This is a genomic window from Epilithonimonas lactis, from assembly GCF_900110605.1.
Classification (GTDB): Bacteria; Bacteroidota; Bacteroidia; order Flavobacteriales; family Weeksellaceae; genus Epilithonimonas; species Epilithonimonas lactis.
In genome coordinates this window covers 288357-519042 of record NZ_FOFI01000001.1, presented here as the reverse complement: position 1 = coordinate 519042, position 230686 = coordinate 288357, and the positions used below count along the sequence as shown (strand labels likewise).

The 230686-nt window shown below is 38.4% G+C and carries 207 protein-coding genes and 8 tRNA genes (2 of these 215 only partly in view); 102 read left to right on the top strand and 113 right to left on the bottom strand.

Going from position 1 to position 230686, the window contains the following annotated elements:
* A protein-coding gene (locus BMW39_RS02430; protein WP_034976903.1) for a TolC family protein crosses the window boundary here: on the bottom strand, positions 1-375 show its 5' end (the start). The gene continues 978 nt to the left of window position 1, outside the view; the window shows 375 of its 1353 coding nt (coding positions 1-375); it begins with the start codon at positions 373-375; its stop codon lies off the left edge, out of view.
* 101 nt (positions 376-476) lie between these two features.
* Entirely contained in the window at positions 477-1070 is a 594-nt protein-coding gene (locus BMW39_RS02425) for a TetR/AcrR family transcriptional regulator (RefSeq protein WP_034976902.1), read from the bottom strand.
* Positions 1071-1345: 275 nt separating this feature from the next.
* Here BMW39_RS02425 and BMW39_RS02420 point away from each other — a divergent pair, with 275 nt between their 5' ends.
* The 3 genes from BMW39_RS02420 (at position 1346) to BMW39_RS02410 (ending at position 4294) form a co-directional block, all read left to right on the top strand.
* Entirely contained in the window at positions 1346-2551 is a 1206-nt protein-coding gene (locus BMW39_RS02420) for an RsmB/NOP family class I SAM-dependent RNA methyltransferase (RefSeq protein ID WP_034976901.1), read from the top strand.
* A gap of 204 nt (positions 2552-2755) precedes the next feature.
* Entirely contained in the window at positions 2756-3808 is a 1053-nt protein-coding gene (locus BMW39_RS02415) for an NAD(P)/FAD-dependent oxidoreductase (protein WP_034976899.1), read from the top strand.
* Between the two features lie 153 nt (positions 3809-3961).
* A complete protein-coding gene (locus BMW39_RS02410) occupies positions 3962-4294 on the top strand; it encodes a 2Fe-2S iron-sulfur cluster-binding protein (RefSeq protein WP_034976898.1) in 333 nt (110 codons plus the stop codon).
* Positions 4295-4419: 125 nt separating this feature from the next.
* On the opposite strand, the gene BMW39_RS02405 is transcribed toward BMW39_RS02410, so the two are convergent.
* A complete protein-coding gene (locus tag BMW39_RS02405) occupies positions 4420-5850 on the bottom strand; it encodes a M20/M25/M40 family metallo-hydrolase (protein WP_051879981.1) in 1431 nt (476 codons plus the stop codon).
* A 138-nt stretch (positions 5851-5988) separates the two neighbouring features.
* On the opposite strand from BMW39_RS02405, the gene BMW39_RS02400 reads away from it, so the two are divergent.
* Positions 5989-6528, top strand: coding sequence for a lipocalin family protein (locus BMW39_RS02400; RefSeq protein ID WP_034976896.1), 540 nt, complete (start codon positions 5989-5991; stop codon positions 6526-6528).
* A 15-nt stretch (positions 6529-6543) separates the two neighbouring features.
* Here BMW39_RS02400 and BMW39_RS02395 read toward each other — a convergent pair whose 3' ends face one another.
* A complete protein-coding gene (locus BMW39_RS02395) occupies positions 6544-7155 on the bottom strand; it encodes a hypothetical protein (RefSeq protein WP_051879980.1) in 612 nt (203 codons plus the stop codon).
* A gap of 212 nt (positions 7156-7367) precedes the next feature.
* On the opposite strand from BMW39_RS02395, the gene BMW39_RS02390 reads away from it, so the two are divergent.
* The 3 genes from BMW39_RS02390 (at position 7368) to BMW39_RS02380 (ending at position 13175) form a co-directional block, all read left to right on the top strand.
* Entirely contained in the window at positions 7368-11042 is a 3675-nt protein-coding gene (locus BMW39_RS02390) for a T9SS type B sorting domain-containing protein (protein ID WP_034976892.1), read from the top strand.
* A gap of 25 nt (positions 11043-11067) precedes the next feature.
* Positions 11068-12030 (top strand): YpdA family putative bacillithiol disulfide reductase, encoded by a 963-nt coding sequence (locus BMW39_RS02385; protein ID WP_034976890.1) that lies wholly within the window; start codon positions 11068-11070, stop codon positions 12028-12030.
* 116 nt (positions 12031-12146) lie between these two features.
* The gene (locus BMW39_RS02380) at positions 12147-13175 is read left to right on the top strand and encodes a L,D-transpeptidase (RefSeq protein ID WP_034976889.1); all 1029 of its coding nucleotides are present in this window, start codon (positions 12147-12149) and stop codon (positions 13173-13175) included.
* A gap of 215 nt (positions 13176-13390) precedes the next feature.
* Here the strand turns inward: BMW39_RS02380 and BMW39_RS02375 are convergent, their stop codons facing one another.
* The 7 genes from BMW39_RS02375 to BMW39_RS02345 all read right to left on the bottom strand — a co-directional run bounded on the left by BMW39_RS02375 (position 13391) and on the right by BMW39_RS02345 (position 21684).
* A complete protein-coding gene (locus BMW39_RS02375; RefSeq protein ID WP_034976887.1) occupies positions 13391-14680 on the bottom strand; it encodes an NAD-dependent succinate-semialdehyde dehydrogenase in 1290 nt (429 codons plus the stop codon).
* A gap of 388 nt (positions 14681-15068) precedes the next feature.
* Positions 15069-15665, bottom strand: a complete 597-nt coding sequence (locus tag BMW39_RS02370) for a hypothetical protein (protein ID WP_245750437.1) — start codon at positions 15663-15665, stop codon at positions 15069-15071.
* 28 nt (positions 15666-15693) lie between these two features.
* Positions 15694-16338, bottom strand: coding sequence for an HD domain-containing protein (locus BMW39_RS02365; RefSeq protein WP_034976886.1), 645 nt, complete (start codon positions 16336-16338; stop codon positions 15694-15696).
* Positions 16339-16446: 108 nt separating this feature from the next.
* The gene (locus BMW39_RS02360) at positions 16447-17310 is read right to left on the bottom strand and encodes an alpha/beta hydrolase family protein (protein WP_034976885.1); all 864 of its coding nucleotides are present in this window, start codon (positions 17308-17310) and stop codon (positions 16447-16449) included.
* A gap of 56 nt (positions 17311-17366) precedes the next feature.
* A complete protein-coding gene (locus BMW39_RS02355; protein ID WP_034976883.1) occupies positions 17367-18275 on the bottom strand; it encodes a PfkB family carbohydrate kinase in 909 nt (302 codons plus the stop codon).
* Between the two features lie 73 nt (positions 18276-18348).
* The gene (locus BMW39_RS02350; protein WP_034976882.1) at positions 18349-18993 is read right to left on the bottom strand and encodes a DUF4241 domain-containing protein; all 645 of its coding nucleotides are present in this window, start codon (positions 18991-18993) and stop codon (positions 18349-18351) included.
* A 72-nt stretch (positions 18994-19065) separates the two neighbouring features.
* Entirely contained in the window at positions 19066-21684 is a 2619-nt protein-coding gene (locus BMW39_RS02345) for a valine--tRNA ligase (RefSeq protein WP_034976881.1), read from the bottom strand.
* A gap of 123 nt (positions 21685-21807) precedes the next feature.
* On the opposite strand from BMW39_RS02345, the gene BMW39_RS02340 reads away from it, so the two are divergent.
* The 3 genes from BMW39_RS02340 (at position 21808) to BMW39_RS02330 (ending at position 24688) form a co-directional block, all read left to right on the top strand.
* A complete protein-coding gene (locus BMW39_RS02340) occupies positions 21808-22296 on the top strand; it encodes a DUF1573 domain-containing protein (protein ID WP_034976879.1) in 489 nt (162 codons plus the stop codon).
* Positions 22297-22373: 77 nt separating this feature from the next.
* Positions 22374-23252 carry a polyphosphate kinase 2 family protein gene (locus tag BMW39_RS02335; protein ID WP_034976878.1) on the top strand — a complete coding sequence of 293 codons (879 nt, stop codon included), beginning with the start codon at positions 22374-22376 and terminating at the stop codon, positions 23250-23252.
* An 89-nt stretch (positions 23253-23341) separates the two neighbouring features.
* A complete protein-coding gene (locus BMW39_RS02330) occupies positions 23342-24688 on the top strand; it encodes a DNA recombination protein RmuC (protein ID WP_034976876.1) in 1347 nt (448 codons plus the stop codon).
* A 2-nt stretch (positions 24689-24690) separates the two neighbouring features.
* On the opposite strand, the gene BMW39_RS02325 is transcribed toward BMW39_RS02330, so the two are convergent.
* Together BMW39_RS02325 and hemB are read right to left on the bottom strand one after the other, a co-directional pair.
* A complete protein-coding gene (locus tag BMW39_RS02325) occupies positions 24691-25332 on the bottom strand; it encodes a hypothetical protein (protein ID WP_034976875.1) in 642 nt (213 codons plus the stop codon).
* A 151-nt stretch (positions 25333-25483) separates the two neighbouring features.
* A complete protein-coding gene (hemB, locus tag BMW39_RS02320) occupies positions 25484-26470 on the bottom strand; it encodes a porphobilinogen synthase (protein WP_034976874.1) in 987 nt (328 codons plus the stop codon).
* Between the two features lie 112 nt (positions 26471-26582).
* On the opposite strand from hemB, the gene BMW39_RS02315 reads away from it, so the two are divergent.
* Together BMW39_RS02315 and BMW39_RS02310 are read left to right on the top strand one after the other, a co-directional pair.
* Positions 26583-26930, top strand: a complete 348-nt coding sequence (locus BMW39_RS02315) for a T9SS type A sorting domain-containing protein (RefSeq protein ID WP_034976872.1) — start codon at positions 26583-26585, stop codon at positions 26928-26930.
* A gap of 92 nt (positions 26931-27022) precedes the next feature.
* Entirely contained in the window at positions 27023-28705 is a 1683-nt protein-coding gene (locus BMW39_RS02310) for an OmpA family protein (RefSeq protein ID WP_034976871.1), read from the top strand.
* Here BMW39_RS02310 and BMW39_RS02305 read toward each other — a convergent pair.
* Entirely contained in the window at positions 28692-29123 is a 432-nt protein-coding gene (locus BMW39_RS02305; protein WP_051879979.1) for a VanZ family protein, read from the bottom strand. The two genes, BMW39_RS02310 and BMW39_RS02305, sit on opposite strands and share 14 nt — an antisense overlap.
* 53 nt (positions 29124-29176) lie before the next feature.
* Here BMW39_RS02305 and BMW39_RS02300 point away from each other — a divergent pair, with 53 nt between their 5' ends.
* Positions 29177-30241, top strand: a complete 1065-nt coding sequence (locus BMW39_RS02300) for an NAD(P)-dependent alcohol dehydrogenase (protein WP_034976869.1) — start codon at positions 29177-29179, stop codon at positions 30239-30241.
* A gap of 691 nt (positions 30242-30932) precedes the next feature.
* On the opposite strand, the gene BMW39_RS02295 is transcribed toward BMW39_RS02300, so the two are convergent.
* Complete coding sequence (locus BMW39_RS02295; RefSeq protein ID WP_034976868.1) at positions 30933-32213, bottom strand: alkaline phosphatase family protein; 1281 nt, start codon at positions 32211-32213, stop codon at positions 30933-30935.
* Positions 32214-32418: 205 nt separating this feature from the next.
* Between BMW39_RS02295 and BMW39_RS02290 the strand changes: the two genes are divergently transcribed.
* Entirely contained in the window at positions 32419-33051 is a 633-nt protein-coding gene (locus BMW39_RS02290; RefSeq protein ID WP_034976867.1) for a hypothetical protein, read from the top strand.
* A gap of 93 nt (positions 33052-33144) precedes the next feature.
* Positions 33145-33636, top strand: coding sequence for a hypothetical protein (locus BMW39_RS02285; RefSeq protein ID WP_034976865.1), 492 nt, complete (start codon positions 33145-33147; stop codon positions 33634-33636).
* A 213-nt stretch (positions 33637-33849) separates the two neighbouring features.
* Here the strand turns inward: BMW39_RS02285 and BMW39_RS19265 are convergent, their stop codons facing one another.
* Positions 33850-34005 (bottom strand): hypothetical protein, encoded by a 156-nt coding sequence (locus tag BMW39_RS19265; protein WP_175459318.1) that lies wholly within the window; start codon positions 34003-34005, stop codon positions 33850-33852.
* 84 nt (positions 34006-34089) lie between these two features.
* Between BMW39_RS19265 and BMW39_RS02280 the strand changes: the two genes are divergently transcribed.
* The 4 genes from BMW39_RS02280 to BMW39_RS02265 all read left to right on the top strand — a co-directional run bounded on the left by BMW39_RS02280 (position 34090) and on the right by BMW39_RS02265 (position 41801).
* Positions 34090-34740, top strand: coding sequence for a hypothetical protein (locus BMW39_RS02280; protein ID WP_131474337.1), 651 nt, complete (start codon positions 34090-34092; stop codon positions 34738-34740).
* A gap of 14 nt (positions 34741-34754) precedes the next feature.
* On the top strand, positions 34755-39407 hold the full coding sequence (locus BMW39_RS02275) for an IgGFc-binding protein (RefSeq protein ID WP_034976862.1): 4653 nt from the start codon (positions 34755-34757) through the stop codon (positions 39405-39407).
* A 110-nt stretch (positions 39408-39517) separates the two neighbouring features.
* Complete coding sequence (locus BMW39_RS02270; RefSeq protein ID WP_034976860.1) at positions 39518-40150, top strand: hypothetical protein; 633 nt, start codon at positions 39518-39520, stop codon at positions 40148-40150.
* Positions 40151-40427: 277 nt separating this feature from the next.
* Positions 40428-41801 carry a helix-turn-helix transcriptional regulator gene (locus tag BMW39_RS02265; protein ID WP_074719282.1) on the top strand — a complete coding sequence of 458 codons (1374 nt, stop codon included), beginning with the start codon at positions 40428-40430 and terminating at the stop codon, positions 41799-41801.
* A gap of 82 nt (positions 41802-41883) precedes the next feature.
* On the opposite strand, the gene BMW39_RS02260 is transcribed toward BMW39_RS02265, so the two are convergent.
* Positions 41884-43086, bottom strand: coding sequence for a hypothetical protein (locus tag BMW39_RS02260; RefSeq protein ID WP_034976857.1), 1203 nt, complete (start codon positions 43084-43086; stop codon positions 41884-41886).
* A gap of 104 nt (positions 43087-43190) precedes the next feature.
* Here BMW39_RS02260 and BMW39_RS19575 point away from each other — a divergent pair, with 104 nt between their 5' ends.
* From BMW39_RS19575 to BMW39_RS02250, 3 genes are all read left to right on the top strand, one after another.
* Positions 43191-43313: a hypothetical protein gene (locus BMW39_RS19575; protein ID WP_260262114.1), complete on the top strand. Its 123-nt coding sequence runs from the start codon at positions 43191-43193 to the stop codon at positions 43311-43313.
* Between the two features lie 135 nt (positions 43314-43448).
* Positions 43449-44432 carry a hypothetical protein gene (locus tag BMW39_RS02255; protein ID WP_034976856.1) on the top strand — a complete coding sequence of 328 codons (984 nt, stop codon included), beginning with the start codon at positions 43449-43451 and terminating at the stop codon, positions 44430-44432.
* An 83-nt stretch (positions 44433-44515) separates the two neighbouring features.
* Entirely contained in the window at positions 44516-45016 is a 501-nt protein-coding gene (locus tag BMW39_RS02250; RefSeq protein WP_131474336.1) for a hypothetical protein, read from the top strand.
* Between the two features lie 57 nt (positions 45017-45073).
* Here the strand turns inward: BMW39_RS02250 and BMW39_RS02245 are convergent, their stop codons facing one another.
* From BMW39_RS02245 to BMW39_RS02170, 16 genes are all read right to left on the bottom strand, one after another.
* Positions 45074-45379 (bottom strand): DUF3467 domain-containing protein, encoded by a 306-nt coding sequence (locus tag BMW39_RS02245; RefSeq protein WP_034976854.1) that lies wholly within the window; start codon positions 45377-45379, stop codon positions 45074-45076.
* Positions 45380-45464: 85 nt separating this feature from the next.
* Positions 45465-49730: a DNA-directed RNA polymerase subunit beta' gene (rpoC, locus tag BMW39_RS02240; protein WP_034976853.1), complete on the bottom strand. Its 4266-nt coding sequence runs from the start codon at positions 49728-49730 to the stop codon at positions 45465-45467.
* A 123-nt stretch (positions 49731-49853) separates the two neighbouring features.
* A complete protein-coding gene (rpoB, locus tag BMW39_RS02235; protein ID WP_034976851.1) occupies positions 49854-53681 on the bottom strand; it encodes a DNA-directed RNA polymerase subunit beta in 3828 nt (1275 codons plus the stop codon).
* 392 nt (positions 53682-54073) lie between these two features.
* On the bottom strand, positions 54074-54640 hold the full coding sequence (locus BMW39_RS02230; RefSeq protein ID WP_034976849.1) for a hypothetical protein: 567 nt from the start codon (positions 54638-54640) through the stop codon (positions 54074-54076).
* 12 nt (positions 54641-54652) lie between these two features.
* Positions 54653-57049 carry a thrombospondin type 3 repeat-containing protein gene (locus tag BMW39_RS02225; RefSeq protein ID WP_074719281.1) on the bottom strand — a complete coding sequence of 799 codons (2397 nt, stop codon included), beginning with the start codon at positions 57047-57049 and terminating at the stop codon, positions 54653-54655.
* 79 nt (positions 57050-57128) lie between these two features.
* The gene (locus BMW39_RS02220) at positions 57129-57788 is read right to left on the bottom strand and encodes a hypothetical protein (RefSeq protein ID WP_034976847.1); all 660 of its coding nucleotides are present in this window, start codon (positions 57786-57788) and stop codon (positions 57129-57131) included.
* Between the two features lie 284 nt (positions 57789-58072).
* Complete coding sequence (locus BMW39_RS02215) at positions 58073-58639, bottom strand: hypothetical protein (protein ID WP_034977876.1); 567 nt, start codon at positions 58637-58639, stop codon at positions 58073-58075.
* 10 nt (positions 58640-58649) lie between these two features.
* Positions 58650-62897 carry a beta strand repeat-containing protein gene (locus tag BMW39_RS02210; RefSeq protein WP_034976845.1) on the bottom strand — a complete coding sequence of 1416 codons (4248 nt, stop codon included), beginning with the start codon at positions 62895-62897 and terminating at the stop codon, positions 58650-58652.
* 210 nt (positions 62898-63107) lie between these two features.
* Positions 63108-63518, bottom strand: coding sequence for a hypothetical protein (locus BMW39_RS19260; protein ID WP_034976843.1), 411 nt, complete (start codon positions 63516-63518; stop codon positions 63108-63110).
* 760 nt (positions 63519-64278) lie between these two features.
* Positions 64279-64644, bottom strand: a complete 366-nt coding sequence (gene rplL, locus BMW39_RS02200) for a 50S ribosomal protein L7/L12 (RefSeq protein ID WP_034966480.1) — start codon at positions 64642-64644, stop codon at positions 64279-64281.
* Between the two features lie 48 nt (positions 64645-64692).
* A complete protein-coding gene (gene rplJ / locus BMW39_RS02195) occupies positions 64693-65286 on the bottom strand; it encodes a 50S ribosomal protein L10 (protein ID WP_034966478.1) in 594 nt (197 codons plus the stop codon).
* A gap of 17 nt (positions 65287-65303) precedes the next feature.
* Complete coding sequence (gene rplA, locus BMW39_RS02190) at positions 65304-65996, bottom strand: 50S ribosomal protein L1 (protein ID WP_034966476.1); 693 nt, start codon at positions 65994-65996, stop codon at positions 65304-65306.
* Between the two features lie 11 nt (positions 65997-66007).
* Positions 66008-66451, bottom strand: coding sequence for a 50S ribosomal protein L11 (gene rplK / locus BMW39_RS02185; RefSeq protein WP_034966475.1), 444 nt, complete (start codon positions 66449-66451; stop codon positions 66008-66010).
* A gap of 390 nt (positions 66452-66841) precedes the next feature.
* A complete protein-coding gene (locus tag BMW39_RS02180) occupies positions 66842-69268 on the bottom strand; it encodes a TonB-dependent receptor (protein ID WP_034976841.1) in 2427 nt (808 codons plus the stop codon).
* Between the two features lie 10 nt (positions 69269-69278).
* On the bottom strand, positions 69279-70769 hold the full coding sequence (locus BMW39_RS02175) for a trehalase family glycosidase (protein WP_034976838.1): 1491 nt from the start codon (positions 70767-70769) through the stop codon (positions 69279-69281).
* Positions 70770-70771: 2 nt separating this feature from the next.
* Positions 70772-72001, bottom strand: coding sequence for an MFS transporter (locus BMW39_RS02170; protein ID WP_034976836.1), 1230 nt, complete (start codon positions 71999-72001; stop codon positions 70772-70774).
* A gap of 120 nt (positions 72002-72121) precedes the next feature.
* Between BMW39_RS02170 and BMW39_RS02165 the strand changes: the two genes are divergently transcribed.
* Positions 72122-72970, top strand: coding sequence for an AraC family transcriptional regulator (locus BMW39_RS02165; protein WP_034976835.1), 849 nt, complete (start codon positions 72122-72124; stop codon positions 72968-72970).
* A gap of 50 nt (positions 72971-73020) precedes the next feature.
* Here BMW39_RS02165 and nusG read toward each other — a convergent pair whose 3' ends face one another.
* The 4 genes from nusG to tuf all read right to left on the bottom strand — a co-directional run bounded on the left by nusG (position 73021) and on the right by tuf (position 75114).
* Positions 73021-73566, bottom strand: coding sequence for a transcription termination/antitermination protein NusG (gene nusG / locus BMW39_RS02160; RefSeq protein WP_034976833.1), 546 nt, complete (start codon positions 73564-73566; stop codon positions 73021-73023).
* Between the two features lie 17 nt (positions 73567-73583).
* Entirely contained in the window at positions 73584-73787 is a 204-nt protein-coding gene (secE, locus tag BMW39_RS02155) for a preprotein translocase subunit SecE (RefSeq protein ID WP_034977874.1), read from the bottom strand.
* A 13-nt stretch (positions 73788-73800) separates the two neighbouring features.
* Positions 73801-73871, bottom strand: a tRNA-Trp gene (locus BMW39_RS02150).
* Between the two features lie 55 nt (positions 73872-73926).
* Entirely contained in the window at positions 73927-75114 is a 1188-nt protein-coding gene (tuf, locus tag BMW39_RS02145) for an elongation factor Tu (RefSeq protein WP_028123380.1), read from the bottom strand.
* 240 nt (positions 75115-75354) lie between these two features.
* Between tuf and BMW39_RS02140 the strand changes: the two genes are divergently transcribed.
* Entirely contained in the window at positions 75355-76869 is a 1515-nt protein-coding gene (locus tag BMW39_RS02140; protein ID WP_034976832.1) for a DUF4394 domain-containing protein, read from the top strand.
* Positions 76870-76985: 116 nt separating this feature from the next.
* On the opposite strand, the gene BMW39_RS02135 is transcribed toward BMW39_RS02140, so the two are convergent.
* The 10 genes from BMW39_RS02135 to BMW39_RS02090 form a co-directional block, all read right to left on the bottom strand.
* Positions 76986-77057, bottom strand: a tRNA-Thr gene (locus BMW39_RS02135).
* A 38-nt stretch (positions 77058-77095) separates the two neighbouring features.
* Positions 77096-77168: transfer RNA gene (locus tag BMW39_RS02130), tRNA-Gly, on the bottom strand.
* Between the two features lie 85 nt (positions 77169-77253).
* Positions 77254-77334: transfer RNA gene (locus BMW39_RS02125), tRNA-Tyr, on the bottom strand.
* A gap of 18 nt (positions 77335-77352) precedes the next feature.
* Positions 77353-77426: transfer RNA gene (locus BMW39_RS02120), tRNA-Thr, on the bottom strand.
* Between the two features lie 275 nt (positions 77427-77701).
* Positions 77702-77992, bottom strand: coding sequence for an HPF/RaiA family ribosome-associated protein (locus BMW39_RS02115; RefSeq protein WP_034976831.1), 291 nt, complete (start codon positions 77990-77992; stop codon positions 77702-77704).
* A 69-nt stretch (positions 77993-78061) separates the two neighbouring features.
* Positions 78062-78940: a tyrosine-type recombinase/integrase gene (locus BMW39_RS02110; protein WP_034976828.1), complete on the bottom strand. Its 879-nt coding sequence runs from the start codon at positions 78938-78940 to the stop codon at positions 78062-78064.
* 75 nt (positions 78941-79015) lie between these two features.
* Complete coding sequence (gene rpsU, locus BMW39_RS02105) at positions 79016-79213, bottom strand: 30S ribosomal protein S21 (RefSeq protein WP_028123384.1); 198 nt, start codon at positions 79211-79213, stop codon at positions 79016-79018.
* Positions 79214-79822: 609 nt separating this feature from the next.
* Positions 79823-80806, bottom strand: a complete 984-nt coding sequence (locus BMW39_RS02100; RefSeq protein WP_034966457.1) for a pyruvate dehydrogenase complex E1 component subunit beta — start codon at positions 80804-80806, stop codon at positions 79823-79825.
* 127 nt (positions 80807-80933) lie between these two features.
* Positions 80934-81350: a DUF2147 domain-containing protein gene (locus BMW39_RS02095; protein ID WP_034976827.1), complete on the bottom strand. Its 417-nt coding sequence runs from the start codon at positions 81348-81350 to the stop codon at positions 80934-80936.
* Between the two features lie 164 nt (positions 81351-81514).
* Positions 81515-83434 (bottom strand): LTA synthase family protein, encoded by a 1920-nt coding sequence (locus tag BMW39_RS02090; RefSeq protein WP_034976826.1) that lies wholly within the window; start codon positions 83432-83434, stop codon positions 81515-81517.
* 117 nt (positions 83435-83551) lie between these two features.
* Between BMW39_RS02090 and BMW39_RS02085 the strand changes: the two genes are divergently transcribed.
* The 4 genes from BMW39_RS02085 to BMW39_RS02070 all read left to right on the top strand — a co-directional run bounded on the left by BMW39_RS02085 (position 83552) and on the right by BMW39_RS02070 (position 86452).
* Positions 83552-84262 carry a CDP-alcohol phosphatidyltransferase family protein gene (locus BMW39_RS02085; protein WP_034977872.1) on the top strand — a complete coding sequence of 237 codons (711 nt, stop codon included), beginning with the start codon at positions 83552-83554 and terminating at the stop codon, positions 84260-84262.
* 180 nt (positions 84263-84442) lie between these two features.
* Complete coding sequence (locus BMW39_RS02080; RefSeq protein WP_034976825.1) at positions 84443-85207, top strand: 3'-5' exonuclease; 765 nt, start codon at positions 84443-84445, stop codon at positions 85205-85207.
* A 90-nt stretch (positions 85208-85297) separates the two neighbouring features.
* A complete protein-coding gene (locus BMW39_RS02075) occupies positions 85298-85906 on the top strand; it encodes a fumarylacetoacetate hydrolase family protein (protein ID WP_034976824.1) in 609 nt (202 codons plus the stop codon).
* A 102-nt stretch (positions 85907-86008) separates the two neighbouring features.
* On the top strand, positions 86009-86452 hold the full coding sequence (locus tag BMW39_RS02070) for a universal stress protein (protein WP_034976823.1): 444 nt from the start codon (positions 86009-86011) through the stop codon (positions 86450-86452).
* A 91-nt stretch (positions 86453-86543) separates the two neighbouring features.
* Here the strand turns inward: BMW39_RS02070 and BMW39_RS02065 are convergent, their stop codons facing one another.
* Entirely contained in the window at positions 86544-86777 is a 234-nt protein-coding gene (locus BMW39_RS02065) for a hypothetical protein (RefSeq protein ID WP_034976822.1), read from the bottom strand.
* 42 nt (positions 86778-86819) lie between these two features.
* Here BMW39_RS02065 and BMW39_RS02060 point away from each other — a divergent pair, with 42 nt between their 5' ends.
* Both BMW39_RS02060 and BMW39_RS02055 read left to right on the top strand, forming a co-directional pair.
* Positions 86820-87725: a DUF6427 family protein gene (locus tag BMW39_RS02060; RefSeq protein WP_034976821.1), complete on the top strand. Its 906-nt coding sequence runs from the start codon at positions 86820-86822 to the stop codon at positions 87723-87725.
* 14 nt (positions 87726-87739) lie between these two features.
* Positions 87740-88324 carry a DUF3109 family protein gene (locus BMW39_RS02055; protein WP_034976819.1) on the top strand — a complete coding sequence of 195 codons (585 nt, stop codon included), beginning with the start codon at positions 87740-87742 and terminating at the stop codon, positions 88322-88324.
* 110 nt (positions 88325-88434) lie between these two features.
* Here the strand turns inward: BMW39_RS02055 and BMW39_RS02050 are convergent, their stop codons facing one another.
* Both BMW39_RS02050 and BMW39_RS02045 read right to left on the bottom strand, forming a co-directional pair.
* Positions 88435-89085, bottom strand: a complete 651-nt coding sequence (locus BMW39_RS02050) for a LolA family protein (RefSeq protein ID WP_034976817.1) — start codon at positions 89083-89085, stop codon at positions 88435-88437.
* A gap of 148 nt (positions 89086-89233) precedes the next feature.
* A complete protein-coding gene (locus BMW39_RS02045; RefSeq protein ID WP_034976815.1) occupies positions 89234-89575 on the bottom strand; it encodes a hypothetical protein in 342 nt (113 codons plus the stop codon).
* Positions 89576-89708: 133 nt separating this feature from the next.
* Here BMW39_RS02045 and BMW39_RS02040 point away from each other — a divergent pair, with 133 nt between their 5' ends.
* The 3 genes from BMW39_RS02040 (at position 89709) to BMW39_RS02030 (ending at position 91126) form a co-directional block, all read left to right on the top strand.
* Positions 89709-90569, top strand: coding sequence for a GH25 family lysozyme (locus tag BMW39_RS02040; RefSeq protein ID WP_083391867.1), 861 nt, complete (start codon positions 89709-89711; stop codon positions 90567-90569).
* Positions 90570-90635: 66 nt separating this feature from the next.
* A complete protein-coding gene (locus BMW39_RS02035) occupies positions 90636-90851 on the top strand; it encodes a hypothetical protein (protein WP_034976813.1) in 216 nt (71 codons plus the stop codon).
* Positions 90848-91126 carry a type II toxin-antitoxin system YafQ family toxin gene (locus tag BMW39_RS02030; RefSeq protein WP_034976812.1) on the top strand — a complete coding sequence of 93 codons (279 nt, stop codon included), beginning with the start codon at positions 90848-90850 and terminating at the stop codon, positions 91124-91126. Before BMW39_RS02035 ends, BMW39_RS02030 begins: the two co-directional genes overlap by 4 nt.
* A gap of 3 nt (positions 91127-91129) precedes the next feature.
* On the opposite strand, the gene BMW39_RS02025 is transcribed toward BMW39_RS02030, so the two are convergent.
* Complete coding sequence (locus BMW39_RS02025) at positions 91130-91909, bottom strand: alpha/beta fold hydrolase (protein WP_083391866.1); 780 nt, start codon at positions 91907-91909, stop codon at positions 91130-91132.
* Positions 91910-91947: 38 nt separating this feature from the next.
* Positions 91948-92772 (bottom strand): carboxypeptidase-like regulatory domain-containing protein, encoded by an 825-nt coding sequence (locus BMW39_RS02020; RefSeq protein ID WP_034976809.1) that lies wholly within the window; start codon positions 92770-92772, stop codon positions 91948-91950.
* Positions 92773-93071: 299 nt separating this feature from the next.
* Here BMW39_RS02020 and BMW39_RS02015 point away from each other — a divergent pair, with 299 nt between their 5' ends.
* Positions 93072-94979 (top strand): ABC-F family ATP-binding cassette domain-containing protein, encoded by a 1908-nt coding sequence (locus BMW39_RS02015; RefSeq protein ID WP_034976808.1) that lies wholly within the window; start codon positions 93072-93074, stop codon positions 94977-94979.
* Between the two features lie 16 nt (positions 94980-94995).
* Positions 94996-95511 (top strand): PepSY domain-containing protein, encoded by a 516-nt coding sequence (locus tag BMW39_RS02010; protein WP_034976806.1) that lies wholly within the window; start codon positions 94996-94998, stop codon positions 95509-95511.
* A gap of 172 nt (positions 95512-95683) precedes the next feature.
* Here BMW39_RS02010 and BMW39_RS02005 read toward each other — a convergent pair whose 3' ends face one another.
* The 12 genes from BMW39_RS02005 to BMW39_RS01945 all read right to left on the bottom strand — a co-directional run bounded on the left by BMW39_RS02005 (position 95684) and on the right by BMW39_RS01945 (position 110690).
* Positions 95684-96976, bottom strand: a complete 1293-nt coding sequence (locus tag BMW39_RS02005; protein WP_083391864.1) for a TSUP family transporter — start codon at positions 96974-96976, stop codon at positions 95684-95686.
* A gap of 15 nt (positions 96977-96991) precedes the next feature.
* The gene (locus tag BMW39_RS01995) at positions 96992-98230 is read right to left on the bottom strand and encodes a sulfate adenylyltransferase subunit 1 (protein ID WP_034976804.1); all 1239 of its coding nucleotides are present in this window, start codon (positions 98228-98230) and stop codon (positions 96992-96994) included.
* A 254-nt stretch (positions 98231-98484) separates the two neighbouring features.
* Positions 98485-99393, bottom strand: a complete 909-nt coding sequence (gene cysD, locus BMW39_RS01990; protein ID WP_034976803.1) for a sulfate adenylyltransferase subunit CysD — start codon at positions 99391-99393, stop codon at positions 98485-98487.
* Positions 99394-99410: 17 nt separating this feature from the next.
* The gene (locus BMW39_RS01985; protein ID WP_034976801.1) at positions 99411-100124 is read right to left on the bottom strand and encodes a phosphoadenylyl-sulfate reductase; all 714 of its coding nucleotides are present in this window, start codon (positions 100122-100124) and stop codon (positions 99411-99413) included.
* An 81-nt stretch (positions 100125-100205) separates the two neighbouring features.
* Positions 100206-101240, bottom strand: coding sequence for an NAD(P)/FAD-dependent oxidoreductase (locus BMW39_RS01980; RefSeq protein ID WP_034976800.1), 1035 nt, complete (start codon positions 101238-101240; stop codon positions 100206-100208).
* Between the two features lie 58 nt (positions 101241-101298).
* A complete protein-coding gene (porN, locus tag BMW39_RS01975; RefSeq protein ID WP_074719280.1) occupies positions 101299-102516 on the bottom strand; it encodes a type IX secretion system ring subunit PorN/GldN in 1218 nt (405 codons plus the stop codon).
* Positions 102517-102569: 53 nt separating this feature from the next.
* Positions 102570-104138, bottom strand: a complete 1569-nt coding sequence (gene porM / locus BMW39_RS01970) for a type IX secretion system motor protein PorM/GldM (protein WP_034976797.1) — start codon at positions 104136-104138, stop codon at positions 102570-102572.
* A gap of 47 nt (positions 104139-104185) precedes the next feature.
* The gene (gene porL, locus BMW39_RS01965; protein WP_034976795.1) at positions 104186-104863 is read right to left on the bottom strand and encodes a type IX secretion system motor protein PorL/GldL; all 678 of its coding nucleotides are present in this window, start codon (positions 104861-104863) and stop codon (positions 104186-104188) included.
* A gap of 36 nt (positions 104864-104899) precedes the next feature.
* On the bottom strand, positions 104900-106321 hold the full coding sequence (gene porK / locus BMW39_RS01960; protein ID WP_034976793.1) for a T9SS ring complex lipoprotein PorK/GldK: 1422 nt from the start codon (positions 106319-106321) through the stop codon (positions 104900-104902).
* A gap of 105 nt (positions 106322-106426) precedes the next feature.
* Positions 106427-108280, bottom strand: coding sequence for a glutamine--fructose-6-phosphate transaminase (isomerizing) (gene glmS / locus BMW39_RS01955; protein ID WP_034976791.1), 1854 nt, complete (start codon positions 108278-108280; stop codon positions 106427-106429).
* A gap of 15 nt (positions 108281-108295) precedes the next feature.
* Positions 108296-109903: a DUF4270 family protein gene (locus BMW39_RS01950; RefSeq protein WP_034976789.1), complete on the bottom strand. Its 1608-nt coding sequence runs from the start codon at positions 109901-109903 to the stop codon at positions 108296-108298.
* Between the two features lie 16 nt (positions 109904-109919).
* A complete protein-coding gene (locus BMW39_RS01945; protein WP_034976787.1) occupies positions 109920-110690 on the bottom strand; it encodes a glycogen/starch synthase in 771 nt (256 codons plus the stop codon).
* 287 nt (positions 110691-110977) lie between these two features.
* Between BMW39_RS01945 and panC the strand changes: the two genes are divergently transcribed.
* Positions 110978-111823, top strand: a complete 846-nt coding sequence (gene panC / locus BMW39_RS01940) for a pantoate--beta-alanine ligase (protein ID WP_034976785.1) — start codon at positions 110978-110980, stop codon at positions 111821-111823.
* A gap of 99 nt (positions 111824-111922) precedes the next feature.
* On the opposite strand, the gene BMW39_RS01935 is transcribed toward panC, so the two are convergent.
* The 3 genes from BMW39_RS01935 to BMW39_RS01925 all read right to left on the bottom strand — a co-directional run bounded on the left by BMW39_RS01935 (position 111923) and on the right by BMW39_RS01925 (position 112274).
* Positions 111923-111995 (bottom strand) — tRNA-Lys (locus BMW39_RS01935).
* A gap of 88 nt (positions 111996-112083) precedes the next feature.
* Positions 112084-112166, bottom strand: a tRNA-Leu gene (locus BMW39_RS01930).
* 35 nt (positions 112167-112201) lie between these two features.
* Positions 112202-112274: transfer RNA gene (locus tag BMW39_RS01925), tRNA-Lys, on the bottom strand.
* Between the two features lie 107 nt (positions 112275-112381).
* On the opposite strand from BMW39_RS01925, the gene BMW39_RS01920 reads away from it, so the two are divergent.
* Entirely contained in the window at positions 112382-112897 is a 516-nt protein-coding gene (locus tag BMW39_RS01920) for a shikimate kinase (RefSeq protein WP_034976784.1), read from the top strand.
* On the opposite strand, the gene BMW39_RS01915 is transcribed toward BMW39_RS01920, so the two are convergent.
* Positions 112894-113328 (bottom strand): RNA-binding S4 domain-containing protein, encoded by a 435-nt coding sequence (locus tag BMW39_RS01915; RefSeq protein WP_034976782.1) that lies wholly within the window; start codon positions 113326-113328, stop codon positions 112894-112896. The genes BMW39_RS01920 and BMW39_RS01915 overlap by 4 nt on opposite strands.
* Before the next feature lie 59 nt (positions 113329-113387).
* Here BMW39_RS01915 and BMW39_RS01910 point away from each other — a divergent pair, with 59 nt between their 5' ends.
* Positions 113388-114125, top strand: coding sequence for a hypothetical protein (locus BMW39_RS01910; RefSeq protein ID WP_034976780.1), 738 nt, complete (start codon positions 113388-113390; stop codon positions 114123-114125).
* Between the two features lie 75 nt (positions 114126-114200).
* On the opposite strand, the gene mtaB is transcribed toward BMW39_RS01910, so the two are convergent.
* The 4 genes from mtaB to BMW39_RS01890 form a co-directional block, all read right to left on the bottom strand.
* The gene (gene mtaB, locus BMW39_RS01905) at positions 114201-115559 is read right to left on the bottom strand and encodes a tRNA (N(6)-L-threonylcarbamoyladenosine(37)-C(2))-methylthiotransferase MtaB (RefSeq protein WP_034976778.1); all 1359 of its coding nucleotides are present in this window, start codon (positions 115557-115559) and stop codon (positions 114201-114203) included.
* A 104-nt stretch (positions 115560-115663) separates the two neighbouring features.
* A complete protein-coding gene (locus BMW39_RS01900) occupies positions 115664-115855 on the bottom strand; it encodes a DUF6496 domain-containing protein (protein WP_034976776.1) in 192 nt (63 codons plus the stop codon).
* A gap of 25 nt (positions 115856-115880) precedes the next feature.
* Entirely contained in the window at positions 115881-116357 is a 477-nt protein-coding gene (locus tag BMW39_RS01895) for a hypothetical protein (protein WP_034976774.1), read from the bottom strand.
* Between the two features lie 27 nt (positions 116358-116384).
* Complete coding sequence (locus BMW39_RS01890) at positions 116385-116708, bottom strand: hypothetical protein (protein WP_034976772.1); 324 nt, start codon at positions 116706-116708, stop codon at positions 116385-116387.
* 309 nt (positions 116709-117017) lie between these two features.
* Here BMW39_RS01890 and BMW39_RS01885 point away from each other — a divergent pair, with 309 nt between their 5' ends.
* From BMW39_RS01885 to BMW39_RS01865, 6 genes are all read left to right on the top strand, one after another.
* Positions 117018-118529 carry a Do family serine endopeptidase gene (locus tag BMW39_RS01885; protein ID WP_034977860.1) on the top strand — a complete coding sequence of 504 codons (1512 nt, stop codon included), beginning with the start codon at positions 117018-117020 and terminating at the stop codon, positions 118527-118529.
* Positions 118530-118646: 117 nt separating this feature from the next.
* Positions 118647-119864, top strand: a complete 1218-nt coding sequence (locus BMW39_RS01880; protein WP_034976771.1) for an MFS transporter — start codon at positions 118647-118649, stop codon at positions 119862-119864.
* On the top strand, positions 119865-120140 hold the full coding sequence (locus BMW39_RS19685; protein WP_375600490.1) for a hypothetical protein: 276 nt from the start codon (positions 119865-119867) through the stop codon (positions 120138-120140).
* Positions 120141-120415: 275 nt separating this feature from the next.
* On the top strand, positions 120416-121954 hold the full coding sequence (locus tag BMW39_RS01875; protein WP_034976769.1) for a sodium:solute symporter: 1539 nt from the start codon (positions 120416-120418) through the stop codon (positions 121952-121954).
* 9 nt (positions 121955-121963) lie between these two features.
* Positions 121964-122332, top strand: a complete 369-nt coding sequence (locus BMW39_RS01870) for a hypothetical protein (protein ID WP_034976768.1) — start codon at positions 121964-121966, stop codon at positions 122330-122332.
* Positions 122332-122745: a DUF6157 family protein gene (locus BMW39_RS01865; protein WP_034976767.1), complete on the top strand. Its 414-nt coding sequence runs from the start codon at positions 122332-122334 to the stop codon at positions 122743-122745. Before BMW39_RS01870 ends, BMW39_RS01865 begins: the two co-directional genes overlap by 1 nt.
* 130 nt (positions 122746-122875) lie before the next feature.
* Here the strand turns inward: BMW39_RS01865 and BMW39_RS01860 are convergent, their stop codons facing one another.
* Positions 122876-123721 (bottom strand): helix-turn-helix domain-containing protein, encoded by an 846-nt coding sequence (locus BMW39_RS01860; protein ID WP_034976765.1) that lies wholly within the window; start codon positions 123719-123721, stop codon positions 122876-122878.
* A gap of 200 nt (positions 123722-123921) precedes the next feature.
* On the opposite strand from BMW39_RS01860, the gene BMW39_RS01855 reads away from it, so the two are divergent.
* The 11 genes from BMW39_RS01855 (at position 123922) to BMW39_RS01805 (ending at position 134141) form a co-directional block, all read left to right on the top strand.
* Positions 123922-125265, top strand: a complete 1344-nt coding sequence (locus BMW39_RS01855; protein ID WP_034976763.1) for an amidohydrolase family protein — start codon at positions 123922-123924, stop codon at positions 125263-125265.
* 6 nt (positions 125266-125271) lie between these two features.
* The gene (locus tag BMW39_RS01850; RefSeq protein ID WP_034977858.1) at positions 125272-126384 is read left to right on the top strand and encodes an L-dopachrome tautomerase-related protein; all 1113 of its coding nucleotides are present in this window, start codon (positions 125272-125274) and stop codon (positions 126382-126384) included.
* Positions 126385-126386: 2 nt separating this feature from the next.
* Positions 126387-127370 carry an aldo/keto reductase gene (locus tag BMW39_RS01845; RefSeq protein ID WP_034976761.1) on the top strand — a complete coding sequence of 328 codons (984 nt, stop codon included), beginning with the start codon at positions 126387-126389 and terminating at the stop codon, positions 127368-127370.
* A 37-nt stretch (positions 127371-127407) separates the two neighbouring features.
* On the top strand, positions 127408-128529 hold the full coding sequence (locus BMW39_RS01840; protein ID WP_034976760.1) for an aldo/keto reductase: 1122 nt from the start codon (positions 127408-127410) through the stop codon (positions 128527-128529).
* Positions 128530-128532: 3 nt separating this feature from the next.
* A complete protein-coding gene (locus tag BMW39_RS01835) occupies positions 128533-128823 on the top strand; it encodes a DUF3861 domain-containing protein (RefSeq protein WP_034976758.1) in 291 nt (96 codons plus the stop codon).
* 14 nt (positions 128824-128837) lie between these two features.
* On the top strand, positions 128838-129683 hold the full coding sequence (locus tag BMW39_RS01830; protein WP_034976757.1) for an NAD(P)-dependent oxidoreductase: 846 nt from the start codon (positions 128838-128840) through the stop codon (positions 129681-129683).
* Positions 129684-129687: 4 nt separating this feature from the next.
* Positions 129688-130074 carry a MauE/DoxX family redox-associated membrane protein gene (locus tag BMW39_RS01825; protein WP_034976756.1) on the top strand — a complete coding sequence of 129 codons (387 nt, stop codon included), beginning with the start codon at positions 129688-129690 and terminating at the stop codon, positions 130072-130074.
* A gap of 17 nt (positions 130075-130091) precedes the next feature.
* Positions 130092-131087 carry an alpha/beta fold hydrolase gene (locus tag BMW39_RS01820; protein ID WP_034976755.1) on the top strand — a complete coding sequence of 332 codons (996 nt, stop codon included), beginning with the start codon at positions 130092-130094 and terminating at the stop codon, positions 131085-131087.
* A 166-nt stretch (positions 131088-131253) separates the two neighbouring features.
* The gene (locus BMW39_RS01815) at positions 131254-132198 is read left to right on the top strand and encodes an aldo/keto reductase (RefSeq protein ID WP_034976754.1); all 945 of its coding nucleotides are present in this window, start codon (positions 131254-131256) and stop codon (positions 132196-132198) included.
* A 3-nt stretch (positions 132199-132201) separates the two neighbouring features.
* Positions 132202-133395, top strand: coding sequence for an MFS transporter (locus tag BMW39_RS01810; protein ID WP_034976753.1), 1194 nt, complete (start codon positions 132202-132204; stop codon positions 133393-133395).
* 2 nt (positions 133396-133397) lie between these two features.
* Complete coding sequence (locus tag BMW39_RS01805; protein WP_034976752.1) at positions 133398-134141, top strand: dienelactone hydrolase family protein; 744 nt, start codon at positions 133398-133400, stop codon at positions 134139-134141.
* 138 nt (positions 134142-134279) lie between these two features.
* Here BMW39_RS01805 and BMW39_RS01800 read toward each other — a convergent pair whose 3' ends face one another.
* Positions 134280-135530 (bottom strand): CinA family nicotinamide mononucleotide deamidase-related protein, encoded by a 1251-nt coding sequence (locus tag BMW39_RS01800; protein ID WP_034976751.1) that lies wholly within the window; start codon positions 135528-135530, stop codon positions 134280-134282.
* Between the two features lie 93 nt (positions 135531-135623).
* Between BMW39_RS01800 and BMW39_RS01795 the strand changes: the two genes are divergently transcribed.
* Complete coding sequence (locus BMW39_RS01795) at positions 135624-136838, top strand: dicarboxylate/amino acid:cation symporter (RefSeq protein WP_034976749.1); 1215 nt, start codon at positions 135624-135626, stop codon at positions 136836-136838.
* 132 nt (positions 136839-136970) lie between these two features.
* Here the strand turns inward: BMW39_RS01795 and BMW39_RS01790 are convergent, their stop codons facing one another.
* On the bottom strand, positions 136971-137360 hold the full coding sequence (locus tag BMW39_RS01790) for a DUF779 domain-containing protein (RefSeq protein WP_034976748.1): 390 nt from the start codon (positions 137358-137360) through the stop codon (positions 136971-136973).
* 227 nt (positions 137361-137587) lie between these two features.
* The gene (locus tag BMW39_RS01785) at positions 137588-139117 is read right to left on the bottom strand and encodes an aldehyde dehydrogenase family protein (protein ID WP_034976747.1); all 1530 of its coding nucleotides are present in this window, start codon (positions 139115-139117) and stop codon (positions 137588-137590) included.
* 206 nt (positions 139118-139323) lie between these two features.
* Between BMW39_RS01785 and BMW39_RS01780 the strand changes: the two genes are divergently transcribed.
* The gene (locus tag BMW39_RS01780; RefSeq protein ID WP_051879971.1) at positions 139324-140241 is read left to right on the top strand and encodes an AraC family transcriptional regulator; all 918 of its coding nucleotides are present in this window, start codon (positions 139324-139326) and stop codon (positions 140239-140241) included.
* A 207-nt stretch (positions 140242-140448) separates the two neighbouring features.
* Here BMW39_RS01780 and BMW39_RS01775 read toward each other — a convergent pair whose 3' ends face one another.
* Together BMW39_RS01775 and BMW39_RS01770 are read right to left on the bottom strand one after the other, a co-directional pair.
* Positions 140449-141780, bottom strand: coding sequence for a hydroxymethylglutaryl-CoA synthase family protein (locus BMW39_RS01775; protein WP_034976745.1), 1332 nt, complete (start codon positions 141778-141780; stop codon positions 140449-140451).
* 300 nt (positions 141781-142080) lie between these two features.
* Positions 142081-143424, bottom strand: coding sequence for an ammonium transporter (locus tag BMW39_RS01770; protein ID WP_034976744.1), 1344 nt, complete (start codon positions 143422-143424; stop codon positions 142081-142083).
* Between the two features lie 169 nt (positions 143425-143593).
* Between BMW39_RS01770 and BMW39_RS01765 the strand changes: the two genes are divergently transcribed.
* Complete coding sequence (locus BMW39_RS01765; protein WP_034976743.1) at positions 143594-143782, top strand: hypothetical protein; 189 nt, start codon at positions 143594-143596, stop codon at positions 143780-143782.
* Between the two features lie 33 nt (positions 143783-143815).
* Here the strand turns inward: BMW39_RS01765 and lipA are convergent, their stop codons facing one another.
* Positions 143816-144685: a lipoyl synthase gene (lipA, locus tag BMW39_RS01760; protein WP_034976741.1), complete on the bottom strand. Its 870-nt coding sequence runs from the start codon at positions 144683-144685 to the stop codon at positions 143816-143818.
* Positions 144686-144698: 13 nt separating this feature from the next.
* Positions 144699-145256: an RNA polymerase sigma factor gene (locus BMW39_RS01755; protein ID WP_034976740.1), complete on the bottom strand. Its 558-nt coding sequence runs from the start codon at positions 145254-145256 to the stop codon at positions 144699-144701.
* 268 nt (positions 145257-145524) lie between these two features.
* On the opposite strand from BMW39_RS01755, the gene dapF reads away from it, so the two are divergent.
* The 3 genes from dapF to BMW39_RS01735 all read left to right on the top strand — a co-directional run bounded on the left by dapF (position 145525) and on the right by BMW39_RS01735 (position 149915).
* On the top strand, positions 145525-146301 hold the full coding sequence (gene dapF, locus BMW39_RS01745) for a diaminopimelate epimerase (RefSeq protein ID WP_034976737.1): 777 nt from the start codon (positions 145525-145527) through the stop codon (positions 146299-146301).
* 65 nt (positions 146302-146366) lie between these two features.
* Entirely contained in the window at positions 146367-147392 is a 1026-nt protein-coding gene (gene mltG, locus BMW39_RS01740) for an endolytic transglycosylase MltG (protein WP_034976736.1), read from the top strand.
* A 30-nt stretch (positions 147393-147422) separates the two neighbouring features.
* Positions 147423-149915, top strand: a complete 2493-nt coding sequence (locus tag BMW39_RS01735; RefSeq protein ID WP_034976735.1) for a TonB-dependent receptor domain-containing protein — start codon at positions 147423-147425, stop codon at positions 149913-149915.
* A 169-nt stretch (positions 149916-150084) separates the two neighbouring features.
* On the opposite strand, the gene BMW39_RS01730 is transcribed toward BMW39_RS01735, so the two are convergent.
* From BMW39_RS01730 to BMW39_RS01715, 4 genes are all read right to left on the bottom strand, one after another.
* On the bottom strand, positions 150085-151281 hold the full coding sequence (locus tag BMW39_RS01730) for an efflux RND transporter periplasmic adaptor subunit (RefSeq protein WP_034976733.1): 1197 nt from the start codon (positions 151279-151281) through the stop codon (positions 150085-150087).
* An 89-nt stretch (positions 151282-151370) separates the two neighbouring features.
* Positions 151371-152639 carry an ABC transporter permease gene (locus BMW39_RS01725; protein WP_034976732.1) on the bottom strand — a complete coding sequence of 423 codons (1269 nt, stop codon included), beginning with the start codon at positions 152637-152639 and terminating at the stop codon, positions 151371-151373.
* 83 nt (positions 152640-152722) lie between these two features.
* Positions 152723-153952 (bottom strand): ABC transporter permease, encoded by a 1230-nt coding sequence (locus BMW39_RS01720; RefSeq protein ID WP_034976731.1) that lies wholly within the window; start codon positions 153950-153952, stop codon positions 152723-152725.
* 126 nt (positions 153953-154078) lie between these two features.
* The gene (locus tag BMW39_RS01715; RefSeq protein ID WP_034977826.1) at positions 154079-154768 is read right to left on the bottom strand and encodes an ABC transporter ATP-binding protein; all 690 of its coding nucleotides are present in this window, start codon (positions 154766-154768) and stop codon (positions 154079-154081) included.
* Between the two features lie 177 nt (positions 154769-154945).
* On the opposite strand from BMW39_RS01715, the gene BMW39_RS01710 reads away from it, so the two are divergent.
* The 5 genes from BMW39_RS01710 to BMW39_RS01690 all read left to right on the top strand — a co-directional run bounded on the left by BMW39_RS01710 (position 154946) and on the right by BMW39_RS01690 (position 159942).
* Positions 154946-156319, top strand: a complete 1374-nt coding sequence (locus BMW39_RS01710; RefSeq protein WP_083391889.1) for a glycoside hydrolase family 28 protein — start codon at positions 154946-154948, stop codon at positions 156317-156319.
* Positions 156320-156436: 117 nt separating this feature from the next.
* Positions 156437-157795 (top strand): TolC family protein, encoded by a 1359-nt coding sequence (locus BMW39_RS01705; protein ID WP_034976730.1) that lies wholly within the window; start codon positions 156437-156439, stop codon positions 157793-157795.
* Positions 157796-157953: 158 nt separating this feature from the next.
* The gene (locus BMW39_RS01700; protein ID WP_131474334.1) at positions 157954-158298 is read left to right on the top strand and encodes a hypothetical protein; all 345 of its coding nucleotides are present in this window, start codon (positions 157954-157956) and stop codon (positions 158296-158298) included.
* A 129-nt stretch (positions 158299-158427) separates the two neighbouring features.
* Positions 158428-159057, top strand: coding sequence for an NUDIX hydrolase (locus BMW39_RS01695; RefSeq protein ID WP_034976728.1), 630 nt, complete (start codon positions 158428-158430; stop codon positions 159055-159057).
* Between the two features lie 93 nt (positions 159058-159150).
* A complete protein-coding gene (locus tag BMW39_RS01690; protein ID WP_034976726.1) occupies positions 159151-159942 on the top strand; it encodes a lysophospholipid acyltransferase family protein in 792 nt (263 codons plus the stop codon).
* Between the two features lie 99 nt (positions 159943-160041).
* On the opposite strand, the gene fabV is transcribed toward BMW39_RS01690, so the two are convergent.
* From fabV to BMW39_RS01650, 8 genes are all read right to left on the bottom strand, one after another.
* A complete protein-coding gene (gene fabV, locus BMW39_RS01685; protein ID WP_034976724.1) occupies positions 160042-161244 on the bottom strand; it encodes an enoyl-ACP reductase FabV in 1203 nt (400 codons plus the stop codon).
* Between the two features lie 106 nt (positions 161245-161350).
* A complete protein-coding gene (locus BMW39_RS01680) occupies positions 161351-163450 on the bottom strand; it encodes a type IA DNA topoisomerase (protein WP_034976722.1) in 2100 nt (699 codons plus the stop codon).
* A gap of 558 nt (positions 163451-164008) precedes the next feature.
* Entirely contained in the window at positions 164009-165292 is a 1284-nt protein-coding gene (locus tag BMW39_RS01675; protein ID WP_034976720.1) for a TolC family protein, read from the bottom strand.
* Between the two features lie 140 nt (positions 165293-165432).
* Positions 165433-167859, bottom strand: a complete 2427-nt coding sequence (locus tag BMW39_RS01670; RefSeq protein ID WP_034976718.1) for an ABC transporter permease — start codon at positions 167857-167859, stop codon at positions 165433-165435.
* A 110-nt stretch (positions 167860-167969) separates the two neighbouring features.
* A complete protein-coding gene (locus BMW39_RS01665) occupies positions 167970-170387 on the bottom strand; it encodes an ABC transporter permease (protein WP_034976716.1) in 2418 nt (805 codons plus the stop codon).
* A 114-nt stretch (positions 170388-170501) separates the two neighbouring features.
* Entirely contained in the window at positions 170502-171224 is a 723-nt protein-coding gene (locus tag BMW39_RS01660) for an ABC transporter ATP-binding protein (protein WP_034976714.1), read from the bottom strand.
* Between the two features lie 12 nt (positions 171225-171236).
* The gene (locus BMW39_RS01655) at positions 171237-171611 is read right to left on the bottom strand and encodes a hypothetical protein (protein WP_131474333.1); all 375 of its coding nucleotides are present in this window, start codon (positions 171609-171611) and stop codon (positions 171237-171239) included.
* A gap of 6 nt (positions 171612-171617) precedes the next feature.
* Entirely contained in the window at positions 171618-172859 is a 1242-nt protein-coding gene (locus tag BMW39_RS01650) for an efflux RND transporter periplasmic adaptor subunit (RefSeq protein WP_034976710.1), read from the bottom strand.
* 174 nt (positions 172860-173033) lie between these two features.
* Here BMW39_RS01650 and BMW39_RS01645 point away from each other — a divergent pair, with 174 nt between their 5' ends.
* The 4 genes from BMW39_RS01645 (at position 173034) to BMW39_RS01630 (ending at position 177904) form a co-directional block, all read left to right on the top strand.
* Entirely contained in the window at positions 173034-174074 is a 1041-nt protein-coding gene (locus tag BMW39_RS01645) for a PDDEXK nuclease domain-containing protein (protein ID WP_051880020.1), read from the top strand.
* A gap of 15 nt (positions 174075-174089) precedes the next feature.
* A complete protein-coding gene (locus BMW39_RS01640; protein WP_034976708.1) occupies positions 174090-175433 on the top strand; it encodes a sigma-54-dependent transcriptional regulator in 1344 nt (447 codons plus the stop codon).
* Between the two features lie 120 nt (positions 175434-175553).
* Positions 175554-176870 carry a sensor histidine kinase gene (locus BMW39_RS01635; protein ID WP_034976706.1) on the top strand — a complete coding sequence of 439 codons (1317 nt, stop codon included), beginning with the start codon at positions 175554-175556 and terminating at the stop codon, positions 176868-176870.
* A gap of 194 nt (positions 176871-177064) precedes the next feature.
* A complete protein-coding gene (locus BMW39_RS01630; RefSeq protein ID WP_034976704.1) occupies positions 177065-177904 on the top strand; it encodes a restriction endonuclease in 840 nt (279 codons plus the stop codon).
* A gap of 93 nt (positions 177905-177997) precedes the next feature.
* Here the strand turns inward: BMW39_RS01630 and BMW39_RS01625 are convergent, their stop codons facing one another.
* Both BMW39_RS01625 and BMW39_RS19255 read right to left on the bottom strand, forming a co-directional pair.
* A complete protein-coding gene (locus BMW39_RS01625) occupies positions 177998-178531 on the bottom strand; it encodes a DUF4136 domain-containing protein (RefSeq protein WP_034976702.1) in 534 nt (177 codons plus the stop codon).
* A 7-nt stretch (positions 178532-178538) separates the two neighbouring features.
* Positions 178539-178712: a DUF5522 domain-containing protein gene (locus BMW39_RS19255; RefSeq protein WP_165569350.1), complete on the bottom strand. Its 174-nt coding sequence runs from the start codon at positions 178710-178712 to the stop codon at positions 178539-178541.
* Positions 178713-178937: 225 nt separating this feature from the next.
* Here BMW39_RS19255 and BMW39_RS01620 point away from each other — a divergent pair, with 225 nt between their 5' ends.
* The 15 genes from BMW39_RS01620 to hisIE all read left to right on the top strand — a co-directional run bounded on the left by BMW39_RS01620 (position 178938) and on the right by hisIE (position 194601).
* Complete coding sequence (locus tag BMW39_RS01620) at positions 178938-179264, top strand: hypothetical protein (protein WP_034976700.1); 327 nt, start codon at positions 178938-178940, stop codon at positions 179262-179264.
* A gap of 146 nt (positions 179265-179410) precedes the next feature.
* Positions 179411-181390: a KUP/HAK/KT family potassium transporter gene (locus BMW39_RS01615; protein ID WP_034976698.1), complete on the top strand. Its 1980-nt coding sequence runs from the start codon at positions 179411-179413 to the stop codon at positions 181388-181390.
* A gap of 28 nt (positions 181391-181418) precedes the next feature.
* Positions 181419-181898, top strand: coding sequence for a Fur family transcriptional regulator (locus BMW39_RS01610; RefSeq protein WP_034976696.1), 480 nt, complete (start codon positions 181419-181421; stop codon positions 181896-181898).
* Positions 181898-183643, top strand: a complete 1746-nt coding sequence (locus tag BMW39_RS01605; protein WP_034976694.1) for an OstA-like protein — start codon at positions 181898-181900, stop codon at positions 183641-183643. Before BMW39_RS01610 ends, BMW39_RS01605 begins: the two co-directional genes overlap by 1 nt.
* 539 nt (positions 183644-184182) lie before the next feature.
* A complete protein-coding gene (locus BMW39_RS01600; protein ID WP_034977819.1) occupies positions 184183-185361 on the top strand; it encodes an aspartate aminotransferase family protein in 1179 nt (392 codons plus the stop codon).
* A 470-nt stretch (positions 185362-185831) separates the two neighbouring features.
* The gene (locus BMW39_RS01595; RefSeq protein WP_034970246.1) at positions 185832-186218 is read left to right on the top strand and encodes an START-like domain-containing protein; all 387 of its coding nucleotides are present in this window, start codon (positions 185832-185834) and stop codon (positions 186216-186218) included.
* Positions 186219-186267: 49 nt separating this feature from the next.
* The gene (locus tag BMW39_RS01590; protein ID WP_034976692.1) at positions 186268-187074 is read left to right on the top strand and encodes an aminotransferase class IV; all 807 of its coding nucleotides are present in this window, start codon (positions 186268-186270) and stop codon (positions 187072-187074) included.
* 232 nt (positions 187075-187306) lie between these two features.
* Complete coding sequence (gene hisG, locus BMW39_RS01585) at positions 187307-188164, top strand: ATP phosphoribosyltransferase (RefSeq protein WP_034977816.1); 858 nt, start codon at positions 187307-187309, stop codon at positions 188162-188164.
* Positions 188164-189456: a histidinol dehydrogenase gene (hisD, locus tag BMW39_RS01580; RefSeq protein WP_034977813.1), complete on the top strand. Its 1293-nt coding sequence runs from the start codon at positions 188164-188166 to the stop codon at positions 189454-189456. The genes hisG and hisD overlap by 1 nt, the downstream gene beginning before the upstream one ends.
* A complete protein-coding gene (gene hisC / locus BMW39_RS01575; protein ID WP_034976690.1) occupies positions 189446-190477 on the top strand; it encodes a histidinol-phosphate transaminase in 1032 nt (343 codons plus the stop codon). Before hisD ends, hisC begins: the two co-directional genes overlap by 11 nt.
* Before the next feature lie 107 nt (positions 190478-190584).
* A complete protein-coding gene (gene hisB, locus BMW39_RS01570; RefSeq protein ID WP_034976688.1) occupies positions 190585-191718 on the top strand; it encodes a bifunctional histidinol-phosphatase/imidazoleglycerol-phosphate dehydratase HisB in 1134 nt (377 codons plus the stop codon).
* A gap of 72 nt (positions 191719-191790) precedes the next feature.
* The gene (gene hisH / locus BMW39_RS01565; protein ID WP_034976686.1) at positions 191791-192372 is read left to right on the top strand and encodes an imidazole glycerol phosphate synthase subunit HisH; all 582 of its coding nucleotides are present in this window, start codon (positions 191791-191793) and stop codon (positions 192370-192372) included.
* Between the two features lie 176 nt (positions 192373-192548).
* Complete coding sequence (gene hisA, locus BMW39_RS01560) at positions 192549-193265, top strand: 1-(5-phosphoribosyl)-5-[(5-phosphoribosylamino)methylideneamino]imidazole-4-carboxamide isomerase (RefSeq protein WP_034976683.1); 717 nt, start codon at positions 192549-192551, stop codon at positions 193263-193265.
* Positions 193265-194017 carry an imidazole glycerol phosphate synthase subunit HisF gene (gene hisF, locus BMW39_RS01555; RefSeq protein ID WP_034976681.1) on the top strand — a complete coding sequence of 251 codons (753 nt, stop codon included), beginning with the start codon at positions 193265-193267 and terminating at the stop codon, positions 194015-194017. Before hisA ends, hisF begins: the two co-directional genes overlap by 1 nt.
* Positions 194014-194601, top strand: a complete 588-nt coding sequence (gene hisIE / locus BMW39_RS01550; RefSeq protein ID WP_034976680.1) for a bifunctional phosphoribosyl-AMP cyclohydrolase/phosphoribosyl-ATP diphosphatase HisIE — start codon at positions 194014-194016, stop codon at positions 194599-194601. The genes hisF and hisIE overlap by 4 nt, the downstream gene beginning before the upstream one ends.
* A gap of 49 nt (positions 194602-194650) precedes the next feature.
* Here hisIE and BMW39_RS01545 read toward each other — a convergent pair whose 3' ends face one another.
* The gene (locus BMW39_RS01545; RefSeq protein WP_245750435.1) at positions 194651-195232 is read right to left on the bottom strand and encodes an N-acetylmuramoyl-L-alanine amidase family protein; all 582 of its coding nucleotides are present in this window, start codon (positions 195230-195232) and stop codon (positions 194651-194653) included.
* Positions 195233-195321: 89 nt separating this feature from the next.
* Positions 195322-195972, bottom strand: a complete 651-nt coding sequence (pdxH, locus tag BMW39_RS01540) for a pyridoxamine 5'-phosphate oxidase (RefSeq protein ID WP_034976677.1) — start codon at positions 195970-195972, stop codon at positions 195322-195324.
* A gap of 506 nt (positions 195973-196478) precedes the next feature.
* Here pdxH and BMW39_RS01535 point away from each other — a divergent pair.
* A complete protein-coding gene (locus BMW39_RS01535) occupies positions 196479-197027 on the top strand; it encodes a YqgE/AlgH family protein (protein WP_034976675.1) in 549 nt (182 codons plus the stop codon).
* Positions 197028-197116: 89 nt separating this feature from the next.
* Here BMW39_RS01535 and BMW39_RS01530 read toward each other — a convergent pair whose 3' ends face one another.
* The 5 genes from BMW39_RS01530 to BMW39_RS01510 form a co-directional block, all read right to left on the bottom strand.
* Positions 197117-197506, bottom strand: coding sequence for a DUF1398 domain-containing protein (locus tag BMW39_RS01530; RefSeq protein WP_034976674.1), 390 nt, complete (start codon positions 197504-197506; stop codon positions 197117-197119).
* Complete coding sequence (locus BMW39_RS01525) at positions 197506-198348, bottom strand: alpha/beta hydrolase (protein ID WP_245750434.1); 843 nt, start codon at positions 198346-198348, stop codon at positions 197506-197508. Before BMW39_RS01525 ends, BMW39_RS01530 begins: the two co-directional genes overlap by 1 nt.
* A gap of 8 nt (positions 198349-198356) precedes the next feature.
* Positions 198357-198851, bottom strand: coding sequence for a Smr/MutS family protein (locus BMW39_RS01520; RefSeq protein ID WP_034976672.1), 495 nt, complete (start codon positions 198849-198851; stop codon positions 198357-198359).
* 144 nt (positions 198852-198995) lie between these two features.
* Entirely contained in the window at positions 198996-199490 is a 495-nt protein-coding gene (locus BMW39_RS01515; RefSeq protein ID WP_034976671.1) for a metallophosphoesterase family protein, read from the bottom strand.
* 20 nt (positions 199491-199510) lie between these two features.
* Positions 199511-199813, bottom strand: a complete 303-nt coding sequence (locus BMW39_RS01510) for a hypothetical protein (RefSeq protein WP_034976670.1) — start codon at positions 199811-199813, stop codon at positions 199511-199513.
* Between the two features lie 83 nt (positions 199814-199896).
* Here BMW39_RS01510 and truA point away from each other — a divergent pair, with 83 nt between their 5' ends.
* The 4 genes from truA to BMW39_RS01490 all read left to right on the top strand — a co-directional run bounded on the left by truA (position 199897) and on the right by BMW39_RS01490 (position 204091).
* Positions 199897-200631 (top strand): tRNA pseudouridine(38-40) synthase TruA, encoded by a 735-nt coding sequence (gene truA / locus BMW39_RS01505; RefSeq protein WP_034976669.1) that lies wholly within the window; start codon positions 199897-199899, stop codon positions 200629-200631.
* Between the two features lie 215 nt (positions 200632-200846).
* Positions 200847-201314 carry an IS200/IS605 family transposase gene (tnpA, locus tag BMW39_RS01500; protein WP_034976668.1) on the top strand — a complete coding sequence of 156 codons (468 nt, stop codon included), beginning with the start codon at positions 200847-200849 and terminating at the stop codon, positions 201312-201314.
* Between the two features lie 239 nt (positions 201315-201553).
* Positions 201554-203302: an ABC transporter ATP-binding protein gene (locus tag BMW39_RS01495; protein ID WP_034976667.1), complete on the top strand. Its 1749-nt coding sequence runs from the start codon at positions 201554-201556 to the stop codon at positions 203300-203302.
* A 12-nt stretch (positions 203303-203314) separates the two neighbouring features.
* Positions 203315-204091 carry a hypothetical protein gene (locus tag BMW39_RS01490; protein WP_034976666.1) on the top strand — a complete coding sequence of 259 codons (777 nt, stop codon included), beginning with the start codon at positions 203315-203317 and terminating at the stop codon, positions 204089-204091.
* Positions 204092-204266: 175 nt separating this feature from the next.
* Here the strand turns inward: BMW39_RS01490 and BMW39_RS01480 are convergent, their stop codons facing one another.
* The 6 genes from BMW39_RS01480 to BMW39_RS01455 form a co-directional block, all read right to left on the bottom strand.
* On the bottom strand, positions 204267-204512 hold the full coding sequence (locus BMW39_RS01480) for a hypothetical protein (RefSeq protein WP_034976663.1): 246 nt from the start codon (positions 204510-204512) through the stop codon (positions 204267-204269).
* Positions 204513-204546: 34 nt separating this feature from the next.
* A complete protein-coding gene (locus BMW39_RS01475) occupies positions 204547-205371 on the bottom strand; it encodes a flavin reductase family protein (protein ID WP_034976661.1) in 825 nt (274 codons plus the stop codon).
* Between the two features lie 102 nt (positions 205372-205473).
* On the bottom strand, positions 205474-206730 hold the full coding sequence (gene fahA / locus BMW39_RS01470) for a fumarylacetoacetase (protein ID WP_034976659.1): 1257 nt from the start codon (positions 206728-206730) through the stop codon (positions 205474-205476).
* Between the two features lie 312 nt (positions 206731-207042).
* Entirely contained in the window at positions 207043-208173 is a 1131-nt protein-coding gene (gene hppD / locus BMW39_RS01465; protein WP_034976657.1) for a 4-hydroxyphenylpyruvate dioxygenase, read from the bottom strand.
* Positions 208174-208541: 368 nt separating this feature from the next.
* Positions 208542-209339 carry a hypothetical protein gene (locus tag BMW39_RS01460; protein ID WP_034976655.1) on the bottom strand — a complete coding sequence of 266 codons (798 nt, stop codon included), beginning with the start codon at positions 209337-209339 and terminating at the stop codon, positions 208542-208544.
* Between the two features lie 71 nt (positions 209340-209410).
* On the bottom strand, positions 209411-210682 hold the full coding sequence (locus BMW39_RS01455) for an acetyl-CoA hydrolase/transferase family protein (RefSeq protein ID WP_034976653.1): 1272 nt from the start codon (positions 210680-210682) through the stop codon (positions 209411-209413).
* Positions 210683-210854: 172 nt separating this feature from the next.
* Here BMW39_RS01455 and BMW39_RS01450 point away from each other — a divergent pair, with 172 nt between their 5' ends.
* Positions 210855-211148, top strand: coding sequence for a hypothetical protein (locus tag BMW39_RS01450; RefSeq protein ID WP_311316407.1), 294 nt, complete (start codon positions 210855-210857; stop codon positions 211146-211148).
* A 61-nt stretch (positions 211149-211209) separates the two neighbouring features.
* Here BMW39_RS01450 and BMW39_RS01445 read toward each other — a convergent pair whose 3' ends face one another.
* Positions 211210-212364 carry a homogentisate 1,2-dioxygenase gene (locus tag BMW39_RS01445; RefSeq protein WP_034977806.1) on the bottom strand — a complete coding sequence of 385 codons (1155 nt, stop codon included), beginning with the start codon at positions 212362-212364 and terminating at the stop codon, positions 211210-211212.
* 372 nt (positions 212365-212736) lie between these two features.
* Between BMW39_RS01445 and BMW39_RS01440 the strand changes: the two genes are divergently transcribed.
* From BMW39_RS01440 to BMW39_RS01430, 3 genes are all read left to right on the top strand, one after another.
* The gene (locus tag BMW39_RS01440; protein WP_034976651.1) at positions 212737-213420 is read left to right on the top strand and encodes a Bax inhibitor-1/YccA family protein; all 684 of its coding nucleotides are present in this window, start codon (positions 212737-212739) and stop codon (positions 213418-213420) included.
* Between the two features lie 216 nt (positions 213421-213636).
* On the top strand, positions 213637-215727 hold the full coding sequence (locus BMW39_RS01435) for a TonB-dependent receptor plug domain-containing protein (RefSeq protein ID WP_034976649.1): 2091 nt from the start codon (positions 213637-213639) through the stop codon (positions 215725-215727).
* Positions 215728-215752: 25 nt separating this feature from the next.
* Positions 215753-216199, top strand: a complete 447-nt coding sequence (locus tag BMW39_RS01430; RefSeq protein WP_074719277.1) for a thioredoxin family protein — start codon at positions 215753-215755, stop codon at positions 216197-216199.
* Between the two features lie 153 nt (positions 216200-216352).
* Here the strand turns inward: BMW39_RS01430 and BMW39_RS01425 are convergent, their stop codons facing one another.
* The 5 genes from BMW39_RS01425 to BMW39_RS01405 form a co-directional block, all read right to left on the bottom strand.
* Complete coding sequence (locus BMW39_RS01425; RefSeq protein ID WP_034976647.1) at positions 216353-217690, bottom strand: UDP-N-acetylmuramate--L-alanine ligase; 1338 nt, start codon at positions 217688-217690, stop codon at positions 216353-216355.
* A 128-nt stretch (positions 217691-217818) separates the two neighbouring features.
* A complete protein-coding gene (locus tag BMW39_RS01420; protein ID WP_051879969.1) occupies positions 217819-218223 on the bottom strand; it encodes a hypothetical protein in 405 nt (134 codons plus the stop codon).
* A 146-nt stretch (positions 218224-218369) separates the two neighbouring features.
* Positions 218370-220376 (bottom strand): sensor histidine kinase, encoded by a 2007-nt coding sequence (locus BMW39_RS01415; protein ID WP_083391863.1) that lies wholly within the window; start codon positions 220374-220376, stop codon positions 218370-218372.
* Between the two features lie 57 nt (positions 220377-220433).
* Entirely contained in the window at positions 220434-222521 is a 2088-nt protein-coding gene (locus tag BMW39_RS01410) for a tetratricopeptide repeat-containing sensor histidine kinase (RefSeq protein ID WP_051879968.1), read from the bottom strand.
* Positions 222518-223240, bottom strand: a complete 723-nt coding sequence (locus BMW39_RS01405; protein ID WP_165569349.1) for a LytR/AlgR family response regulator transcription factor — start codon at positions 223238-223240, stop codon at positions 222518-222520. The genes BMW39_RS01410 and BMW39_RS01405 overlap by 4 nt, the downstream gene beginning before the upstream one ends.
* A gap of 129 nt (positions 223241-223369) precedes the next feature.
* Between BMW39_RS01405 and BMW39_RS01400 the strand changes: the two genes are divergently transcribed.
* The 8 genes from BMW39_RS01400 to BMW39_RS01365 form a co-directional block, all read left to right on the top strand.
* The gene (locus tag BMW39_RS01400; protein WP_086045781.1) at positions 223370-223831 is read left to right on the top strand and encodes a T9SS type A sorting domain-containing protein; all 462 of its coding nucleotides are present in this window, start codon (positions 223370-223372) and stop codon (positions 223829-223831) included.
* 4 nt (positions 223832-223835) lie between these two features.
* Complete coding sequence (locus tag BMW39_RS01395) at positions 223836-226385, top strand: beta strand repeat-containing protein (RefSeq protein ID WP_034976642.1); 2550 nt, start codon at positions 223836-223838, stop codon at positions 226383-226385.
* Positions 226386-226396: 11 nt separating this feature from the next.
* A complete protein-coding gene (locus tag BMW39_RS01390) occupies positions 226397-226810 on the top strand; it encodes a hypothetical protein (protein WP_034976640.1) in 414 nt (137 codons plus the stop codon).
* A gap of 289 nt (positions 226811-227099) precedes the next feature.
* Positions 227100-228062: a bifunctional helix-turn-helix transcriptional regulator/GNAT family N-acetyltransferase gene (locus BMW39_RS01385; protein WP_034976637.1), complete on the top strand. Its 963-nt coding sequence runs from the start codon at positions 227100-227102 to the stop codon at positions 228060-228062.
* A 2-nt stretch (positions 228063-228064) separates the two neighbouring features.
* On the top strand, positions 228065-228388 hold the full coding sequence (locus BMW39_RS01380; protein ID WP_034976636.1) for a cupin domain-containing protein: 324 nt from the start codon (positions 228065-228067) through the stop codon (positions 228386-228388).
* A gap of 10 nt (positions 228389-228398) precedes the next feature.
* Positions 228399-228695 (top strand): PaaI family thioesterase, encoded by a 297-nt coding sequence (locus BMW39_RS01375; protein ID WP_175459317.1) that lies wholly within the window; start codon positions 228399-228401, stop codon positions 228693-228695.
* A gap of 214 nt (positions 228696-228909) precedes the next feature.
* The gene (locus BMW39_RS01370; protein ID WP_034976634.1) at positions 228910-230070 is read left to right on the top strand and encodes a Fic family protein; all 1161 of its coding nucleotides are present in this window, start codon (positions 228910-228912) and stop codon (positions 230068-230070) included.
* Between the two features lie 326 nt (positions 230071-230396).
* Positions 230397-230686 carry the start of a tyrosine-type recombinase/integrase gene (locus BMW39_RS01365; RefSeq protein WP_034976632.1) on the top strand. Its footprint extends 1003 nt past the window's final position, so the window shows 290 of its 1293 coding nt (coding positions 1-290); it begins with the start codon at positions 230397-230399; the stop codon falls past the right edge of the window.

Genomic DNA, 230686 nt, shown 5'->3' with positions numbered 1-230686 from the left:
TGTAAAAACCCTTTGATCAAAGATTGCCTGATTCAAAGTAACAACAGCGCTTGAGGTCCAAGGCTGTCCCAATTGCGCTCTGATTCTTTCTCCACCAAATTCCAGTAAAGATTCCTGAATGATAGGATTATATGTTAAACCTGCAGTTGCACTGATCTGTGGAAGTGCTCCGGCTCTGGCTTCAGTGATCTTCAATTCAGCTCTTTTGATCTCAAGCGTGGCCTTTTTGGCTTCTGCTTTGTTTTGCAAGGCCTGTTTGATGGCTTCCTGCAAAGACACCTGCTGTTGGGCAAACGCAGATGTAGAGCCGAAAATCATAAATACTGCAGCGACGCTGATTCCTAGCTTCTTTGCAGTTATACGTTTTCTATTCATAATTTAATTAATTCTTTTATTTTTAATTTTTTTCTTCTTATCTCTAATCATTGATGACGATCCGATTTTATAAATACTTTAACAATTTTTAATTATTTTAACTAATTCTTAAAAAGCATATTTAGAATGATTTCTTTCCGGTCGGCAATCAATCTATCAAATTCCTTATCACTGATCATCATATTTTCCATAAACAAAGGTCTTATTGCACTTGGAAAAACCAAGAGAGAGATCATGTTGAAGATAAACTGAACTGGTTCCATTTTTTCAATCGTTCCCAATTCCATTTCTTTTTTGATATCTCTGTAGAACAATTCGAGATCTTCTTTTTCCACATCTCGCTTATGGCAACTTCCTTTGTTGATCTGCGAAACAATGTAGGTTTCCAGATATGGATATTGCAAACTTGTTGAGAGGCTTCCATCAATAAACTGACTGATCTTCTCCTTGAAAGAGAGATCGGATCGCATAATGATCTCAGACTTTTCTTTTTCCACTTTATGCGCTTCATCAAAAACGATCTGAACGAGATTATCTCTGGATCTGAAGTAATAATTGATAAGCGTTCTGTTGACTCCCGCCTCATCCGCAATCTCTTGCGTAGTGGCATCAAACTTCCCTTTGACGAAGAATAAATTCTTGGTCGTTTCTTTGATCAATTCCTGTGTTTGGTCCTTTTTTTCTTGTTTTGACATTTTTGTTAAACAATTTTGTGCAAATTTATATCAATCATTTGTTTTGACAAAATTGTTAAACAAATTAATTAAACAAATTTGAGAAACTTAATACAAATTTAACATAGCTTCAATTGCTGTTACTTTTCACACGCCAATAACACTCAAAAAAATTAAATTAAAATCATTAACTTTGCCGCTTGAATTACAGAAATTTTTAATTCATAAAATTGAACTTATCCATTCTGTAAAACGCACATTCTCAAATAGTAAATCATAACATTTTATCATAATCAATGGAACTTATACACCGCAACCTTCTGATCGGGATTCACGATTGCCTGCAAGAAACCTTTTTCGAAGACAGAAAATACGCTGACAAGGTCATAGAAAGACTCTTAAAAGCCCACAGAAAATGGGGAAGCGAAGACCGACGCGTGGTTTCTGAGATCTTCTACAACATCATCCGTTGGAAAAAACGCCTGGAATATTACATGGGCGAAAGTGTAAAGCCGACCAATGTTTATAAAATGATCATCGCATACTTGCTTTGGAGCAAAACGCATTACAAAAAATTTGAGGAATTCGACGGGATCAAAGTCGCGGATATCCTTACAAAACTAAAAAAAGGAACTGTTCCAACGAAGGCTATCGAACATTCGATTCCAGATTGGTTGGCTGAGACTTTGGAAAAAGAATTAGGTAAAAACTGGGAAAAAGAAATGGTCGCGCTCAATGAGCAAGCACCAACCGTTCTACGTGCAAACACCCTGAAAACGACACCAAGAGAATTGATTGCCGACCTGAATGACGAAAATGTGGAAGCTTTCACGATCAAAAATTATCCAGACGCGATCCAATTGGCAGAGAAGAAAAATGTCTTCTTGACCAGTGCTTTCAAAGATGGATTCTTCGAAGTTCAGGATGCAAGTTCCCAAAAAATCGGAGAATTGCTGGATGTGCAGGAAGGAATGCGCGTTGTAGATGCTTGTGCTGGTGCTGGTGGAAAAACGTTGCATTTGGCTGCTTTGATGAAAAACAAAGGCCAGATCATCGCACTAGACATCTACGAATGGAAATTGGCAGAACTGAAAAGACGCGCCAAAAGAGCTGGTGCTCACAACATAGAAGCAAGAATGATCTCTGACAACAAAGTCATCAAAAGACTTCACAACACGGCAGATCGATTGCTGATCGACTCACCTTGTTCCGGACTTGGTGTTTTGAAAAGAAATCCAGATTCCAAATGGAAAATCGATCAAGCTTTCATTGATAGGATCAAAGGAGAACAACAGCAGATCCTTCAGGATTATTCTAAAATCCTTAAAAAAGGTGGACAGATGATCTATGCGACTTGTTCTATTCTACCTTCAGAAAATAACGAACAAGTGAAAACATTCTTGGAAAACAATCCGGATTACACCTTGATCAAAGACCAAAAGATCATGCCAAGCGAAGGCTACGACGGATTCTACATGGCACTCATCAAACGTAATGCATAAAAAAAAATTCCTGAGGTAAATGAATTACGCTCAGGAATTAAAAACACAAATGATGAAAGGACAATATTACGGGAAACCGTAAAATAATTTCTTATCATTTGGTAAGATTTTATTGGGAATTAATTTTAGCTAAGTAAAATCATATTTAGAGTAATTCTAAAATAGTTTATAATTTTTAAATTTGGACTTCCAAAATTTATATAAATGTTTGAGACAGATATCATTATAATAGGTGCTGGTCCGACTGGACTTTTCACTGTTTTCGAAGCGGGATTGTTGAAACTAAGATGTCATTTGATTGACGCACTTCCTCAGCCTGGCGGGCAATTGACCGAACTTTATCCTAAAAAACCGATTTTTGACATTCCTGGATTTCCAAGTGTGGATGCTGGCGTTTTGGTGGATAATTTGATGGAGCAGATCAAGCAGTTCGAACCTCAGTTTTCATTGGCTCAAAAGGCAGTGAGCTATGAGAAGACCGAAGATGGACAATTCATCGTAACCACAAGTCGCGACGTCAAAGTGAAAGGAAAAGCCATCGCAATTGCTGGCGGACTGGGAAGTTTTGACCCAAGAAAACCGGAGTTGGAAAACATCGCTAAATTCGAGGAAAAAGGCGTTGAATATTTCGTGAGAGATCCGGAAATGTTCCGTGATAAGAAAATCGTGATCGCTGGCGGTGGAGATTCTGCATTGGATTGGTCGGTTTTCTTGGCCGATGTTGCTTCTGATGTGACTTTGATCCATAGAAGAAACGAATTCCGTGGCGCTTTAGATTCTGTTGAAAAAGTATCAGAATTGAAGCATCAGGGAAAAATCAACCTCATCACACCTGCAGAAGTGACCGGCCTGATTGGCGAAGATAAGATTACAGCAATCGAAATTGAGAAAGACGGTGAAAAATCCATCATCGAAACAGATTATTTGATTCCACTTTTTGGATTGACGCCTAAGTTGGGACCATTATCAGATTGGGGATTGGAGATCGAGAAAAATGCGATCAAAGTGAACAACGCTTTGGATTACCAAACCAACATCGAAGGCATCTACGCAATCGGTGACATCAACACTTATCCAGGAAAATTAAAACTGATCCTTTGTGGTTTCCACGAGGCAACCTTGATGGTTCAAAGCGTTTACAACAGAATGAATCCAGGTAAGAAATTTGTCCTAAAATACACCACTGTAAGCGGCGTTGACGGTTTCGACGGAACCAGAAAAGAAGCTGAAAAAGCGGTGGTGAAATCTATTGATTAAGAAAGAAATTAGATTTTAGAAGTTAGAGATTAGATTTTTCTGACTTCATCTATAATATTAAAAGAGGATTTCTAAGTCCTCTTTTTTTGTGCTTAATCAAAATTTCCAACTTCTGTCATCTATTGTCTAAGATCTATCTCTTATCTTTGCAAAATGTCAGACGTTAATATTACAATCATAGACAGAAACGGCGTTTCTCACACTATTCCCGCTCCAACCGATATGGCAATGAGCCTAATGGAAATCGTTCGTGCCTACGAATTGGCGGAAGAAGGAACCATCGGAATCTGCGGCGGAATGGCGATGTGCGCCTCTTGCCAATGTTATATCTTGAGCGAAAATGTGCCACTTCCGGAAATGTTGCCGGATGAAGAAGCAATGTTGGATGAAGCCTACAATGTGAAACCAAACAGCCGCTTGGGCTGCCAAATTCCTGTAACGGCAGAATTGGAAGGACTGATTGTAGAACTTGCACCAGAAGCGTAAATCAAAATCGACCACACAGGAATATTGTTTATGTTTCTTAAAAATAAAAAGAGCAAATAGAAATTGAGATTTATTTGCTCTTTTTTTATTTAGTTAAAAATCTTTGTTGCTGTGATTTTAAATCATCAATCTAAAATAAATTTCTTCGTGATCACTTTTCCAGACTTTGTTTTGAAAACGGCAAGATAAAGACCAGTGTTGATTTTATTCAAATCGATTTTTCCTATCGACAGAAGATCTTTTGATTCTACCAATTGTCTTCCGCTGGTGTCGATGATCGTTAGAGTTTCAATGGATTCTTTTCCGAGTTTATAATTAAGGGATTTGTTTTTCACATAGATTTCTACCGATTGGTTTGACATTTCTGAAGTTGCCAAAACGGAACCTTTCGCTGTCTCGATGATAAATTCTAAACCAAGTTTTGCAAATTTCGCTGCGTGTGTCGCTGAATTATTACTTCTGGACAACGTATCATTGGCCGAATGAATATAAGGATTGGATTGCGAAAAAGAAGCCTCAAACGGAAAAGCCGCATCATAACCATTTTGTGCCCAACTGAAATGGTCGGAACATCCATAATTACAGATCGTGTTTCCGTAAGTGAAAACGTGACTTCCAGTTTTGTTGTAATGCTCCATCAACTCTATCAAAAACAAATTGAGGTTGTTGCTGTTGTAAGCATCCGTTGAGATATAAACGTCGCGGTTGGAGCCTTTGTAATTGGTCATATCAAACTGTACATAGGAAATGACGTTTTTGCCATTTGCCGCGTAATCTTCCGCAATCTCAGAGGATCCAACCAAACCGATTTCTTCTGCAGCATAAGCCATAAATTCTACGGTTTTGGAAGGTTTGTAATTGATATTCAGAAGGACACGGATCATTTCTGTAACAGTTGCAATCCCGGAAGCATCATCATCCGCGCCAGGCGCCGCCGCACTGCTGGAAATTGAATCCATATGACCGCCAACAATGATGTACTCATTTGGCGCCGAATTTCCATTGATCGTAAAAATCAGAGAAGGCATCGGCGTTCCAACGTGATTTACAATTCTCACAGAAAGATCGGTTCTGCCAGTTGCCGCAATCAAGCCTTCCCATTTCGCCTTTAGATCCTGGACAGAAGTCAGCGCTTGATTTGTATTGTGACGTCTGGTTCCATAGGCTTCCAGAACTTGGATATGGCTTTTGATATTATCCGCGTTTACTTTTCCAATGGCAGAATTTACCGTTGCATCTTGATCAATGGTGAAGGCTAAAACTTTATTGGACTTTTTTGATTTACTGATAGCCAATAGCGCTTCTTGCTCGGAAGACTTATAAATATAGCCAGGGCCGTGTGTGATGACATTATGATGGAGGAATTCTGCTGCTTTTGGAGATAGAAAAACGACCGATTCCTTATCATTGGAACCGATGATCTCGACCTCGTTTGGCATTTTTGATTTTAATTCGATGGCATTCTTGGCATCTGTAGTTGCGTAGAATTTATCGAATTGCGCTGAGAGCTGACCAAACAAAGAGATTGAAAGTATAGAAAATAATTTTATCTTCATTTCGAATAATTATAATTAATAATTCGTAAAATTAACCAAATAATTTAATTATCATTAATAATATTAAATAATAACAAAGCATTCTGTAATCTACTTTTAATGGAACTATTTTTGAATTGATGGAAGAAATATTATCAAATGAAAAATTCTTTTTTAAAAATAGGAATCCCTGTATCATTGGGAATTTTAGGATTAATACTTTTAAATTCTTGTTCAGCGGGAATCCCGGAAAAGGCCACAGCCATTCAGAATTTTGAATCTGAAAAATACCTTGGAAAATGGTACGAAATTGCCAGATTCGATTATAAATTTGAAAAAAACATGGACCAAGTGACGGCAACTTATTCCAAAAATCCAGACGGCACGATTAAAGTTGAAAACCGAGGTTATGATTACGTCAAAAAAGAATGGAAACAAAGCACGGGCGAAGCCAAGTTTGTGAATGCTGAGAACGAAGCGCGATTGAAAGTTTCCTTTTTCAAACCATTTTGGTCAGGCTACAATGTGATCGACCTGGACGAGAATTACAAATACGCCTTGGTTGCAGGAAAAAACCTGGATTACCTTTGGATCCTTTCTAGAGAAAAAACAATTCCAGAAGATATCAAAACGAGATTTTTGGAAAAAGCAAAATCAGTTGGCTATGACACCTCGAAGTTGATCTGGGTCAAACAATAGCGCTTACTCACACGATTAAACCGTCCATTGGTTATTACAAATCGAAACTAAATAATACTGATCATCAATCTTTTCGAAGACCAAAATCAAACTATTCCAATCCATATAAGAATACTCCACTGTCCCAGCAAGGTAATTTTCAACAGTTACTGCGTTGGGATATTTTTCTTTGACATTGTTCAGGCTATTCCCTTTTCCTTCAAAATTATTGTAATTGACCTTAGCCGTGCTGAAATCTTTTTTGTAAACCCAATCCTTTAGATAATCTTTGAGTGAAACGGTGTAGATCGCACCGGAACCATCTTTGTGACCGAAGGTGAATTTCTCATCAGCATCAATATATTTTTCGAAATCCGCTTTGGAAAAACTCTTGTCCTTATCCGAAACAAAGCTGTACATCGAAAAGTGAATTCCTTTTTCTGGATGGATATAAGATGAGAGTTTTTTATGATTTTTCTGCTTTAGAAGGTTTATTATTTCGGTATTAATATTAATAATCGTCTTTTCTTCCGAATTTTCCTTTTTAACCAAGGTGTCTGGCTTAGCTTTTGGTATGATTGCCGTATTAGGGTCAACTTTATTGCAACCCGTTAGAACGACCAAGAATATTAATGCGTTGATTTTCATAATTAATTTTTATCAAAATTTGCCATAGTTCCAAGATCTCTCATCGAAACTACTCTGTCAAAAATAACTCAAAAAAAATTAATACCCAACCACTAATACAAAAGCATCTTTTGCATGATTGAGATAACATTACCATAATTAATTATTAAAGCAAATTATGTTATGATAATGATATATTTTAACTAATTTTGACAATAATTAAAGTGTGAAATATGAAACTGATAATAGCGCTGATTGCATTACTAAGCACTCAATTTTTCAATTCACAGATCTGTTCCCCCATTACCGCAACTGATATTTTTGGAAACACATCGGCGCAACTTACATGTGGGACCGGTGCCTGTATCGAATTGACAACCAATGTTCCTACAACTACGTTGACAACTTCCTACAAAGTAGCACCTCAAACTTACGCTCCGGTCATTCCTTTTGATCAAGGAACACCACTCAATGCTAATTCAGATGATAGCTTCTCAGGCGTTATCCCGTTACCTTTCAATTTTTGTTTTTACGGCGGAACTTATAACAAATTCGTGATCAGTACGAATGGCTTTATAACATTTGACACCACGCAAGCTGGACTTTCAAGCAATCCAAATCTTTTGGCCGATAATCCCAGCCCGCTGTTACCAAAAAACTCCATTTTCGGTACCATGCAGGATTTGATATTTTCTAATACCGATGATTCAGAGATCTACTACTCCGTGGTCGGAACAGCTCCTTGCAGAAAATTTGTAATCAATTACTACAAAGCAAGATTGACTGGTTGTACAGAGACTTCCACCTTTCAAATTGTCCTATCAGAATTCTCCAACGAAATTGAGATCAACATCGAGAACAAACCACTACCATGTGCTACGGCGCGTTTCAAGGAATCATTGATTGGCACCATGAATGCTGCAGGAGACGACGGACTATCACCAACTGGAAGAAATAGAGGAATCTGGCAAACTGATAATGAGAGTTGGAAATATACTCCCGATGGCGCAATCGTTCTACCAAGCATCACGTGGAAAAATGCAGCTGGCCAAACGGTTGGAAGTGGCGCGACCATCAACGCGTGCCCTACACAAACGGATAAATATACGGTAACACTCAACTATTTGGTCTGCGGATCCAATTTTACATTGAGCGATGATATCGACATCACTTACAGTACAGGCGGTGATGCACCAATCATCAACAGTCCTATTAACTATAATAATACTGTTTGTGATAACAACGCCGACAATACTGAGGTATTTGATTTTAATACCCTAACATCTCTCATCACCACCGACCCAACACTCATGGTAAGATATTACAGTTCAATGGCCGCGGCGGAAGCTGGTGGTGCCGGGATATCCAATATCAGAGGTGGCCAATATACAGTATACGCAAGGGTGACAAACCGAAGTGGCTGCTTTTCTATCGGAATTGTAAATATGAACATTACATTTCTGGACAAGATCGAAGCCATAGATATTAAAAAGCTATATTGCTTTGATGGAACGGAAGACTTTACCGTGGACCTGAACACCATCTATCCGGAAATGCTGATCTCACCGATCTCAGACATCACCAAAGTCACCTTCTACAAAACCGAAAACGACGCGACCGTACCAAATGAAATAGAATCAGTTCCGCCAATTCAAATCCTAACAGATGACGGCGACCATCTTACGTACGTCTATTTTGTGAGATTCGAGAATTCTGATGGCTGCTTCACCGTCAAAAAAATAACGATAGAACTTCGAAATCCGATTGCAGAGAAAGAACATGATATCTGTGACTTCCAAAATGACGGAACAGAAAATGTCACATTGAACATATTGAATGGCGCCATTGCCGGAAGTCAGCCCGTAACAGTTAGTTATTTTAGCGATGCTACAAGTGCGAATGCAGACACAGGCGAGATCACGACGTTCCTTCTTACCAGCTCCAATTCTCCAGCAGTGGTCTACGTTCGTTTGGATATGGAAGCGGACAACGGTGACTGCTACCGCGTTTATCCAATAACTTTGACCCTTGTCGGCAGTCCAGTCCTTAGCAAAGAAGCAGTGACTGCAAATCTGGGATTGATCTGCGACAACAACAATGATGGTTCCGAACCTTATGATCTGACACAATATCAAACTGAGATATATTCTGGTTCAGAAGTTTTCACCTACACTTATTACAGAAATTATGATTCAAGTACCCGTATCTTTAGCAACGGAATTGCAGATCCGACCGCATTTCCACTTACTGAAAGCACGGATGTCTATGTTCAGATTTCGAGAGGAGCCTGCTACGCCGTAGCGAAGATCACTATTAATTTTAATTTTTTACCGACTGTCAAGATCCAACCCACGATCATTGCAAAATGCGACAAAGGTTACGACTACGGCGAAACATATGACCTGAACGAAGCGAAAGCCGATATGTTCATCACTGCTCAGAATACAGACACGCTAGCTGATATGGACGTTACCTATTACGCTACTAGGGAAGACGCAGTTCTAGGCACAAATTCCGTATCAAATCTTCAAACCACGTACGTCAACACGATTACTTTTTGGGCAAGATTCGAATCAAAAAATACACACTGTTTTTCTGTATCATCTATTATTTTAAAGACCTACTTCCCACCAAAAGCCATTCCATCAACAATTCAGGTTTGTGATAGCAACTTGGATGGTAATCCGGAAGTTAATTTGCTTTTACCACAGTACACTAGAAATATGGTGAGCGAAACAGATCCGGAAAATCACTTTATGTTTTTTCTGACGGAGGCGGATGTTTTGAGCAACAATCCAATCCAAGATCCAGAAAACTTTTCTCCAGTTCCATTTCCCAACAGGATCTATGTTCTGGTAGAAAATCTGGTAGGATGTTTTACCTTGCCTTCCACGATAGATTTCACGTCAGGGCCTGTACTTCCTGTGACCAGTGATAATTTTGCCCTAGAGCAATGTGATGAAGCCAATGACGGCTTAGAGACATTGAATCTAACCCAATTCGAAAGTGAAATCTACAATTCTACAGCCATCTATTCCTACTATCCGACTCTGGATGATTTGAATAAAAATACAAATAAGATCACAACACCAACTGCTTATTCTTACAACAATAAGATTCAACCACCTGTCATTTTCGTCAAAGTTGAGAGTACCAGTTTTTGTCCTGCATTGGTTCAAATCAATATCACATTAAAGAATACACCAGCGTTTGAATTGCCACCTTACTATTTTTGTCCTGGTGTCGGAATCAGAATTGAACCAGATCTTTCTTATCTAAGCCCAATCGAATATATTTGGAGAAATCCGGCAGGAGAGATCATATCTACTGGTAAATTTATAGATGACATCAAAGTTGAAGGTCAATACTCACTCACAATTCGTATTGCTAACAACTGTACTTACACAGAAACTTTTGATGTGCTGGCTTATGAAGTGCCTATCATCAAAGAATTGGACGGACTAAGCGCGACATCCTATCAGGTGATTGCAACTGGAAGCAGAAAAATTGTTTATTCCATTGATGGCATCACTTGGCAAGACTCCAATATCTTTGAAAACCTCACGCCAGGTCCTGTTCGATTCTATGTCAGATTCGAAAACTCCGATTGTCTTGGACTCACAAGAGATGGCCTTTCTGTCAATATCAATAATGTGATAACGCCTAATGATGATGGCGTGAATGACAGATGGATTTTCAAAGACCTGGATGTTTTCAAAGATATTCCATCCACAGTTAAAATCTACGACAGAAATGGTGTATTGGTCTATGATCAATCCAGCACAAGCAGTTTCACTTGGGATGGAACATTCAACAGAAGAGCTCTGCCGACAGCCAGCTATTGGTACATCATCACGTTGCCTGATAAAGTGCTTACTGGCTGGATCCTTTTAAAAAATAGAAATTAATGCCAAAAAGCCGTAAATTTGGGTTATGGAATTATACGATGTTCTTATTGTTGGCGGCGGACCAATTGGCTTGGCAAGCGCTCTGGAAGCGAAAAAAAATAATTTAAAATATATCATTATAGAGAAAGGAACAGTGGCGAACAGCCTTTACAACTATCCTTTGTATATGACTTTTTTCTCGACGGCTGACCGTTTGGAGATTGACGAAATTCCATTCATCACCACCAAACCAAAACCTGGCAGACAAGATGCCCTGGAATATTACCAAGGCATTGCGCGTCAAAAAGAACTTAACATCAGACCGTATGAGAAAGTTCTGAATATTGAGAAATCAACTTTTTTCCAGGTCGAAACGAGTAAACAGATTTACTTTGCCAAAAATGTCATCATCGCCACAGGTTTCTATGATATCCCTAATATGATGGACATTCCAGGCGAAGATTTGCCTAAGGTCAAGCATTATTACACAGAACCTTATCCTTACGCATTTCAAAACGTTGTGGTCATAGGCTCCAGTAATTCTTCGGTGGATGCTGCTTTGGAAATTTACCGAAAAGGAGGAAACGTGACAATGATTGTCCGTAAAAATGAAATCTCACCAAGCGTCAAATATTGGGTCAAACCAGACATCGAAAACCGAATCAAAGAAGGCAGCATCAAGGCTTTTTTCGGCGCTGAGCTCTTGGAAGTGAAAGAACATTCCGTCATCTTCAAAACCGAAACTGGCGACATCAAAGAAATAGAAAATGACTTTGTCCTTGCAATGACAGGCTATCTGCCCGATTTTAATTTCCTCCAAAATATTGGAGTAGATTTACAAAACGAATGTCTGAATCCCAATTACAATCCCGAGACAATGGAAAGCAATATCGAAGGAATATATCTCGCAGGTGTCGTTTGTGGTGGAAAGGACACGCATCTCTGGTTTATAGAAAATTCCAGAATCCACGCCAAACAAATCATCAAAAACATTATTGACAAGTCATAAACGATTATTGATATTGATAATTAAATTTTCCACATTTATAAGTTGAAACCTTTTTTAATTTCCAAATGGTACTCTTTTTGTTTATATTCAGGCTGAAAAAAAACACTAAGAATCCTATGAAAATTAAAAACCTACTTCCTTTATTTATCGCCTCGAGCTTAATTTTGGTTCAATGTAAAAAGGACGAAAATGTACCTTCCGAGACAAAAGACAATCCTATCACGGACATTTTGGGTTCCGATGACAAAAAAGAGGAAGAGAAAAAAGAAGACGAAAAACCAAAAGTTCCAGACGTGGTCATCCCAAGAAAAGATTTCGGATTTTTCCCTTGGGTCTACAAAAGCACCGACTCCGTTTCTCAAAAGAACAAAAAAGAATTTACCGGCAAAGCACTCTACACGATTCTTGCGCTTAATCGTCTGGACAAAGCCAACATCGGCGCTGCAGACACCTTGGTTGTTCCCGCAAAAATCGAGGACGACTTCCTGATATACTCACCATTTCCAGGCCACATCACGAGTCTGGAAAATGTGAAAAAATTCGTATTCTTCTCCTACCCGATTCAGGCGTACGGCGTTTATGAGTACGGAAACATCGTGAAATGGGGACCAACCAGTATGGGCAAAAAAGCCACCAAGACCAAAACTGGTTTGATGTTCGCCAACTGGAAAAAAGAAGTCGCCATCTCCACCGTCAGCGATGAGTGGAAACTACGATGGAACGTGAATATTGCCAATTTTGACGGCATCGGCTGGCATCAGTACGCAATGCCCGGATATCCAGCTTCGCACGCCTGTCTACGGATGTTGGAGGAAGACGCCAAATGGATGTACACCTGGGTAGACAATTGGGTTCTGAACAAAGGCGGAGCAACAGAAAGAGCAAAGGGAACGCCAGTTATCGTTTACGGGGATTATCCTTGGGGCAAGAGACGACCTTGGAAAAAACTTCTAGATTCGCCGGAAGCTAACAACATTTCCGAAGACGAAATGAACAAAATCATAGAACCTCATCTTGCAACCATTATGAAGGAGCAGGAAAACAGAGACATTGTGATTCAGCAGGTTATAGCTGAGAAAAAAGCAAAAGCAGATTCTCTCGCCAATCTAAAAAGCCAGAATCAGCTATCAGCAAATATGAATTAAGTTTTCTAGGAGCTTGATCCCGCTATCCACTATTACTCCTCGCGCCAAGGCTTTTCCCAACGCCTGCTGTGGGGTAACCGTTACTATCGGGGCTATGGGATTGGTCTTCAAAAGAAGATTTGTCATTCAAATAAAACAAAAACCCTTTCAAAGATTATCTTGAAAGGGTTTTTTATTATTATAATCGGCACATTGAGCTGAGTCAAAGCGCTTATCTAAATATTTCCAACCACCGTTTTGATTTGCGTAAATTCCTTGATGGCGTGCAAAGACAACTCAACGCCGTAACCAGAGGATTTGGCACCGCCGAAAGGAAGTCTAGCATCAGAACTTGTAGATTTGTTGATGGAAACAGTTCCAGATTCCAGGTTTTCTATGAAGAACTGTGCGCGTTTCTTATCTTTCGTCCAAACCGAATTTCCCAATCCAAACGGAATGTCATTCGCCAGTTTCAGAATCTCCTCATCATCTTTCCCAACCATCAGCATTGCCAAAGGCCCGAATAGTTCTTCCTGCAAAATCGGATTACCTTCCTTCACCAAGATGATTCCGGGACGAAACTCACTCTCCGAAATACGTTCTAGGGCCAAAACCACTTCTGCCCCGTTTCTCAAAGCTTTTTTGTACTGGCTTTCCAGTTCGTCCGCCAAATCTGGTCTTGCCATTTTGCTCAGCTTCGTTTCCTTATTGAAAGGGTCAGCTGGTTGATATGAGTTAAATTCCGCTACGAATTTCGGAACAAAATCTTTCTCCACTTTTTGATGCACGATGAAACGTTTCGCCGCATTACAAACCTGACCTGTATTTTGAAGTTTTCCGCTTGGTGCTTCTGTTGCTGCTTTTTCTACATCTGCATCGTCCAACACAATGTAAGCATCACTTCCGCCCAATTCCAGAACAGATTTTTTGATATTTTTCCCTGCGAGCGCTGCAACGTTTGCACCGGCTTTTTCGCTTCCTGTCAAGCTTACGCCACGTACATATGGATTTTCCAGGATTTCTTTGATTTCTTCGTGACCAATTCTCAGATTTTGGAAAATATATTCTGGGAAACCTGCATCTTTGAAAACTTTCTCGACCGCGTCGCCACTCTCGAAGCAGATGGAAGCGTGTTTCAGCAAGACTACATTTCCTGCCAAAATCGCTGGAACTGCAAATCTCAGGACTTGCCAGAACGGAAAATTCCAAGGCATCACGCCTAGAATAATTCCCAACGCATCGTAATGAACTTCAGAAACATCGAATTCTGTTTTGATCTTCTCTGGTTTCAGGACGTTTTCTGCTTTTGCATAATATCTTATCATTCCTGCGCTTTTTTCGATTTCTGCAATGGATTGGGAAATCGGTTTGTGCATTTCTGTGGTGATGAGTTTTGCGAATTTTTCTTTGTCTTTTTCGAGAACGTCGGCGAGTTTCAGAAGTAATGTTTGTCTTTCTGTGAAAGGTACTTTTTTCCATTCCAGGAAAGTTTTCTGTGCTGAATTTATATGGTTTGATAGATTCATTTTGAAATATTTTTGTCTAATTAGGCTGCAGTAATTGTACCACTTATTTGAATTGCTAAATGTACAAAGTTGCTCATCAAACGAAAACCAAATTTTATACTTTTTATAAATTTTAGTATTAAATTTTATAAATAATGAAATTGGAGATTTGTAAAATGTTGTGATTCAGTTCCACTAAAAATCTGTAAATAGGAAATTATGGCTTAGACTTTTGAAATGCAAGACACGTTTCGAAACCAGGTCATCATCGCAGCCCGACTTGAACGGAGCTCATTTTTTGTGGCTGGAAGAGCGAAGGCAAAAAATAGCGGGAGTGGAAGGCGGAAAAGCTGCCATAAAAACAATAAAAATAAAGTTTCGACGGATGTCAAAAGCTGCCCAAATAATTCTACTTTTTCTTATTGCTTCTGAAAAGCAAAACGGCGTTGAGGAATATCAACAGCAGATCCAAAGTCACCCAAATGCTGAGTTTGATGTTCTCGTACTTCAATTCTGCTACTTTTTCTGTGGCGATGGCGGAGAGTTTCAAACTGTGGTTGATGTAGTTGCGAACCTCGATGATCTTGTCTTCGTTTTTGTTTGGAACGGCAACTTGTGAAAAGTAGACCAAATTACCTTTCCCCAGATAACCAACGACCCAAAACTCATTGGACTTCTGCATATTGAGGTACTCTATCCTGAAATATTCTGGGCGGATCTGACCAACGTGTTTGGAACTGAATTTCTGATATTCAGGGACTTGGTCTTGAATCCTGATGATGTAAAAATCTATTGGCTGCGGCAGATAATTGATGACCTGAACCGCTAATGAGTTTTCCAAAAACTGGGAAACACTCCTCTCTACGAACCAAAATGTGAAATAGGCCGCTGCAGAAATGGTAATAATTGTGCGGACGACCTTGTTCCAAAAACTCCATTTTCCTCCTCGGATGCCCGATAGAAACAATGCAATGATGAGAAAAATTAGGATTAGAATGATTATCATTGAAACAAAGATAATGGTTTCTCTTTAATTAAAAAGTGACATTCCATTCTTTGTAGAATTCGTCCAGAAACTGAAGCATAAATTGATGCCTGTGCTCGGCAATTTCTTTGGCTGTTTTTGTATTGAGCAGATCTTTGAGAAGCAACAATTTTTCATAGAAATGGTTAATCGTGGTTCCGTTGGATTTTTTGTACTCTTCTTTGGATTGTGCCAGTTTCGGTTGGATTTCTGGATGGTACATCAGATTATTTTTGTAGCCGCCGAAGTTGAAAGTTCTGGCAATTCCTATGGCACCGATTGCATCTAATCTGTCTGCGTCCTGTACGATCTTCAGTTCCAAAGGAAGATCTTTCGGAGCGTCATTTCTGTTTTTGAAGGACATATTTTCTATGATGAAAATGACCTTGTCTATGGTTTCCTGATCTACTTTTTGCTCGGTCAGAAATTCGGTTACGATCTTTGTAGCGATGGTTTCGTCGCCGTTGTGGAATTTTGGGTCAGCGATGTCGTGCAAAAGTGCAGCTAATTCGATGACCAATTTGTCGCCGCCTTCTTTCTCATGGATGTGCAAACTCAGCTTCCAGACGCGTTCTATGTGAAACCAGTCGTGACCGGATTCTGTACCTTCTAATTTTTCTTTTACTAAATCTATTGTTTTGTTGATCAATTCCATATTACTTTTTAAACGCAAAATGCGCAATGATTTTTTTATTTATGTTAAAAATATTTTAAGATTCGCAAGATGTTTGACTCATCAAAGAAAGAAACTATTTTCAGTTTTTTAATCTTCTGACTTCCGACCTCCAACTTCCAGCTCCTTAAGAATGATATTCCAAAGTTTCCTGTTGTAGCTTCGGAAAAAGTTGATGTGTCCTATTTCGTTCTTTTCCGATTCGGAGGTTTTGATTAATCTGTAGGTTGGTCTCATATTCGGGTAAGTGTCTTCTAAAAGTGACCTCACACCTTTTTCTGTGAGCCACGCATCATCTTCTGCTCTGATGACAAAAACCTTTTGAGTCAGGTCTTTTGAGTAATCCTTCACCTTTTCCAACAACTTGTTGGTCGATTTTCTATTGAGAATGAGCGTTTGCCAATCGAAAGCACTTCCAGCGGGTAAACTCTCGCCTAATCCGAACCAATTTCCGGGAAAATAACCCAGAATCTTGGTCGACAACGGCTGTGCAATTCCGAATCCAAGATAAGCCTCGACCTTTGTTTTGAACTTTAAATTTCCGACAAAAGCGTTCTGCGTTCCAACAAAAATGAACTCCTCAAACATCTTCGAATCTTCATTCATTCCCAAGATCAAAGCACCGAGCGAATGTCCAAGGCAAAACTTCTGCTGGTTTGGAAAATTGGTTTTAATGTAATTGGTCAATGCTTTATAATCTACAGTTCCCCAAACTCTCATCGACGCTTCAAAACCTCTCATCTTTTTTGGTTTCGAAAGTCCAATGCCACGATAATCATAAGTGATGACCGTAAAACCCTGATCACAGAAAAATTGTGCAAATGAAAAGTAGATCTGCTGTTTCACACCCGTTGCCGAGTTGATCAGTAATAGTTTGTGATTCGGATCTGCAGGCTCAAAAAGGTGGACAGACAATGAATAATTGTCCTGGGTCAAAACATCGATACTTTTCATGAAAAGCGATTAGATTTCCGTAAAAGCAGAAAATTTTCTTTGGCTTTTTGGTGGTTTTAGTATGCAAGAGATATCAATTCCTTCATCTCAGCAAGATAAGGCAGACCTTTCTGAGAGCCTCTGTAGTCGGCCGCTTTCAATGCAACTTCGTTTCCAAACTTCACACAATCCTCGATAGAATTCCCATGAAGGAGTGCGATGGAAAAACCAGACGTGAAAGCATCTCCCAATCCCATGCTGTGCGCTTCTGTGCTTGGATTTTTTCGGAAATATTTCATCTCGGAACCATCAAAATAGCTGGTGCTGTTGGCGCCATCTCTCACAAATAGTTTGTTTGGCAAATGCTTGATGATATCTTCGTGATTGCCTTGTCCAAAAATCACCTCAAGATCGGTACTTTTTGCAACGATAAAGGTCGCATAATCTATCAATTCATCGGAAAGTCTGCTGGCCGGCGCGGCGTAGATCCCAATTTTCTTATTCAGCTTCTTGGCTTTTTTGAAAAGGTATTCCACCGTTTTGGTCGGGATCTCCATTTGAGTGAGAATCAGATCCGCTGCGTTGAGATATTTCTCAGCTTCGTCAATATTCTTTGAACCCAAATTATAATTGGCAGCAGGCACAACCACTATAGAATTCCCTTCATCCGAAGCGGTGACATAAGCCGTTCCCGTTGCTTCGTCCTCGTCTTCGCAAACGTAAGCTACATTCACACCTTCATCATCCAGATTTCTTAAAACCTGCTGACCATAGGGATCCATCCCAACACAACTCACCAGTGAAGTATGAGCGCCCAAACGAGAGGTCGCAATGGCCTGATTGGCACCTTTCCCGCCAAGATAACTTGACAAATTTCTGGCAAGAACAGTCTTATTGGCTGTCGGTATGATGGTAGTCTTTAGGATAAGATCGATGGAAGAACTTCCTACAACTACGATTTGCGGTTTTGTATTACTCAGTTTCATTGGCTAACATTCAACGTTTCAAAGGTCAGATGGAATCGCTAACTGCGAATTTGTTACAGGCTAAAGTAACAAATTAATCCATACCAATTTCTATAAATTCAGAAATTAACTTAACCACTTGATTATCTTTAGAATAACCAATATACGTTGCATAGAATCCTTCGCCATAACCTGTCTCGAAAGCGACAATATTTTCCTGTTTATCTTGATAAGGTTTCAAAACTGAAAACTGGTCTATTGCGCCATTTTCGTCAAAGAAATGCGAATGGAAAAACTCCTCGTAGATTCCCATAAACTGATCACCCTTTTGCTGAAACAGATCTTTTTCTAATTGATTCAAAGCGTTCTGGGTATCTTTGTCCATGAAGCTTCCCATTCCAGATTCTACGAGATAACCGTAGATCTCTTCGTCCTTCAAATCTTTCAAATTCTGACCGTCAGACAAAGCCAATTTCCAGTTCTCTGCAATTTGATTTTTATCAAAAACAATCTCGGCGTAAGCCACGCAATTGGATTCTGTTTCTTTATAGACATGAACCGGGAAATCACCTTTCGGAAATTCTTGTGTGAAAGCCGAATGATCCGGCGAGATCAATGGATCACTAGCCACGATGAAACCTGACGAAATATAGATCTTTCCCGCATCATAGGTCTCTAGAAGTGGATTTTCTACAAAATTTTTGGAGAATAGTTTTTTTATGTTTTCGATGTGTGTCATAATCTGATGGATGTTTGGTGCTGGAAGATGGAAGTTTACTTTATTGAAAACATTGATCCAACTTCCAGTGTCCTACAAACTCTTTAATTTTTCTTCTAAAAGGACAATTTTATCCTGAGCGTCTTTTTGTTTTTTACGTTCGATCTCTACAACTTCTGGTTTTGCATTGGCAACGAATTTCTCGTTTGAAAGCTTTTTATCAACAGAAATTAAGAAGCCTTTCAGATATTTGATCTCTTCTTCAGTTTTGATTTTTTCTTCACCAAGGTCAAGATTTTCGCTTAATGGAATTGAGAACTCATTGGAGCCAACCAAGAATGTGAAACTAGGTTTATCCGTTTTTTGAGCGAAATTGATCTCTGAAATATTTGATAATTTAGTAATCACGTCAGCATCTTTTAGTTCCGTTGCATTGGTGAAAACTTTCACGGATTCTCTTGGCGAAATTCCTTTTGACTGTCGATAATTTCTAACGCCGGAGATCACTTCTTTAGCAAAATCAAAATCTTTGATGGTCTGCTCGTTATAACTTTCAGATTTTTTCTGTTGCGTGATAATCAACGCTTCATCAATCTTTCTATCCGAAATCGACTGCCAAAGTTCTTCTGACAGGAAAGGCATAAATGGATGCAACAATTTCATCAATTCCTCAAAATAAGCAATCGTCTTTTGATAAACCTCTTCACTGATCGCCTCGCCAAAGTTCGGTTTTACGGCTTCCAAATACCAAGAACAGAAATCGTCCCAGATCAGTTTGTAAACCAAATGCAATCCGTCAGAGATCCTGAATTTCGAGAATTGATCTTCAATCTCGCCAATTGTTTTATTCAGTTGTTCTCCGAACCATGCGATGGTTTGAAGGTCGTGGTTTTGCGCTTTGATAGATTCGTCACGCTTCCAACCTTGGATCAACTTGTACGCATTCCAAATTTTGGTAGCGAAATTTCTTCCCTGCAACATCAAATCTTCATCAAACAAAAGATCATTTCCTGCTGCAGAACTCAATAAACTTCCCACACGAACGCCATCTGCACCATATTTCTCGATCAAATCAATTGGATCTGGCGAGTTTCCTAGTTGCTTGGACATTTTTCGTCTTTGTTTATCTCGTACAATTCCGGTGAAATAAACATTTTTAAAAGGCACTTCTTGCCTGAATTCCAATCCAGCCATGATCATTCTGGCAACCCAGAAGAAGATGATATCTGGTCCAGTAACCAAATCTGCCGTTGGATAATAATAATTGATGTCTTTATTTTCCGGATCCAAAATCCCTTCGAAAACCGACATTGGCCACAACCAAGAGGAGAACCAAGTATCCAACGCATCTTCGTCCTGTTTTAGGTCGGAAGCTTGAAGTTGGAAGTTGGAAGTTTTCTCTTGTGCTAATTTTACAGCATCTTCGATATTTTCAGCTACCACAAATTCATTTTCGCCCGTCCCATAGTAGAACGCCGGAATCTGCTGTCCCCACCAAAGCTGACGAGAAATGTTCCAATCATGAACATTCTCCATCCAATAACGATAGGTATTTTTGAATTTTTCAGGATGGAATTTGATCTTATCATCCATCACAACATCCAAAGCTGGTTTTGCCATTTCGGACATTTTCAGAAACCATTGAACAGAAATTTTCGGTTCAATCACGGCGCCAGTTCTTTCAGAAGTTCCAACTTTGTTCACGTAATCTTCGGCTTTTAGAAGAAGGTCGTTTTTTTCTAATTCTTTGGCGATTTCTTTTCTAACGGTAAATCTTCCCTGACCTTGGTAATGCATTCCGTGTTCGTTCAGAACCGCATCATTATCCATAGAATCGATGATTGGTAAGCCGTGTCTTTGTCCAATTTCATAATCATTAATATCGTGAGCCGGCGTGATTTTCAACGCTCCAGTCCCGAATTCAATATCAACATAATCGTCCTCGATGATCGGAACTACTCTACCAACGATTGGAACGATGACGTTCTTCCCTTTCAAATGAGCATATCTCTCGTCATTTGGATTGACGCAAACGGCAACATCGCCAAAAATGGTTTCTGGACGCGTTGTCGCAACAGTTAAGAAATCTTGTGTTCCTTCAATTTTATATTTTAAATAGAATAATTTTCCGTTTTGCTCTTTGAAGATCACCTCTTCATCAGAAATATTGGTTTGCGCTTCTGGATCCCAATTCACTACTTTGTAACCTCTGTAAATCAATCCTTTGTTATAAAGATCAACAAAAACCTTGATCACAGATTTGGAAAGATTCTCTTCCATCGTGAATCTCGTTCTGTCCCAGTCGCAAGAACAACCTAGTTTTTTCAATTGCTCCAATATGGTTCCACCGTATTTTTCTTTCCATTCCCAAGCGTGCTTTAGGAATTCTTCTCTCGTGATATCTTTTTTGCTGATGCCTTCAGACTTCAATTTAGCTACAACTTTCGCTTCTGTTGCGATTGATGCGTGATCCGTTCCCGGAACCCAACAAGCATTGAAACCTTGCATTCTCGCTCTTCTGACCAAAACATCCTGGATCGTATTGTTCAACATGTGTCCCATGTGAAGGATTCCAGTCACGTTTGGTGGTGGAATTACAATCGTGTAAGGTGGTCTGTCATCTGGAGTGGAGTGGAAATATTTGTTTTCCAACCAGAAGTCATACCATTTTTGCTCGGTTTCTTGTGGGCTATATTTGTCAGCGATCTGCATGTCGTAAGTTATTTTTGGCTTATAAGTTGCAAAAATAAGATAATGTGAAAAAATTAACATCACATATTTAAATTATTTATAACTTTGTTACTTAAAAGTTTAATTATACTAAAACAAAAAAATATGAAAAAGATTCTTGCAGGATTATTTATGACAGGAGCTTTGGCTTTTGCATCTGCTCAAACGATCTCATTTGACAAAACAACTTTCGATTACGGAAATGTAAAAGCTGGAGCTGATGGTCACAGATTTTTCACTGTAAAAAACACTGGAGACAAGCCACTTATCATCAGCGAAGTGAAACCTTCTTGCGGATGTACTACACCAGAATGGAGCAAAGACCCGATCTTACCAGGTAAAACGGCTCAAATCAAAGTTGGATACAATACAGGCATCAAAGGTGCTTTCAACAAATTGATCGAGGTTTATTCTAATGACCCAGCAAACAACAGATCTGTACTTTACATCAAAGGAACTGTAGAAGATGTTGCAGGTGTGAATCAAGAAGCAAAATTAACTGTTTCTTCTCCTGTAGCGACTGCAAAAGCACAACCTGTAACTAAAGCTACAAAAGTTACTAAAGTTGCTAGAAAAGTAGAAGCAGCACAATAATAAAAATTTACTATTTGTTATAGAAACCGTTCCTTTTTTGGAGCGGTTTTTTTTATATTTACACTAAATGAAATATTATGGATTACAACTTCTCCGATGATTTCCTCATCAAAGAAAACTCAAAATTCGAGATAGGAAAACACGAAACAAAATATAAAGGAAAGATCAACAAAGACGAAGCAAAACAACTTTTAGAAATTGAAAAAGAGAAACTTCGATTGTTGCAAGAAAAACTCTACGCGGATGGAAGTCAATCGTTGTTAATCGTCCTACAAGCCATGGATGCTGCGGGGAAAGACAGTTTGATAGAACATGTTTTTGGTGGTGTAAATCCGCAAGGCTGTGAAGTGACCAGTTTCAAAACGCCAAGTTCCAAAGATTATTCTCACGATTTTATCTGGAGACATTATCTGGCTCTTCCTGCGAAGGGAAAAATCGGAATTTTCAACCGTTCTCATTACGAAAGTGTTCTCGTTTGCAAAGTTCATCCTGAATATAATCTCAGCGAAAAAACCTGGACCGATGTGAAGCAATTTGATGACAAATTCTGGGAAAACAGATACGAAAGTATTCGCAACTTTGAAAAGCATTTGGCTAACAACGGAACGAAGATCATCAAGATTTTCCTGAATGTTTCCAAAGAGGAGCAGAAAGAAAGATTTCTAGACAGGATCAATGAAGAAGATAAAAACTGGAAATTTGCAGAAGGCGATATTACAGAAAGAGGATTCTGGGATGATTATCAAAAAGCTTACGAAAAAGCGATCAAGGAAACTTCCACCGATTCTGCGCCGTGGTTTGTAATTCCAGCTGACCAGAAATGGTTTTCCAGAGTTGCGGCGATTCAAATTATTATTGATAAACTTGAAGAAATGGATCTGCAATTTCCTGAACTTTCCGGCAAAGAGAAAAAAGCTTTGGCTGAATCTAAAAATAAGTTGGAAAACGAGAAATAAGATTCTTGATCAATTAATTAATTTTACGGAAAACCTCAGTTTTGTGAACATAAGTTATTTTAATATTGTGAAAAATAACGAAGGATAAAATGGAAATCATTTACTTATTTATTGGAATAATCGTAGGCGGAATTTTAATCTTCCTTTTAATGAAATCAAATTCCGTCAGCAAAAAAAACTTTGATGAAGCTAATGAAAAGCTGATTCGCGCACAGGAAAACGAACTCAATTATCAACAGAAAATTGAAGAACTTAAACTTTCCAATCTTGAATTGACGAGAGAAAATTCATTGATCCAAAAAAGTAAGGAAGAACTGCTTTTTACAAATGCGGAACTCAATGCGCATTATAAAAATTTGCAGGAAAATCTAGAACATCAAAAAGAGGATTTTGAAAAACTTCAGGAAACGAATCGATTGCAGTTTGAGAAAACGGCGAATCAAATTTTAGAACAAAAATCTGAAAAGTTTACGCAACTCAATCAGAATCAATTAAAGTTGATTCTTGAACCTTTTCAGGAAAAGATCAACGAACTGAAAAACACAGTGAATGAAACTTATGACAAGGAATCCAAAGAACGTTTTTCTCTTGGAGAAAAAGTGCGTGAACTGAAAGATCTGAACCAACAAATTTCCGAAGACGCCAAAAAGCTGACGCGCGCTCTGAAAGGTGAAAGCAAAACGCAGGGAAATTGGGGAGAAATGATCCTGGAAAGTATTCTAGAAAAATCAGGATTGAGGAAAAATCAGGAATATTTTATGGAGCACGAACTCCGAGATGAAAACAACAAAGCAATCTTCTCCGAATTTTCCGGTAAAAAAATGCGTCCTGACGCGGTTGTAAAATATCCAGACAACAGAAACGTCATCATAGACAGCAAAGTTTCTCTCACCGCTTTTGTGGAAATGACGGACGAAACGGATGCTGAGATTTTCACCATCAAACAGAATCAACATTTGCAATCGGTCAAGAACCACATTTTGCAACTGAGTCAGAAAGCTTATGATGATTTTGACAGATCTTTGGACTTTGTGATGATGTTCGTGCCAAGTGAAGCCGCTTATATGACGGCTCTGCAAACCGACCCAAATCTTTGGAATTTTGCCTATGACAAAAGAATTTTATTACTAAGTCCAACCAACCTTATTACTTCTTTGAAATTAGTCCAAGACCTTTGGAAACGCGAACATCAAAATCGAAATGCAATGGAAATTGCGGACAGAGGCGCGAAATTGTACGATAAATTTGTTGGCTTCGTTGATAATCTGGAACGCGTTGGAAAGAATATCGACCAGGCTAAGAATTCTTACAATGATGCTTTCAAACAGTTGAGTTCGGGGAATGATAATTTGATCATCCAGACTCAGAAGTTGAAAGGTCTGGGAATTAAAAACAAAAAAAATCTTCCTCAGGGTTTGGGTGAGGAAGATTTGTAAATTTAGCGGTAAGGTTTGTTTATTTCGTCGATTGTTGCCTGTAATTCTCCCATTGTAAATTTGTCTGAATCGCATGTGATCTCTGGAATCTGATGCTGCTTTAAAAAATCGTTCAGATCTTCGCAATCTCTCAGCATATTGAATTCCTTATTATCAAGATCTAAGACAATTCCTTTAGTATTCCCTTTAATTGAATAAGTTATAGGACTCAAATTGCCCATAAAAGCTTTTGACCACAATCCTTTCATATTTTCTTCAAAATAGATGAATCTTCCATAGTTTGTCACTTTACAGAATCTGGAATATTGGTCCGGATCGTATCCTTTATCTTTTTTGTTGGTGTACTTTCTATAGGTTTGAAAGTACATCTCGCCATTATGAGACACGGCAAGAGGAATTCTGACTCTTTTGTCTTTTTCTTTGAAGTAGAAAAATACTTTTTCGGGAGAACTGGAAGAGTCACGTGAGTCCGCAGGTTTGAAATAAACCTCGTCCGTAGATGTTGGCTTTTTGTTAAGTACATCTTCCAAGGTTTGATAAACACCTTCGGGAAAATCCCCTTTCTTAATAGACAGTTGCTCTTTTTCTTGTCCAAAGCCTTGGAAAAAAAATAAAAGTGAAAAGCTTAATAAAATTGATTTCATATTAAATGGTTTAAAGTGTTATCGTCTTGTAACAATAATTGGATGACAAATCCCATAGCCCCGATAGTAGCGGTTACCCCACAGCAAGCGATGGGAAAAGCAGTTGGCGCGAGGAGTAATAGCGGATAGCGGGATCAAGCTCCTAAAAATCTTATCTATTCAATAGTTTTGCAACTTCGGGAGCGGCGTAGGTGAAGATCATATCGGCGCCGGCACGTTTGAAGCTGGTGAGGCTTTCTATGAGCACTTTGTCGTTGTCCAACCAGCCGTTTTGCACTGCGGCTTTCAACATTGCATATTCGCCACTGACCTGATAAACAGCGATTGGTTGCGTGATGAGTTCGCGGATCTTGGAAACGATGTCCAGATAAGGCATTCCGGGTTTTATCATAATGATGTCGGCACCTTCGTCCACGTCTTTCAAGGCTTCATCGATGGCTTCGCGGGAATTGTGGAAATCCATTTGGTAGGATTTCTTGTCCGCTGGAATATCCTGATTGTCAACTGGGGCGCTATCCAAAGCACTTCTGAACGGGCCGTAGAAAGCACTTGCATACTTGGCGGCGTAGGACAAGATCCCAACATCTGTGAATCCACTTTCTTCCAGACCTTCGCGCATTGCCAGAACACGACCGTCCATCATATCGCTTGGTGCGAGAATGTCTGCGCCGGCTTCTGCAAGGGAAACGCCCATTTTTACGAGGGCTTCTACAGTAGAATCGTTGTCAATTTTTCCATTCTTGATGATGCCGTCGTGACCGTAAATGGAGTACGGATCCAACGCCACATCTGGCATGATGATGATTCCTGGAACAGCGTCTTTGATAGCTTTGATGGCAGTCTGCATCAATCCGTTTGGATTCCAGGCTTCTTTTCCGGTGTTATCTTTCAGGTTTTCAGAAACCTTCATATAGAGATTGATGGCTTTGATGCCAAGGTCATAATTTTCTTTAACAGTTTTGACCGTAAGATCTAAACTTTGTCTAAAAACGCCAGGCATAGATGAGATGGCTTCTTTTTTGTTGTCACCTTCTGTAACGAACATTGGCAAGACCAAATCGTTTGTTGTAAGGCTGGTTTCGCGCACTAGACTTCTGATAGAATCGTTGGTTCTGAGTCTTCTATTTCTTGAGATCATCTTTATTGAAAATATTTATGCAAATTTAATTATACTTTTATTGTTAGACTATTGCGTAGGTAATTTATTTAAAATATATTTGTTGTAATTGTAATAATACAGACTAAAGCGAATGAAAAAACTTTTATTCTTTATCATATTTACGGTAGTATCAGTAGGATTTTCGGGAGAAATGAAAGCACAGACTGCACGTACAATCTCTTCTCAAAGGACCGATGATGGTGTTTTGATGGCTTATCCTAATCCTACCAAGGATGTTTTGGTTTTAAAATCAAAAGACGTTTCTGTTAAAATTAAAACAGTGACTTTCTTCTCGATTTTGGGAGCTCAAGTTGCAGAGTATAACATCAATAGTAATAATACTGAATTAAGACTTGACAAACTGCGTCCGGGAAAATATCTAATGAGATACACTTTGGATGACAATACACAGAAGATCACACAGATCATCAAACAGTAAAAATTTTATTTTCAACATACAATGCCGGTTCATAGCCGGCATTTTTATTTATTAATTTCAGTAAATTTGTGGCAACCAAGAAAGCTACATCTATGAGAAAATCTCTCCTTCTTCTATTCCTAATTTTCACTCAGTTATTCAATTCGCAGTTCAGGAGTTCTTTGTACGATGAAAGTCAATTTAACATCTCACTACGAGGCGGACTGGATTTTCCTTCCTACGACAACCAGACAAAGTACATTGATTACAAACCTAATTTGAATCTGGGAATTTCGGCAGATTATTACTTCAATTGGATAGGTTTGGGAATCGATGCGGATTATCTTCAAAATTCGCCAAAAAGTTCTTATCCTATTGGGAATTTATACTTAGGCAATACAAAATTATCTGATCCAACTCTGACTGAAAATAAGATCCAGCGCTATTTCTTCGGAATTGGCCCGAACTTCCGATGGATGATTAATGATGATATGGGTTTGACTTTCAAACTAAAAGGTGGAATTTCCAATATCAAAGGTGGTGAAACGTCGTTGATATCAAATAATTTGGGAACGGTTTACAATCTTAATTCACATCCTGGATATGATGAGAAAAATATTTTTTCAGGTAAAGGTCAACTGGAATTCAACTGGTTTTTCTCGGAGAATATTGGGCTGAATGTTGGTGGTTATTATCTTCAGCATTTTAAGGCAAAAGATCTGGTTAAGAACGGTAATGCAGCTGGATATATTCCTTTTACAACCAATGATAATCAGAATATAATTTCTCCTTCGAATGTTGAATTCAGAACCTCAGAATTGAATCACGAAATCCATTCGGTTGGTGTTTTTGCAGGACTTACGTTTAGATTCTCAAGCAAAAAACCGAGTCCGAACTATGGATTATCCGTTATTGCTAAAGACAGGGAAACGGGAACGATCTTGCCAGATGCTTTCGTAGAACTTTACAAGAATGGGAAACGTGCTTACTTTGCCAGAACCAATGCGCAAGGTGTCGCCTTCTTCAAGAAAATCAAGCCTGAGAATTATGAGATTAAAGGAAGTCTTTATAATATGGAACTAATCTCTGCCAAGGCTAACAAAAATGAGTTTGTCAAAAATGGGATGTTGAAGAAAGAGATCGCGACCGACAAAGAAACATTTTTCGTCAAAGGACAAGTCAATATTTGTAATTCTAAAGGTCCATTGAGAGACGTCACGGTGGTCATCAGGAATAATGAAACTCAAATCGTGAATGAAATCAAAACAAACATCGAGGGAAAATTCTACTTCAAAGCTGAAAAGAATACCACTTACAATATCTACGGGAAAAAGGGAAATTACTTTTCGCAGACAGAGACTGTAACGTCAAAAAATGTGGATAGAAGCAACACATTTTTTCTGAATCTCCAAGTTTGTATGGAGGAAACGACTTGTGGTAAACCTATAAATCTGAAGAATATCCATTATGATCTGGATAAATTTTTCATCCGTGAAGATGCCACAGCAGAACTCAATAAGATGGTCCAGTTCATGAAAGACAATCCCAATGTAAAGGTTGAACTAGCCTCTCATACAGATTCTCGAGCTTCGGATGACTACAACAAAACATTGTCACAGAACAGAGCTAACGCAGCGGTAGAATATTTGGTTTCAAAAGGCATTGATAGAGCTCGCCTACAACCAATCGGTTATGGAGAAACAAAACTATTGAACAATTGCAGCAATGACGTGAATTGTACAGAAGAGCAACATCAGGTGAATCGTAGAACGGAGATGAAAGTTATTTGTCCTTGATAAAGAAAAATCTTTTATAGATCAAGTAGCCAATGCTAATTCCTAATATATTTAGCATAACATCATCAAACTCTGCAAAACCAATGGCAAAATAGTATTGTGAGAATTCCAAAATATTAATGATAACAAAAAAAACAAAAAACAAATTCCTGTAGCGATTCAGTTTCGGATATAGGATCCCAAGAAAACCATAAGGCAAGAACAAGACGATATTTCCCAAGATATTCTTATACATCTCGTACGGAATGAATCCTGCGTCGTAAAGCACATAACGAATACTTTCAAAAGGTTTGGCTCTTATCAGATAATGACCTTCACCGAAGTTTCCTCTCTCTGAAATAAAAAACATGAGATATAACATCCAAACGGTATAGACATTGATAAATGCTGGATAACATTTGTAAAGCAGTTTTTTCATCAAAGAGACAATAGGTAAATTAATAATAATTTCAAGTAAAAATATTCAAAATAATGCACACACACAATGTAAAAGCATTCGGGACAGCTGCTCCCGAGAACGATCTAGAATTAATAACCATCAAAAGAAGAGAGATCCAGCCAAAAGACGTTGAGATCGACATCCTATATTGCGGCGTTTGCCACTCCGACCTTCACACGGCAAGGAATGACTGGGGCGGATCGGCGTATCCTGCAGTTCCTGGCCACGAGATCGTTGGAAGGATTACGGGCGTAGGAAGCGAAGTTTCAAAATTCAAAGTGGGAGATCTGGCGGCCGTTGGTTGCATGGTAGACTCTTGCAGAACTTGCAGCAGCTGTGCCCAAGATCTGGAGCAATTCTGTGAAAACGGATTCACCGGAACTTACAACGGAAAAGACAAATACATCGATGGTCAAAGAACTTACGGTGGATACTCTGAATCTGTGGTGGTAGACGAGCATTTCGTGTTGCACGTTCCAGAAAACTTGGATCTGGCAGCCGTTGCACCACTTCTTTGCGCCGGGATCACCACCTGGTCACCTTTGAAGCATTGGAATGTAAACGAGAACTCCAAAGTTGCCGTTGTAGGATTAGGCGGATTGGGACACATGGCCATCAAATTGGCAAAAGGTTTGGGCGCAGAAGTTTCCCTTTTCTCCAGAAGTGCTGGAAAAACGGATGATGCCAAAGCATTAGGTGCAGATCAGGTGATCATTTCTACAGACGAAGCGGAAATGAAGGCTGTCCTAAATAAATTCGACCTCATCATCGACACGGTTCCTTATGAGCACGATATCAATCCTTACATGAACACTTTGACCGTGAACGGAACTTTGGTTCTTGTTGGATTCATCGGCGAATTTGAGAATGATGCCGTGAGTACCAAACCTATGATTTACAAAAGACGTTCTGTTGCAGGATCATTGATCGGTGGCATTAAGGAAACTCAGGAAATGCTGGATTTCTGTGGTGAGAAAAATATTGTCTCAGATATCGAGATCATCAAGATGCAGGACATCAACGAAGCTTATGAAAGAATGTTGAAAAGCGATGTAAAATACAGATTCGTGATCGATATGAAAAGTTTGAAGGATTAATTTCTATTCATCATACCAAAAAAAGAGGATGCATTTTTGTGTCCTCTTTTTTTATTTAAAATTGCGTTCACCATCTTACTGCACTTTTTTTATATTAAAATCATTGTCACTGTCTGGTTTAGATCCATATGTTTTTTAACAAACGATTCCAAATAAATCTGCCTAAATATGAGACCCAACTGGTACCCTCTCGCCAAAATCTTAGCGATAATTACAGATCAATTCCCTTCGCAGTCATCGTGATTTCTAGATTGATTTTTCTTGTTGATCACCTATTTTGGGGTTGAAAAAAACTTTGCGCTTTTAAAGTCAATAATTTACAAAATGTGGGTATCAATTGGGCTCACCAATTTTAGTCTGGAACACCAAAAATATATTTCTTTGCACCCTCGTTAAACCAAATAAACGATAGCAGGGCAACAGCACAAAGACACGATAAATTTGAAAGAGACTAACCATCTCTTTTGGTTTTTCGGTCAGTTAAAGTTTGTAGAGCAAGAGACTTGTAGAAAAGTCAGAAATTATAAAATAAAATTGATTGCGGAACCCAGTTTCAACCAATCAATTTAAGAAATCCGGTTTATTTTGATCATTGATAGACTGGAGATACAGGAAGTAATTTGTGTGTTTTTACTTCCATATTTCCCCCTCCAGCCTTTATGGTTCTTGGGGGATCTTTTTATTTAAAGTATTATTTTTTCTGCTTTAAGATAGGCTTCAAAATTTTCAACTTCCCATCTATTTTCTGATCGATCTTCAATGTCAGAATTTCAGCGACCAACGGATAAACATTCACATTTTCAAATTCATCGATGACGAGACTTTGATTGAATGCTGGCCCCCAGGCCATGAACGTCGCCTTCATTTCCGGCACCAGTTTGGGGTCGTAGCCATGTTTTCCACTGGAGGTTTTTTGTCCCTTTTCCAAAAATATTTTTGGTGCTTTGGGGATCAGGAGGATTTGTCCGATCCTGTGATATTGGTCGTCCCGGGTCGCAAAGTGGAGATATTTCGGAAGCTTCTTGTCCAGATAGACCTCGTAGTCCTCCGTTTTATTTGCTTTCAATTCTTTGAAGACCGATCTCACTGCTTTGGGATCTTTGACATAGACCCTGAGCAAAGTCTGTGAATTGTAATAGTCAAATCTATTTTTGTCTTTAAGGACCTCCGGAATCTCCAGTGAATTTCCGCCATCCACCTGGATCATCCCATGGTCCGACACAAAGATGAAATTGACATTCTGAAGTCCCAGGGCATTCACTTTCTCTACCAGACTTCCAATCGCCTCATCTACAAGGTGAACCGCTGTTTCCGTTTCCTTAGCTTCCGGCCCAAAATGATGCCCAGCGCCATCTACTTCCGGGAAATACAAAGAGATGAAATGCGGTCTCTGATCTTCCGGCAACTTCAGCCAATGGATGACCTTAGCCACCTTTTCCGATGGTTTGAATTGTTCGTGATAATGGTAATAGTAGCTTGGTCTCATCCCACCTGCATCGCTCGCCGAACCCACCCATTGCAGAGAGGCCGAGATCATGCCTTGCTTTTCTGCCAATGCCCACAGTGGGGTTCCGCCGTACCAACTTCCGTCTTCCGCAATTTCTGCTTTGTTCATCGCATAGTTCTTCTGCAGTTTGTAATCGTAGAAGAAATTATCTACCAAGCCATGATGGGAAGGATATAGCCCTGTGATCAGACTCCAATGGTTTGGGAAGGTAATGCTTGGATAACTGGGCAGCATGGCTTTTGCCTGAACGCCACCTGCTGAATATCTCAAAAGATTCCCGGCACTGTACTTCTTAGCATAATCTGACCTGAAGCCGTCTGTAGAGATCATTATGACATAAGGTTTTGACAAGGCCTCTGGGCTATTGCTCCTGTTCGGGACAACCACCTGTGCTGTGTCAGTTTTACTTTGAGAAAATGAAGAAACGAAAGAGAATAAAAATAGGATGGCGAAAAATAACCTCATGAGAACAAAAAATTTTTGCAAAAATAAAGGTTTCATTTTAAGTGATCATGAATGCAGTATCAAGTTTAAGAAGGGCTGCTAAAAGAATAAAAAAAGCCTGATTTTAAACATTTTACTTCAGAAGGGTACCTGATGGGTATGTAGGTATTTGTTCTTTTGAGCAGATCCATATTCCTTTGCAAAAGAAAACACATCCATATACTCCATGCGAGGTAAAAACACAAACCATGAAAAAGGAATCAGTACTTTATTGTCATTTGGCAGTAAAGTACTTTTCATTTTATTGTTTTTGCTAAGCGCTCAAAACAGTTTTGCAAACACGGCGGAACCAAATCCGCTGGATGCTGAAATAGAAAAAACGGTTTCCAAAGATTCTACTTCTTTATCTGATGTTTCAAAATCTCAGGCCGTCATCTACATTTCTTCTGGCATTTCCATTGCTGATCTGGAAACAGAGACACAATATGAGGTCGTGGCAGTCTCAGATCCCAAACGATCCATCGCCTCCAATTCTCAGAAAAGTGAAAGTAAGAAGAAGGTGGTACTACAGACCGTACATCCAAAATCAAAAATAGCACCGCCCCATCCGCAAGCAGACGAAACCATTACAACGGGATCAGAATCGGACGCTGCTTTCTCGTTGCATCAGCATCACAACATTGCAGTTGCTCAAACACAAAATCCAGCTCTGAAGCATTTTATCAGATCGGGCTTTTCCTATTTTCAAATCGTTGCTCCAGATGCAACTCAGGCAAAAACGCCTACTGCCCTTGTCCACTTCTGTGGGAAGATTGATTCAGATTCTTATTCTGTAAGGCCACCTCCGGCATTCTTGTAACATCCTTTTTTTCTGAAAACATTGTCCTCTGGTTCTTTTAGCAGGGGAAACAGAATGTATTCAAAAACCATGATCACCTAAAAACAAATACATATGCCTTTTACAAATTTTGAAAGCCGCCACTTTACTGCGGCAGAACAGGAAACCATCAATGCTGCACTGCGAAATCTGGAAACAGCTCTATCGCCGAAATTGGCCAATCTGAGTCCGGAGGAACGCACCCAGTACGGCAGCATTAACGAGGAAAACAAATTATTGGTCAACAAAGCAAAAGATTACCAGGACAGCCAACCCAATCTCAGCAGTACAGATGTGGACTGGGAAGAGTTTGCCAAAGATTTCAACAGCCGATCGCTCATAGAAGGGGTTATCCAAAGGTTGCAAAGTCTTTATGATGGCTTGCGCAATGCCAAGATCCTTCATGATTGGGACAATTATCAGGCTGCCCTGACCGATTATGACTATGCGAAGTACAAAGCCACTACCAATGCACCAGGCTACGAGACCAAGGTGAATGAAATGAGACAATTCTTCAACCGTGCAGGCACTTCGCAACCGCCACAAGATCCAGAAATCCAGCAATAGATCGCTGGGATGCGGCCCTTGGCCACAGGCATGACGTTGCAAGCTCCATTTTTGGGGTTCCGAGGGTCAAAAATGACGTTCCGAACCCCATAAATGACGTTCCGAACCCCAAAGATGACGTTCCAAACCCCAAGAATGACGTCTAGAACCCCATAAGTGACGTCTAGAACCCCAAAGATGACGTTCTGAACCCCAAAAATGACGTCATGAACCTCAAAGATGACGTTGTCTGGGGTCAATGATGGGGTTGCGAACCCCAACGATGAGGTTCAGAACCCCAACGATGGACCTTGGAACGTCAAAAATGGGGTTTAGAACCTCAAAATTGGAACGATGAACGGCAATGATGAGAAAAATGACCTCAGCCATGACCATTTTAACCTAAAAACAGAGGCTTGGATCACCAACTATGGGACAGGGCCTCGATATTAACATTAATAAAATCTTTTTTAAATGAAAAAATATATAAATAAACCATCTATCTTGAGGCGAACCCGTCTTTGGATGATGACGTTTTTACTTCTTGTGGTGAGTAATCTTGCATTTGCGCAAGCCCTCTCCTGCTCAGGAACTGCCAATATACCTCCAAGTGGAACATTTACTGTAAATGGCGTAACAATAACGTCTTCCTATACTGGTGATGTAAAAACTTATACTTTGGGTGCATATACCACTTGTTCATCAGATGTAATTAATAATAATTCATTGTGGATAGGACAAAATTTGCCATGGTCGCTTACCTTAAATTTTAATAAGCCCGTAAACAACTTAGTTCTGCTCTTGGGTGGTACTGGTAACACTGCCAATGAAAATTTTATTTTCAATTCCAATGGTGGAGCGGTCTCGATTTATTCTGACTCTCCAAGCAGTTGTTTTTCCACAATCAATGGAAATGAAATTCTTTCCGGAAACGGAAACGGATCACCTAACGCTGGTGGTGGTCGTTTTAGAATTAGTGCACCTTCCAGTTTCACTTCTCTCACCATTAATGGAGCTGGAGGACAAAACGGTTCTGTGTTGGGATTTTGTTCGTCAAGCATCGTTGCCGTGTGCAACGCGGGAACCACCCAAGTTCCTTTGAACGGTAGTACTTTATTCAACTAATTAAAACTAATTCAATGAAAAAATATACAAAAAACATCACAAATCATATTTTTGGATTTGCATTGTTGCTATTGTTTGGAACGTTGGAACTTTCGGCGCAAAGACGAAATCTGGAAATGGCTGCTGGTGCCGGTAATCCAACTGGGAATGGTCCGGTAACCGTAGCTACGGGTGCTACATCAAGTACCGTTATCACGCTACAGGAAAATACATCAGGAAGTGTTTTTGCAACCTATACACCAACTTTAACAGCAACTATATCGTTAAGGAACCAATATCCAAACATAGGTGAAGGTAACCCCACGTACCCACCAATGTTATTTGGCGGTAGCAATGATGCAAGTACAACCGCGCCACCTGGTACTGCTATCTTTCCTTTAATGAATACGATTGGCACTGTTGCGAATGGAAATTTTACAAATACAGCTACTGCAACGGCAGGTACAGGAATAGAGGTTGCTGTAAACAGGGCTGTAGGAATTTCTATTTATTCATATCCTCTATATACCAGTCAAAGCGCATTTACGGGCAGGTATTATATGGGAGATATTACCATCACTTTTAGCCGTCCGGTCAATAATCCGGTTATACACCTTGCAGATATGGGTGCGACTAAAACGACAAATTATCGATCCTCTTATTCAAGTGAATTTGATTTGGATTTAACCGGTTCTTTTCCAAATACAATGACGATGACAAGGCTCAGTGGGACGACTAATTTCTCTTTAAATACCACTACTAATCAAATCTTGCATAGCAATTCAGCAGACCCTGCCCCGAGTACCAATGGATCTGTACGGTTTAATGGTAACAATATTACAGTCATTAAATTGAAGACTTATCTGAGAGGGTCTTCCAACCCACAGACTTACACATCAGGAGCTCCAACTTACACCAATTGGAGTGGGCCGGCGGGTTCTTCCAGTCCCTTTTGGCAAGCGGAGCGGATTAGTTTAGGCGTTTCGCTATCTGAAATTAAGCCTAGTGGTACCGTCTACAGAGATAATGATGGAAGCGCTACCATAGACGGCGGAGGAACAGGCGGAGGAACTTGGAATACAGCCAACACGCTTTATGTTAATGCGATTTCTAGTACAGGCAATGTACTCGCTACTGCAGCGGTAGATGCATCAGGTATTTTCACTTTTGATCCGGGAGGAAATTTAATTGCAGGTAATGTTGTGAAATTTCAATTGAGCAAAAATCAGGGAATCGTAGGGCAACCTGCACCAGCAAAAGAACTGCCACCCGGCTGGACAACGGTTGGAGAAAGCACTGTTGGCGGTACCAGCGATGGTACGCCAGATGGAGAATTCACATTGACTTTGGGTTCTGCAGATATCAATAATGATTCTACATATCGCTTTGGAATTGTTGCCACTGCCGTATGCAACGCCGGAACCACCGCACCATCTGTTCAAAATATCAGCAATGTTTGTCCTTCCACAACCGCTAATCTTAATACCGCACACACTGGAACAACACCTACAGGAACTGATCTGGTTTGGTTTACCACCAATAATCCTTCCACAGGAACTCAACTCACTGCAACGCAATTGGCCAATGCCGGAGCGGGAACGTATTATGCATTTTATAAAAGTACGACCGTTGCCAACTGTTACAGCCCAGTGTCCAATGCAGTGACGGTGACCATTAATTCATGCCCTGTCCTCTCGTGCTCAGGAACAGCTAATATACCACCAAGTGGAACATTTACTGTAAATGGCGTGACAATTACTTCTTCTTATACTGGTGATGTCAAGACTTATCCTAATGGTCCTTTTAATACTTGTTCATCAGATCAGCTGAGTGCTAATTCGCTATGGATAGGTCAATTTTCTCCATGGTCGCTTACCTTAAATTTTAATAAACCTGTAAACAATGTAGTGTTACTCTTGGGTGCTGCTGGACACACTTACAATGAGAATTTTATTTTTAATTCTAACGGTGGCACAGTTTCGATCTATTCCGATTCACCCGCTAATTGTCTTTCAACCATCAATGGAAACGAGATTCTATCTGGAGCATCAACAACAGGCGGTGACGGCGGTGGACGTTTTAGAATAAGTGCGCCTTCTAACTTTACCACCTTAACCATTAATGGAGCTGGCGGGCAAAATGGCTCCCTACTGGGATTTTGTTCTTCGAGTATTGTCGAAGTCTGTAATGCTGGAACAGCAGGTTCAAGTCAAACCATTACTTCTGGCACTGCACCTTCTGCATTGAATTTAACGGGTTCAAATGGTACCATTCAGTGGCAGGTATCTACGGACAATGTTACTTTTACCAATATATCCGGAGCCAATGCGGCAAGCTATTCACCAGGAGTATTGACTGCGACAAGATATTATAGAGCTGTTACCACTTTAGGTAGCTGTACTTCAACGTCCAATGTGGTTACAATCACAGTTACACCTAGTTGTACCAATTCCGGAAACAATTCTGTCAACTTAAATTCCCTTTACACCGGAACTCATCCAAATGCGCCAAGTACGGTGATCGAATGGTGGACCACGCCTACAAGAGCAGCGGGGACGAAAGTCGCAGATCCAAGTAATGTTACAGTTTCAGGAACTTACTACGCATTCTTCTATGACACTGTCAACAACTGTTGGAATACGGATAATTCAACATCGTCAGTGATGGTGAAGATTTTGCCGCCATGCCCTTGCGTTATTTCTCCTTCCAATCCGGATAGTGATGGCGATGGTATTGCAGATGACTGCGATCTGGATGATGACAATGATGGGATTTTAGATAGTTTGGAAGGTCCTATCTCTCTTAAAGATTCTGCTTTTAGATTGTATAATGCAGTTCATTTCATATGGACATCAAAATGGATAGTATATGTAACAGGAGTCACCGGTACAATAGTAACTTACACCCCATACAATGGTTCTGCTACCACAGCAACCATACCTGCATCGGGAATTTTATCCATTAATTTAAATAGTTCGCAGATACCCGACTGGCCTCTAAATCAGGTGACAAGCGGAAAATATGTATCCATAACATCCTCTGCTCCTGTCTCTGTTTTACAGGAAATTTTTGGAGACGTTGTAAATATACAGGAAATAGCTGTAGTTTACCCAAAATCAACATGGGGAACAAAATACACTGTTAACACGCACTTTTACACTTCAAGTGAATATAATGAAACCGGACTTACAATTTTCAGTGCTGTTAATAATAATGCAGTGACCGTGAAAAATAAGGCGGGTGCAACCGTTGCTTCATTCACTTTGAATGATGGACAAAACTATGTTTTTGATCTAGGACCATCAGTGGACATCAATGGTTATACAATCACATCTACTCAAAATATTGGTGTAATGGTAGCTCTGAAATGTGCTAACAGTCCCGGAAGCTCATGTGATAATACCTTGGAATATCTTTTACCAGACCGGCTTTTGGGAACCAGATTTTTAACAAAAAGTTCATCTCATAAAACCAAAATGATGATCACGGCCACGCAAAATAATACTGTTGTAAAAGTTAACGGCATTGTGATGTCATCATTAAATGAGGGTGACACCTATAACTATATCCAGAATTTTGATACAGCCGAAATTGTCGAAACAAATAAAGCTGTTCAATTTACAAGGGTTGTTCCATATAGTCGAGCATATGACAATGGTGATAGTGGTGATGGAGACCCGTCTGTAACAACAGTTTTGGATATCACCAAGGCAACATTAGGACCTGCACTACTTACTATTCCTCCATCGATGCAAAAATATAATTTTTTAACCATCTTTGTACGGACATCTGACACAAGTAAAATACTTTACAATGGTAATCCTAGAACCTGGTGGACACCATTCAGTCAAGATCCTTCCTATTCATATACCACAATTACAAATTCAAATGGCATCGTACCAGGTGCTATTTCTAGAGTAAGTTCTACAACAGGCGATGTGCCGTTTATTACAGATTGGTATGGAGTGGGAACTGATGTTTCAGACGCGACACCTCTGTCGATAGGAGGGGTAAATTTAGCTACAGGTGCTACTTCTGCCAACAGTTTGAAAGATACCGACGGCGATGGCATCCCGGATTATCTGGATCTGGATTCTGACAATGACGGATGTCTGGATGCCTTGGAAGGAGATGAAAACGTAACGACCTCGATGCTTGTAGATGCGGCTCCGGGGCTATCTGTAGGATCAGGTTCTGCAGCACTTAATAAAAATCTTTGTGCAGGTACAGGTTGCCGAGATACCAACGGCGTTCCGACTGTTGTAAACTCTGGTGGAGCTGCTGATCTTGGTGGTGACTTGGGGCAAGGAATAGGAACCTCTATAGATGCGCTTATTCAGGACGCGGTTTGTCTTATTCCTCCATTCTGCTACAAACCTGCAGCCACAGGTACCCCATTGGAAACGAAGCACGGGATCACTGCTTTGGCGAGAGCTGGTGAAAACAACAGCAACTGGCCTATGGTTCGTTCTGGTGCATGGACGGCGCTGGAATCCAAAGAAAAAGGATTTGTAGTGAACAGGGTTGCTACCACTGCCAGTTTGAGTTCCATTACCAATCCTGTTGAAGGAATGATGGTATATGACCAGGAAGCCGCTTGCTTAAAGGTCTACACCGTCAAAGAAGGTGAAACCACAGCAGCGTGGCATTGTTTGACAACTCAAACTTGTCCGGATACCTTTAACTAATCATTTAACTTTCTCATGCTTACTCTCTTAAAAAATTGGAGCTCTTTAATTTTAATCATTAAAAAATTCAGAAATATGAGAGTAAGTGCGGGAAACAAAATCGTAATACAATGAAAAAATCAATCATAACATTTGCCATCTTGTCGGCTATTCCCATGTTTTCCCAGGTAGCCATAGGCAAAAGCTCAACCACTGCAGGCTCTAATGTTTCTCTGGAATTCTATGACAATGCTGACAACAAAAAAGGAATTGTAATGCCATGGGTCTCTACTGTTGCGGGAAATCCAGTTGCTTACAATGCGACCACTGGCGCAGGTTACCGTGGTATGCAGGGAACAGTGGTCGACGGAACGATCATCTTCGACCTTTCGGATAAAAAGATGAAATACAGAAAGGCAGGCAACTGGTTTGACCTCACAGGTAGTCCTACTTTTCCTCTAACTGTACAGGATGCCAACAATAATAATGTCGTCTTTACACAGTTCAATACCATTGATTCCTCACTTCAGGACAATGCAAGAGAACAGGAGAGTGCCAAAGCAGCAATTGGAGCCAATGGTGCTACAGATACCACTGCAGGAATTCTTGTATTGACGGATACCGACAAGGCGATGGTCTTACCAAAAGTGGCAAGCCCGCATCTGAACGTCCTGAATCCTGCACCAGGAATGATGGTTTACGATACTGCAAGTAGACAACTTGCTGTGTACAACGGTACAGTGTGGAGTTTTTGGAAACCTTAGAAAAATAAAATAAAGTTATTGTAAAGCGGGTAGATTGTAAAATCTATCCGCTTTTTTTGGTAGCAGAATTAATTTTCTATAAAATGTTATATTTGTTTAGAAATCATCTTATATGATGTTATTTATAGAAAACCTTCAATCAATATTTTTATAGTCAATGAATTCGACATTAAAACTCTCCATATTTTTTATACTCTTTCTATGCATTTCCTGCAATGATTCTCCAACTGAGAGTGACAAAAAAATAGATGCGCTGATTCAAAGATCATATAATGGCATGGTGACTTTAGAATATTTAAAAACGATAAAATATGCTAAAGAAGCAGAGTCTCTTGCCCTACAAACAAAGAATGAAAAAAAATTACCGCATATTTATTTAGAAATGGCAGATGGTTTGTCCGGGTTGGAACTTCCAAAAGAAAGCCTCTCCTATCTCGAGAAAATCATGGAGATGGATTTTAATCAAAAAAACAACATCTTCAAATCCAGAGTATATGATATTTACGCCTACAATTATGACCAAATTGGTTTGCATACTCAATTTTTAGTATCCAGCCAAAGGGCCATGAATCTCTTGCTGGAGGAGAAAAGACCTGACAAAGCTTCTTTTTTAGCTCAGAGATATGGCGATATGGGCTATTACTATTACTCGGTGAAAAATGTAGATTCATCCTTGTATTATTACAGCAGGCAAATGCAAATACTCAAGACAGTTCCTAAAGATCAAATGGAAGGTTATGTGATCGATTTCGCCTCGCAATACAACACCAAAGGCTATCTTTTCTTGGAGCATACCAAGCTGAAAGATTCGGCACTACATTATTTTCAGAAAGGTTACGACCTGAAAAAAGAATACAATAACAATGATCTTTCCACAGAATATCTTGGGTTGGGAGATTACTATTATTTGGAAAAAGAGTATCAAAAAGCATTGGAATTTTATCTGAAAGCAGAACAGAATGCGAAAGAACAAACTACAGAATTTAATGACAACAATGATATCAACAGAGTACTGGCGGATACTTACAAAGTCCTGAATAATCCCAAGAAGCAAAGTTTTTATTTGGAGAAATATACCAAATTCAATGACAGCCTGAAAACGGTACACAAAAAGAATGTGGATGAGGCTGTAAGCATTATGATGTCGAAAAAAACAGAAGAAAATTCTACTATTAAAAAGAATTACACTTTTATATTAAGCTTCATATCTATTGCTCTTTTAATAAGCGGGATCTCTCTTTATATCTATTTCAGAAAGAGAAAAAGAGATGCTGATATGAAAGAAGAACTTCTCACAGAAAAAGAGATCTTGCTATCTCAAAAGGAAGAAGAAAACCAAGACCTGAAGCAGAAGGTGAACGAGTCTTTTGAAGAAGTGGTACAAATGGCAAAAGACAACAGCCCGGAATTTCTCACACGTTTCAATGAGGTATATCCCGCTTTCAATAAAAAATTATTAGAGATCAACCCTACGCTCGTGGGTAGCGAGATAAGATTCTGCGCTATGCTTTTCCTTAATTTTGCAACCAAGGACATTGCGGAATACACCTTCACATCACCAAAAACGGTACAGAACCGAAAAAACAGCATTAGAAAAAAACTGAATATCTCCTCTGAAGAAGATGTTTACGTCTGGTTCAAAAATTTATAAAGTATTTAGAGCTGCTTATTATTACTCAAAAAAAATCCCGATTCTTATTCAGAATCGGGATCATTTATTTTAAGAAAAGATCTTAAGCTTGTACGTTGTTACCTCCAACTACGAAAGGCTCCAATTCTTTTGAAAACTCGATTAAATACTTCTGATAATAGCTGAAATAAGTTTCATCAATTAAAATCTTAAATTTGGAAATACATTCTATTTTTTGGTCTAGCTGAGCTGAATGAAAATAGACAGAATAGTACAACAATGAGTAATATTTTTCCCAACCAGTTCCCAAATTCTTTACATTAATCTGGTTCAAAAAACGCTCTGTATTTTTCTTGTCGCCCATTTTTTGATAAGCTACAGCGCAGAGAATTTTCCAAACCTCATCGTGTGTTTCTTTTCTTTTTGAAGGAATATAATCTTTATCATTACTTACTTGAAAGGTATTATTATCAATCAAAAATTTCATCTCTTTGGTTCGATTGGTAAAAATTAGAGATTCCAGAACTGTAGATTCAAAACTGCAAACCGATTTTTGTGATGCTTTTCGGTAAAGAAGTCTTGTTTTTTTCATTTCGGCAAAATACTTTTCAAAAAGATGATCGTTGCCCGCAGAATCGGCGTAAAGAAGTTGTACGCCATATTTCAGACCAGCAGGAATGACGTGGACCTCATCCGAAAGTTCGGTTTCTCTCACTTTCTTATAGTATAAATCCATCATTTCAGTATTCTGCAGAAGAAAACTACTTTGAAAAAGAAAACCATAGGCAAAGATTTTAGCTTCGTTGCTCGTGTTATATTTTAGATAAGCCGAAAAATACTGGGTGTAAACCGAACCTAATAGATCACGAAGCGGATGATTTTCCATAAAATATTTTCTTGCCATCGGAAAAGACATCAGACGGTGATGTGTGCTTACCAAAAGCTCTGGCGATTTGATGATCTGCTTGCACAACTGTTCACTTCTGTCCCAATAATGATGACCTGTATTTTCTGAATTTCCAAAAAACTGCTCGAGTTCCTGATTGTTGCACGCATCTCTAAACGCCTTTAAATTGCTATATCCACAAAATTGACTAAGCAAATCTAAAGTAAATTGGCTTGATCCTGTGGTGGTTTTAATCAAGCCAAAAAACCGACGAAGTGTTTGAGAACTAATGTTTGTTTTACAATCCCGGAGGATGACGCTTACCAAATTATCACAATCTGTAGCTGTTTTTATGTCCTTTCCGAATTGTTTTTCGATATTCTTCCGCAATTGGTTCACGACAGTTATTTCCCGGTTCATAGTTTTAAAATGGAATCCAAATATAGATATAAACACATCAAAATTGTACAGAATTGTACAAAAAATCGACAGCAAATTAACATAAATTGTGACTCGAAAAACAAATGATGAAAAAAAACAACCTCAAGAAGCCAAAGGACAAATTTTGGCTTCTTGAGGTTTTAAGTTTGCTGAAATATTGGGTGAGAATTGAAAAAGAAATGGAGAATTACATTCTAACTTTCTAAATAAAGTTTCGTTTACGGAAAACCGTAAAATTCTTGCTAGGTTTTCTCTTAGTTTAGCAAAAAATTGAGTTTTACTTTTCTGCTTGGACGTGAATTGTCTAGGTTGGGAATGATTTATAAATAAAAATAGTAAAAATGATATATTACGGAATTGTTGATAAAATTAATATTGAACATAGAAATGGTATCTATGGTCGTAGAAAAATGAAGCAAGATGAAGTTAATGATTTTTTAAATTTACTAAAAGAAAATACTTTTGCGAACGGAATCGTTGCAAAATTAGCTCCGTATGGTAATATTGTCAATTTAGCAAAAGAGGCTGGAACAGAAATATTTTTATGGTATAAAAGCATACGAGCTGCGGAACTCTCAATAACTCTTCAACATCCTTCTGAAAAAAATGATGAATCCCGAACTATAGTTATCCCACATCATACATTAAATGACAAATTTGGAATAACAAAAAGTTCTGATATTTTCTATGGTTTATTTGACTCTTTTTCAAACAGAGACAAAGCATTTGAAAAATTCATGAAATCTAAAGGTGGCTCAGAATTGATTATTGTAGAGCGAAGTTCCTTACCCAAAAACTTTAAACATTTTGGCGGAGAATACGGCTTTTTTCATAATGGATTATATGTTACTCACCCAAAAGATAACAATCAGTTAATACCTTTAGAAGGCTCGAGTGAATTAATAAAAAATCTTATTTTAGAAGAAACTTTAAGCGCTTATGAAGCATTAGGCGCAAAGAAAATAATAATTGAAGATAAAACAGATTTAATTGGAAATGCTGGTATTTTTGGAAAAGGAGTTAAAGTTGATGTCAACGGAAATTATTCAAAAAATATTTTAAGGGAAAAAACTTTTGGTAAAGGAATATTTGATCCAGAAAGAGCTTTAAAAAACAAATATTTTATTCACGATTTTCCAAATATTAAAACTACAATAACAGGTAGAATTGATGGAAATCAAACAATGGAAAAATTCACAGAAACAATTATTTTAAGTGCAGGGTTAGATATTGATGTTTTAAGTTTATATAAAGGAAATGCAAATTTTAAGTATACTAGGAAATGGAGTTTTGAAGTTGAGTTTTATGATAAAAATGAGTTATAGTTTTTTAATTTTTGAAGTTGAAAAGCATAATATTTAAACCTTGGATTGGCAAAAACTACGGCAATTCTGAGCTTGGGAAATTATTGGTAATTGGAGATTCTCATTATTTCAATAATGGTTTACCTAGTAATCTGAACGATTTTACAAAAGCGCAAATTGCTGAACTGGATGTAATTGCTAGTAAATTTCACAAGACAATTCTTGAAGTTTTTGGGTATCAAAAACACGCAGATTTTTGGAAGAATATAGCTTTTGCAAATTCTATTCAAAGTGCTTTTACTTCCTCAAACCAAGTTCCGACAAACGATGAAAAAGATACTGCTGAAAAAGCTTTCAAGGAATATCTTGAGATTACAAAGCCAGAAAAAGTGATTGTTTTTTCCAGCCGTATATGGGAACACTTTTTTAATAATGAAGGTTGTTGGGGAAAGCATCTTGACAAAATCGACAATCGCTGGAATATACGGCAATTAGATTACGAATGTGGAAATTGTAAAGCTTTAGGAATCTATCATCCAAATGCAAGAAACTTTGCAGGCTATAATTTTTCAAATATCATTAAAGAATTTTTGCAAAACTATTAATACAAAAAAATGCCTCAGTTTTCACTGAGGCATTTCTTATTATGTTTAAGAAAAATCTTAAGCTTGTACGTTGTTACCTCCAACTACGAAAGGCTCCAATTCTTTGATCTCTCCGAATTGCTGCTCATAGTTAGTGATGTTTTGTTGCAATGCTGCTAAAACTCTCTTTGCGTGAAGTGGCGCAAGAATTACTCTTGAACGCACGTTCGCTTGCTGTACACCTGGCATCAATTGGATGAAATCCACTACGAATTCTGATGGAGAATGGTTTACCAATGCTAGGTTGCAATATGCTCCTGCAGCTACCATTTCGTTTAGATTGATGTTGATGTTGTTTGGATCTTGGTTTTGATTATTGTCCATTTTGTTTTGTTATTTTTTTATTAAAATTTGAGGTTGTGAAAGTATAAAAAATAATTCCAAACCTCAAATTTCATTTTGATTAATTTTAGTTGATGTCCTCGAATTCTTTTCTAGAACCTACAATCACATTTTGGTAATCCTTAAGACCTGTACCTGCAGGGATTCTGTGTCCTACAATTACATTCTCTTTCAGACCTGTCAAGAAGTCGATCTTACCAGACACTGCTGCTTCGTTTAGAACCTTGGTCGTTTCCTGGAACGATGCTGCAGACATGAATGATTTGGTTTGAAGTGCCGCTCTTGTAATACCTTGTAGTACAGAAGTTGCAGTTGCAGGAAGTGCTTCTCTTACTTCTACCAAAGCCTGATCTTCACGTCTTAGTTTCGAGTTCTCATCTCTAAGTTCTCTAGCTGTGATCATCTGTCCTGGTTTGAATTCTTTCGAATCTCCCGCTTCCATTACTACTTTCAGACCAAATACTCTGTTGTTCTCTTGCAAGAAGTCGTATTTGTGTTCCAAAGCACCTTCTAGGAACTGCGTATCTCCGCCATCCACAATCGATACTTTTGTCATCATCTGACGAACAATGATCTCGAAGTGTTTGTCATCGATCTTCACCCCTTGAAGACGGTAAACCTCCTGAATTTCATTAACCAAATATTCCTGAACCGCAGTTGGACCTTTGATTTTCAAGATATCGTCTGGTGTTACAGAACCGTCGGAAAGTGCGCCTCCTGCATACACGAAGTCATTTTCCTGAACTAGGATCTGGTTTGATAATTTAACCAAATACTTCTTGATCTCTCCAGTTTTAGCTTCCACGATAAGCTCACGGTTACCTCTTTTGATCTTACCGTAAGATACTACACCGTCAATCTCTGTAACAACCGCTGGGTTGGAAGGATTTCTAGCTTCGAATAATTCGGTAACTCTCGGAAGACCTCCGGTGATATCCCCTGCTTTCGCAGATTTTCTTGGGATTTTGATCAAGACCTTACCAGCCTTAATTTTTTCACCGTCGTTTACCATGATGTGGGCTCCAACCGGTAAGTTGTAACCTTTTTGCTCCACACCTTTGGAGTCAACAACTCTAAGAGTAGGAACGGCTTTTTTATTTCTAGATTCAGAGATTACTTTCTCTTCGAAACCAGTCTGCTCATCGATCTCCAATACGAAAGAAACCCCTTGGATAATATCCTCGTACTCTACTTTACCAGAGTTCTCTGCAATGATTACCGCGTTGTAAGCATCCCACTTCGCGATCATATCTCCTTTTTTCACTTTGTCACCTGGCTGTACAAACAACTCGGATCCATAAGGAACGTTAGCGATCATGATCGGCGTTCTAGCTTCGTTGTCTGCTACCAAACGGAATTCAGTTGAACGGGAAACAACGATATCTGCTGATTCACCATTTTCACCTTCCGATTTAATAGTTCTAACCTCATCCATCTCAACAATACCATCACGTTTTGCAACGATGCTTGGATTTTCTGAGATGTTATTTGAAACCCCACCTTGGTGGAACGTTCTCAATGTCAACTGAGTTCCCGGCTCACCAATAGACTGCGCAGCGATTACACCAACAGCTTCTCCCATGTGGATGCCTTTACCTGTTGCGAGGTTACGACCGTAACATTTCGCACAGATACCTTTTTTAGCCTCACAAGTCAATGGAGAACGAACCTCTACAGCTTCGATTCCAGCTTCCTCGATCTGCTTAGCCACTGCTTCTACGATCAACTCGTCAGCTTGTGCCAAGATCTCATCCGTTTCTGGGTGATAGATATTGTGAAGCGAAACTCTACCAAGAATTCTCTCAGCGATCTTTTCTACGATATCATCGTTTTTCTTAAGTGCAGTAATTTCTGTACCTCTAAGTGTTCCACAGTCTTGTTCTGTAATGATAACATCCTGTGCAACATCCACCAATCTTCTGGTCAAGTAACCAGCATCGGCAGTTTTAAGAGCGGTATCCGCAAGACCCTTACGAGCACCGTGGGTAGAGATAAAGTATTCCAAGATCGACAAACCTTCTTTAAAGTTTGCAAGGATCGGGTTTTCAATAATCTCAGCACCGACAGAACCTGCTTTTTGTGGTTTTGCCATCAATCCCCTCATACCAGATAACTGACGGATCTGTTCCTTAGAACCCCTCGCACCAGAATCAAGCATCATATATACAGAGTTGAATCCACCTTGATCTACTTTCATTCTGCTCATAATCATTTCAGTAAGACTTGCGTTGGTGTTGGTCCAAACGTCAATTACCTGATTATAACGCTCTGTATCTGTGATAAGACCCATGTTATAGTTGGCCTTGATCTCATCTACAGTTTCGATAGAAGTCGCGATCATTTTCTTTTTCTCAACCGGGATCACGATATCTCCAAGACTAAATGAAAGTCCACCTTTGAATGCGTTTGCATATCCAAGATCTTTCATATCATCCAAGAACTTCACCGTAGTTGGGAAATCTGTGTCTGCCAATACCTGACCAATGACGTTTCTAAGAGATTTCTTAGTCAATAACTCGTCGATATAGCCAGAAGCTTTCGGTACGATCTGGTTGAATAAAATTCTACCAACTGTCGTAGGGAATAATTTCGTTGTAATGACACCATTCTCTTTGATCGGAAGACGACATCTTACTTTTGCATTAAGAGAAACTTGTCCCTCAGCATAAGCGATCTCTACTTCTTCCGGAGAATAGAAAGCAAGACCTTCGCCTTTTACTTTCATATCATCTGTAGAATCCAATTGTTTGGTCATAAAATATAGACCCAAAACCATATCCTGAGATGGTACCGTGATAGGAGAACCATTTGCAGGGTTAAGGATATTCTGAGAACCCAACATCAATAGTTGTGCTTCCAAAATAGCTTCTGGACCTAGAGGTAAATGCACTGCCATCTGATCCCCATCGAAATCGGCGTTGAAAGCCGTCGTTACCAATGGGTGAAGTTGGATAGCTTTACCTTCGATCATCTTCGGCTGGAATGCCTGGATACCAAGTCTGTGCAAAGTAGGTGCTCTGTTCAATAGTACAGGGTGACCTTTCATTACACCTTCTAAGATATCATAAACTACAGGCTCTTTTCTGTCGATGATCCTTTTAGCTGATTTTACAGTTTTTACAATTCCTCTCTCGATCAATTTTCTGATGATGAACGGTTTGTAAAGCTCTGCAGCCATATCTTTCGGGATACCACACTCGTGAAGTTGAAGACTAGGTCCTACAACAATTACGGAACGAGCGGAGTAATCTACCCTCTTACCAAGTAAGTTCTGACGGAAACGACCTTGCTTACCTTTCAATGAGTCAGAAAGGGATTTCAATGGTCTGTTTGATTCAGATTTTACGGCAGAAGATTTTCTTGTATTATCGAATAATGAATCTACTGATTCCTGAAGCATACGCTTCTCATTTCTCAAGATCACCTCCGGAGCTTTGATCTCCAATAGTCTTTTCAGACGGTTGTTTCTGATGATCACCCTTCTGTAAAGGTCATTCAAATCAGAAGTTGCGAAACGTCCTCCATCCAATGGAACCAAAGGTCTCAATTCTGGTGGTATTACAGGAAGTACACGCATGATCATCCACTCAGGCTTGTTGATCATTCTTGTATTGGCACCTCTCAATGCTTCTACAACATTTAACCTTTTAAGAGCCTCGGTTCTTCTTTGTTTAGAAGATTCGTTGTGCGCTTTGTGTCTTAGATCGAATGATAAAGAATCAAGGTCGATTCTCTTCAACAATTCTTCAACCGCTTCTGCTCCCATTTTTGCAAGGAATTTGTTCGGGTCAGAATCATCAAGATATTGATTTTCTACAGGAAGCGTCTCTAGAACGTCCAGATATTCTTCTTCTGTAAGGAATTCTTTGTCATCAAAATCAGAACCGTCTGCTTTCTTAGCAATACCTTGCTGGATCACGACGTATCTTTCGTAATAGATGATCATATCCAATTTCTTGGAAGGAATACCTAATAAATAACCGATTTTGTTTGGTAAAGAACGGAAATACCAGATGTGCGCTACAGGAACAACCAGACCGATGTGTCCGATTCTTTCTCTACGTACTTTTTTCTCTGTTACTTCTACCCCACATCTATCACAAACGATACCTTTGTAACGGATACGTTTGTATTTTCCACAAGCACACTCGTAATCCTTTACAGGACCAAAGATCTTCTCGCAGAACAATCCATCTCTTTCCGGCTTGTGTGTACGATAGTTAATCGTTTCTGGTTTTAAGACCTCTCCTCTCGATTCCTGAAGAATGGATTCTGGTGAAGCTAAACCAATAGTGATTTTAGTAAATCTACTTGTTTTATTTTTATTTGACATTTGTTTTATGTATTTGATTAAAAGATTGAAACATTAAATGATTAAAAAATTACTTTTAGAAATCATTCTTTTCAACCATTGGTTAATAATTTAATTTTAAATTTTTTGATAATTTAATTTAAATTACTCTTCCAATCTTACATCAAGTCCAAGACCCTGTAACTCGTGAAGTAATACGTTGAAAGATTCCGGAATACCTGGTTCAGGCATTGCTTCTCCTTTCGCGATCGCTTCGTAAGTTTTCGCTCTACCAATCACGTCATCTGACTTCACAGTCAAGATCTCTCTCAAGATATTGGATGCTCCAAAAGCTTCTAGAGCCCAAACCTCCATCTCTCCAAATCTCTGACCTCCAAATTGCGCTTTACCTCCTAATGGCTGTTGCGTGATCAATGAGTATGGTCCGATAGAACGTGCGTGCATCTTGTCATCTACCATGTGTCCCAGTTTCAACATATAGATCACACCTACGGTTGCAGGCTGAGTAAATCTCTCCCCAGTTCCACCATCGTACAAGTGTGTGCTTCCGAATTTCGGAACGCCAGCTTGTTCTGTGTATTCTGTGATCTGCTCTAGCGTTGCACCATCAAAGATCGGTGTGGCAAACTTAAGTCCTAGTTTGGTACCAGCCCATCCAAGAACAGTTTCGTAGATCTGACCAATGTTCATACGAGAAGGTACCCCAAGTGGATTCAATACGATATCTACTGGTGTTCCGTCTTCTAGGAACGGCATATCCTCTTCACGAACGATTCTTGAAACAATACCTTTGTTACCGTGACGACCAGCCATCTTATCTCCAACATTCAATTTACGTTTCTTAGCGATGTAAACTTTAGCTAGTTTGATAATACCTGCAGGCAACTCATCTCCGATAGACAATGCAAATTTCTCACGGTTTTTAACACCTGCAAGATCATTGTATTTGATCTTGTAGTTGTGAACCAATTGTTTGATCAATTCATTCTTGTCAGAATCAACGGTCCAATCTGCACCACTGATATTGTTATAATCTTCAACATTTTGAAGTAATCTCAATGTGAATTTAGTTCCTTTGCTGATCACTTCTTCTTCAAGATCGTTTTGTACACCTTGAGAAGTTTTCCCAGAAACCAATGTATTCAATTTGTCGATCAAAGTATTTCTTAGACCGTCGAACTTAGCTTTGTAAGTATTTTCGATCTCTTCCAATTTGATCTTCTCTTCGCTTCTTTTCTTTTTGTCCTTGATATTTCTAGAGAACAATTTTTTGTTGATCACAACTCCTCTCAATGAAGAATCTGCTTTCAATGAAGCATCTTTCACGTCACCAGCTTTGTCTCCGAAGATCGCTCTAAGAAGTTTTTCCTCTGGTGTTGGATCAGATTCACCTTTTGGAGTGATCTTCCCGATAAGGATATCACCAGGCTTCACTTCTGCTCCGATTCTGATCATACCATTCTCATCAAGATCTTTGGTAGCTTCTTCAGAAACGTTAGGAATATCTGCTGTCAGTTCTTCCATACCTAGTTTGGTATCTCTAACTTCAAGAGAATATTCGTCTACGTGGATAGATGTAAACCAGTCCTCACGAACTACTTTTTCATTGATTACGATTGCATCCTCAAAGTTGTAACCTTTCCAAGGCATGAAGGCTACCACTAGGTTTCTACCCAATGCCAACTCTCCGTTTTCAGTCGCGTAACCGTCGCAAAGAACTTGTCCTTTTTCTACTACATCACCTACTCTTACGTTTGGTCTTAGCGTAATAGTCGTACTCTGGTTGGTTTTTCTGAACTTGGTCAGTTTATAAGTTTTAGTTGCAGAGTCGAAGTTAACTAGATCGTCTTCCTCGCTTCTTTCGTATTTGATCGTAATCTTCTCAGCATCCACATATTCTACAACTCCAGTTCCTTCTGCATTAATCAAAACTCTAGAGTCTCTAGCTACTTGTTTTTCCAAACCTGTACCTACAACTGGTGCCTGAGGATTCAACAATGGAACGGCCTGACGCATCATATTCGATCCCATCAACGCTCTGTTCGCATCATCGTGCTCCAAGAATGGAATCAATGAAGCAGAAATACCAGAGATCTGGTTTGGTGCAACATCGATCAGATCCACTTGTTGAGGCTCAACTACTGGATAATCTCCATCTAGACGAGCAATGATTCTGTCTGTTTGGAAAACACCATTATCATCTAACTCAACGTTTGCCTGAGCAATTACTTTGTATTCCTCATCCTCAGCATTAAGATAAGTTGGAGCAGCTTGTAGATCTACTTTACCGTCTTCAACTTTTCTGTAAGGTGTCTCGATGAAACCAAGCGTGTTGATCTTCGCATACATTCCTAGAGAAGATATCAAACCAATATTTGGTCCCTCTGGCGTTTCGATCGGACAGATACGGCCATAGTGTGTATGGTGAACGTCACGTACCTCGAAACCTGCTCTTTCTCTAGATAAACCACCAGGTCCTAGGGCAGAAAGTCTACGCTTGTGCGTGATCTCTGATAGAGGATTGGTCTGGTCCATAAACTGAGAAAGCTGGTTGGTACCAAAGAATGAATTAATAACAGACGTCAAAGTCTTAGCATTTACCAAGTCAACCGGTGTAAAGATCTCGTTATCTCTAACGTTCATTCTTTCTTTGATCGTTCTAGCAATTCTAGAAAGACCTACGCCGAATTGTCCGGACAATTGCTCTCCAACAGTCTTGATCCTTCTGTTTGACAAGTGATCGATATCATCTACCTCAGCTTTTGAGTTAACTAGCTCGATCAAGTGTTTTACGATAGAGATGATATCTTCTCTCGTCAATACTTGATTTTCCTGAGAGATGTTAAGACCCAATTTTTTATTTAGTCTGTAACGACCTACTTCACCTAATGAATATCTCTGCTCGGAGAAGAATAATTTTTCTATAATTCCTCTTGCAGTTTCCTCATCTGGTGCATCAGCATTTCTCAACTGACGGTAGATATATTCAACCGCTTCTTTTTCAGAGTTGGTTGGATCTTTTTGTAGAGTGTTCTGGATGATGGAGAACTCGCTGCTATTTTCTTTGTGGATCAAGATCGACTTAACGCCAGAGTCCAAAATAACATCAAGGTGTTCTTTTTCAAGAATTGTCTCTCTGTCTAGGATGATCTCGTTTCTTTCGATAGAAACCACCTCACCTGTATCCTCGTCTACGAAATCTTCGAACCAAGTGTTCAAAACTCTCGCAGCCAATGTTCTTCCTTCTACTTTTTTAAGCGCTGCTTTGGAAACTTTCACTTCCTCAGCAAGGTCGAAGATCTGAAGAATCTCTTTATCAGACTCGAAACCGATTGCTCTTAGCAATGTAGTTAAGGGTAATTTTTTCTTACGGTCGATATACGCATACATTACGTTATTGATATCCGTAGTAAACTCCATCCAAGATCCTTTGAAAGGGATAATTCTTGAATAATAAAGTTTTGTACCATTTGCGTGGTAAGTCTGTCCGAAGAATACACCCGGAGACCTGTGTAACTGAGTTACGATAACACGTTCTGCACCATTGATGATGAATGAACCAGAAGGTGTCATATAAGGAACTGGACCCAAATATACATCTTGTACAACAGTCTGGAAATCTTCGTGTTCCGGATCTGTACAGTATAGTTTAAGTCTAGCTTTTAGAGGCACGTTGTACGTCAAACCTCTCTCAACGCACTCATCTATAGAGTAACGAGGAGAATCTACCAGATAATCTAGGAATTCCAAAACGAATTGGTTTCTAGAATCTGTAATTGGGAAATTTTCCTGGAACGTTTTGTAAAGTGATTCGTTCAAACGTTGCTCAGGAAGCGTGTCTAACTGGAAAAACTCCTTGAAAGACTGGATTTGGATGTCCAAAAAGTCAGGGGTGTCGATTCTACCTTTCGCAGTGGAAAAGTTGATTCTTTCCGTTCCTTTCACTTTTTGTGTGGCCTGTGTTTTACTCATAAAATTATAAGAAAAAATGGGTTAAAAAATATTTTGATTCACAAAAAATATCAGGAAAAACTTAAGAAACAAGATAAAAGGCAAAAGGAAAAAGTGTTTTGGCGCGCACGTGAGACCTTGGCTTTTAACTTATTAATCTGATTCTTCCTAAGAGCAACACCGGTATATCTTTTCACGGTGTAGTGCAAAATATTTTATTTTTTTTTGGTTTGAAGTAACGGTATCATTAAACAGAAAATGCCCTTCCATTAAGATGAAAGAGTATTCGTTATTTAAAGTATAATATTAAGTCGCGCCAAAAGATGGTGCAAATATACAAATTATTATTCAAAATAAAAAACCACTTCCTTTCGAAAGTGGTTTAAAAATATCTAATAATGAAGACCTTAAGACTACCTGGTCCAGAAAGACCATTCCCTGCCATTGAAAAAAGCAAGTTGCTTGGGCGTGGTACCTGTGATGTAGACCATCATTCCTGCACTTGGATTCACAATATCTTTATGGGAATTCACCCTTGGGAGAATCATTGCTTTATTCGTATCTCCCAAAACCAAAATCCCAGAAGTTGCATCTGTCGTTGGATTGCCTCCGATCAAGGCTTTTGCATTCGTATTCTCCGCGTTGGTATCTGGAACATTGGCGACGCTTGGCGAATAAGCTCCAGAGGAAAGATCTGTCCAGCTCGTAACCTCACTTGCATTGGCAGTCACCGCTCTTCCGTACTTCACCTTCTGATCGGCACTGTCGAAGATCAACGTTCCCGGAACTGGCGTTGTAACACTTGCTGCAGCATTGACCCAAGGTAAAACAATCCCTTTCAATCCACCAGTTGCGTCACCGAATTCTAAAGACACCGTCGCGTTTGCAGGTACATTGGACGGCGTGGTCTTACCAATCGTCACTTGACCAAAGGCCATACTTGACATTAATATTGCTAATGTTTTGATATATGTTTTCATTCTGACTCTTTTTTATTGGTTAAAATTATCACAAGTCTGTTTGGAGAAACAAGACCACGCTGTCCCATCATAAACTTTGAGGCAGTTTTCGGTCGTATCATAAACGATCATTCCTGCAACACCTATGATCGAAGAGAGTGAAGTGGTCGGCACTCTATTGATCACGAAACCTTTGGTCTTGGCATCCAATGCCGTGTAGGCACCTTTGATCTTACCTGGCCATTCGGCAGCGCCGCCTCCAGCTCTTTGAAGCGATGTAAAACCTTGGCTTGTAGACAAACCACCAACACCAGGCGTTGTTGCAGGACGGAAACAACGGTCGCATTCCACATCTCTTGCACTTGCATTTAGCGCAGTACCTATTCCCTGTCCAACATCCGATGTGCCATCCGTATTATCAACCAAACCTGCAAGATTCGAAGGATTGGTCGCTGTATTGAGATTATTTCCTGCATTGTTGACCAATTGAGGGACTCCAAAGGCCGAAGCAGAATTACTTACGATCTGAGCCGGCGTGCCAGTAGTAGTGCCATTGTAGGCAACTTTGATCTGACCGCGATAACGGTAGTTCGTATCAGTAGTAGGTAAAGTCATGGAATGAACCTGATCAAAACGTACTGCCTCGCTACCTTCTATAGCATCTGGGCAACCGTCACCATCGCTATCGACATCATATTGATTGGAAATCCCATCATTGTCCGGATCACAGAAACCAAATTTAAAACCTTGTCCTTTACCGCTAATGTAAGTTGTTCCTACAACTGGTTGTGACAATCTTACCGTGTTCGTGCCTGTCTGATTCCATATAATATTATTAAAAGCATTCCCATTATAAAGCTGGAGCGGAAAAAGGGCACTACCACCAGATTTACTTCCGTACATGGCAATTGAACCATTTTTGTGAATGATGATCCTTACCAAAGGATTATCAGCATTACCTGTCATACTGTAGATCTGCGGTACAGTGCCGTCTCCATATTTGGAACCATCTAAGAATCTAACGTTATCAGTTTGATCGGGTTGAAACTCCAAGGTGCTTGTTGAAATATTGACACCATTTATATTAAGATTAAAAGAATTATCGAGTCGATAGACATCAAATATAAAACCCAGGTCCGCAGCCGGCGCATCAAAAGTTGTGACAGTTCCATCTGTAGTGCTGAAGTCTCTATTCACGACAGTATCTGCACATTCAAAAATATCCAAGATGCCATCATTATCAGAATCAAGATCTTGAGAATTGCCTATTCCATCGCCGTCTGTATCCTCCTCTACAATGACGTTTATCGGACAAGCAGTTGTACTACCATTCAAATTGACTTGAAGAGTTCTCGTACCAGCATTTCCACCTCCAGTATAATTCAATGGAACTTGAATCGATGTGGTGGAGCTTGTAATATTGACATTAGAAGAACTATTGAAATCTGTTCCAATTATATTGATCGTATAAGCACCATCTGCATACACATTGTTAATTGGGATATTAATAAATTTCTGACTATTACTAGCTACACCTTTTACAAATGATGTAGTGGAAGTTTGTGTGATCCCCGAACAAGTAAACTGAAAAGGGACATAATAAGGAACCGTTGCCAAATCCAGATTTTGACCTGCACCACCATTGTAAGTAGCTACAAGGGAAGAGCTACCATTAAAAATATTGATTCTACGTACTTCAATAGTAGATGCAAGAACTGTCGCAATGTAAACAGAGCCTTGGAGATACGCCATCCCTTGTATACTGGAAACACTGGCCGCTGTTCCTGCAATTTGAACAACCTGTTGGGCAGTCGAACCACCAATAGAGATCTTATACAAATACCTTGAAGTAGGATTAGTTGCAGGATAATTGACAAACATGTAAATATTATTCTGATAGTCAAAAAAAGTATCTGTTCCTAATGTTGCCCCTTCTGTCCATATTGTATCACCAGTTATTGTTGTTGCTGTACCTGCCGGATAGATAGGATACAATACTTTTGTATTCCTTTGGAAACCATATACATTACCAAAAAAAGGACCGGGAACATTATTCGTCGCTATTCCCCCAATCTCTATACCTGCAGGTGTCGTAGTCCCAGAGATGGCAGTTCCATTTTTGTACAGTGTGGAACCTCCCGATATGTTGGACTGGATAAAAACTATATTACTTGGATTACCACCAGGCTGGTCATAACCAACAGCCAGGTTACTGGCATTGGCATTTGTCCCTCCTGGCACACCAGGAGTAGTTACCGCGTTAGGTAAATTTATTGCTGTAGCTGGTGTAGTAGACAATGCTGTAATATCATAGATTCTTCCCGTATTTGCTAAAGTTAGATAAAGTCTGTCGGCAGCCGCTTGAGAATACAGCATTCCCGTTCCTATAAGCAGGAATACTGTTATATAAAATAGATTTAATTTTTTCATAGAAAATTATTATTGATAAAATAATTGACCACTATGAACTGAAAAATTCATAGTAAGTACTGAGTCGAAAAGTGGAAAATTAAATCAAAGCTGGCGGTGGCCTTACAGAAAAGTCATTGCTGAAAATCCGTGTTTTCGCATTGCTGTTCTTATAAAAGTGATTGACGTAGTAGGAATACATCAAAGAATCACTCACGAGTCGCTCTAGAAAGACAGCAGAATTTGCAAATGAAGGAGAATCGGTACCTGGCGAAATAAAGGATTGAGCTCCAGACCTGGAATTGACCATGAACTGACCATCATCATCCAGACCTTTTATCTGTTCAGCGACATATTTTTTAGAAAACTCCTTGGACTTGCATCGTTTACTTTTGCTCGAAGCGACAACAACGTTTTCAGGTTTTTTCCTGGTAGAATTAGCAACTTTATCTGCCTTTGGCAAGGCTTTACCTCTAATTTTTAAGACGTTATCCTCACTTAGCTCGACCTTGGAATTTTGTTTCAGATCTTTATTGTGCGAGACCTGCGCATTAAAAGACTCATCTTTAGAGTAGATGAAAGCGTCACCAACCACTGTGATAACAACGTCAGATTTCGCAAGGTCTTGCGACTGGACATCTTGAGCGGAAATAGCATTTAGGAAACAGACAGAAAAAAATACGAAGAATAGTTGAAACCTATATAGCAAATTAGTCCCAATACCATTCTGTGCATTAAAAGACAAGAAGTCTTTATTCATGGCGCAAATTTAATAAAAATAGCCCGTAAACGCTACTGAAAATTAACAATTGTTAATTCATATTACGCAAACTTAACACAAAAAAACTCCCGAACTTGAGTTGGGGAGTTTTTACATTTACGTAAATTAATTTATTTCAGTTACTTAAGTATTTTATCAGCCTTTTGATAAATGGTCGTTCCATTTCTAAAAAATCGATTTTTATGCTTCCAAAAGAAACATTTATGTATTATTTACCGTTTTTTTTAATGTGATCTAACAATTCTTTGTCTATTTGACATCCGCTATTTCGTCCAGAATGACCATTCTCTGCCATTGAAAAACGCTAATTGATGTGGCGTAGTTCCTGTGACATAGACCAACATCCCCGCACTTGGATTTACAATATCGGTGTAGGCATTGACTCTTGGTAAGATCATCGCCTTGTCCGTATCTCCCAAGACCAGGATCCCGGAGGTTCCATCTGTGGAAGGATCACCACCAATCAAGGCTTTCGCAGTTGTGTTCTCTAGATTGTTATCGGGAATATTTGCTACGATTGGCGAATAAGCTCCGGAGGATAAATCCGTCCAACCTGTGATCGTGGTTGCATTGGCTGTAATTGCAGTTCCATACTTCACCTTCTGATCGGCACTATCAAAAATCAAAGTTCCAGGAACTGGCGTTGTAACATCTGTTGCAGACGTCACCCAAGGTAGAACCACTCCTTTTGTCCCTCCTGTCTCATTACCAAACTCAATGGATACGGTTGCGTTCGCAGATTGATTGGAAGGAACGGTTTTCCCAATAGTCACTTGACCAAAGAAGATCCCCGATATTAATATTGATAATATTTTTATAGCTCTTTTCATCTGTTTTGTTTTATTGATTAAAATTATCACATGTTTGTTTTGAGAAACAGGACCATGCAGTTCCGTCATAGACCTTGAGGCAGTTTTCGGTGGTATCATAGACCATCATACCAACAACGCCCACGACAGAACCTAAAGCTGATGTCGGTAGCCTATTGATCACAAAACCTTTGGTCCTGGCATCCAAAGCCGTATAAGCACCTTTGATCTTGCCAGGCCATTCTGCAGCATCACCTCCTGCTCTTCCTAATGCAGTAAAACCTTGAATGGTAGGTTCGCCACCCACACCTGGAGATGCAGCAGGACGGAAGCATCTGTCACACTCGATATCTTTGATAAGTGTATTTTGAGATGTACCTATTCCCTGCCCAACTTCCGAGGTACCGTCCGAATTGTCTGCTAAACCTGCCAAATTGGAGGCATTGGTACTTGCATTCAGATTTGCTCCGGCGTTATTGACCAATTGAGGAACACCATAAGATAAGGCTGACGTACTGATGACCTGAGATGGAGCACCTTTGGTCAAACCATCATAAATGACTTTGATCTGTCCTCTATTTGGATAATTCGCATCATCAGATGGTAATGTCAATGAATGAACTTGATCGAAGCGTATGGTTTCACTGCCTTCAATTGCATCTGGACAACCATCGTTATCACTATCCACATCAAGATAGTTTGGTAAGGAATCTCCGTCAGCATTTGCATCACAATTGATGTTGTAAACGCCAAAAATAAAACCGTGTGGATCATCTCCTCCTGTGAGATTCATGGTGAATGATGCCACCGATTTTGGAATGGAGTAAAAAGTGTAACCTTGCGTGGTATTATTGTTTGTTCTCACCACAGTTCCCATTTGACCTGGTGTGGTAGATGGTACGCCATCCAAAAGTGAATACACACCCGTATTGAAAACATCCGCGTTACCTAGGACCGTCAATGGAACACTAAAAGTATTGGTGACTATCGCGCCTTCATTTCCTAATCCTGCAATCCCGATAATGTATTGATAATCATTATTTGCAGTACTGATAGAATTTGCCGATGTTCCAAAATCTACGGTAACATTTCTTGCAATACCTGCTACAGTATTTCCATAAGCAATGACATCAAGATATGTTGTAGGAAAAGGAGCAGATTGTGTTCCGTTGACTGTGATCGTGGATGTTGCAACGCCAGGTGTGAAATATCCCCAGCCATTCCCACCTGAGTTGTAGGTCACCTTTACACCACCCAAAGGCAATGTTGCAGCGGGCGGAACTAATGTAAATACAGCAGAACCTGTACTTTTTAGAGTTGCAATCTTAGCATTATCTCCAATCGATCCCATGGTCACTGTTGGTGAGCAACCTTCTGTCGTGTCCAGGATGCCATCATTGTCATCGTCCAGATCTATATAATTTGGAATCCCATCAAAGTCTGAGTCGAGGCAATCACTTTTACTAATGTCCTGAGAAATGCCTATTCCTTGCCCTACATCATTTCCGATATCGAAAGCACCAGAATTCACAATATTTGGAACTCCGTTATTCGTAACCGCTGAACCCAGGCCACCATTCGCGGCATAATTGATACTTCCATCTGTATTGAGATGAGATGAATTTACATTCTCATCACCTTCTATTGAATCAAAGCATCCGTCATTGTCAGAGTCCAGATCTAAGGCGTTTTCAATCCCGTCACCATCCGCATCACAAATATTCAAAGGGACCAAAACGAAATTATCGATTCCAACATCATTACCTGCATTCCCAAGTGGTTGCAGATTGATGATTTCCAAATTGACAGTAGAAGTTCCGGCAATAAAATCCATTGTAAATCTTCTCCAGATGTCATCATTTGCCATCCCGATGTTATTCGAATCTGTAAAAGCCAGTATGTTCCCAGAGGTGTCCTTCACCGCGATCCTTAAATTAGGAATTTGAGCGGCACCTTCAGCCAATCCGGCCATATCAAGTCTGAATCTGTATTTTTTACCTTGCGTGACAGATATTCCATTAACTCTGTACAAAGTCTTATTGGCATAATTTGCAGCCACATTGATGATCAAAAATCTACCATCTGTGCTACCATTGGTAATGCTAAAATTACCGGCATCTTTGTTCCCATTTTGATTGGTCTGAGTATAGTAGATCGTTTGAGATAATGACCTTGAAACCGTATAAGATCCATCATTGGGATTTACAGCGGCGAAGGTATGTCCTACGACGTTGGCATCGGTAGCAGTTGCCGTTCCTGTCCCGAAAGTATTATTATAAATAGGTGTCCCTTCTGTTTCGCAAAGATTTTCCACCGTATCCAAGATGCCATCATTATCGTCATCCAGATCCTGAGAATCCAGTATGCCGTCGCCATCAGAATCTACATCCATCAGCACAGAAAGCGAACAAGTACTGCCAGAAGTAGCTCTTGGTGAAGATACCGTTACCATACGATTTCCGTTGGCGCCACTGCCATCATAGGTGAATGGAATATCAACAAAAGTGGCGTTCTGAGCAACAAAAGCAACATACGGTGAAGGCGATGTGGTAATCCCTGCTCCTGTCAATGTAAATTCTGCAAGACCATTGACAGCACCAGAAATCGGCACCCGTAAAACAGCATTCTGAGTTGTACCATTAGCAGTTAAAGCTGGCCCTTGCAATCCACCGCCATTTGCACCACAATCAAAACTGAAAGCTGACGGTACATTGATCACCGTTGCGCATGATGCGAGATCTCCAAAATCTCTCGGATTTCCACTTGTTCCAGAGACAGTACCAACGGATTCGGAAAGTCCGGTCATCGCATTCAGACGCCAAATACTTGTTCCGTTTCCGTTGATCCTACTGTAATAAAAATATTCTCCCAAATAAGCCAAACCATTCCCATTAGAAGAACTTAAATTTGGGACAGTCCCGTTCAGCTGCGCTACCGGCGTCGCGACCCTTGTCGTCGGATTGACTCTATACAACCATATATTGCTATTTGTGACTGATGTTATCACATACAGATTACCAAAATTGTCTACAGCAATGTCATTCAGGCTGGTTCCATTCGTCCAATTCGTATCACCTGTAATGGTGCCTAGTGTGGTTGCATTATCGCTTGCACTTCCTGTCTGCCCAAGCCATCTTGTTAAGGTTTTATTATTAATACCATACACATAACCCGTGGCTGGATCGGTTCCTAAACCGATTGGTGATCCCCAAGTTCTTCCCGTACTTGTCATTGAAGTCGTTGCAGTCGTTGCCACTCCGCGGTAAATATTACCAGAGGCAGCATTCGGAGAAGCCACAAATTGGTTTTGGGTCAAATTGTTGGGAGAAGGTCCGTAGGCAAGATTTCCCGTATTACTTGGCGTTCCAGTTGCTACCGAAGTAGTGGCCAACGTAGTCAAATCGATTCTGTACGTGGTTCCGTTGGATGCTGTCAAACCGAACAATTCATTACAACTTGGCGCTGCGGTTGGCGTAAAAAACTGACATGAAGCCAGATCAAGATCATCTGCATTGGTAAATGGACCTAAGAGGGTGTTTAAATTATATGATGTCTTTACCGAACTCACTCCCGTATTTGGATTGATCTCGTAGACCCTAGCACTGAACGTACTCACTAAAAGTATATTGGTTACAAATCCTTCGACGGCGTAAATATTTCCATTGAAAAATGACAATCCCTGAAAGTTGGTAGGCAAACTTCCACTCAACCGAATGACCTGGACGGCCGAAAGTGTTGAAATATCTACTCTATAAACATACCTTGAAGCTCCAGAAGTTACCACAACATTCAATCTTCCGACAGAGTCGAAAAAAGCATCGCTGGAAACAGATCCCGATGTCCAGGCAGCATCGCCGGAAATCAAACCAAGATCAAATGCAGGCGATGGACTTGCCTGAATAAGTCTCTTGTTGGCAGAAACACCGTATACATATCCTAAGGTCGTTCCCGAAACTGGATTAGCAGTCAAACCACCTAAAGTGACAGGAATAGTGGTTGCGATACTTGCATTGTCTTTGTAAACAGGGGAATTGGCAGCCGTGTTCGAAGAGGTAAAGACAGTTTGAGAAATATTGGTTGGATCAGCACCCACTGCCAGATTGCTTCTTGCGGATGAAGACAGCGTAGTCACAGCAGTTGGCAAAACGCCATTGAGTGCCGAAATATCGTAAACATTGCCATTTTGAGCATTCAAAATATACAGTGCATTACAATTTTGCGCTTTGCTATTTAGAAAAAACAGGAAAGCAACAAAATAAAAAAGTTTATTTAATTTCATTATTTAGATTCTTGATAGTTTTAAAATGTTTTCCATCATAGGGTGAAAAACGCTTGAAATCCCAAGTAAAATTTTATCATGACAAAGGCGATCATCGAAATGAGGATCATCCATCCTTCTCAGTTAAGGACATAGCAATCCTATTAACACCCAAATGGTGCTAATGCCGATGCAAAACGTGATTGATAAATTTTGGGATATTAAAAAGAACTAAACCACAGGAGGCGGTCTTACAGAAAAAACCTTTGAAAAACAATTATCCTGAGCCCTGCTGTTATAGAAAACAAACAGTTTGCAATGCAGGTCATTGAGAGCACATTTTACTACAAAATCCTTTTGGAGGTAGGCTGTCTTTTGGAATTTAAAATTGACATTCGCATTGTTGATGCAATCTTTGGTAGCGATGTAATTAATTAAGAAATAATGGTTGGTGGCCGGCGATCGTTTGAAGATTTGCTCAACAAAATTATTGACCTTTGATGTCTGCGAAATTATGATATTGGTAATATTCTCCAGACTCGCTATTTCTTCATCCAAATTGATTCGTGCAGCCCCAGCCTCCAGCTCAATCGATTGCACACTATTCAATACGGCATTTTTCCTAATGCGTTTATAAGACATTGATGACCTTGCAGCCTCAAGATCTTTACTGAAAATTTGCTTACAGAAATTGTGGCTAGAATTACTGGTCTCAGTATTACTATCGACTACAATCACTGATTGTTGACTGTAAGACTGCATAACTTGATTCGGAGAAGTGAAAGCAGAAAAGACGCTGAAGAGGACAGCGAGAGTAAATCTTCCCTTGTTGGATAGATTCTTATTCAGCTTGTAAAAAGAGTTAGGAAATAACGACCTAATCATCACCTGTTTTTTATTGCTGCAAAAATACGATTTATAACAACACAAACAAAGAAAAAAAACTCCTAATTATCTGATTAATAACACTTTACAATTAAAATTAACTAAAGATAAAATAATAATAATAATAATTTATTTTTATCAAAAATGAAACAATAAATAAATTATGAAATAATATTCTAAATGAAAGCCCAAATTCATTACAATAATGCTTCATAAAGAATCATTAAAATAATTAACTACTTATATTCAATCAATTACATTAAAATTGTTCGTAAAAGCGTACCCAAACGGCATTCACAGATAAAGTGGCTAGAAAATAAAATTTGAATCTTTTTAGACTTTGATTCTTAGTTATTTAAAAAAGTGATTCAACCATAATATAAACAGAAAAGTAGTTTATAACTTGATTCAAACCCACAGAACCATCTTATTTAACTTTATGTTTACGTCTAATCAATAGACAAAAAAAAACGCCCAAACCTAAGTTTGGGCGTCTATATTTGGATGTAAACCAGAATTATTTCAATTCTACTTCAGCACCAGCTTCTTCAAGTTGTTTCTTAAGAGCTTCAGCTTCGTCTTTAGATACACCTTGCTTGATTGCAGCAGGAGCACCATCTACCATATCTTTAGCTTCTTTAAGACCTGCACCAGTTAAATCTTTTACCAATTTAACAACTGCTAATTTAGAAGCACCAGCAGCTTTAAGGATCACGTCGAATTCTGTTTTCTCTTCAGCAGCTTCTCCACCACCTGCAGCAACTACTACTGCAGCAGCAGCTGGCTCAATTCCGTACTCATCCTTAAGGATAGTAGCTAATTCGTTTACGTCTTTTACTGTTAAGTTTACTAGCGTTTCAGCTAAATTTTTTAAATCTGACATTGTTGTAATGTTTTTTGTTGATTATTGATTGATTTTTTTGAGTTCTAATTATTCAGCAGCTGGAGTTTCCTCAGTGCTTTCTGCAGTTGGAGCTTCTGGAGCTGCCTCAGCAGGCGTTTCTTCTACTGCAGGAGCCGCTTCTTCAGCGCTTGCTTCTCCAGCTTCAGATTTGTTTTGAAGAGCAGAAACAACTCTTTGGATTGGAGACTGAAGCAATCCGATGATCTCACCGATCATTTCTTCTCTAGACTTGATGCTTACTAGAGCGTCTAGGTTCTCATCACCAACATAGAAAGTTTCTTGAACGAAAGCAGATTTAAGAGCTGGTTTCTCTTCTTTCTTTCTGAAATCTTTGATCAATTTTGCTGGCGCGTTAGCCGTTTCAGCAATCATCAATGCAGAGTTTCCTTTGAAAGTTTCGAACATCTCAGCGTAATCTACACCTTCGATCTGTTCCATTGCTTTTTGAAGCAATGTGTTCTTCACAACTTTTACTTTGATATTTTGTTTGAAAGCTTGTCTTCTGAAATCAGATGATTTAGAAGCGTTCAATCCTTCAAGATCTGCTACATAAACTACTTTTGCATCCTGAAGCAAGTCTTTGATCTCTTGTATTGCTACAACTTTTTGGTCTTTTGTCATTGTCTTAAGGATTATAATTAGTTAACAGATTTAGTATCAATTGCAATTCCAGGACTCATTGTAGAAGACAAATAGATGCTTTTTACATAAGTTCCTTTTGCAGCAGTTGGTTTTAACTTAATCAATGTTGAGATCAACTCAGCAGCATTTTCTTTAAGTTTAGCAGCATCGAAAGATACTTTACCAATACCTGCGTGGATAATACCATATTTATCTACTTTGAAGTCGATCTTACCAGCTTTCACCTCAGCTACAGCTTTTCCGATGTCCATAGTTACAGTACCAGACTTAGGGTTTGGCATAAGACCTCTTGGTCCTAAAACTCTACCCAAAGGTCCTAGTTTACCCATAACTGCAGGCATAGTCACGATAACGTCAACATCTGTCCAACCGTTTTTGATCTTAGTCAAATACTCGTCAAGACCTACATAGTCTGCACCAGCTTCTTTTGCTTCTGCTTCTTTGTCCGGAGTTACCAAAGCCAAAACTTTGATATCTTTACCAGTACCGTGAGGAAGAGATACAACACCTCTTACCATTTGGTTTGCTTTTCTTGGATCTACACCCAATCTAACAGCGATATCTACAGATGCGTCAAATTTTGCAAAATTTACTTCTTTCACCAAAGCAGATGCTTCGTCAAGATTGTAAATTTTATTCTTTTCCACTTTGCTTAAAGCTTCTTTTTGCTTTTTTGTCAATTTTGCCATTTCTTTAAGTTTTAAGCGTTAGTTGGTTTAGTTCCTGTTACTCTCAATCCCATAGATCTAGCAGTACCAGCTACCATAGAAATTGCAGGATCTACAGAGAAACAGTTAAGATCTCCCATTTTGTCCTCTGCAATCTTCTGAACCTGAGCCCAAGATACAGCACCTACTTTGTTTCTGTTAGGTTCTCCAGAACCACCTTTCAATTTTGCAGCTTCCAATAATTGGATCGCAACTGGAGGTGTTTTGATGATGAATTCAAAAGACTTGTCTTCATACACCGTGATAACTACCGGAAGAACTTGACCAGGTTTATCCTGAGTTCTACCGTTGAATTGTTTACAAAACTCCATGATGTTCACACCTGCAGAACCCAATGCTGGACCTACTGGTGGAGAAGGATTGGCAGCGCCACCTTTCACCTGAAGTTTTACCATTTTAAAGACTTTTTTAGCCATTTTAATGTTTTGATTTGATTAATAAATAATTGAATGTGGAAGCATTAATTATTCAACATAAGTCACTTCGCATAAAAGAAGACCTATATTTCGGATTGCAAAAGTATAAAATATTTTTGAAATAGCAAATGGAATGTGTTGATTTTTAGAAATTTCTATTTAAAAATATTTAAATATGATCTTACTTAATATTTTAACCATATAGGCATATTAGTTTTCATAGAGAAAATACTAAGGAAAAAATAGATTTTCACTCATATTACATTGTCTTTTTTAGCTAATTCTACATTTATATATGCCAATATGGTTTATGAATTTCAATTGCATCCAAAAAAAAACACCCCAGAGCAAGCCCGGGATGAATCCTAATAATAGTATGAAAAATCTAATCTAAAATTCTAATGTAATAGAACCTCTTACCGCAGCACCCATGATTGGTCTTGCCATGATCGTCCCATCTCCACTTGGAGATCCTGATCTTGGATCGCCTTCTGTAATACCGATCGTATTGAAAACATTGGTGGCATCAATCCCGAAACGAATCTTCCCTAATTGATAAGACGTTCCTGCCCCAACTTCGCCAAATGCCGGTAAAGTCTGAGTATTCAACTCATTCTGAAAACGTTTTCCGTAATAGTTATAGCTTACATAGGTTCTCCACTCTTTGGTGATATTGACCGCAGGCGTAATATTGAAATAGAGCTTAGGCATTCTTCTCACCGTATTTCCTTCCAGCAGACTACCAGCTTCCAGATTCTTATATTTAGGATTTTGAATGGTCCCGTTGAAAGTAAGGTCTAATAAATTGTTGAACAAACGAGCATAACCTTCTATCTCAACACCCATATTTCTCGTATTGGCAAATGTATTTTCTGAGCTTCCGTCTGAGAAAACATCCGTAAAAGAAAGATCTTTCAACGTGGAATAAAATGGAATGACACCAATGCTGAAATTGCTTGTGTAATATTTATACCCAACTTCGATCTGATCCGTCGTAACTGGCTCCAAAGGCTGAGTCTGGCTACCAGCGGAGAAATAATTATAGTAAGCTTCCTCATTCGGAGACCTGAAACCGTGAGAGAATCGGCCGTAAACTGCATTGTTGGTGTTGATCTTATAATTCGCCGCAGCCGTGTAAGACAACTTATCAATATCGTATCTCCAATAAGAATATTGATTTCCCAAAACGCTCATATTGTCATCCGCAGTGGTGGTTGTAAAATCGTGAACACCATCCGTCGTCAATCCAGAATTATTAAGATTTCCGGAAGTTGTATTGGCAAAGAATCCTCTGTAGAAATCTCTGCTGTAACGTGCTCCAACATTGATATTCAAATTATCAGTAATGTTGTAATCCAAATTTACATAAAGGTCATTCAGGCTTCCCTGGGTTTGTGTATTCCTTTGTAGGAAAGACATCTGAGTCACACCGTTGTAGGTTTTGGAATAACCAACATCACTTGGACTAAGCGATGTATCGACCAAATTAAGAAGTTGCGGCTTGTCTGTTGCAGTTGTTAGGATGTTGCTCCAGTTCCAATATTGATTTGACGTCCAGTTGGATTTGTAAAAACCAGCCGTCACATTTCCTTTATCCATTTTATAGCTGAACTGTAGATCATTGACAAAATTATTCATCTTCTTGTCAATCGCCCAGAATCCCAAATGTTGGACATTTGTTGGATTCACCACTGCGCCACTGCTCACCAATGAGTATTGATAATTGTTCCCGACGATTCCTTTTCCATTGGCAAATCCAGCCGCGGTCTGAGGTCCGCCTGCTGGGAAAATCCCTGTATAATTCATATCGATATTGGTATATCTCGTCTTGTTCAAAACAGAGAAGTTATTACCCAGATCATATTTGAATTCTGCTCCTATCGCATCTACTTTGGGATGGATCCCGTCCTGAAGATTCCTTTTGAAATAGCCACCACCAACTTGAGGAATATTCAACTGACTGATCGAACTGTAGCTGTAGGTTCCATAATTAGCATCAAAGCCAGCAAATTCCTTGATATCATTTCCGTTTTGAGTCAATGGAATTGGGAGGAAAAAGGTATTTCTGTCATCCAGTTTTTTGTAGTACACTTTCGCATACCCTTTGTCAAAAACATATTTCAGGTTCATTCTGATCTGTCCGCCGTTGTTCGCTTTGAAGCCTGTTTTTCTAATTCCGTCATCCGTTCTGTAAAAGCCGCCCACATTGAAGAATAATTTATCCTCGATCAATGCACCACCAAGATTGATATCGGTTCGCATCAATCCATAAGTACTGGTTTCCAATTTGGCAACTCCTTTGAAGTCGTTGGTTCCTTCCTTGGATATAAAGTTGATGAGACCTCCTGGAGAATTGGTAGCGAAAATAGAACCTGACCCACCTCTCAAAGCTTCCAATCGTCCTGTCGTATTGTCAACTCGGAAAAAGTTATCAGCATTGGCAAACTGCAACGCACCATCTTCGAAAACAGGCAATCCGTCTTCCTGAACCTGCACAAATTCATAACCTCCGGCAGAAGGGATACCTCTTGAAAATAAATTATTTCCCACTTCTCCACCAGAAGTTTCAACTGCAAAACCCGGAACTCTCTGCAACAATGCAGCGGCACTGATCGGATTTTGTTTCATGATCTCCTTTGCTGTAAAAGTGGAAATGGCCGTACTGGACTCCAGCTTTGCCTTTGGTCTGGAGTTTCCTGTGATCACCACCTGATCGATCTCATTCGTTTTAACTGAATCTTTGACCTCCTGCGCATAGGCATTTTGGAAGTACATTGTTGCAATACCTGCAACCAAGATGAGCGATTTTCTTGTCATGTTTTTAAGTTTATTTAATAGTTGTTGTCTTTAATTTTATATAAACTCCATTGGTCCATCCAAAACCGTCTTGGTTCGGATATTCCCCACCTCCTGCAATACTTGTGGTGTCGATCGCATTGTACTTCTCCATCAGTTTTCCCGTATTATTGTAGATCCTTTCTACGTTGGAACACCAGTTATTTTTAATATTTTCTGCTACATCATCAAAACCATAATTTTTCATTGCCATATATCCTAACCATTGGTAAGGAGCCCAGGCATTAGGCGAATCCCATTGCTGTCCAGAATCTCTGGTTGTCGTGATCAGACCACCTTTTTTTAGAAATTTTTCATTAATGGTTTCGGAGACCGCACTTCCCTGGTCATGATTTGCCAACTTCAAAAACAATGGATAAAGCGTGGCGATATGTTCTGATAAGGTTTGAGATCCTGTTTTGATGTTGTGATCTTTATAGATCTTATCTTCCTCATTCCAGAAATATTGATTGATCGCTTTTTTTCTGGCTTCGGCCTTTTGACTGTAATCTCTTTTTTTGTCTTCGAAGTTTTGAAGCTCGGAAGCTTTTGCCAAAGTGTATTCCAAATGCCAAAGAAGGCAGTTGAGATCTACCTGGGCAAGATTTAAAGTTTCAATGGTCTGGATAGAATTTCCATCAGCAAACCATCTGCTGGAAAAATCCCATCCGGATTCGCAAGCGGCGCGGATGTCTCTATAAAAGTCAGGATTGGTAGATGTTTCAGCGTCTTCCACATCGATCATATAACTTTCGGGGCGCGGCGCATTTTCGTCATCGTAATATCGATTCAGAATGTCACCATTTTTAGTTTTTAGCACACGTTTACAAGCTTGACCATTTTGCAGAGTTTCCTCGCCGTCCATCCAGAACTTATATTCCTTTTCTAATGTTTCGAAATACTGGGTATAGATCTTCTCATCATTTGTGCTTTCAAAAATCAGATCTAACATCAAAGAAAAATAAGGTGGCTGCGAACGGCTGAGGAAATAGGTTCTGCTTGCATTGGGAACAAACCCAAATTCATGGATCAAATAGGCGCAATTATCAACAATGTTTCTCATCATCTCAATTCTACCAGAAACCTGTAGACCAAGCATCACAAAATAGCTGTCCCAATAGAAAAATTCGTTGAATCTACCTCCGGGAACAATGTATGGTTTTGGAAGCTTGAGTAAGGTTCCTTTATCCTCGAAAGCTGTTCTTGTGAGTTCATCCCAAAGCTTTTCGATATGTTGCTTAATTGGCAATTTCTCTTCTCTCTGAATAGATGAGATGGCCGGATCGAACTTGAAATTTCGCAACACGAACTCTTTCAGATTAAAATTTTCATTGCTCTTTTCATTTTCATAATGATCATTGATCTCAGAAATCGGAAACAGCGGAATCATATCTGCCATCGCTTTTTGGTCATCGAATATCTGAGCTTTTTGAACGGCTTCAAAAATTGGATAAATGTCTTTTATATTGAATTGATCTTTCATTTTTATTTTTTTAGTTTGATAATCTGCTTATTCATTACCAAAGCGCAGATCAGTAACAAGGTCAAAGGGATGATGGATAAATAGAATGCCTGCTGTCCACTGAATTTCTGAAAGACGAATCCCGTAAGCATAGAACCGAAAGTCCCACCAATTGCCGAAAAAACCACGATAAGTCCAGCCATTGCACTTTGCAGATATTTTGGAATTGATGCCAGTATCACAGAATTGATACTTGGATAGATGGGCGCAAGAAAGATTCCCATCAATGGAAAAATATAGACTGCCAACGGCGCATTGAACCAAGTTGTATCTCTATTGAAATGAATATGATGCGTTAACGGTAAAACCAATATGATACTTAATGCAAACCCAATGATACAGAATGAAACCACGTAGATCCACTTGAATTTCTTCGAAAAGAATCCAGAAAGAAAACGCCCCAAAGCGAATGATCCCGCAAGAACAGCTCCGGCCTGAACTGCCATAGATGTTGGAAGTTTCAGGATCTCTTTGTAAAAAGTGGGCGTCCAGGTCTGGAAACTCTGCTCTACCAAAACAAACAGAAAGGCACAGGCCAAGAAGAAAAGTACGCGTCTAAAACTAAATAATCCAATACTGTTTTTAATATCTTCCGAAAATGTAGAGTTCTCTATCTTAGCTTCTTTCTCATCCAACTTCGTCACAAGAAGAAAGATAAAGGACAACATCGATAAGACGCCTAAAACCCAGTAGGCGTTCAGCCAACTTTTGGACAACGGGTTATTATCATCAATGAACAAGCTAAACATGACATTTCCCATCAGCACGCCAACCATGAAGAAACCCTCCAAAAAACCCATGATGCTGGAATGTTCTCTGTCATTATTGGTGATCAAACCTATTGACGTAAAAACTGAGATCTTGATCAAGGCAAATGAAATACCTACCACGCAAAATAGAATTTTGAAGAACCAAAAAGCATTGGCAAATGGCATGATGAAACATATTGCGCTCACCAATAAAAGCGCGATCAACATTGATCGTTTGATGCCTACCTTTGGAAGAAACGAAGCTAAAAGGAAAGAACAGATCGCAATTGGAAGATCTTTAAAACCTTCTAAAACACTAGCTTCGGATTTTGAGATCCCAAAATTCTGCTGAACTTGTAAAATCACAGTTCCAACGGAATTGAGCAAGATCGCAAACACGAAATAGTTGAGAAAAAGGACGGCCTTGATATTTAAATTTTTCATCTGATGTAGGAATGATGCAAATCTATTAATGTTTAGTTTACGTTAATTTAACATAGTAAATCAATATTTTCACTGTATTAATATAAATTATTATATTTATAACATATTTACATTAAATAAATGAGAGTTAGTTATGAGACTATTATTCCCGATAGAAACTCGTCGTTTTGTACATTACACTTCAAAGTTCCAATCAAAGAGCACCGGTGGGAATATCATTATCATCAGGAAGTAGAACTTGTCTGCGTGGTAGCTGGCAATGGAACGCGTCATGTGGGATATCATAAAAGTAATTATACCAATGGCGATCTGGTCCTGATCGGATCAAATATTCCGCACTCGGGATTTGGTCTAAACTCTTTGGATCCTCATGAGGAGATAGTTTTACAATTCAAAGAAGAGATCGTCAGGTTTCCGCAAGAGGTGGAAGAAATGTCTGCATTAGCGCGGTTGATATCAAAGGCACAATTTGGCGTTTTATTTAGTCCAAAGGTAAAACGGAAAATCCTACCAAAACTTTATGAAATGGTAGAAGCGGAAAATTCCAAAAGGTACTTTATGCTGCTTGATATTCTTATTGAATTGGCGGAAACCTCCGATTATGTTTTGCTGAATAAGGAGATCATGCCACATACTGTGATCTCCAAAAACAAAGAACGCTTACAAACAATCTTTACCTACGTAGAGAAAAATTATGATAAGGAAATTGAGATCAATGATATCGCCAATCTGGTGAACCTGACATTGCCAGCGTTCTGTAACTTCTTCAAGAAAACGACGAAAATTACTTTCACAGAGTTCATCAATCACTACAGGATAGATAAAGCTTGCAACTTGATCGCACAGGGAAAAAGCGTTTCGGAATCGTGCTATGAAACTGGCTATAACAGCATCTCCTACTTCAGCCGCACCTTCAAAAAATACATGGGAAAGACGCCGAGTGAGTTTAATAGTGAGCTATTAAAATAAAAAAACCATCGCGTTAAAAACGGATGGTTTTTATTTTATATAAAATTGTATTAAACAACTTTTTCTACTTGCATGAAGCTAAGTTCCATTGGTGTTTTTCTTCCGAAGATCAAAACAGAAACTTCCACTTTTTTCTTGTCTTCCAAAATCTTCTCAATTGTTCCATTGAATCCGTTGAAAGGACCATCGACCACTTTCACATTTTCTCCAACTACGAAAGGAATTTCTACATCTGTAGCAAATTCAGAAAGCTCATCCATTCTTCCGAGCATTCTGTTCACTTCAGACTTTCTCATTGGAACTGGCTCACCTCCTTTGGTTAAACTTAAGAAAGAAATTACGCCAGGGATATTTTTGATCACGTGAGGTACTTCTCCAATCAGATCAGCTTCCACCATCAGGTAACCAGGATAGTAAGGTTTTTCTTTCGGAACTTTCTTACCATTTCTGATCTGGATCACTTTTTCCATCGGAATCACTACCTGAGTGACGTAAGCCTCCATATTCATTCTCTGGATCTCGCTCTCAATATAGTTCTTCACCTTATTTTCCTGTCCGCTAATAGCTTTCAGCACATACCATTTCGATTCGCTCATTAGGAAAGTATTAGGGATTAGTTAAACATATTAATAAACGTCGCAATAAAATTCTTTATCGTTACACTGAAAAGTGAATCCACTCCGAATGTAAATAAAGCAAGAATAACAGTAGTAATAGAAACTACAATCGTAGAAGATTGCAAGTCTGCCCATTTTGGCCACTCTACTTTATCTTTGAATTCTGTGTAAGAACCTTTTAAAAATTCTACTAAGCTCATTATTTTCTTTTTGCACGGGCACTAGGATTCGAACCCAGATCAACGGTTTTGGAGACCGGTATCCTACCATTGGACGATGCCCGTAGATTAAAAAAGTTCCGTAAGTTTCCTTACGGAACTTTTTATATTATTTAGATAATTAGTCTGTGATCTCAGTAACCTGACCAGCACCTACTGTTCTACCTCCTTCTCTGATCGCAAATCTAAGACCTACGTTAAGAGCGATTGGTTGCAACAATTCTACAGTGATAGTTAAGTTATCTCCAGGCATTACCATCTCTACACCTTCTGGCAAGAAGATCTCACCTGTAACGTCAGTTGTTCTAACGTAGAACTGAGGTCTGTATTTGTTGTGGAATGGAGTGTGACGTCCACCTTCTTCTTTAGAAAGGATATAAACCTCAGCTTTGAAGCTTTTGTGTGGTTTAACAGAATCTTTCTTAGCGATAACCATACCTCTCTTGATGTCAGTTTTTTCAATACCTCTCAACAATAGACCTACGTTATCTCCAGCTTCACCTCTATCAAGGATCTTTCTGAACATCTCAACACCAGTGATAGTAGAAGTCAATTTCTCATCACCCATACCTACGATATCAACAGGATCTCCTGTGTTGATTACACCTGATTCAATTCTACCAGTTGCAACAGTACCTCTACCTGTAATAGAGAATACGTCTTCGATTGGCATCAAGAATGGCTTATCTTGATCTCTAACTGGAAGTTCGATCCAAGTATCAACAGCATCCATCAATTCTTCGATTTTACCTACCCATTTAGCATCACCGTTCAACCCACCTAAAGCAGAACCTTGGATGATTGGAGCGTTGTCTCCGTCATATTCGTAAGAAGATAAAAGATCTCTGATCTCTAATTCTACTAATTCTAATAATTCTTCATCATCTACCATATCTACTTTGTTCATGAAAACAAGTACGTTAGGTACGTTTACCTGACGGCAAAGCAAGATGTGCTCTCTAGTTTGAGGCATTGGTCCGTCTGTAGCAGCTACTACAAGGATAGCTCCATCCATTTGAGCAGCACCAGTTACCATGTTCTTTACGTAATCCGCGTGACCTGGACAGTCAACGTGAGCGTAGTGTCTGTTTGCAGTTTCGTACTCGATGTGAGCAGTATTGATAGTGATACCTCTTTCTTTTTCTTCTGGTGCAGAATCGATAGAAGAGAAATCTCTTGCAGTTCCGAATCCTTTATCAGATAACACTTTACTGATTGCAGCTGTAAGTGTAGTTTTACCATGGTCAACGTGACCAATAGTACCAATGTTCAAGTGGGGTTTGTTACGATTAAACGTTTCCTTTGCCATGATTTAATATTTATTAATTAATTATTTATTTTTTTCGGTTTGCAAATATAACGATTTTTTGAATATCAAAAATATTTTTATTAAAAATTTCGATATTCAAATTCAAAAACCACAAACCAAAGCATTTTTGTCTTTTGACGTTGCAAATTTACATAAAAAAATCAATTAAAAAAAGCGCATTAAATCCAATATTACTTTTATCTCGTATATGCTTATTGAAACTCTAAAAAAATAAGCTTTATGAAAAAATTATTCAACTTTTGTGTGGCAACTGTTGCCATTGTCTCGGTAATCTCTTGTGATAATGATGATACCATAACAGGAATGCCGGAAGAACCAGCTGTAACCGTGGGTCCAAATCAACTTGCTTACGGACTTACGGAGAACAATGAACTTGTTGCTTTCAACGCCAACAACCCTTCTACCTTCAGTTCGAAAACCGCAATTGCAGGTATTGCTACAGGAGAAAAATTATTAAGTATTGATTTCCGACCAGCCACAGGTGAACTCTATGCCTTGTCCAATGCGAGTAAGTTCTACATCATCAATACTGCGACAGCAACTTCCAGAGTTGTAAGCACAACGGCTTTCACGCCTGCAATTACGGGAACAATCGCCTCCATTGATTTCAATCCTACAGTGGACCGCATCAGATTGGTGTCAAATACGGGACAAAATCTTCGTCTAAATCCTGAGAATGGAGCTCTTGCCGCTATGGACACAAGCATTGCCACGACATCTTCGATTGCCGGAATCGCTTACACCAATAGTAAATCCGGTGCGTCCTCTACAATTCTATATGATCTGGATATGACTTCAGGAAAATTATTCAAACAAGACCCACCGAACAATGGAACTTTGGCAGAGGTCGGTAGTTTGGGAATCACCTTCACTGGACAAGCCGCATTTGACATCAATCCGGACAACAGCGTGGCGTTGATCGCGACGACCAAGGATTCTAAAAACAATCTTTACACGTTGGACCTTACCAATGGTAAAACCACAAACATTGGAACCTTATCTCAAAAACTGATTGACATTGCTATTCCAACTGATGCCGTTGCTTACGCTGTTGATGCTTCGAATACACTTCAAATCTTTAACCCGAACAAACCAGAACCAGTTTCAAAAGCGATCACGGGACTGCAAAATGGAGAAGGTATTTTGGGAATTGACTTTAGACCTTTGAATGGACAACTTTACGCTTTAGGAAGCTCTAGCAGAATCTACACGATCAATCTAGGAACTGGCGCTGCTACTCAAGTTGGCTCTGGAACACTTTCTACGCCACTTGTCGGAACCGAATTTGGATTTGATTTCAATCCGACGGTTGACAGAATTAGAGTGGTAAGTGATGCTGGACAAAATCTTAGATTAAATCCAATTGATGGCGCTGTGGCCGCAATAGATGGCATCATAAACCCAGGAACACCGATGTTAAGCTCTGCCGCATACACAGACAACTTCGCTGGCGCAACAACGACTTCACTGTTTGTAATCGACCACAACACCGATAAATTATATCTTCAAAATCCACCGAATGCTGGAACATTAGTTGAACGAGGCGCTTTGGGAATCAACATCACTTCAAACAACGGATTTGATATTGGAAGTACAAGCCAGAAAGCTTACTTGGTAGGGACTGTGGGAACTGAAACTAAAATCTATACGGTAAACACTACGAGTGGAGCCGCAACAGCTGTTTCAAACTATCCAAATATGGTAAAAGGTTTTGCTGTAGGATTAGGATTTTAAAAACAATTTTAAATCTTCATAAAGAAGCCCGGAATAGAAATCTATTCCGGGCTTCTTATTTTAACAACAGTTTTAATTTAAACATAAAAAATCCCGAACGGATTCGGGACCTTCTGAGCCAACTACGGGATTTGAACCCGTGACCTCTTCCTTACCAAGGAAGCACTCTACCCCTGAGCTAAGTCGGCCTAAAAAAAAATCACATTCCGTAAGGTTTGTGATTTTGAGCGAAAGACGGGGGTCGAACCCGCGACATTCAGCTTGGAAGGCTGACGCTCTACCAACTGAGCTACTTTCGCATTTTGTTTCCAAAAAGGTTGGTTAACGGTGTGCAAATTTAAAAATAAATCTTATAATCTGCAAATATTTTTTTTACAAAAAAAGTGGGGAGAGCAGGATTCGAACCTACGTAGCCGAAGCAGCTGAGTTACAGTCAGCCCCATTTGACCGCTCTGGTATCTCCCCAAAATTTTTCTATAAATGAGCCTCCAGAGGGACTCGAACCCACGACCTGCTGATTACAAATCAGCTGCTCTAGCCAACTGAGCTATGGAGGCATTTATTTTTTTTAATAATGATCGTCAATCTTGCGCTAAGGTTACTTCCTTTTTGCGAGTGCAAATATGAGACTTTTTTCTTCAAACCTGCAAATATTTTTTAAAAAAATTTTGATTTTTTTTATTTAATCTAAACAGTCAGTTTAAACAAAAAAGTAGGCTTCAAATTAAAGATCATATTTCTGCAATCCGGTTGCTTCCGTTTTGCGAGTGCAAATATGAGACTCTTTTTTGAAACCTACAAATGTTTTTTTACAAAAAAAACGTATTTTTTTCTAAGCTAATTCTTTTTTCTTGATTAACAGTTTCTTAGCGGTATCAACAGATTCGTCTAAACTTTCCTCAAAAGTAGCACAAGTCTTTTTTACAACGATATCATCACCTGGAACTTTGATAACGAGCTCGGTCGTTTTATTTAACTTCTCAGTAGTATTTTCAACTTTAAGGTAAACCGTAGCCTCAACAATCTTGTCATAAAAGGTCTCAAGCTTAGCTAATTTTTTTTCAATTCTTTCTTTTAATGGTTCGTGCGGTGTAACACCTGCAGTCTGAATTGTAATCTTCATAACGTCTGTTTTAAATGGTTAAACAATGTAAAATGTAAAAATCATTCCATCTTCTCTATTTTATCAAATTTATTTTTTCTCTCTTGGATGCGCGTTCTTGTAAACTTCTTTCAGTTTCTCAATATTCGCGCTGGTATAAACCTGCGTACTTGCCAAACTGGAATGTCCCATCAATTTTTGAACCTTTGATATCTCTGCACCTTCGTTCAAAATGTGTGTAGCAAAGGTATGTCTTAAAATATGTGGACTTCTTTTCTGCTTAGAAGTAACATTACTAAAGTACCTATTAACGACTACATAAACAAATTTTTCGCCCAGTTTTTTTCCTTTTTTATTGATGAAAAAGTATTGCTGGTTATCAGAATCCGGAAGTCTTGTCGCAAGATAGGTCTGATAATCTGAAAGCAATTCGTCTGCGATCGGGATGACCCTGGCCTTGTTTCCTTTCCCGATGACCAAGATCTCCTTTTTTGAGAAATCAACGTTATTTAGTAGGAGATTGCATAGTTCAGCCTTTCTGATTCCGGTTTGGTAGAGCGTTTCTATGACGAGTTTCTCCAGAAGTGTCATTTGTCCCTTCTCCTCCACTTCCGTTTTCATTGTGTCCATTTCTTCCACAGAGAACGGAATGCGCTTTTCTGCGTAGAATTTGAGCGAATCTATGGTTTGCATTGGCGAGACTTTGATCTCCTCCAAACGGAGCATAAACAGATAGAAACTACGGAGTGAGGAAAGTTTCCGGTTGATGCTTCTTTTAGCCAGGCCGGAATTGCTGAGTTCTATGATAAAGTTCTTGATTACCTTTTTATGAACATGAACCACATCTTCTGTTGCTTCTGTTTTCAAAACAAAGGCTGAAAAGTCCGAAAGGTCTTTTGTGTAGTTGGTAAGGGTGTGTGGAGAATATCTCTTTTCCACTTCTATGTACTCCAGGAATCTTTCTATCATAGGTCTATAAATGCAAAATCACTTCCAAATATAGAAATTCGGAAGTGATTTTTCTTATGTTTTGCAAAAAAGAACTTAAGCTTGTTCTTCGATGCTTGCGTTTCTTTGTTTGTAAGCTGCTTTAAGTTTTGATTGTCTCAAAGTTACAGAAGGCTTGATAAATTGTTGTCTTGATCTAAGTTCTCTTACAACTCTTGTTTTATCAAATTTTCTCTTATACTTTTTTAAAGCTCTGTCGATAGACTCTCCGTCTTTTACTGGAATTATTAACATATATTACATCTCATTTTGGATTGCAAAAATATGAATTATTTATTAATTCGCAAATTTTTGAAGAGTTATTTTTAATATTATAAAGAACTTTTTCCATCTAAATATTTTTAACGCAAAGACCGCAAAGATTTTTTGACATTATTGAAAATATTTTTTTAAGGTTCACAAAGACGTAAAACTCATCAAAGTTTTTTTGTGTCTCGCAGATTGAGCAAATTTTGTAGATTAGAATTTGACGTTAAGTTTGTCATTCCGTAGGAATATCGACAGTTGAGATTGACTACGTCGAGCCGCTTTGTTAGGCTTCTTACGGAATGGCAAACTGGTGTTTTTATCTGTCTTGCTGATTGGATGACAAAATCCCTAGCCCCGATTGCAGTGGAAATCCTTTTTTGCGCTTGCGGAAAGTTCTATTTAGAGCGAAATTGTCGGGCAAAAAAGATTGCAACGGAAAGCGGGAAATAGCTCCAAAAATAAAATCAACAAAAACTGTTCGATGTAATCAATTAGCTCCAAATAAAAAATCTAAAAAAGCTATTCGACTTGCGTCAAACAGCTCCTAAATAGTCTACAAAATAGAAACTCCCGAATGAATCCGGGAGTTTTGTTTTATGCTTTGATGTAAAGAGCGTTTTTGATCTCTTCTTTCACTTTTTCCACTTTCGGGAACCACTCTGCGAACAATGGCGCTGAATATGGCGCTGATGCATCTGGCGTCGTGATTCTCTTGATCGGCGCATCCAAATAGTCGAATGCTTTTTGCTGAACCATATAAGTGATCTCGGTTGAGATGCTTGCAAATGGCCAAGATTCTTCCAGAACTACCAATCTGTTTGTTTTCTTTACGGACTCAAGAATTGTGTCGTAATCCAAAGGACGGATCGTTCTAAGGTCGATCACTTCTACAGAGATCCCTTCTTTTTCCAAGTCTTCTGCAGCTTGCAAAGCTACTTTCATAATCTTACCCCAAGAAACCAAAGTCACATCTTTTCCTTCTTTCTTGATGTCTGCTTTTCCGATCGGGATGTAATATTCCTCTTCTGGGATTTCCATTTTGTCACCATACATCTGCTCAGACTCCATAAAGATCACTGGATCGTTGTCTTGAATCGCAGATTTCAAAAGGCCTTTTGCATCGTAAGGATTGGAAGGAATGATCACTTTGAGACCTGGACAGTTGGCGTACCAGCTTTCGAAAGCCTGAGAGTGTGTTGCTCCCAACTGACCTGCTGAACCTGTAGGACCACGGAAAACGATTGGAATATTCCATTGTCCACCTGTCATTTGGTACATTTTCGCAGCGTTGTTGATAATCTGATCGATCGCAACCAAAGAGAAGTTGAAAGTCATATATTCTACGATCGGACGATTCCCGTTCATTGCCGCGCCTACAGCGATCCCTGTAAAACCAAGTTCCGCAATTGGTGCATCTATGATTCTTTTTTCTCCGAATTCAGCCAGCATACCTTTGGACGCTTTGTAAGCACCATTGTACTCTGCAACTTCTTCTCCTACTAGAAAAATGGATTCGTCTTTACGCATTTCTTCGCTCATAGCCTGAGCAATTACTTCACGAAATGTATATTCCTTCATTATAATGTAATATTGATTATGAAAATGTTCTTTGTTAAATTTCGAAATACAAAAGTATTAATTTTTTTATTATCTGCATAACAAAAAAGGCTCCCATCTGGAAGCCTGTCAATTATCATAAAGATTGTTAGTTCACTTTGTGCCAAGTTTGCGTTTTAACGGCAATTCCCAATACAATGGCTTTTACTTTCAGGACATCTCCTTCACGTACAAGCTCTGTTTTGTAAGATTTTCCGTCTTTTGGATTGGTGATGGTTCCGCCAGAGAATTCATTCCCATCTTTTGAAAGACCACGGATGATCTCTAATCCGATCAATGGTTTGTTTTTGCGGTCATCTTTACATTTTACGCAGTTCGCATTTTCTGGTTTGATCAATAGTTGTACGATCTTCCCGTTGTATTTCCCTTTGGAATCTTTGGAAATCTCTACGATGGATTTTGGTTTTCCGGTTTCGTCATCGATGGTTTTCCATTTTCCTTCGATTTGAGCGAATGAAAGAACGCCGATGAATGATAAGGCAAATGTTAAAAGTAATTTTTTCATTGTCTTTATTTTAAGTTTGTTTGTTGTTTGATGTGATTAACTTGTTAACGTTAAATTAATATTGATAAAAATATAAATTAATTTTAAACAAACAAGAATTATTTGCTATCCAAAGCATAAATAAAGCCAATTGACAGAATTTTTAAATATTAAACACCTTTATTTTAATACAATTTTCTGTTGATGACGCGATCCATATAATCCTGATACCACGCCTTTGTTTTCAGGATACCAAGTTTTTGTTCTGGATTAAGGTTTTTGCTGAAGAGATTTTTGGATAAGGCAAGATCTGTTTTGTGATAGATTCCCGTCACGTCTTTTCCATCAAAAATGTAAACGTAGTTTCCAATTACAATTTGCTCATTGATGGAATCGGAATGGATGATCATATGATCTTCATTCTTATCGGAAACCAAACTCCTTCCCCAACTTCTGATTTTTTTGTTATAACCAAGCAGGTCGGCCAAAGTTGGATAAATGTCGATTTGTTGGGCGAAACGGTCATCAATTCCTTTCAAATTATATTTTGGATTTGGAGAAAAAAACAAAAGTGGAATAGCAAATCTATTCATCGCTTTTTGATATTCCTCATAATGGATTTGATTGGTGTGGTCCGCAGTTATCACAAAGATTGTATTCTGATACCAAGGTTGTCTGCTCGCCGTTTCGAAGAATTTCTTCAACGCATAATCTGTGTATTGAATTGGAGCGTGGATCTGCAATGGTCCAGATTTGAATTTATTCTGATATTTCTCCGGAACTTTAAATGGGTCGTGAGACGAAGCCGAAAACATTGTGGACATAAAAGGTTGCTTTTTCCCAATGTTCTTAGCAAAATATTGAAAAAATGGTTCGTCCCAAATCGCCCACATTCCGTCGAAGTCCTTGTCATTATTGTATTCATTTTTCCCGAAATAATTTTTGAAACCCAAAATATTCCCAAAACCTTGGAAACCCATTGAGCCATTTGGTGCGCCGTGGTAAAAACTCGTGTCATAACCCAAATCATTACAAACCGAAACAATCGATTGGATTTTTTGATTGGAATACGGTGAACTCGTAAAAGCATCGGTCAAACTCGGAATTCCTGCCAGAACCGAACTCATTCCGTGGATGGATTGTCTTCCGTTCGCAAACGCATTGGTGAAAATCAAACTTTCATTTGCCAAGCTGTCGAGAAATGGCGTGTAGGAAACAAAATCTTTGATTTTTGTATCTTTATTGAACGCTCCAGAATATTCTTTCCCGAAACTTTCCATAATGAAAATGACAACGTTTGGTTTCTTCTCAACTTCCCTTTCATATAATTTATAAGGTTTGATTTCTTTCTCAATGAATTTCTCATCAACAAATTTGACGAGCTTGAAGTTGTTGGTATTAATGGTTCTAAAAAAAGAGAAAACGCTGTTCAAAACAAGATTTCCCTGCAAAGGATTGCTGACGTGTTTGTTGGCATCAACCAGATTAATTGGTCTTGTGGAATGTTTGAAATCACCACGAATTCCGCCAACCACTAAAAGTGCTATTACACACAAAATCGCAACAGATGAGGCAAAATATTTGATTAAATTTTTAGGTTTCTCCTCTTCCACTTTCATTTTTTTGTAAAGTAAAATCCAGAAGAGCATCATTAAAATAAAGGAAACAATCACAAAAGGATTGTGCAAAACCGCATTGAAAAAGACTTTTCCAATATTACTTTCGTTCTTCGCTACAGAAAAAACAGCAGAAGTCAATCGCGCTTGGCTGAATCGATAATAAATCATATCGCCAAAGTTGAAAGCGTAAGTAAATCCATTTGTTATGAAGTACCAGAAAAAGAGAAATTTCTGATAATTCTTTTTTGTATTAATGACAATCGGGATGATGCTTAACAGAATGAAAACCGAATTCACATAAAGAATCGCAGTTGTGTCAAACGCAGTCCCGTAATAAGATAGCTTGAAATATTCCGAAATGCCATCGACCTTCACCAATTCCTGATTGAAAAACCAAAACAGGAATCTCGCCATTTGATAAAAGAAAAACACCAAAAAAAGTCTGTAAACCAAGGCCAAAACTTCCTGCCCTCTAAAATTCTTCATTTTGCAAAATTACGAAAAGTGGGAAGTCAGATGATGGAAGATGGAAGTTTTTCCACACACCTGAAAAACTTCCATCTTCCAACCTCCATCCTCCAACTATTTTCCTATTTTTGTGATATGAATTTCATCAAAAACAACCTTGCCAACGCATTTACTTTAGGGAATCTTTTCTCGGGTTGCGTTGGGATTGTTCACCTTATTTCGGGCGATTATCAAACAACTGCGATTTGCATTATTATCTCATTGGTTCTCGATTTTTTCGATGGTTTTATTGCAAGAGCACTGAATTCCAGCAGTAATCTGGGCGGACAATTGGATTCTTTGGCAGATATGGTAAGTTTTGGATTTTTGCCTGGGATTACAATGTTTGTTGTATTGGAACACTTGACGCTTTCTGGTCTTCCCGAATTTATACCGTGGATAAAATATTTAGGTTTCATTATCACACTTTTCTCTTGTCTTAGATTGGCGATTTTTAATTTGGATGATGACCAAAAATATTACTTCAAAGGTTTGAATACGCCAAGCAACACGATTTTGATTTTCGGATTATTTTATGCTTTCAAAGAAACTGGCGCTTTCAGTTTCCTATTTGAAAATGAAATTTATCTATTGATTTTAACCGTTGTTTCTTCTTGGCTCCTAATCAGTCCAATCAAGATGATTGCGATGAAATTTAAATCAAAACAATTAAAAGATAATTATCCAAAACTGGCTTTGCTGATTGGCGGAATTTTGATTTTACTAATTTTCAAAACAGTCGGAATTCCTTTAGTCATCATCTATTACATTTTGATTTCATTGATATTTCAAAAACAATTGAAGTAGTCAAAAGTTGGTGGCTGGAAGATAGAGGCTGGAAGATTTTAAAATCATAACATTATAAAAATATTTCTCGCAGATTAAGCAAATTTTGCAGATTTATTTTAGAAAAATCTGCTTAATCAGGCAAATCTGCGAGAACAAAAAATTCATCAATAATCATTCATCAACAATCATTTATAAATAATGAACTTAAAACTATATAAACCACTTTGCGTTTTCGATTTGGAAACGACGGGAACCAACGTTGGAAAAGACAGAATCGTGGAAATTTGCATCCTGAAAGTAAATCCGGACGCATCTCGAGAAAGTAAAACCTGGAAAGTAAATCCAGAAATGCCAATCCCAAAAGAATCTTCCGCCATCCACGGAATCTACGACGAGGACGTTGTGAACGCACCAACTTTCAAAGACATTGCATCGAAAATTCTGGAAATGATTTCCGGCGCTGATTTGGGCGGTTTCAATTCCAACCGTTTTGATGTGCCACTTTTGGCAGAAGAGCTTTTGCGTGCTGGTTTGGACTTCGATTTGAGCAAATTCAAATTGGTGGATGCGCAAACCATTTATCACAAAATGGAACCACGTAATCTTTCCGCCGCGTACAATTTTTATTGTCAAAAAACTTTGGAGAATGCGCATTCTGCGGAAGCCGATGTTTTGGCGACTTTCGAAGTTTTGGATGCGCAAGTTGGTCATTACGCAGACTTACCAAAAGAAGTTGCTGGCCTGAGTGAATTCTCTTTCCACAGCAAGTTTGCGGATCTGGCTGGAATGATTCATTTTAATGACAAAGACCAGGAGATTTTTGCTTTTGGGAAATATAAAGGACAAGTTGTAAAGGACGTTTTCCAAAAAGATATTGGCTATTATGGATGGCTTCAAAGCGCTGATTTTCCGCTTTATACTAAGAAAATATTTACAAAAATCCAGCTGAAATCCAGGTTTTAATTAAATTACCATGGTGAAAATCGAATAGCGTAAGAATTTGGAATTAAAGATTGTTACATTGTTATACTGATAAATTGTTACATTAATATTATGAAAATAATCTGCGTAGGAAGAAATTACGGCGAGCACGCCAAAGAATTGGGAAATGACATTCCTGAAGATCCAGTGATCTTTATGAAACCTGACACCGCCATCTTGAAAAAAGGTTCGGATTTCTACATTCCTGAATTTTCTGATGACATCCATTATGAATTGGAAGTGGTTTTGAAAATCTCAAAAGGTGGAAAATATATTCAAAAAGAAAATGCAGGAAATCATTATGAAGAAATCGGGTTGGGAATTGATTTTACCGCAAGAGATTTACAAACAAAACTAAAGAACAAAGGTTTGCCTTGGGAATTGGCGAAAGGTTTTGATGGTTCGGCGGTGGTTTCAGATTTTGTTTCGAAAGACAATTTTGATTTGACAAATCTTGGATTTTCATTGACCAAGAACAATGAGAAAGTTCAAGACGGAAACACGAGTGAAATGATTTTCAGTCCCGAGGATATCATTGCTTTTGCTTCTCAATATTTCACTTTGAGAGTTGGCGATCTGATCTTCACGGGAACGCCAAAAGGTGTTGGGAAAGTTTCTGAGAATGATCTGCTTGAAGCTTATTTGGAAGATAAAAAATTGTTCAGTTTAAAGATTCAATAGTCAGAATTAGTTGATGGTTGTTGGTTGATAGTTGACGGTTATCAGTTAAATTCTTTTTATAATGGCTAAATTTTTGTACTTTGTAGCTTATAACCTTAGATTATGAAAAAAATTATTTTACCTGTAGATTTTTCCGACAGCTCAAATAAATTGGTAGATTATGCCATCAATTTTGCGAAAGAAGTCAATGCCGAAATCCAATTGATTCACGTTGCGGCGACAGATATTGGTTTTGTGATCGGTGATATGGGATTCCAATATTTTCCTGAAGTTGAAGAAAATGAGATCAAATACGAATTGAAAGAGCTTAATAAAATTCAGGAAAGAGTGGTTGCACAAGGCGTCACTTGTAATCACATCCTAAAACAAGGCATCGCTGGCGACACGATTTTGGAATTTGCAGATGAACAAAATGGAGATTACATCGTGGTAGGTTCGCACGGCAGAAGCGGTGTTTATGATGTTTTCATCGGAAGTCTGACGAAAGAGATCACTAAAAAGTCAAAGATTCCTGTTCTGGTTGTTCCTTGTCATGATGAAGAATAATTTCTTAAGAAATAAGAACCAAGATATTAAAATAAAAGAACCCGTCTCGTTGCAAAAACAAGACGGGTTTTTTATTATATAATCAATTTATTTAACCTTCGTTTTTATAAATTTTTGGGTCGTAATATGGATTTTTACCTTCTGTTGGAGAGAAGTAATCTTTGTCCTTTTGAGCCCCCAAAGTCACTACCAAAATATAACACCAGTAGCAGAAAAATCCTGTTGCTACAAGAAACAGCACCCAGTTCAGAACGTTACCAAAAAGATTATAGAATCCGAAAGACCATTTGAAAGCTGCACTTAATGCTAACCAGAAAGATGTCATATTTTTCTTTTTTTAAATTAACTTTGCACAAATTTATAAAAAATGTTTCGATTACTTTCAAAAGAAAGCAATATTTTTTCTGTTCCAGCCTACATTGGCGCTTTGTTTCTGATATTCCTATCACTTAACTTATTAGATTTCAAAAACATAACCCTTATTCCGACTTTAATTACATTCACCGGGATCAGTTTGGGATATTTTTTATTCAATGCGATCGCATTAAACCAATTTTCCCATCTTCCATTATTTCTTTACACGGTTTTTGTGGTTGCTTTTTACGATGGAACCATCAATCTGGGTTTGGCCTGTACTTTCTTGATGAGCTCCATTTTATTATTGATCTTGACGAGTCAAAATGACCAATTGAGGAAAAGTTCATATATGCTTGTAGGTGCAATTCTGGCTTTTACATTTCTCGTTTTCCCGCCCAGTTGGCCAATGGCTGTGTTCGTCATCTTCCATATCATCGGAACTTCCGGACGAATTGGTCTTAACATGTTTCGACTTTTATTTGGGGCCATTTTGATTGTCTTGAGTTATTTTGGTGTGATGTACTTGATACATTTTACCACATGGGACCGTTCTTATCTACCATTTTCAGCTTCATTTGAAATGTTGAGATCTTACTATCCTTTATATATTTTGATCCCGATTGCCTTGATGATCATCTACTCGCTTTCCGATCACTTCAAACATTATAATGAGAAAAGTCCTATCAGCAGATACAAATATACTTTTGTCCTGGTTTTTTCGCTTGCGCAATTGATCACGATCATTTTCTATATGGGCTATGATTACGAATATCTTTTGCTACTTGCTTTGCCTGTAAGCATTATTATCAGCCGAATGTTGCGTTTCCTTCCAAAATACTGGATGCAGGAATTGGGACTTTGGATCGTTGTTTTTTGCTTGGCAGCATTTAAAATCGCTAATTTTGCACAATATTAAATAATTGATGAAGAATGATCCAGATAGATGATAAACTGATTTCCGAAGATATATTTGCAGAGAGCTTTGTCTGCAACCTTACCAAATGCAAAGGCGCTTGTTGCGTAGACGGCGACACTGGCGCACCACTCGACAAAGACGAATTGCCAATTCTTGAGGAAATTTTCCCGAAAATAAAATCTTACCTCAGATCAGAAGGCGTGAAAGCCATCGAGGAACAAGGAACTTGGGTTATAGATCCTTATGACGGCGGTTACGTGACGACATTGGTTAACGGAAGCGAATGTGCTTACGTTATTTTTGATGAGAAAGGCACAACGAAATGTGGTATCGAAAAAGCTTACGAAGACGGCGTTGTTGATTGGAAAAAACCAATTTCGTGTCACCTTTATCCAATAAGAGTGAATGATTATAAAACCTTCATCGCGCTAAACTATCACGAGTGGGAAATTTGTAATGATGCCTGTACTTTGGGGAAAGAATTACAAGTGAGGATCTATCAATTCCTAAAAGAGCCGCTCATCCGCAAATACGGCGAAGAATTTTACAAAACCCTTTGCGACGCCGCAGAAGAATGGGAAAAAGAATATAATTCTTAATCAGACAGGAAATCTTAAGATAGGAGATTAGAGACAAAAAAAAGGAATCCAATTTGGACTCCTTTTTTATTTAGTGGCATTTGTACATTGTACAAAATACATTTTTCCTTTTACAATTTAAACTCGTCATCAGAGATCGGTTGGTTGATCTTGATATCAGAATTTTTGACACTGATCTGCTGTCCTGCTGCATCTACAGACATTTCTTCCACGAATTTGATTCCGTCCACGTCGGTATATTTGTTGATGGTCATATTGCCTTTGTCATTTTCAGTCTTGAAAAGCAATCCAGTTTTCACATCGAAGTAAGATTTGGAATCGTCTGAAGAAAGCAAATAATAATCTTTTCCGTCAATCTGAGTTTTCTCAACAGTTTTGATTTTCGCAGGATCCAATCCTAATGCATCCATTATTTTAGCTGTCTTTAGTTTTGATATCTGGTCTGCAGGAAGATCCATTTTCTGACCCATTTGAGATGCATAACCTTTCTCGCCATCAAAAACCTGAACCATCTCCTGTCCCATCATAGACTGTGTGGATTTGAACTTGTTATCTTTCTTCAAGGTCTTTCCTTCCATTTCCATTCCCATCACGCTGATGGTATTTTTCATAGAAAGTGTTTTTACAGCTTCCAATTTTTGTTTTCCACCAAGAACAGTCACGTAGTTATCAATGATTTGTTTTGCTGTTGGCAACGCTTGTGCAGACATCGTTACCACCATCATAACCGATAATGCGAATGTCAAAATGATTCGTTTCATATTTTTTTAAATTTTTTCCTGAATAAAATTAGTCAAATTTCTAAGATCAAATATTCCTTTCGTGAAATATTGTCTTTTATTTAGTTATCAATTATAGTAAAATGTTACAAAAAAAGACCTCAAATTTTGAAGTCTTTCTGAACTAATTCTATTTCTTGATATCCGCCTTCACGTCTTTATAAGTGTCGCTTACGGCGTCAGCACCTTTTACTGCCGTTTTCTCTACGGCTTTAGCACCTTTTTTTGCTGTTTTGCCTGTCCATTTTGCGCCTTTCTTCACACCTTTTTTAGTTGCTTTGGCGCCTTTTTTGGTTTTATCGCCAACCCATTCTGCGCCATCTTTCACGCCTTCACCAGTTGCTTTTGCACCTTTTTCAACTGCCGTTCCTACAGCTTTCGCATCCTTTTTCACTTCCTGTTTTACAGTTTGGGCATTCATTGCAACTGCTACAAATAGAAATGCGGCTGCTGATAAGATTCTCTTTTTCATCTTTTTATATTTTAAATTAATATGATATTCTAAGCACAAAGTAAGCCAAAAAAATTAATCAATATTTTAAATTTTAAAAATAAATTCATCTTGTTCTTTTTCAAAAGGGAAATATAATATTTTTGCAAAACTTATGGCAAAGGCAAACCAATCTACGAAGCGGAAAATCCATCAGAAAAGAAAAAATGTTTTTGTCAAAAAGCGTTGGATTCTTCTGTTGATTCTTTTGGTGTCTCTGCTCGGTACAGGTTTTTATCTAAGGCAAAAAATAAATTATTACTTCTCCTACTATTTAGGAAAACACTTCGAACACAAGAATCTTACGAACTCGGAAAAGGAATCAGCGAGAATTGATAAAATCGTTGGTCTCTATTCCAATCAGACTTTTGGGTTCGACATTTCTCATTATCAAAGAAAAGAAGATATCCAGTGGGATAGTTTAAGCATAGGAAATAGAACTATTCCTTTAAAATTCGTTGTTTTGAGAGCAAGTATGGGCAATCGAAAATTGGATAAGAACTTTGACCATTTTTGGGAAACGGCAAAACACCACGGTCTCATCCGAGGTGCTTACCACTTTTATCGTCCTGATGAAGACCCGATAATGCAGGCAAATTCTTTTCTTTCTGTTGCAAAATTGGAATCTGGCGATTTGCCTCCAATTCTTGACATCGAAAAAAATCCAAGAAAGAAATCAAAAGAACAATTGGTTTCTGACCTCAAGGTCTGGATTAAAATAATGGAAGAAACATACGGTGAGAAACCCATCATCTACACCTACTACCATTATTACAAAGATTATCTGAAAGGTGAATTCGATGATTATCCGCTTTGGCTGGCGAATTACAACGATGTCCCGACGCCTTCACCAGATGATGAATTTCAGTTCTGGCAATTTTCAGAAAACGGGATTGTTTACGGGATTAATTCCAAAGTCGATTTGGATATTTACAATGGAAATCTTTGGAGTTTGAAAATGATGACGATTGATTGATTTTTGATAAATTATCAATATTAATTCAATAATATTTTCTTGTATCTTTGTGTTAATAGAATAGAAATGGAAACAATCAAGCTAAAAATAAACAAGCGCACAAGTTACGGGAAAGCACTTTTGGAATTGATAAAAATTGGAATCGATGAAAAAAAAGGTGTGGAAATAGTTGATGAAAACGAACCCAATTCGGCGACCATCAAAGCTATTGAAGATGTTGAAAAAGGTAAAACCTTCAAAGTGAAAAACTCCAAAGATTTATTCAAAGAATTGGGGATATGAGTTACGAAATCGAGTATACTGGCAAAATAAAAAAGGACATTAAGTTAGCTCAGAAACGAGGACTTAACCTGGAATTATTCAAAGAGGTTGTCATATTACTCGAAAAAAATGGGAAACTTCCAAGCAGCTATAAACCTCATACTTTAAAAGGAAATTTCAAAGGTTATTGGGAATGTCATATCCAACCAGATTGGCTTTTGATTTGGAAACAAGACGAAGAAATTAAACTGGTTTCTCTCACCAGAACTGGCACACATTCCGATTTATTCAAATAAGCTTTACTTCTTCAAAAACTCAGTCACATCTTTGTTCAACTCTTCCGCTCTTTCTATCGGAACGCCGTGTGAAGCACCTTTGTAGATTTTCAATTTGGAATTAGGAATTTCTTTGGCGATGTATTCTGTATGCGAACGCAAAATCAAATCATTTTCTCCTGCTAAAACAAAGACTTTCGCTTTGATCTCGTTGAGTTGTTCCGTGGTGATTTTTGGTTCGTCAATCATCAATTGAAGCAGGCGAATCTCACGTTCAGGTTTGTTTTCAGCTTTCATTTTCGCGGCGTCCTTTTTCATATTTTCGACTTCACTTTCTCCTACGCCATTCGGGAAAACGTTGGCGCCACTTGTGATGATTTTATTGATTTTTTTTGGATATTTGATTGCAAATTCAATCGCCGTATTTCCGCCGTCGCTCCAGCCGAGAATATTGATTTTCTTTAATTTCAATTCATCCGCCAAAGCTTTTACATCATCCGCAAACTTAATGTACGTCAAAGGTTCAGTCGAAGTATCCGTACTTTTTCCCTGAGCACGCGTGTCCATCGCAATGATTTTGAAATATTTGGAAAGCTCCGGAATTTCTTTCGTAAAAGCGTCGATACTTCCACCATTTCCGTGAAGCAAAAATAATGGTTCGCCTTCTCCGTAAATTTCGTAATAGATATCGGCATCTTTCAAATGAAGTACTTTTCCAACTTTTTTATTTTTACCAAAATCTGAAACTTGGGCAATACCGAAAATGCAACTGCATAACAAGACTAAAAACAGTATATTTTTCATTGGATTTGATTAATGGTCAAATGTAGAAATAAATCAAACTACTTTTTCACTTTCACATCAATGTTGATAGCTGGCGCTGCCATTCCGATTTTTTCCCAATTGCCATAGAACGAACGGTAATATCCCGACCTGAAAAGCGCACCGCTCAAAGCCACTTTCCCATCTGACTGTCCAATAAACTGAATCCCGACGAAGAATTTGCCTTGAAGCCAGATTTTTTCACCACTCACATCCACAGAAAAAGTAGAATTATCCAATTTGTCTTTATTAATCGTGGCGATGATGTCTTTATTCAAAATCAGATTGTTTGGTTTGCCATCTTTCTCATCATAAATCGTGTAACGAACTTTGATGGGCGTCGTAGCTTCGAATCTGGAAAAATTGATATTGATTTTGGTGATTTTCAGTTTTTTGCTGGAACTGAATTCCACCGCTGTTTCTTCTACAACCGAATTTCCTTTTTCCATATTCGGCGTAAACATCACAGATTTCGATTTGCTGTTCACGCCCATATTTTTGTCTTTGTAATTATTGGGAACGATTACAACTTCCTGAATATTGGTGACTTTTTCGTACAAATAAATAGTGTGAGGATTCTGTTTTGCAAAATCTTCCACAGAACTTCGGAACTGTTTGTAGCCTGGAACATCGACCATCAATTCTTTGTCTTTCGAAACATTGTCCAATTGAATTTGGAATTTCCCATTTTCATCAGCCTGAATTCCAGAACCATCGTTCATAATCCCAATTTTAGCGTAAGGAATTGGTGTGTTATCTTCTTTTGAAAGGACAATTCCGGAAATGGTTTGTGCGTGAAAAGCGGCAAATGCGAAGATGGCAAACAGAAAGTTGAGTTTTTTCATAGAGTTTAATTTGATTGCAAACATCTGAAATTTCCCATTTCTATTATCTCAAGAAAAGGTTAAATGCGTTTTGGTTTTCGTTAAATTTTTCTAAAGATGTCAATGAAACGTAGAATCTTCGCAGCCCGGCTTGAACGGAAATCCTTTTTGCGAGGGGAAAAGCGCTGGCAAAAAGATTGGGAGTGGAAGACGGATAAAGCTGCCCAAATAATTATGATTATCTGAATTTTAAAATTTCATTTTCGTACTTTCGCAGCTGGAAAAACTTCCAGCATTTAACCTCCATCATCCAACCCAAAATGAATTACGTTTCTGCAGAAAATCTTAGCAAATCTTACGGCGTCAAAGTTCTGTTCAAAAATATTACCTTCCACGTAAACGAAGGCGACAAAATTGCCATCGTTGCCAAAAATGGAAGCGGAAAATCCACACTTCTGAAAATCCTGATGGGAAAAGAAATTGCGGACGGTGGTGAAGTGGTAATTAACAAAGACATCCAAGTCGTTTTGTTTGACCAGGAAATTGATTTTGACCCGAAATTGTCTGTCGAGGAATTTATGATGACTTTGGATTCTGCACCTATTTTGGCTTTAAAAAAATATCACCACGCTTTGACCTCGGAAAATCCGGATGATATGGAAACGGCTTTGGCTGAGATGGAAATCCATAAGGCTTGGGATTTGGAAAATGAGATGGAACAGATTCTTTCTCAACTTAAAATTACCGATTTGTCGGCGAAAATGGGAACGCTTTCTGGTGGACAAATCAAGAGAATTGCATTGGCAAAACTTTTGACAGAAACCAGAGCGGAACATCGCCACACGTTATTAATTATGGATGAGCCGACCAACCACTTGGACGTGGAAATGGTAGAATGGCTGGAAAATTATTTGAGTAAGGCGAAAATCACCTTGCTTTTGGTGACGCACGACCGTTATTTCTTGGATGCCGTTTGTGACAAGATTTGGGAAATGGAAGACGGAAATCTCTATCTCCACAACGGAAGTTACGCGACTTACCTTGAGAATAAAATGATTCGTGAGGACAATTTGAATTCGACGATTGATAAGGCCAACAACCTTTACAGAAAGGAATTAGAATGGATGCGAAGACAGCCTAAAGCGAGAACCACGAAATCAAAATCGCGTCAAGATGACTTCTACGAAACTGAAAAAATAGCGAAAACCGACACGAGAAAAGAAACTTTGGCGTTGGATTTCGAAATGAAAAGATTGGGGAACAAAATCCTTGAACTTCGAGACATCAATAAAAGTTATGGTGAGAAAGTGTTGTTCAAAGATTTTTCTTATCAATTTCAACGAGGTGAAAAAGTGGGAATCGTTGGGAAAAACGGTGCTGGAAAATCGACTTTATTAAATATCATCCAAGGTTTTGAACCGAAAGATTCAGGTGAAATTGAAACCGGAGAAACAATTAAGTTCGGATATTTTGCGCAGAAAGGTTTGACCTATAAAGAAGATGAACGCGTTATTGATTTCATCAAAGAAATTGGGGAGAATTTCCCATTGGCCAATGGAAAAACAATTTCTGCTTCTCAGTTTTTGAGATTATTCTTGTTTGATGACCAAACGCAATACTCACCGATTTCGAAACTTTCGGGAGGAGAAAAACGCAGATTGCACTTGATGTACATTCTTTATCAGAATCCAAATTTCTTGATTTTTGATGAACCTACGAATGATTTGGATTTACCGACTTTGACGGTTTTGGAAAACTTCCTTCAGAATTTTCAGGGAAGTTTGATTATCGTTTCTCACGACCGATATTTTATGGACAGAATTGTGGACCACGTTCTAGCTTTTGAAGGTGACGGAAAAATAAAAGAGTTTGTTGGGAATTTCTCTGAGTACAGAGAGAACCTGAAGAACGAAGAGAAAAGTCCTAAAGTAGAAAAGACGGAAGTCGGAAGTCAGAAGTCGGAAGAAAAATCGACTGTGCAAGTTGTGGCAAATCCTCAACCAACAAACAACCAACAACCAAAGAAGAAATTATCTTTCAAAGAGCAACACGAGTTGGAAACAATCGAAAAGGAAATGCCGAAATTGGAAGAGCAACGAAGCAAAATACTCGACGAATTGAACAACGAAACTGATTACGAAAAGATTGCAAAATTCTCAGCGGAATTGGAAAGCCTCTCTAAAAAATTAGAGAATTTCGAATTGCGTTGGTTGGAATTGCAGGATTAAATCAAATAAAAATTCTATGGATAAGATAAAGGATACGAGAAGTTTTATGAGAATCGTTCACAGATATCTTGGATATTTGATGGCGGGAATTATGGCTGTCTACGCCATCAGCGGAGTGATTCTCGTTTACCGTGATACGGATTTTTTGAAGAGAGAAAATCATTACGAGAAGGTCTTTGAGAAAAATCTGACCGAAAAACAGGTTGGTGAAGAGACGAAAATCAAGAACTTTGAAGTGACCAAAAGGGAGAACGGCGTCTTTTATTTTAAAGAAGGCACTTATAATTCTACAACAGGAAAAGCGGACTATACGAAGAAAGAATTGCCTTTTGTTTGGGATAAAATGACGAAACTTCACAAGGCAAAATCTGAGAATGCACTTTCTCCGCTGAACACATTTTTCGGCATCTGTCTATTGTTCTTTGTGATTTCCAGTTTCTGGATGTTCCCACCTAAATCCAAGGTCTTCAAACGTGGAATGGTTTTCACAGCGCTAGGAATTGTGATTGCTTTGCTGTTGACGTTTTTATAAATTTAGCTTCTTATTTGCGTCAGCTGCAAAAGGGATGGAAGTGGATATCCTTTTTCTTGGGCAGGCAAAAGCTGAGGCAAGAAAAAGATAGTAACGGACAGCCCGACCCGAGCGGTGGCCCTTCGAGAGCCTCAGGATGACAAGCGTGGGCGAGGGATTTGCCCTAAATTTTCTATATGATGTGGAAAGTTTTGAGTAAAACATTCAAGCTCCAGATGATGACGATGGCGCCGACGCCTATGAACATTGCTTTCAAAGGTAATTTACCCGCTAATCTTGCGGCAATAGGCGCAGCTAAAACACCACCCAAAATCAATCCTGCAATGAGTTGCCAATGGCTGATTCCGATGACGGAAAAGAAGGTCAACGCACTGGCGAAAGTGACGAAAAACTCGGTCAAGCTCACGGTTCCAATGACGTAGCGTGGCGTTTTTCCTTTCGAAATTAAAGTTGATGTTACCAATGGTCCCCAACCGCCTCCGCCGAAGGAATCCAGGAATCCGCCAGCTCCAGCTAACCAACCTACTCTTTTGGTTTTCTTTCTGATTTTATTTTTCTTGAAGGCATTCAGCAAAATTCTAATTCCGAGGATGAATGTATAAAGAGCGAGAATTGGTTTGATAATTCCTGCATATTTCTCTCCCAAATAAGATAACATTAATGCACCCAATATTGCGCCTAAAACGCCTGGAATCAGGATGTTTTTGAATAATTTCTTGTTGATATTCCCAAACTTATAATGACTGAAACCAGATGCGCCACTTGAGAACATCTCGGCGGTATGAATACTACTGCTGATTGCGGGCAGTGGAATTCCGATGTACAACAGAGCTGCAGTACAAGTCACGCCATAGCCCATCCCCAGGGCACCGTCAATCAATTGTGCTAAAAATCCGACGAGAAACAGCCAGAAAAAACGTTCGTCTGTATTGGCGTTCAAATATTGGTAAGCGACCTCCAAATCTTTGAAACCGATGTAAAAAGACAGGATATTTCCAATCAAAAGGATGACGAAAGCGAGGAAGAATACGGTGGCGGTTCTTCGCCATTTCTTCTCATTATTGATCGGGAAAATGGTTTTTTTCTCGTGCTGATCGTCGTCTGTCTGAAAGGTAAAGTCGCTTTCTGTCGGGTTGTTTGGTGCGAAATATAGATTCTTGTGTTCCCTTAATTTTGAGATGATGAGCTGATCTTGCGCTGGGTCTTCTGTTGCGACAATGAACAGATCTGCCATTTCCAAATATTCATCTTTGAAATCGTCATTGATGATCTTGATGGAAGTATTTTCCAGCAACAGGTTTTTGATATCGTCTGAAAGCCTTTTGGCCAGGACACTGATATCAGCCTCCGGAATATTCTGCATCATATCATTGAGCTGTTCCGACGCCAGTTTCCCACCTCCAACAATCAGGATCTTGTTGGTGGATGCGTTGATGAAAATTGGAAGTGAGATCTTTGTTTTCAAATTATCAGATTTAAATTATTGGATCAAACCTGCGCCAACGGTCACAAAACTCGTCTCATCGATGAAGATGATGCCACCGTTTGAAGGCAGATCTTTGTAGGCATCATAAGCAAATGGTTTTGCAGTCTTGAGTTTCAACTTTACGATCTCATTAAGAGAAACCTGCTCCACCTCGTGCTTTTCCAGCGTGTTGACATCTAATTTATATTCGATGTCTCTGATCACGGCTTTGGTTTGGGTCGTGTTGTTTTGAATCAGGTATTTCGAACCGATCTTCAATGGTTTTTCGCCCATCCAGCAGACCAGGATTTCCAATTCCTGTTCGAGCTTTGGCAAATCATCTGACTTGACAATCAGATTGCCTCGGCTGATATCGACATCCGTTTCCAAATGGAGGATCACACTTTGCGGTGCGAAGGCCTCTTCCACGTTTTTCTGATCTATTTCTATCGCAGAGATTTTACTTTCGGTTCCAGAAGGTAGGACTGTCACTTCGTCTCCAACTTTATAGATGCCGCTGGTAATCTTTCCGGCATAACCGCGGTAGTCGTGGTAGTCTTCTGACTGTGGGCGGATGACGTATTGGACAGGAAATCTGGCTTTATCAAGGTTGATCGTATTTTCCAATTCCACAGTCTCCAAATGGTCTAGCAAAGTTTTCCCTTCGTACCAAGATAATTTCTCGGATCTGTCCACAATATTGTCGCCGTCCAAAGCACTGATCGGAATATAGACCACATTGTTCAGCGACAGCTGCTCTGCGATTTTGGAATATTCCTCTTTGATATTATTGAAGATCTCTTCGGAATAGTTGACAAGATCTAATTTGTTGATCGCCACCACCACATTCGGGATGTTGAGGAGCGATGCGATGATGGAATGGCGTCTGGTCTGTTCTATGATCCCGTTTCTGGCATCAATTAGAATGATGATCAAAGCTGCATTGCTCGCGCCTGTGATCATATTTCTCGTGTACTGAACGTGACCTGGCGCATCTGCGATGATGAACTTTCGTTTTGGGGTAGAGAAATATTTGTAAGCCACATCGATGGTGATCCCTTGTTCGCGCTCCGCACGCAAACCATCTGTAAGCAAAGCCAGATCCAGTTCGCCATCATTTTTGAATTTGCTGGCACGTTCTACGGCTTCCAGCTGGTCGATGAGAATGTTTTTGCTATCGTATAATAATCTACCAATCAGTGTACTTTTTCCGTCGTCTACACTTCCGGCTGTTATAAATCTTAATATGTCCATTTTTCGTTGTCAGTTGTTGGTTGATAGTTGATCGTCTATTTTGCAACTATAATTGTTTTGAATTGCTCCATAGCCCTGATGGGAACGGCATCCTTTTTCTCGGTGGGGTCGGGCAAGCTTAGGCACCGAGAAAAAGATACAGTGGACAGCAGGTTCCCGGCTCCTCATTATAATTGATGATGGATAATTGATAAATGATATTGAGAATTCATTCGCGATTAATCATTCATCACTTATAATTTTTTCATTAATAATTAAAAGTAGCCAGCTTTTTTACGGTCTTCCATTGCGGCTTCGGAGGTTCTGTCGTCGATTCTGGTTTCGCCTCGTTCGCTGGTTTTGGTGGTGATGATCTCTGCGATCACTTCTTCCAGATTCGCGGCATTTGACAGGACTGCGGCGGTGCAGGTCATATCGCCAACGGTTCTGTAGCGGACCTTTTCTGTGGTCACGACATCGCTTTCCTCGAGATTGACGAACTCATTCATTGCGATGAACTGGCTGTCGAAATTGAGAACTTCTCGCTCGTGGGAAAAATAGATCGATGGTAATTGGATGTTTTCTTTCAAGATGTAATTCCAAACGTCGAGTTCTGTCCAGTTGCTGATCGGGAATGCTCTCACCTGCTCGCCTTTGTGGATCTTTCCATTGTAGGTATTCCACAATTCGGGGCGTTGAAGTTTTGGATCCCACTGTCCGAAATCGTCTCGAACCGAGAAAATCCTTTCTTTTGCTCTGGCTTTTTCCTCATCGCGTCTTCCACCGCCGATGCAGCAGTCGAATTCGAATTCTTCCACGGTGTCTAGAAGTGTGAAGGTTTGAAGGGCATTGCGGCTTGGCAGTTTGCCTTTTGGTTCAGTCAAACCTTTTTCCTTGATGGTGTCTTCCACTTTTCTTACAATCAGTTTTTCACCGATCTGTTCGGCTAATTGATCCCGATATTCCAGAACTTCCGGGAAATTGTGGCCTGTATCGATGTGAACCAATGGGAAAGGAAATTTTCCAGGGCGAAAAGCTTTGAGTGCAAGGTGAACCAGCGTGATACTGTCTTTCCCTCCGCTGAAAAGCAAAGCTGGGCGCTCGAACTGGCCGGCAACTTCGCGGAAAATATGAATGGCTTCGGACTCCAGTTGCTCTAGATAATCCAATTGATATTTTGACATTTTGTTCTGTTAAATAGTTATTTGTGAACGTGAAGGCCACATTCTTTTTTGTTGGCATCTTCCCACCACCAGCGGCCAGCGCGGAAATCCTCACCTGGCTGGATCGCTCTTGTACAAGGCGCACAACCGATGCTTACGAAACCTCTATCGTGTAAGATGTTATAGGGAATTTGTTTTTGTTTGATGTAATCTTTGACCTGCTCGGTGGTCCAGAAAAGAATCGGATGGTACTTAATGATCTGGTTGGACTCATCCCATTCAAATTGCTGGAGATTCTCACGATCTGGCGAATGTTCTGCCCGCAGACCTGTGATCCAAACTTTGTTGCCTTTCAAAGCGCGCTTCAGCGGATGAACTTTTCTGATCTCGCAACATTTTTTTCTGTTATCAACCGAGGTGTAAAAAGAATCGGGACCTTTTTCCTGAATGAACGGTTCCAATTCTTCCTGATCTGGATAGTAGGCTTTGACATTGACTTTGTACTTTGACCTCGTTAAATTCCAAGTGTTGTAAGTGTCCTCGAAAAGGCGGCCTGTGTCCAATGTAAAAATCTTGATCTCGGAATCCTTAACAAAATCTGTGATGACCTGATCTTCCATACTGAAACTGGTGGAAAAGCAGATATCTTGGTGGAAAAGGTCGGTTAGATGATCCAGAACTTCTTCGATAGAATTGTTCTGAATGTTGTTTTGAATTAGGTTTTGAAAGATGGACTTTAGATCTTCGTTCATTTTTTTAATCGTTGCTGGTTGCAAAGTTAATGATTCATATATATCTTACCAAATTAGTATAATATGAAATACGAAAAGACCTTATTCATAAAATCTTTTTACATCGACCTCCGGATCAAGGTCTAGATCTTTCTCCAAATAATCGCACATCACTTTGGAAAAATAGGTTCCGTTCAGAACACCTCTTGCGCCGAGACCGTTGAAAATGTGAAGATTTTTGAATTCCGGATGTGTTCCAAGGATTGGACGACGGTCATCAACTGTTGCGCGGAACGCTGTCCTGACTTTGTTGATGGAATAATTGCCTTTATAAAAAGCTTGAAGTCCTGTTTCTAATTCTTGTACAAATTCGGAATTGATATCTGATGTCTGATCAAAGCGGTCGTAGGTTCCACCATAATAAAATCGATCCTCCGAAAGTGAGAATAAGAAATGTTTTTTCTTGATGATGTACGGATCGATTGCCCGATCAATTTTTACTTCCAGGCAATGCCCTTTGTTTGGAAGAATTGGAATCGTGTCAAAATATGGATTGTCTTTGGTATGAATGCCTTCACAGAAAACGATATGTTTGAATTGAAGATCTTTGTAAGTTGAATTATCAAAATCAACGAGATTGTGATCAAAAGACTCATTGATGAGAACGCCTTTTGCATCGAAATACTGGAACATATCTTTAAAGAAATTCTCTACATCTATTCTACAGGAATTTTTTACAACTCCTGATTCCAGTGGATTTTCTACAGATTCTAAAGTGATAAAATCATTATCCAAGAAAGATTTAAGATCTTCTTTCTTTGAATTTTTGAGCCATTGTTTCTTCTCAGCTTCATCGTGGAAAATCCGGGCTACGGGTTCATGGATGATGTAATTTTTCCCGGTGTAGGATTCTATTTCCGAGAAGATCGTTTCCAGATAATCCATTTGTTCTTTGGACTTCCAGAAAGTACTGAATCTTTTTAGGATGACAGGATTACAAACACCTGCGGAGATGTATGACCCGGAAATTTGTCTTCCATTAAAAATAACAAAAGACCTGTTCTCCTTCTGCAATTGATGTGCAAGAAAAAACCCTGCAAAACCACCTCCGACAATAATATAATCTATCTGCTTCATAAAAATAAAAAACCTGAGTAAAGATACTCAGGTTTTTCTATTTGGAATATGAGAAATCTTAGTAATTCCACATATCATTTTCCATTTGTAGGATCTGTGCTTTGATCCTGTCGCTTTCGTCCAATTGTCCGTCGGCGTCGTTCGGGATGTATTCATCAATCACTCCACTTCCACCTCTACCAAGACCGTTGTCAGCTTTATAGATCACAGCTGAGAATCTTCTTGCATTCAAGACATCATCAAAAGTGATATCAGAAGTTGAGTTCTTCGCGTTGAAAATATAGTTGCTAGACAATACCTGTCTTGCATCCGGATAGTAGATCCAGAAAAGGTCGATCAGATCACCGGCTTCATTCAAGATCGATGGATCCATTGGCGCTCCAGACTCTTGCATCTGTTGTGCTCTTTCAGCTTTCAATATCGCAGCATTTGGATCTTCTCCCATTGCAGCGATACCAAGCAATCTGTATCTAAGTTGAGTATCTCTCTTATCGATGTACCACATTCCCATCAACTTCAAAGCTTTCACTTTTTCAGTTTTAGTTTCAGAGAATCCAACATTAGCATCGATATCGGACTTCTTGATCTTGTACCAAGATCCGTCCAAGTTTACCAACATTGTTCCAGGCTCGATAGCTGGTGCTTTGGTCGTTTTCTTAACTGTTTTTTTCTTCTTTCCTTTGCCAGTGGTTACAGTTTCCTCTGTGGCAGCTGGCTGAGCAGAACCGTTAAATTCCAAAACATCAGATAGCCTTGTGGAATACTTCATAAATAATCCGGTCACTTGCTTGTTATCCGTACCTTTTACTGAAGTAAAATACTTTAATAAGCCTTGAGCTTCTGCATCTGAGATCTTGTTCGCATTCAATGTTTCGATAAAATAATTATCGACCATTGGAACAGACGTTGCAGCAGCAATTCCCTCGGGAGTCAATCTTGTTGTAAAGTCATCGCCGGAATACACTTCTTTTATTTTACCTGAGTTAACAGCGTCCAATAAAATCTGATATAGCGATTTGTTTTGTGTTACAAGACCATCACTGTTATGATAAAAAGGCTGATTGATCTTATCATTCATATCAATTATTTCCCATACAACCATACTTCTCAAGATGTCTTTATCTTCGATAAATCCGTACTTAAGAGGTGTAATACTATCTTTCTTAACCTCACGGTCTTCTCGGAATGTTTGAGGAGAACCAGCATTAAGAATGCTACTTTGTCCAAAAGCCATCGTTGAGGAAAGACAAATTAAACTATATATAATCTTTTTCATAATAATTATTGAAATATAAAATCAATAAGCTAAAAATAACTTTTTAAAATAAATTAAAGTACACTGATCACAACACCTCCTATATTTGGAAGTACTACGCCACTTAAACCTTGTGCAGTTGCCTGAACATCAAATATTGCGATATTGTCTCCTGCTCTCAAACCTTTTGTCAAAGATTCTACTGGCGCCAAAGAACTACCATTCACAGACATTACTGCTTTTCCTGGAACCTTCACTTTGAAACTAACCACATTGAAAGAAACTGGGAAGTCAAAATCCTTAAGTGTTGCAGTCAACGTTTGTTTAGAGATCATGTTTGCAGGCATCACGTCATAACTCTTACCTCTGATCTCACCTCTTGGTGGCGGGATATTCTTCACTCTAAATTTGAAAGGCTGAGAAATTGTCTTTCCACTTGGAGATTTTCCTGCGATAGTAAGTGTTACCTCGTTTCCACCAGCTGGCGTCACATTCCATTTTCCTCTACCTCCACTTACAGATGCACCTGCTGCAGACAATGTAGTCGCTTCAAGATTAGCACCTAAAATAGATCCAGAAACTGGATTGGATAGACCTCTATATAGAACGTTCATTTTGTCCGCTGCTAAGATCGCTCCACTTTGCTCTTTCAATGCTTCTGCACCAGAAACTACATTCAAAGTATGCGCGTAAGGCAACGTGTGTGGTTTACCATTTTTATCAGTGAAAGAAATTTGTCCAGCAAATTTTTGCTCTCCCACTGCTCCAGTTGCAGGTGTAATGATCCCTTGACCATTAACAACCTGAGCACCTGTAATAGCCAACCCCGGAACAGAACTAGCGAAAGTACCGATTGCGATTTTAATTTGAGCCGGCTCACCTTTCATCACAGAACTAGGTCCAGAAACCAAAGCTTCGTAAGCATCAAATTTGATATCAGCATCTACTTTCTCTTGCAACATTGATGTCAATGCATCGGACTGCAAGTTTCTAGCTTCTGACTGGATCACTTCGAGATTTGATAATGCAGCAACCAATGGCTGATTATAAAATTTGTATTGCGTCCAACCTTTGTTTGCTCTTTTGTCTCCCTTTGGAAATTCAGCAACCATCATTTTGTTTGCTCTTGTTGCAACATCTTTCAATTGAGCGTTGTTTCCAAAAGTGGTTACAATATATTGTCTAAGTGCATCCACTTTATTTTTCAACTCAACGGATTGAGTAGATAAAGTTTTCTCATCACCATCTTTAAAGAAAGTTGTAGTAGAAGGCTCTGTGTTGTTAAGCGCCGTAAAGCTCTCCTCAACTGCCAGATCAGAATTATATTCTGCTTCAGTACTCATTTTATCTTTTAATTCTGTGATATAACCTACCAGATCATTAGTTTTACCTTTCAATTCCTGGTATTGCGCAAACATTGGTCCGTAAACTTCTGGGGATGAATCAGCTTTTGCTTTAAGCGTTGCCTCGAAAATCTTATCGTTCTTATCTTCTACCATCAATCTGGTATCTGTAAGAGATTGGTTTGTATCTTTATATGATCTGATGATCTCCTGGTCGATTTGCATCGCTAGCATCGCGATGAAAACCAAGTACATCAGGTTGATCATCTTCTGACGTGGTGTCTGTTGTCCTCCTGCCATTTTAATAAATTAAATTAATTGTTAAACAAAAATTAAAATGTGAGTGATTAAGACTTCATTGCGCTAAGCATACCACCATAAACTCTATTAAGATTATTTAGATTACCAGTTAGGCCTTGTAGTTCTTCGTTGAATTTTTCAGAATGTGCTGCAGATTTTTGAATATCTTCAACATATTTTTTACTATATTCTGATTGCTTTTGTCCTTGCTCCAATTGAAGTGCGTACAATGCATTCATACTTTCCAAATGAGAAGCAGCTAAGTTAAGTTGCTCATTATATTTGTGAGTAGAAGCAGAAACGTCTACAGTTTGGTTGATCTGATCTACAGAAGATGAGAATTTATCAATTCCTCCTCTTAGTCTTTCGAATAAGTTAACGTCTAATTTAGCATCAGCTAACATTTTGTCCAATTTATCAGAAAGAGATACTTCCAATTCTTTGTTTTCCACTTTAGCAACAACTTTTCTAGGTTGTCTCTCAGCAGTCTCATCCAATAATTCTGGATAAACATTTTCCCAAGCATAGCTTTCCTCCGATCTTGGTGGATCGAATGCGAAGAATAAGAAGATCAACGCCTCAGTGATCAAACCTGCAGCAAGCGCAACGTTACCTGTAATAGGACCCAAACTCCAGTGGGTCATTTTGAATAGAGCACCCAAGATTACGATAGCAGCACCGAACGAATAAATAAAATTCGTGATTGAATCTTTAGTTTTAAACATTTCTTTTTAAATTTTTAGTTAGTAATAGTTAGTTAATTATTTAGTCGTTCTTTTAAATTTTCCTGCACCAGAAGGAATATCTTGGATGGTTCTAAATCCAATGTAACTTCTTGCAGAATCTTTTCTTTCCCAATCTCTGTAACCGGTCATCAATAGATATCCTACATCTTTCCAAGATCCACCTCTCACAGTTTTCTTAGATTCTCTGTAAGCTTGATTAGACAGATAAGGATTTAGAGTTGAAGAGAATTCATAAGTTGAGTTGCTGTATGGGGATTCTGTCCATTCGGAAACGTTTCCTGCCATATCATACAATCCATAACCATTTTTAGGGAATTTCTTAACTGGAGCAGTGTAAGTAAAGTTTCCTTTTTTCTCATCTTCTATATAAGAACCTCTCTTCGGTTTGAAGTTTGCCAAATAACAACCTCTGTCATCCTGCAAATATGGTCCGCCCCAAGGGTAAGTCGCATTTTCGATACCACCTTTGGCAGCATATTCCCATTCTGCCTCGGTTGGAAGGCGGAATCTCATTGCTTTTTGTTTTTTCTTTTTCAGACTGCTATTGTAATCGGACTTCAATTTGGTTTTGAAATCACAGAAAGCTCTTGCCTGATCCCAAGTAACACCCACGACAGGATATTCTCTGTAAGCCTGATGCCAAAAATATTGGTCGAACAAAGGCTCATTATAAGCATAATTGAAATCCTTAACCCAAACTGTTGTATCTGGATAAACTGCGATGCTTTCTTTTTTAAGATAGTTTGCACCTCTGTCTTTATCTTTCACAGCAGACAACACATCTTCCCATTGGTAGCTATATTTGATCTTCGACCAATCAATGATTCTCTCATTATTGATTCTTTTCTCTGTTGGCAAATACATGGATTCCAAAACTTCAGCATATTTCTCGTCTGGATATGCAGAAGTGTTGTAGGTCAATGGAACTTTTTTATCTAATTTCTTAGATTCATCATAACCATCTCTACCACCTTGTGATTCCAAAAATGCTTGATATGGCGTCGCTTCTTCTCCTGTTTTCTTACCAGCGTAGGCATAATCTGCAATAGATCCACCATCTCCGCCTTCTTCACCACCTTCTCCTGCAGCCTCAGCTAGCAAACCTCTGGCGATAGAATCTCTCACTGCATTGATGAATAATCTGTATTCTGCGTTGGTGATCTCTGTCTCATCCATAAAAAAGGAAGATACTGTAACCGTTTTTGGCATTGCTTTTTCCGGAGTAGCGGCAAAATCCTGATCTGCCATACCCATTACGAATGAACCTCCTGGTATAGGAACCATTCCGTAAGGTCTTTCTGCAATAAATGATTTTGATGATCCTCTTGGAACCAACTCTCCCTTAATTCCGGGATTGCCTGTTATCCCTTTACCTCCACCTTTGGAACAAGAAATAATAACTGTTGTTGACAATAATATTAGTAATATCCTTTTCATCTATTTTAAAGAAATTAAGCGGTAAATATATAATTTTTTTTATGAATAATTATCAATTTTTATTCTAAACGTAATTTGTTAAAGAATATTTCACAAAGTATGAAATTATTCTACAGTTACGGATTTTGCGAGGTTTCTTGGCTGATCTACATTCGCTCCTCTTTCAACAGCAATGTAATAGGAAAGCAATTGCAAAGGCACTGATGCTAAGATAGGTGAGAAGCATTCTGAAGTCTCTGGAATCTCAATAATATAGTCTGCCATCGCAGCAACCTGTGTATCGCCTTTATTGATAATTGCGATAACTTGTCCTTTTCTGGCCTTGATCTCTTGAACGTTACTTACAATCTTATCATAATGACCCACTTTTGGTGCAATGATAACGATTGGCATATTCTCATCAATCAATGCAATTGGACCATGTTTCATCTCTGCTGCTGGATAACCTTCTGCGTGGATGTAAGAGATCTCTTTTAGTTTCAAAGCACCTTCCAATGCTGCAGGGAAGTTGTAACCTCTACCTAAATAAAGGAAGTTGGTTGCATCTGCAAACTTCTTAGCGATGGTCTTAACAGCTTCATCAACAGTTTTCAAAACGTCTTCTACCTTTTTAGGAATAGCTTCTAATTCTGTGATCAATCTCATAAAATCAGCCTTGCCTAAATTACCATTATGATTTCCTAATTTGATAGCAATCAAAGAAAGGATGGTAAGCTGTGCAGTAAATGCTTTTGTAGACGCTACACCGATCTCTGGACCAGCATGCGTATAAGCCCCTGCATCTGTATATCTTGAGATAGAAGAGTCTACCACGTTACAAATACCGAATACGAAAGCACCTTTTTCCTTAGCCAATTTGATAGCGGCCATCGTATCAGCAGTTTCTCCAGATTGGGAGATAGCTATGACAACATCTTTGGAACTAATGATCGGATTTCTGTATCTGAATTCTGATGCGTACTCTACTTCAACAGGGACTCTTGCAAATTCCTCGATCAGATACTCTCCGATAAGTCCAGCATGCCAAGATGTTCCACAAGCAATGATGATGATTCTTTCAGCATTTGTTAATCGCTCTAGGTGATCCCAAATACCAGCCATTTTTATAATACCTTCATCGGCAAGCAATCTTCCTCTCATTGTATCGAGGATAGATTTTGGCTGTTCGAAGATCTCTTTTAGCATAAAATGTTCGTAGCCACCTTTTTCTATCTGTTCTAGATTAAGTTTTAATTCTTGAATAGCAGGTTCAATTTTGGTATTTTCGGTGATGGTTCTAATATCGATACCAGAATCTAGCGAGATGATTGCCATGTGACCTTCTTCAAGATAAACAGCTTCTTTTGTAAATTCAACAAATGGAGAAGCATCGGATGCTACGAAATATTCGTCTGTCCCAATACCTACTGCCAAAGGAGAGCCTAATCTTGCAACCACCAACTGCCCAGGGAAATCCTCATGCATTACCGAAACGGCATATGCACCATAAACTTCATTTAGAGCATATCTGACCGCTTCTGGGAAATCCAATGTTGGCTCCTTATCCATAAAATATTGGATTAGATTGACAAGAACCTCAGTATCTGTTTCTGATTTGAATTCAAAATTTTTGTTGATAAGCATTGTTTTTATAGTATCATAATTTTCGATGATACCATTATGAACGATTGCTATTTTTCCGTTATTGGAAACATGAGGATGTGAGTTATTATCACTAGGTACACCATGGGTTGCCCATCTTGTATGTCCCATTCCAATTTTAGAGGTACTTTGTAAAGATTTTGAGATTGCCACAAGATCATCTACTTTACCTTTGGTCTTTTTAACTTCGAATTCGCCCTTCTCAGTTTCTAAAATGACACCTGCACTATCGTACCCTCTATATTCTAGACGGCGTAATCCATTGATAACAACATCATACGCATCACGAAAGCCCGTATATCCAACAATTCCACACATAATTTATTTGAGTTTTTAATTTTTTTGAGTAAATATTAATCTTAGCTGAGCTACTTTGGAGGTTTTATCAATAGCTTTTCCAACATTAGCGATATTAGCTATATCTGTACCTTTTAACACGATACGATTAGGCGTGTAAGCCCTTGTATTGTAATTCTGTCCTAATAGAAACCCTGTAGTAGCATCAACTTTATAACTTCCAAGATTGATGACAAAATCTTTATCTTTCGTCGTATCATAGCTTTCATTTTCTATGATCGTCTTCAAAGAAGCTGTGATACCTATATCGTAGTTAGCATCTTTTGTAGATAGATTAGCCGTTTTAATTAAAGAATATCCTGCGCTTGACAAGCTTGTCATATCTGGAAGAAAGCCTTTTGCATCTCGCTCCCGTACCAGCATACTATTTGGTTTTCGATAAGAATTAGTCCAATTATCAGCATCATTATAAACTCTAATTTTCGCTGAAACAATACCAATTTTTTTATTCTTGTAAAGGTCTTTCAACTCTCTGATCGTAGCTGCAGGGATTCTAATTCCAAATCCTGCTCCACCCATTCCTTGTGCATAAACTAACGGTGCGGCACTGACCTGCAAATTAGGATTATCAAGATTTTCAGGCTTCACAGCTACATTCATTGCTGCGATGTAAGATTCGTTTGTTCTGTTATAAGCAATACTACTAAGGTGAACATTACCGGCTCCAAGGTTCAGAGCTAACTCTGCTTTGGTGCGGGTCACAGTTCCAGTAGGTTCGGTTACATCATTTTTATAATAAATTGTCAAGCCAATATCATTGGGAGCCATGGAGAACAAATAACCATCCTGCTCTTGAACAGAAATACTGATTCCTCTAAAATATCTGATGAAAGATGCGGCATCTTTAAGTACCTGGTCACCTTTTTTAGCAATAATCTTGTTTTGAAAAAAGGCACTGTCCAGTTTCATTCTGTAAGAAACAGGTCTATTAAGTAGTTCAGATGCATCCGTATCTTTTGTAACCACAATAGAATTAACAGTTCCGTTGAAAGATTTTGAACCAATCTCAGCACCTAGTGCGATGGCCTTATTAGAAGTAAGGGAATCAGAAGCTCCTCCCAGGAAATCATTAACTTCGTTTACTTTAATAGTGAATGGCGTTTTTTGACCACCAATTTTATACTTTCCATATTTACTAATCGGATAAGTTGTCACCACTTTTTTAGCAGCTACAGCACCATCCGGATAGATATAATCTTCAGTTGTTTTAGTGTCAGCAGAGTCTGTAGCATATCTTGGCTTCAGCGTCAAAACTACAGAATCAATGACTGGGTTTGTTCCAAAATCAGGATTATAGGCATTCAGTCTAAGTTGCGTGATGTATGAAACCTTTTGCTTTCCAAAAACAGGCTCGTCAAAAGCGCCAATTCTAACGCTGTCCAACTTTTCTGCGTCGGCTCTTATGACATCGCCATTATTAATGTTGTAAGCGACAAGACTATATGCTACTTCATTGCCGTTGGCTGCATCCATATCTACCAATTGAGATCCTAGATTGTCCAACTCACCTTCACACGAATTCAAAACCACAATTCCCATTAATAGAAATGGGATCACCTTCATCAAAGTTTTTATTTTTATCATTATAAAAAAATAGTAATTAATAAACTGTCGCTATAGAGTCGGCATTCAAATAGTCTGACTTCTCAGCATCTGCCTTTCCATAAGCTTCTTCTAGCTTTTCCTCTAAGAACTCGTTTCCTTTCACGATTACGTCTACATATTGCATACTGTCGTTCACAAAGTTTAAAAAGCTTGGATTATCTAACGATTGTAGATCAGAAATATTATCAAATGCCAAAATTTCTTTTGTATTACCGTTTAGCTCGATATCCTCTTCATTGTAGACAGAAAGTACAATTTTGGTATCGTTGAAATAGCTATCGTCTTTGTAATATGTTTTCAAATAGATCGGGATCAAAGCGGCCATCCAGCCATTCAAGTGGATCACATCTGGAACCCAGTTTAGTTTTTTGATCGTTTCGATAACGCCTCTTGCGAAGAAGATCGCTCTTTCATTATTATCTTCAAACGCTTTTCCTTCGTCATCATGATAATATTGCTTTCTCTTGAAGTATTCTTCGTTATCGATAAAGTAAACTTGCAGACGCTCACCTGGCAAAGAAGCTACCTTGATGATTAAGGGCTGATCTAGATCATTGATGATGATGTTCATCCCAGAAAGACGAATCACTTCGTGCAATTGGAATTTCCTTTCGCTTATCTGTCCGAATCTGGGCATGAAAACCCTAACATCGTTACCACTTGCGTGCATTTTCAGCGCCATTTTGTGTACCAAACTTCCCATATTAGTGTCTTCTTGGTAAGGGAACATTTCTGTAGTAACGTATAAAATCTTTTGATTAGGCATAAAATTTTCTTTAGATGAAGTATAAAATCTTCATTTTGCAAAATTACAAAAAATAAAATCAAAATATTTATTTTCATTAATATTAATAGTCCCAACGGAAATATATTAACTATCAATAAGTTATCTTTTTTAAAATGTTAATTTTTAATAGATTCAAGCATTATAATGATGGAGAGGGAAATATTAATATCATTTGATTGAGTCCACACATCAAAGCGATATTATGCAACATTCTTTAAGTTGGAAATCACAAAACAATTATCTTTGAATCTTAAAATATTAGCAACATGGAGGTCTTCTATGACAAAAAAACTTTTTCAGAATTCATCAATCACCAAAAGATCCAATCCAAAACCATTGGTTTTGCACCCACAATGGGCGCCTTGCACGCAGGTCATATCTCGCTGTATCAAGAAGCGCGAAAAGAGAATGACATCGTAGTCTCATCTATCTTTGTGAATCCGACACAGTTCAACAATCCCGATGATCTGGAAAAATATCCCAGAACGGTGGAAGATGACATTCGGAAACTTGAAGATTCAAAGCTTGTAGATGCCGTCTACATCCCACGAGTTGAAGACATCTACCCAAATGGTATGGAAAGAACACATTACGACTTTGGAGGAATAGAGAACGAGATGGAAGGCGCAGCACGGCCAGGACACTTTGATGGCGTTGGAACCGTTGTGGAAGAATTGTTCCTGCAAGTAAAGCCTAATAATGCTTATTTTGGTGAGAAAGACTTTCAGCAACTTAAAATTATCCAAAAACTTGTTGAAGTCCTAGATTTGAAAATTAAGATCCACGGCGTCAAGATCCATAGGGAAGAAAATGGTCTGGCGATGAGCTCCAGAAACATGCGCCTTTCAGAAATCGAAAGAGAAACCTCAGCACTGATCCATCAAACCTTGAAAAGAGTGAATGAATGGTTCCGCGTAATTTCCGTGCCTGAGATCAAAGCAAGAGTTGAGGCGATTTTTGACAATGAAAAAATGGATCTGGAATATTTTATGATCGCAGAAGAATCAACTTTGAAAGAGGTAGACTTCTTTTCAGCGGATGATGATTTCCGGGCTTTCATTGTCGTGAATGTTGGAACCGTGAGATTGATCGACAATCTTCATTTGGATTAAATTTAGAATTTGGACAAAAAAAAGGAACTTCTTTATACAAGAAGTTCCTACACCAAATCACAAAATATTAATATGAAAAAAATTTACTTGCGTAAATTGTGACCCGGCTGGGATTCGAACCCAGGACCCATACATTAAAAGTGTATTGCTCTACCAGCTGAGCTACCGAGTCGGCCATTTGATGAATGATAATTGATGAAAGATAAATGATTGTAAAAACATATCAATTATCGACTATCTTTTATCGATTATTTTTGCAGTGCCTGCGACTGGACTCGAACCAGCACATCCTTAGGAAACCACCCCCTCAAGATGGCGTGTCTACCAATTTCACCACGCAGGCAAAAAAAAACCGTATCGCTACGGACTTTTTGCTTGTGACCCGGCTGGGATTCGAACCCAGGACCCATACATTAAAAGTGTATTGCTCTACCAGCTGAGCTACCGAGTCGGCCACATTTAAAATTTCAATATTACTATTTCGTTTTAAAGTGGTGCAAAGATAGGCGTTTTTTTAAAATCTCAAAATTTTTTTCGAACTTTGTTTAAAATAAAATTATGATAATTTCTCTCTTGGGGTACATGGGCAGTGGTAAATCTCACATTTCCAAAAACTTGAGCCAAAAAATAAATTTTAAATTAATTGACCTCGATCAGAAAATTTCTGAGGAACATCAGCAATCTATTCCCGAAATCTTCGAAAAACGAGGAGAAATCTATTTTCGAAAGGAGGAAAAACGGATTTTGGAAGAATTATTAAACTCCGAAGAAGATCTTGTTCTAAGTCTTGGCGGCGGAACTCCCGTTTACTATGAGAATATGAATATCATTAATGAAAAATCAAAAAGTTTTTTCTTGAGAGCCTCTGTTGGGACTTTGACCAATCGTGTTCTACTTCAAAAACACTCACGACCATTGATTGCCAAACTGGAGGATTCCGACATCCCAGAATTTATCGCCAAACATCTTTTCGAAAGAAATCCATATTACTCCAAAGCACATTTTACTATTGATACAGATTCCAAAAATGCAGTGGAAATATCTGATCACATCGTAGAGTTATTAGAAATTTAAAGTTCTTCGTCTTTATTTTCCTTGAAGAAAACATCCCAATCATCATTTTCCATGTCAGCTGAAGGACCATCGTCTACATAATCATCCATATCTCTACGGTCTTTTTTGGTAGGTCTCCCGATGCCTTTCTGTCTGTAATAGTCTTGGGATGACTGTCGCAATTTCAGAATCTCGTATTGGTCTTTCTCCGTCATATCTACTACGTAAAGTGGTACCAGCTTGGCTCCTACTCTGCTTTTCGGAATGTCGATGACTTTTATTTTGTAGTCGATCTGGTTTTTTCTGATCTTGATGACGTCACCTGCTTTTACTTCTTTTGACGCTTTCACGGGATTTTCTCCAATGCTGACTCTGTTCTTTTTTATGTCTTCTGTGGCGATAGTTCGTGTCTTATAAAATCTTACACTCCACAAATATTTATCTATTCTCATAATTTTTTATACTTTTGTCACGTTAAAAATTAATCGCAATTTAAGATTAAATAAAAAAAATGAAGAAAATATTTTTAGGAATTGCTCTTTCCCTTGTTGTATTGCAAGGATGTAAGAAAGATGATGATGAAGTGGACGAAACTGTAGTATTGACTGTGGAAGAACAAAACACCTATGATGATGCAGCTGCCACAAAGTTCATGGAGGATCATTATTTCAACAGCAAAGGTCTTATTGTTGCGTTTGATAGCACAACTGATACAGATGATGCCAACCCAAAATTATCTTCCTATCCTCACGAGAAATTGCCTTCTGGCGTGATCTACATCAAGAGAACTGGTGCACAACCAGAACCCGGAAAAGATATTGGAAGTACAGATGTCATCAGTCTTTTCCAAGTGACAAAAAGTTATGTTTCATCCAAGACCAATGACATCATCTCATTTGGTGGTGAATCTACTTTCATTGATAATGTTTTAGGAAGTGGTGTTCCAACTAGCGAAACACCTTATTTTTATGTAAAGCAAAGTATTTTGGATAAGTATAATACCGCAAATGGAACAAATCATGGCAGAAGTTTCTATGAGATTGAAGGTTTACAAGAAGGATTAAAATATTTCAAATCTTACGACAATTTGAATCCTGCTACGGACTACAATCTGCAAGGCGTTATCATTGTTCCTTCTAGAGCAGCATTTGGAAGAGAAAATAATGTATATTCTTATATGAATAGAAGTTTTGTATTTAATTTTCAGGTCTATAACTCCAGAGCTAGAGTTTTACCTGGCGAAAATTAATAAACAGAAAAATAATAAAAAAGAGGAATCTCACTATTGAGATTCCTCTTTTTTATTTTAGTATATATTTGACCTTTAGATCTTAGCAAGAAAATCCTCAAACTGTTTTTCTTTGATAGAAACACTTCCATCTTCCAAAATTTTATCAAGAATTATCGTTTCTGTTTGATTGATGGAATTCTCATCGAACGCTTTCGAAACTCTGACATAATTTTCTGTGAAGCCAAACATTGATCCATTTTTATTTTCGTGTTCCCAAAGAACGATCAGTTTTCTACCTAATTGATTTCTGTAGAATTCCATTTTCTTTTTTTCGGAAAGGATTCTCAGCATTTTGTTTCGGCGTTTTCTTTCAGGAATTGGCACTGCGCCAAGCATTTCTGCAGCTTCCGTATTTTCTCTTTCCGAATACGTGAAAACGTGAAGGTAGCTGATTGGCAAATCATTCAGAAAGTTATACGTTTCCATAAATAATTCTTCTGTCTCACCAGGAAATCCGACGATGACATCAACACCAATGGCAGCTTCGGGCATCACTTCGCGGATTTTATTAACTCGATTAAAATATAAATTCGTCAAATAACGACGCTTCATTTTTTTCAATAATTCATCGCTTCCAGATTGTAGTGGAATATGAAAATGCGGTACAAAACTTCTGCTTTTGGAAACCAATTCGATGCTTTCGTCTTTGAGAAGATTTGGTTCGATAGACGAAATTCTGATTCTTTCGATGCCTTCCACTTTATCCAATTCCGAAATCAAATCAAGGAAAGTATGTTCGTGCTTTTTGTTTCCAAATTCTCCTTTTCCGTAATCACCGATATTGACGCCGGTCAAAACGATTTCTTTAATATCTCTCGCCGCAATTTCTTTAGCATTAGCCACCACATTATCGATGGTGTCCGAACGTGAAATCCCTCTGGCTAAAGGAATCGTACAATAAGTACATTTGTAATCACAACCGTCCTGAACTTTAAGAAAAGCTCTCGTTCTGTCGCCGATTGAATAGGAACCAACGAAAAAATCAGCTTCATCAATCTCACAAGAATGAATCTCAGCCCGACTTTCAGATTTCTCCAAATCATCCAGATAACTCAGAATATTGAATTTCTCTTTCGCTCCTAAAACCAAATCTACGCCGGTAATTGAAGAGATTTCTTCCGGCTTCAACTGTGCGTAACAACCAATAATGGCAACCAATCCATCAGGATTTGCCTTCGTAGCACGCTTTACGTGAAGTTTACATTCCTTATCAGCGTTTTCGGTAACTGAGCAAGTATTGATAATATAAACTTTCGCAGGCTCATCAAAATTGACTTTTTGATAACCTGCATCTGTTAAAGTTCGGGCAATAGTGGACGTTTCTGCAAAATTCAGTTTGCAGCCAAGTGTGTGAAACGCAACGGTTTTCGGTTGAGAAATGACATTCGACATAAGTCTGCAAAGTTATTAATAAAATCCAAATCATTCCAAATGCAGAATTTCGCAGAAATTTCATTTTAAAACATAAAAAATCCGGCGATTAAACCGGATTCATATTATTTGGATTTCTTTTCTTTCGGGACTTTCAAACCTTTTTCTCTGGCTTCGGAGATTCCTATTGCAACCGCTTGTTTTTTGCTGGTTACTTTCTCACCAGAACTGGATTTCAATTTCCCCTCTTTGAATTCGTGCATCACTTTACCAACTTTCTCCTGAGCTTTCTCCGAATATTTTTTAGTAGTTGCCATCTTTTCAAATTTTGATTTTAAATTTTTATTCTGACTTTGGAACGCTAACGGCCAATTCATACACTTTCGTATGCATCAGATATTTTGAGCGTTCTCGTGAAGTAATATTTTCAATTTCTCCTTTGAACAAGACGATTACCGCATCTTCCTTGATTTGCCAATCGGCATCTGAGAAGTATTTTTCATCAGGACTTTTGTCCGTGATTTCGGTTTGTCTCTCTTTTAATTTATCTGCAACTTCCTGAAAACCTTCATCCGATGAATGGATGATTTTGTAATCTGGTCCAGCAAACGCTTTGTAATATTTATTTTCAGCAATCAGGTTTTGAGAATCATCTTCCACAGGATTGTCATTTCCGTCCAGGAAACCAACTTCTACCAATTTTCCATTTCGTTCGGTTGCAAACTGTCTTGCTTCTCCTACCGATTTGAAACCTGTGTAAACATTGCTGTTATCAAACTCGTATTTGTTTAGTCTTTCGACGATATTTTCCGTTTCCATAATTTATTCTTTTGTGATTAATTTTTATTAATGATGCCTAACCCCGCGTTTGTGATAGGTCACATTTCTGTTGTTCGGATTTTGGTCATTGAACTGAACATTTCTGGCAAGACGCGCATCAATTTTATTATTAGCATCGTCCAAATGTTTCGGTGTTTCGAAATGTAGTTTCTTTCCATTTTTGAAGATTTCGCCTTCCGCACTTCGGTACATTTCGTTTTTCAGATATTTGTTGCCGTCCGGCGCCATAAACTTGTTATTTTCCTTCTGCTTTCTCTTTCTCAATTGATTTAAAAGAATCAATGCGCCACCTGCAGCAAATCCCAACGCAACTTTTATCGTATTTTTCATATAGCTTATTTTAAAGTGTAAAAACAAAAGTTCTGCCAAAAGTGACAGCGACAACATTTTACATCGACATCATTATTTTGTTTTGATTAATTTCTCAACAAATTTTAACAATCGGGACAAAGAATCATCTAATTTCCAAATGAACCAATCGACGAATACTGCCAATTTGACTTAAAATAAATCTAATTTTATTAAGGAATTTTTAAAATTGGTTAAACTTCGTTAAAACTGTAACACTAAGTTTTTAGTTCATACTAATTTAGCATTAAATTTGTCTAACAATAATCTCAAAAAGAAATGAATATTAAGATGAAGAATACTTTCAAAAAACTAATGCCTTACGCATTGACCGGGGTTATTTCCGGTGCAACGGTTTTCGGGGCGAGTCACTACATCAGCTCAGAAAAAAATGGAGAAGATTTCTCATATTTCACGACAGCTTCTAACAATGCATCCTTCGCAGGCATTGGTTCTGCTGTAGGCGATGATTTCGTAAAAGCGTCCAAAACTACGGTTCCAGCTGTAGTAACCATCAAAAATTATCAAGACCGTGCGGCTTCACAAAGAATGCCGGAGACGGATATGTTCGATTTTTTCTTTGGTCCACAAGGTGGGAATCAACAGAGACAACAGCAGCCTCCTAAAAATATGCCTTCAGGATTGGGTTCTGGTGTAATTATTTCGCCAGACGGCTATATTATTTCCAATAACCACGTGGTTGCAGGTGCCAATAAATTGGAAGTGGTGTTGAGTAACAAAAAAACTTACATTGCAACATTGATTGGAACTGACCCAAACACCGATATTTCACTTTTAAAGATTGAAGAGAAAGGTTTGCCTTATCTTAATTTCGCTAACTCAGATTTGACCGAAGTTGGACAATGGGTTTTGGCAGTAGGAAATCCACTTGGACTTAATTCCACAGTAACGGCAGGAATTATCTCTGCAAAAGGAAGAAGCATTGATATCTTAAGCCAACAATCCAGAACGCCGATTGAAAGTTTTATCCAAACTGATGCGGCGATTAACCCTGGAAATAGTGGTGGTGCGTTGGTCAATGTGAACGGTGATTTGATTGGAATCAATACTGCGATTCAGTCTAAAACTGGATATTATGAAGGTTATGGATTTGCGGTTCCTTCGAATCTTGCGAGAAAAATCGTAGAGGATATCAAGAAATTTGGATTGGTACAAAGAGGTTTCTTGGGTGTTGGTAGTTTAGATTTGTCTAATGAAATGCAAGTCGCAGCTTACAACCAAAGAGAAAAGAAAAATCTGAAAGCCGGCGACGGAATCTACGTCACAGAAATCACGAAAAAAAGTGGTGCTGAAGATGCGGGAATCCAACCTGGCGACATCATCACAAAAATCGACAATACTGACATTTCCGGATTCTCAGACCTTTCTCTAGCGATTGGAAGCAGAAGACCTGGCGACAAAGTAGCGGTAACTTACACCAGAAACGGTAAAGTCAACAACGTGAATGTGACCCTGAAAGATTTGAAAGGCGGAACTTCATCCAGAAGTAAAGATGACCTGACTGTGACTGAAAAAATAGGTTCTGAGTTCGAGCCATTAAGCGAAAGAGTGAAAACTGATTACGGTCTGGAAAGTGGCGTTATCGCGAAAAATGTGACAGAAGGAAGCGAGATGGATAAGATTGGCGTCGTTGATAATTACATCGTAATGGAAATCAATGGAAAACCAGTTAATTCTCAGAAAGACGTGGAGAAAATCCTAAATAATTACAAAGGAAACGTTCAGGTAAAATATGTGGACGCTTACGGAAGAATCACGACGAGAGGATTTAAATTACAGTAAGTCCAGAAATTAGATATTAGACTTTAGAAGTTAGACTAATTCTAAATGATAAATTTTGAAAGCCATTCTTTACGGATGGCTTTCTTTTTTGGGTAAATTTGCGGTTCGAAAATCAAAATGAAACTTTTCAATTCTTATATCAAAACTTTCAAAGGGCTTTCCCGGGAAGCTTGGATGTTGTCCATCGTAATGCTCATCAACCGTTCTGGCTCGATGGTTTTGCCATTTTTGGGTGTTTATATAACAGACCATTTGAAGTTCAGTTTGGAGAATGCGGGAATCGTTTTGAGTTTTTACGGGATTGGTTCTGTGCTCGGTTCTTACTTGGGCGGATTGTTGACGGACAGATTTGGTGAATATTACGTGCAATGTTGGAGTTTATTTTTGAGTGCGCCGATATTTCTCATCATTCCATTTTTTCCGAGTATTGAGATGATGGCGTTTTTGATTTTCCTTCAAAGTACGATTAGTGACATGTTCCGACCTGCGAATTCTGTAGCGATTACCAAATATGCAAGACCAGAAAATCTGACGAAAGCTTTTTCATTGAACCGAATGGCCATCAATCTTGGATTCTCGATTGGGCCAGCTTTGGGTGGAATCTTGTCCGGAATTTCTTATAACTTTTTGTTTGTGGTAAATGCCATCGGCGCTTTCGTTGCAGGCATTATTTACGTTGTATTTTTCCGAAAGAGAAATCAAATCTTCCGGGAGAAAAAAAGATTGGAACCTGAAAAAAAGGTTGAGAATGTCTTCAAGAAATCACCTTACAAAGATTTCCCGTTTTTGATTTACAGTATTTTGTGTGCTGTCTTTGCGGTTTGTTTCTTTCAGTTTTTTAATACGATTCCATTGTTTTATAAAGACGTTGCGAAGTTGAGTCAAAGTACGATTGGGTTTGTTTTGGGCTACAGTGGATTTATCATTGTGTTATTGGAAATGCCTTTGGTAAGTATTGCAGAACGGACTTTGAAGATTCCTCAAATCTTGTTCATTGGGATTGTGATGGCTGGATTGTCTTACTTGATTTTGCTTTTGGGAAGTAATGTTGCCTTGCTTTTGCTTTCGATGACGATTTTGTCCGTGGCTGAGATTTGGGTGCTTCCGTTTATGTCCACTGTGACGGCTTTGCGTGCTGAGAGAGGAAATAAAGGTGCGTATATGGGACTGAATGGGATTGCTTTCTCTTTCTCGTTTATCTTCACGCCGTTTTTGGGAACTTATGTGGTGAGTCAATTTGGGTTTGACAGTTTGTGGATTGGGTCGTTTGGTGTGTTGGCGTTGTCGGCGGTTTTGATTTATATTGTGGTGAAGAAGATGATTCCGACGCGGTAGTTGAATATTATTTACAGGTGCAAGAAAATAGTTTGCAGGTGCAGGAATATAACGTGCAGGAGCAAGAATATAAGTTGCAGGAGCAAGAATATAATTTATCGTAGCGCAAATATTGTTTCCGGATTCAAGAATATAACTTCCAGACGCAAGAATATACTTTCCGGATGCAAGAATATTGTTTCCGGATGCAAGAATATAACTTACGGATGCAAGAATATTGTTTCCGGATGCAAGAATATATTTTCCGGATGCAAGAATATTGTTTCCGGATGTTAAAATATAGCTTCCGGATGCAAGAATATAACTTACGGATGCAAAAATATTTTTTAAAGCTGTTTTTTCATAGGACAAATCGTGATTTTATGTAGAATCTGCAACCCGACTTGAGTGGAGCTCTTTTTGTCATTGCGATTGTAGAATGGTTCTATTGATTGCGTCACGTCGTTCGCAATGGCAAAAAAGCGGGAACGGAAGGCGGATAAGTTGCCCAAATAATTATTTTCGAACCAATGCGATAAAAAAACTATTTTTGTTCCACTCAAATTTGAACAATGAATCCGGGAACTGTTTTATTATTATTCGTATTCGCCTATTTTATTGGGCTTTTGGTAATCTCCTATTTTACAAGTCGCAACTCCGACAACCAGTCTTTTTTCATCGGAAACAAGAAAAGCAAATGGTGGCTGGTGGCGTTTGGGATGATTGGGACGTCGCTTTCGGGCGTGACGTTTATCTCCGTTCCGGGCACGGTCGGGAAGATGACGGCGGGCGATTATGCGTTTGGCGGTTTCGAATATTATATGATGGTCATTGGGTTTTTCATCGGTTATTTCATTGTGGCGGGCGTTCTGCTTCCGCTGTATTACCGGATGAATCTGACTTCGATTTATACTTATCTGGGGCGACGATTCAATGTGGAGGCGCATAAAATCGGGTCTTTGTTTTTCATTATTTCGAGAGCGATTGGGGCGACGGCGAGGTTGTATTTGGTGGTGAATATTCTTCAGATATTTTTGCTTGAGAATCTTGGTGTTCCGTTTTGGGTAACGGCTTTTGTGTTGCTTTTGATGATTTTGCTTTACACATTTGAAGGTGGCGTGAAAACGATTGTGATTACGGACACGTTGCAGACCTCGTTTATGATTTTGAGTTTGATTGCGTGCATCGTTTATATTTTATCGAATTTGAATTTATCTTTCGGAGAAGCTTACGCGATTCTGGAGCAAAAGCAGTACACGCATTTCATCAATACTGACATTAATTCAAAGACTTTTTTCCTGAAAACCATTCTGGGCGGGATGTTCATCACGATTGCGATGACAGGTCTTGACCAGGAAATGATGCAGAAAAACATCTCGGTGGACAACCTGAAAAACTCGAAAAAGAATATGCTGACATTTGCCGGAACTTTGCTTTTTGTGAATCTGGCGTTCCTATTTTTGGGTGGTTTGCTTTATCTTTTTGCGATACAAAATGGTGCGGTTTATGGCGATGGCATTTTCGGTTTCAAAGGTGCCGATGGACAAATCAGCAACATAATGGGTGATGACCTTTTCCCGGCGTTGTCACTTGGACATTTTCCGATGGCGCTTTCTGTTATTTTTATCATTGGATTAATTTCCGCACTTTTTCCGTCTGCTGATGGTGCTTTGACGGCGGTGACGAGTTCTTATTGCGTTGACCTTTTGGGCTTGAATGAAGACCAGCAAAAAACCGAGAAGCAAAAGAAAAGACTGAGAATGAAAGTTCATTTGACTTTCACAGTGATATTTTTTGCGTTGATTATGGTTTTCAAAGCCATCAATGAGAAGTCGATTGTTTACTTGATAATGGAAATCGCAGGTTATACTTACGGGCCACTTTTGGGATTGTTTGCTTTTGGGATTTTGACGAAATTTACGATTGTAAAAAAGTATTCGATATTGGCTGTGACGCTACTTGCGCCGGTTTTGACGTATTTGATTAATCTTTATGTGACGAATAATACGGATTACAGAATTGGGGTTGAACTGATTATTTTGAATGGGTTTTTGACGTTTGTTGGGTTGTGGTTGGTGCGGTCGAAAGGTAAGATTGTTGCAACGACCTAATTTTCAAAAATGTATAAGAATGTTAGAAATTTTGTTTTAATAATTGTAGCATCAACTATAATTTATATTTTAAAATCATCACAATTTCCCGGAGGAGTGGCAGGAATGGCTCCGATATTTATTATTCTAACAAATATATTTGGATTTATAATAAGTGTTTTGGTTATTTATATTTTTAGAAAAAAGCTTGAGCATAAATACGATTGGAATATTTTAATTTTTGTTGGAATCTGTTTTTCAATTTTAATACTCTATTTTAAAGCAAATCCTTTTAATAATGAATTACAAGCTCCTCATATCGAATTAACTTTTTGGAACTACATTGCAATTTTAATTTCCGCTTCAAGTGTCTTAATTATTCAAAAAGTAATTAAATAATGAAACTTCACACCACCAATTACACCAACACTTTAATAGAAATCGCTGAAGATTCTCCGGTTTCCAAAGCGGTGATTCCGGTGGAGAAAAATGAGAAGAAAACGATTGCCAGTTATCAATTCGAAAAGCTATCGAAACAACCATTGAAATACACTTCCGACGAATTGTTATTTGAAATCTTTGCGGAAAGAAATGACATTTCGCCTTCGGAAATTGAAGAAGAAAAACAGAAATTCTTTTCCAAAGGTCAACCTTGTTTGCGAACGTCACCTTTGGCCAAGAAAAATGGATTCGGGATTTTTCATAATGAAGATTCCAAAGTCCAATTGATTCCGGCTGAATCTGATGATTATCAAAAATTGTTGGCTGATGATTCTGTGAAAAAAGTGAAGGCGATGAAGACTAAAAAATAATTTGATTAAACCACATAGGCACATAGAAAATTAGAATTGTAAAAAGGTAAAATAGCTGATTCCACTATCTCTATTTTACCTAAAATCAAAAGCTATGTGCCTATGTTGTAAAAAGATATAGCTGTAAATACTAAGCTAAACTCCGACTCTTATTTTTGTACGAACCCAGCGTTTTGCTTTTCTTATTTTTGAAGTAATGCGACAGGTGGCTTTCGTCCGTAAAACCAAACTCATAAGCGATTTGCTTGATGGTATTCTGCCCGGATTCCATTCGTCTTTCTATCAAGGCCATCCGATAATCATTGACGTAATCACGATAAGAAACTTCGAAATTCCGTTTGAAATAAGCACTGAAATAAGTCGGCGAAATATTGAAATGGTAAGCAATATTTTTGATTCGAATCGTCTCCGGCTGGTAGATGTTCTGATGGATATACGAAATCACATCTTCCTTATTTTGAAGTCCGACATCCAATCTGATATCCATTTTTGAAGTCGCTTCTTTTATCAATCCGAAGATTGAAAGGATTTGATAAAAAACAATCGGCGACGTGGAAACATCTTTTCTGCAGTTGTACGAAAGGATATTTTCAATCGTCTTTTTCAAAATCGTTTTGCAAGGTTCGGTGAAGATGAGTTTTTTCTCTTTCAGGACTTGTTTCCGCATCACGTTTTCCGGAGAATTCATCGCAAAAGAATCGGGAGAAAGATGCTTGTTTCCTTTAAAATAGTCATCCGTGAACTTGATGAAAATCAACCTCGAATATTTATTGTACTCGAAATAATGCTGATCGTCTGGCGAAATCAGGAAAAGGTCGCCACATTTGTAAGGCAAAATAATGTTGTTGATGTGATGATTACCATTTCCTTTCATAACATAAATCATCTCATAATAAGTATGGCTATGCGACGGATGACCAAACTCCTCGCCTTCCAAATCACTTATCACCAAAGACTCAAACTGCAGTTTTTTCACAATATTAAATTAATTTTAAATTTGTTATGATAGGATAAATCTACAATTATTTAAATTAATTGTACAAGCTAAAATTTTTATTTTTTTTCAACATTTGTAATGCGTTTACGGGGCATAATAATTGTTCCCTCGATAACATTCACTTTCAGAATCCTTTTTTAGTTCTTAAAATATTCTGAAACATCAAAAATCTTAGCATTATGAAATATTGGAAAATAATTACCGCTTTATCTTTTTTCATCATTAATTTTTCTTTCGGGCAAAATAGTTTAATCTTAGAAAACGTCCGGCTCATTGATGGAAACGGCGGAACTCCAATAGAAAATACGAGCATTCTCATTAAGAATGATAAAATTTCAAAAATCGGAAAAACCATTTCTGACAAAACTGCAAAACGGATTAATTTAAAAGGCAAAACAATCATTCCAGCTTTGATTTCCGCCCATTCCCACGTTGGAACTTTGAAGGGAAAAACCACAGTTCCTGAAAATTACACCGAAGAAAACATCCTTTCGCAACTCAAAAAATATCAGGATTATGGCGTTCTCAATGTAATGTCTATGGGAACCGACCGACCTTTGTTGTTTGAAAGCGGATTGAGAGAAAAATCTGCGAAAGGCGAAATTGACGGCGCAAGAATACATTCTGCAGGTTATGGATTTGGCGTGACCGACGGCGCTCCACCACTCGATTTTGCAATGGATAAAGTGTTCCGACCAAGTTCTGTGAATCAGATTCCGGCTCAGATGGACAGTTTGAAAAACATCAATGCAGAATTGGTGAAAATCTGGGTGGATGATTTTAATGGAAAATTCAAGAAAAAAATAAGTCCTGAGATTTACAAGGCCATCATTACAGAAGCGCACAAAAGAAATCTGAGAGTTGCAGCGCACGTTTATTATTTGTCAGACTTGAAACAATTGGTTGAAGACGGCATCGATGTCATAGGCCACAGCGTACGAAGCGAAGTGATTGACGATGTGACGTTAGCAAAAATGAAAGCGCAAAATATCGTTTACATCCCTACTCTTTCGCTTGACGAATACGCTTATGTGTACACCAAAAAACCGGAATGGGTGGATAACGAATTCTTCAAAAAATCATTAGAACCAGGCGTTTACGAAATGATAACTTCTGAGAAATATCAAAACGAAATAAAAAATTCTCCCAATTACAATTTGAATATCAAAGCTTTTGAAACTGCGAAACAGAATCTGAAAAAAGTTTATGATTCCGGAATTCTTGTTGCGATGGGAACTGACAGCGGTGCAATGCCTTTGCGAGCTCAGGGATTTTCGGAACATTTGGAATTACAGTTGATGACGGAATCTGGATTGACGCCAATTCAGGCCATCACAGTTGCTACGAAAAACTCAGCAAAAGCTTTGAAGATTGATAAGGATTTTGGAACGATTGAAGTTGGGAAAATGGCTGATTTTATTATTTTAAATTCAAATCTGACAGAAAACATTAAGAATACAAGAGATATTTTTTCAGTTTACAAAGCTGGGAAGGAAGTGAGCAAAGGACCATTAGCAAAATAAATGAAGATGAAGAAGTTATTATTAAGTTTATGTCTCGGCGGAATTTCATTGATGTCCAATGCACAATCCAACTACGAAATTGTTACAAAAATTTCCGCGCCCAATCCTGACCCATCAGGAATCGCAGTAAGTTCCAAGGACCGGGTTTTCTTAGGATTTCCACGCCACGCAGATGACCACAAGGAATTTGCTTTGGCAGAACTGGTCAACGGAAATCTCATTCCGTTTCCTAACAAAGAATACGTTTATCCAAGCGACAAACTTTACAAAGACAAACTTGTTTCGCCACACGGCATTTACATTGATAAAAATGATGTCCTTTGGGTTTTGGACGACGGAAAACGTTCGGGAATCAAAGAAATTCCGGAAGGTGCAGCGAAAGTGGTTGGCATTGATATTAATTCTAAAAAAATCCTTCACAGCATTATTATCCCAAAACCAATTCTGTCGGATGATTCGCATTACAATGATTTGAGAATCGACCTTTCTCACGGAAAAAAAGGAACGGTTTATATTGCCAATTCAGGGTTCGGAGAACGCTTTTCTTTGGTTGTTTTGGATATAGATTCCGGGAAAGCAAAGGAAGTTTTACTCAACCATTATTCTACTTCGCCAGAGCCTGGTTTTATGGGATTTCTGGAAGGGAAACCGCTTAGATATGATTTCAAAAAACAAAAATTTCCGCTCGGTGGTGCAGATGGAATTGCCATCAGTCCGGACGAAAAAGCTTTGTATTGGACAGCCATTTCAGGGAGAAAATTGTTTAGCATTTCGACAGATATTTTAAGCAACCTTAATTCAACAGAAAAACAAGTTGAAGACGCCGTCAAATTCGAAGGTGAAAGACCAGCTTGTGATGGTCTGGCAGAAGATGAAAATGGAAATATTTACTTCGGAGCATTTGAACACCAATCAATCATTAAAAGAAACAAAGACGGCGAATTCACCCTCTTGTCACACGACAAAGACAACTTTGTTTGGCCAGATGGTTTGGCTTACAGAAATGGCTTCGTCTACGTCACACTCGGGCAATGGAACAGACTTCCAAGTTTCAATGATGGGAAAGACCTGAGAAAACCACCTTATTTAGTAGTAAAAATCAAAACAGATAAAAATTAAAAATGGAATATAGAAAATTAGGACACAGCGAATTGGAAGTTTCAGCAATCACCTTCGGAGCGTGGGCGGCCGGCGGTTGGATGTGGGGAAGCACGGACAGAAATGAAGCCATTGAAGCCATCAGAGCTTCTTATGATGTCGGTGTAACGTCTATCGACACCGCGCCAATCTACGGACAAGGAACGAGCGAAGAAATTGTGGGCGAAGCGATTAAAGATATTTCTCGAGACAAGGTTCAAATCCTTACAAAGTTTGGAATGCGCTGGGATTTGGACAAGGGAACTTTGGCAATGAACAGCAAAAATAACGAGGGAAATGATATCGACATTTACAAATACGCCGGAAAAGAAAGCATCATTTACGAATGTGAGCAAAGTTTGAAACGACTTGGAACTGATTACATCGACCTTTATCAAATCCACTGGCCTGATGTTACAACACCGATTGATGAAACTTTCGAAGCCGTTTCAAGATTGATTGAACAAGGGAAAGTCCGTTTCGCTGGCGTTTGTAATTATGATGCACAACAAATGGCCGAGGCTGAGAAAACGTTGAAATTGGTTTCAAACCAAATTCCGTTTAGTATGGTGAATCGTAGTATTGAGGACAAAACCGTTCCTTACTGCATCGAAAACAACAAATCGATTTTGGCTTACAGTCCTTTGGAAAGAGGATTGTTAACGGGGAAAATCACTTCAGATTACAAATTCCAGGACGGCGACCACAGAGCTGGCCATCCTCATTTCCAACCAGATTTTATCAAGAAGACCAACGAACTTCTCGACAAAATCAAACCGATTGCTGACGAGCATAATGCAACGCTTGGACAATTGGTTCTGCGTTGGACGATTGAAAGACCTGGAATTACGATTGCTTTGGCTGGCGCCAGAAATGCGGAACAAGCCGTTCAAAATGCAAATGCGATGGACATTAATCTTACAAAAGAAGAATTACAGACCATCGATGAACTTGTCAATGCTTTTTAAGCTTTACTAAAACCACCAATCACAAAATATTAAAAAAATGGAAAGACGAACATTTATTAAAAACAGCGGACTTGCCGCTGCAGGATTAATGGCTTCATCTGCCATTCCCACATTTGCATCACAATTATTAAAAGGAAACATTATGGAACAGTTTGACAATTCAAATCAGCATAAAAGATTCAGACCCAAAAATAAATCCGGTTTCGGCGGAGTCGCTTTGGGAAATGGTTTCAACATCAACCCGGACATCGAATGTTTACAATCGATAGAAGCCGCCTGGAATGCCGGAGTCCACTATTTTGACACGTCGCCGTGGTACGGTTTAGGACTCAGCGAGCACAGAATGGGATTGTTTTTAAAAGATAAAAATCGCGATGAATTCACACTTTCCACCAAAATGGGAAGAATCCTGAAACCTCACGATGATTTCAAATTGGATGGACTTTGGAAAGGAAAACTTAATTTTTCTTACGACTATGATTACTCTGCAGCCGGCGCCAGAAAAAGCGTTGAAGACAGTTTGCAGCGATTAGGCGTTGCATCATTGGACGTTGTTTTCATCCACGACCTTTCTCCTGACAACAAAGATATGAAGGGCGATTGGGTCAAATATTTTGATATTGCTGCGAAAGGTGCAATGCCGGAACTCATCAAAATGCGTGAGGAAGGTCTGATAAAAGGTTGGGGATTTGGTGTCAACACCATCGAACCGATTTTGAAGGCCATCGAAGTTTCTGACCCTGATATTTTCCTTTCTGCCTGTCAGTATTCGCTAATTCATCATTCCGATGACCTCAACAAAGTTTTCCCGAAAGCGGCTGAAAAAGACATTTCGATTGTCGTCGGCGCGCCGCTGTGTGCCGGTTTTCTTTCTGGTAAGGACAGATATTTGTACAACGGCGATTTCCCGAATGGCGTAAAAGAAAAATTAGCAGCTTTGAAGAGAGTTGCTGACAATCATAAAGTAGATTTGAGAACGGCAGCACTTCAATTTGCGGCCGCGCCGGATGTGGTTTCAGGCGTGATTCCTGGCGCACATACGGTGAAGCAGGCTGAGGAAAATGCGGCCTCATTCAAAGCAAAAATTCCGGCTGATTTCTGGGCAGAACTGAAAAAAGAAAAATTAATCGAAGCCAATGCGCCAGTTCCAAAAGCTTAAATAATGGAAAAAAGAAACAATACTTATCAATTAGATTTAAAGGAACTTAAACTAAAAGACGGTTCTGAAGGCACAAAACACTTAAGTTTAGAATTTGATAACCACGATGATATTTTCAACATTATTGAGGTCATTAAATCAAAGAAAATATTCGATGATGAAAATACGTCGACCGAATTTGCTTTAGGTTTAAAACTATTGACCGAAGTGATGCTGAAGAACAAACAACATCCATTATTTGCGGAATTAAGACCGGCGATAATGGAATTTATGAAAAAGTTAAAAAGTCAGTAATTAAAAATAAAAGAATGAGTTCAGAAAAAATAGGATTTATAGGTCTTGGAAATATGGGCCATCCGATGGCAAAGAATCTCGAGAAAGCTGGATTTGATTTATCCGTTTTCAACAGAACCATCGAAAAAGCAGAAGACTTCAAAGACAAATCAAACATCGCCGAAAGCATAATAGAATTGGTTGAAAACAGTGACATCATCTTCACCATTCTTACAAATGACAAGGCTGTAAAAGCCGTCTATGAAGAGATTCTATCACTTGATATTACAGGAAAATTATTCATTGATATGAGTACCATTTCGCCGGAAGTTTCCAGTGAAATTGCAAAAGCTTTAAAAATAAAAGAAGCTTCCCTTCTGGACGCGCCGGTTGCAGGAAGCACAAAACCAGCAACAGACGGCACATTGATTATAATGGTTGGCGGCGATGAAAAAGATGTGAAACGTGCTGAACCTTATTTAAATAAATTAGGAAAAAGCATCAAGTATTTGGGTGAAAATGGAAAAGGCTTGGCGGCGAAACTATCAGTCAATTACTTTATAGCAAACATTTATCAAGGTTTGGCAGAGACGGTTTTATTTTCAGAATCTCAGGGAATCAATCGTTCGGATATGCTCGACATCATTAATGAAAGTGCGAGCGGAAGCGGCGCTACGAAGGTGAAAACGCCTCTATTGACGGAAGAAAACTATGCACCGACATTTGCTTTGGATTTGATGTTAAAAGATATTTTGCTTGCTAAAGATGCAGGCGCCGATTTTCCTTTAACAAAGACTTTGATAGAAACTTATCAATCAGCCAATGACGAAGGTTTTGGGAAAGATGACGTGATTGGGATTATCAATTATCTGAAAAAATAAATCAATGAAAGACTTCAAAACCACCTATTTCTTTTTACGATTGCCCATCGCACTTTCCATTTTTGGTCACGGCCTGGTAAGATTACCAAAATTACAAGCCTTCACGGATGGAATGGTAAAATCGATGGAGAAATCCGCGATTCCTGAGAGTTTGCTAACGCCTTTCGGGTATTTTATTCCGATTGCAGAATTTCTGATTGGATTGGTTTTATTAATTGGCTATCAAACAAAATACACAATTTATGCTGGCTTGGCGTTGATGGGACTTTTGGTTTTCGGAAGTGCCTCTGTGGAAAATTGGAGCGCGATTGAAGCGCAATTGATACATTCGATTTATCTGGGTGGATTGCTTTGGTATTGGGAAAGATATCGACCAGCTTCAGCTCATTAATCATCAAAAATTAAATTATGAAATTAATAAAAATAATAGCTTTTCTGATTTTATCAATCAATTTATCCGCTCAGGAAAATCGGCCTGTTTTGGATATTATGTTGACGAATTATGAATATCCATACAAAGTCAGTTTTCTGAATTTCAAAAGCCAAAATCAGGATTTGAAAATGGCTTATATGGACATCAAACCAAATAAAACGAATGGAAAAACCGTGGTTCTGCTTCACGGCAAAAACTTCAATGGTGCGTATTGGAAAACGACGATTGACGCTTTGACAAAAGAAGGATTTCGAGTAATCGTTCCAGACCAAATCGGTTTCGGAAAATCATCAAAACCTACTGATTATCAATTCACATTTCAGCAGTTGGCTCAAAATACAAAAGCTGTTTTGGATGAATTAAAAATTGATAAAATTTATCTTCTCGGACATTCGATGGGCGGAATGGTCGCGACAAGATTTTCATTGATGTACCCAGAAACGGTTGAGAAATTAATCCTCGAAAACCCAATCGGACTGGAAGATTGGAAATTGGTGGCGCCTTATACTTCCATCGATAAAAATTACGAAACCGAACTGAAAGCTGACTACGAGTCGACGAAAAAATATCAGAATGGATTCTATTACGACAACAAATGGAAACCGGAATATGATGAATGGGTTTATCTTTTGACAGGCTGGACAAAAGCGCCAGATTATCCTAAAGTCGCATTAGTAAACGCAAAAACTTCGGATATGATTTTCACTCAACCCGTGGTTTATGAATTTCAAAATTTGAATGTTCCAACTTTATTAATTATCGGAACGCGAGACAGAACGGCGATTGGAAAAAATAATGTAAAAGACCCAAAAATAGCTGAAACGATGGGACGATACGACCTATTGGGAAAAGCTACTCAACAAAAAATAAAAGGTTCGAAACTGGTAGAAATCGATAATGTGGGACATCTTCCACACATTGAGGTTTTTGACCAATTCATCAAACCTGTAAAAGAATTTTTAAAACCATAAAATAGAATATTGAACACGAAGCTCACAAAGAACTATAAAAACAATGTCAATTTTAAGGTTCACAAAGGCGCTTCGCTTATATAAGTTTTACGGCTTCGTGAACTTGAAACACTAAATTGAAATTTAAAACTTTGTGGACTTTGTGTTCAAAAAAATAATTATTAAAATGAAAAAAGTAACTATTAAAAATACAGACTTAGAAATCGCTCCAATTAACTTTGGAGGAAATGTTTTTGGATGGACTTTGGACGAGAAAGAATCATTCAATATCCTGAATAAATTTGAAGAAGGTGGATTTAATTTCATCGATACAGCAGACACTTATTCTTGGTGGGTGAACGGAAAAGGCGGGCAATCCGAGGAAATCATCGGAAAATGGATGAAGGAAAAAAAGAACAGACAAGACATCGTTCTCGCCACAAAAGTGGGTTCCGAAACCAAAGAACACGGCTTTGACATCAGTAAAAAACACATCCTGAAATCGGTGGACGAATCTCTGAAACGTCTCGGGACAGACCACATCGATTTGTATTACACACATTTTGATGACAAAGTAACGCCAGTTGAAGAAACGCTTTCTGCATATGACGAAATCATCAAAGCGGGAAAAGTAAGATATATCGGCGGTTCGAATATTTCGCCTGAAAGATTGATTGAATCTTTTGAAGTTGCTGAGAAAAATAATTTGCCGAAATATGTTGCGCTTCAGCCTCATTACAATTTGGTGGAGAGAGAAAAATTCGAAACGGAATACACATCATTAATTGAAAAATACGGATTGAGTGCCTTCCCATACTGGTCTTTGGCCGCAGGATTCTTAACCGGAAAATACAGGACCGAAGAAGATTTTGAGAAAACAACCCGAGGCGCCGGCATCAAGAAATATTTTGATGACAAAGGAAAAGCGGTTTTGAGCGCGCTTGACAAAGTTTCCGAAAAACATCAATCTCAACCTGCAACTGTGGCGTTAGCTTGGCTGTTAGCAAATCCGTTAATCACTGCTCCAATCGTAAGTGCGACGAGCGAACGACAGTTGCAAACCATTTTCGATGCGCCAAAATTGAGTTTAGATTCTGAAGATTTGGAAATCCTTAACCAAGCTTCGAAATAAGCGATGTCAGAAGTACAATCACAACTGAGCAAAGGTCAGGTTTTGGGAATGGCTGTCGTCGCGGGAATTAGCGTTTCCAATATTTATTTTGCTCAGCCCATTCTGCATCAAATCGCTGAAAGTTTCCGCGTTCCTGAAAGTAAAATGGGAATTATGGTCGGACTCGGACAAGTCGGTTATGGCGCTGGACTTTTGACCTTGGTTCCGCTGGGCGATAAAGTTGACCGCAAGAAATTGATTCTGACTTTACTCGGAACTTTATTCTTTGTCTTGATAGCGATTGGGTTGGTTTCAAATTACTATTTCATCTTTTTATTCAGTTTATTATTGGGATTGACGGCGGTCGCGGCTCAGGTTATTTTGCCAATGGCGGCGGAATTATCAGGCAACGAAAAAGGGAAAAATGTCGGAATAATATTCACTGGAATTCTCGTAGGCATATTGATGGCAAGGGTTTTCAGCGGTTATATTTCGGAATGGAGCAGTTGGAAAATGGTGTATTATCTTTCGGCTGGATTCACGGTTTTCTCTTTGGCATTTGTCTATTTCAAATTGCCGAGTGTAAAACCGACGTTCAAAGAATCTTATTTTAAATTGATTTCGTCGTCGTTTTATCAACTAAAGCGATTTCCACAATTGCGGTTTATGGCTTTGCTTGGCGGAATTGCATTTGCTGTCTTCTGTTCGTTTTGGACAACTTTGACATTTTTGTTGGTTGAAAAACCTTACAATTATAGTTCAGACACGATTGGACTTTTCGGAATGTTGGGAATTGCTGGTGCCTTGGTTGCGCCATTGATTGGAAAAGCGTCTGACAAAGGCGATTCCAGATACACACAATTGATTGCAAGTGTTATTCTGTTGGCGGGTTCGGTCGTTATTTTTCTATTTCCGAGTTATTTGATTTCAATCATTCTTGCCGTCATTTTCATTGATGTTGGCGTTCAATCCATCCAAGTCACGAATGTTGCATTGATTTATAGACTTGATGAAAAAGCGAACAGCAGAATCAACACGATTTATATGACTTCTTACTTTGTTGGTGGCGCTTTGGGAACTTTCATCGGACTCAAATGCTGGGAACTTGGCGGTTGGCATTATGTTGGAATTCAGCTCGTGGTATTCAGTTTAGTTGTACTTTTAATGAATCTTATGAACGTCTTCAAGCAGAAGAAAATTAATCAAACAAAATCTTAAATATGAAACTCTCACTCACATTATTCGCTGTGTTCCTCGGAATGCAACTCCCATTAGCCCAAAAATTAAAATCCGTCGCTTATCAAGATGGCACTCAAAAATTGAATGGTTTAGTCACTTCAAATGCAGGAAAAAAACTTCCCGGCGTTTTGATTCTTCCAGCTTGGAAAGGCATCGATGATGAAGCTAAAAACTCTGCGATAGAATTGGAAAAGCAAGGCTACATCGCCTTCATCGCTGATATTTATGGTGAAGGAAATATCCCGACCGACAATGCTTCGGCTTCAAAGATTGCAGGAACTTACAAGCAAGATTACAAAGCGTATCAAAAAAGAATTGCTCTGGCTTTGGAAGAATTGAAAAAACAAGGTGCGAATCCAGATAAAATTGCGGTTATCGGATATTGTTTCGGTGGAACGGGCGCATTGGAAACGGCGAGAGCTCAAATTCCTGTTGCTGGCGTCATCTCCATTCACGGCGGTTTGGCCAAAGGCAATGACAGACTGAATGTTCCCATCAAAACTAAAGTTCTCGTAGAACATCCAGCCGACGACGAAAGCGTAAAACCTGAAGATATGACCAATCTGATTGCGGAATTGAAAGCCGGAAAAACAGATTTTCAAATCATCACATACGCCAATTCTAAACACACTTTCACCAGTCCGGAATCTCCAGATTACAACGAAGTAATGGCGAAACGCGCGTGGAATCACACGTTGACTTTTCTTAAAGAAATTCTGAAATAATCTCAACTAAAAATCAATTGATTTCCCCAACTCTAAAGGGAGTCAATTGATTTTCTTTCTCCCTTTAGGGTTGGGGCAAAAAAGAAAATCAATTGATTCATATTTGACTTTAGAATTGGCAAAAAGAAAATCAATTTCTTATTTTTCAATGAGCAACGAAACAATATCCTGCACCACTTTCTGAGAAACGAAGTTCATAAAATCAATTCTTTCCAAGTGTGGCAAAAACAATTTTGAGGTCACTTCTTCATTGCCAATTCTAATCGTATAAAAAACTGTTCCCACATCTTTCCCATCCTCGCCTTTTCCAGGGCCAGCAACACCAGTGGTAGAAACAGCAATATCAGTTTCGAATAATTCCTGACAACCTTTCGCCATTTCAGAAGCTACTTGCTCACTCACAACGGTAAATTCTTCGATTGTCTTTGGATTGACATTCAGAATATCAACTTTTTTCTCGGTGGCATAACTCACAATTCCGCCGATAAAATATTTCGAACTTCCTGTAATTGAAGTGATTAATCTAGACAATTCTCCACCCGTACAACTTTCCGAAACCGAAATATTTAACTTTCTGTCATTCAGCAATTCGCCGAGGATTTTCTCGATTTTATCTTCGTGTGTAGCGATGATATTTTCACCGATGATTGGCATTAATTTCTGAATTTCAGTTTCCAATTCCTGATTTAATAATTCCTGAGAACTTCCGGAAGCGGTCAATCTTAATTTCACTCGTGTTCCGATTGGCAAATAAGAGAGCGCAATATGTTTCGGCAAAGCCAGTTCCCAACTTTCAATATTTTCTGACAGAATACTTTCCGGAACATCCACAACGGAAACGATTCTCGTCACAATATGCTCTAATGACAATTTCTCTTTCAAAGATGGAATGATTTGGTCTTTCACCAAAGGTTTCACCTCGTAAGGAACGCCTGGCAAACTGAAACAAAACGTACCATTTTTCTCCAAAACCATACAAGGCGCTGTCCCGAAATGATTAAGAAAAACCTCAGCTTTCGACAAGACAATTGCCTGTTCTTTATTGTGTTCCAAAATCCAAAGTCGGTTTCGCTTTTCGAGATAAGCACGCAAATGTTCGTAGACTTTATCAGAAAAAATCAATTCGTCTTGGAAAAACTCAGCGTAAGCTTTCTTGGTAATATCATCTTTCGTAGGACCCAATCCACCAGTCGTGAAAACCACATCTGCCATCTCAAACGCTTTTCCCAAAGTCGAAACAATCGCACTTTCATCATCAGGAATCGTGAAGATGGAAGTCACTTTCACACCAATCTCCTTAAGTTGTGTGGCAATGAAATTAGAATTGGTATCAACGGTATTTCCTGAGAGAATCTCGTCTCCGATGGTGATTAGAACTGCTGTTTTCATAAGAACAAATTTCGGGAATAATTCAATTCTAAAATTAGGTTTTTAAATAAAATTCCAAACATTTTTATATTTATCTTTGATTAAAATTGAGGAATGAAATCATCTTTCTGGAAAAACTACAGCAACATCATCCTGCTTCTCATCGGGATTTTCATCGGAAGTCTCGTTGGGATTTTTACACCGGATTTTGTGGTTTATTTAAAACCAATCGGTGACATTTTCCTCAACCTACTTTTCGTTACGGTCATTCCACTCGTGTTTTTTGCGATTGTCTCCGCAATTTCAGGCATCGAACAACAAAATCAATTGGGAAAAATCATCGGAACAATGGTTTTGACTTTCCTCAGCTTCATCCTGATTTCAGCTACATTTTGCATTATCTTAGTTTATTTCTTCCCAACTGAAGCACCAAAAAACATTAGCGAAACCATATCAGAAAACATTCAAAATAATACCAGTATCAATGACCAAATCGTAGGATTTTTCACCGTCAGCGAGTTCTATCATTTATTCTCAAGACAAAATATGCTCGCTCTTTTGGTCTTTTCTTTTTTGGTCGGGATTTCCATCAGAAAATCTGGCGAAATGGGAAAGGCTTTTCAAAACTTCATCCTCTCCGGAAACGAAGTGATGAAACAGCTCTTGCTATTAATTATGAAAGTCGCGCCCGTCGGATTAGGCGCTTATTTTGCCTATCAAGTTGGCACGATTGGACCACAACTTTTCGGATTTTACGCCAAGCCTTTGGGACTTTATTACATTGCAGGAACCATTTATTTCATCGTATTTTTTAGTCTTTACGCCTTCGTTTGGAAAGGTGGAAACGGCGTGAAAGCCTTTTGGAAAGAAAGTCTTTTGCCGACCGCAACTGCCATCAGCACGTGTAGCAGTCTGGCGACGATGCCCGTAGCCATCGAGTCTGCCAAAAGAATGGGCGTCCCCGCATCCATCGCCAACGTCGTGATTCCGATTGGAACTACGATTCACAAAAACGGCTCCTCCATCTCCTCCATCATCAAAATCTACGTCGCGTTCCAACTCCTGGGCTGGAATTTCTTCGAACCAATGAATCTCATAATGGCGCTCGGCATCACCGTTTTCGTCAGCGCAGTCGCCGGCGGAATCCCGAATGGCGGTTACATAGGCGAAATGCTGATGATTTCGGTTTACAAAATCCCGCCCGACGTCGTTCCAGCGGTAATTATCATCGGCACCTTGGTAGACCCGCTCGCAACCGTTCTCAACTCCGTGGGAAATATTCTGGCAAGTATGATTGTCTCAAAGTTCGTGAAAGTAGAAACCGTTTGATTTTTTAGGAGCTTAATCCCGCTATCCACTATATCTTTTTTGCTTTCAGAACTTTTGGTCTTCGAAAGAAAGTTGGTACAAAAAGCAAAAAAGGATGCCGTTCCTATCGGGGCTATGTCACGATTCTACAATCTATTCACTTCGCTTTATCGGTTCCAGGTTTTCCAATTCTTCCGCCGTGAAAAGCCTGTAATGAACTTTGAAAGTCTTTCCCAAAGGCGTTTCCAAAGAAAATCCGCCCGGTCCCCAACCTTCTAAAACATCCAATGTAAAATGCGAATATTTCCAATATTCAAAAAGGTCGCGGTCTATCCAAAACTCGAATCCGTTGATGGTTCCAATCATTGCATCGTTCATTCTCGGAAAATATCCACCCTTCTCGAAACATTGTGGTTGTGTGCCTTCGCAACAGCCACCCGCTTGATAAAACATCAGTTCACCGTGTTTTTTCTCGAGTTCCCAAATGACTTCCATCGCCTCGTCGGTGACGGATAGTCTTGAGATTTTATCTTTAGTTTCCATTTCTTTTATTTTTAAAATTAATAAATAATAATGCCGGTTGATGGGTCGCTCCTCTGGAGCTTTGCTATTTTGGTTGCTACCTTTTTGCTACCAATAGTTCGCTCCTCTGGAGCCAGCTCATAATATTTTTGCGCATTATTATTTTAAAGTTAAGCAAAAACCCGACAAAAAAATCTGTCGGGTTCAGAGTATTGATAAGTCTTAAACTTAATTATAAAACATTAAGATTAGAAGAACCCTAATTTTTTCTTATCGTAAGAAATCAACATATTTTTGGTTTGACGGTAATGGTCAAGCATCATTTTGTGATTTTCTCTACCAATTCCCGACTGTTTGTAACCTCCGAAAGGCGCACCAGCAGGATAAGCGTGGTATTGATTCACCCAAACTCTACCCGCTTCCACGTGTCTCGGGATATTGTATAACTGATGTGCATCACGCGTCCAAACACCCGCTCCTAAACCATAAATTGTATCATTCGCAATCTCCAAAGCTTCTGCCTCATCTTTGAAAGTCGTGAATGCCACAACTGGTCCGAAAATCTCCTCCTGGAAAATTCTCATTCTGTTGTTTCCTTTGAAGATGGTTGGCTTGATGTAATAACCTTCTTCCAAACCTTCAATTTCATTCACTTCACCTCCTGTCAGAACTTCCGCACCTTCTTCTTTACCGAGTTTCAGGTAACCCATAATTTTATCTTTCTGGATTTTCGAAGCCTGCGCTCCCATCATCACGGTTTTGTCCAATGGATTTCCTATTTTGATGGCTTCTGTTCTTTCAATCACTTTCGCAATGAAAGCGTCTGCGATATCTTCCTGAACCAACAATCTCGAAGGACAAGTACAAATCTCACCTTGATTTAAGGCAAACATTACAGCACCTTCTACAGCTTTATCCAAGAATTCATCATCCGCATCCATCACGGAATTGAAGAAAATGTTAGGTGATTTTCCTCCTAACTCTAAAGTCACCGGAATGATATTTTCTGTCGCATACTGCATTACCATTCGTCCAGTCACTGTAGAACCTGTGAAGGCTGCCTTGTTGACTTTTGGATTCGTAACCAACGCTCTTCCTAGTTCTGCTCCGAAACCATTGACGATATTCACCACACCTGCTGGAAGCAAATCACCAATCAATTCCATTAAAACCATAATAGAAACTGGCGTGCTTTCTGCTGGTTTCAACACCACGCAATTTCCTGCGGCCAAAGCGGGAGCTAGTTTCCAAACGGCCATTAAGATTGGGAAATTCCAAGGAATAATTTGTGCAATCACACCAAGTGGCTCGTGAACAATCAACGAAACGGTGTCTTTGTCCAACTCGTTGTGTGAACCTTCTTCTGCTCTAATTACCGAAGCAAAATATCTAAAATGGTCAATCGCCAAAGGAATATCAGCGGCCAGAGTTTCTCTCACGGCTTTACCATTATCAATCGTTTCAACTGTTGCGATATATTCCAAATTCTCTTCAATTCTGTCAGCGATTTTATTTAGAATGACGCTTCGCTCTGTTGCAGAGGTAAGTTTCCAAGTTTTGAAAGCCTCTGATGCAGCATTGACGGCATTCTCTAAATCCTCCTTGTTGGAATGAACGGCTTGTGTGAAAACCTGTCCGTTGATTGGAGAAATCACATCGAAATATTGTCCGCCTGCTGACGGTACAAATTTCCCGCCGATGTAATTATCATATTTTGATTTGAATTCTGGCCAAGCCAAAGTGGTTGAATTTTGTGTTTGTTCTGCTGTTGTACTCATAATAATATTTGGTTTTATTAATACTGAATTAATATTTGATTAATGCTAAATTAATTACTAATACAACAAGAATTATAGCACAATCCTCCAAATAAACAGTAAAATCCTACATTTATAATAGTTTATAAGTCCTTAACAAAATTTAAGAGCTGAAGTCATAAATAAATCTTATATTTGAAAAACAGGATGTTACAAATCTTGAAATTATGAATCCAAATCATTTTCAACTTAACAAACCAAGCCTGACGCACGAAAACAAATTGAATACGTTGGTAGAAAATCAAACCAAATTCAGTTTAAATAATTGTGAACTCAGTGTCTATGAAACGCACAAGACGGCTTACGATGTGAAACTGCATTTTGAGCATCTGGCGTTCACTGGAATGTTGCGAGGAAAGAAATGGATGAAGCTTCAGGATAAGAGCAACTACTTCGAATATCTTCCTGGAGAAAGTGTTTTGGTGGCGCCAGGCGAAACAATGGTGATTGATTTTCCGGAAGCTGATGTTCAGCCAGCACAATGCGTTTCTTTGACTTTGAATCCTGAATTTGTGAAAGAATCTTTGGAAAATCTAAATTTCACGTCCACAAAAATCGATGATTCTTCGCATTGGAATATTTCTTTTGACGAGTTTTATTTGCTTAATAGTAAAGCTCTAGCATCTGCGACGAACAACATTATGAGAATTGCGATGGACGACAATTCTCACAAAGATGTGATTGCAGATTTTGCTTTGAAGGAATTATTAATCCGATTGATGCAGACGCAAGCGAGAAACTTGGTTGAGAAAAATACGTTGAAGACTCAATCGAGAATTGGTTTTGTCGCAGATTTCATCAAGAAGAATCTTCATCAGAAATTATCGATTGATGCGATTGCGAAGATGGCTTATGTCAGCAAATCGAATTTCTTCAAGATGTTCAAACAGGAATTGGGACTTTCTCCGAATGAGTTTATCATTCACGAGAGAATTAAAAAGGCGAAAGAATTATTGAATCAGCAGAATTCGGTGAGTGAAACGGCTTTCAGTACTGGATTTTCGGATACGAATTATTTCATTCGGGTGTTCAAACAAGTGGAAGGCGTGACGCCGAAAATATTTCAGAACAGAAAAATAATTTGAATTAAGTTAGTAGTTAGTTATAGATTTTCAAAAGAGAACGAGCAGAAATTTCTGCTCGTTCTCGATTTTATACGTTTCGTTTTGAACCACATAGGCACATAGATTATTTTAAAATTAAAAATTTAGCTAATAAGGTAGAAATAGCTGGCATATCTATTTTAGTTTTTGAAAAATAAAAATCTATGTTTCTATGTGGTTAACCAATTTTTATTTCTGATAACTGTAATATCTTGCGCCTTTTAGAACCGGACTTTCTTTTTCAATTCTAGTCAATCCAAAACCTTTGTAATTTTGGTTAACCGAAAAATCTAGTTGTTTGCGATGTAGTTTTTCGTAAGTCTCAAAATCGATTGGTAACCTGTTTTTCAGTTCCTCGAAAAGATTCCATTTTTCAACGATGGATTTCCATTCTGGGGAAACTTTGCCGACGAAAACTTTCGATTTGGAGCCACTTCCGTAAGCCAAGAATCCAATTTCTTTTTCTGACAAATCCTCATTTTCGCTAAATGAAGTTTGCAACGCTGACAGCAACGCCATAAAAATAGAAGCCGTGTACATATTTCCAATCTCAGAAGATGCGCGTTGAGATTTCTCTATTTTTTCATTAATGAAATTGATATAATCTTCGGATTTTGCGATGGCTTTTTGTTTCTCTGCATCCGAATAATCCAGGTGATTTTCTAAACTATAAATTTCGGTGAAGACTCTTTTCCCGTGGAAAGCGTAAGGTAAATGGAAAATCAAATATCGCCAATTTTCATAAGGTCTTACGGTGAAAGTCTGTTCTTTGTAATGCTCATAAGCTTCACGGATTCTGTCCTGATAACAAACATTTGAATATTGACCATCGAAAACAGGTTCGTCTGTGAACACTTCAATTTTGTCAGGGAAATTCTCCGGAGCAGTTGGGAAATCGCCTTTAGAAAAATGACGTCTCGGTTTGAAGAAATCGAAAACACTTTCCGTGGCAACACCCCAATTGTTATCAATCTCGATTAATTTCGGATTGGCTGAAACCAATAAGGCAACAGCGCCACCGCCTTGCGTATATTCTCCTGAAGAAGCCAATTCGTATTTCGCGTAATCGCTGGCAATGACGACCGCTTTCTTTGTTGGATTTGCTCTTACGAAATCCAAAGCGTTATGCAAAGCATCCACAGCTCCAATGCAAGCGAACGTCATATCAACAACGTCACAGTGCTTGAAAACCCTTTCACCAAATTCTTCTGTTAAGAATTCTTCCACCATTTGAACCGCGTAGGTTGCAGTTGGTTTTGCTGCGTCCAATGAGCTTTCCGTTCCGAGGTAAACTCTAGAGATTTCTTTAGGATTGAGATTGTAATCTTGAATTAATTTGAGTAAAGCTTCTGCAGCAAACGTTGCTGCATCTTCGTGAACATCTGGCAAAGCCATTTTTTGAAGGCCCAGACCTTTCTCCAATTTTGCTGGTTCGATTCCTCTTTTCTCTGCAAGGTCTTTGATTTCTAAATATAAAGAAGGCACATAAAAACTGGCCGCATCCACTCCGAATTTCGTCATCTCATAAAAAATTTAAGACACGAATTTAGAGATTTTTCGGCGGATTTTGGGTGTGTTATGTGGAGAAAATTTGGATTGATAAACAAATATTCTACTTTGCGAAGCGCAGCCCGACTTGAACGGAGCTCTTTTTTGTTGTTGCGATTCTAGAAAAGTTCTACTAACGGCATCACGTCATTCGCAACAACAAAAAAAGCGGGAGTGGAAGGCGGATTAAGCTGCCCAAATCTTAAATAAAAACCCCACTTTAAAAAGTGAGGTTTTCTTCATATCAAAATCAAATATGCATTACAGCATACTTTATGCGTGACTCTCATCGTGCTGCGACAGGTCCAAACCGATGTTTTCGGAATCTTCTGCAACTCTTAGTGGAATTATCATATCCGTGAGTTTATATAAAATCAATGAGCCTAAGAATGTGAATGCCGAAACCAATACCAAAGCCATCATATGATGCGCAAAAACCTCGAAGCCTCCGTGGAGAAGACTGGCGTTCTCACCTTGCGCCAGAATCGCTGTTAGAATCATTCCCATAATTCCACCAACACCGTGACAAGCGAAGACGTCCAAGGTATCGTCTACTTTTTTCAGACGTTTCCAGTGACACATCAGATTTGAAACAATCGCTGAAATAAATCCGATAAAAATAGCGTGCGGAATCGTCACAAAACCTGCAGCAGGCGTAATAGCCACCAAACCGACAACCGCACCAATACAAGCACCCAAAGCAGAAACTTTTCTTCCATTGACTCTATCGAAAAATATCCAAGATAACATTGCGGTTCCTGATGCAATCGTTGTGGTTCCAAAAGCCATCGCAGCGGTCGCATTCGCAGCCAAAGCAGAACCAGCATTAAAACCAAACCAGCCAAACCAAAGCATTCCAGTTCCAAGGATGACAAATGGAATATTCGAAGGTTCGTGGTGTGGATTTTTTCTTTTGCCAATCATCATTGCGCCAGCCAGAGCTGCGAATCCTGCGCTCATATGAACCACTGTTCCACCCGCAAAATCCTTAACTCCGAAATATTTGTTCAACAAACCGTCCGGATGCCAAACCATATGACAAAGCGGTGTGTAGATGATCAAACTGAACAACACCATAAACAGTAAGTAGGAAATAAATCTGACGCGTTCTGCAAAAGAACCCGTGATCAAAGCTGGTGTGATGACGGCAAATTTCATTTGAAATAAGGCAAAAAGAATAAAAGGAACAGTGGAAGCCATCTTGCTGTGTGGCAAAACACCCACATTGTTGAAAAATAGATAGGTGGTTGGGTTTCCTATCAAACCATAATGTTCGCCATTGATCGTAATCCCAATAGATTCTCCAAATGACAAACTGAAACCAACTACAACCCACAAAATACTGATCACACCCAAAGCAATAAAGCTTTGAAGCATTGTAGAGATCATATTCTTCTTCCCGACCATTCCGCCATAGAAAAATGAAAGTCCAGGTGTCATCAACAAAACCAAACCGGAGGAAGCTAAAATCCAAGCAACGTCGGCTCCTACAATACTGTCTTCACCAAGAAAAGTTCCCGGAAGCGGTAAAGAAGTCTGTTCTGGCCAGAAAAGTGCTGCAATCGCAATGATACTGATGACAACAAAAGAAATAACCCAGCGTTTCTCTATTTTCATTTTTATAAATTTAATTTTTAACCCTGCAAATATAGAGGGTTAATTTTAAAAAACATATAATTTAGCCAATTACACCTCGTAATTTTTATAGATGATAAATTAATAATTTGAAAATTATTTAAATAACATTCAGGCACTAGTTTTGCAATAGGTTAAAAAAATCCAAACTATGAGATCAGACATTCCAAAACCAGACAGCGAAACCAACAAAGGCCCGATGATGGCTATCATCATTGTGGTAGTTGTATTCCTTTTAGGATATTTTGCTTACATGATGTTCATCCCACAACAAGTGGAGAATATGAACAAAACCGAAAACATACAACCTGTAGAACAAAAAGTAAAAGACTCCATATAGGAGTCTTTTTTTATTTTAAATCTGAATTTAATCTTAATGAATATGCTTCTCTGCGTGATAAGAACTTCTTACCAAAGGTGAACTTTCCACATGACGGAAACCTAAGCTTCTTGCAAAATCTCCATATTCGTCGAACTGTTCCGGCGTGATAAAACTCTTCACAGGAAGATGTTTTTTGGTTGGCTGGAGATATTGACCCATCGTGATCACATCCACATTAGCGTTTCTGATATCCTCAATCGTTTGGAAAACCTCGTCTCTTGTTTCGCCAAGACCTAGCATGACGCCAGTTTTGGTTCTGTTTTGTCCCGCTTCCTTCAAATATCTCAGAACTTCGAGACTTCTTTCGTATTTTGCCTGGATCCTTACTTCTCTGGTCAAACGTTTTACAGTTTCCATATTGTGAGAGATCACTTCTGGCGCCACATCTACCATTCTGTCAAGGTGCTTTGTGATGCCCTGGAAATCCGGGATCAAAGTTTCCATCGTCGTCCCGGGAGAAATTCTACGGACCGCGTTTACCGTTTCGCCCCATAGAATCGAACCCATATCTTTCAGATCATCACGGTCAACAGAAGTTAAAACAGCGTGTTTGATCTTCATTAATTTGATAGAACGCGCCACTTTTTCCGGTTCGTCCCAGTTCACATCCAAAGGTTTTCCGGTTTTCACACCACAAAATCCGCAGCTTCTTGTACAGATATTTCCTAGGATCATAAACGTCGCGGTTCCCTCGCCCCAACATTCGCCCATATTTGGACAACTTCCACTTTGGCAAATGGTGTTCAGCTTATATTTATCTACCAAATGTCTCAGTTCGCGGTAATTCTTACCAGTCGGCAATTTTACGCGGATCCATTTTGGTTTTTGAATGGCTGTATCTTGTTGAATTAAATCCTCCATTTTGATCTTAAATTTAAAAATCGGTTTCGTCTTCTTTTAATAACTCGGCCAAGATCTTTTTGGCGCGCATTATTCTCACTTTTGTATTGGCCACAGAAAGATTGAGTTCTTCTGCTATTTCTTTGATGCTTTTCTCTTCGAAAAATCTTAGACGGATGATGTCTTGATTCTTAGCATCCATTGTTTCTATGATCTTGATGATCTTTTGCTGGTCTTCCTCGGAGATCAATAACTCCTCGGGAGATCTTGCAAATTCATTTTTAACGTCTTGAAGGTTGGCATTTGGATCTTCGTTTTCACGGCTTCTTTTTCTCCAAAAATCGATGATCGTATTTTGGGCGATTGTCAAGATCCAGGTTTTGAACTGGAAACTGGGATCGAAGAGATCTAACTTGTTCAGGACTTTCGAAAAAACCGAAACAGTGATCTCGTCCGCATCATTTTCATCTTTCACTTTGTTCATCACAAATGAGAACACATCCACCCAAAAAGAATTAATGAGTTGTGTCTGAGCCTTTTGATCTTTGTCTCGGGCTTTTAGAATGAGCGTAAGTAATTGATCTTCTTTCATTTTTTCGACGAACAAAGATAGGTATAATAATTAAAAAAATTCAACATGGCGAGATTGAGAAATTCTATAATGAAGGAGCATTTTAGATTAAATTTAAATAACATTAATCAAGATTGGATTGTCTTTAAAATAAGTATTTTTACAGGCTTGATTTTTGTAATGGAAAATCAAATTAATCAACTAACAATCAGAATAATAAATAAATCGCTTATGGAAATATTGTTTCAACAAAATATACCTAAGCGTTGCATCTACCAATACAAGAACTATGAACAAACAAATCAAATTTTATAAATATCAAGGAACAGGAAATGATTTTGTAATGATCGACAACCGCGATTTGGAATTCCCAAAAAGTACCGACTTCATCGAAAAACTGTGCGACAGACGTTTCGGAATAGGTGGCGATGGTTTGATCCTTCTGGAAAACGATGAAAAATCGGACTTCAAAATGGTGTATTACAACTCCGACGGAAACGAGAGTACGATGTGTGGAAACGGCGGGCGTTGCATTGTGGCATTTGCTCATTTCTTGGATATTTTCGAAGACAAAACGACATTTGATGCGATCGATGGACTACACAAAGCGGAAATCAAAAACGGCATCGTGAAACTGAAAATGATCGATGTGAAAAACATTAGCACAGACGGAAATGACTTTGTTTTAAATACTGGTTCGCCACATTACGTAAAGTACGTGAAAATGTTAAATAATTATAATGTTTTCAAAAATGGTAACGAAATACGAAATTCTGAAACTTATAAGAAAGAAGGGATCAACGTCAACTTTGTGGAAACTGTTTCTGACAATGAATTGTTTGTAAGAACCTACGAGCGAGGCGTGGAAGATGAGACCTACAGTTGTGGAACCGGAGTGACGGCTGCGGCTTTAACTTTTATGGATAAAAACAATCAAACCTCTGTTGCAGTCAAGGTTTTGGGTGGACAACTGAAAGTTTATGCTGAGAAAAATGGCGAAGGTTTCACTGACATTTGGTTGGAAGGACCAGCAAATCAAGTTTTTAAGGGAGATATTGCATTATAATTAAAGATTCAATAATTGGAAAATTAAAAGATTTAAAATTCTAGATCTCTTTTACAAATTAAACTATGAAAAAAATAATTCTTATAATATCTGTTGTTGTCATCGCAATCCTGGGATTTTTCGGGATCAGATTTTACAATAAATATGTCGGAAATAATGTGGAGAAAGATGGCTTTGTTTTAATCCCGCACAATGCGAAGTCTCAGCAGATCTTGGATTCGATCTCTCCTTATATTAAAAATAAAGATCATTTCACCAGCATCGCAGAAGACAAAAATCTTGGGGCAAATTACAAACCAGGACGATACGAACTGAAATCGGGAATGAACAACCGCGAAATCGTGAATATGATCCTCGCAGGAAATCAAACGCCGAATTCTTTCCGGATCAAAGACTTCGATGATGTTTATCAGATGATCGGTCGTGTGACCAAAAAGACAGAGCTCGATTCAACGAAATTTGCTGATCAAATGAATGAAATCGCTGTCAGCAAAGGTTATAAAAATGCTGAAGACCTGAAAAAGTATTTCTTCAACAATACCTACGATTTCTTCTGGACCGTGACGCCGAAAGAGTTTTTTGAGAAATTCGATAATGAATATAAAGCGTTTTGGACCGCGGAGAGAATTGCAAAAGAAAAACAATCCGGCTTGACAAGAGATCAGATCTACGCTTTGGCCTCCATCGTTTACAAAGAATCAGGCGGCAAACCAGATGAGCAGAAAACGATCGCTGGCCTATATCTGAATCGATATAAAAAAGGCATGAAACTACAAAGTGACCCAACGGTGATCTATGCGGTGAACAAAGCGAGCAATTTTACATTACAGATCAAAAGAGTTTATTACAAACATTTGAAGGAACCTTCGCTTTACAATACGTATGCGAACAAAGGTATTCCGCCAGGACCGATCTGTATTGTTGATAAAAATTCTCTGAATGCGGTTTTGGATGCGGAAAACAACAATTACATTTTTATGTGTGCGGATCCAGCGAGATTTGGTTATCATAAATTCACTGACAATGCTGCGGAACATGCGATAAACGCCAAAGCTTACCAAGATTGGCTAAACAAGAAAGATATAAAATAAATAGAGCAACGGCTCAAAAACAAACTAGGAATGAAAAGAACGGAAATTGTAAGTGTATTTCAAAAGAAAGCTTTTGGTTTGGCACTAACTATTGGAGCAGCAAGCTTCATCATGGCTCAGCAAAAGGTGAATATTTCTGGAAATGTGAAAGATGCGAATGGCGCAATTGGCTATGCATCTGTCACTTTCAAAAATCAGCAGAATTCACAATTGAGCGATGCAGCACTAGCAGATGCAGATGGAAACTATAAACTAGATCTAGCTCCTGGAAGCTACGATGTAACGATTGAAGCTGTAGATTACAAAAAATTCAACCAGACAATAAGAGTTGAAAAGGCTGGTCCAATCGCACCTTTCGTGATCGTTTCCAACGGCAACGCCAACCTGAACAACACGACAGACATCCAAGGTGTCGTGATCACCGCAGCTTCTACGAAACCTTACAAAGTGGAGCTTGACAAGAAAACGTATGATGTAAAAAGTGACCTAACAGCTGTTGGAGGCAATCTGCAAGATGTTCTTCAAAACGTGCCTTCGGTTTCCGTGGACACAGACGGTACAGTCTCTATGAGAGGAAGTTCAAACGTCAGATTTTTGATCAATGGCAAACCTTCTGCGCTACTTGGAATAGACGATGGTGCCAATGCACTACAAGCAATTCCTGCCGATCAGATTGACAGAATTGAGGTAATTACCAATCCTTCAGCAAAATATGATGCCTCTGGAACAGCGGGAATCCTTAATATTATTCTTAAAAAAACCACTAAACTCGGTTTTAATGGAAGTGTGATCGGAACTTTAGGTTATCTTCCTAAAACCAATCTTAATACCAACTTAAGCTGGAAAAAAGGTAACTGGAGTTGGTTTCTGAATGGTGGCGGTGGTTATCAGGAAGGGAAAAACACAAGTAGAAATAACATTGCTTACACAGGAGGAAATATTGCTAATTCCACTCAAAACAGTGAAACAAATTCCAAATCTGAAAATTACAATGCGATGGCTGGTGTCACCTACGACATCTCTCCAAAAACCAGTATCAATCTATCGGGAAACATTAGAACTTTCAGCAATGATACTGATAATCCAATTGATTATTATGACTTCAATAGAAATGGCTCTGTAGATTTCACAACTCGTAATAGTATTGGTAGAATGACCAATACAGGAATGCAAGGTGACTTTGGAATAGACCATAAATTGGATGATAAAGGTCAGAACATCTCAGGTTCCGTAAGTTTGCAAAGCAACAGGTCCAATAACAGCAATGATATTACCCAAATTACAAATAGCACACTAGATTATTACAACTTTACAAGACAGGAAACCAAGAATAGATCGCTGGTCGTAAAATTGGATTACGAACTACCAATTGGGGAAAATTCTACCTTCAACGCTGGTTACAAATTGGATGATAATCAAAATGATTATGACAATCTTGTACTGCAGCAGAACGATGTAGATACTCCAGCTTTTGAATTACCCACTTTTACAGGAATCAGTAAATATAATGAAACCTTCAATGCGGGATATGTCCAATTCAAAAGCAAATTGGGACCAATTGGCTATCAAGTAGGGTTGAGAAATGAACATTCAAAAATAGAGTTTTCGTATCCAGATACCATTACAGGAAATATTGTTGCAAAAAATAAAGATTACAACAATCTTTTCCCAAGTGTATTTTTGAGTTATGATTTTGCCAAAAACAATCAATTATTAGTCAACTATTCCAGAAGGATAGACAGACCTAGATCTTGGTTTTTGATACCATTCTTTTCGTTTAACAATAGCCGAAACCTCTTCTCTGGAAATCCTGACCTAAATCCTTCTTATATCGATTCTTTTGAATTTGGCTATAATTACTCAAAAAGTAAATTGACCATCAATCCAACTTTATATTACAGAAAGGAAAAAGACAATGTCCAAATGGCAGTGATTCAAAGTACCACTGACCCAAGTGCCTTCAACATCAAACCATTCAATGTTGGTAATGAGGACCGATATGGATTGGACCTGAACGGAACCTATGATCCATTTGCATGGTGGAAGATCATGGGTAACATTGATGTCTTTGGATACAATACCAAAGGTGATCTTTACATAGATAACAAATTTATCCAATCATACAATGGAGATGGCGTATCTACAAGAATGAGATTGTCAAATACTTTTAAATTCGACAAAACCTTGAGTGTACAGATTCAAGCAAATTTCCGAGGTGGTCAGAAGAATGCAAGTCAAGACACGAAGTCGATTTACTTCTTCAATCTTGGTGCTACAAAAACCATCTGGAAAGGCGATGGAACTTTGGCATTCAACATTCAGGATATCTTCAATACCAGAGCTAGAAAATCTACTACTTACGGTCCGGATTTCCAAAACGAAATGTATATGCAATGGCAACCAAGACAAATGTCTCTTTCTCTGACCTACAGATTCAAGCAAGGAGAAAAGGTAGAGCAACCGAAGCGTAAACAGGATATTAATTCCAATAGCAATGGTGGTGACGATATGCCTCCAATGTAATCTAAACAATATACAATTCAAATATAAAGTCCTCGGTAGATTTACTGAGGACTTTTTGTTGTACTACCATAGTAGTTCAATGTATATTCTTGATGATTATTATTAAAAATAAAAAATCCGTCCCATTATGAAAACGAGACGGATCTTTTAACAATTATAATTTAAAGGTCTATTTCTTTTTGTCTTTCAGCTCTTCCTTATCTTTATCAGAAGGATTCCAGACTTTTACTTCTGCATTCTTATCAATCCCAGATAGTATCTGAACATTGATCCCATCGCTAGAGCCCAATTTCACATATACTTTTTTGAAGCTTCCATTCGGTTGTTTCACTTCTACAAAGGATTTGTTGTTGCCTTTTTCATATTGGATCAACGACTCATCCAAAAGTAGTGCATTTTTCTTAGAACTCAATAATATTTCACCGTTTGCGCTGAATCCTGCACGGATGTAATCTCCAGATTTGTTGTAAACATCACCTTCTACAGCAAATTTGATGGTCCCACTTTCTTCTTTTCCTTTTGGTGCGATAAGCGTGAGCTTTCCAGGGAAAGATCTATTTTGCAACGCACCGATCACCACTTTCATTTCCATGCCTTGTTGTAATCTTCCAGCTTGTGCCTCATCGATATCACCTTTGAAGATCAAGGCATTAAGGTCTGCAATAGAACAGATCGTAGTTCCAGCATTGAAAGAGTTGGCCTCGATCACCTGGCTACCGACTTTCACAGGGATTTCCAACACCGTTCCAGCGGCTTTCGCACGGATCTGGGTGGTTGCCATACTTTGAAGTTCTGGCGTTGCACCAGTTCTTACAATCTGCAATTGTTTCTGCGCTGCATTTAAGCTTTGAACTGCCAATTTTTGTTGTTGGGTCGTTGTCTGTAACTGTTGTTCAGCGGTGATATATTCTTGTTTTGAAATCACACCCTGCTTGTACAATTTCGCCTGCATCTCATATTGCTTCTGTTGGTTTGCAACATTGACCTTTGCATTCGCCAATTGGATTTGAGAATTGGTAACTTGCATTGTGGCATTATTCACTTCGGTAATATTCGGAACAATTCTGATGGTTGCAATCAGTTGTCCCGCCTGCACTTTGTCACCCTCGTCCACGCTAATGGTTTGGATGATCCCGGCGATATTTGGTTTGATCTCGATCTCCTCACGCGGCTCAATCTTTCCGGTGGCCATCACTTTATCATCCAGGTTTTGGATGGTTGGCTTTCTGGTTAGAAAGACCTCGTTTTCCGCAGAGTTGGATTTGATGAGATAACCAATTCCGCCAACCAAAGCCACAACGAAGAGCAATCCCAGAAATATGGACAATGCCTTTTTGAATGTAAATTTCTTTTTTTCCTTTTCCATTACGTAGAAATATAGTTTGTTTTTATTTTAATATTAAAAAATTAGTAAAATCATTTATCACTAATCGATTATCATTTATAATTTTATAATTACTCAGTCCTCAATGCTTCAATTGGTCGAATTTTCACCGCTCTTTGCGCAGGAATCAATCCGATGATCAGTCCAAGGAAGATCATAATTCCCATGGCAGAGAAAACATTTCCGTAATCTACCGTTGGATTGTAAAATGGAAAAGCATCATTGTTCATGGTTAAAATATTAAGGATGATCAATAAGAAGATTCCTGATATAAATCCCAACAATCCCGATGACAATGTGATTACAACACTTTCCAACAAGATCTGATTTCTGACCTCTGACGGTTTTGCACCCAAAGCTCTTCTGATCCCTATCTCTTTCGTACGTTCTGTCACTGTAATTAGCAGAATATTTGAAATTGCGATGACACCAGCGAGAATGGTCAATGTTCCTACGATGATGGTCAGCAACTGCATTCCGGTGAGAAATCCTGTTACTTTTTTGAATTCTTTTGCCAGATTGAAACTTCCAAACGCATTGGTATCTTCCGGCGAAACGTGGTTGATCTTTTTGAGTTCATCTTTCACTTTCGTTTCGACAACTGCTGCTTCTGCATTTGGCTTTCCTACAATTGCGAAAAATCCGACTTTGTCACCTTCGTTGTACATTCCGGAATAAGTGGAAAATGGGATATAAGCAGATTGGTCATTCTCCATTCCGCCACCTCTTGGCACCCGGAAAACACCGATGACATTGAAAAATATCCCTTTCAAATTGACTGATTTCCCAATTGGATTCTCGTTTTTCTTAGCATCGAAAAGATTTTTGTAGATCTCCTCTCCTATCACGATCACATTTTTTTTAGATTGAATATCAGCGTCGTTGATGTATCTACCAAACAATAATTTCTTCTTAGAGATCTGATTACCAACCGGGAAATCGCCTGTGATCATATACGTATTTTTCTTTCCGTTTCTAGAGATCTGATCGCCCGGTGTTCCAAAATTCCCTCTCACACTTTGAGGCGAAATATAATCGACTTCTGGAACTTTCTTGGTGATGTATTCAATATCCTTAAGATGAAGATTCATTTGTCTACCTTTCGGAAAACCTTCGTAAGGAATGTTGGTACTTTGTGGCCAAAGGAAAACGGAGTTAGTGGCAAAACCTGAGAACAATCTGTTGAACCCATTTTCCATTCCATTCGCGGCACCAAGCAAACTGACGTACAGGAACATTCCCCAACCAACGCCGATCATCGTCAGAAACGTTCTGAGCTTATTATTCCGAAGGGAATAATAGATTTCTTGCCAGGTATCTCTTTTGAAAAGTATATTCATTTTTGGTTGATAGTTGTTGGTTGATGGTTGATGGTTTTGCTGAGTCTTGATCTTGTTTATTTGTTTTTGATTCGTTTCTCTTTTTACTCTGATCTTAATGCTTCAATTGGTTTGATCCTGGAAGCTTTGTAGGCTGGTACAAATCCCGCGATCGTGCCAGCTAGCAGCAAACAGAAGAAGGCCGAAATAATCAATCCCCAACCAACAGAAGGTTCTGAGATGAAATAATCTTCGAGATTGTTTCCTATTAACTTTAAAGCTAAAACACCAAGTCCAACGCCTACAAATCCAGAAATCACTGTGATCACAATACTTTCCTGAAGGATCAAGGCTACAATTCCACCAGGTTTGGCACCAATGGCTTTTCTGACACCTATTTCCTTGGTTCTTTCTTTTACGATGTAAACCATGATGTTGCTGATCCCAATGATTCCTGCCAACAAAGTTCCAAGCCCGATGAATCCTACAACTGCAGTAATGACAAAAAGGAAAGCAAAAGAATCCTGCGTGTTTTTTGCATTGTTATTGATCCTGATTCCCTGCTGGTCTTCTGGTGAAATTTTATGTCGTGCTTTTACTTTTTTCTCAAGTTCATCGCCATATTTTACACCTTCGTCTGGCGTCATATCGGGATTGTAGGAAAGCATTAGTGTACTGATCGTATCAGAACTTTTCTTCATTTGCTGAAGTGTAGAAAGTGGAATCGAAATGTGTCGCTCGTCCCAGTCACCGCCAGGATCGGAGAAAACACCAACTACTTTGAACATCGTCCCATTGATTTCCAGATCTTTCCCAATTGGATTTCCATCTCGGATCAGATCTCGCCAAACCATCCTTCCAATAGAAGCCACATTTTGTTTTAATGCATTATCTCTTTCATTGATGTATCGTCCATCGATCATGGTTCTGTTTTCCAGGAATTTCTCGTCGCCCAAAACACCGTTGATTTGATAACCACCACTTTCCTTTCCATATTTTACGGTGAGACTTGTTGTGTATCTTGGCGACGCATATTCTAATTTGCCATCACTTTCTTTCACAATTTCCTCAAAATCATCATTGTTAAAAGTGATCTGTCTGTCGGATTGCAATCCTGCGTAAGGAAGCGTTGTTTTCCCTCCGAAAAGCATGATCAGATTGGTTGCATCTCTTGTAAATGCTTTGGCAAATGAATTATTAAGACCGTTTCCAATGCCAAACAATACAATGAAGATGAACAATCCCAAAGCCACCGTAAACCCAGAAAGCACCGTCCGCAATACGTTACTGCGAATAGAACTAAAAATCTCTTGCCAGCGGTCTAAGTCAAACATAATTTTTGGGTTGGAAGCTAGAAGAAGGAAGTTGGAAGTTTCCCGCCTTTCGCATTATTTTAATTTTTAAATATTTCTGTTTTCAATTTATTTCCTTCCATCATCAGACTTCCCTCTCCCAGCCTTCTACAACACAATTTGATTGATGAATGTATCGCTTTCTATCAAGCCGTCTTTCAGGACGACGTTTCTTTTGGTTTGCGCGGCCACATCTGGTTCGTGTGTTACAACAACGATTGTTTTTCCTTCTTTGTTGATATCCTGAAGCAACTTCATAATATCGTGTGTCGTTTTGGAATCCAATGCTCCTGTTGGTTCATCGGCCAAGACTAATTTCGGGTCTGTGATGAGTGCTCTTGCAATGGCGATTCTTTGTTTTTGCCCTCCGGAAAGTTCACTGGGAAGGTGATTTGCCCAAGCTAAAAGTCCCACTTTTTCAAGATATTCTTCGGCGCGTTTGGTTCTTTCTTTTCGGGAAACATTTTGATAATATAACGGCAACGCCACATTGTCCAAAGCTGTTTTATAATTAATCAAATTGAAAGACTGAAAAATAAATCCAAGAAAACGACTTCTGTACTCTGCGGCTTTGACCTCGGTGAGATGTTTGATGGGAACGCCGTCCAACTCGTAGATGCCGTTGTCTGCTTCGTCCAAAATCCCAATGATATTCAGCAATGTCGATTTTCCGGAACCGGAGCTTCCCATAATAGAAACAAATTCGCCTTCGTTGATATTCAGGTTGATGCCTTTGAGAACGTGCAATTTGCTCTTGCCTGTGTCGTAGGATTTGTTGATATCTTCTATTCTTAGAATGGGATGAGACATTGTCTGGATTTTACATATAAGTAAATCCGATTGCTGAATTGTTACATCAAAAAAATATAAAAACCACTTCTATAGAAAAAAACAATACATTAACCGTGAAAATCAACCATCATTACAATGATTTTTATTATTATTAACGAAATAAAAAATCTCAATAAAAATAAAATGAAAAAAATTATTTTAATCGTTTTCTGCAGTCTTTCATTTTTTTGTTTTGGTGCAAAAATTAACATCAACATCCTTGATACTGCAACTGTTGAATCTCGTGCAATTGACAATATTCTTAAAACAATAGAAGCTCCCAAAGTTTCAAAAAATGTAATTCTAATTACAAATCTCGGTGCCAAGGGCGATTCTAAAACAGATAACAAACCTTTTTTTGACAAAGCAATGAAACAAAGCAAGGCAAAAAAAGGCGCAAAAATAGTTGTTCCGGCAGGTGTTTACTTGATTAACGGGCCGATCCACTTCGTAAGCAACACGACTTTGGAATTACAAAAAGATGCAAAAATAATCTTTGGAACAAATGAAAAAGATTACCTTCCTGCCGTTCTCACGAGTTGGGAAGGAACACTTATCTATAACTACAGTCCCTTGATTTACGCCTATCAAGTAGAAAATGTTGCGATAATTGGTGAAGGAACAATTGATGGAAATGGCAAAGATGGTTTCAGCCAATGGTACGACAAGCAAAAACCTGCACAGGCAAAAACCAGAGATATGAACTTGAAGATGACGCCTGTAAAGGAAAGAATCTTCGGGAAAGACAGCTTTTTAAGACCTCAGCTTGTTCAGTTCTTTGAAAGTAAAAATATTTTGATTGAAGGTGTTACCATTACAAACGCTCCATTCTGGTGTGTTCATTTCCTAAAATCAGAGAACATCACGGCTCGGAAAGTAAAATTTGATTCTCAAAACAAAAACAATGATGGCTTCGACATAGAATATTCTAAAAATGTTTTGATTGATGATGTAGATTTTGACAACGCAGATGACAATGTCACCATCAAAGCTGGGCGAGACAGAGAAGGCAGAGAAACCAATATGCCATCAGAAAACATTATCGTTAGAAATAGCCGTTTCAAAGGTTTGCATGCGATTGTGATTGGTAGTGAGATGTCATCTGGCGTAAGAAACGTTTTTGTAGAAAACTCGACCTTTGCCGGCTATTGCAAACGTGCTCTATATCTGAAATCTAACGCGGACAGAGGTGGCTACATCAAGGATATATACATCAACAATGTAGATTTTGGAGAGGTAGAGGATGCAATTTACATCACATCTTTCTACAAAGGGGAAGGCGAAGGTCACGAAACAGACATCCATAATTTGTTTGTCAATAATTTCAAAGTTAAAAAAGCGACCAACGCTGGAATCGTAATACAGGGTTATCCTACCAAGAAAGTAAATAATATTGTCTTTTCTAATGTAAAAATCAATGAAGCACAGAATGCAATAAGCATGACCAATACAGAGAATATTATTTTTAATAATGTTACTATTGGTAAAGAAGAACAAATCCCATCTTCTAAACATTAAAGTTTGTTTAATGTTTTTTTCTATAAAACAAAAAATTTTATGAAAAGTATCCGATTGTAAATTTTAATTGTAACAAATCCAATATTCCGAAGTCTTATTGTGTATAATTTTTCTTTTATGCTTAAAAAAGTTTTTTGTATTTCGCTTTTGTCTATTGGGGTTTTGGGATTTTCTCAGAAGAAATGGACGATTCAGGAATGTGTGGATTATGCGATTAAAAATAATCTGCAGGTTCAGGCGCAGGCTCTCAACAAAGATGTGCAGACAAAAAATCTGGAAATGGCAAAGAGAGATTATCTGCCGTCAGTTTCCGGAAGCATCTCAAACACGGCAAGTTTTGGAAACACACAGTTTGTGAACACGAGTATCCGAAATGACAACTTCAGCAACAACTCGAGTGTTGGCGCCAATATTTTGGTGTACAACAACGGAAGGCTAGAGAAAGCGATTAGAAAAACGGGCTTTGATGTGGAGGCGAGTTTGCAGGATATTGAAACGATAAAAAACAATATCGCACTTCAAATTGCACAACAATATCTTTCTGTAATGCTGAACAGGGAAATCAAAAAAATCTCTCAAAGCGCAATGGAAAACGCACAACAACTCTACGACCGCGCGAAAATCACGACGGAAGTTGGTACGACCGCGCAAACGGTTTTGGCAGAAGCAACCGCTTCCGTCGCTAGAGAAAAACAGAATGTACAAACAGCTCAAATCAATGTAGATAGGGCTTTGTTTGCAATGGCTCAGATTTTACAGCTTCAGGATTACAAGAGTTTTGATGTGGTAGATATTCCTGTTCCGGATGAGTTGGTACCTCAAAAAGAAACCGTGGATGAAGTTTTGAATATTGCCTATGAATCTCAGCCCGTGATAAAAGCGGCGGAAAGTAGAATCAAATCTGCAGAGGCACAAACGGAAGTGGTGAAGACGAATTTCTATCCGACAATCACGGCAACTGCAGGAATTGGAAGTTTTTACAACAATCTTCTGAACACCAACATCACTGGTTACGATGCATCAAGCGGATTTCCGGTTGCGGTGCAGGAACGAAGTTTCATCCAGCAATACAAATCAAATTTTGGTCAGCAAGTCGGGATTTCTGCCAACATTCCAATTTTTAACAAAGGAATTACAAGATTGCAAGTGGAACAAACCAAAATCAATGAGTCGATTGCGAAAAATAATTTGGAGCAACAGAAGTTCCAGTTGAAGCAGGATATTCAACAGGCGCAGTTCAATGCTGATTCGAACTACGAAATTTATGTTTCTGCGATGGAAGCTGAGAGAAGTACAAAACTGGCGCTGGATTTTGCAACGAAAAGTTATGAAGCTGGACGTTCGACCATTTATGACGTTACGATGGCGAGAAACAATTTTGCAAATGCACAGGGTTCTGTGGCTCAAGCAAAATATAATTATCTGTTCAGCATCAAAGTTCTGGATTTCTATGCAGGACGTGGGATTTCGCTTTAAAATTATTAAATTTGATTGTGAAAAAGATATTTATAATTACAATCATTTTTTGTATTTCGTGTGCTAATAAACCAGTAAAACGTATTTATTCCAGCAAGCACGCATTTTATGGTATGTTTGTAAATTCCTTAACACTGCAGTGTACTGGCATCGCAGAAATGAATTTCCAAGGCGATTTAATGAATGACAAATCAATTGGAAAATGGTACGTAAATGGAGATACTCTACTTATAAAATATGATTCTATTAAACAGCGTTATAATGGAGATGTTCGTTACAAAATTGTTGGAAATAAATTAAAAAATTTACCAGTAAGTAGAGCTCAGTATAAAAAACTAATTGATAGTCTCAAAATTTTAGGTTATGGAGATACTATCAAAAAACTAAAAGTACTAAAAAGTTATAGAAATTTTTCAAAAGCTTCTGGTCAAGTGATGACTGACCATAGAGGAACAATTAAAAGACAATATTTAAAACTTACTAAAACTACAATCTGCAAATAAAATTTTAAATTTATTCATAAAGTATTAAAAGTTGTAACGAAAATATTTGCCACTGTTTTTGAAGTTTATAAATCATAAATTTGTGTCTTTACGATAAAAAAAATCTTTTATTTTTCTTATCTTTGAGATATGCAGACCTTTGGAAAAGATTTACTCAGAGACATCAAACAAGCGGAATTATTGGGCGAAAATGCGCACAAAATTTATTCTCCGCCTTATCGCCCTGTTTACAGTTATGAAGATATTCTGACCAAAAATCCAAAGTTTGCAGCTGTCAACATTCTTCTTTATCTTAAAAATAACGAATGGCATTTTCCATTGATTGTCAGAAGCGTCAACGAAAAAGACCGTCACAGCGGACAAATCTCTTTGCCTGGCGGAAAAAATGAAAAAGAAGATTTGGATTTTGCTCACACAGCAAAACGTGAAACTTCCGAAGAATTAGGAATTGATGAACATTACGTAAGAATCATCCGAGAAATGTCGCCGATTTACATTCCGCCAAGTAATTTCTATGTTCATTCCTTTGTTTCTTACACCAAAAAAAATCCGGAATTCTTCCTTCAAGAAAGTGAAGCGGTAGAATTGATAGAATTTCCGATTTCATCTTTATTAAGTCTTCCCGACCAGCCAAAAAATATGGTTTTGCCATCTACCAACGGCGCAGAAGTTCCAGTCATCGATTTTAATGGCTATATCATCTGGGGCGCTACCTCTATGATACTCAGCGAATTCAGCAACTTATTAAAAAATGTTTAGTTTTGCAGTAATTCCTACGGCTTAGGAACGGAAATTGGTTATCACTTTTAACACATCACATTGATTTTTAGCTTAAAATCTAATTAAACATAAATGGCAAAAAAAAATATTTTTACCGATTCTTTTGGAAACATCTATGTTTTGAAGAGGTTTATTATTTTTATTCTGGGATTGGTTTCCTATCGGAGATTCAACGGTTTCAACAAACTGAAAATCACGGGAACGGAAAACCTCACGGACCTTCCGGACAGCAATGTGCTTTTCGTTTCCAACCACCAAACCTACTTTGCCGATGTCGCCGCGATGTATCATACTTTCTGTGCCGTCAACAATGGATTTCACAACACCATCAAAAATCCTGTCTATCTTCTGAATCCCAAAGTCGATTTCTATTACGTCGCTGCGGAAGAAACGATGAATAAAGGTGTATTGGCAAGAATTTTCAAAATTGCCGGTGCTGTGACAGTGAAGAGAACTTGGCGCGCAGAGGGAAAAAATGTCAATCGAATGGTAGATATGAGCGAAATCGAAAATATTATGACCGCGCTGGACAACGGCTGGGTCGTGACATTTCCGCAAGGAACAACTTCCGCTTTTGCACAAGGGAGAAAAGGAACCGCAAAATTGATAAAGAATCAAAGACCAACGGTAATTCCCATCAAAATCAACGGTTTCCGACGCGCATTTGACAAGAAAGGTCTGAAGATAAAAGTGACCGGCGTAAAACCAACATTGGAGTTCAAACCTGCTTTGGATATTGATTATGATAATGAATCGGCCAACGAGATTCTGGACAAAATAATGCACGCCATAGAGCAAACACCAGAACACAATATTCTGCACGATTACGACACCAAACTGAAAGAATCAAAATCCCAACAATAAAAAACGGCTACTGAAAAAGTAGCCGTTTATGTTTATAATTAAAATGATTGACTTATTCATAGTCTCTCATCTCTCAGTCTATTATCTCTCAGTCTAAATTTAAGCCTCAATACTTGGAACTTGTACGTTCTCATTAGCATCTTTCTCATAATCAATTCCATCCACTTCGAAACCGAAAAGGTTGAAGAATTCTTTTCTGTAACCTGCGATATCACTGATTTCAGAAAGGTTTTCAGTTGTTGTTTCCTTCCACAATTTGTCAACTTCTGCCTGTACATCTTCCGCCATTTCCCAGTCATCAACTCGGATTCTACCAGCTTCGTCCAAAGGAACTTCGCCATTTTCCGTATATAATCTATCAGCAAAAAGTCTTTGAATTTGCTCGATTGTTCCCTCGTGTGTTCCTTTCGCTTTCATCACTTTGTAAAGTAAAGAAATATACAATGGAACTACAGGAATCGCAGAACTGGACTGAGTTACCAAAGCCTTGTTTACAGAAACATACGATTTTCCATTAAGGTCTTTCAATAAATCATTTAGAACAGTCACAGTCGCTTCAAGGTCGTTTTTCGCTTGACCGATGGTTCCGTTTCTGTAGATTGGGAAAGTCAATTCTGGGCCGATGTAAGAATAGGCAACCGTTTGAACACCGTCAGCTAAAACGCCAGCCTCTTTCAAATCTTCCATCCAGAATTTCCAGTCTTCGCCACCCATTACGGCAACAGTGTTTGGAATATCTTCTTCGTTTTCAACCGGAGCAATCGTCACATCAGAGACTACGCCTGTGTGGAAATCCACCGTTTTGTTGGTGTAAGAATTCCCGATTGGTTTAAGAACAGATGAATGTGCAACGCCCGTTTTTGGATGCGTTCTTCTCGGAGAAGCCAAACTGTAAACCACCAAGTCAACCTGACCAAGGTCTTTTTTGATTAATTCAATCGTTTGTTTTTTGATGTCGTCTGAGAATGCATCACCGTTGATACTTTTGGCGTAAAGTCCAGCTTCGTGCGCTTCTTTTTCGAAAGCTGCCGAATTGTACCAGCCAGCAGTTCCCATCTTACCTTCAGAAGCTGGTTTCTCGAAGAAAACACCAACTGTTGCCGCATCGGAACCGAAAGCCGCCGTGATTCTGGAAGAAAGTCCGAAACCTGTAGAAGCACCGATTACCAAAACTTTTTTTGGCCCATTTTTGATAGCGCCTTTGGACTTTACATATTCTATTTGATTTTTTACGCTTTGAAGTGCTCCATCCGGATGCGCCGTCAAGCAAATAAATCCTCTTGTTCTTGGTTGAATAATCATTGTTGAAATTATTTTTAGCATTGCAAATTAAAGAAATTTGAGCAAATAATGAGGAATTATCTGCAAAAAAGGTTTTCAGTAATCGATGCGTTGTGGGTTTTATATTCTATTTTAAGCCGATGGAAAAATCTTCGTTCATTAGCAAAACGCCTTCTTCTTGACCTTGTGTGAAACCTTTGAGTTTTGAAGTTTTGCTTTTAAGAATCAAATCCTGAAGTTGTTTTTCTGACAATTTTTTTCCTAATATTTCAAATGAGACTTTGAAACCACAAGCTTTGAAATCCGAACAGCCGATGGCGGTTTTTCCTTTCATCAAATTGTTGGCTTTGCACTTTGGACATTGGGTTTCTGTCCAGACGATTTCGGTTTTTACTCTTGGTACTTTTTCTTTTGGCGGAGCTGGTTTTTCTTCCTCAAAATTAATTACTTTTCCTTTTGAACTGATGACTTTTCGTGTCAGTTCCGTTACCATTTCTATTAATTCGTCTTTGAATTGGTTAGCCTCGTACTCGCCTTTTTCGATTCTTCGAAGTTTGGATTCCCATTCTCCTGTGAGTTCTGGACTTTTCAGAACTTCATCTTCGATGGTGTCAATCAATTCTATTCCGATTGAAGTTGCAAAAATATTCTTCTTTTTGCGCTCGATGTATTTTCTTCGGAACAAAGTTTCGATAATGTTGGCTCGGGTTGACGGTCTTCCGATGCCGTTATTTTTCAGCATTTCGCGGAGTTCCTCATCTTCAACCTGTTTCCCGGCGGTTTCCATTGCTCTCAGCAAAGTTGCCTCCGTGTAAGGTTTTGGTGGCGAAGTTTTTCCCTGATGAATCAATGGCGCGTGGTCGCCCTTTTCACCGGCTACGAATTCCGGAATGGTTTGTTCCTCGTCTTTATCTTTTTCGTCCTTTTCTTCTTTTTTATCTTTCGCATAAACCGCTCGCCAGCCTGGTTCCAGGATTTGTTTTCCCGAAGCTTTGAACGGAATTGTCCCGACTTGTCCTTCCACCAAAGTATTTGAAATTTTACATTCGGGATAGAAAACAGCGATGAATCGTTTTGCGACGAGGTCATAAATTAATTTTTCCTCACGACTCAAATTTGATGAAGGCGGAATTTCTGTCGGAATAATCGCGTGGTGGTCTGTCACTTTCGTATCATCGAAAACCGCTTTTGTTTTCGGGATTGGTTGAGAAAGTAATGGCGAAATCAAGTCTGAATAAATGGTCATACTTCTCAGAATTCCACCGATTTTTGGATAGAGATTTTCTGACAAGTAAGTCGTATCAACTCTTGGATAAGTCGTGTGTTTTTTCTCGTAAAGACTTTGAATATAATTAAGCGTATGTTCCGCAGAGAACCCAAATTTCTTATTCGCTTCCACCTGAAGACCCGTCAAATCGAATAATCTTGGGTTCTTCTCTTTTCCTTCCTTAATTTCAAAAGAGACAATTTCGAATTGATTTTTCTTGAGATATTCTAAACCTTTTTCAGCTTTTTCTAAAGTTTTAAGTCTGTCAATTGATGCACTGAAAAGCACATCTCTGTATTTTGTTTTGAGTTCCCAATATTCCTCCTGAGAAAATGCATCGATTTCCTTCTGACGCTGAACGAGCATTGCCAAAGTCGGTGTTTGAACGCGTCCGATTGACAAAACCGCTTTGTTTCCTCCAAATTTTTTTGTGAATAATCTCGTCGCATTGATTCCGAGAAGCCAATCGCCAATTGCTCTTGCGTTTCCTGCTTGATATAAATTTTTGTAATCTTCCGCAGGTTTTAAGTTTTCAAAACCTTCTTTGATGGAATCTTCGGTCAAGGACGAAATCCACAAACGTTTCATCGGTTTGTCGCATTTGGCCTTTTGCAACACCCAACGTTGAATGAGTTCTCCCTCTTGCCCGGCATCACCACAATTGATGACCTCATCACATTCCTCCACCAATTTTGCGATGGTGTTGAACTGTTTCTCAACGCCATTGTTATCTATCAATTTGATTCCGAATTGTTTGGGAATGATGGGCAAGAAAATCAAATCCCAAGATTTAAAATGTGGTGCGTAATCCTGCGGTTCTTTCAGCGTGCAAAGATGTCCGAAAGTCCAGGTGACGCAATAGCCGTTTCCCTCCATGTAACCGCTTTTGGGATTGTTGGCTCCCAAAACTTTGGCAATATCACGGGCAACGCTGGGTTTTTCGGCTATACAAAGTTTCATCTGACTTGGCTTGAAATAAGGCTTGCAAAAATGCGATTTTTAAATTGAAAAAACGAGGGATTTTGAACACAAAGTTCACAAAGATTTTTTGAATCTACTGAAAATATTTTAGGTTCACGAAGGCGCTTCGCTTATAAAAGGTTGAATGTGAATTTATTTTCTTCAAACGCAAAGTGCGCAAAGGTTTTTTTGAAATAATTGAAAATATTTTAAGATTCGCAAGGACGCTTCGCTCATCAACGATTTTGTTTTTCTAGCAGATTTTGCAGATTTGAATTGGAAGATAAAATTGAATTGATAGACAAATCCTCAATTCTTGCGAAGCGCGCCCCGACTTGAATGGAGCTCATTTTTTGTGGCTGGTTTTAGGGTAGGCTAAAAATAGCGGGAATGGAAGGCGGAAAAAGGCGCCTAAATTTAATCAAATGAAAAATCCCTCCGATGTGTGAGCCATCAGAGGGATTCGAGAAAATAATATAATGAATGTTTTGAATTGGGGGTTAAAGTCTTCGACTCGGCTCAGACTGACTTCGTTTAGGTAACAATTATTTTTTAATTTTAAAATCCGGATTCGAAAACTTTCAAAAGTTCGGTTTGTTGGATGACTTCGTTTTTGCTGTTGATGAGATTGTAATTTGCTTGTAGCCAGTTGTTTCGGACGACGAAGAAGGTGTAAGCGTCCATTAAGCCTTCTTTGTATTTCTCTTCGGATTTTTGGAAAGAGAGTTTTTGGTTTTCGAAATTGGCTTGGAGCAACGTGTATTTTTCTTCGGAATTCTGGAATTGTGCCTTGATGGAATTGATGGTTTGCGTAAGATTATTAATCACAATTTCTTTGTCATAATTGGAATTGATGACGTTCAGTTTCGCAATCTCGATATTATTTTTTACTTGTAATTTATTGAAAATCGGAATATTGAGTCCGAAACCTAATTGTTGATTTTTGTTCCTTTTGAATTGGTCAGAAAATGCATCCGCCGATTCGCCCAAAGTCTTGCTGTAGAAACTCGACCAAGTGTAAGAGCCGTTCAGCGTCGGCAAATAGGCAGATTTTGCGATGGCAATGTTTTTTTGATTGGCTTTGATTTCCATCAAAATCGTTTGATAAGCCGGATTTTTTTCGAGGAGATTTTTCACAAAATCCGCGTCGTTGAAATTAGAATGCGCCAACGCATCGTCTTCCATTTTGAAATCCAGAGAATCGGTCGTGATGGCCAAAGCATTCAGCAAATTAATCTTGGACAAATCTCTGGAATTTTTTGCGGAAACCCATTGTTCCTGCAATGTTCCGAGGTTAGCCTTGATGTCGTAAACGTCACTTTTTGGTCGGTTTCCTATTTCCACTTCTTTCTCGGTGCGCTTGATTTGGTCTTCGATTCCGGAGATTTGGGTTTCCAGAACATCCAGCCAACTTTTGTTGTTTTGGTAATTGAAGAACATTTGGATGACATTCAGTTTCACCTCATTTTGCGCTTGCTTCATTCGGAAAGTTGAGGTTTCGCGATTGATTTTGGACAATGAAATATTGAGGTAATTTCGCCAGTTCATCAGTTCCCAATTGGCTTGTGCGTAGAAATTGTCGTTTTGCGTATTGATGCTTTCACGCTGATTATTCTGCGGATTGATGCCGTTTCCGAAGTTGTAATTGTGGTTGATTCCGGCATCTGCAGACGGCAACAGCATTCCTTTGGACGCGGAAACCAATCGGTCATTTTTTTGAATGTTGACCGACGATTGCTTCACCAAAGGATGATTGGCAGAGGCGTAATCCAGACATTGTTTCAAAGTCCAGGTTTGTGCCGGGAAAAGGTTGATTAATAATATGAAGAATAGTTTTTTCATTGTTTTTTATTTATTGGCTGTATAAACCACCCCGTCAAAAATTTTTAATTTTTGCCACCCCTCCAATGGATGGGAATTTTATTGTTGTTTGTCTCCATAGGTTTCACCTACGGCTACTTATATTGGAATCCTTCGGATTCTCATTCGTATTTCAGATATTTAACCAAACTGATTTTTGTGGCGCGGTAAGCTTTAAAACTCACGACAATGAAGGTTAAAATCAATAAAGAAATCATACTCAGAGCGTAAGGCCAAACCGGCATATCGATGCGGTAAGCGAAATCCTTCAGCCATTCGTTCATTGCATAATAACTGACGGGAATGCTGAATACAACTGCGATGATACAGATTATTAAAAATCTTTTGGTCAAATCCCAAATGATGGTTCTCTCATCTGCGCCCAAGATTTTTTTGATGGCGACGTCTTTTAGCTTTTGTTCTATTAATAATGATGATAAGGCGAATAATCCTAATAATGCGACCACCAAAACCACGATATTCAAAGTTGTGAAAAGCGTCTGCTGTTTTTGGAATTTCTCAAAGGTTTTTGCGAATTGCTTGTCTATGAATTGATAATCAAATGGATAACCAGGCTCAGCTTTTGTAAGCCAAAATTCTTTGATACGTTCAATGGTTCCGTTGATGTCGTTTCCGTCCAGCCTGATTTGGAGATTGGTCATACTGTTTTTCGCCCAATTTCTATCGTAATTATAAAAAGCGGCAGCATCAATGGGCTTATCTACTCCACCGAAATAGAAATCTTTCACCACGCCTAGAATCTTGTATTTCTTCTTTTCTTCCCATCCAGGCAGGATTTCTTTCCCGATGGCCTGCTGATTGTTCCAGCCCATATTTCTAACAAATGTCTCATTCACAACAGTTCCGCTGATGGTGTCCGACGTTTTTTTCCAATTGAGGTCATTACCTGCGACCATCTTCATATCATAGAATCGGAAGTAATTTTCTTCGATGCCGCCGACTGCTACATTGTTGACAATTTTTGTAGTGTCGCTTGCGGATTTTGCAATAGATGCATTCCGAAGCCCCATTCCCAAAGATTGTACAGAACCTGTGGTTTCCACAACACCAGCGATTTTTCTGACTTCATTTTTCAGCAATTCATACTTTTTGACATCATAATCTTTCTCATTATAATTGGTCTTTTTGAAATCGATTTGAATGACCTGATTCCCTTTGAAACCCAAATCTTTCTTCATCATAAAGTCAACTTGAGAATGAATTATCAACGAACAAATGATGAAAAATGAAGAGATTATCAATTGCAAGGTCAGGATTGAATTTCGTAACCAAACACCGTGTTTGCTTCGGGAAAAATTACCTTTTAATGTATTGATAGGTTTGAAATTTGATAAATAAGTCGCCGGTAAAATCCCTGCAAACAATGCAAATAGAATCAATAAAACTGCTGAACCGACGAAAATATTCGGGTCGCTCAGTTTAATTTCTTTGTCCAAGTATTTGTTGTACGATGGTAAAAGCAATTCGACCAAAGCAAAAGCGATAAAGTAAGCAACCAGACAAATAATGAAAGTTTCTATCAGAAACTGAATCACCAAACTGCCCTTAGAGCTTCCCATTGTTTTGCGAACACCAACTTCTTTCGCACGCTGAGCAGATTGTGCGGTTTTTAGATTAATCAAATTGATTCCTGACAAAATCAAAATAAGAATGGATAATCCTAATAATATCTTCAAAGATTTCTTATCACCTTTTGAGATTCCATCGCCTTTTGCGTCTAATTTCATTTTGGTAATTGGCGTCAAAAATACTTTGGTAGGATTTTTTTTATCCACCTCTGCGCCCCATTTTTTAGAAAGAATCTCTTCGTGGTATTGCTGTTGTTTGGATAACTTCTCTTCCAGCTTTTGAATGTCCGTGCCCGCTTTTACTTTAAAAAGACCTAAGAAACTATAGCTCATCCACTGCGTATCATCTTTTGGTTGATTTTCCAAGGTTAGATAATCTGCTTTAAAAACTGAATTCTCATCAGGAAATCTATATATGAAAGAAACTGTGTAAAGATTGCCATTTTGGTCTTTCTTGACTGTTTTTCCAATACTGTTTTTGTAATCGTCGCCAAATAATTGCCTCGCTGTGTTTTCCGATAATGCGATTTTTGACTTATCTGTTAATGCATTATTGATATTGCCTACAACTGTCTCGAATGGGAAAAATTTGAAAAACTGACTGGAAACTTGTCCAGTTGTGGAATAGCTGGAATTTTCGCCCGCAACCAATCTCGTTTTATACCAACCCCAAATATTAGCAATCGTGTAATCCTCAATCTCTGGAAATTTCTCTTTTGAAACATACAATTCCGGATAGCTTGATTGTGACATATTTCCAAAACTGGAAATATGATTCTCGACTAAATAAATATTTTCATTGTTGGGAACCCATTGTTCATAAGACTTTTCATCCTGCCAATGGATATATATCAACAGGAAGACACACAGACCAACACTCAATCCCAAAATATTGATAATGGTGGAAAGCCAGTTTTTTCTGTAATTGATGAATGCTATTTTGAGCCAGTTCTTAATCATAATTGATGGATGATAATTAAATGATTTTGGATTGGAAGTTGGGTGCGGGAAGATGGAAGTCTGATTACAATGCTAAAAAACTTCCAGCTTCCAGCTTCCAACCTCCATCTTTACTCGTATTTCAGATATTTCACAAGGTTCACTTTTGTGGCTTGATATGCTTTAACGCTTACTACTGCGAATGTCAAAATCAATAATGAAATCAAACTCAAGACGAACGGGAAAACCGGCATATCAATGCGGTAAGCGAAATCTTTCAGCCATTCATTCATCAAATAATAACTGATTGGAATACTTATGATAACCGCAATTAAAGTAATCCAGAGGAATTGTTTTGTCAATCCGACAATCAAAGTTCCGTCTGAAGCGCCAAGCGTTTTTCTGATGGCGACGTCTTTCAGTTTTTGTTCTATCATCAGTGATGATAAAGCAAACAATCCGAGTAAGGCTACCATTAAAACCATTGCGTTCAGGATGGTAAAAAGCGTTTGTTGTTTTTGGTATTTCTCAAAGGTTTTTGCAAACTGTTGGTCTAGAAAATAATAGTCAAAAGGATAACCTCGTTCTACATTATTCTGCCAATAGGCCTTCAGTCTTTTTACAGTTCCGTCGATGTCATTAGGATTAATTTTCAACTGAATATTATAAACATTGAATTTCTTCCATTCGGTTTCTCTATAGTGGAAAAAAATGATCGGCTCTACTTTTGTTCTCAAACTTCGGATGTTGAAATCCTTTACAACGCCTACAATTTTATAATTTTTGTTGTCAAATCCAGGTCTGATCTCATTCTTCAAAGCGTCTTCATCTTTCCAACCGAATTTTCTTACAAAAGCTTCATTAACCATCACATTATTGATGGTGTCTGATGAAAGATTCGGATTCAGCCAACGGCCTGTTTTCAGTTTTACATTAATGAATTTCAGATAATTATAATCCATGGAACCGTGCTGACCTTGGATACTTTTGTCCTTATAATCCATATTTGACGAACTGCTCCTTCCATTTCCGGGAACTGCTTCTCCGTAAGAAATATCAACTACACCTTTGATTTTTTTCATTTCAGTTTTTAAACGTTCATATTTCAGCCAAGGTTTCGGATCGCTTTCGCTGAAGTTGATCATCATAATCTGTTTTCCGCTGTAACCAAGGTCTTTATTCATCATATAGTTCACCTGCTGATTTACAATTAATCCACCGATGATAAAGAATGAAGAGATAATCAATTGTAAAGTCAAAATCCCGTTTCTCAGCCAAACGCCGTGTTTGCTTCTGGCAAAATTCCCTTTCAGAGTTTCTATCGCTTTGAAGTTGGAAAGGTAAGTTGCAGGAATCAATCCCGAGATCAATGTTACCATAAGAACCATCGCAAATGAGTAGAAATAGATATGCCAGTCATTCATCACCATTTCTTTGTCATAGAACTTGTTGAAACTCGGCAAAAGCAGTTCTGTTAAAGCTAAAGCTAATAAATAAGAAGCCATACAAATTAGAAATGTCTCCATTAGAAATTGAAAAACGAGATTGGTTTTTGTACTTCCGATGGCTTTTCGCACGCCGATTTCCTTTGCTCTTTGAGAGGCTTGTGCTGTTTTTAGATTGATGAAATTAATAGCTGACAAAATCACAATCAAAACAGAAAGTGTAAACAAAATCATCAAAGTCTTGAAGTCTACCGGACCAAACCAAGACGCCTTTGCATGGAGTTTTATTTCAACCAATGGTGTAAGAATGCTGTCCGTGGGACCGTAAAGGTCAAGATATTGCTGAATGGTCATTCCTGCAGAATCTTTATCCAGACTTGCGCGATATTCAAAAACATCTTTCACAAATTTTTGCTGCACAACCTTCGGGTCTGTTCCGGGTTTCAGCATAAAAAACGACCCATAATTGAAGTTGCCCCAATTTTTTTCATCACCCTTAAACTGTTCCATAGAAGGATGGATGACGAACTCGGGCTTGATCTGGCTGTTTTCTTTCGGCAACTCGTAAACTGCGGTTACGACATAATTTTTGTTATCGAATTTTACACTTTCGCCAGCAACATTGGTTTTACCAAACAGATTTTTTGCTGCTTCTGTAGAAAGAGCAATTGCGCTTTCGCCCTTCAAAGCATCTTTATAACTTCCGGAAACCAATTTGAACGGAAACAATTTGAAAAAACTTTCTGTTGCAGTCATTCCTTCTTTTTGGAAAACTGTTTTCACTTTCGTCGTCATCTTTAGACCAATTCCGGAACCATTGAACAAAACATAATCTTGAACGCCAGGAATTAATTCCTTCGCTCGTTTTGCCATCGGAATAGAAATGTTGTTTCCGTAGGAATTTTCTGGTTTGTGATAAGTCTGGAAATAATAGATATTATCTTTTCCCGGATTCCATCTTTCGAAAGATTCTTCGTCATTCCAATGCATCAGGATGAGCATAAATCCAGTCAGTCCTATCGTCAATCCAAAAAGATTAATAATCGTGGAGAGCCAGTTCTTTTTATAATTGATGAGGGCAATTTTAAGCCAATTGTTTAGCATAATTGATAGTTATAAGTGATAAATGATAATGCTGGAAGTCGGATGCGGGAAGATGGAAGAATTCTGTAGCGTAAAACACCCAGCTTCCATCGTCCGGCTACCTTTATTTAACAATTATTCGAAGTTTTTTGCGTCCGCTTTTTCGAAGACGTCTCTTCTTTGAGAAGAATGTTCTTCGCTGAAGATTTCACCGTCTTTCATATTTACAATTCTTGAAGCATAACCTGCATCGTAAGACGAGTGAGTCACCATTGCAATCGTAGAGCCTTCTCTATGGAGTTCAGCCAAAAGGTTCATCACCTCGTTTCCGTTGGAGCTGTCGAGGTTTCCGGTTGGCTCATCGGCAAGGATTAATTTTGGTCTTGTCACCAACGCTCTTGCAACGGCCGCTCTCTGCTGTTGACCGCCGGAAAGTTGCTGTGGATAATGTTTTGCTCTGTGTGCAATGTTGATTTTCTCCATAATTTCTTCCACACGTTTTTTTCTTTCTGAGGAAGAAACGCCGTTGTAGATCAATGGCAATTCGATATTTTCATAAACCGTGAGTTCATCAATCAAATTAAAATTCTGAAATATGAAACCGATATTCTTCTTTCGGATGTCCGATTTTTTCTTCTCAGAAGTTCCGATGGTTTCTGTTGATTCGAATTGATAAGAACCGGAGGAAGCGCTGTCCAGAAGTCCAAGAATATTAAGAAAAGTAGATTTTCCACAACCTGAAGGTCCCATTATCGCTACAAATTCGCCTTCTTTGATGTGCAGGCTTACATTGTTCAAAGCGTTGGTTTGAACATCTTCTGTTTTATAGACTTTTGAAAGGTTTTGAATATTTATCATTTTTATTAATTTTTAAAGTGTTGTTTTTCTGATTTCTCCTGTTTGATTGATGTAATATTTTGATTTTAAATCTCTGGTCAAAGTGATGTTTTTCCAATCCACGCCTTTGATTCCTTCGAGATTGATTTGATTTCCTCGTTTGGAATATTGAACCAAAAAATTGGAATTTTCCTCGTCGGGATTTTTCTCAAGATTCGCCATTGCATTTTCATTAAGGACGACTTTTCGGTGAGCGTCAAAACTCAAATAGCTATAATTACAACCTTTGGAACATTCAAAAATAACGTGATTCTTTTTGAAAGAAATGGTCCATTCCAGCTCTGTCGGCTTCTGTGAATACGCCATTGCGGAAAATGAACATAATAGTATTAAGAATATATTTTTCATAATTAGTTATTTTTGAATATCTAAAATCTCATATTTCTTCAGTTCAGTGTAATCTGATGTAATGACCGTTTCACCCTGTTTCAATCCGGAAACCACTTCGTAATACATTTGATTTTCTCTTCCCAGACTGATGCTTCGCTTTTCAGCTTTGTTTCCTTTTACTACGAAAATCCATTTTCCGTTTGTGTCTTTGTAGAAATTTCCTTTTGGAATCATCATACTTTGCGTATCAGCAGAGAGTTTCAGTTTCACGCCGAAGGTCATCCCGATTTTCAGATTTTCAGGTTTTACATCTACAAAATTAAGTTCCACAGAAAATTGTCCGTCTTTCACTTCGGGAAGAATCTTGGTAATAATCACATCAAACTGTTTCGCATTGCTTTCCAGACTTCCTTTGATGCCGTTGATTAATTTATTGATATAATACTCATCCACTTTGGCAATCAGTTTGTAACCGCCCATCAAATCGACTTTTCCAATGCTTTCTCCACTCGTCAGATTTTGTCCTAATGAAATATTAAATGATGACAATCTTCCGGAAACCGGCGACATTATCAGGAAATTATTTTTGTTGGAACGAAGAATATTCAGACTTTTTTCCATTTGATTAATGGAACTATTAATGGCGGAAAACTGAGAATTTCTGGAAGCCTTTTCACTGGAAGCGCCTTTTTCCACAATCACTTTTCTTTGTTTCTGATAATTTAGATTTTGTAAAGCGATATCATAATCGGTTTTCTTTCCGATTTCCGCATCGTACAATCTTTTCTGAAGGTTGAAAGACTGCAAAGCAGTATTGTAATCATTCTGGGACTGAAGCAACTCCTTATCCTGGTTGAATTCCTGATTTTTCAGTTCCAAAAGCGAACTTCTCATCTGACTGATTTGTTGCATAATTCCCGTTTCCTGATTCAAATAATTGAATTCTGTATTAGGATTGTAAACTCTTGCGATAGGCTGTCCTTTAGTCACCATTTGTCCGTCTTCCGCAAAAATTTCTTTCACTGCGCCACCTTCCAGAACATTTACTAAAGAAGAATTGAGAGATTGCGTTTGCGCCGTCACCATCAGCATATCTTCAAATTTCCCATTTGTCACTTCATCCGTTTGAATATCCTCCAGCTTTACATTATAAGTTTTTTTCTGATTCAAAAAATACCAGCCAAAAACTGAAATCGACAAACTAGAAAGAATGATAATCGATATTAATTTTAGTTTAGATTTCTTTTTTACTATTTTCGTATCCATATTTTGAGATAACTTATTTATCTACAGACTATTACACAATGCAGATGCCAGAGATTTATAAGTTTGTAACACTCTGAAAATGTGACTTAATATATTTTATTTAACTTTAAGACTGTTCATTATCGGACACTTTTTGTGCGAAAACGAACATCTTAATTGATGAAAATAAAAACTATGACAAAAAAATCAAAAAATACAGATTCCAATGATAATCAAATAGGATTTCCCAGCGAAAAACTATTTAGCGATTTATCTAAATTAATAGAGCAAAGCCACCATCAGGTTGCGATGCAGACCAATAGTACATTGACTATTTTGTTTTGGCAGGTTGGTAAGCGTGTCAATGATGACATTCTTCAGAACCAACGTGCAGAATATGGAAAACAGATTGTGTCGACGGTATCGTCACAATTGGAACATCTGTACGGTCGGAATTTTACCGAAAAAAATGTGAGAAGAATGATGCAATTTGCAGAATTGTTTTCCGAAATGCAAATTGTCGTTACACTGTCACGACAATTGACTTGGTCTCATTTTTTAGTATTAATTCCTTTAAAATCTGAAGGAGCAAAAGAATTTTACGCCCAATTAGCAATCAATGAAACACTTGGCGTAAGAGAACTCCGAAGACAAATTGGCAACAAAGCCTTCGAAAGAACTGAAATTGCAAATATTCAAGTCAATAAAAACGAAAATTTTCCTATTAATACTTTCAAAGACCCATATCTTTTGGATTTCCTTGCACTGCAAAATGGTTATCTAGAAAAAGATATTGAAACTGCTATTCTTCACGAATTAGAAAAATTTATTCTAGAATTAGGAAAAGGTTTTGCTTTTGTGGAACGCCAGAAAAGAATGATTATCGACGGCGAAGATTTTTACCTTGACCTGTTATTTTATCATCGTTCACTTAAAAGATTGGTTGCCATCGAACTGAAATTAGGAAAATTCCAGGCAAAACACAAAGGTCAAATGGAATTATATCTAAAATGGCTGAATAAAAATGAACGTCAGCAAGGCGAAGAAACCCCAATCGGACTTATACTTTGTGCCGAAAGCAGTAAGGAGCAAGTGGAGCTTTTGGAAATGCACAAAGACGGAATTATGGTAGCAGAATATTGGACAGAATTGCCTTCTAAAAAGGAATTAGAAAGGAAATTACATTCTGCTCTTATCGAAGCAAAAGAACGTTTCGAACGCAAGAAATTGCTTTAATCTTATAACACGAAAATGCGAAAAAAAGAAGCTCATATTTTAATAGTAGATGACGACGAGGATATTTTATTTTCGGCGAGAGTCTGGCTCAAAAAATTTTTCACGGAAGTGAGTTGTCTCAGTCAGCCGAAGAATATTTTGAAGTTTTTAGCCGAACAGCAAGTTGACACGGTGTTACTTGATATGAATTTCCGGAAAGGGTTTGAAAACGGGCAGGATGGATTGTATTGGATGAATGAAATCAAAACGCTGGAACCTCAGCTTCCAATTATTCTGATGACCGCTTACGGCGAGGTGGAATTGGCGGTTGAAGCTTTGAAGAACGGCGCATCGGATTTTATTCTGAAGCCTTGGAATAATGAAAAATTATATGCTTCCGTAAATCTCGCAGTTGATATTTCCCGAAAAAATAAAAAACTGAATCAGTGGGAAAATGTGAGTGTGAAAACCAATCAATATCAGTTGGAAACGGCGTCTTTTGCAATGCAGGAAGTGATGGAACAAATCACGAAAGTTGCGCCGACTGACGCCAACGTTTTACTTTTAGGAGAAAACGGAACCGGAAAATATGTTTTGGCAGAGCACATTCACGAATTATCAGAAAGAAAAAACCAGCCTTTCGTTCACATCGATTTGGGAAGTCTGTCTGAAAATTTGTTTGAAGCGGAATTATTTGGTTATAAAAAAGGAGCTTTCACCGATGCGAATCAGGATTATTCCGGGAAAATTGAAAATGCGCAGAACGGAACAGTATTTTTGGATGAGATTGGAAATCTTCCGCTTCATCTTCAAACCAAATTGTTGAGTTTAATTCAAAATCGAAAATTGACGAGAATTGGAGAAAACAAGGAACGAGCGTTGGACGTGAGATTTATTTTTGCGACGAATGAAAATTTAAAAAAAGCCGTTTCAGAAAATCGTTTCAGAAAAGATTTGTATTACAGAATCAACACCGTTGAATTGCAAATTCCGAGTTTACGAGAGCGATTGGAAGATATTCCAACTTTGGCTAACTATTTTTTGGAGAAGTACAAACAGAAATATCATAAATCTGATTTAGCTTTAAATGAATCTTTGACTAATGAACTCACAACGTATTCCTGGCCGGGAAATATCCGTGAACTCGACCATTGCATTGAGAGAAGCGTGATTCTTTCCAATGAGAAAAATTTAAAATTATTGATGCCTCAGGATGAAGAATCTGACAAACCAATCATCAATCTCAACATTGAGGAAATGGAAGAAATTCTCATCAAAAAAGCTTTGAAAAAACACAGAGGAAATATTTCTTTGGCGGCGGAAGATTTAGGATTGTCGCGTGCCGCGCTTTACAGAAGAATGGAAAAATTTGAGTTATAATAAAGCAGGAAGTTGGAAGATGGAGGAAGGAAGTCTGAAGTTAAAATTCAAGCACAGTTCCGAAGGAACGATTTAATCAAGGACGGGATGAAATCCTATTAATCAAAATTTGAATTATAGATGAACAAACAACAAATTATCTGGCTAATATCTATTCTTCTGGCGATTGTCAGTGGGATTTTCGCTTTTGATTTTTACACACAAAGCAAGTGGATAAACTTCGGATTGTTTACTGCTGTAAGTATTGGATGCATTATTTTGGCGCAGATTTCAGCTTTGAGTTATGTTCAGAAAAGTGAGAAAATATTGTTGGCGATTCAGAAAAAAGATTTTTCACTGTTTCCCAAAACGGAGGAAAATAATTTGGTTGATAATGCTGTAAAACTTTATTATCAAAGCAAAGAAGAACATTTGTCGTTATCATCTTACAAACTTTTGTACGAAGAAATTCTGAATCAACTGGAAATCGGGTTGATGATTCTTTCCGAGAAAAACAATCAATGGGAAGTTTTTTATGTGAATCCAGTTTTCCTGGAAATTTTACAGATTCCAAAATATAATTCCTGGGAATTGTACGAATCCAAAACATCAGAATTTTATAAAATCATCGAGCAAACCAATTACGAAAACTCGCAGGAATTCTTTGATATTTCGATTAATGAAAATGTAAAACAGTCATTTTCTCTTCGAACCAAAAAAGTGCAGAATGTCAAAAACCGTTTTTGCATCATCAGTCTGGAATCTGTTCAAAAAATCATTGAGCAAAAAGAAAAACTAGCGTGGAATAATTTGATGAAAGTGATTTCGCACGAACTTCTAAATACGTTAACACCTGTCAACAGTTTGATTCAAAACCTTGAATATATTGCCAATCAGGACATTGTTGACAAAGATGACCAGGAAGAAATGAAGGAAAGTCTGATGATTATCAATTCAAAATCCAAACAACTGTTGAATTTCGTGGACGATTACCGACAAGTTGCAGAACTTCCAAAACCTGTTTTCAAAACTATTTCTCTGACTCAAATTGTAGAATCTGCACTTAATTTTCTCAAGCCGGAATTCGAAAAAAATAATATTACAATCATCAATTCATTAGAAAATCAAATGATTTTTGCTGACCAGAAAATGATTGAGAGATGTTTGATTAATCTTTATCTGAATGCAATTTACGCAGTTGCAGACAATTCAGAAAGAATCATTAAAACAGAAATAAGAACATTCAACAAACGAATTTTACTAAGCGTTGAAGACAACGGAATCGGAATCTCAAATGAAATTAAAGACAAGATTTTCTTGCCATTTTTCACAACCAGAATCAGTGGTTCCGGAATTGGTTTAACTTTGAGCAAAAGTATTATCGAGGCGCATAAAGGCTATCTTAATTATAAGCCTTTGGAAAAAGGAAGTCGATTTGAAATGTGGTTTGTGGAGTAAATGTAAAAAGTAAAATGTATTTAAGTACAAAGTATTTATTATCTTTTGGGACGTAGAATTGCTCGCAGCCCGACTTGAGCGGAAATCCTTTTTTGTGGCTGGAAAAGCTAGGCAAAAAGATTGGGAGCGGAAGGCGGATAAAGCTGCCCAAACCTAACGAAAGTGGTTCGACGTAGTCAAATAAAAATTAAACTATGAAAATCAAAAACAACGCTGGCGAAATTATAGAATTTGAAATCTCAAAACTGGAAAAGTCACTTCGGAACTCTGGAGCGGAAGAAAATTCCATCAAAAAAGTGATTGAAAATATTTTGCCAAATTGCATCGAAGGTGTCACAACACGAGAAATTTACAAACTGGCTTTTGACGAGCTGAAGAAAATCTCAAATTCCGTCGCAGCAAGATACAGCTTGAAAAAAGCATTGTTGGAGTTGGGACCTGCAGGATTTTATTTCGAACAGTGGATTGCGAGAGTTTTTCAAAATATCGGCTACAAAACCGAAACCGGACAATTGATAAAAGGACATTCGGTGACGCACGAAGCGGACGTTATTGCCAAAAAAGATGAGAAAACCTATTGGGTAGAATGCAAATTCCGAAATGCGGAAGACACGAAAATCTCCGTCACAACGCCGATGTATGTTTTATCGAGAATCAAAGATATTTCTGGAATTAATTATCATCTCTTCGGAACTCAAACCGAATTTACAGATGGCTGGCTCATCACCAATACCTATTTTACCAAAGATTCTGTGGCTTTTGGCGAATATTACGGACTCCGATTGCTGTCTTGGGATTATCCAAAAGGTAAAAACATCAAAAGCTTGGTGGACCAAAATGCGCTCTATCCAATCACTTGTCTAACAACCTTGGACGGAAAACAGAAGCAAAAACTACTTGAGAAAAAATGTGTTTTGGTAAAGGAATTATTCAACAATCAGAATTTACTAGACGTTTTGAATTTGAGTGACGCAAGAAAATCAGAGATTTTGAAAGAAGCAAAAGAACTTCTGGTCATCAAAATTTCGGAATAAAAAAACCATCTCATAAAAAATGAGATGGTTAATATTAGTACAAGAAAGATAAAGTCTAAAATCTATCAGTCTATCATCTAAAAGTCTAAAAAACTATTTCCCCTTCTGTGGCGGATAATTTTTCATTATCTCAGCTACGATTTCCGGGATTTGTCTTTGTTTAGACTTCGGCGAATCTACGGAAAGTCCACTTCCGATTCCTTGCCAAACCAATTTCTGGGTTTTCGCATCTACGATGTCCACTACGATGGTTCCGCTGTTGTAATTGTTCGTCCAGGTATTTCCCATTCCGAAACCGCCGCCCCAGCCCCAAGGTCTTCCCCAGCCAAAACCGCCGCCGTAAGAAGTCGTTACATCCTGCACTTTCTTGTGCGAAGCTTTCACATTGATAATCAAATCAGGATTCTGAGCCGATGTCAAAGTTTTCGCTTGCAGTTGTTTGGACAATTCGTTCAAAACTCTGTCTTTGTCGATGTCGTTCAGCTTCAGGTCGTCTGTTCTCAGCAAATAAGTTTTGTAGTTGGCAAAATTTGCCGTCGCTGCATAGTCAGATTTCACGTTGAAAGGGCTGCAAGAAGTCACGCCCAGAGAAACTGCTGCCAGTAATATGAAGAAATATTTTTTCATTGTAATATTATTTAGATTTTTTAATAAATGTATCCGTCTTTTTATCGTAGCCATACGGGCAATGTCGACATCCACTTTTGCAGCAATAACCACGTTTCAGATGGAATTTCTCCGTAAAAACCTTGTAACCTTGCTCGTTGTAGTAGAAGTCTTCATTCTCTTTGATGTCATTTAGTTTCATAAGTTAAAAAACTGTACCAAAATTTTTATCTTTGATAGATTATTAATCAAAATTATTATGGCAGCTATTTCCGCCCTCCGTTCCCAATCTTTTTGCCTGCGCTTTTCCAGCCACAAAAAAGGATTTCCACTCAGGTCGGGCTGCAGATTCGTCTTCAAATCAAATTTATCCCTTAAATATCAGATTTAACTTCCATCCTCTAACTTCCATCTTCCAAACCAAACTATGATAATCATCTGCCAAAGATTACTCAAAAATACTAAAATTTCGGGGATTACCTTGTTCCCGTTTATTTTGCTGAGGAAAAAAGAGTTGAGACACAATCCGATTCTCATCAACCACGAAAAAATCCATCTTCGGCAACAATTGGAACTTTTGATTATTCCGTTTTACATTTGGTACCTGTCAGAATATTATATCAAATATCTGAAGTACAAAAATCCAGACCTGGCTTACCGAAACATCAGCTTTGAGAGAGAAGCGTACAAGAACGACCAAAACTTAGATTATCTTAAAAAGAGGAAATGGTGGAGTTTCATTTCGTATTTGTAATTCAAGAAAAATCGGGCTCACAACCGACTGACAATCAATTATATTAATTACGAAAACTTCTCCAATATTACATTTTCACTAAAAAAATTTCTCAGACTATAAAATAATCTAAATTTGCAAAATTATTTTTCAATAATTCTTAAATTATGTCGCAAGATAGCAGTGGTCATTTTGACCTCAAAAAACTTTCCGCCGTTGGGATTTTAGTTTCATTAGGAATTGTTTTCGGAGACATCGGAACCTCGCCGTTGTACGTGATGAAAGCCATCATCAACGCTGGAAAATCCGGAGGCATCATCTCGGAAGAATACATCGAAGGTGCACTCTCGTGTATCATCTGGACACTGACTTTACAGACGACAATCAAATACGTTATCATCGCTTTGAAGGCCGATAACAAAGGCGAAGGTGGAATCTTATCGCTCTACTCTCTCGTAAAACGCTTCAAGAAAAAGTGGCTCTACATCGTGGCCATCATTGGTGCGGCAACATTGGTTGCAGACAGTATCATCACACCGTCGATGACGGTCATTTCTGCCATAGAAGGTCTAGAACTTGTGACGCATAAACCGCCTGTTGTTCCCATAACTCTAGTCATTTTGATTGTGATTTTTGTTGTTCAGCAATTTGGGACCAGTTTTATCGGGAAGTTCTTTGGACCTGTAATGGTGCTTTGGTTCTTGGTTTTGGGAGGTTTTGGACTTGTACAATTGATAGAACATCCAATGGTTTTGAAAGCCTTCAATCCTTATTACGGACTTAAATTAATCTATAATTCGCCAAGTGCCATCGTCATTTTAGGAGCCGTTTTCCTTTGTACGACAGGAGCAGAAGCTTTGTACTCTGACCTTGGACATTGCGGTATCAAAAACATCCAGGCCAGTTGGATTTTCGTCAAAGCAATGTTGATTCTTAATTACCTTGGTCAAGGTGCTTGGTTATTAAGCAATTACCACGAGGTTTTTGCAGGCAAGAATCCATTCTTTGGAATTATGCCGGAATGGTTTATTATTCCAGGAGTTGTTCTCGCGACCGCTGCGGCAATCATTGCTAGTCAGGCCGTTATCACAGGTGCTTTCACAATGTTCTCGGAAGCAATGTCACTCAACTTCTGGCCAAATCAGGAAATCGAATATCCTTCTGGAATCAAAGGTCAAATGTACATCCCGAAAATCAACTGGGGACTTTTATTGCTTTGTTTCATCGTAGTAATTTACTTCAAAGAGTCGGGGAAAATGGAAGCGGCTTATGGTCTTTCCATTACTGTCACGATGTTGATGACAACCATTCTTCTCATTTTCTGGTTCCTTAAAACAAGAACCAATAAAATCTGGATTGCGCTTTTTGCTTTAATTTATATTGTCATTGAAGGTGGATTTTTCAGTGCCAACATCATCAAATTCTTTGACGGCGGTTGGATGTCTGTTCTACTGGCCGGATTCATCGGAATCTGTATGTACGCTTGGTACAACGGAAGAATCATCAAAACCACTTTCATCAAATTTGTGAAACTTGAGAAATATATCTCAACCATAAAAGATATGAAACTGGATGAAACGATTCCAAAATATGCGACCAATCTGGCGTTCATCAGCCGTGCGAAAAGAGATGACGAAGTGGAATCAAAGATCATCTACTCCATTATCAGAGCGCAACCTAAGAGAGCAGACCATTATTTCATTCTAAACATCGTCAACCAAGAAGATCCATACAGCTTCAAATATAATGTGGAGGAAATCCTACCTGGAACAATTTATAAAATCAGTTTCTTACTCGGTTTCAAAAGAGACAGAAGGATCAACGACTATTTCCAGCAAGTTTTGGCAGAGATGATGGAAGAAGGAACGATTCCATCCAGAAGCTCGCATCCGTCACTCAGAACGCATAACATTCCACCGGATCTCAAATTTGTCATTATCGATAATGTTTACATCAATGACTTCTTATTGACGATCCGTGATAAAATTATTCTTAATATCTATAATTTTGTGAAGAAACTTGGAAGCAACGATTTCACGGCTTATGGTGTTGCAAGTCACAATGTGGTTGTAGAATCTGCGCCACTACTCGACCAGAAAATCAAAACAGAGAAGATAGAAAGAGTCGAAGGCAAGCATTTTGATTAATCACAAAAAAAATCGCTAATTTTGTAAGATGGATACGAAACAAAAAGAGTTGAATATCGCAACTATAAAAGATGTTCTAAGACAATACCTTATGGATAAAGGCTTCCGCAACACGCCGGAGCGTTATACCATTTTGGAAGAGATCTACAATATGGAACATCACTTCAACGTGGACGATCTTTATCTTCTGATGATGCAGAAAAAATACCACGTGAGCAAAGCCACGATCTACAATACGATCGAGATTTTCCTTGATGCAGGATTGATCAGAAAGCACCAATTCGGAGAGAAAACATTGAGTACATCGTCTTACGAAAAATCATATTTCGATAAGCAGCACGATCATTTGGTGATCTACAAAGAAGATTCTGACAAAGAAATTGCAGAGATCATAGAATTTTGCGACCCAAGGATCCAAGGGATCAAAGACTCGATTGAAAAAGCATTTGGTGTCAGTATTGATACGCATTCGTTGTACTTCTACGGACATAAGAAGTCTGAAAATTAATGAAGATAACCTTTCTTTTAATATTACTTTTAGTTGTTGTAAGAATCTTTTCGCAAGTGGCGCCAACCCAAAATACAGGTCTGGTCAAAGATCCTTTTTTCAACAATCCAAAACCAAATACGGAAGCTTCCAAGAAAGTTCAACATAAACATTCTGATGTTTTTGGTATCAAACAAGACAAGTATGAGGGAAATCCTGTTTTCTCCGGCAACGTTGTGTTTGAACATCAAGGCTCTGTACTTACAGCTGACGAGGTCGTTCTTTATCAAAAAGAAAACTTTCTGAAAGCCATCGGAAACGTCGTCCTGACTACGGCGGACGGTAACCGGATCACAGCAGAAGAAATGGAATATGACGGCAATACTGAACGTGGAATTGCCAGACGAAACGTGGTCCTCACCGACCCGAAACAGACCATCAAAACAGAAACGCTTTATTACGACAAGATTCCGAATACCGCCTACTTCAACACTGGCGGAACGATCTACAGTAACGATGGAAGCGTAATGTACACCAAGGCGGCAACGTATTATCTCAACACCAAGATGATCGATTTCATTGGTCGTTCCAACATCGAAACCGATAAATACACTATTGTAAGCGATAATATCAAAACCAATCAGACAACAGGCATATCCGACTTCTTTGGACCAACAACCATCAGAGCTAAGGAGAATCCAAGAAATTACGTCTACACAGAATTGGGAACGCACAATTCCAAAACCGGAGAATCTTTCCTTAACAAGAATTCAAGAATACATTACAACGACAAGATCCTGACCGGAGACAAACTCTACTTCAACAGAAACACAGGTTTTGGAAAAGGAAACGGCAACGTGACCTTGGACGACCCACAACAAAAACGTTTCATCAAAGGCGGCTATGGCGAGATCTACGAGAAAAAAGATTCTGCGATGGTAACGGACAAACCTTACGCTGTCAAGATCCTTAGCAAAGATTCTGTCTACATTTCCGCAGAAAAATTCCTGACCTATCAGCGTCCGGATTCCGTAAACAAGCTTAAGAAAAAAAGCTTCTTGAGAGCGTTCAAAAAAGTTAGGATTTTCAAAACCAATATGCAAGGCCGTTCCGATTCATTAAGTTTCAATGAGACCGACGGCGAGATGCACCTGATCAGAAAACCGATCCTTTGGATGGGCGTGAAACAGGTCACTGGCGATGAGATCCGCGTATACAGCAATCCAGAAAAAGAGATCACAGATTCCATCCGGGTTTTAGGAAATGCCTTCGCGATCAGCAAAGTGGATTCACTGAATATGAAAGACGAATTCCATCAGATCAAAAGCAAAAATATGATCGTCTACCTGAAGGACAACGCCATCGACATTGCAAAAGCGGTCGGCAATGCCCAAGCCATCAATTATGCCGATGACGAAAATCAAAAGACACACGAGATCACGAGAATTGGTGTCGCCTTGTCCACTTGTGGCGAGATTGCAGCGCAGTTTTTGGAGCGTCGTTTGGAAGTTGTGGATTGTAATATCGGTGCCAATACGGACACCTATCCGATGAGTTTGATTTCAAAAGAACAGCGGTTTTTCAAGGATTTCAATTGGAATACCAAAGACCGACCACAAAAGTGGCGAGACATCTTCCTGGACACACCAAACTATCCGGAAACCGTTTATCAATCGGACAATTCTCTTTTCGAACGAGCAGATGCCGAACGCAAAAAACTCGAAGAAAAGAACAAACCAAAGACACCTATTCGGGTGAAGAAGTAAAAACATCTATGACATTGAGCGGAGTCGAAATGTGGGCGCCTTTATCCGCCTTCTACTCCCGCTATTTTTTGCCATTGCTTTTCCAGCCACAAAAAAATGAGCTCCGTTCAAAACTAACGAAGTGGTTCATCGATTCAAATAAAAAAAATCTAAACTTGAGATAAGTCGGGGCGCGCTTCGCCAAGATTGAAACTTTTGTCGATACTTTCACGAAAAAACTAATAAATTCCCGAACTTTGCGGGAATTTATTAGTTACAATAATTTTTTAATTCATTGCTCTTTAATTCATCAAATGCACAATCTAAATTCAAAAATAATTTTAAAGTCTTTTTTAGGAAAAACAAAGACAACTAAAAATTGTAATGATGATGAAAACTATTGGATTTTAGTTGGAGAAACAGGAAAAATTATTGAAATTGAAGAAACAAAACTATTGATTCTGTTCGACAAGAATTTAGATTCTTTAGGTCTTATCAATCACAATCCTATAAAAAGTTCTTTATGGATTTCAAAATCTGATGTAGAAATGATTACAAATATGAACCAAGATTTTTTCAAATACCAAGCCCAGACAACACCTTACGCCGCAGGTTTCGAAGTGGAAAAAGCAGAAGGCAGCTACATCTACGGCAAAAACGGAAAAGCCTATTTGGATTTTGTAGCCGGTGTATCAGCAAACACGTTGGGACATTCTCATCCAAAAGTTGTGAATGCTATCAAGGAACAAGCGGATAAATATCTGCACGTGATGGTTTACGGCGAATATGCGCAGGAAAAACCAGTCGAGCTTTGCAAACTTTTGGCAGAAGCGACGCCTGAACCTTTGGAAGTAACCTATCTCGTCAATTCAGGCGCAGAAGCTATTGATGGAAGTTTGAAATTAGCAAAACGTTACACGGGAAGAGAGGAAATTATCGCTTTCAAAGAAGCCTATCACGGGAACACACACGGCGCACTTTCTGTTGCCGGAAATGAAGTCCATAAAAGAGAATTTCGTCCGTTGTTGCCAATGGTCAATTTCATCGAGTTCAATAACGAGAATGATTTTAATAAAATCACGGAGAAAACAGCTTGTGTGATTGTAGAAACCATCCAAGGTGCTGCGGGGTTTATAATGCCGAAAGACAATTATTTCATCCAGCTGAAAAAACGTTGTGAGGAAGTTGGTGCGTTGTTGATTCTTGATGAGATTCAGCCGGGTTTTGGACGGACGGGAAAACTGTTTGCTTTTGAGCATTTTGGGATTGTTCCGGATATTCTTGTAATGGGAAAAGGAATGGGCGGTGGCGTTCCTGTTGGCGCTTTTATGAGTTCTAAAGAAATTATGTCCAGTCTTTCACATTCGCCGAAGTTGGGACACATTACGACTTTTGGAGGAAATCCGTTGATTGCAGCTGCTTCTCTTGCAACGTTGAAAGAGGTTTTGGAAAGCGGATTGATGGAAGAAACTGATAAAAAAGAAAAACTCTTCCGTGAATTGCTCGTTCATCCAAAAATTAAGAATGTGAATGGAAAAGGTTTGATGTTGGCTGTAAATCTTGGAAGTCCGGAATACACTTTGAAAGTTGCTTCGAGATGTATGGAAAAAGGACTGATTGTCTTCTGGCAACTTTACAGAAATGAATATATGCGAATTTCGCCGCCGTTGACCATCTCGGAAGAAGAAATCCGAAAAGGTTGTGCGATTATTCTGGAAGCTTTGAATGAAGTGGAATAGTTTTTAAACACAAAGCACACTAAGATTTTTTTAACAATCAAATGTTTAAAGTTCACAAAGGCGCTATGCTTAGAAAAGAATTTTAATATACTTTGTCATTCCGTAGTAAACCTAATGAACTGGTTAGACTAAGGCAATCTGAACTTCACTGTTGAGATTCCTACGGAATGACAAAATTATGTTTTTAGGACAAAGTTTGATTTACCGGCGAATCTGCAGCCCGACTTGAGCGGAAATCCTTTTTTGCTTGTACTCAAGTTCAACTTAACTGAAATGGTCTGCAAAAAAGATTGGGAGCGGAAGGCGGATAAAGCTGCCCCAATAATCGATGAATTGTAGGTTTTTCGAATCGTAGAAATCAGCTAATAAAAATCATACATTATTTCTATAAAAATTTTGAATTTCCATAGACATTTTGATTTGGAAATAAAAAATTAATTTATATATTGCGCCACAATTAGAATTTGAATATGGCGAAAACGAAAGTGCAGTACGAATACAATATGCATTGTCTCTCAGAGATTTTGTACGAGTATTTGGCGAGTGCAGAAGGATTATCAGAATGGTTTGCGGAAGATGTGGTGGAGCGTGGAGACGATTTTTTCTTCAGCTGGGGAAGTGGTCCTGCTGAAAAGGCGACACTTATCAGATATAAGCCGGAAAGTTTCGTGCGTTTCCGTTGGGAAGAGGACGAAGGTTCCAAATATTTCTTCGAACTTTCTATTGTCATAGACGAGATTACAGATGACCTTTCTCTTAACATCACCGACTTTTGTGAGCCTGGCGATGAAGAGGAAAACAGACTCTATTGGGAAAATCTGATAGAAAATCTACAGTTAAAATTAGGAGCTTCTTAAAAATAATGGATGAACGATTTTATCGTTCATTATTTTTTTATACCATACAATGCAGAAGATAATTTACACACAAGACAATTTACAATTACTGAATCGTTCTTTTCTTTTTGGAGATTCGGTTTGGGTTTCATTTTTCATCAGAAACGGCCAAGTCATTATGGCGGAGGAATCTTACTTCTTCCTAATGGCTTCGATGAGGAAGATGAGATTGAACATTCCTTTGACTTACACGTTGGAATTTTTCCAGGAACTTTTACAGAACGAAGTTTTATCGAAAGGCGTTCAGAACGGAATCGTCCAGTTGATGGCTTACAGAAAACAGGACGAAAAACCTTTGGCAAAATCGGAAACGGCGTTCTTTTTTGAAGTGGACGAGACGGAAGATGTGTTGAGAATCCAAGGCAATGTGGAATTAGATTTGATTAAGGAAATCAATGTGAATGCTAATCTTTTGAGTAATATTCGCGTTCATTCTCCGGAAAATATCTACGCTCAGATTTACGCCAAAGAAAATGACTTGGACGATGTGATTCTCCTTAATCCAAACAAAAAAATCGCCAGAAGTATCTTTGGAAATCTTTTGTTTTTGCAGGATAACGTGATTAAAATCCCGAAACAAACCGAAGGCGCATACATTTCGCCACTAATGGAAAACTTCGTCACTTTCGTTCATAAAAATAAACTGGCTGAAATCGAAGAAGCGGAAATCATTGCTTTCGAATCTCAAAAAGCAGAAGAGATTTTAAGAATTTCGGATGAAAAAGGTGTTCATTCGGTTTCCAAAATCAGGAACAAAACCTTTGAAAACACACGGTTTTCTGAGATGGTCCAGAAGTGGGCCGAGAATTTTATTTAGTTAATTTTCCAGAAAAGTTAGATTTTATTAAAATAAGTTCTATACATTTGCTTCATTAAAATATCAAAATGACTACACAATTTATGCATCATCATCACCATTTCCTCGCACAGACGGGAAGGTAGTGATATGTCATAACTTCTAAAAATATAAACCGTCTGAGTAATCAGTCGGTTTTTTTTTATTCCAAAAATTCTCCTGTCGTTTACTCGGACCTATGTCAAAATCTAAAATGAGTAAACTGAAATTAGCCTTACAAAAAAGCGGACGACTGAGCGAAAAGTCCCTCAAACTCCTCGAAGAATGTGGAATCAAAATCTCCAACGGCAACAGAAAACTGAAAGCCGTTTCTTCCAACTTTCCATTGGAAATCCTTTTCCTTCGCGACGATGATATTCCGCAATACGTGGAGCAAGGCGTTGCCGATATTGGAATCCTTGGTCTGAATGAAGTTCTGGAACAGAAAAAACAAATCAGAACCATTCAGAAATTGGGATTTGCCCAATGCAGATTGTCTTTGGCAATTCCGAAAGAAGAAAATTATGATGGAATCCAATATTTTGAAGGTAAAAAAATTGCAACGTCTTATCCTGAGATTCTTTCGAATTATTTCCAAGAGAAAAACATCAACGCACAAATTGAAAAAATTGGTGGAAGCGTAGAAATCGCGCCTGGAATTGGACTTTCCGATGCTATTTTCGATATCATCAGCACAGGTTCAACTTTGTTGACAAATGGTTTGAAAGAAGTTGAAACGGTTGTAGAAAGTGAAGCAGTTTTGGTTTCCAATTCTAATTTATCAGAAGATAAAAAAGACATTCTCAAAAAACTATTATTCCGAATCAACGCTGTAAAAGAAGCTTCTGAAAGCAAATATATTCTTTTGAATGCTCCCAATGAAAACTTGGAAAAAATCATTAACATTTTACCTGGAATGAAATCTCCTACTATTCTTCCATTGGCGGAAAGCGGTTGGTCATCAATCCATTCAGTGATTAAAGAAGACCAATTTTGGGAAGTGATAGAGAAGTTGAAGAATGAAGGTGCGCAGGGAATTTTAGTTTTGGAAATAGAAAAAATGATATTATGATGAAGCAGTACAAATATCCAAATATCAAAGACTGGAAATCACTTTGCGAAAGACCTTTACAGAATCAAGAAAACCTTTCTGAGCAAGTAAAATCTATTTTTGATGAAGTGAAAATTAGCGGTGATAAAGCATTAAAGTTGTACACTGAAAAATTTGATGGCGTTGCTTTAAGTAGTTTAAAAGTTTCAGAAATAGAAATTGAAGAAGCTAAAAATTTAGTTTCTGATGATTTAAAATCTGCTATAAAAATTGCGTCTGAAAATATCAGAAAATTTCACGCATCTCAACAAGAAGAGAAAAAAATCATTGAAACAACGGAAGGCGTTTTTTGCTGGCGAGAAAGCCGGGCGATTGAAAATATTGGAATTTATATTCCTGGAGGAACCGCGCCTTTATTTTCTACGGTTTTGATGCTGGGAATTCCGGCCAACATCGCAGGTTGTAAAAATATTGCGCTTTGTTCGCCACCGGATAAAGATGGAAAAATCAATCCCGCGATTCTATTTACAGCTGATTTAGTTGGAATTAAAAATATTTTCAAAGTTGGCGGAAGTCAAGCGATTGCAGGTTTGACGTTTGGAACAGAAACGCTTCCGAAAGTTGATAAAATCTTCGGGCCTGGAAATCAATACGTAACTTTTGCGAAACAATTGGCGCTCAATTATAATATGGCCATCGACATTCCAGCTGGTCCAAGTGAAGTTTTGGTCATTGCTGATGAAAGTTCGATTCCAGAATTTGTAGCGTCGGATTTATTATCACAAGCGGAACACGGAACGGATTCTCAAGTGATTCTGCTGAGTAATTCTGAGACAATTATAAATGAAATTAATATCGAAATCGAAAGACAACTCAAAGAATTACCGCGTCACGAAATTGCTAAAATCGCATTACAAAATAGCAAATCAATTTTGTCGAATTCTATTGATGAAGCCATTGATTTTTCTAATTTTTATGCGCCGGAGCATTTGATTTTGTCAATCGAAAATGCTGAAAATTTCACTGATAAAATTACAAATGCAGGTTCTGTTTTCTTAGGAAACTACAGTCCGGAAAGTGCTGGCGATTACGCTTCCGGAACCAATCACACTTTGCCTACAAACGGTTTTGCGAAAAATTATAGTGGCGTTTCTCTGGATAGTTTTGTGAAAAAAATCACATTCCAAAATATCACAAAAAATGGAATTCAAAACATCGGAAAAAACATCGAATTAATGGCGGAAGCCGAAGAATTGATGGCTCACAAAAATGCAGTTTCTGTCAGATTAAAATATTTAGAAAATGAAAATTGATATTCAAAAATTGGTCAGAAAAAATATTCTGAATCTCAAACCTTATTCTTCCGCAAGAGACGAGTTCGAAGGTGAGAATGGGATTTTTCTTGATGCAAATGAAAATCCTTTTGGAGAATTGAACCGTTATCCTGACCCTTATCAACGGAAAATCAAGCAAAAATTGAGTGCAATTAATCAGATTTCTGCTGACAATATTTTCTTAGGAAACGGAAGCGATGAAGTGATTGATTTGGCTTTCAGGATATTTTGTGAGCCTAGAAAAGATAAGGTTTTGACGTTTTCGCCAACTTATGGAATGTACGATGTTTCGGCCAACATCAATAATGTAGAACTAATCAATCTGGATTTAAATGAAGATTTTCAAATTGATTTGGAGACTTTGAAACCGTATTTAAAAGACGAAAATCTTAAAATTATTTTCATTTGTTCGCCAAATAATCCGACAGGAAATTCAATCAAAAATATAGAATACATTCTGGAAAATTTCAACGGAATTATCTTTATTGATGAAGCTTACATTGATTTCAGTCCGAAAGAAAGTTTCAGAAATCAAATCAAAAATTATGAAAATCTCATCGTCAGTCAGACTTTCAGCAAAGCTTGGGGAATGGCTTCTGTTCGGGTTGGAATTGCTTATGCTTCCGAGGAAATTATCAAATTTTATAATAAGACAAAACCGCCATACAACATCAGTCAGCTTAATCAAAATGCAGTTCTTGAGACTTTAAATGATGAAAATATCAAACTCGTTCAAGAAAATATCAAACTGATTTTGAATGAAAAAAAACTTTTAATTGAAAGTTTACTACAACTAAAATTGGTTAAGAAAATATTTCCCACAGACGCTAATTTTATTTTAATAGAAGTTGAAAATGCAGATTGGATTTACCAAAAATTAGTGGATGAAAATGTGATTGTCAGAAACCGAAATTCAGTCATCAAAAATTGCTTGAGAATCACCGTTGGTTCTCCGGAAGAGAATTTGAAATTAATAGAAACGCTCCAAAATTTGAATTAGAAATCACTTCGACAAGCTCAGTGTGATAGATATTAATATAAGAAATGTAACCCAATTGTCAGGCTGAGGCTCTCGAAGCCATATAAAAATAAAAAGTCCAAAAAAAAATGAAAAAACTACTATTCATAGACCGCGACGGCACTTTGGTTCTCGAACCCGAAGATTATCAGGTTGATTCTTTTCAAAAGCTGAAATTCTATCCGCAAGTTTTCACTTACCTTTCAAAAATCGTGAGCGAATTGGATTACGAATTGGTGATGGTGACCAATCAGGACGGTTTGGGAACGGATTCCCATCCGGAAGAAAACTTTTGGACCATTCAGAATTTTATCATTGAAGCATTTGAAAGTCAAGACATCGAGTTCGAAGATATTTTCATTGATAAAACTTTCGCCAAAGACAACGCGCCAACCAGAAAACCAAACACCGGTTTACTGACGAAATATTTTGATAAAGAAACTTACGACCTAGAAAATTCCTTCATCATCGGCGACAGAATCACAGATGTGAAGCTGGCAAAAAACCTCAATTCAAAAGCTATTTTCATTAATACCGATGAAAATCTTGGCGCAGATGAGATTTTAGAAAATGATGAACTCGAAGATGTTATTGGTTTAAAAACAACATCCTGGAAAGAAATCTACGAATTCCTGAAACTCGAAAACAGAACTTCCGAAATCATCAGAAACACCAATGAAACCAAAATCAAAATCAACCTAAACCTTGATGGAACCGGAAAATCCAATATCGAAACTGGAATTCCTTTTTTCAATCATATGCTCGACCAGATTGCCAAACACGGTCAGATGGATTTGGATATCAAAGTCGTTGGCGATTTGGAAGTGGACGAACATCACACAATTGAAGACACTGGAATTGCCCTCGGAGAAGCATTTTACCAAGCTTTAGGAAACAAATTGGGAATCGAGCGTTACGCTTTCGTCTTACCAATGGACGAATGTCTGGCGCAGGTAGCATTGGATTTCGGGGGCCGAAATTGGATTGTTTGGGATGCGGATTTCAAACGCGAAATGATTGGAAAAATGCCGACTGAAATGTTCTTCCATTTCTTCAAATCCTTCTCCGATTCGGCAAAGGCAAATCTCAACATCAAAGCGGAAGGCGACAACGAGCACCACAAGATAGAATCGATTTTCAAAGCCTTCGCAAAATGCCTGAAATCCGCTGTAAAACGCGACCCAGACAAAATGATTTTACCATCAACAAAAGGAATGTTGTAAGAGACAATTAGACAATAGACGGATAGATGATAGACTTTGAATCTTGAATCTATCATCTAAAAAATAAAAATAATGAATACAGTTATTATAGATTACAAAGCCGGAAACGTCCAAAGTCTACTGTTTGCAATAGAAAGGCTGGGTTTTTCGGCGAAGATTACGAGCAATCCAGACGAAATTTCTAATGCCGACAAAGTCATTTTCCCAGGCGTTGGCGAAGCGTCTTTTGCGATGAATTCTTTGCGGGAAACCCATCTGGATTCGCTGATTCCGGAGCTCAGACAGCCACTTTTGGGGATTTGTCTCGGGATGCAGTTGCTTTGCAAAGATTCGGAAGAAGGCGATACGAAAGCTTTGCGAATCTTCGATGTTTCGGTCAGAAAATTTCCGGATTCGGTTTTGGTTCCGCAGATTGGCTGGAATCAGATTTATGATTTGAAATCTGATTTATTCAAAGGAATTCCAGAGCAAACTTACACGTATCTCGTTCACAGTTACTACGTTGCGAAAAACGAACACACGATTTCGACCACAGATTATTCCGAAGCGTACAGCACGGCTTTGCAAAAAGACAACTTTTTCGGCGTCCAGTTTCATCCCGAGAAAAGCGGAATTTTGGGAAGCAAAATATTAGAGAACTTTTTAAAATTATAAAAATTAACTACGTCGAACCAATTCGTTAGGTTTGGGCGCCTTTATCCGTCCTCCACTCCCGCTTTTTTGTGCCAAGGCTTTTCCAAGGCTTACAAAAAGAGCTCCGTTCAGGCCGGGGCGCGCTTCGCAAAAATCAAAGTTTTCCCAATCAATCGAACATTAAAATAAAATAGAAAATGAGAATAATCCCAGCAATAGACATCATCAACGGCGAATGCGTCCGGCTTTCCAAAGGCGATTACAACCAAAAAACGATTTATAATTCCAATGTTTTGGACGTTGCCAAAAACTTCGAAAACAACGGCATCCAGTTTCTGCATTTGGTCGATTTGGACGGCGCAAAACAAAATCAAATCATCAATTATAAAATCTTAGAACAAATCTCAAAAGAAACCAATTTAATCATAGATTTCGGAGGCGGTTTGAAATCCGAAAACGACATTGAAATCGCTTTCGAAAGTGGCGCAACTCAAGTCACGCTTGGAAGTGTCGCTGTAAAAAATCCGGAATTATTTCAAGCAAGTTTTGAAAAATATGGTTCAGAAAAAATCATTTTAGGCGCAGATGCTAGGAAAGAAAAAATCGTAGTTTCCGGTTGGCTGGAAGAAAGTGAAAAGAACATTTATGATTTCATCAGAGAAAAAACAGAATCCGGAATCGAGTACGTCATCTCCACAGACATCGATAAAGATGGAATGTTGGAAGGTCCATCTTTCGAATTGTATCAAAACATAATTTCGAAGAATCCTGAAATCAAATTAATCGCTTCAGGTGGAATTACTTCTACTAACGATTTAGTTCAATTAAAGTCATTAGGTTGTGAAGGCGCAATCATCGGGAAAGCCTTGTATGAAAACAGAATCACGTTCAACGATTTAAAACCATTTCTGTAATGTTAGCAAAAAGAATCATTCCGTGTCTCGATATCAAGAACGGGGAAACTGTAAAAGGTGTCAATTTTTTGGATTTAAAAGAAGTCGGAAATCCCGTAGAAATGGCCATCAAATATTCTGAACAAGGTGCGGACGAATTGGTTTTTCTGGATATTTCTGCAACGGATGAACGCAGGAAAACTTTAATTCCATTAGTGAAAGAAATTGCAAGAAATATCAATATCCCGTTTACAGTTGGCGGTGGAATCAACGCTTTGGAAAATGTGGAGGAACTTCTGAAAAATGGTGCGGACAAAATCACCATAAATTCTGCATCATTATCGAATCCAAATTTGATAAGTGAAGTCGCCAAACGGTTTGGCTCACAATGTATGGTTTTGGCGATTGACACCAAATTCGTTGGAAATCAACACAAAGTTTTCAGCAACGGCGGAAAAGTCGAAACTGATAAAGAATTGTTTTCCTGGGCAAAAGAAGTCGAAAATCTAGGAGCCGGAGAAATCCTCTTAACGTCGATGAACACGGACGGAACCAAAGCTGGATTCGCGATTGAAATTACCAAAACGCTTTCGGAATTAATCAATATTCCGGTGATTGCTTCCGGAGGAGCGGGAACAATGCAACATTTTGAAGAGGTTTTCACGGAAACCAAGGTAACCGGAGCTTTGGCCGCGAGTATTTTTCACTTCAACGAAATCGGAATTCCGGAACTTAAAAATTATTTAAAATCTAAAAATCTACCCATACGTTGACTATAAAATTTGACAACAATACACACTTGGTTCCCGTCATCATTCAGGATTATCTCAATCTGAAAGTTCTGATGCTCGGTTATATGAATCAGGAAGCTTTTGATAAAACTTTGCAGGAAAAGAAAGTCACTTTTTTCTCCCGTTCAAAGAACAGACTTTGGACAAAGGGCGAAACTTCAGGGAATTTCCTTGAATTAGTCGACTGGAAAATCGACTGCGACCAAGACACGATTCTCATCAAAGCAAAACCGCTCGGACCAACTTGTCACAACGGAACGACGACTTGTTTTGCTGAGGAAACCGGCAAAGGATTTTTATACGAATTACAACAAACGATTTCAGATAAAATTGATAACAATGATGAAAGTTCTTACACCAATGAACTTTACAAAAGAGGCATCAACAAAGTCGCGCAAAAAGTGGGCGAAGAAGCTGTGGAACTCGTGATTGAAGCGAAGGATGACAACAATGATTTATTCCTAAATGAAGCGGCAGATTTAATGTATCACTACCTGATTTTGCTGAAAGCGAAAGGTTTTACTTTGGAAGATGTGGAGCAGATTTTGAAAGCAAGAAGCAAATAAAAAAACCAGCAATTGCTGGTTTTCCTGTATGTTAAATTTCTGAATCGAATTAATTCTCATCGATAAATTTCAATATTTTCTCTGCTGTTTCGGTTTGTCCTTTTTCGCTTCCGAGATACTCTCTTTCTTGTGGATTGTTCATAAATCCTAATTCCAATAAGATGGTTGGCACTTTGGATTCTCTTAAAATATGAAGGTTGCCTGTTCTAATTTTTGTAGCCTGGAACTTTTCTGAAAACTTGTTTGCCAGCTTTTTTGAAACGTCATTTTCCTGCACAAAAACCTCCATTCCTTTACTTTCTGTGCTTGTTCTTGGTGAATTATTGACGTGCAAAGAAATCGTGTAATCAGGTTTCAATTCATTGATTTTGCCTGTTCTTTGCTCCAATGATGGATAGCTGTCATCTTCTCTGGTCAATATGATTTCGAGATTTTGATTTTGGTTGAGGGCTTTGATTTTCTTAGCAACATTCAGGACAATCTCTTTCTCCGAAAAGCCTTCTCTGGTCGCGCCCAAATCGGTGCCGCCGTGACCAGCATCTATGACCACGACTTTCTTCTCTTTCGAAAAACTGAATGATAATAAAACGCCAAGCGCGACAACGCTGATGATTCTCAGTAAATTTTTCATAATTGATTTGTTTTTAAATGGTTAATGAAAACAAATAACGAAAAATTTAATCAAAATCTATGTTAACAATCTTATAAAAAATGTTAAGATTACGGCGCTAATCTTGAGATTTTCCAATCGATGTTATCTTCCAAAGTGTAGATAATTCTATCGTGAAGGCGGTTTGGACGACCTTGCCAAAATTCGATTTCGTAGGGTTTTGCGATGTAGCCGCCCCAGTTTTGTGGTCTTGGAACTTCTTTGTTTTCGAATTCTTTTTCGAGGTCTTTTAATTTATTTTCTAGGAAATCACGATTGGGAATTTCTTGACTTTGGGGAGAAACTGCAGCGCCTAATTGGCTTCCTTTTGGTCTTGAATGAAAATAGCCGTCGCTGAGATTCTCTGCAATTCTCTCTACATTGGCTTTGATGATGATTTGTCTCTCCAGACTTGGCCAGAAAAAATGCAGACAAGCTTTGTGCGTGTTCTCAATAGATTTTCCTTTTCGGCTTTCGTAGTTGGTGTAGAAGATGAAGCCTTCCCAATTGTAGGATTTCAGGAGAACCATTCTTGTTCTGGGACAACCGTCTTCTTCCACGGTGGAGATGGCCATTGCGTTGGATTCTGAGACTTCGGGATTATTTTCTGCATCCAAGAACCAGTCGCGAAATTGCTCGATTGGGTTTTCTTTTATCTCAGTTTCTACAAGTTGGGATTTTTCGTAGATTCTTCTTTTATCGTGGAGGTTTTCGCTGTTCATTTTCTTTCGAATTCTAAATTTCTAAAGGCAAAGTTCGTTAAGATTTTTTATATAATTTGAATTAATTTCGGGATAAGGATAATAAATAGTTGATTTAAAAACTATTTGTAGGGTTTTTACAGGTCGCTCCTCTGGAGCTTTTTTATTCTTACTGTTATTGTTTTCTATTTACAGTTTGCCGCTCTGCGGCTTTAAATTTGAACTTAGCTTTTGCAATAAAAAAAAATCTACTTTTTTGATAATGAATGTTTGATTGAAAAACAAATCTTGAACCTGGCGAAGCTGCAGCCCGGCTTATCTCTAATTTTATTTATTTTAATCTGAATCGATGAACCACTTCGTTAGGTTTGAACGGAAATCCTTTTTTGTGGCTGGAAAAGCTATGGCAAAAAGATTGGGAGTGGAAGACGGATCAAGCTGCCCAAATTATTTGAATCGAGACAATTTTAACTTAAATTTTCGTCGAATTCTTTTTTCAAAAAAATATTTTTTTATAGATTTGATAGATGAATTACTCTTACAAAGGTAAAATCTTAATATCGACGCCGGATATCTCGGGTGATATATTTTCCCGTTCGGTCGTTCTGATTGTGGATCACAACGAGAATGGCGCGTTTGGTTTGATACTGAATAAAAAGAACCAGAATATGAGCTCCAAACTGCTTAATATCCTGGGTTTTCCCGTGGAACTGTACGAAGGTGGACCTGTGGAAAACGAAAGGATCTACTTTATCCTGAAAGGTGAAAAGGTAACCTCTGAGTTCGTGGAGATCAATAAAGAATTCTATTTGACTGAAGATATTGACTCTGTGGTCTCTGCGATGATCAATGGCGAGATCAGCACGTTTGACATCAAGGTTTTTTCTGGATATTCTGGTTGGTCTGCGATGCAGCTGGAAGGCGAATTGCAGAGGAAAATGTGGACGATCGTGGATGTTTACAATCTGGATTACACGCTGCCAAACGACCAAGGTCTCTGGAAAAATATCATGCAAAATCTGGGCGGCGAGTTTCTGCTGTGGGCGAATGCGCCGGAGGATGTTTCGATGAATTAATTTTACTTGAACCTTAAAATAAAAAAGGAGAAAATAGATCATTGCTATTTTCTCCTTTTTTTATGATTATTTTTTTTCTTTAAAGACTTCTATCCCGGAATTTTCTCTTCGAAAATGCTTTTGCCTTCGCAATCGTAATAGGTACAGGTTTTTGCGTCCAAATCAACAATCCACTTGAAAACACCACTGTCTGCACAATCTTTGCAGAATTGGAAAAAGTCGGTATTTCCTTGTTGGTGATTTCTAAGGTCTGCCAAAAATTTTTCAGGATTCACAATTCCATAAATCAGCAAGGGGGCGTATTGTTGGGCTGAAGTCACTTGGGTTTCGTCATTGCCTTTATAAGTTGTGGAGCCATCTTCCACGTAGGTTTCGAAGGTCTGAACGCCTAATTCTTTGATGGTCTTTGCAAATTCTGGGAAATTTTTTCCGCTTTCCACTTCGGAATGTGCAGCTTCGATCTGTGCTAGTGTAAACATTATTTTATATTTTTCTGTGTTTTAATTTTCTTTGATAATTCTCTGATTTCCTTTAGCAACAAAGGAAAACCTGGTTTTGCCATACTCACGTGGTCGAATCCATCTTCTTCCAATAGTTTGACCGAAGGATGCTTCACAAGCTCCAACATTCTTGCCAAATAGGCGTTTTCCTCGTAGCGTCCGAACAATTCCAGATTTCTGTCGCCCGTGATTAGGACGATTGGCGGAGCATCTTTTCTGACGTGGAACAATGGTGCATATTCATCAATTGTTGGTTGCAGTTCAGCAATTCCTTTTTCTTTTCTGATTTGGAAATGAGTGATTGCCTGGCCACTGAATGGAATCAAACCCGCAATCTCATTTGCATCGATCTTATATTTTTGAAGGTATTTTTTGTCCAAGGTGATCATCATCCCCAAATAGCCTCCAGCCGAATGGCCGGATTGGAAAATGAGATTTTTATTTCCGCCATATTTTTCGATATTCTCAAAAACCCAAGCCGTTGCAGCTGCTGCATCTTCTATGTAAGCTGGCGCTTTGACCTTTGGCGCTAAGCGATATTCCACACTTACGACAGCGATATTTTCATTTAATAATTCTTTTGGCAGTTCGTTGCTTCCGCCAGTCAATCCGCCACCGTGAAACCAAATGACCGTCGAGAAGTTCTTGACATTGGTCGGATAATAGAAATTCAGCTTGCATTGAGAGCTGATGTAAGCATCTTTTTTCGAAATATTTTCCGGATAATAGGAAATATTGTTCTCGGTTTTATATTCTGTCTGAGCAAAAGAAATTGCAAACACAAGAATCAGAATAAGGCTTAAATGTTTTCTTAGCATCATTAATAATTTTACAAAAATTTGACTTCTACTCTACCCGATTCGTGGTAGAAAAATCCGTGTTCGTCGTATTCTACATTCGAGAGACCTTCCAAGATATCATAGACCATTTTTTGCAAAACGCCGTCGCCGATTCCGTGGATGATTTCCAAATTCTTGATGTGATTCTTTCTACAGAAATCTATGGTCTCCAATAGTTTTTCTTTTTGAATCATCAATCTCTCGAAAGCGTCATAATCAGATGAATTATTGACCAATAATTGAAAATGTAAATCTAATTTTAGAGGTGTTTTATTATGTCTTTTGGAAACGTTTTTCGAGCTTTCATTTTTTCTGATGACAGGCGAATTTTCATATAATCCAGAATCGATGAGCGTCAATTGACTTTTAGGAAAATTGTAGGTGAAACCGTGCTCATCCTCGATTTTCACCTGGTCAGCAATGATTTTCAAAATGGTTCCTTTCAAATCATCATCGATTACCGAAACTTTGTCTCCTATTTTCATTTTCTATTTATTAATTTCATCGGAATATATTCCTATGCTTGCATAATCTCCATTCATAGGAATAAATTCCTATGCTAAGATATAATCGTCCCGATGGGACTTTAAGTCTAACTCTCAAATCCTCCGACGCTCCAACTCTCCAACTTATTTACTTCCCAATTCTATCACTTCCAAATCTTTGATTTCATCCTTAAAGATGGTAAAACGCATCATCGTTCTGACTTTGTGCCAGCCGACTTTTCCGCAAGCACCGGGATTGAGATGCAATAAACTATTTCTCTTATCATACATCGCTTTCAGAATATGTGAATGTCCGGAAATGAATAATTTCGGTTTTTTCTCAGCAATCTCTTGTTTCGCCAAAGCTGAATATCTCTCCGGGTAACCGCCGATGTGAATCATCAAAACATCAATGTCTTCACATTTGAAACTCAAAACTTCAGGGAAAATCGTTCTAATTTTTGCTTCGTCGATGTTTCCATAGACGCCACGGATTGGTTTTATTTTTTCTAATTCTTCAATGACTTTCATATTCCCAAAATCGCCACAATGCCAAACTTCGTCAGCATCTTTTGCGTAATCTAGAATGCGGTCATCGATATAGGAATGTGTGTCTGATAAAAGGAGGATGCGTTTCATTTTGAAATTTAAATTAATAATTAAAGCTGAAAAGTAATTCCATATTTTGAATAATACCAGATTGCCACACCCAACGAAATTCCCATTAATAACAAAATCATCAGAATCCAAAAAGCCAAAGTTTTAACTCCCTTTTTGTAAAAAATCACAAATGTCAATTGCAAACAAATGAAAAGAATCAAAAGGACGACAACGTTGATGATGGTTTGCTGTTGCGAAACTCCTTGACTGAAAAGAAAAACAGAGACCAAAACAAAAATAATGACCATTAGTTTTATAAATTCTTTTGGGTCGGAAAGTTTATCTGTTTTGAGCGGTTTCATTGATTGAAGGATTTTTCGAGTCACGAAATTACGAATTAAGATTTTCTTATTAATTAAAAAAAAATCAGGAAATTTGCGTCGAAATGAGATATTTTATAGAGTTTGCTTACGACGGTTCTTCTTTTTTTGGCTATCAAATCCAGCCCAACGAAATTTCTGTGCAGGAAGAATTGGAAAAAGCCTTGTCCACGATTCTGAGAGAGCCGATAAAAACAACCGGCGCAGGAAGAACTGACACTGGCGTACACGCAAAAAAAATGTTTGCACACTTCGAAACGGAGCAAAATCTCGATGAAAATCTGGTTTACAAACTCAATTCCTTTTTGTCGGAAAATATTTCTATCAAACAAATTTTTGAAGTTCCAGCCGATATGCACGCGCGATTCAGTGCGACTTTCCGGACTTATGAATATTATATTTCAACAGAGAAAAATCCGTTCACTATAAATTCGTCTTGGCAAACCTGGCGTCAAAAACCATTGAACATCGATGCGATGAACGAGGCCTGCAAAATCCTTTTCGAATACGATGATTTTACAAGCTTCGCCAAACTCCACACAGACAACAAAACCAACATCTGCAAAATCTACAAAGCCGAATGGGAACAGCTAGGAAATCAATTGAAATTCACTATTTCTGCTGACCGATTTTTGAGAAATATGGTAAGAGCGATTGTCGGAACAATGGTAGAAATCGGAATCGGAAAATTACAGCCCAACGATTTGCGAAAAATCATTGAAGACAAATATCGGAATTCAGCTGGCGTTTCCGCTCCGGCTCAAGGTCTTTTTTTGGTAGATGTTGGGTATGATTTTTAAATTCTCCTGATCTCCTGCACTTTTAATAGTGCTGAGCAACAACCTGTCAAAAGATAATGAGCATTTCAAAAGAGTCGCAGAGCGACAGTCTATTGGTAGCAACTAAAAAATCCCTATAACGGTCGCGGAGCGACGATCTATTGGTTATCAATCCTTGAAAATTATTAATGAAATTTCATTAAATTAGATTTAATATTAATCTAAAAAAAACTCAAATGGCTGAAAATAATACATACACCCAAATCCATATTCAATTGGTTTTTGCTGTGAAATTTCGCCAAGCATTAATTCAGAATGAATGGAAAGATGATTTGTTTAAATACATCACAGGCGTAATCCAAAACAGAAAACACAAGTTGTTATCTATCAACGGAATGCCAGACCACATTCATATTTTAATTGGTTTAAGACCCAATCAATCAGTATCAGATTTAGTTCAGGAAGTGAAAAGTATTTCCTCCAAATGGATTAATGAAAATAATTTTATTCCCTTTCGATTTGAATGGCAAGATAGTTTTGGCGCGTTTTCGTATGGAAAATCTCAAATCAATGATGTAATAAGATATATTGAAAATCAGGAAAAACACCATTATAAAAAATCGTTTCGTGAAGAATATGTTGATTTTTTAGAGAAATTTGAAATTGATTATAATGAGAAATATGTTTTTAAAGAATTGATTTGAAATTAGTACTAATTGGTCGTCGCTCCGCGACTCTGCGTGGAAACGTTATGATTATCTTCTACCAATGGAAAGTCGCTCTGCGACTATATCTAAAAACATTTCAAGTATTTCCTACCGAGAGACTATCTCTATGACTTTTTGCTTGTGAAATAATTATTTTCAAACCATAGAAATCGCTGTACGACTTTAACATTACTTCCCATCGAATTTCCTTATTTTTGCACTGCATTTGAGATAATATGAAGAAACAAACGACTTGGGATATTGTAAAAAGACTATTTCTAATTGGGATGAAATTCCGTTCGTGGTTCATCATCACGCTGGTCATCTCCATCGTTCTGGCAATTGTCTCCACTTACCGACCGATTCTTACCAAAGATGTTGTGGATATTGACATCGTTCAGCTGAGAGACAAATCTCAATTAATGAAGCACATCTATCTGCTCATCGGACTGGTGGTTGCAGAGACGATTCTGAATTTTTTCCTGGTTTATTTCTCAAATTTCATTTCTCAAAATGTGATTCGTGACATCCGAGAAAGACTTTATCACAAACTGATTTATTTCAGAACGGCATTTTTTGACAAAACCCCGATTGGAAGTTTGGTAACAAGAGCGGTCGGCGATGTAGAAACAATTGCGACGGTTTACACAGACGGATTCCTAATGGTTTTCGGAGACATTCTGAGAATTGTGATGGTGTTGTTTGCGATGTTTCAGGTGGACACGCATCTAAGTCTAATTTCATTGGCGATTCTTCCGCTGATGGTGGTGATTACAAGAGTTTTTCAGAAAAAACTGAAAACGGCTTTCGGATTGGAAAGAAGCTGGACCTCGACGCAGAATAGTTTTGTGCAGGAACGTTTGGCAGGAATGCCGTTGATTCAAGTTTTCAACAGACAGGAAGCCGAGTTTACGAAGTTTGATAAAATTAATATCGAACTGAAGAAAGCTTTGTTGAGAACGGTTTTCATCTTCTCATTATTTTTTCCGGTTGTCGAATTGATTTCGTCGCTTTTTATTGGATTCATCCTATTTTACGGTGGTTTTATCAAATCTACGCCAGGTGTTATTATCGCTTTTATTCAATTCATTAATATGTTGATTCGGCCGTTGAGACAGATTGCGGATAGATTTAATAATATTCAGCGAGGAATTGTCGGCGCAGAAAGAGTTCTTGGCGTAATGGACGAAGACCAGGCGATGCCGAACAACGGAACGATTGCCCGAGACCATTTTGATGGAAAAATTGAATTTCAGAATGTTCACTTTGCTTACGACGAGAAACAATTGGTTTTAAAAGGCATTGATTTTAAGGTTAATTCGGGTGAAACTGTCGCAATCGTTGGTGCAACCGGCGCGGGAAAATCTACAATTATCAGTTTGATTACAAGACTTTACGACATCAATTCTGGAAAGATAATGTTGGATGATGTTGATATTCGCGACTATGAATTGTATAATTTAAGAAGTCACATTGGCGTGGTTCTTCAGGACGTTTTCCTTTTCCACGGCAGTATTTTTGAAAACCTGACTTTGGGCGACGAAAGCATTACTTTGGAACAAGTCAAAAAAGCTTCAAAGGAAATCGGCGTTGATGAATTTATTGAAAGTTTGCCAAACGGTTACGACTATGTGGTGAGTGAAAGAGGTTCGTCCATTTCCCTTGGACAAAGACAATTATTGTCATTTTTAAGAGCTTATCTTTCCGACCCGAAAATTCTGATTCTGGACGAAGCGACCTCATCCATCGACCACGAGAGCGAAAAATTAATCCAAAGAGCGACAGAGAAAATCACAAAAAACAGAACATCAATCCTCATCGCACACCGACTTTCGACCATTGAAAAAGCAGATAAAATCATCGTGATGGACCACGGATTGATTGTGGAAGAAGGAACACATCAGGAATTGCTTGCGAAAAATGGTTATTATTCTTTGCTTTATAAGGCGCAGGTGGTTTCGCCTGATGGGGATACGGTGATTTAGAATAGTTGACTTATGACTAAAATAACTTCAAAGCAAAACCGTAAAACTATTTGGTTTTCAGTTTTATTTTCTGCAATTTTTTTTGCTGCATTAGCTTCTTTTCTAATATACATTTTTATTAAGGATTGGCCTTTGAATAATCATAAAATTAAAACGTATTTATTACCTGTTTTCAGTTTTTTTACATACTATTTGGGATTTAGTTACGTGAAAAATTATTATCAAAAATCTCGAAAAATCGTTGTTGATAAAGAAAAAATAACAATAGGACCTAAAGTCTACTTTTGGAAAGACGTGAAAAGAATAATACTTACAGGCAAAAAAGGATTTGGTTTTTTTTCTTATCAAATGGAAGTTTCAACATTAGTTTTCAATGACAATCAAACTTTATTCATATTTGATGATATGTATTCCAACAGTTGGGAAATCAAATTATTCATCAAACAAATAGTAGTTGATAAAAAGGAAAGTTTTGAAATAATTAATTCTAGAATTAGAAGTAATGAAATAGAGAATGAAAACTTTCAGGAGTTTAAAGGAAATCCAATATTTTCATTCAGAGGAATAATGATGTGGTCATTAATACTTTGTTGCATCTATGTGATATTACTTACAGATAGCAAACTTTCTAAATTCAATCAGTTGAAAATTTATGTTCCATTTTCTATTTTTTGGTTTTTACTGAATGTATTTTCAATGAATTATTTTGAAAAATCTAAAAATTTCTTTGTTGTTAAAAATCATTATTTTTTTTTGGAAAAAGAAAATTTACAGAATTTCGGACATTGAAGAAATCGTCTATGAAACACAGCATAAACAAGCGAATATTTTAAGAATAATTACTAAAAATTTCAAACAAGATATTTATCCTGCTGGAACGTTAAAAGACAGAACTTGGCTTGAAATGAAAAAAGAATTAGAAAAAAACGGTATCAAAGTAAGAAATGAATGTATCTAAATAATCCTATAAACTTACAATCTTATTTCTAAAACTCAACATTCCGGAAATAGCAATAAGGCAAATCACAATAATAATTTTTGAAGCCAACAATTCCTGACAAAGATTTCTCCCAGAAATCAGCGAAATGCAATCTTTCATATTCTCAGTTTCATATTTCAAACTGACCTGGATGTTGACAACGGCAAAAACCGACATCACAATCACCAAAATCAGAAGGCTGATGATGGTTTGATACACCGATTTTTTCATAGTTTAATTAAAGGTTTTTAGTTTTTAATGGCTATCAGTCAGATTTTAAAACATTCCAAGCATTTTCAATTTCATTGTTTTTTAAATAATTCTGAGCTAATAAATGTACATCTTTTTCCGAAGAAAAACGACCACTCGGTAAAATTTCCACATTTGCCAACATTCCCAAATCGTTTCCTGTGAAAATATGACTTTGCTTAATTTCGTCTGGAAGTTGGTCGTAGCCGATTCCTTTTGTCACCAGCGGTTTTGGAACTTCAAAGATGTTACTTTCGTTGTTTCGGGAGTAGAAATTTCCGCCTAATCTTGCGACCAAATCCAATTGTTTTTGGTCCAGATTTCCCGCTTTATCCAAATATTTTTCATTGATATGAATTTTTACAATCTCAGCAATCACAAGATTTCCTGCGCCTCCAAGTTCTCCTAAACTTTTAATTTCAAGAACTTTGCACTCAAAATTAACTGGCGATTCTACAATTAAAGGTGGTTTTACGATGTCGGCTGGTTTCATCGTCAATCCGGATTTGATGAATTCATTAATGCCATCTTCGTATTCCATACTCGCCAAAGAAACCTGCTGAACCATATCGAAATTCACATTTCCTATGACCAATTCGGGAACTTCTTTCAGGTTTTCCAAAGTGTGTTTGGTCGTATTGTCACGAACGCGTCGGGAAGGTGAAATAATCACAACCGGCGGAACCGTGCTGAACATATTGAAAAAACTGAACGGCGAAAGATTGATTTCTCCTTTGCTGTTAATTGTGCTTGCCAAAGCAATTGGTCGTGGCGCAATCGCTGTTTGCATCACTTGCTGGAGTTGAACTGCGGAAATATCGGATGGGATGATTGTTTTCATTTCTTATTTATTAAAATATTTTTAACCACTAGGAACACAAGGGTTTTTCACAAAGAGCACAAGTAAAAAAATCCTTGTGAACTTTGTGAAAAATCTTTGTGACTATTGTGGTAAAATTGCAGGCAAAATCTTCCCAGAAACTTCCCCAAACCCAACTCGGATACCGTCTTTCTCAGACCAAGCTTTCATCGTCACCGTATCGCCGTCTTCGATAAATTTTCTTTCGATGCCGTTTTTCAATTGCACTGGTTTGGTTCCTTTCCAAGACAATTCCAACATCGAACCATAGGATTTTTCATCTTCTCCGGAAATCGTTCCGCTGGCGTAAACATCGCCAACTTCCACATTACAACCATTGACCGTGTGATGCGCCAATTGCTGGAACATATTCCAATACATAAATTTGTAATTGCTTTGTGAAATCAGATTTTCTTCTGAGTTTTCTGGTTTCAAATAAACTTCAAGATTGATGTCATAATTTTTGTCGCCATCAAATTTCAGATAATCCAAGACTTCCGGTTCTTGCTTTGGAGATTCAGTTTTGAAAGGTTTCAAAGCTTCCAAAGTCACAATCCAAGGCGAAATAGACGAACCAAAATTCTTCCCTAAAAACGGCCCCAACGGTACATATTCCCAACTTTGGATATCTCTCGCCGACCAATCATTGAAAATCATCATTCCGAAAATCGCATCTTCAGCTTCTGCAACGGAAATCCTGTCGCCCAAATCTGTATTTTTGTTCACCACAAATGCCATTTCCAATTCGAAATCAAGTTGTCTTGAAGCACTGAAAATCGGTTTGTCTGCATCTGGCGGTTTGATTTGTCCGCAAGGTCTGATGATGTCGATGCCTGATAAAACGATGGAAGACGCGCGACCGTGATAACCAACTGGCAAATGTTTCCAGTTTGGAAGAAGCGCATTGGCAGGGTCGCGGAACATCATTCCGACATTTGTGGCGTGCTGAATACTGCTGTAGAAATCGGTGTAATTGGGGATGTGCAAAGGCATCATCATTTGAATTTCGTCGAGATTATAGAAGCAATCTGTAATCGTCCGTTCATCTTTTGAAAGAAGTGAATCTTCCAATAACAGCTGTTGTATTTTTTCTCTGACTTTATTCGTAACTGGTTTTCCAAGTTCGATGAATTCGTTGATGGTGTAGGCTTCGAAGACATTGTCGTCCATTTCGGTGATTTCTTCAAAATAACCTAGGTCATACAAAGTCGCCAAATCGATGACGATGTCGCCGATTCTCGTGGCGCAGGCAATAAATTCTTTATTAAACACACAAACGCCAAAAGGAATATTGTGAATGGAAAAGTCTGAATCTGAGGAATATTCTATGAATGATTTCATTTTTTTAGTTTAAGATTTGATTATTATCTCCTGCAGAAATTTAACGCAAAGTCCGCAAAGATTTTTTTGACATTATTGAAAATATTTATAAGGTTCGCAAAGACGTAAAACTCAACAAAGATTAAAACTGCTCTCAATTTTAATAAATGGAAAATATTTCAACTTTGCGAAGCGCAACCCGACTTGAACGGAAATCCTTTTTTGTGGCTGGAAAAGCCAAGGCAAAAAGATTGGGAGTGGAAGGCGGATAAGTTGCCTTAAAAAATTAAAGCATTAAAAATAATGCTTTAATTCTATAGTGAATGATTGGGTTTATAAGTTGCCACGTTTTTCCTGCTCTTTTTCCAAGGCTTCGAAAAGTGCTTTGAAATTTCCGGCACCGAAGCTCTGAGCGCCGTGTCTCTCGATGATTTCGTAGAACAAAGTTGGTCTGTCTTCCACGGGTTTTGTGAAGATTTGAAGCAGATAGCCTTCCTCATCACAATCCACCAAAATCCCTAAATTCTGAAGTTTTTTGATGTCCTCGTCAATGTTTCCAACTCTGTCTGGAATCATATCGTAATAGGCTTCTGGCGGTGGTGAAAGGAATTCCACGCCTCTACTCTTCAGTTCTGTAACAGTTTTCACGATGTCTTTTGTCGCAACAGCAATGTGCTGAACGCCTTCGCCTTCGTAGAAATCGAGATATTCTTCGACCTGAGATTTTCTTTGACCTTCCGCTGGTTCGTTGATTGGAAACTTTGCAAATCCGTTTCCGTTGGACATTACTTTTGACATCAAAGCAGAATATTCTGTATTGATTTGTTTGTCATCAAACGAAAGAATGTTGACAAATCCCATCACTTTTTCGTACCACTCCACGGTTGGAATCATCCTGTCCCAGCCGACATTTCCGACGCAATGGTCCACGTACAGAAGCCCAACATCAGAAGGATTGTAGTCGCTTTTCCAAGGTTCGTAGCCTGGCATAAATGCGCCGTTGTAATTCTTACGTTCCACGAACATATGAACCGTTTCGCCGTAAGTGTAGATTCCGGACATCTTCACTTCGCCGAATTCGTCGGTCAAAGTTTGAGGTTCCAAATATGGTTTTCCGCCACGTTTTGTGGTTTCTTCAAAAGCTTTTTCTGCATCATCTACCCAAAGTGCCAAAATCTTGACACCGTCGCCGTGTTTTTTCTGATGTTCACAAATTGGAGAATCCGACTTGAGACCAGAAGTCAAAACCAATCTGATTTTTCCTTGCTGAAGCACGTAAGATGAGCGGTCTCGCACGCCAGTTTCCGGACCTGCGTAAGCCACGGACTGAAAACCGAATGCGGTTTTGTAAAAATGCGCCGCCTGCTTGGCATTTCCTACATAAAATTCTAAATAATCTGTTCCGTTGATTGGGAGAAAATTCTCGGCTTGTGCGATTTTCTCGGCAAAAGTGAGTGTTGACATTTTACTTTTTACTTTTATATCTGTTGATGCCAAGATAAGAATTTTTCGGAAACTAACTAACGATTGTTAGTTTTTATGTTTTGGGAGATTGTAATCCTTGTGATTGTGAATTAGAATTAAATAAAATCAGCGACTTCAATGCAACCGATTGCGCTATTGATAATTCACTATAAATCATCATTTTAAAATTTAAATACAAAATTAATTAACAAAGGTTAATCAATCCACATTATTAATTTAACTTTAATGATAATAATACAATATGTATTTATAAGTATATTTAAGTTTAATTTCGTTCGTTTTCTATGACTACTTTTGTTAAAGAATTATCAAGATTCTAAAAACACAAATCAATGAATAAGCCGTACCTAGTGCGGTTTTTTGTTTATCACATTGTTAAGTAATCCGGAGTTTGGATTATAATTATCCCAAATCATCCATTTTTCGTCAATATTCTTGATAAAATATATTTGTGTGTTGAGTTCATTCACAATATACTCTTCGCCCGTTTCTTCTACAACGAAAACCAAATTCCAAAACTCCTGGGTCTTAATGACCATTTTGTCAGATTCTTCGGAAATGATGTCGAGGTCAAAAATCTCAAAATTGGAACGGTTGTTATGTGTAAACAATTTCAATCCATTTTCGCAAAGTTTGGAACTGTAATTTTTGATGCGTTCTATGAATGGCGCTTCCGGAAATATGAGTCCGTCAAATACTTCCAATTGCAGTGTCGGAAAATACTTGAAGAACTCAAAATTGGTGTGGCAATATCGATAGACAATATCTGTGGTGAATTCCTTGCTAAAGAAAGCCTCGTTGTAGATGTTGTTTTCCTTAACATTCATCACGTAGCTGTTCAGGTCTTTGAAACCGAGGAAGATGCAGATTTTGTCCAAAGTCTTCAAAAACCGAAGGTCATTATGGGTTTTATAATGATAATCACTTTCGAAAAAACGTTGCAAAGTGATGTGAGAAATGCTGGTTCCCAACTCAAATTTGCGTTCATTTTGCAACTCTTCACGGTTCGAAAGGTCTTCTTTAATGATTTCAGAAAGGATGATATAATGGCTCCTTTTCCAGGGATGAGAATTGCCTAAAATAGAATTCTGAACAGCTTGATTTTTTCTTACCTCTTCTTTCAGTAAGTTATAGATTGATTTCAATTAGTTTTTTTTCTTGTGTGTTTAATCAAATATACAACAAAATCAAGAAAAAATTAAAAGTTTGTTTAGTTTTATTTAAATCTTTCGAACGCTGCTCTATCCAACATTTCTCTGTCGTCGGGATGCGAAATCTCTATCAAAGCTTGCGCTCTCTGACGAAGGTTTTTGCCATAAAGATAAGCCGTTCCAAACTCCGTCACAACGTAATGGATATGACCTCTCGTTGTCACAACACCAGCACCTTGTTTTAGGAAAGGGACTATTCTAGGAACACCTTTTTTGGTTCTGGAAGACAAGGCCATAATTGGCTTTCCGCCTTCGCTCAACGCTGCGCCACGCATAAAGTCCATCTGTCCACCGATTCCGCTGAACTGATAAGTTCCGATAGAATCTGCACAAACCTGTCCAGTCAAATCAATTTCGATTGCAGAATTGATGGCGTGCATTTTCTTGTTCTTCATAATATTGATTGGAAAATTCACGTGCTGAACATCCATAAAAGCCACGGCAGGATTGTCATCTACAAAGTCGTACAATCTTCTGGTCCCGAAACAAAAACTGGTAATCGTTCTGTTGGCGTGCGTGCCTTTATATTTATTATTAATGACATCATTTTTAATCAAATCGATGACACCATCGCTCAACATTTCTGTGTGAACACCAAGGTCTTTGTGGTTGTGAAGGCATTGCAAGACCGCATCCGGAATGGTACCGATTCCCATTTGGATTGTCGCTTTGTCATCAATCAATTCGGCCACATTTCTACCAATCTTCATTTCTTCCTCACCAACTTTCTCGCTATAATTAATGGTCAAAAGCTCTTCCTCGCTCCAAACCAATTTTTCAATTCGGTTGATGTGGATCATTCCATCGCCGTGGGTTCTTGGCATTTTCGGATTCACAATCGCAATGATTCTTTTCGCCGTATCAATTGCACCACGCGCTACATCTACAGAACTTCCAAGCGTGCAGTATCCGTGAGCATCTGGAGGCGAAACGGTTATCAAAGCGACATCGATGGGTAAGATTCCATTTTTGAAAAGAATTGGAATTTCACTCAAGAAAATCGGAACGTAATCGCCATTCTCGGAATTCACAGCTTCCCGAACAGGCGCAGATGTGAAGAGTGAATTGATGTAAAAACTATCTTTATATTGAGGTTTGGCGATTTCCACATTGCCTTGCTGCGTGATGGAAACCATCTCCACATCTTTCAAACGGGAGGATTGTTTTCCCAATTCATCGTACAAAAGGTTAGGAGTACACGCACTTCCGTGTCCGAAAATCCTGTCACCACTTTTAATGATTGAAACTGCTTCTTCTGGGCTTACGTAATTGATCATTGCTTTTTATTTTTAACAAAGTTAGAATTTAATTGAATGGTAAAAAATGAGCATTATCAGCCAACTCTCTATTTATCAGTTAAAATGATAAAAGTCACAATAATATTTTGAGAATTCAACAAAATGACTTTACTTTGCAATTCAAAGTTCTTTATAGTAATTAAATTTTAAAATGATGATAACACAAAACCGAACCTCAGCTTTTATTTATTCTGCAGCAGCACTTATTTTGACTGCACCACTGATAGCAATGCAATTCACAACCGAAGTTAATTGGTCAGCTTCAGATTTTCTAATTATGGGCGCGTTACTTTTTACAACGGCATTTGCTGTAGATTTTGTCCTAAAAAAAGTAAAGACTCTCAAATCCAGATTGATTTTGGTATTTGGAATTCTTGCTTTATTAATTTTGATTTGGGCAGAAATGGCCGTTGGGATTTTTGGAAGTCCAATTGCAGGGAGTTAAGCCATTTAATTTCGACCTAAATTTAAAAAGCTAACATTTCTGTTAGCTTTTCTTTATTCATTTAATCTTCCAACCAACTCGTTTTGTAATTCGGGTCTTCCACTCTTATCGCTTCTTCCGTCAGTTTGAAGGGCCTGAATGGGTCCACCATCACAGCATATTCGTCGGTAGATTTTTTGCCGATGCTTCGTTCCATCGCACCAGGATGCGGACCGTGAACTACACCGCCTGGATGCAATGAAAAATCCATCAAATCCACGTGGTTTCTGCTCATAAAATCACCTTCCGTATAAAACAAAACCTCGTCGGAATCGATATTCGAATGGTTGTATGGCGCAGGAATCGCTTGTGGATGATAATCGTACATTCTTGCTACGAACGAGCACACCACAAAATTATGCGCTTCGAAGTTCTGATGAACCGGAGGCGGTTGATGAATTCTCCCCGTAATCGGTTCGAAGTTCTTGATATTGAATTTATATGGATAAAAATAGCCGTCCCAACCAACAATATCAAACGGATGCGTAGCATAAATGAAATCCGTGATTTGATTTTCCTTTTTGACTTTGATGAGGAAATCGCCTTTCTCATTTTTTGGTTCTACGAAAGTTGGCGGAACAATATCGCGCTCACAAAACGGAGAATGCTCCAGCAATTGTCCGAACTCATTTCGGTAGCGTTTTGGCGTGTAAATCGGGGAATGCGCTTCGATGAAAAGGAAAACATTATCTTCGGATTCCAATTCCAGTTGATAAATCGTTCCTCTTGGAATGATGAGATAATCACCGACAGAAAACGTAATATTTCCGAGCATTGTTTTCAGAATTCCTTTTCCGGCGTGTACGAAGAGCAACTCGTCACATTCTGCGTTTTTATAGAAATAGTCTGGCGATTTTCTTGGTTTTGCCAGACCCATTTTCAAATCGTTGTTTAGCATCAAAACCTTTCGGCTTTCCAAAAAGTCATCTTCGGCGGTCACTTTTGCGCCTTTTATCATTCTTGGCGTGACGTTTTTCTCGACTGCGATTTTCGGGGTCACGTCTTTTGCTTCGCCGATGGATTTGATTTGAGTCGGGCGATGCGTATGATACAACAACGACGCAATGCCGTGAAAACCTTCTGTTCCAAAGAGTTGCTCGTAATAGAACTGGTCGTTTTCGGATTTGAAAACCGTGTGTCTTTTTGGTGGAATCTTACCTAGCTGAACGTATCTCATTTTGTTGGATTTGGCTTTTCTCAAATGTAATATTTTTTATTTTAACGCAAAGAGCGCAAAGTTTTTTTTGAAATTATTGAAAATATTTTTGAGTTCGCAAAGACGCTTTCGCTCAGCTAAGATTTAGTTTCTCGCAGATGATGCAAATTTCGCAGATTTGAATTTAATATGGAAAGTTGAATTGATAGACAAATCTTCAACTTTGCGAAGCTGCAGCCCGACTTGAGTGGAAATCCTTTTTTGTTGCTGGAAAAGCTAGGCAAAAAGATTGGGAACGGAAGGCGGAAATAGCTGCCCAAATAAAAACATAACATCAACTTTTCTTGATTCTTGTATCTTTTACTATCTTTGAGATTATTAAAATTTTTACAAATGAATGATTCATTAATGGTTTCGGAAATTTCGGAAATCGAAAGAGCAGAATTTTACAGAAAAACGTATATGCACGTCGCAGTGGCGATTTTGGCGTTCGGAGCGGTGGAAAGCATCTTGCTGAAAGTGGTTCCGATGGAAATGATTTTGTCGATGGTTTCTGGCCAATATACTTGGTTGCTCATCATCGGTGTGTTTTGGATGGTGTCTATGTTGGCGACCAAATTGTCGTTTTCCGTTTCAAAGACCACGCAATATCTGGGATTGGGATTGTTTGTCTTGATTCAAGCGGTAATTTTCCTTCCGATGTTAGGCATCGCGACGTTGTACGCACCGGAAATCATCACGCAGGCAGCGCTGGTAACGGCATTTATGTTTGCTGGATTGACGGCGGCAGTTTTCCTCACGAACAAAGATTTTTCTTTCCTTAGAAATATTATTGTGATTGGTGGATTTGTAGCGCTGGGCGTGATTGTGGTTGGCGCAATTTTCGGGTTCAATCTTGGACTTTGGTTCTCTTTGGCGATGGTTGCGTTGGCTAGTGCAAGTATTTTGTATGAGACTTACAACATCAAAAATCAATACTCCAAAGGTCAATATGTCGGCGCGGCTTTACAATTGTTCTCATCTATTATGCTTTTGTTCTGGTATATTTTGAGAATATTTTTGAGCAGAAGAGATTAATATTTATTGGTCTTCGAGAGCCTCAGACTGACATTGTTAAAAGTCTTCGAGAACCTCAAACTGATATTGTTAAAGGTTTTCAAGAGCCTCAGACTGACAATTTATAATTTAAAACTCATCATTTTTTGATGAGTTTTTTTGTGTGCGAAAATTAAAATCAAAGTAAATTTTTTATTTCTAATAAATTTGTTAGCTTTGTCTAACATTTTTGTTTTAATGAAATTACTCTACATCATACTCAGCTTATTTTCTGTTTTAATTAATGCGCAAATTGAATCTATTCCGAAAGATTCTTTAACTTCTTCTGTGGACACTTTGAAGGTAACGCAAACTAGTCGGGAAGATTCTTTAACTGCTTCCGTTGACACTTTGAAGAAATCAAATGATATTGATGAAGTGACCATCAATCAATTTTCTGTGAAGAAGCTGAACAGTCCGATTTCGACCGATGTTTATTCGCAACAATTTTTCAGGAAAAATCCGACGGCCAATATGTTTGAAGCGATTGCGATGGTCAACGACGTGAAACCTCAGCTGAATTGCGCGGTTTGTAATACGGGCGACATTCACATCAATGGTTTGGAAGGTGCTTACACGATGATTTTGATTGATGGAATGCCCATCGTCAGTTCGCTTTCCACAGTTTACGGACTTAGCGGAATTCCGAATAGTTTGATTGATAGAATCGAAGTGACGAAAGGTCCGGCTTCGTCTATTTATGGCTCGGAAGCGATGGGTGGCGTTATTAATATCATAACAAAAAATGCTTTGCAAGCGCCGGATTTTGCGACCGATGTGATGACGGGAAATCAAGGTGAAATCAATCTTGATATTGCTAAGAAAGTGTTTGACAACAAGAATTTCTCCAGTTTGTTGAGTCTCAATTATTTCTATTTCGGGAACAGAATTGACCAGAATAAAGATAATTTCACCGATACGCCTTTGCAAAACCGAATCTCAGTTTTCAACAAATGGAATTTTAAAAGAAAAGAAAATCGACAGGCGAGTTTTGCATTGAGATATTTTTACGAAGATAGATTTGGTGGCGAAATGCAGTGGCAAAAGCAAAACCGAGGTTCGGATGATGTTTACGGCGAAAGCATTTACACCAACCGTTTTGAGTTTTTTGGAATTTATCAATTGCCATTAAAGGAGAAATTTTTGCTTCAATATTCTTACAATTATCATCATCAGGATTCGTTTTATGGGAACACTTCTTACTTGGCGACTCAGAAAGTTTTGTTTTTGCAAATGAATTGGGAGAAGCAATTGGGCAAGCATCTTTTGAAAAGTGGAACGACTTTGAAATCGACTTTTTACGATGACAACACGCCTGGAACAGCAAATCTAGAAGGTGAAAATCAACCGATGAAATCACCGATTTACGGTTTCTATTTGGAAGACGAATGGGAAATCAATGATAAAAACACTTTACTTCTTGGTTATAGATATGATTATCACAAGATTCACAAATCTGTGCATTCGCCGAGAGTGGCGTGGAAATTTGAGCCGAATCCTTACCATACTTTGAGGTTGAGTTTTGGAACCGGTTTCCGTGTGGTGAATCTTTTCACCGAAGACCACTCAGCATTGACTGGTTCGCGGGAAGTGGTTATTGCGGATGATTTGAAGCCAGAAAAATCTTTGAACACGAATCTGAGTTATCTGATGAAAATTCCAATCAAAGATTATTTTATCAATGTTGATGTGAATGGATTTTACTCTTATTTCAACAATAAAATTGTGGGCGATTTTGACACGGAGCCGGATAAAATTATTTATGATAATCTGGCTGGACACGCGATTTCGAGAGGAATTTCTGCCGACATCAGTACAAATTGGAGTTTGCCAATTCAATTGATGTTTGGAGTGACTTATATGGATGTTTATCAGGAAAATGAAGGCGACAAAATCCAGCAATTGCACGCACCGAAATGGAGCGGAACTTACAATCTGAGTTATCAGTTTGCGAACAAATTTTCAATGGATTTGACGGGACAATTTTACGGACCAATGCGATTGCCAACTGTTCCGGATGATTTCCGACCGGAATATTCGCCTTGGTTTACATTAATGAACATTCAGTTGACAAAGAAATTTGATAATGGGTTTGAGATTTATGGAGGTATAAGAAATCTATTAAACTTTACGCCGAAAAATCCGATTCTGAGACCGTTTGACCCGTTTGATAATCAAGTGGATGATGTTGCGAGCAATCCGTATGGTTATTCGTTTGATACGACTTATGGCTATGCACCGATGCAGGGAATTCGGACGTTTTTGGGTATTCGTTATCAGATTAGGTAGATGGCAGAAATTAGAAGTTAGACTAGTGAAAATAATAGCTTTCATATTATTAATGATTTCCGGGATTTTCAATTCGCAGGAAGTGAAGCATTATGGATTTGAAAGTTTACCGGAAAAGTTGGAGAAACGGATTTTGATTTATATGAAAACCGATTGGTGCTCGATTTGTAAAATTCAGAAATATCAGATGGAGAAGGATTTGGAGTTGAAAAATCTGATGGATGAGAAGGTTTATTTTATCACTTTCAATCCTGAAAAATATAAGGAATCGATTAAATTCTTTGATGAAAATTATAATTACATTTCGAATGGAAATTCTGGGATTCACGAATTGGCGGTTGAGATTTCATTAAATAAAAATCCGGTTTATCCGAGTTGGATTTTGATTGATAAAGATGGGAAAGTTTTGTTTCGGAATGAGGGATTGGTTGATAATGGGATTTTGAAATTATTGATGGGGAAATTGAATTGATGCATTATCATATTATTCGCATAGGAATAAATTCCTATGCTGGGAAATCGGTCGTCCCTTTGGGACTTTTAGTGTTGGGTTTCGGATTTGTCATTAATAAAAAACCTTCTGAAAATTAATCCAGAAGGTTGATAATTTATATTTAATCAAATTTTATTTCGTCAAATCCAAGCCACCGAAATTACCGGAACTCATCATTACAAAAGCTCCTTTCGATTTGTCTAAAGTTTCCCAGTAAGCGTGAAGGTCTTCGGCATTGGTAACGACTTTCAGGTTTTCATTTTTGAATTTTTCCTTAATCAAATCTGGAGAAATCGGGTCCATTCTTTTGATTTTCAAAGCGTCCTCTGAATAGAAAACGACGGCATTATCCAAACCGTCCATTGCGTGGTCGTATTGCTCAAGGAAAATTGGATTCAGACTTGAGTAAGTGTGCAATTCTAAAAATCCAAACGTTTCAGTTTTTGAGAATTGTTCTGCAAATGCGGAAACGGTCGCTTTCACTTTGCTTGGTGCGTGCGCGAAATCTTTGTAAAGCAAACCGCCATCCGCTCTTTTGACAATTTCAAGACGTTTCGAAGCGCCTTTGAAACTCATAATCGCCTCATAGAATTCCTCTTCCATTATGCCCAATTGCGAACAGATGAATCTTGCGCCTTCCATATTCAACAAATTGTGTTTTCCAAAAACAGACAATGGAATATCGCCCATATCGGTTTTCAAATTAACGATTCCGTCCACGATTTCGTAATCTGGCGTTTTGTAAGGAATTTTTCTGAAATAATTTTCAGCCGACTCCACCACTTTCACCACTTCTGCATCTTCCTCGTTATAAACCAAAACACCGCCAGGCGTGATGCTCGCAACAAATTTTCTGAATTGGTCGATATAATCGTCAAAGGTTTTGAAAACGTTGATGTGGTCCCAAGCAATGCCCGAAACCAAAGCAATATTCGGTTGATATAATAAAAATTTAGAACGCAAATCAATTGGAGAAGACAGATATTCGTCGCCTTCAAGAATCATAAAATCATTGTCATCCGTGATTTTTACCATACAATCGAAGCCTTCCAATTGGGCACCGACCATATAATCAATATCTTTCTGATGAAAATTGAGAACGTGAAGAATCATCGATGTAATAGTGGTTTTCCCGTGGGAACCGCCAATGACCACTCTGGTTTTTTCTTTGGATTGTTCGTAGAGAAATTCTGGATAAGAATAAATCTTCAAACCTAATTCTTTTGCTTTGGCAAGCTCAGGATTGTCGGCGTGCGCGTGCATTCCGAGGATTACGGCATCAATATCCGTAGTCAGTTTTTCCGGAAACCAACCCAATTCCTCGGGAAGAATTCCTTTTTTGTCCAATCGGGATTTTGAAGGTTCGAAAATAGCATCGTCTGAGCCTGTGACCTGATAGCCTTTATCTTTGAGCGCAATGGCAAGATTGTGCATCGCAGAACCGCCAATAGCAATGAAATGGGTTTTCAATTCTGAATAATTTTAGACAAAAGTAAGGAAAGATGTGTGAAGTTAGAAGCCAGAACTTAGATTTTTCCTTTCACTAAATTCAGATATAAAAAAACCTGATTCGTTTTTCCAAATCAGGTTTTTATTTTTTAAGCTACAATCTCTTTTCGTGTAAGATTGTGTTCAACTTTCAATTCCTCGCCTGTCAGCGTGAAATAGATGTTCTGTAATTGATGAAGATGCGTGCATTTGATGTAGTTTCCAAAGAACAAAAATCCTTCAAGAATCTTGTTTGAACTAAGGTCAAAATCATATCTGCAGAAATTCGGAAGGTCGAATCGCACTCTCGTGGATGAACGATAAACTTCCTTGAATCCAAGTTTTGAAAACCATTCTGCTGTAAGTGCAATTGGTTTTAGCTTTCTTTGATCTACCGCGGTGTATGGGTCGATCTTAATAAAAAGACCATTGTTTTTGTTTTCCATCCCGATTACTGGTACGATCTCATCTTCATAGATGACCAAATTGTTGAGTCTAAGTTCTGTGGCTTCCATATGCGAAAATGTTAGTGATTATATATAGGTAATTATCTACTTAACAAAATCGTTGCCAAAAAGCTAAACAACTCTTCTTTGCTCCTAAAAAAGCAAACTTTAACAATTGAACAGAAAAAATGGAAATTATCAAAAATGAAATTAAATCAAACCTTTTTTATGCATAGCATAATTCTAGTCTCGCCAGCTTCTACATTTGTATCGACCTCAATTTTGCAATCAATTGCCTTGCAAAGATCGCGGATCACATGCATTCCCAAACCTTTGGTGGTTCCGATGCTCATCTTGTCATCATATAAAGCCTGGAACTTTTCAATGTTGGTTCCACCGCCATTATCCTTGATGAGAATGTAATGAAAATCGCCCTGTTCCCAAACTTTGCAGAATATGTGAGGTTGATTGACATTTTGCAAAACTTTGACGGCATTATTTATCAAATTTCTAAGGATTGTTTTCAGGTATTCTTTGTCCGTAAAAATTTTAAGGTTTGAAGGAGTTTCGAATTCCAGGTCAATATTTGAAACCCAGACAAATTCTTTTTTAACTTCATCAAACACCTCATTTGCGCTATAAAACTGTTTATTCGGTTCGAAGTTTTCCATTTGACCTTTGCTCCAGAGAAGCAGATCTTCCATTTGTGTTAAAAGTTGATCAGCCGAATCTGAGGTTTGTTTTTCCAGTCGGATCTTGGTTTCATCATCCATCAATTCTGGTGCATCTTTTTGTAAATTAAGAAAATGAATAAGCGAAACCACCGGACTTCTGAGATCGTGATTTAGAATCCCGAAGAACCTCATTTTGTTTTTGTTAGCTTTTTCTAATTCCTGATTGAGACTTTGAAGTCTGCTGCTATTTTTCTTTGATTGTCGATAGAGGAAAAACAACAAGATTCCGATGACAAAAAGTGCTGCGAGACCGAGTAGATAGTAAATCTTCTCCTGTTCTTTATTTTTGATGATGATTTTATTTAGTGCAATTTCTTTATTTTTCTGATTGACAATTTTCTGACTTTCGATCTTCGCGATCTCATTTTTTCTTTTTTGGGAATAGATGGAATCTCTGGTTGTGTATAGTTGTGTGATATTCTTCACATAAGCATCCAGATCCCTTTTTGTTTTACTCAATTCTGCCATCCCTGAGTAATTGAACATCACCCATTGCATATTGTTATTTTTCTGCGCGATATTTTTACTGATATCAAATTCTTCCTGCGCCTTCGGTAATAGTTCAGATCTTTTATATTTCAGTTGCCCTTTGTATTTATCATAATCTTTATAAAAATCCATGTAAGAATAGGCCATATTATAATGGTTGACGACCGACATATAATGATCAGGTGAGATCTTGTCCCATATATTCTGCGCTTTCAGCTGCATCGCATAACTTTCCATCAATCTTGTAATATCCAATAGTGACCAATTGGTGTACAGCCAAGCCATGCCATAATCATTTTGTGTTTCATCAAAATATTGATAGGCTATTTTGAAATGATTTCCAGCTTCATTAAACTTTTGGAAATTCCGTTCGATTTCCGCTAAAACGCCATAACAGAAACCGAGTGCCTCTTTAGATTTTGCTTTTTGAGCAACTGCCAAGGCCTTATTGATATTTTCATAAGACTTTTCTTCGTTCGATTCATCCAGATAAAGAAAGGCTAAGCTCCTATAAGCGGACGAAACGATCCAAAGATTATTACTTTTTTCACCAAAATCAATAGCTATCATGTAATTTTTGACAGCATCTGCGTGTTCCCCTTTTTGATGAAACAATCTTCCGAACATATAATAGTTGTCAGCGAGATTATAGTTGTCTTTATTTTTTTGATTGATCAGCAATGATCTCTTGTTGAATTTTAAACCTTCATTAAGTTTATTTTTCTCCGTACAATAACCAACTAATCCCAAAAGCGTCTTTCCTTTTTTCTCTTGCCAATTATTTTTCTTAATGAGCTGAAGGTTCTTTTGCGTGTAAAAAAAACAACTGTCTGGATTGTAGATCCTGTAGATCTCAATTAGTTTTTGTTGCAGTTCAAATTGTTTTTCGTCCGTATTATTCTTCCTAGATTCGGTTCGGAAAAAATCAAGTTTGGAAAACTCTTGTGAGAAAAGGGACAATGGTAAGAAGACACAGAATATTATTAATTTTGAAATCATAATCTGTTATTTACTACTAAGATACAATTTAATAGTTCACATCAGAACAAAATATTTTTAAGCTTTTTTGATGCTCAAAGTAATAGCTGTTTCGCCAATTTCGGTATCAGAATCGACATCAATTTTACAGTCAATCGCTTTGCAAAGGTCGCGGATCACATGCATTCCTAAACCTTTGGTTGTTCCAATGCTCATGTTATCGTCATACAGCGCCCGAAACTTTTCGATATTGGTTCCGCCGCCGTAATCTTTGATGAGAATTTGAATGAAATCGCCTTGATCCCAAACTTTGCATGAGATCTTCGGATCTTGAACATGCTGCAAAACCTTCACAGCATTGCTCATCAAGTTTCTGATAATGGTTTTGAGATATTCTTTGTCTGTAAACAGTTTTAGTTTCACAGGAATATCGAATTCAATTTTGACACCCGAAGCCCAAACAAATTCTCTTTCCAACTCAGCGAAGATATCATTGATATCATAAAATCTTTTATGCGGTTCGAAGTTCTCCATTTGGCCTTTGCTCCACAACAACAGGTCTTCCATTTGAGTTAAGAGCTGTTCGGCAGAGTCGGAAGTCTGCTTTTCCAATCTGATCTTGGTTTCATTATCAATCAGTTCCGGTGAATTTTTCTGCAGGTCCAGAAAATGAATGAGCGAAACCACCGGACTTCTCAGATCGTGATTCAGGATCCCGAAGAACTGCATTTTGGTCTTATTGGCTTTTTCCAATTCCGAATTCAGGAATGATAATTTTTTATTGATCCTTTTTCTATTTCGACTTTGATTGTAGAGCAAACCTCCAATAATGGCAATGGAAATCAGACCAGAAATTAAATAGATCCGTTGTTTTTTGGCATTCCTGATCGTCAATTCATGGATTGTGTTTTCGGCAGAAAGTGATTTTATTTCTTGCTGTTTATTTCTATTTTGATATTTCGCTTCGGCATCTGCAAGGCTTTGTTTGCCAGATTCCACAAAGAGAGAATCGTTCGTGAGATTGTAAATTTTATGATATTCGTAGGCTTTTTTCCAATCCTTTTTCGCAGCGTATGCTTCGGACAATTTTTCATTGACCTCGGCAAACGAACGCTTGTCATAGACGTAGGCAAACTTCAAAGCTTTGTTTAATTTATCAATCGCCGGCTGGTATTTCTTTTGTTGTAATAGTACTTTCCCTTTGATCACGTTGGCTTCCATCTCGATCTCCTCATCATTCGATTTGATGGCAAAATGCAAGGCCTTGTCTGCATAGTCGTCCGCAAGTTCCAATCGATCTCTACTTAAATAAAACTCGGACATATTCCGATTGGCATAACTGATATTCAGGAAAAGAATTGGATTGTTGATCGCCATTTGATAAAGCTCCGAGTAATATCTTTTGGCCAGATCGATATTTCCTAAATGCGTGTAGGACTCGATGTACGAATTGTAGAGAAAGGCAATTCCGTCGGATTTATTAAGGTATGGAACCGCGTAATTACAATATTCCACAGCTTTTTCGTACTGTTTCATATCATTGTAAGCATCCGCGATCTGTAGGTAGGAAATACCAATGTTATTCAATTTTAATGAGTCTGCTTTTTTATCAAGTTTCAGATAATCAATGGCTTTCAATTTATAATTAATGAAATTCTCAAACTCCGACCGGTCAAGATAATATTCACCTAAGCTACCAAGCATCGTTGCTTTGATGTCAGGATCTTTTACCGTGTCAACAACTTTTTTGATGTATTGGATCAGGTTTTTTGCCTTCTGATGCTCTTTGATGGAATAATACATGTAATTCAGCCGCATCAGTGCGAGCGTCTCTCTTTCAAGGTCCTTTGTTCGTTGCGCCAACTTTAAAGACTTTTCAAAATAGACCGTTGCTTTTTCATATTGATTATCGGTGTACTCGTAGCCGTAACCTTTATAGAAATAGAAATTGGCGAGATATTTTGGATTATTCTTTGCGAGTTTGATTCCGTATTCTGCTTTGTCGATCAGCAGCGAATATTTTTCATTTTCGTGCAAACTTGTACAGTAGTCGTCCCAGGCTTTTAATTTTTCATCAATGCTTTTGAACTGCGAAAGGTCTGGCTGTTTCTGGGCAAATGAAAAAGCAAACACATGTAGCAGAAAAAAAAGCATTATTTGTTTCATAGCAGGAATTTCAAATTATCTTTAAAGCTTCTGCCAATCGGGATGGCGAGGTCATTATTCAAAATGATCTCGTTGGTATTTATTTTATTGATGAATTGCTTCTGCACCGCAAAACTCCTGTGAATACGAACAAAAGACTGAAAACTGACTTCCTTCAAAAGTAGACCAATACTGGAAAGCACACAATGCCTTTTTTGAGAAGTGACCACCAAGGTATAATCCTTCAAAGCTTCGAGGTAAAGGATCTCGTGAAGTTTTACCTTGATCTGGTCGTGCCCTTCTTTGATGTAGATCACATCGCCACCAATACTGGATTCGAATAGGCTGGCTTTGCTTTTCATCTCAAAAAAATCCGTGACTCTTCTCATCGTGTGTTCAAAGCGGTCAAACTTCAAAGGTTTCACGATAAAATCTAAGGTTTCCAATTCAAAACTTTCGACAGCAAATTCCGGATGAGACGTGATGAAAATACAGACCGGAACGTGTTTTACTTTCTTTCTGAGTTCAACGCCGGATAATCCTGCCATATCAATATCAAGGAACAGAATATCGACAGATTGACTTTCTACAGCTTTCAAGGCTTCATTGGAATCTGAAAAAGTCCCGAGAATATGAAGGTTGGGAAATCTTTTCGCAAAGGACAAAACCGTCAATCTGTCAATCTCGTTATCGTCCACAATTATACAATTCAGTCTTTCCATGATTGCCCAGTGTTTCATCAAATTTAAGAAAAAAAGTCATTCATCTATTTAAAATGTTGTTCGTCTATTACAACTTTTCATAGGATGGCATTCTCTATAACTTCGATAAAAATTTTAAAACCTATTACAATGAGCAAATTACTATTAATGAAATTTCTGACTCTGATCATCATTCCGTTTGGATCGACCAAGGCTCAGACAGCAATTCTCACAACGGGAACCACAGCGACTAGCACATCCGGAAGTGCAACCTACAGTGTTGGCCAATTGGCCTATTCTCAAAAAGGAGCAAATCAAGAATTGATGGAAGGTGTACAACAGGCGTACGAGATCATCACATTGGAAGTAGATGACGAATCCATCATGGAGAAAAAGATCCTACTCTATCCAAATCCTGTGCGAGATTTTCTGCACGTTGATTTCGGAAAGGAAAACTTCCACAATTCTAATTACATCCTGTTTGATTCCCAAGGAAAATTGATCAAAACAGGAAATTTTTCCCAGCAAAAAACAGAATTGGATATGACGAGCCTTCCAAGCTCGGTTTACATCATTCAAATCTTCCAAGACAAAAAGAACATCAAAACATTTAAAATCATTAAAAAATAACCTTATGAAAAAAATTGTATTAATTGCAGCTTTGGCATTGGGAACTTACATGGTTTCCGCTCAGGCTCCTGAAAAAATGAGCTATCAGGCCATTGTCAGAAATGCATCAGGCCAATTACTAACCAATCAAAACGTTGCGGTAAGAGTAAGCGTGTTGCAAGGCTCCGCAGCAGGAACAGCCGTATACTCCGAGAGAGTCACAGGAACAACGAATGTGAATGGCTTGGTAAGCTTGGAAATTGGTTCAGGAACTGTGCTTTCTGGAACCTTTAACGCCATCACTTGGGGAACCAACAGTTATTACCTAAAAACAGAGACCGATCCCGCAGGCGGAACTAATTACACGATCGCAGGTACAAGTCAATTACTGAGCGTTCCCTATGCCTTGTATGCAAAAAGTTCTGGCGGTGGTGGTGGCGGCAGTTTGACTTTACCTTACACAGCAACGACCAATAATGCTTCAACTCTTTTTTCATTGACCAATGACGGCGACGGAACTTCGATGGATGGGATCAACAATACCACAACTTCTAGTATTGCTGCTGTACGAGGTACAGTTTCCAATGTTGCTCCAGGCGGTTTTTCTTCTGGCGTGCGGGGAATCAATAATGGAACTGGTGGCCTGGGTGTTGGCGTCTGGGGTTCACAAGCTGGCTCAGGCTGGGGCGTCTACGGAGTAACACCGAATGGATTAGGCGTTTACGGAAATGCATCAGGTTCAGGATTTGGTGTTTATGCAAATAGTAATACCGGAACAGGACTCAATGCCACAAGTAACAATGGTATTGCAGCCAATTTTTCCATATCCAATAATGCAAATCTTAATAATGTAATCAACGCCAACACACTTGGAAACGGAATAGTGATCAATGTTTCTTCAACTGGTTCCGGAGCAGGAGTAATGAGTAGTACAGGAACAGGCTTTGCCATCCACGGAATTACGAGTTCTCAAGCTTCTGCAGGTGTCATTGCTGATAATAATGGTGCCGGAGAAGCCGTGGTGGGAAGAAATACCAGTGACATTGCAGGCGCAGTTGTCGGCCGAAATGATGGTGGTGGATTTGGCGTGAGAGGCTTTGTTTCTGGCAATACAACAGGAACATCTGTTGGTGTACTGGGACAAGTGGGACAAAATAGTGGTAAAGGCCGTGCAGGCAGATTTGTAAATACGAATGCGACCAATGACCGAAATACATTCGAAGTAGAATCGAATGGTAACGGAAATATACCAGATAATACGCAGGGAAATGTCTCATCTTTTCTTTCTAATAATTCCAATAGCGTAAGTGCAGCGGTGAGAGGTGAGGTAAAAACGATTTTCGGCAACTTTGGCGCGGCAGGTATTTTCGGGGTTTCATCTGGAACAGGAGGTTTTGGTGGATTATTTCACGCCTCAAATCCAAGTGGAAACGGAGCTGCTTTGGTTTCAATAACTGACGGAAACGGAAATGCCATTACAGCAAACGCAGGAAAAAATGGAAATGCAGTAGAGGCAAATATAGATGGAAATGGAAATGCCATTTATGCCTGGACACCTACTTTTTCTACAGGACGTGCAGGTAGATTTCAGAATTTTAATGAGGACAATACCAGTGACGCAATTACAGTAAGCACAGTCGGAAACGGAATTGCAGGAAATTTCAAAGTGGACAGAACTACAGGAACTTCCGCCGCCGTAAAAGGTGAAGTCAATTCCATTTTTGCTAATTTTGGTACTGCAGGTGTCTATGGTCTATCTTCTGGCACAGGTGGATACGGAGGTTTGTTTTATGCCTCGAACGCCGCGGGAAATGGTCCTGCTCTATTAGCTTTGACCGAAGGAGCTGGAAATGGAATCACGGCCAATGCAGGCGGCAACGGAGACGGCGTGGAAGCTACAGCAGATGGTACAGGTTCGGCCATCTACGGTTGGATACCTAATTTTGGAACCGGTAAAGCCGGCTATTTCAGAAACTTTAATAATGCTAATAGTCAGCCAGTGGTCCACGTCACTACAACTGGTACTGGTTCGACATTGCTTATCAACCACCAAGGACCATCAGGAAATCTCGCTGTTTTCCAAAGTGCAAGTGCCAATGTTGCAAGAATTGATAAAACAGGAAGAGGTTTCTTCAATAATGGAACGCAGAATACTGGCGCCGACGTTGCCGAAGCATTTGATGTAGAAGGCAACACCGCAGATTACGAACCAGGCGACATTTTGGTCATCTCAACCGATACAGACAGAACCATCGAAAAATCTTCCGAATCCTACTCTACGCTTGTAGCTGGTGTTTACGCTACAAAACCAGGTGTTTTGTTAACCGAGGAAAACATCGATTCTGAGCTGGTTGGTAAAGTCCCAATGGGCGTCATTGGTGTGATCCCAACCAAAGTTTGTCTGGAAGGTGGAAACATCAAACGTGGCGATCTGCTCGTGACATCTTCGATCTCAGGTGTTGCGATGAAGGCTGACCCGAAAAAAGTTCAAATCGGTCAGGTTCTTGGAAAGGCTCTTCAGGATTACAATCAGGAAGGCATTGGAAAAATCAAAGTTTTAGTAAGCATCAAATAAAATCAATCCAAATGAAAACATTATACATCACAACATTCCTATTGGCAGGCATCGTTTCTATACAAGCACAGGAAAATAAAACCGTCGAACAGCAGGACAACATCCAGCACATCAAAGACTCTAAAGCATTCGAGCAAAAGATGATGAAGCAGCAAAGCGAGAAAAAAGCGGAATCAAAAACTGCCCAACTGGCTTCGGAACAAGGTCTGGAACCGAAAAATAAAATTGCAACACCACAGCCAAAATCCAGCGCTTCTTCAGGTAAATTAATCCCAAACAATGCAACACTGGAAGAAATCTTAGCTAGCATTCCCAACAGAAAAGTGGTGAAAAACACAGCTTCAAAACCTACTAATGCATTGAAAGGTTTGCCTAATACAGCGACTTTGGAAGAAATCAAAAAGACGATTCCTAAAAATCCATAACCCGTTTTTAAAACTAATGACCAGAATCAGAGTAAAATAATTTGCTCTGATTTTTCATTCATCAGATTTTTGGCAGCATAATTGTTATTAAAAAAATACCATTCACTGTTATATATAGTTTTTAAGAATAAGTAGGGGGACGCTTTGTTGGTCTCCCTATTTTATTTTAATTAATCCACTTTACAGTTTTATCCAACTTACTCAACCCAATATTTTATCAATAATAATTTGCGTCTTAATTAAACTTTTATAAATTTGCATAACTGATTATGTAATTAATTATACTATTATGAATTTATTTGAGAGAACAGGCAAAATGGCCTTAGGAAGCAGATTGCGTCTATTGACTGCTAAGTTTACCGATGATGCTTCGAAAATCTACGAGCTGTATGGCAACGACTTTTCACCCAAATGGTTTCCCGTATTTTTTATTTTGGCGCAAGATGGCGAGAAGACCATCACCGAAATTGCCGAACAGATCTCACATTCGCAGCCTTCTGTCACAAAGATCATCAAGGAAATGGCAACGTCAGGATTGGTCGAAAACAACTTGGAATCCAAAGACAAGCGCAGAAATCTGGTTGGTCTCACCGACAAGGGAAAACAACTCTCTGAGCAGATGAAAGACCAATTTAGCGATATTGACATTGCTGTGGAAAATATGATTAACGAGGCCACTCACAATCTTTGGGAAGCCATCGCAGAATGGGAATTTCTTCTGGAGCAAAAATCACTGCTAAAAAGAGTTCAGGACCAGAAAAAACTTCGTGAAAGTAAAAATGTAAAAATCGTAGACTATGAGCCGAAATACCAATCTGCCTTTAAAGCCTTGAATGAGGAATGGATCTCCAACTACTTCGAGATGGAAGCTGCCGATTACAAAGCATTAGACAATCCTCAGGAATACATCCTTGACAAAGGCGGCAAAATCCTGGTCGCACTTTACAATGAAGAACCACTTGGCGTTTGTGCGCTAATAAAAATGGATGACCCATATTATGACTTCGAAATGAGCAAAATGGCGGTTTCCCCAAAAGCTCAAGGTAAAAATATCGGTTGGCTGCTCGGACAGGCAATTATTAATAAAGCAAAAGAGTTAGGTGCTGCGAAATTATATCTGGAAAGCAACACGATCCTAAAACCCGCCACCAATTTGTATTATAAAATGGGCTATGAAAAAATCGTTGGTCGTGCGACACCTTACAAACGTTGTAATATCCAGATGGAACTTAATTTGAAAAACAATTCTTAATCATGAAAAATATAGTAAAAAAGGAAAACGCTGTCAACAGACAGTTTTTAGGAGTCGATTTTGTGGTACTTTCTATTGGCAAAAACACCATGGTTACAAAAATGCTATACAAATCGACAGACAATGTCCCATTTCACAGACATGCGAATGAACAAAGCGGATACGTGATCTCTGGAAGATATATACTGAAATTTGAAGGAGAAGAATATGAGTTATCACAGGGCGACACTTATTCTATCCCGGCAGATGTTGAGCACTCCATTGTGATTGTGGAAGCTGGTGAAGTGGTAGATGTTTTCAGTCCAATCCGTCAGGATTATTTGTAATTTTTTATTGATGCAAAGAAGAATCAAAGACAGCTTCGAAAAGCAAGGTTTGATGAAAACGCTTAATGCAGAACTGGTGAGCATAGAAAAAGGTGTGGTGAAAATCTCCATAGATTTCTCGGAGGGTTTGTCGCAACAGTATGGCTTTTTCCACGCGGGCGTAGCCACGAGCATTGTGGACAGTGCTTGTGGCTACGCTGCGTTGACGATGCTGCCGGAAGATATGGAAGTGTTATCAGTAGAATTTAAGATCAATTCCGACGACTCACTTTTGATAACTTTTTATATGATATGTCTGGAATTTTAGATTTCATAAATATAACCTAAAGTCTATAAGGTGAATATACTAATTACGCAAATGTGTAATTATAATTACGCAAATAACACTAAACCGTACACGCAAATAATAAATTATACATTTATATACAATACTGTGATTTACAAATAATTATAGAGTCCATTTGCAAATATTTTTTTTTTAGTCCGCAAATAATCCGTTTCTTTGTTGCAAATAATTTTATATGTCAGCAATATTTAAACCGTATGATTTAACATTAATAAAGCCGGATTTTGATTCTCCACTTACAGATTTAATTATTGAACTTGAACATTTGCGTAAAAAAGACTTAGGAGGATCTACTCATCCTGAAGTTTTTTTTCAATTAAGAAATATTTTTCATTGGTTAGAAAGTATGGGTTCAGCAAGAATTGAAGGAAATAATACAACAATTGCCGAATATGTAGAGACTAAAATTGACGACATTCCTAAAAATCAGAACTCGAAGTTGCTAGAAATTGACAATATTGATGAAGCAATGGATTTTATTGAAAATACGGTTAAGGATTATCCAATAAATAAAGATTTAATAAGCGAACTACATAAAATAGCTGTCAGAGATTTGCCCCCACCTCCAAATGGAGAAGGCGATGCAACACCTGGGATATATAGAAATCATAACATTAAAATTAACAATTCTATACATTTACCTCCCGATTCTTTTTTAGTTGATACCTACATGGAAGAGTTGTTTTCTTTTATTAATTCCGAAAAGTCAACAAAGTATGATTTACTTAAGGCAGCAATTGCGCATCATAGATTTGTTTGGATACATCCATTTGGCAATGGCAATGGTAGAACTGTAAGGCTTTTTACTTACGCTATGCTGGTAAAAAATGGATTAAATATAAATGCCGGAAGAATAATTAATCCTACTGCTGTATTTTGTACTAATAGAAATACTTATTACGATATGCTATCCAAAGCGGATACCGGAACAGAAGAAGGAATATTGACTTGGTGCGAATATGTACTTAGAGGATTGAAAGAAGAAATAGAAAAAGTGGATAAGTTATCAGATTATACTTATCTGAAAAATGAAGTATTGATTCCTGCAATAAACTATTCGTTGGAAAGAAAGTTTATAACCGATATAGAATCAAAAATTTTAAAAAAGGCGGTAGATCTTCAGGTTATAAAAAATGAAGATATAAAAGAAATACTGCACGATAAAAATACTTCACAGATATCAAGAGAAATAAAAAAGTTAGTTGATAAAAAAATGCTTGTTCCAGAAGAAGAGGGAGCGAGAAGGTATATTTTAAGATTTGAAAATAACCATCTCTTAAGAGGTGTTATACAGATTTTGGACAATAAAGGATTTCTCCCGGTTAAAGATAACTAATGTTTAAAGATTTTAGAAAGGGTAACATTATAAAATATAACACTTTGATAATTATCGGGAAAATATCGGGAGACACAGACAATAAAAAACCCTAAAACATTGATAATAAATGAATTAGGGTTTACCAGTGAGGTGCCTAGCGTACCCGACAAACGATTTTTATAGCATTTTCGTAAAACTTAAAAATACGCCACAAATCCTTTATTAATGGTACTTTACAATGGTATGTAGTTGCATAGCGTTTTACTAAATTTCAGAACGGTTGGAATTTGGTTGGAATTAATTCCAACGGATTTTGTACATTTGATTGTTCAAAAATTTCAAATATGGCAACCGTTAAATTTCGGGTTTTACACAAAACCGAGAACGCTCAAATCTATATCCGTTTTTCAATTGATAGAGATAATGTTTTCCAAATCAAAACAGGAAAAATCATCAATCCGAAATACTGGAGCGTAAAAACATCCCGACCTATCCAAACCCAACCAGAGTTCAAAATACTTTACACAGAGCTAAATGAGTTGGAAACCTTTGTTTTGAAAGAATATAATTCTTATTATTCCAAAGGCGTTATTTTCTCAAAAGATTGGTTAGCGGAAAAGATTGATAAATTCTA

Bases quoted from the DNA above. Each gene is read 5' to 3' on its own strand.
- BMW39_RS01915 (WP_034976782.1), bottom strand. From the start codon at position 113,328: ATGAGAATAGATAAATATTTGTGGAGTGTAAGATTTTATAAGACACGA.
- BMW39_RS01920 (WP_034976784.1), top strand. From the start codon at position 112,382: ATGATAATTTCTCTCTTGGGGTACATGGGCAGTGGTAAATCTCACATT.
- BMW39_RS02025 (WP_083391866.1), bottom strand. From the start codon at position 91,909: ATGAAAAATATACTGTTTTTAGTCTTGTTATGCAGTTGCATTTTCGGT.
- BMW39_RS01825 (WP_034976756.1), top strand. From the start codon at position 129,688: ATGAAAGACTTCAAAACCACCTATTTCTTTTTACGATTGCCCATCGCA.
- BMW39_RS01645 (WP_051880020.1), top strand. From the start codon at position 173,034: ATGACAAAAAAATCAAAAAATACAGATTCCAATGATAATCAAATAGGA.
- BMW39_RS02365 (WP_034976886.1), bottom strand. From the start codon at position 16,338: ATGGAATTGATCAACAAAACAATAGATTTAGTAAAAGAAAAATTAGAA.
- BMW39_RS02325 (WP_034976875.1), bottom strand. From the start codon at position 25,332: ATGAAATCAATTTTATTAAGCTTTTCACTTTTATTTTTTTTCCAAGGC.
- BMW39_RS02045 (WP_034976815.1), bottom strand. From the start codon at position 89,575: ATGAAAAAGAGAATCTTATCAGCAGCCGCATTTCTATTTGTAGCAGTT.
- BMW39_RS01890 (WP_034976772.1), bottom strand. From the start codon at position 116,708: ATGAAAAATACGATAAAAGTTGCGTTGGGATTTGCTGCAGGTGGCGCA.
- BMW39_RS01805 (WP_034976752.1), top strand. From the start codon at position 133,398: ATGAAACTCTCACTCACATTATTCGCTGTGTTCCTCGGAATGCAACTC.
- BMW39_RS19255 (WP_165569350.1), bottom strand. From the start codon at position 178,712: ATGAAACTAAATGACATCAAAGAGAATGAAGACTTCTACTACAACGAG.
- BMW39_RS01815 (WP_034976754.1), top strand. From the start codon at position 131,254: ATGAAAAAAGTAACTATTAAAAATACAGACTTAGAAATCGCTCCAATT.
- BMW39_RS02400 (WP_034976896.1), top strand. From the start codon at position 5,989: ATGAAAAATTCTTTTTTAAAAATAGGAATCCCTGTATCATTGGGAATT.
- BMW39_RS02035 (WP_034976813.1), top strand. From the start codon at position 90,636: ATGGAAACAATCAAGCTAAAAATAAACAAGCGCACAAGTTACGGGAAA.
- BMW39_RS02370 (WP_245750437.1), bottom strand. From the start codon at position 15,665: ATGATAATCATTCTAATCCTAATTTTTCTCATCATTGCATTGTTTCTA.
- BMW39_RS01625 (WP_034976702.1), bottom strand. From the start codon at position 178,531: ATGAAAAAATATTTCTTCATATTACTGGCAGCAGTTTCTCTGGGCGTG.
- BMW39_RS01370 (WP_034976634.1), top strand. From the start codon at position 228,910: ATGTCAGCAATATTTAAACCGTATGATTTAACATTAATAAAGCCGGAT.
- BMW39_RS01900 (WP_034976776.1), bottom strand. From the start codon at position 115,855: ATGGCAACTACTAAAAAATATTCGGAGAAAGCTCAGGAGAAAGTTGGT.
- rplL (WP_034966480.1), bottom strand. From the start codon at position 64,644: ATGTCAGATTTAAAAAATTTAGCTGAAACGCTAGTAAACTTAACAGTA.
- hisA (WP_034976683.1), top strand. From the start codon at position 192,549: ATGAGAATAATCCCAGCAATAGACATCATCAACGGCGAATGCGTCCGG.
- BMW39_RS02245 (WP_034976854.1), bottom strand. From the start codon at position 45,379: ATGGACAATAATCAAAACCAAGATCCAAACAACATCAACATCAATCTA.
- BMW39_RS02260 (WP_034976857.1), bottom strand. From the start codon at position 43,086: ATGAACCGGGAAATAACTGTCGTGAACCAATTGCGGAAGAATATCGAA.
- BMW39_RS01695 (WP_034976728.1), top strand. From the start codon at position 158,428: ATGCAGACCTTTGGAAAAGATTTACTCAGAGACATCAAACAAGCGGAA.
- BMW39_RS01775 (WP_034976745.1), bottom strand. From the start codon at position 141,780: ATGACGAAATTCGGAGTGGATGCGGCCAGTTTTTATGTGCCTTCTTTA.
- BMW39_RS01495 (WP_034976667.1), top strand. From the start codon at position 201,554: ATGAAGAAACAAACGACTTGGGATATTGTAAAAAGACTATTTCTAATT.
- BMW39_RS19265 (WP_175459318.1), bottom strand. From the start codon at position 34,005: ATGGCTGAGGTCATTTTTCTCATCATTGCCGTTCATCGTTCCAATTTT.
- BMW39_RS02065 (WP_034976822.1), bottom strand. From the start codon at position 86,777: ATGACATCTTTCTGGTTAGCATTAAGTGCAGCTTTCAAATGGTCTTTC.
- BMW39_RS01885 (WP_034977860.1), top strand. From the start codon at position 117,018: ATGAAGAATACTTTCAAAAAACTAATGCCTTACGCATTGACCGGGGTT.
- BMW39_RS02070 (WP_034976823.1), top strand. From the start codon at position 86,009: ATGAAAAAAATTATTTTACCTGTAGATTTTTCCGACAGCTCAAATAAA.
- BMW39_RS02310 (WP_034976871.1), top strand. From the start codon at position 27,023: ATGAGAAAATCTCTCCTTCTTCTATTCCTAATTTTCACTCAGTTATTC.
- BMW39_RS01850 (WP_034977858.1), top strand. From the start codon at position 125,272: ATGAAGAAGTTATTATTAAGTTTATGTCTCGGCGGAATTTCATTGATG.
- BMW39_RS02040 (WP_083391867.1), top strand. From the start codon at position 89,709: ATGGCAAAGGCAAACCAATCTACGAAGCGGAAAATCCATCAGAAAAGA.
- BMW39_RS01770 (WP_034976744.1), bottom strand. From the start codon at position 143,424: ATGAAAATAGAGAAACGCTGGGTTATTTCTTTTGTTGTCATCAGTATC.
- cysD (WP_034976803.1), bottom strand. From the start codon at position 99,393: ATGTCAAAATATCAATTGGATTATCTAGAGCAACTGGAGTCCGAAGCC.
- BMW39_RS01730 (WP_034976733.1), bottom strand. From the start codon at position 151,281: ATGGAAAAGGAAAAAAAGAAATTTACATTCAAAAAGGCATTGTCCATA.
- porM (WP_034976797.1), bottom strand. From the start codon at position 104,138: ATGGCAGGAGGACAACAGACACCACGTCAGAAGATGATCAACCTGATG.
- BMW39_RS02360 (WP_034976885.1), bottom strand. From the start codon at position 17,310: ATGAAAAGTATCGATGTTTTGACCCAGGACAATTATTCATTGTCTGTC.
- BMW39_RS02315 (WP_034976872.1), top strand. From the start codon at position 26,583: ATGAAAAAACTTTTATTCTTTATCATATTTACGGTAGTATCAGTAGGA.
- BMW39_RS02290 (WP_034976867.1), top strand. From the start codon at position 32,419: ATGCGAGGTAAAAACACAAACCATGAAAAAGGAATCAGTACTTTATTG.
- BMW39_RS01875 (WP_034976769.1), top strand. From the start codon at position 120,416: ATGAATCCGGGAACTGTTTTATTATTATTCGTATTCGCCTATTTTATT.
- BMW39_RS01835 (WP_034976758.1), top strand. From the start codon at position 128,533: ATGGAAAAAAGAAACAATACTTATCAATTAGATTTAAAGGAACTTAAA.
- BMW39_RS01680 (WP_034976722.1), bottom strand. From the start codon at position 163,450: ATGAAACTTTGTATAGCCGAAAAACCCAGCGTTGCCCGTGATATTGCC.
- BMW39_RS01720 (WP_034976731.1), bottom strand. From the start codon at position 153,952: ATGTTTGACTTAGACCGCTGGCAAGAGATTTTTAGTTCTATTCGCAGT.
- BMW39_RS02340 (WP_034976879.1), top strand. From the start codon at position 21,808: ATGAAAAAGATTCTTGCAGGATTATTTATGACAGGAGCTTTGGCTTTT.
- BMW39_RS01700 (WP_131474334.1), top strand. From the start codon at position 157,954: ATGAATTTCCAAGGCGATTTAATGAATGACAAATCAATTGGAAAATGG.
- rplJ (WP_034966478.1), bottom strand. From the start codon at position 65,286: ATGACAAAAGACCAAAAAGTTGTAGCAATACAAGAGATCAAAGACTTG.
- BMW39_RS02405 (WP_051879981.1), bottom strand. From the start codon at position 5,850: ATGAAGATAAAATTATTTTCTATACTTTCAATCTCTTTGTTTGGTCAG.
- BMW39_RS02300 (WP_034976869.1), top strand. From the start codon at position 29,177: ATGCACACACACAATGTAAAAGCATTCGGGACAGCTGCTCCCGAGAAC.
- BMW39_RS01765 (WP_034976743.1), top strand. From the start codon at position 143,594: ATGAGATCAGACATTCCAAAACCAGACAGCGAAACCAACAAAGGCCCG.
- BMW39_RS01395 (WP_034976642.1), top strand. From the start codon at position 223,836: ATGAAAAAAATTGTATTAATTGCAGCTTTGGCATTGGGAACTTACATG.
- rpoC (WP_034976853.1), bottom strand. From the start codon at position 49,730: ATGTCAAATAAAAATAAAACAAGTAGATTTACTAAAATCACTATTGGT.
- BMW39_RS02210 (WP_034976845.1), bottom strand. From the start codon at position 62,897: ATGAAATTAAATAAACTTTTTTATTTTGTTGCTTTCCTGTTTTTTCTA.
- hisC (WP_034976690.1), top strand. From the start codon at position 189,446: ATGAAAATTGATATTCAAAAATTGGTCAGAAAAAATATTCTGAATCTC.
- BMW39_RS02215 (WP_034977876.1), bottom strand. From the start codon at position 58,639: ATGAAAAGAGCTATAAAAATATTATCAATATTAATATCGGGGATCTTC.
- hisD (WP_034977813.1), top strand. From the start codon at position 188,164: ATGAAGCAGTACAAATATCCAAATATCAAAGACTGGAAATCACTTTGC.
- BMW39_RS01880 (WP_034976771.1), top strand. From the start codon at position 118,647: ATGAAACTTTTCAATTCTTATATCAAAACTTTCAAAGGGCTTTCCCGG.
- BMW39_RS01435 (WP_034976649.1), top strand. From the start codon at position 213,637: ATGAAATTACTCTACATCATACTCAGCTTATTTTCTGTTTTAATTAAT.
- BMW39_RS01690 (WP_034976726.1), top strand. From the start codon at position 159,151: ATGGCAAAAAAAAATATTTTTACCGATTCTTTTGGAAACATCTATGTT.
- tnpA (WP_034976668.1), top strand. From the start codon at position 200,847: ATGGCTGAAAATAATACATACACCCAAATCCATATTCAATTGGTTTTT.
- BMW39_RS02380 (WP_034976889.1), top strand. From the start codon at position 12,147: ATGAAAATTAAAAACCTACTTCCTTTATTTATCGCCTCGAGCTTAATT.
- BMW39_RS01455 (WP_034976653.1), bottom strand. From the start codon at position 210,682: ATGATCAATTACGTAAGCCCAGAAGAAGCAGTTTCAATCATTAAAAGT.
- BMW39_RS01415 (WP_083391863.1), bottom strand. From the start codon at position 220,376: ATGATTTCAAAATTAATAATATTCTGTGTCTTCTTACCATTGTCCCTT.
- BMW39_RS02110 (WP_034976828.1), bottom strand. From the start codon at position 78,940: ATGATAGAAAGATTCCTGGAGTACATAGAAGTGGAAAAGAGATATTCT.
- hisG (WP_034977816.1), top strand. From the start codon at position 187,307: ATGAGTAAACTGAAATTAGCCTTACAAAAAAGCGGACGACTGAGCGAA.
- BMW39_RS02095 (WP_034976827.1), bottom strand. From the start codon at position 81,350: ATGAAAAAATTACTTTTAACATTTGCCTTATCATTCATCGGCGTTCTT.
- BMW39_RS01405 (WP_165569349.1), bottom strand. From the start codon at position 223,240: ATGAAACACTGGGCAATCATGGAAAGACTGAATTGTATAATTGTGGAC.
- BMW39_RS02075 (WP_034976824.1), top strand. From the start codon at position 85,298: ATGAAAATAATCTGCGTAGGAAGAAATTACGGCGAGCACGCCAAAGAA.
- BMW39_RS02420 (WP_034976901.1), top strand. From the start codon at position 1,346: ATGGAACTTATACACCGCAACCTTCTGATCGGGATTCACGATTGCCTG.
- BMW39_RS01535 (WP_034976675.1), top strand. From the start codon at position 196,479: ATGAATTACTCTTACAAAGGTAAAATCTTAATATCGACGCCGGATATC.
- BMW39_RS02085 (WP_034977872.1), top strand. From the start codon at position 83,552: ATGAATTTCATCAAAAACAACCTTGCCAACGCATTTACTTTAGGGAAT.
- BMW39_RS01865 (WP_034976767.1), top strand. From the start codon at position 122,332: ATGAAACTTCACACCACCAATTACACCAACACTTTAATAGAAATCGCT.
- BMW39_RS02395 (WP_051879980.1), bottom strand. From the start codon at position 7,155: ATGAAAATCAACGCATTAATATTCTTGGTCGTTCTAACGGGTTGCAAT.
- BMW39_RS02280 (WP_131474337.1), top strand. From the start codon at position 34,090: ATGAAAAAATATATAAATAAACCATCTATCTTGAGGCGAACCCGTCTT.
- BMW39_RS02305 (WP_051879979.1), bottom strand. From the start codon at position 29,123: ATGAAAAAACTGCTTTACAAATGTTATCCAGCATTTATCAATGTCTAT.
- BMW39_RS01655 (WP_131474333.1), bottom strand. From the start codon at position 171,611: ATGAAAAATATATTCTTAATACTATTATGTTCATTTTCCGCAATGGCG.
- BMW39_RS01520 (WP_034976672.1), bottom strand. From the start codon at position 198,851: ATGAAAATAGGAGACAAAGTTTCGGTAATCGATGATGATTTGAAAGGA.
- BMW39_RS02410 (WP_034976898.1), top strand. From the start codon at position 3,962: ATGTCAGACGTTAATATTACAATCATAGACAGAAACGGCGTTTCTCAC.
- porL (WP_034976795.1), bottom strand. From the start codon at position 104,863: ATGTTTAAAACTAAAGATTCAATCACGAATTTTATTTATTCGTTCGGT.
- BMW39_RS01725 (WP_034976732.1), bottom strand. From the start codon at position 152,639: ATGAATATACTTTTCAAAAGAGATACCTGGCAAGAAATCTATTATTCC.
- BMW39_RS02255 (WP_034976856.1), top strand. From the start codon at position 43,449: ATGATATATTACGGAATTGTTGATAAAATTAATATTGAACATAGAAAT.
- BMW39_RS02295 (WP_034976868.1), bottom strand. From the start codon at position 32,213: ATGAGGTTATTTTTCGCCATCCTATTTTTATTCTCTTTCGTTTCTTCA.
- BMW39_RS02010 (WP_034976806.1), top strand. From the start codon at position 94,996: ATGGATAAGATAAAGGATACGAGAAGTTTTATGAGAATCGTTCACAGA.
- BMW39_RS01525 (WP_245750434.1), bottom strand. From the start codon at position 198,348: ATGATGCTAAGAAAACATTTAAGCCTTATTCTGATTCTTGTGTTTGCA.
- BMW39_RS01480 (WP_034976663.1), bottom strand. From the start codon at position 204,512: ATGAAAAAATCGGTGTATCAAACCATCATCAGCCTTCTGATTTTGGTG.
- BMW39_RS01640 (WP_034976708.1), top strand. From the start codon at position 174,090: ATGCGAAAAAAAGAAGCTCATATTTTAATAGTAGATGACGACGAGGAT.
- rpoB (WP_034976851.1), bottom strand. From the start codon at position 53,681: ATGAGTAAAACACAGGCCACACAAAAAGTGAAAGGAACGGAAAGAATC.
- BMW39_RS01855 (WP_034976763.1), top strand. From the start codon at position 123,922: ATGAAATATTGGAAAATAATTACCGCTTTATCTTTTTTCATCATTAAT.
- truA (WP_034976669.1), top strand. From the start codon at position 199,897: ATGAGATATTTTATAGAGTTTGCTTACGACGGTTCTTCTTTTTTTGGC.
- BMW39_RS02275 (WP_034976862.1), top strand. From the start codon at position 34,755: ATGAAAAAATATACAAAAAACATCACAAATCATATTTTTGGATTTGCA.
- BMW39_RS02055 (WP_034976819.1), top strand. From the start codon at position 87,740: ATGATCCAGATAGATGATAAACTGATTTCCGAAGATATATTTGCAGAG.
- BMW39_RS01790 (WP_034976748.1), bottom strand. From the start codon at position 137,360: ATGGAAACTAAAGATAAAATCTCAAGACTATCCGTCACCGACGAGGCG.
- BMW39_RS02050 (WP_034976817.1), bottom strand. From the start codon at position 89,085: ATGAAACGAATCATTTTGACATTCGCATTATCGGTTATGATGGTGGTA.
- BMW39_RS01665 (WP_034976716.1), bottom strand. From the start codon at position 170,387: ATGCTAAACAATTGGCTTAAAATTGCCCTCATCAATTATAAAAAGAAC.
- BMW39_RS01635 (WP_034976706.1), top strand. From the start codon at position 175,554: ATGAACAAACAACAAATTATCTGGCTAATATCTATTCTTCTGGCGATT.
- BMW39_RS02080 (WP_034976825.1), top strand. From the start codon at position 84,443: ATGAACTTAAAACTATATAAACCACTTTGCGTTTTCGATTTGGAAACG.
- BMW39_RS01800 (WP_034976751.1), bottom strand. From the start codon at position 135,530: ATGAAAACAGCAGTTCTAATCACCATCGGAGACGAGATTCTCTCAGGA.
- rplA (WP_034966476.1), bottom strand. From the start codon at position 65,996: ATGGCAAAATTGACAAAAAAGCAAAAAGAAGCTTTAAGCAAAGTGGAA.
- BMW39_RS02345 (WP_034976881.1), bottom strand. From the start codon at position 21,684: ATGCAGATCGCTGACAAATATAGCCCACAAGAAACCGAGCAAAAATGG.
- hisF (WP_034976681.1), top strand. From the start codon at position 193,265: ATGTTAGCAAAAAGAATCATTCCGTGTCTCGATATCAAGAACGGGGAA.
- BMW39_RS02425 (WP_034976902.1), bottom strand. From the start codon at position 1,070: ATGTCAAAACAAGAAAAAAAGGACCAAACACAGGAATTGATCAAAGAA.
- BMW39_RS02415 (WP_034976899.1), top strand. From the start codon at position 2,756: ATGTTTGAGACAGATATCATTATAATAGGTGCTGGTCCGACTGGACTT.
- BMW39_RS01420 (WP_051879969.1), bottom strand. From the start codon at position 218,223: ATGGAAGCCACAGAACTTAGACTCAACAATTTGGTCATCTATGAAGAT.
- dapF (WP_034976737.1), top strand. From the start codon at position 145,525: ATGAACAAACAAATCAAATTTTATAAATATCAAGGAACAGGAAATGAT.
- BMW39_RS01650 (WP_034976710.1), bottom strand. From the start codon at position 172,859: ATGGATACGAAAATAGTAAAAAAGAAATCTAAACTAAAATTAATATCG.
- BMW39_RS02090 (WP_034976826.1), bottom strand. From the start codon at position 83,434: ATGAAGAATTTTAGAGGGCAGGAAGTTTTGGCCTTGGTTTACAGACTT.
- tuf (WP_028123380.1), bottom strand. From the start codon at position 75,114: ATGGCAAAGGAAACGTTTAATCGTAACAAACCCCACTTGAACATTGGT.
- BMW39_RS01605 (WP_034976694.1), top strand. From the start codon at position 181,898: ATGAAGATAACCTTTCTTTTAATATTACTTTTAGTTGTTGTAAGAATC.
- BMW39_RS01810 (WP_034976753.1), top strand. From the start codon at position 132,202: ATGTCAGAAGTACAATCACAACTGAGCAAAGGTCAGGTTTTGGGAATG.
- BMW39_RS19575 (WP_260262114.1), top strand. From the start codon at position 43,191: ATGATGAAAAAAAACAACCTCAAGAAGCCAAAGGACAAATTTTGGCTT.
- BMW39_RS01510 (WP_034976670.1), bottom strand. From the start codon at position 199,813: ATGAAACCGCTCAAAACAGATAAACTTTCCGACCCAAAAGAATTTATA.
- BMW39_RS02335 (WP_034976878.1), top strand. From the start codon at position 22,374: ATGGATTACAACTTCTCCGATGATTTCCTCATCAAAGAAAACTCAAAA.
- BMW39_RS02165 (WP_034976835.1), top strand. From the start codon at position 72,122: ATGAGAGTTAGTTATGAGACTATTATTCCCGATAGAAACTCGTCGTTT.
- BMW39_RS01910 (WP_034976780.1), top strand. From the start codon at position 113,388: ATGAAGAAAATATTTTTAGGAATTGCTCTTTCCCTTGTTGTATTGCAA.
- BMW39_RS01595 (WP_034970246.1), top strand. From the start codon at position 185,832: ATGGCGAAAACGAAAGTGCAGTACGAATACAATATGCATTGTCTCTCA.
- BMW39_RS01840 (WP_034976760.1), top strand. From the start codon at position 127,408: ATGGAAAGACGAACATTTATTAAAAACAGCGGACTTGCCGCTGCAGGA.
- BMW39_RS01450 (WP_311316407.1), top strand. From the start codon at position 210,855: ATGATGATAACACAAAACCGAACCTCAGCTTTTATTTATTCTGCAGCA.
- BMW39_RS02375 (WP_034976887.1), bottom strand. From the start codon at position 14,680: ATGAATCTATCAAACCATATAAATTCAGCACAGAAAACTTTCCTGGAA.
- porK (WP_034976793.1), bottom strand. From the start codon at position 106,321: ATGAAAAGGATATTACTAATATTATTGTCAACAACAGTTATTATTTCT.
- BMW39_RS01795 (WP_034976749.1), top strand. From the start codon at position 135,624: ATGAAATCATCTTTCTGGAAAAACTACAGCAACATCATCCTGCTTCTC.
- BMW39_RS02225 (WP_074719281.1), bottom strand. From the start codon at position 57,049: ATGAAAAAATTAAATCTATTTTATATAACAGTATTCCTGCTTATAGGA.
- BMW39_RS01945 (WP_034976787.1), bottom strand. From the start codon at position 110,690: ATGCCTAATCAAAAGATTTTATACGTTACTACAGAAATGTTCCCTTAC.
- BMW39_RS01780 (WP_051879971.1), top strand. From the start codon at position 139,324: ATGAATCCAAATCATTTTCAACTTAACAAACCAAGCCTGACGCACGAA.
- BMW39_RS02355 (WP_034976883.1), bottom strand. From the start codon at position 18,275: ATGAAACTGAGTAATACAAAACCGCAAATCGTAGTTGTAGGAAGTTCT.
- BMW39_RS02350 (WP_034976882.1), bottom strand. From the start codon at position 18,993: ATGACACACATCGAAAACATAAAAAAACTATTCTCCAAAAATTTTGTA.
- BMW39_RS01385 (WP_034976637.1), top strand. From the start codon at position 227,100: ATGAATTTATTTGAGAGAACAGGCAAAATGGCCTTAGGAAGCAGATTG.
- BMW39_RS01830 (WP_034976757.1), top strand. From the start codon at position 128,838: ATGAGTTCAGAAAAAATAGGATTTATAGGTCTTGGAAATATGGGCCAT.
- mltG (WP_034976736.1), top strand. From the start codon at position 146,367: ATGAAAAAAATAATTCTTATAATATCTGTTGTTGTCATCGCAATCCTG.
- BMW39_RS01895 (WP_034976774.1), bottom strand. From the start codon at position 116,357: ATGGAAACGGAAAATATCGTCGAAAGACTAAACAAATACGAGTTTGAT.
- BMW39_RS02175 (WP_034976838.1), bottom strand. From the start codon at position 70,769: ATGAAAGATCAATTCAATATAAAAGACATTTATCCAATTTTTGAAGCC.
- BMW39_RS01630 (WP_034976704.1), top strand. From the start codon at position 177,065: ATGAAAATCAAAAACAACGCTGGCGAAATTATAGAATTTGAAATCTCA.
- BMW39_RS02100 (WP_034966457.1), bottom strand. From the start codon at position 80,806: ATGAAGGAATATACATTTCGTGAAGTAATTGCTCAGGCTATGAGCGAA.
- hppD (WP_034976657.1), bottom strand. From the start codon at position 208,173: ATGTCAACACTCACTTTTGCCGAGAAAATCGCACAAGCCGAGAATTTT.
- BMW39_RS01995 (WP_034976804.1), bottom strand. From the start codon at position 98,230: ATGGACATATTAAGATTTATAACAGCCGGAAGTGTAGACGACGGAAAA.
- BMW39_RS02140 (WP_034976832.1), top strand. From the start codon at position 75,355: ATGAAAAAATTATTCAACTTTTGTGTGGCAACTGTTGCCATTGTCTCG.
- BMW39_RS01515 (WP_034976671.1), bottom strand. From the start codon at position 199,490: ATGAAACGCATCCTCCTTTTATCAGACACACATTCCTATATCGATGAC.
- pdxH (WP_034976677.1), bottom strand. From the start codon at position 195,972: ATGAACAGCGAAAACCTCCACGATAAAAGAAGAATCTACGAAAAATCC.
- BMW39_RS01710 (WP_083391889.1), top strand. From the start codon at position 154,946: ATGAAAAAAATTATTTTAATCGTTTTCTGCAGTCTTTCATTTTTTTGT.
- BMW39_RS02030 (WP_034976812.1), top strand. From the start codon at position 90,848: ATGAGTTACGAAATCGAGTATACTGGCAAAATAAAAAAGGACATTAAG.
- porN (WP_074719280.1), bottom strand. From the start codon at position 102,516: ATGAAAAAGATTATATATAGTTTAATTTGTCTTTCCTCAACGATGGCT.
- BMW39_RS02330 (WP_034976876.1), top strand. From the start codon at position 23,342: ATGGAAATCATTTACTTATTTATTGGAATAATCGTAGGCGGAATTTTA.
- BMW39_RS01490 (WP_034976666.1), top strand. From the start codon at position 203,315: ATGACTAAAATAACTTCAAAGCAAAACCGTAAAACTATTTGGTTTTCA.
- BMW39_RS02270 (WP_034976860.1), top strand. From the start codon at position 39,518: ATGAAAAAATCAATCATAACATTTGCCATCTTGTCGGCTATTCCCATG.
- BMW39_RS02170 (WP_034976836.1), bottom strand. From the start codon at position 72,001: ATGAAAAATTTAAATATCAAGGCCGTCCTTTTTCTCAACTATTTCGTG.
- BMW39_RS02115 (WP_034976831.1), bottom strand. From the start codon at position 77,992: ATGAAGATTACAATTCAGACTGCAGGTGTTACACCGCACGAACCATTA.
- BMW39_RS01785 (WP_034976747.1), bottom strand. From the start codon at position 139,117: ATGAGTACAACAGCAGAACAAACACAAAATTCAACCACTTTGGCTTGG.
- BMW39_RS01670 (WP_034976718.1), bottom strand. From the start codon at position 167,859: ATGATTAAGAACTGGCTCAAAATAGCATTCATCAATTACAGAAAAAAC.
- nusG (WP_034976833.1), bottom strand. From the start codon at position 73,566: ATGAGCGAATCGAAATGGTATGTGCTGAAAGCTATTAGCGGACAGGAA.
- BMW39_RS01950 (WP_034976789.1), bottom strand. From the start codon at position 109,903: ATGATAAAAATAAAAACTTTGATGAAGGTGATCCCATTTCTATTAATG.
- rplK (WP_034966475.1), bottom strand. From the start codon at position 66,451: ATGGCTAAAAAAGTCTTTAAAATGGTAAAACTTCAGGTGAAAGGTGGC.
- fabV (WP_034976724.1), bottom strand. From the start codon at position 161,244: ATGATTATTCAACCAAGAACAAGAGGATTTATTTGCTTGACGGCGCAT.
- BMW39_RS01870 (WP_034976768.1), top strand. From the start codon at position 121,964: ATGTATAAGAATGTTAGAAATTTTGTTTTAATAATTGTAGCATCAACT.
- BMW39_RS02390 (WP_034976892.1), top strand. From the start codon at position 7,368: ATGAAACTGATAATAGCGCTGATTGCATTACTAAGCACTCAATTTTTC.
- BMW39_RS01400 (WP_086045781.1), top strand. From the start codon at position 223,370: ATGAAATTTCTGACTCTGATCATCATTCCGTTTGGATCGACCAAGGCT.
- hisB (WP_034976688.1), top strand. From the start codon at position 190,585: ATGAAAAAACTACTATTCATAGACCGCGACGGCACTTTGGTTCTCGAA.
- BMW39_RS01380 (WP_034976636.1), top strand. From the start codon at position 228,065: ATGAAAAATATAGTAAAAAAGGAAAACGCTGTCAACAGACAGTTTTTA.
- lipA (WP_034976741.1), bottom strand. From the start codon at position 144,685: ATGGAGGATTTAATTCAACAAGATACAGCCATTCAAAAACCAAAATGG.
- BMW39_RS01660 (WP_034976714.1), bottom strand. From the start codon at position 171,224: ATGATAAATATTCAAAACCTTTCAAAAGTCTATAAAACAGAAGATGTT.
- BMW39_RS01410 (WP_051879968.1), bottom strand. From the start codon at position 222,521: ATGAAACAAATAATGCTTTTTTTTCTGCTACATGTGTTTGCTTTTTCA.
- BMW39_RS02265 (WP_074719282.1), top strand. From the start codon at position 40,428: ATGGTGACTTTAGAATATTTAAAAACGATAAAATATGCTAAAGAAGCA.
- BMW39_RS01845 (WP_034976761.1), top strand. From the start codon at position 126,387: ATGGAATATAGAAAATTAGGACACAGCGAATTGGAAGTTTCAGCAATC.
- BMW39_RS19260 (WP_034976843.1), bottom strand. From the start codon at position 63,518: ATGTCTTATAAACGCATTAGGAAAAATGCCGTATTGAATAGTGTGCAA.
- BMW39_RS02285 (WP_034976865.1), top strand. From the start codon at position 33,145: ATGCCTTTTACAAATTTTGAAAGCCGCCACTTTACTGCGGCAGAACAG.
- rpsU (WP_028123384.1), bottom strand. From the start codon at position 79,213: ATGTTAATAATTCCAGTAAAAGACGGAGAGTCTATCGACAGAGCTTTA.
- BMW39_RS02230 (WP_034976849.1), bottom strand. From the start codon at position 54,640: ATGAAAACATATATCAAAACATTAGCAATATTAATGTCAAGTATGGCC.
- BMW39_RS01980 (WP_034976800.1), bottom strand. From the start codon at position 101,240: ATGAAGCAGATAGATTATATTATTGTCGGAGGTGGTTTTGCAGGGTTT.
- panC (WP_034976785.1), top strand. From the start codon at position 110,978: ATGGAGGTCTTCTATGACAAAAAAACTTTTTCAGAATTCATCAATCAC.
- BMW39_RS01590 (WP_034976692.1), top strand. From the start codon at position 186,268: ATGCAGAAGATAATTTACACACAAGACAATTTACAATTACTGAATCGT.
- BMW39_RS02220 (WP_034976847.1), bottom strand. From the start codon at position 57,788: ATGAATAAAGACTTCTTGTCTTTTAATGCACAGAATGGTATTGGGACT.
- fahA (WP_034976659.1), bottom strand. From the start codon at position 206,730: ATGAAATCATTCATAGAATATTCCTCAGATTCAGACTTTTCCATTCAC.
- BMW39_RS01675 (WP_034976720.1), bottom strand. From the start codon at position 165,292: ATGAAAAAACTATTCTTCATATTATTAATCAACCTTTTCCCGGCACAA.
- BMW39_RS01530 (WP_034976674.1), bottom strand. From the start codon at position 197,506: ATGTTTACACTAGCACAGATCGAAGCTGCACATTCCGAAGTGGAAAGC.
- BMW39_RS01390 (WP_034976640.1), top strand. From the start codon at position 226,397: ATGAAAACATTATACATCACAACATTCCTATTGGCAGGCATCGTTTCT.
- hemB (WP_034976874.1), bottom strand. From the start codon at position 26,470: ATGATCTCAAGAAATAGAAGACTCAGAACCAACGATTCTATCAGAAGT.
- BMW39_RS02015 (WP_034976808.1), top strand. From the start codon at position 93,072: ATGAATTACGTTTCTGCAGAAAATCTTAGCAAATCTTACGGCGTCAAA.
- BMW39_RS01755 (WP_034976740.1), bottom strand. From the start codon at position 145,256: ATGAAAGAAGATCAATTACTTACGCTCATTCTAAAAGCCCGAGACAAA.
- BMW39_RS01610 (WP_034976696.1), top strand. From the start codon at position 181,419: ATGGATACGAAACAAAAAGAGTTGAATATCGCAACTATAAAAGATGTT.
- hisH (WP_034976686.1), top strand. From the start codon at position 191,791: ATGAATACAGTTATTATAGATTACAAAGCCGGAAACGTCCAAAGTCTA.
- BMW39_RS01375 (WP_175459317.1), top strand. From the start codon at position 228,399: ATGCAAAGAAGAATCAAAGACAGCTTCGAAAAGCAAGGTTTGATGAAA.
- BMW39_RS02020 (WP_034976809.1), bottom strand. From the start codon at position 92,772: ATGAAAAAACTCAACTTTCTGTTTGCCATCTTCGCATTTGCCGCTTTT.
- BMW39_RS01440 (WP_034976651.1), top strand. From the start codon at position 212,737: ATGAATGATTCATTAATGGTTTCGGAAATTTCGGAAATCGAAAGAGCA.
- BMW39_RS01735 (WP_034976735.1), top strand. From the start codon at position 147,423: ATGAAAAGAACGGAAATTGTAAGTGTATTTCAAAAGAAAGCTTTTGGT.
- BMW39_RS02060 (WP_034976821.1), top strand. From the start codon at position 86,820: ATGTTTCGATTACTTTCAAAAGAAAGCAATATTTTTTCTGTTCCAGCC.
- BMW39_RS01820 (WP_034976755.1), top strand. From the start codon at position 130,092: ATGAAATTAATAAAAATAATAGCTTTTCTGATTTTATCAATCAATTTA.
- BMW39_RS02180 (WP_034976841.1), bottom strand. From the start codon at position 69,268: ATGACAAGAAAATCGCTCATCTTGGTTGCAGGTATTGCAACAATGTAC.
- glmS (WP_034976791.1), bottom strand. From the start codon at position 108,280: ATGTGTGGAATTGTTGGATATACGGGCTTTCGTGATGCGTATGATGTT.
- mtaB (WP_034976778.1), bottom strand. From the start codon at position 115,559: ATGTCGAATGTCATTTCTCAACCGAAAACCGTTGCGTTTCACACACTT.
- BMW39_RS01475 (WP_034976661.1), bottom strand. From the start codon at position 205,371: ATGAAAACAATCATCCCATCCGATATTTCCGCAGTTCAACTCCAGCAA.
- BMW39_RS01985 (WP_034976801.1), bottom strand. From the start codon at position 100,124: ATGAACGAAGATCTAAAGTCCATCTTTCAAAACCTAATTCAAAACAAC.
- BMW39_RS02385 (WP_034976890.1), top strand. From the start codon at position 11,068: ATGGAATTATACGATGTTCTTATTGTTGGCGGCGGACCAATTGGCTTG.
- BMW39_RS01620 (WP_034976700.1), top strand. From the start codon at position 178,938: ATGATAATCATCTGCCAAAGATTACTCAAAAATACTAAAATTTCGGGG.
- BMW39_RS01615 (WP_034976698.1), top strand. From the start codon at position 179,411: ATGTCGCAAGATAGCAGTGGTCATTTTGACCTCAAAAAACTTTCCGCC.
- secE (WP_034977874.1), bottom strand. From the start codon at position 73,787: ATGAGCTTAGTAGAATTTTTAAAAGGTTCTTACACAGAATTCAAAGAT.
- BMW39_RS01600 (WP_034977819.1), top strand. From the start codon at position 184,183: ATGAACCAAGATTTTTTCAAATACCAAGCCCAGACAACACCTTACGCC.
- BMW39_RS01705 (WP_034976730.1), top strand. From the start codon at position 156,437: ATGCTTAAAAAAGTTTTTTGTATTTCGCTTTTGTCTATTGGGGTTTTG.
- BMW39_RS01545 (WP_245750435.1), bottom strand. From the start codon at position 195,232: ATGAAAAATTTACTGAGAATCATCAGCGTTGTCGCGCTTGGCGTTTTA.
- BMW39_RS01445 (WP_034977806.1), bottom strand. From the start codon at position 212,364: ATGAGATACGTTCAGCTAGGTAAGATTCCACCAAAAAGACACACGGTT.